The following is a 230,686-nucleotide window of genomic DNA, read 5'->3' as shown; positions in this document are numbered from 1 at the left end:
TCTTTCTCCAAATAATAATTTAATCCTACTATTTACATTAACAAGAGCAATTCCACCATGTATTGGCGTAGTATCGACTTGATCAGAACTTTCTTTTAATAAATCAGCCTTAAGATTTTTTAATTGTTCTTCTGGCATTCCAACTCCATTATCCTTTACACTAATCAATAATCTTGAATCAAATAATTCAATATTAATAAATAAAGTCCCGTTACCTTTTTTACATTCTAAGCCATGTACTATTGCATTTTCTACTATTGGTTGTAGAGTTAATTTAGGAATTCTAATCCTCAAAGCATCTTCTTCACAATTATCTATGAAGGATATCTCCATAGAAATTCTCTCACCAAATCTATATTGTTGAATATAAAAATAGTTCTTTGTATTTTCTATTTCTTGGGAAAGGGGAACTAAATTTTGTACATGACTTATAGTATATCTAAAAAATGTTGCTAGGGCCTCACACATAGAACTAATCGACTGATTACCTTCGATTAAAGCTTCTGATCTTATTCCTTCAAGTGTATTGTATAGAAAATGAGGATTAATTTGATTTTGCAAAGCTAAATATTGAGCTTGTCTTTTACTTACACTCATTAATATATCACTATCTAAAATTTGAGCTAATCTATTATCCATTTGTTCAAACTCTTTGCTCATGGGATTTTTTAAATCAGTAAAATGTGAATATGTTTGCCCTGAATTAAATAATCTCAATAAGTGTTTGAATTTTTTATATGGTATATAAATATGATAATAACCATAAAGAACTAATAAAACTATTAATATAATAGGTAAGAAAAACCAATTTCCACTTCTAATTCTACCAAAATGAGATAAAAATACGAAAAATAAAGTTAACACAATTAAAAACAAAGAAGAAAAAATAAATACATATAATCTAGTTTCAATATATTTGGGCTCTCTGAACCACCTAAATTTAACCATATAATTTCCTATAATCTTGTGGCTTTATTCCAAACTGACTTTTAAAACATTTTGTAAAATATCTAGGATCTTGATATCCAACTTTTTTAGAGATATCTTTTATTGGCAGAGAGGTCGTTGTTAAGAGTTCTGTTGATTTCTCAATTCTCACTTCCCTTAAATATTCAGCAAACCCTTTCCCCATTTCCTTTTTAAATAGGGCACTAAAATATGTTGAGGAAAGATGTACCAAAGCTGAAACACTATCTAAAGATAATTGATTATCAAAATAATTCTCTTGAATAATACTCTGAGCTTCTCTAATTGGTTTAGCACTTTCATTATTTCTCTTTTCAAGCAAGATATTATAAATAAAGATTAATTGATTATTAACGTAATTTATAATAGATTCAACTGAATTTAAGAAATATATTTTATCAAAAACAATCTTATCAAAATCACTAGCTTCTAATTGATTTTTAAAAACTTCTGCCAATTTCAATAAAACATTTTCAACAGTTAAAAAGAATTCATTTTCTTCTAAATCATATAGACTATCAATTAAATTACCAAAAGCCTTCTTATCTAAAGATTCTTGAGCAAAAAGAGAATTAATTCTCAAAATGTAGTTTGCTGCCTTCTCTTCATTTAGTACTAACTCATTCTCAGTTTTTTCGATAAAACTATTAGAGTTTTTATTTATTCTAGTATAACTTAACTTTAAAACTTTCTGCAGATTAGTAATAATTGATCTTAAATCAGTAATAGAAGAGCCTAAAGTAAAAGTTAACTTTAAATTAGAAAATAAAGAAGAAAAATTTAGGTCTGCTTCTTTAAAGCCTTTTTTTAAACTAATAACCAATTCATCTTTTTGAATAATCTCAAAAGAAACGAGTAAAACAAAACAATAATATTTTTCGGCATATACAATATCCCAATCAGTAAAAGGTTCCACATAATTTGCAAAAGTTGCTTTTAACTTACTCCTTATAGCCTCTTTTGCTTTATTATCATAATTATAAAACTCACCATCTACTGAAATCAATGAAACAGAAATATAATCTGATAATTTAAAAAACTCTTCCGCTTTGTTTATATTTTTACCAGTTTCAATATAATTAACCAAATAATAACTTTTAAGACCGTCACGGTTTGTTAAATAGTTACTATAGTTTTGTTTATCATTATATATTTGAACCATCTTCTTTAAAGCATTTAATAATTCTTTTTGCTTTATTGGTTTTAATAAATAATCTGATACCCCAAATTTTATAGCTTTTTTCGCATAATCAAATTGGCGATACCCACTGATAATAATAACCTGTAAAGATGGATTTATTTTTTTTGCTTCCTTTATCAATTCCAAACCATCTAAGGAAGGCATTCTAATATCAGTAATCAGAATATCTGGATTAGTTTTCTTTATTAGTTCTAATCCTTCAAGTCCATCACCAGCTGTTCCAACTAACTCTAAACCTAATTCATCCCAAAGTATTAATGCACATACTAGAGAACAGACTTTTTCTTCATCATCCATTACTATAACTTTCATAATTTTTATAATAACCTAGCATATTAATCTTATCAAGGAAAAGGTAATTACATATAACTTAATTATAAGAAAGAAAATATAGATAAAAAGATTTTAAAGTTGTAGTGCAAAACTGGATTAATTATTTTTAAATTTGTTTTATATGGTAAGTAATTTTCAATTAAATATTTTATAAATTTAGGATCTTTACTATTAGGAACCTGCATGATAAGCTGCAATATATGAATTCTACAACCTTACTAAAAGCAACTGAATATGGATTACTTGATAATAATATTGAAAGTGAAGTTAAATTTTCACCTCAGTTAATTATCAATAATGCAAAAGAAGGTTTAAAAGTTTTAACACAGATAAAAAGTGAATTATTATCATGCACTGAATTCTTTTTTTCTGTTGCTTTTATCACTACTAGTGGAGTTACCGTATTATTAGAACAACTCAAAGAACTAGAAGAAAAAAAAATCCCTGGTAAAATATTAACTTCAAACTACTTAACTTTTTCAGAGCCAAAAGCCTTAGAAAAATTACAATCATTTAATAATATAGAAGTTAAAGTTTACGAAGAAGAGGCTTTTCATATAAAAGGGTATCTTTTTAAACATGAAGATTATTTATCACTTCTTGTTGGAAGTTCTAACTTAACTCAAACAGCATTATCGTTAAACAAAGAATGGAATCTTAAATTATCAGGGAAAGAAGATGGTGCTTTATTAAAAAATATAGAAAAAGATTTTTATAAACTTTGGAATGATGCTGTTGAATTAACACCTTCTTGGTTAAATCAATATAGTGAAAAATATTATAAAATTAAAAAATTACGCAATCAAATTAAAAATTTTGATATAAACTCTCTATCTTTAAAACCCAATTCCATGCAAATGAAAGCTGTTGAAGCCTTAAAAGATTTAAGAAATCAAGGGAAAAATAAAGCTATATTAATATCAGCAACTGGTACCGGGAAAACTTATCTATCTGCTTTTGATGTTAGAAATGCTAAACCTAAAAGATTATTATTTCTAGCTCATAGAGAGCAACTATTAAATCAAGCTGAAGAAAGTTTTAAAACAGTCCTTGGTCCTGAAATTAATACTGGTATTTTGTCAGGTAAAGTAAAAAATTTTACAGCTGATTATTTATTTTCGACTATGACGATGATGGCTAAACCCGATATTTTTAAACAATTCAAAGAAGATGAATTCGATTATATTATAATAGATGAAGCCCATCGTTCAGCTTCAATTAGTTACCAAAAAATAATAAATTATTTCAAACCTAAATTCCTTTTTGGTATGACAGCAACTCCAAGCAGAACTGATACAAAGGATGTACTATCTATATTCGATAACAATATAGCCCTTAAAATTAACCTACAACAAGCTATGGAATCAAATCTTCTATGTCCGTTCCATTATTTTGGAATCGCTGAAATAAAAATTGATGGAGAAATAGTAAATGATAATACTGATATAAATAAATTAAGTAGTGATGAAAGAGTTAAAAATATTATTGAAAAAATTGAATTTTATGGCTTTAGTGGCTGCAGAGCTAAAGGATTAATTTTCTGTAGTAGAAATAAAGAAGCTCATGATTTATCTGAGAAATTTAATAAACGAGGGTATAAAACTATAGCTTTATCGGGTCAAAATACACAACAAGAGCGTGAGGAAGCTATCGCAAGGCTTGAACAAAATGAAAACAATCAAAATGCTCTAGACTATATCTTCACTGTTGATATATTTAATGAAGGAGTAGATATTCCCTCTGTAAATCAAATAATAATGCTTCGGCCAACACAATCTGCTGTAATTTTTATTCAGCAAATCGGTAGAGGCTTGAGAAAATGGGATGATAAAGATTTTGTTGTAATTTTAGATTTTATTGGAAATTATGAAAATAATTATTATATTCCCATGGCTCTTTCTTCTGATAAAACTTTTAATAAAGAAACAATAAGAAAAACAGTTAGCGATGGATCAGCATTCTTACCAGGTTGTTCAACTATTGAATTTGATCAAATTTCAAAACATCAAATATATAAAGCAATCGATAATTGCAAAATTAGTGGTATTAAAAGTGTAAAAGATGCTTACAAATTATTAAAAACAGAAATAGCTCATATTCCAAATTTTAAAGAATTTGAACGAAATGCTGAAATCTCGATGGATATAGTAATAGATAATTTTGATTCATACTACAACTTAGTTAAAAAATGCGAGAAAGAAAAAAATCCTTATAATTTAAGTGAAAATGAATTAAATGCTCTAAACTTCATTTCAAAAAAAATTGGAAAAGGGAAACATTTTCAATCCATAGCTTTATTATATGATTTAATAGAATATGATGAAAACAACGTTGCAGAGTCAAAAATAAAATATGAAACATCCTCAATAAAAACAGCCTATAAAGTCCTCTCTCATCAATATAATACAATTCCCAAAACTAAAAATAGCGTAGCACTTCACAAAATGTGTATATTAGCAGAAAAAGTTGACAACTACATTGTCCCATCAACAAATCTAAAATCGTACATGAAAAACCCAACATTTATAAAATGTGTTAAAGAAATACTCGAATGGGCTAAAGAACAATATAATGAAAAATATATAAATAAATATAAAAACACAAACTTAACTCTTTTTGCTAAATATTCTTATGAAGAAGTTTGTAAAGCTTTAAACTGGGAAAGAGACCAATCCTCTGTAATGAATGGATATATGTATGATAAAAAAACAAACACTCTCCCTGTTTTCATAAATTATGAAAAAGAAGAGGATGCAATTAATTATCAAGATCATTTCATTACAAATTCTGTAATCGTTGCAATGTCAAAGAAAAATAGGAAAATAGGTTCCAAAGATTGGAAATATATTTATCATTCAAAAGAAATAGGTACTAAAATATATTTATTTGTTAGGAAAAACAAAGCCAAAACAAACTCCAAAGACTTCTATTTTCTTGGAGAAATTCACCCAATAGATGAAGCTGAAGAAGTTATCATAGATAATACTCCAGCTTTCAAAATTAAATATCGATTAGAAAATCCAGTAAGAAAGGATATTTATGAATACTTTACTATTGCAGAATAGTTTTCATCAATTTTTCCACAATAGGCTTATCAGCTTCTGCCCAATCGAGAGTATTCAATTCACTAATTTCAAGCCATTTATCTTCAATATGCTCATTTCGTTTTAAAGAGCCTTCTTTAACTCTACATAGATAGCTATGCATAGTTACAAAAAAAGAAGAATATTGATGTTCAACACTCATAAAATAGTCATCTACTTCTATTGTAGCATTCAACTCTTCTTTAATTTCTCTAATCAAAGCTTGAGGGGCTTGCTCACCCTTTTCAATTTTACCACCAGGAAATTCCCATTTTAATGCAGTCTCCCCTTTATTAGCTCTTCTTGCACAATAGATTTTATTATCCTCAGCTATTATCGCAGCTACAACTTCAATTTTTTTCATATTACTTCCTAAAAATTATTATTAATCCTAAATTTTGAAACACTCTATATTTCTTTAATCATTATAATTCATGATAAATATAAACATATTTTAATACAATATACTTATTTATAATTTTAGTTGCTATATAACTCCACATATTTTAAAATGATAGCATGTATTCAATTATTTTAGTAGACGATGAATCTAGAGTTAGAGATTCCATGAAAGAACAAATACCATGGGAAGATTATGGATTTTCTATTATTGGAGAAGCAGAAAATGGTCTTGAGGCTTTAGATATAATAGAAGACAAAGCTCCTGATGTAGTAATTACTGACATTAAAATGCCTTATCTAGATGGGCTTGAATTAATTAGAAAAATTAGGAAAAAAATGCCCACTACTACTATAATCATATTATCAGGTCATGATGAATTTTCCTATGCTCAAAGTGCAATAAAACTAAATGTTACAGAATATGTCTTAAAACCTGTATCTAAAAAAAATATGATAGAACTACTAACGAAACTTAGACAAAATTTAGACAACGAAATTGCCTTAAGAACAGACAAACAAAGATTAACTCAACTATATAACAACTTAATTCCAGCAATGATTGAGAGAATAATGAATGAAGTTTATTTTGGCAATTATAACGAAGTAGTAGAACAAGCAAAAGAATATAATCTCCCCATAGATGCCAATTATTTCATAACCTGTATTATTGAACCTGAAACTACTAATGATACAAAACTTAACTTGTTAACAATCAAAGATATTTTAAATAATTTTTTTGATACCGATTCAAATATAATTCAATCAATAAATAAAAATAAAATGATTTTAACCTTTTACTACAAACATAAAGGACAAGAGATAATAGAGAAACCTCTATTTAAAAAAAGGACTTTTAAGAAAATCCAAGAGTTACACAAATATATTAATTTTTATACTAAGACAAAAATTAATATGGGAATTAGTAAAATTACCACATCATTTATTGAATTAAATAAAGCTTACAGACAATGCATAACAGCAATTAATTACAAATTATATTACAAAGATCAAACAATCTTCTTTATTGAAGATTTAGAACCTAAAAAGACTATTGAAACAACAGATAATAGCCAAGATAAATATATCGAAGCTTTACTTACAAATATAAAACTTGGAAGTGAAGAAGATATACAAAAATCAATTGAGCTATTGTTTAGCGAAAACTCTAATTATAACCCTGAAGACTTGGAATCATATAATTTAAAAATTATATCACTTCTTACAAATTTAGCATTAAGCTACAATTTGAATTTAAGTAAATACTCTACCTTAATTAAAACCATATCTCAACTAAATACTTTAAGTGTCACTATTCCAAATCTAAGAGAAATATCAATTGCACTTAATCTGTATCTTTTAATATTTAGGGTTCCAATTTTTAGGAACCCATTCTTTTCTTCTATTAATTAACCATATAATAACGAATTAAATTGACTTAAAGAGAAAGTTGTCATAAAATATAAGCACCCTAAATTATGGTGGTAAAATGATTATGGCAATTAAGCACGAAAGACCTGAATATGTACTAAATTATAAAAAGCCTAAAAATACTGAAATTAAATATATTAGTGGCAATTGGTATCTTTATGAGAGAAAAACTAAATATAATCCTGAAACAAAAAAGTCAACCAAAGTTTCTGGAAAAATGATTGGTAAAATAACCAAAGATGGGTTTGTAGCTAAGAAAGTAAAAGCTTCTGTTTTTAAAGAAATGGAGGTTAAAGAGTATGGAGCCTCATATTATTTTATCTCTAAGTCTAGATCAATATTAGATAGACTAAAGGATTGCTTTCCCTATTATGGGGAGCAACTATATGTTATTGCCATACTAAGGATATTGTATGGCAAGGCTTTTAAACGTATAGATCTTAATTATGAATCAAGTTATATATCAAATGTTTTTCCTAATCTCTCTTTATCTTCATCTACAATAACGAGTTTGCTTAAAGATGTTGGACGAGATAGAGGGGGGATTAAAAAGTTTATGAATAGCTATGCCAGAGATAAAGATAGATTTATTTTATTTGATGGACATAGAATAATCTCCTCATCCAAAAATCTTGATATGGCTGAAGTAGGATATGATTCAAAAAGTAGATACTCTCCACAAGTAAATCTTATCTATATGTTTTCCTTGGATGCAAATGGAAGTTACCCCGAATATTATAAGCAATATATAGGTAGTGTACCTGATGTATCTGTATTTGAAGATATTATAAAAGAAACCAATATAAAAGACAAAGATGCTACCATAATCGCAGATAAAGGATTTGGTAGTAATTATAACTTTGACTTAATTGAAGATAGTGGAATGAATTATATAATTCCTCTTAGACGAGGTAATTTAGAAACTAAAGGCAAGATACCTGCAAGCATAGCAGAATACAGAGATGCTTTTATTTATCATAATAGAAATATCCACTGTCTTACTATTAAAGGGAATGATTATAATATTCACCTCTACTTAGATGGCAGTTTACATAATGCAGAATTAAAAGATGTTATAAGAAGAACTGAAAAAAAGAATAACAGTATTGAAATTAAGAGAAAGCGGGAGCTAAAGAGAAGAGAGCAAGATAAACTCTATAAAGGTGAAATTCTTGATAAAAGATTAAAAGCAAAAAGTCGTTTAAGTGATGAAGAATTATCAGCTTTAGTTCCTCTTGATATTTCTGAAATCATAAGGGATAAAGTATCCACTGGAACTATAACGATAAAAACCAACAGAAAAGAATTAAATGCTAAACAAGTTTATGTTATTTATAAACAACGTCAAGCAATAGAACAATTTTTCAAAACCTATGATAATACATTAGGCTATGATAGTAGTTATATGAGAAATGATTATTCACTTGAAGCTTGGTTATTTATCAATCATCTTTGTATGATGATGAGTATGGACGCTATAGAAGAAATCTCAAATATTAATGAAGCTAATAACATTTCTTTAGCAGATCTAATAACAACTCTAAGAAAGATAAAAGCTACAAAAATAGAAGATAAATGGTATTTATCTAAATTCACTAGGCATGTTACTATCTTGTGTGAAAAGTTAGATATAAAGTTCAAAAGCCAAGAAATTAAAAAGAAGAATTAATTGGCTTCAGAACCCTAAATGTTAAAAGTTACAGCTTAATAAAAAAATTAAGGAAAAAAGAGAATCCAGTAATATCAAATTTGTAGAAATTGCTAAGAAACTAATTGAACAAAACTATCATGATAAAAACTTTAATCAAGATATTATCTGTGATTTACTAGGTGTAAGTAATGCATATTTTAGTTCGACATTTAAAAAAGAAACTAAAGTGGCTTTTACAAAGGCTCTAACAATGACAAGAGTTGAACACGCCAAAGAATTAATAGAAAAAGAAAATCTTAAAACTTATCAAATAGCAGAAAAGGTTGGTTTCTCTGATTCAAACTATTTTTCATTCTGCTTTAAGAAAATCACAGGGGACTCTCCCTCTGCTTACAAACAAAAAGTAAAAAGAACAAAATGAAAAAAAAAGATGCTTCAATAAATAAAATATTCTCAAGAATCTTAATTTTATTCACAATTCTAATTGTCATTGTAATAACATTGGCAATAACTTATCAATTTTTTAAAACTACAAAAAATAATATTGAAATCAATACAACACAAACAATCTCCCAAGCAAACAGAAGCATAAATTCCTTCATATCTGATGTAATGCTTATAGGAGATACCACTTTAGACTATTGTACTAATATAAACACTTTTGGAAAGGAAAATGTTGAATTACGATTAAATACTATCTTAGATTCTAGAAGTGATATAATTACGATTAACTTTTTTGATAGCTCTGGTAATATCATAGTTGGAACGACAGCAACAAATTTAAGAGATAATGAAGAAATAGCAAACCAAAAATGGTTTCAGAATGCTTTAAAAGGAAATGGAGACTATTATTTTTCTAGGGCTCATGTTCAAAGACTAGCAGCTTTACGATATCCTTGGGTTATAAGTTATAGTAAAAGTTTTAACTATAAGGATGAAAATGGGGAAGTTAAAACTGGCATAATGCTAATCGATTTTAATTATACAAAATTAAAAGATATTATGAGCTATGTTAGTATAGGCAAAACCGGATATGCTTTTATAATTGATGATTCAAATAATATAGTTTTCCATCCAAAACAAACTTTAATTAATTATGATCAGTTTTTTGAAAATATTGAGGATATAGAAGATAAAATATTTGGGAAATATTATTCTAAAAATGATGGAACAAATACTCTAAAAGTAATTCAAACTATAGATTACACAAGATGGAGAATAGTTGGAATTGCTTTCCCTAATGAAATGTTATTAGAAAGTTTTTCCTCATTTGCAATAACCTTATTAATCATCTTAGCAATTAGCATTTTAATAACCATCTTAATAGCTAAAATTGTTTCTAACTATATCACTCAGCCTATAAGAATCCTTGAAAAACAAATGGAAAATATCCACAAAGAAACTTTTATTCCTCAACCTATAGGTAGAGCATCGCAAGAGGTAAAATCTCTCTCTAATTCATTTATCAATATGTCAAATAGATTGAAAGATCTCCTTCAAAAAATTATTGAAGAACAAGAATTAATTAGAAAAAGTGAACTAGATGCTTTACAAGCTAAAATTAATCCTCATTTTCTATATAACACTTTAGATTCTGTAATTTGGTTAGCAGAACAAGGGGATGATGAAGGAGTTATCACTTTAGTAACAGCACTTGCTAACCTATTTAGAATCTCAATTTCCAAGGGTCATGAGCGAATAACGATTGAAGAAGAACTTGAACATTGCAGAAACTATCTGGTCATTCAGCAAATGAGATATGTTGAGAAATTTACTTTCAATATATCGATTGAAGAGGATATTAAAAAATGTGAGACTATAAAATTAATAACTCAACCAATTGTAGAAAACAGCATTTATCATGGCATTAAATATTTAATGGATCCTGGTTTTATCAATATTGAGGCAAAAAAATATGGAACAGACAAAATTCAAATTATTATCAGCGATAATGGTGCAGGTATGAGTGAAGAAGTTAAAAATTCTCTATTAACAACTGATAAAAAACAGCATATAACAGATGGAAATGGTATTGGTGTATATAATGTTAATATGAGACTAAAGTTAGCCTATGGTGAAGAATTTGGCTTATCCATTGAGTCTGAAATAGAGGAAGGAACTTCTGTTACTATCACTATTCCTCTAAAAGATAAAATTGAACAAGTTACAAAAATAAAAGGGAACTAAAATGAAGAAAAATTTATCAATAATAATTATATTTTTTGTTTTAATAATCACAGCATTCTTTGTAAATAAACAAACAAATAAACCAAGAGATTTTTCTTTATCACCTTATCAAATTGCTTTTATTAGAATGAAAGAAGGTGGACAATTTTGGGGCTCTATGAGAAATGGTGCTCGTGAAGCTAGAACAAACACATCAACAATTGTTGATTTTTTCTCAACAGTAAATGCATTAGATACTGATATCCAAATAGAATATGTAGAAAAAGCGATTGAAAAAAAAGTTGATGCAATTGTAATTACTCCAAGTGATAACAAAGCATTAATTGACCCTTTAAAAAAAGCTTCAGACAATGGAATTAAAATAGTACAATTATTTAATGAAGTTAAGGATGATACTATAGCAAATTCTTACTCTGTTTTAACAAATACAAAAATAATTGGAACAAAAATAGCAGAGGAATTAATTAAAAAATATCCTAAGGAAAGAGTAAATATTCTTTTAGTAAGTCGAAGTGCAGCGATCTCTTCAAGTAGATATATGGAAGAAGGCATAATGGAAAAACTTAAGAATGTTACAAATATAAACTGCAACTCACTATATGCAGGAAGTGATATTAATTTAATTAAGGATAGAATTCAAAACTATTTAGAAAATTATCAAACCATAAATTGTATTATAGCTTTAGATGATGATACATCAGAAGGTATTTCAAAATATTTTAATACAGTAAAAAATAAAGGGAATATAGAATATATTGCAACATCCCACTCTCTTTCAAACATTCAAAATCTAGAAATGGGAATCATTGATGAACTTTTGATTATAAATAGTTTTGCAATGGGTTACCAAGGCGTATATACCGCTTATGAAATTTTAAATGGAAATACCCCTAAAGAACAAAAGATAGATTATATCTTAGTTACAAAAGAAAATATGTTTGATGAAGACATTCAAAGAAAACTTTTTGTAATTTATTAAAAAAAAGAAGCAAACTTTCGTTTGCTCCTTTTTTGAAGTTAATATACGAACTACTTTTTTTGAACATATTTTTGTATATCAAAAGCAACTGCTGATACAATAATTAAACCTTTGATAATGTTTTGCCAATAAGGATTAACACCGATAAAAGTTAATCCATAGTTAATAAAGGTAAATATTAAAACACCTGTAATAACACCACTAACTTTACCAACACCACCTGTTACTGATACACCACCAACAACACAGGATGCGATAGCATCTAGCTCATATCCAACACCATAGTTATTAGTAGCTCCACCAGTTCTAGCAGCTTCTAATACACCACCAAAAGCAATTAATGAATCACAAACAACAAATAGTCCTATAATAATTGCAGTAATATTAATACCTGAAACCATTGCAGCTTCTTTGTTACCACCAACGGCATAGATGTTTTTACCAAATACAGTTTTATTGAGTAAGACCCACATTATAATTATTGCCAAAATTGCAAAAATTACAATTACGGGAATAGGTCCAATGGAACTAGAGCCTAAAGCAGTAAAATCACTCCTTAATCCACCAATAGGTTGTGAATTGTTGGGAGGCATATTAAAGTAGATTGAATTTACACCATAAATTATTAACATTGATCCTAAAGTTGCAATAAAAGCTGGAACTTGGAATTTAGCTACAACAATACCATTTAAAATACCCCAAACTGCGCCAATTAATACAGCAATTATAATTGGGAGAAAAAGAGGTAATTCACCCATGTCAGGATAGAACCGTCTTACATAATCAGGTGTTTGTAACATAGATGCAGAAATAACAGCAGCCATACCAACTAGTCTTGAAGCCCCAAGATCTACACCACCAATTAAAATAACTAGCATCATACCTAACGCAATAATAATCTTTGTTGAACTTTGCATTAAAATATCTCTTAAAACTCTAAAACTAAGAATTTTAGGATTTATAATAGCAATAACAATAATTAATACTAAAAGAACAATAGAAATTGCTCTATCCATTAATACAGCCTTAACATTATCTTTTGAAAATCTATTTCGATTAATTAAATTTTCCATTCTTTTCTCCCTAACCAACATACTTTGTTGCAAGTGTCATTATTTCTTCTTGAGTAGTTTTTTTACTATCAACAATTCCAGCAACACGACCTTCACTCATAACTACAATTCTATCTGTCATACCAATTAACTCTGGCATTTCAGAACTTATCATAATAACACCTTTGCCTTGCTCTGCTATTTCTTTCATCAAAACATAAATTTCATATTTAGCACCTACATCAATACCACGAGTAGGTTCATCTAAAATAAGAATATCAGGTTGTGTTAATAACCATCTAGCAAAAAGAACCTTCTGCTGGTTTCCTCCAGAAAGTGATCTAATTAAAGTCTTTGTACTTGGTGTCTTAATTCTCAAAGTTTTAATTTGTTCAACACTATCTTTTTCCATATTTTCATTCTTTAATAATCCATTTTTAGAATAATCTTTGAGATTTGCTATTAATAGATTTTCTTTTACAGATAATAAAGGGAAAATACCGGTTCTTCTTCTCTCTTCTGTTAATAAAGCCATACCTTTTTCCATAGCATCAATAGGGCGTTTAACAGTTATAGGTTCACCTCTAAGATACAATTTTCCAGTAGTGTGAGCTCTCAGTCCATAAACCGATTCCATAACCTCAGTTCTTTGAGCTCCAACTAAGCCTCCTATACCAAGGATTTCACCCTTTCTAAGAGTCAAGGATACGTTTTTAAAGGATAAAGGATTTGGTGAGGTATAATCTTCAACTCTTAGTAGTTCATCCCCTATATTAGGATTTCTATCTGGAAATCTATTTGTTAAATCTCTACCAACCATCTTCTTAATTATTAAATCAGTGGTTAAATCTTTAGCCTCCCATGTTCCAACATATTGCCCATCTCTCATTATAGTAACATCATCAGAAATCTTAAGAATTTCTTCCATCTTATGAGAGATATAAATAATTGAAACGCCTTTATCTCTTAATCCATTTATTATTCCAAATAAATGAGCTACTTCACTTTCTGTTAAAGAAGAACTAGGCTCATCCATAATTATTATTTTCGAATCATATGAAACAGCTTTTGCTATTTCTACACTCTGTGCATGGGAAACAGAGAGATTTCTCAATAAATCATTAGGGCTCATTGACAAATTCAAGCTTTCTAATAATTTTTTTGTATCCTTAAACATCTTTTTATGGTCTACAAAAGGAGATTTTGGCCCACCAATTCTTGGATATCTACCAAGCCAAACATTTTCCATTACATTTCTATGAGGGTTAGTGTGAAGTTCTTGGTGAATCATTGAAATACCAAGGGATAAAGCTTCCTTAGCATCATTAATTACTACATCTTTTCCATCGTATATAATCTGACCTGAGTCCATTTTATAAAGGCCGAACAAACACTTCATCAAAGTAGATTTACCTGCACCATTTTCTCCCATAAGTGCATGAACTGTGCCCGGTCTTACTTTTAGTGTAACATTATCTAAAGCTTTAACTCCTGGAAAAGTTTTTGTTACATTATTCATTTCTAATATATAATCCATCTAAGATTCCTTCTTAAAGAAAATAGCTCTAGGCAGTATTAGCCCACCCAGAGCATCACAAGTATTAATTCAGTTCTACATGAAATCTTGGTAGTTTTCTTGTGTTACCATTTGATAAGGTACCCAAACGAACTTGCCATCAGTAATCTCATAACCAATTGAATCTGAAGTTGGAGTTTTTCCCATAGCTAAATCATAAGCAATATTGAAAGTTGCTGTTCCTTGGTTAACTGCATCATTTAATACAGTACCTAGAAGAGTACCATCTTTTAATGCTTGAAGAGCTGGAGCTGTAGCATCAACACCAACAACTGGCATATATTTGTCGCCTGTGAAATAACCAGCAGCTTTTAATGCTTCAATAGCACCTAATGCCATATCATCATTGTTAGCAAATACTGCTTCAATTACATCGCCTTTAGAAGTTAAGAATGCAGCCATTTTTTCTTGACCTTTTACTCTGTCCCACATTCCTGTATCTTCAGCAACTTTTTCTACTTTAATTCCATTATCTACTAATGCTTTAATAGAATATTCAGTTCTTAGTTCTGCATCTTGGTGACCAGGTTCTCCCTTAATCATTACATATTGTAAAACACCATCGCCATTTTTATCTGCTTCTGGATGAGCTTTCCAATAATCTGCAACAATTTGTCCACTCATTGTTCCTGATTCTTCAGCTTTTGCACCAACATAATAAACCTTGTCCCACATAGCCATATCTTCATCAAATGGTTGTCTGTTAAAGAATACTACAGGGATGTCAGCTTTCATAGCTTTTTCAATTTCTACACCAGCTGCTGCTCTATCTACAGGGTTTAAAGCTAAAGCATCTACACCTTGTGTAATAAACAAGTCAACTTTTTCATTTTGTGTTGCTTGAACATTCATTGAGTCAACAATATTTACTTTGGCTTTTCCTTCTGCAGCTTCTGCAAAAGCATTACGAACACTAGTCATGAAAGTGTCATCAAATTTGTAAATAGCACAACCTATTTCAGGTTCTCCACTAGCACCTTCACTTTGACCAGCAGCAAATACTGGACTAATTAAAGCAAGAGATAACAATAATCCAACTGTTAATTTTTTCATTTCTTCCTCCTTAGGATTTTAATTGCTTCTATATTCTCACACTGTTTTCTTAATTCAAAAAGCGAAAATTTTTCTCAAAATCTTAATTTTTTTTAGATTTTAATATTTTTTATATAAAATTCTAATATATTACAATTTTTTTCTATTTCCAAAAAATCCTGTTTTATTATTTTTCATCTACATAAATTTCTCAACAATTGAAATTAAAAGCTAAAAGGAATATTCTAATCTTATTATTTCATTTTAGGAGAATTATTGTGAAAAAAGAACGTTTTGATAAGTTATATACACAATTAATTTTAGAATTAGGTCTACAATTTGAAAAAGGCATGAGCCTTGTTATTCGTTGTGCACCTGATTATTACTCTTTTGCCGCAACTATTGCAAAAGCAGCATACAAAAAAGGTGCAATTAATGTTGATATAGATTTGGTAGATACAAAACTAATTAAAGAAAGATGCAAATATCAAGAAGTTGAGGATGTAACAAAATTACCAAAATATTTAGAAGCCATAGATAAAGAGAGAGCAAAAGAAAAATGGGCTTTTTTAGCTATTAGTGATACAGAAAATAATACTGTTTTAAATTCAACAGATAAGATTAAATTAGCTGAATATACAAAAGTCAAATCGCAACTAAATCAGGCTGGTAGAGATGGAAGAATTAAATTTGAAATTCCATGGTGTATTGTTTGCTATCCATTAAAAAAATGGGCTAAACAAGTTCTAAATTCAAACGTTGAAGATATGAGAAATTTATTAACAAAAATTTTGTTACTAGATAAAGACGATCCTGTTAAAGCATGGCAAGAGTTTGATAAAGAATTTAAAAAAGGTAATGAATATTTAAACAATCTAAAAATTAAAACCTTACATTATGTCAGCCCTATCACTGATTTAACTATTTCCTTAAAAGAAGAAGCTATTTGGTTAGGTGGAAGTGATGAATGTAATAATAAATCATTGTTTGTAAATATCCCAACCTTTGAACATTTTAGCGTTCCCGATAAATATAGTGTAAATGGATATGTAACAACTACAAAACCTGTAACTGTTCTTCAAACATTATGTGATGGTATAAGATTCGAGTTTAAAGATGGAAAAGTTGTAAAATGCGAAGCTAAAGTTGGACAAAAAGCTTTAGATCAATATTTAGAAAGTGATGAAAATGCCGCCTATCTAGGTGAAGTTGCCTTAGTTGATGAAAGAACCCCAATTGCCCAAAGTGGTAAAGTATTTAACAATATTTTGTTTGATGAAAATGCATCTTGTCATATTGCTATTGGTGCGGGCTATTCAGTGTGTTTAAGCAATAATAAAGATTTAGATTCAAAAGAAAAACTCGAAGAATATGGTTGTAATGTCTCAAGAGTGCATACGGACTTTATGATTGGTTCATCAGATTTAAATATTTATGCAACAACATATGATGGAAAAGAAGTTCAAATTTATAAAAATGGACAATTAACTTTTTAAATTGTTTAGAGGCTGAATAATTCAGCCTCTAAATTTTTATGTTAATAAATAATATAAAGATAATAAAATTATTAGCATAAGAATTACAATAACATATATTAATCTTTGTTGTTTTTTAATCTTTTGTCCTACAGTTATTATCTGCTCTTCAAGTTTTCTCTTTTCTTCCATTTCTTGAATTTCTTTTATTCGTTTTTGCTCTTCTCTTTCTTTAATTGCTTTTTGTTTTTGTCTCTCATTTTCAATCTCATAATAACAAGAAGAACAAATTACAAAACCACTACAATCAAATAATTTATCATAGTAACTATCGCCACAATGTTGACAGATATATAAGCGAAGCAAATCACCATTTTTTAATAATTCACAAACGACTACTTTTTTAACAATATCATCATCAATAAATTTACCTTGTCTAAATCTATCAAAAAAAGAATGATGCGGTAGTTCAATATTCTTATTTAAATTTTCTCCAAGTTGTACTACTCTCTCACTTAAATATCTATCTTGAGTTATTAAAAGTATATTATTATTCTTACCTCGCTTTTTTAAAAGGGCTACCAAATGATCATCAGCAATACCAATACTACCTGTATCTACCCTTTTTACTAAGCCTTTTTTTGCTAGCTTTTGTATTAAAAAAGGTCTAACTTGAGCTCTAAGACGTACATCTAAATCTTTTTCTTCATTGTGGGAGATTCCATACATTTCCTCCATTGTTTTTTCAAGAATAACTAATTTTTTCCGTCTTTTTCTCAGCGTCAAACTTGCGTTAGCTATAAAATATAAAAACCAATCTTCATGTATTAAAGGAGCAGTATCTATATATACTTCATCAAACCTTTTCATATTTGCATCAAATTCAATTTTTGCTTCATCATCCCTAATATAATCATCTAATATTCCATAAAATGAACATACTATTTCCTTGCTTAATGCATAATTTTGATTTAAATATTCATCATTATAGTCTAAAGACAATTTATTAAAACATAAGCGTATTTTATATTCATCTATCTTCATATCTTCTGATAGATTTTTTATTAAATTGTTTGTATCAATTCTGTTATTTTCTTTTTTTTGATATCTAAATTTTGCCATATCAATTTTTCCTTATAATATAAAAAGCATACACTATTAAAGATAAGTTAAGCAACTTAAAAAAAAACTGTACTCTTTTGAAGTACAGCTCTTTTTTTTTACTATTTCTTTTTAGCTTTTTTCTTACTAATTGAACTCTCTATCTGTTCTTTCGTTAAATTCATAGCTAAGCTTTCATCCGTTTTAGCCTTCTCGTCATCTATTGGGATATTAGTTTTACCATGCTTTAAATAATATCCGTACCTTCCATAATAAAGTTTGACATTTTCTCCGTCAAATTCTCCAAAATCTTTAATTGCTGTCTTTGTTTTCGAAGAATTTTTCCCTTTAACTTTATTTGCGCCATTTTTAATCAATTCTTTAGCTTCTTCAAGAGTTACACTAAATAACTGTTCATCATGATCCCTTTTATTCAAATTGACATTTAAATCGCCACAATTTATATAAGGACCATACTTACCTTTTGTTGCTAAGATCTTTTCACCACTTTCATTTTCACCTAATACTCTAGGTAATGATAAGTATTTTTTAGCTATTTCTAAATCCTTTTTAGCTTCTTCATCTTTTTGGTACCAAGAAGGTATACTTGCTCTTTTTGGTTTATTTTCTGCATCTTTTCCAATTTGCCAATAAGGGCCAAACCTTCCTGAACATAAGTATATCTCATTACCTTCATCATCATTCCCTAATAAAATAGGTTCATTTTTAACTTTTCCTTTTTTAATTAGATCTTTAATATCTTTATCCGTAATATTTCCAGGTAACATGTCTTTAGGTAAATTAATATACTCTCTTTTACCGTCAACTTCTTTTCCTAATACATAAGGGCCATAAGGACCAATCATAATTGGATTATCATCACTAATTTGAGGTAAGTGAAGAGTTTTTGCTTGAACTTTATCATCTTTACTTTTTTGAACTTTTACTTTTGATTGAAGGCCATTATTTCCAAGATAGAAGTTTTCCAAAATTTCTTGCTTTCCAATCTTATGATTTGCTATAGCATCTAAATCAGCTTCTAATAATCTTGTAAAATCATAATCTACATATTTTGGGAAAGAATTTATCAAATACTGACAAACAGCAAAACCAATAAAGGTCGGAACTAAAGCATTCCCTTCTTTAATTAAATATTGTCTGTTAAGTAAAGTATCTATAATCGAAGCATATGTTGAAGGTCTACCAATCCCTCTTTGCTCTAATTCTTTAACTAAAGTTGCTTCAGTAAATCTTGGTGGAGCTTTAGTTTCATGCTTTTGGCTTAAAAGCTTACTTAAATCAAGTTCTTGTCCAACTTCTAAAGGAGGTAATAAAGTTTCTTTATCATCTAAAGCAGCTTCTGGATCATCTTTAGATTCAACATAGGCTCTCAAATAACCAGCAAAGGTTATTTGTGTACCACTAGCACTAAATAATGCACCATTTGAAGAAATTCTAACTGTAGTAGTTTTCTTTTTGGCTTCTGCCATTTGGCTTGCTAAGGTCCTTGCCCAAATTAAATTATATAAAGCTAATTCTTTTCCGCTTAATCCAGATTGTTTTGGAGTAACAAAAGATTCTCCAGCAGGTCTTATTGCTTCATGAGCTTCTTGTGCTTCAGAATTATTAGCCTTAAACTGTCTAACTTGTTTTGAAAGATATTCATCACCATATAATGCTTTAACACTTGATCTAGCACCTTTTATACCCTCTTCACTTAAGAAAGGACTATCAGTTCTCATATAAGTAATTAAACCATTTTCATACAATCTTTGAGCAACTCTCATTGTTTCTTTAGAGCTAAAATGAAGTTTTTTTATAGCTTCTTGTTGTAAAGTACTTGTAATAAAAGGAGCACTAGGTTTAGAAGTTATAGGTTTACTTATTATATCATTTATAACAAAAGGGCCATTTTTTATTTTAGAAATAATATCTTCAATACCATTTTCATCTAATAATAAAGTATTATCTTTTTTATATTCACCAGTTTTAGAATCAAAACTCTTACTAGACGCAAGATTTTTATCATTATATTGAATTAACTTAGCTTCAAAACTACCTTTTGAAGTATTAAATGTAGCTTTAGCATCAAAATATGTACTAACTTTAAAGAGAATCCTTTCTTTTTCCCTTTCGACTGTTAACATAAGACCTGGAGATTGAACTCTACCTGCACTTAATTTTCTTGAAGATAATTTTTGACCAACTAATGATGAAACATCATAACCAAATAATCTATCAATAATTCTTCTAGCTTCTTGAGCATGGACCATATCAATATCTAAATCTCGACCAGCATTTAATGCATTTTGGATAGCTTTTTGAGTTATTTCATGGAAAACCATTCTTTTGTAATTTACTTTAGGTTTTAAAACTTCTAGTAAATGCCAAGATATACTTTCTCCTTCTCTATCTTCATCAGTTGCTAATAACAAAAAATCTGCTTTCTTAATTTCTTCTTTTAAAGATTTAACTAAAGCTTTTTTTTCTGATGGTATAATATAATGTGGTTTAAAACCTTTCTCTATATCAACTGCATCTTTATCAGAATCTAAATCTCTTATATGTCCATTGCTCGCCACAACGGTGCAGTTTGAGGGTAAAAACTTTTTAATTGTTTTTGCTTTTGTAGGAGACTCAACGATGATTAACGTTTTCTGGCCATCCATTTCTTGCATTCAATCCTCCATTTTGACAAAAATAATTGTCTATATTCTTAAAGTTATAAAAAGGGAATCTATTTTTGTCAACGCTAAGAATCATTTCTTAGCTATTGCATCAAAGAAAATGGTAAATATAAGCTAGGATATTTCAAATTTTCAATATTTAACTAATATCATCAATTCTTATCTTTAATACTATTGCACTTTTTATAAAAATAATCAATTTCCAAATTAGATTATATATATTACACTGTAATTAGTTAGGCGTTGATGTTTTATTGATGAAGAATATTGAAAAACACTTGAACCGTTAATTTTTTTATAATACTATTTTAAAGCATAACACCCTTTAGGAGAACTTAGTGAAAACTATAAAATATATAATGCCTTTATTGATTTTTGGATTACTTTTTTTATCTAGTTGTGTAGTTACAGAAGATTTATCAATTAACACAGATAAAAGTGGTAGCTCAGAGATTGCAATAAGTGTTGAAGATTTCTTTATTACTGTCTTAAATGATTTTTCTGAATTCTCCTCTGAAGATTCAGATAAACCAATTATGGATTTAGCAATTGAGGATACTTCTAATAAATTAACAAAAAACGAAAGCACAAATAATGTTGTATTTAATAAAGTTGGCAAAAATTCATATGAAGGATCATTTGATTTTGACTCCCTTTCAACTTTGATTTCAGACTTAAGTGAAACAGAAAATCAAACTGTTTTAACATTAAACAACAATAAGCTTAATTTTTATTTAGATTTAGATAATTATTATCAATTAACAAAAGCTATCCCATTTTTAGCTGATCCTAATTTTGAACCTTTTGGTCCTGAATATAATGAAGGATTAAGTGAAGATGATTATTTAGAAATGATTAGTTTTATGTTAGGAGAAGAAGGTCCTGATGCTATTAGGAATTCTACAATCACTCTTAACTTTACAACACCTAAAACAATAAAATCATACAAAGGTGGTACAAAAATCTCTAATAATCAATTCAGATATAGTTTTCCATTAATTGATTTCTTACTTTTAGCTGAACCTTTAGAATTTGAACTAACTTGGTAAAAAATAAAAAGAAGCCTTCTCGGCCTCTATTTATTTCATTCATATATGGACTATGCAGTTTGCATAGTCCATATTTATTTAAATAGTATGTTAAACATTAAATCTAAAGTGCATTATATCTCCATCTTGAACTATATAATCTTTACCTTCCATTCTTAGTTTACCTTTTTCTTTTACTTTTTGTTCACTACCTAATTCAAATAAATCTTCACAATTATAAACTTCTGCTTTAATAAAACCTTTTTCAAAGTCTGTATGGATAACACCAGCTGCTTGTGGAGCTTTAAATCCTGCTTTAAAAGTCCAAGCTCTATCTTCATCACTACCAGCTGTAAAGAAGGTTCTCATGCCTAAAGTATGATAAGCACTTCTAATAAGTTGATTTAATCCTGATTCTTTTAGTCCTAATGCGTCTAAGAATTCTTTTTTATCTTCTTCATTATCCATTTCAGCTATTTCAGCTTCGATTTTTCCACAAATTACTATAACCTCAGCGTTTTCATTTTTTGCAAGATCTTTTACAATCTTTACATATTCATTATCTTCTTCAAGACTATCTTCATCTACATTACAAACATAAATTACAGGTTTTAAAGTAATTAAATGTAAATCAGCAATAGCGAGTAATTCTTCTTCATCAAGATTTAAAGTACTAGCTAATTTCCCCTCACTCAAACATTCTTTTAATTTTTCTAAAATTGGGAGAACTTTTAAGTTAATTTTCTGTTGCTCTTTATTAACACGACCCATTTTATACATTTTGGCATATCTTTTTTCGACAGTATCTAAATCAGAGAAAGCTAATTCTATATTAATTGTTGAAATATCACCAACTGGGTCAATTTTATTATTAACATGAACAATATCTTCATCATCAAAACATCTAACTACATGTGCTAGAACACCTACTTCTCTAATGGATGCTAAAAATCTATTTCCTAGACCTTCGCCTTTTGATGCGCCCTCTACTAATCCGGCAATATCAACAAATTCAAAAGTAGCTGGTACAACTTTAGCAGGAGGTATTAATTCAACAATTTTATCAAGACGTGGATCTGGGACATTCACCATACCAACATTTGGATCGATGGTACAAAACGGATAGTTTGCACTTTCTGCTGGTGCACTTGTTAAAGCAGAAAAAATTGTTGATTTCCCAACATTAGGAAGTCCTACAATACCACAATTTAAACTCATAATTTTATCCTCTCTTACAAAAGTTCTCGCCGCTTGACTATATCACAGATTGACAAGTTATTAAACCACAGTTAATCTTATTGTAAGAAAAAATAAAAGGGAATAAATAAAAACTTGTCAAATAATAATATAATTAATTTAACCACAGAAGATACATTACAAAAAGCAATAATTATCCTTGTGGAAACACAATCTAATTCAATTTCCCCTCTCATTAGAAAAAAAGAATTAATTTCCTTAGCTAGAACAATGAATGTTCTTGTAGTAGATACTGTAATAATAAATTTAAAAAAAGAAAATAGCCAAACCTATATTGGAAAAGGTAAGGTTATGGAATTAAAGGAACTAGCTGAAAATTTTGAAATAGATTTATTTATATTCGAAGTCGATTTAGCTCCAAGTATTCAACGAAATCTAGAGAAAATTCTTAATATTTGTGTAATTGATAGGCGCGAAGTAATTTTACAAATATTTAGCGATAGAGCATCTACTAAAGAAGCTTCTTTGCAAGTAGAACTTGCTAGATTAGAATACTCCCTTCCTCGTTTAACTCGTGCTTGGACTAACTTATCAAGACAAAGAGGTGGTACGAAGGGAAATAAAGGCGAAGGGGAAAAGCAACTTGAAATAGATAGACGTCTTGTTTTAAACAGGATTACAAAAACTAAAGAAGAATTATCAAAAGTAAAAAAAATTAGAGCAAATCAAAGAAAAAGTCGCTTGAATGCAAATATACCAACTGTAGCTATCGTTGGTTATACTAATAGTGGCAAAAGTTCTCTATTAAAAGCTTTAACTAATAGCAATATTCTTGTAGAAGATAAACTTTTTGCAACTCTAGATACTACTAGTAAAAAAGTTAAAATGCCAAGTCATAGAGAAATGGTTTTCAGTGATACTGTTGGCTTTGTAAGTGATTTACCTCATGATTTAATTGAAGCTTTTAACTCAACCCTCGAAGAAGCCACTTATGCAGATGTCATTCTTATTGTATTAGATGCTTCTCATCCTAATTTGATGGGATGCTATAATACAACTAAGGAAACTCTAAAAGAACTAAACTGTGAAAATAAACCTACTCTTGTGATGCTAAATAAATGTGATCTAGAGCCTAATGAATTCGATAAGGCTCGATTAAAAGCCATAGAACCTACGCTTATTGAAACTAGTGTAAAAAATAATATTAATATAGATTCAATGCTAAGTGAAATCGAAAAACTATACTCTAAAAATGAACACATCTCGTATTTTGAAATACCTAATGATAGACATGATCTTATTTATTATGCACAAAGAAACTCTTTTGTATTAGATATCAAATATGAGGAATCATTTGTTTCATTGAAAACTAAAATAAAAGAACAATTTTTAGGAGAATTAATAAACTATAAAAAATCAACTCTTTAAATAGAGTTGATTTTTATTATTTAACAACATTTACAAATTATCTTATAATCTCCAAAGAGCTTGTAGAGAAGCTTGCATAGCAAAATCTGCGTTAAATCCACCTGAGAATGTCATTCCAATTCCTGGTTCTAATCTTAAAAGTAAATCAATTGGGTAATCCCCATCAAAACTATAAGAAGCTTCTCCCATTGCCAATATAGATAAACCAAATATATCAGAGCTACTTAATGGAATTCTTGCAGCTCCACCTAAACCGACATTGATATCAATTACTTCTTTATCAAAATCAACTTCTGCAACTTTATAAAGACCAAAACCTTCGGCATTAAGTGTTCCAGATAGTAAATCCCATCCAACTGTTCCACCTGCGGTAATGTCTTTATCAATATCATACTTAAATCCAACACCGTTAATTGTTCCAACGGCTAAACCAACACTCATGTCCGAACTTTTTGCAAATGTAGGAATCATAACCAACGCAATCATTGCTACAACTGTTAATAATCTTTTCTTCATTGTAATCTCCTTAATTTTGGATTTTCTTTTTACACAGTATATCAAACATAAGTATAATTGAACAGTATTTTATTTAAAATATCTTAATTTATTTTTTATTTGAATAATAACAATATTGAAATAATTTATTATATAGCTCAGTTAACTAATATTTTTAGCAATAGATTTATTGCAATTTTTGTCATAAGTTTTTTTTCATTATACACAAAACTTTTAGCTTTAATTTTTTTTATTTTATATATATAGTACAAATCAGGAGAAAAGAATGAACAGAATCTCTTTATACGGGTTAAGTCCTTCAGAAATATTTGAAAAATTGAATTTAGAAAAAAAATTCCAAGCAAAGCAAATTTATCAATGGTTAATTAAAGGTGTTACAGACTTTAATTTAATGAGCAATATATCAAAATTAGAAAGGGAAAGACTTTCTAATGAATTTGGATCAGCAATTTCCTCTGAGGTAATTGATACTCAAAGAGATGATACAGGAGCCACAAAGTTAGCAATTAAATTAGCAGACGGGGCTATAATTGAAAGTGTCCTTTTAATAGACAAAAATGAAAGAATGACAGCATGTCTTTCTTCTCAAGTTGGTTGTGCTATGGGATGTAAGTTTTGTAGAACCGGGACAATGGGGCTTATAAGAAACTTAACAACCTCAGAAATTATTGAACAATTTGTCCATTTAAGAACTTTAGGTAATGTTACTCATATTGTTTTTATGGGGATGGGAGAGCCTTTAGCTAACCTTTCTAATGTAACTAGTGCCATTAGATACTTCCATAGAGAAGATGCTTTTTACATTAGTTTAAGAAGAATTACAATAAGTACTTGTGGTATTGTAAGTGGTATTAATAAATTAACTGAGCAAAATTTAAATGTAAAACTTGCTGTATCTTTAGTTAGTGCTGACAATAATCAAAGAAGTCAAATTATGCCAATAAATGATACATTTAACTTACAACAATTAAAGAAAAGTTTAATGCATTACCAAAATAAAGGCGGATCTAGATTCACTTTAGAATACTGTATGCTAAGTGGGGTTAATTGTGATTTAAACTCTGCAAAAAAACTTGCGTCTTTCACTAATGGATTAGATGCTGTTGTTAACTTAATTCCATGGAACCCTGCAGCAGAACTACCTTGGACTACCCCATCAACTCAAGAGATAAACACTTTTACTAAATATCTCGATGAGTTCCATATCAAATATGCTAGGAGATTCACTAGAGGCAGGAGCGTAAATGGAGCTTGTGGACAATTAGCTACAAAAAACATCAAAAAGGAAAATTAAAATGAAAGGGTATTTAGAATTAGAGAAAGGTTATATTGAAGAAGATTTAGTAGATTTCAATCAAAAGAAATATGCACTCATCTTCAATATTGCCTCAATTTTAATTGCTTTTGCCATTTTTTTTATATTTAGAATTCAAAGTTGTCCAGTTTTTACAATCGAAAGTATTATCTTCATTGTAATTGGAGTCTTTGCATTTATTACTATCCATGAATTAATACATGGATTTTTTATATGGGTATTTTCTAAAAAAAAAGCAAAGTATAAAATATCAATGTTTTATGCTAGTGCTTCAGCTGAAGATAGGTATTTTGATAGATTTTCATATATAATAATCGCCCTATCTCCAGTTTTTATTATATCATTTTTCCTTTTATTTCTTCTAAACACTTTACCCTTGAATTTGTATAATGGAATATTATTAGTATTCGCTTTAAATGTCTCAGGGGCCATAGGCGATTTCTATATAACAATAATCACTCTCGGAAAAAATAAAGATACACTAATTAGAGATGAAGGGGAAAAAATGCATTTTTACACAAAAAAAATACAATAAATACTAGCCTCATAAAAATTTTATTACTATCTTCTTATCATTATCATATATTTTTTTTGGAGGTTATATGAGTAATGGTGTGAAAAAGAATTTTAATCAATCTATAATTAAATTCTATCTAATAATGCTTGTGGCTATTTTGCTAGTTAATATGTTTATAATCCCATATATGTCTCAAGCAAAATATCAAAAAGTTGATTATGGGACTTTTTTAACAATGCTTGATAGCAAGCAGATATCAAAAGTTGAAATTGATGGTAATGATATTTTCTTTACTTCTAACACTGATTTTGACCAATTATATAAAACAACAACATTCCAAGATCCAGATTTAGTTAATAGATTATATGCATCAGGCTGCTCTTTTGGTAGAGTTGCTCCTACAGAAATTTCACCTCTTCTTTCACTATTAATTTCTTGGGTAGTCCCCTTCTTATTAATATTCGTCATGGGAAGGTATCTTCAAAAGAAAATGAACTCTGGAGATGGTGGAGGTTTATTTTCTTCCTCAATGCAATTTGGAAAAAGTAACGCAAAGGTTTATGTACCAAGTGAGACAGGAATAAAATTTAGTGATGTAGCTGGAGAAGATGAAGCTAAAGAGCTTCTTACAGAAATTGTTGATTTCCTACATAAACCAGATAGATATACTCAAATAGGTGCAAAAATTCCTAAAGGAGCCCTTCTTGTGGGGCCTCCAGGTACTGGTAAAACCCTTCTAGCTAAAGCTGTTGCTGGTGAAGCTAATGTTCCTTTCTTTTCAATCTCAGGTTCTGAATTTGTTGAAATGTTCGTTGGTATGGGTGCAGCAAAAGTTAGAGACTTATTTAAAGAGGCTAATAAAAAAGCTCCATGTATTGTTTTTATTGATGAGATAGACGCTATTGGTAAAAGACGTAATTCATCCATGCAAGGTGGAAATGATGAGAGAGAGCAAACGCTTAACCAATTACTGACAGAAATGGATGGCTTTGATGGTTCTAAAGGTGTTGTTTTATTAGCAGCAACAAACAGACCAGAAACTTTAGATCCAGCTCTTTTACGACCAGGTAGATTTGATAGAAGAATTCCTGTTGAATTACCAGACCTAATTGGTAGAGAGGCAATTCTTAAAGTTCATGCCAAAAATATTAAAACTGCTAACAATGTAAATTATCACGATATTGCTAGAGCAGCATCAGGTATGAGTGGGGCAGACCTTGCTAATATTGTAAATGAAGCCGCTCTAATAGCAGTTAGAAATAAAAGAAGTAAAGTAATTCAAAAAGACTTTGAAGAAAGTATTGAAGTAGTTGCTGCAGGGTATCAAAAGAAAAACAAAGTATTAAGTGATAAAGAAAAACTAATTGTATCTTACCATGAAGTTGGTCACGCCTTAGTTGCTGCTCTCCAAACTAATACAGCTCCAGTCTCAAAAATTACAATTATTCCAAGAACTAGTGGAGCACTTGGTTTTACAATGCAAGTAGACGAAGAAGAGAAAAATTTACTTAGCAAAGAAGAATTAGAAAACAAAATTGCAATATATACTGCAGGAAGAGCCGCTGAAGAAGTTGTTTTTAACTCCATTACAACAGGAGCTAGCAACGATATTGAACAAGCAACAAAGTTATCTAGAGCCATGATTACTAGATTCGGCATGAGTGAAGAGTTTGGAATGGTTGCTTTTGAAGCTCAAGGTAGCCAATATCTTGGTGGAGATTCATCTCTGATTTGCTCAGAAAATACTAGTTCTCAAATTGATAAAATGGTAACAACCTTAGTAAATAATCAATATAATCGAGCTAAAAAATTACTTGAAGATAATATAAAAAAATTACATCAAATTGCTGAATATCTTTATAAAGAAGAAACTATAAACGGTGAGCAATTTATGGAAATTTTATTAGAAGATAAAAAAGATTTAAATTAATTTATTTTACATACAAAAACTCAGGGAAATTTATCCCTGAGTTTTTAAATTAATTTATTTTTAATTAAAATAGATCTTATATTTTGAACTAAATTAAACCTTTATCTTGAAGCATTTTAGTTGCTACAGATTCAACACTCTCACCTTCATCAACCATTAAATTATACTTTTGCATATCTTCGTTACTAAATTTATTTCCTAACGCATTCAATGCTTCAACTACATCTGGATGTTCATTAGCAAATTCAACAGTCATAATTGGTGTACAGAAATATGGAGGAAAGACATTTTTATCATCCTCTAAATTAACAAAACCATATTTTGCAATTCTACCATCAGTTGAATAATAAGTATTAACATCAATTTGACCATTCAATAAAGCTTGGGTAGTTAAACCTTGGTCCATTCCTTTATATTCTTTAAATTCAAAACCATAAGTTCTAATTAAAGCAGGATAACCATCACCCTCTCTAACAGGAAATTCTTGATCTCCTCCCAAAATTAATTGATCTGCAATGGGTTCTAAATCTGAAATAGTTTTAACACCATATTCATCTACTAATTCTTGTGTTACAGATAATACATAAGTATTATTAAATCCAAATGGTTCAAGCCAAGTTATCCCAAATTCTTCTTCACTTCTTTCTTTTACATAATTATATGTTGCCTCTGGACCAATATTATCAGTTTGGTTAAATATTGCCCCATAAGTAGTACCTGTATATTCAGGATACAAATCAGCATCACCATTCTTTATTGCATTCCAACAAAGCAAAGTTCCACCTAATTCTTTTACTTCAGTTTCAATTCCTTTAGAATTTAAATATTGAGCTAAGGCTTCACCTACTATTCTCTGCTCAGTATAATTTTTATGAACAACAGTAACTTTGTCTTTTGATGAATTACAACTTGTAAATAATACAATGGTTGCTAATAAAACTAATAAGCCTAATTTCTTATAATTTTTCATTTACACACTCCTCTTTTTTTAATCTTTTAAACCTTTTGAGGTTAGAGCTTTTTCAACTAAACCTAATACAAAATCTACTAATAATGCTAATAGTGCAGATAAAAATGCACCTGTAAAAATCATAGGTTGATTAAAAGTACTAAGTCCTCTATATATCAAATCTCCTAATCCACCAGCTGCAATTAGAGTTGCAATTGTTGTAATACCAATACAAGTTACAGCTGCGATTCTTACCCCACCCATTATTACTGAAATAGCTAAAGGAATTTCAACCTTGAACATTATTTGAGTCTTAGTCATTCCCATGCCTGTTGCTGCTTTAATTATCGCAGGATCAACATTTTTAATTCCAATCAAGGAATTTTTTATAATTGGTAATAATGCATATAAGAAAAGAGCAAATACAGCAGGTTTTGTTCCAATACCAAACAAAGGCATTGAAAAAGCAAACATAGCTAAAGATGGAATTGTTTGTATTATATTTGCTACACTAATTACTATACTTGCGGCTTTATCATGGTTAACTATTAAAAAGCCAACTGGTATACCAACTACACAAGCTAAAATTACAGCAGTAAATGAAAGATTTACATGCTCTAATGATTTTTGAACTATCATCTGCCAATTATTCGTAATAAAATCAATCATATTAATAGTCCTCCGTTCCAGGCATAATCTGACTTAGCACATTTAATATGCTTGCATTTGTAATAATCCCATGATAAAAACCTTCTTTATCAACGACTGGAATATATTTTACGCCCTTATCATTTCTAATATTCATAACTTCTGTTAAACTTGTTTCTGGTTCTACTGTAATGAAATCTTTTTTCATAATATCTACCATTTTAATCTTATGATCATTTATTCCAGACAATCTATTTGCACCAACAAGTCCAACTAATTTTTTCTTATCCCTTTTCAAATTCTCAACAACACAGAGCATAAGAGTTTCTTTTGTTGCCATTCTCTCAATTGCTTGAGCAACAGATCTAGAAGCTTGAATTGTAGGAAATTTTTTTACCATAACATCTTCAGCACTCAACATATCGGGAGTTTTCCATAATCTGTTTTTTCCTACAAAGTTAAGAACAAATTCGTTTTGAGGATTTTTTAAAATCTCTTCAGCACTATCACATTGGAGTATTTTTCCACCTTGCATAACAGCAATTCTATCCCCAACTTTAATTGCTTCATCGATATCATGAGTTACAAAAATAATAGTTTTACCAAGTTCATCATGGATTCTAACTATCTCATCTTGGAGTTGTTCTCTTGTAATAGGATCTAAAGCTGAAAAAGGTTCATCCATTAAAATAATATCAGGATCATTTGCTAAGGCTCTTGCAACACCAACTCTTTGAAGTTGACCTCCAGATAATTCTTTTGGATAACGAGTTGAATAAATATCTGGATCTAAATCGACTTTATCTAATAACTCTCTTGCTATTTGAATGTTTTTTTGTTCATCCTTAGATGTTAAAGATAAAACCGCAATAACATTTTGTTGAATTGTCCAATGAGGAAATAATCCTATTTGCTGAATTACATATCCAATTCTACGTCTAAGTTGAATCTTATCCATTGCAGTTATATCTTCACCATCTATGGTGATTTTTCCTGAAGTGGGTTCTATAAGGCGATTTATCATTTGCATGGTTGTTGTTTTTCCACAGCCACTTTCACCGACTAAAACCATAAATTCGCCATCCTCTATGGTTAAATTAAGATTATCAATAATCTTAGTAGTTCCATCATATGTTTTTACAATATTCTGTAACTGAATCATCACTTTTTCTCCTTGAATGAATTAAATTTATAAAAGTGTAATTTAGGTATCATGTTGAATATAATTTAGTAAAAAAACATGCCTGTCTGATGCGATTCCTTCAAAATAAATTGAACGAACTTTGGAGTTTTTGGTATATATCAAAACACCCTCCTTGTCTTTCTTTAGTTAAAAATACCCTTCAATTCCCAAAAGAAAACATGACTAAAAATACAGCCAAAAATAATAAGATAAAGGCGAGTAAAAACACCTCTATTTGAATTTTAATCTTTATTTTTTTTTATAGCAAAAAAATAATTTAAAATGGAAAAAAGAATATATATGTAAGCAACGAATTTCCATTGCCGTTATACAAATTATATACAAAAAATATACAAATATTTTCTTTATGTAAACCCCTATAAAATGATGCAAAGTTAAAGAAAATATCGATACTAATTATTACAAAAAAAATTGCAACAAAAATATCATAACACAATATTAAAAAATAGAAAATATAAAAATATGTACATTTTAGGGATTATAAAATAAAAAATATCTAAAAAAACTATTTTTGATAGAGCAAAAAAGCTTAAAAAAAAGGACATAACCTATAAGTTATGCCCTTATATTTAATTAAAAAAATTTTTATTTTTATTCATCTTTTACTAAGATAGCTTTAATACGTCTAACTCCAGCAGAAGAAGATTGTTCTTTAACAATTTTAAATTTACCCATTTCTCTTGTATTTGATACATGAGGTCCACCACAAACTTCTTTAGAAAAATCACCAATTGAATAAACTTTAACTTGTTCACCATATTTACTATCAAAGAATGCAATTGCTCCTTGTGCTTTTGCCTCTTCTAAAGTCATTGTCTCACAAATAACATCTTGATTTTTTTGAATTTCAGCATTAACAATGTCTTCAACTTTTTGTAAATCTTCTTTGCTAACTTTCTCAGGATGAGTAAAATCAAAACGCAATCTATCAACAGTTATGTTTGAACCTTTTTGACCTACATGATCGCCTAATACAGTTCTAAGTGCCTGATGAAGCATGTGAGTAGCAGTATGTAAGGCTGTTGTTTTTTCACTATGGTCTGCTAAACCACCTTTAAATTTTTGTTCTGCCCCACTTCTACTTTGGTTTTGATGTTTTTCGAAAGCCTTTTTAAAACCTTCCTCATCAACTGTTAAACCTTGTTCACTAGCTAATTCTTTTGTTAATTCAATAGGGAAACCATAAGTATCATATAGTTTGAAAGCCATTCTGCCTGGAATCATTTTAGCTTTACCTTTTAAGATATTTGGAATCATTTTTAAGAATTCTTTTTCACCTTTTTGTAAAGTTTTACTAAATTTTTCTTCTTCAGCTATTAGCTCATTATGAATGAATTTAGAATTAGCATCCAATTCAGGGTAAGGTTCTTTATAAAGGTCAATAACAATTTCAGCTAAGTTACTTAAGAAAGCACCTTCTATACCTAATTTTCTTCCGTGTCTAATAGCACGACGAATGAGTCTTCTTAAAATATAACCTTGACCAACATTAGAAGGAGCAATTCCTCTTTGATCTCCTAAGATAAAACAACTTGTTCTAATATGATCTGCTAAAATTCTAATGGACATGTCTATATCTTCACTTTGACCATACTTTTGGGAAGAAAGTTTTTCAATACCTGCAATAATAGGAGTAAAGACTTCTGTTTCATAAACGTTTTTCTTACCTTGAAGTATAGCGATAGTTCTTTCAATACCCATACCAGTATCTACACATTTTCTATCCATTTCAACGTAACTACCGTCTTCAAGTTTTTTATAACCCATGAAAACATCATTCCAGATTTCAAAATATTTACCACAAGAACAACCAGGTTTACAATCTTCACTGCATTTTTCTCTGCCAGTATCAATAAACATTTCACTATCAGGTCCACAAGGGCCAGTTTCACCAGCTGGTCCCCACCAATTGTCTTTTCTAGGTAAAAAGTAAATTCTATCTTCAGGAATGCCATGTTTCATCCATTCTTGGGCAGAAACATTATCTCTTGGTACATCATCATCACCAGCAAATACTGTTACAGATAATTTTTCACTATCAATGTTTAAAACTTCTGTCAAAAATTCATAACTATACGCAATAGCTTCTTTTTTAAAATAGCTACCTAAAGACCAGTTACCCAACATCTCAAAAAATGTTAAATGATGAGGGTCCCCAACTGCATCTATATCTCCAGTTCTAATACACTTTTGGTAATCACAAAGTTTATCACCAGAAGGATGTTCAGCCCCTAAAATATATGGGACTAAAGGATGCATTCCAGCAGTTGTGAATAATACTGTTGGATCATTTTCTGGTATCAAAGAAGCACCACTAATTTGTTTGTGATCTTTAGATACAAAGAAATCAATAAATTTTTTTCTTAATTCGTTTGCTGTAAGTTGTTTTTCCATATCAAAGATAGTAATTTTTGTACAATTTTTAGTCAAGATTTTTCTTAATTATTTCAATAATAAAGCAAGATATATTTAACATTTAGAAGAATTAAAACAATTTCAATTGAACAATATCCTCATTATTTGTTTCTTTGACAACTTTTTGTGTAGGATTATTATTTAAACCTTTAGCTAAATCACTTGGAAATCTTATTGTTTTAGCACCTTTTTCTAATAATTCATTTGGCCATGTTATAGTTTTATCTCTTTTTAAAGTACTAAAGAAAAAGACAGCTCTATTATGTTCTAAGGAATAATTGGCCATTTGAACAGCACCACCTCTATCTCTTTCTTCTAAAATAAAAGTTGCAGAAGAAATTGCACTCATTAGCCTATTTCTAAGTAAAACATTCCACTTAATATTCTTATTAGATGGAGAGACTCTCGTTATTACAAGGCCACCTTCTCTTGCTATATACTCTTGGATTTGTTTATGTTCTTTAGGATAATATTCATCAAGTGGTGTTGGAATTACTGCAATAACAGGAGCAAAATTAGACAAACTCTGTACAGCAGCATGCCCTTGTGTTCCTAAAGATAATCCACTAGTTACAACTATTTCTTGTTTTATTAAAGCTTTTACTACTTTTTCTAACTTTTCAAGACTTTCTTTTGAAGGAGCTTTAGTGCCAATAATTGCAACATTCTTCTTTTTTAATAAATCAATATTACCTAAACAATATAATACTTTTGTAGGATATGGAAATTTATCTATTTGATCTGGCCAATTATAATCACCACTTATTAAGATTTTTACATCTTTTGGAAGTTTTTTAAAATCTTCACTAACTTTTGAGTAAATTTCAAATAATTTATTTATTGAAATATTTAAATTGACAGCCCAAAGTGAAAACTCACTACTCATAGGAAGAGTAAGTAGATATTTATATTTATCCCAAATCAAACTAGCTTTTGAACAATCATTATTACAAACTATTAACAAAGTTTCCCAGTTGATAGCTTGATTTATTTTTTGCCTATCCATGTCAGTTACATTATCACGAGGGGTATATAAATTTCAAGAAACAATACAATCTTTATAGTTTTCTTTTAATTATCAAAATATTAAAATCATAACGATATAGCAATCAATGAAATAAAATATACTTATATCATTTTTTTAGTATATTCTTTGTATTTTTAATCAAAATAATCATTTTTTTTTGAAAAGGTGTTGACAATAAATTTTCTACAGTGTATAAACAACATCGTTAACGCCGCTTTAGCTCAGTTGGTAGAGCAAAGGACTGAAAATCCTTGTGTCCCTGGTTCAATTCCTGGAGGCGGCATTACATAATTTATTAGTAACTCCTTCATTATAGGAGTTATTTTTTTTGTATTAAATTTAATATATTTTCAGGTTCTTGGAAATTATTTGTGGGAAAATTATGAACCTATCTAAAATAAAAAAATAAATAAATAAAAAAAATAGAAAAAGAGCTCATTCTCTATTATTGTATTAAAAACCAAAATTACACAAAACAGGAAATGCACTATCAGTTTATGAAGTAATAAATTTTTATCTTTACCACAATTCACAACAACAAAAAAATCAACTAAATAGAGAGAAAATAAATTTAATTGTACATATTATGTTACTACAAGTTATGGCAAATCAATTTCTCCTCCATTTAAATGTAAAGCTTAAACAGCAACTTGTAGAGAATAATCAAATAATAAGTAATGTAGAATATGTTCTATTTACTTCTTATAATAAAACAACATATCAACTCATTAATCTTAAAGACCTTTATTATATTATTATTATTAGATGTTTTTGCTTTAGCTAAATTAAGAGATGAAACTAATATATAATGTGTGAAAAAAAATAATAAATTCTTTAATTTTAATGAAATACTAAAATATAAAAACAACATTTTTGTTAATATTTATTTATAAAACAACAAATTTGCAACATATTTTACTATAAAACTGTATATTTATACAATTTTTCTAACATTTTGTTGCTGAAATACTTGATTATGCAACACATATTGTATATGATGTCAACAATTTAAGCTTTCTAATTATTTTAGATTTAATCTTTAGAAAAAGGAAATTTATCTTGGCAACATTAATTTTAGAAGATGGTACAAAATTCAAGGGAAAAAGTTTTGGGGCAAAAGCGCCAAATCTTGATCAGATTCACTTAAATAAAAGTACTAGTGAAATTGTATTTAATACAAGTATGAGTGGATATCAGCAAATATTAAGTGATCCCTCGTATAAAGGACAAATGGTATGCTTTACTTATCCTCAGATAGGTAATTATGGAATAATAAAGGATGAAGAAGAAACAATCCTGAAAGAAAAAATCCATGTTAGTGCCATTGTTGTTAAAGACTATTATAAGGGTAAAGTTGATGATAAAAGAATAACTCTTAATCAATATTTACTCGATAATAATATAATAGGGATATGTGAAATTGATACAAGGGCTTTAACCTTACATCTGAGGGATACGGGTTTTAAAAGAGCTATTATTATTAATGAAGATAATATAGGAAAGGAAGAGGAATTATTTGTTATTAATTACCTTAAAACCTTTCCTTTTATTTCGCAAAAGAATCTGTGTAAAAAAGTTTCTACTGAAAAATCTATTACTAATCCTGTAATTTGTAAAAATCCTATAAATATTACATCTACAATAAAATGTGCATTAATTGATTTTGGAATTAAAAAATCAATTATAAAAGAGTTATACAATAGAAATGTAAATGTTACTTTATTTAATTCAGATACTGATAAATCAAAAATTCTAAATCAAGGCTTTGACTTACTTTTCTTAAGCAATGGTCCAGGAGATCCAGAGACACAGGAAGCTGCTATTCAACTCGTAAAAGATTGTAAAGATAAAATACCTATAGTTGGAATTTGCTTAGGTCACCAAATTATTACTCTTGCCTTAGGAGGCAAAACAGCTAAAATGAAATTTGGCCACCACGGAGCTAACCAACCTGTTACAGATTTATTTACTAAAAAAACTTTTGTTACAAGTCAAAACCATAGTTTTGTAACATCAATACTTCCTAAAGATGCAGAGCTTTGGTTTGTTAATTCTAATGACAATTCTGTTGAAGGAATCAAATTCCCTAAAAACAACATAATGAGTGTACAATTCCATCCAGAGGCAAGCCCTGGACCTAAAGACAGTTTATGGATCTTTGATGAATTTATAAAAGGGGTTAAATAATGGGAAAAAGATGTGATATTAATACTATTTTAGTTATTGGAAGTGGGCCTATTATAATCGGTCAAGCATGTGAATTTGACTATAGTGGGACACAAGCTATAAAAGCATTAAAAGAAGAAGGTTATAGGGTTGTTTTAATAAATCCTAATCCTGCTACCATGATGAGCACTCCATCTTTAGCAGATAAAGTCTATATGGAGCCATTAACTTGTGAATACGTAGAAGCAATTTTTAAGAAAGAAAAGATAGATGCAATTCTATCAACTGTTGGAGGACAATCAGCCTTAAACTTAACATTAGATTTAAAAGATAAAGGATATTTAGAAAAATATAATGTTGAAATTCTTGGTGCAAGTGTTGAATCAATTAGAAAAGCTGAAGATAGAGGAGAATTCAAAAAACTAATTGATAAACTTAATCTTAAATCTCCTTCAAGTGGAATTGCAAATAGTGTTGAAGAAGCAATAGAGTTCTCAAACCAAATTGGCTTTCCTTTAATCATAAGACCTAGTTTTACCCTTGGTGGTCGTGGTGGAGCTATAGCAAATAAAAAAAGTGAATTCATTAATCTAGTAAAACAAGCTTTACTAGAAAGCCCAACACATCAGGTTCTAATCGAACAATCTCTTATTGGTTGGGGTGAGTTTGAAATGGAAGTTATGAGAGACAAAAATGATAATGCTATCATTGTTTGCTCAATTGAAAATATAGATCCAATGGGAGTTCACACTGGTGACTCTATTACTATTGCCCCGATTCAAACTCTAAGCGACAATGAATACCAAAAGATGAGAGATGCCTCTATTGCTATTTTAAGAGAAGTTGGGATTGATTGTGGTGGTTCAAATGTTCAATTTGCCTTTAATAAACAAACAAAAGAAATGGTTGTTATTGAAATGAACCCAAGGGTATCTAGATCTTCTGCTTTGGCTTCAAAAGCTACAGGTTTTCCTATCGCACACTGTTCAACGAAACTAGCTATAGGATATACCCTAGATGAAGTTGTTAATGAAATAACAGGCAAAAGTGTATCATGTTTTGAACCTGCTTTAGATTATTGTGCTGTGAAAGTCCCACGTTTTGAGTTAGAAAAATTTCCACTACCGCCATCAGCTATTGGCTCACAAATGAGAAGTGTTGGTGAATCTTTAGCACTTGGAAGGACAGTTTTAGAAGCTTTAAACAAGGCTATTAGATCAATAGATACAGGCTTTGAAGGCTTAGAAGTTTTACAAAAAGATGTTGAAGTCTATTTAAACAATGCTCATCCTTTAAGAATTTTTTCTGCCTATACTAAAATTTACGAAGGTGGTGAAGATATAATTGAGGAAGTAGAAAAGATTACTGGTTTTGATTCTTTCTTTTTATACCAACTTCTAGAACAAGCAAAATTAGATAAAGAAATTGAATCAATCAAAACAATCTCTTATGACTTACTATTAAAAGCTAAAAAATATGGTATGAGCGATAAGAGAATAGCTTTCTTGAACAATAAAGATGAAAAAGAAATCACGGCTCTTAGAAATGAATTTAATCTTCATATAACACCACACTTTGTTGATACTTGTGCAGGAGAATTTGAAGCTTTAACCCCATATCTTTACAATACATACGGAGAAGAGTGTGAAGGTGATATCCTAGGTGAAAATGCTATTGCAATCTTAGCTAGTGGTCCAAATAGAATTGGACAAGGGTTAGAATTTGATACTTGTTGTTCGCTCTGTTCTTTGACTTATAAAGAACTTGGGAAAAAAACGATGATTATCAATTCGAACCCTGAAACTGTAAGTACCGACTATAATACTAGTGATAGATTATATATTGAGGCATTAAATAGTGAAAGTGTTATAGAAATCCTTAAAAGAGAAAAAGTTAAAGATGTAATTATTCAACTTGGGGGTCAAACTCCTTTAAACATTGCAAGTGATTTAGCTAAGGCAAATTTCAATATAGTTGGAACTAGTTTAGAGGGAATTAATGCTTGTGAGGATAGATCAACTTTTAAAGAAGCTATTGAAAAATTAAATCTAAATCAAGCTAAAAACAATATTGCCGAAAGCAAAGAAGAAGTCTTTAAAATTGCTAAAGAGATTGGATACCCTGTTTTAATTAGACCATCATTTGTTTTAGGTGGAAGAAGTATGTTTATTGCATATAATAGTCAATCTTTAATAGATTTCTTAGAGCATGAAAATGTTGTAATTAATAAGGATAAACCAATAATCATCGATGAATTCTTAGAAGATGCTTATGAATATGATTTAGATGGTGTTTTCGATGGTGAAAAACTTTATATCGGTGGTATTTTACAACATATTGAAGCTGCCGGAATTCATAGTGGTGATAGTGCTGCAGTTTTCCCTCCTTACAAAGTAAAAGATGAACATTTAACTCAAATGAAAGAGGCAACTTTTAAATTATGTAAAGAATTTAATATTGTAGGTCTTGTAAATTTACAGTTCGCTATTAAGGATGATAAACTATATGTCATCGAACTAAACCCTAGAGCAAGTAGAACTATTCCTTTTATATCAAAATATTCTCAAGTAAATCTAATTGAAGTAGCTACAAAAGTCTTCTCCAATATTAGTTTAGTTGATCAAAAGCTTGTAGCTAAAAATAAAAATTATGAATGTGGCTCTTGTAAAATAGGATGGGCAATTAAAGAAGCTGTATTCTCCTTTGATAGATTTAAAGACATTGATCCAATTCTTGGGCCTGAAATGAGAAGTACAGGAGAGACAACAGGAAGTGGATATACTTTTGGAGAAGCTTATGCTAAATGCCAAATTAGTTCTGGTAATAAGTTGCCAACTAAAGGTAAGGTTTTAATTAGTGTAAATAAAAAAGATAGAAAAACCATCATTCCTATTGCTAAAGAATTGAAAAACCTAGGGTTTTCAATTGCTGCTACAAGAGGCACTGCAAGAGATTTATATGAAGAAAACATCCTTTGTGAAGTTATGCTTAAAACAAAAGATGGACACCCAAATATTGTAGATTATATAAGAAACAAAGCTATTGACTTAGTAATTAACACTCCAATGGGTTTTCATGCAATTTCTAGTAACGATGAAATAAGAAGTGAAGCTTTGAGACAAAAAATCCCATATACAACAACGACAAGCGCCGCTAAAGCTGCAGTAGATGCTATTAAGTATATGCTTACAAAAGAATTTGAAGTTGAAGCTATAAAGGATTTTATCTAAGATTTTTAAATAATAAATAAAACCTCCAAAGTGTTTCAAAATTATTTTGAGAGCTTTGGAGGTTTCATAACTCAATAAGAGTTTTTATTTCCTTTTATAGATGAACTATAATATCTACATCTTCATCCCCTAAATCTGGGGCAAACCATCTATAGGTAACTCCTACATAAGCTGAACCTACCAATCTAAAATCTTCAACAGAATATGATAGAGAATTTACACTTGAAGAAGAATCATACCATAGAGCTTTTAGAGTTGCACCAACATCAAATGTTATATACTTTGATTGTGGAGATGGAGAAATTCTATATCCTCCGTTGATAGCCCCACCAAAATATATCAAAGAATATGGCTCAATTAAAGTAGAGTTAGACTCAAGCTCACCAATTACTGAAATGGTTGGTCCAAAGTTAAAATAACTTTCCGTTAACCCACTTTGTTTATACCTAGTAGCCAAGCCTACAATAAAATCAAATGAATAAACATTACTTGTAAAAGGAACTATATCTGCTGAATAATATACACCAACTGGAAAATCTTTAAAAAAGGTAGATCCATTAAAATTTATTCCAACCTTAGTTTGCAATTCATCGTCACTTGTAAATATTGGAGAAAAAGTAGATGCATTAAACATTAGTGAAGAATAAATATCATTAAACAAATAATTGACACTGTCGTTGTATGGTGAATGTACATAAGTTGTTTTTGCAAAAAGCCCCAAATTAATCGCAGATAGAATTAATAATGTAATTATAATTTTTTTTAAGTTTTTCATATATCTCCTAATCACTTTTTTATATCTACTATAACAAATAAAAAATCTTATAAGTTACGTTAAAAAAAAGTTGATTATATTATTTATGACTTTAATAAAATAAACAAGTTCTACTTATTAAAACAAAAGCAATTTTATTTTTTTTCCTAACTTAATAATTTATTTAAAATAAGTAATAGCTCCTTTAAACATTAGATTATTTGCTTTATATTCTTTGATATTTTTATATAAATTTTCTCTACATCTCTCAATATGCCCCATCCTACCTAATATTCTACCATCTTCATTTGTAATAGCCTCTATCGCATTAATACTACCATTTGGATTAGCCTCTATAGACATTGAAGGCATATTATTTTCATCAACATATTGAGATGCAATTTGTCCATTCTTTATTAAATGATCTAAATTTTTATCATCACAAACAAATCTTCCCTCGCCATGACTAATTGGAACATAAAAGCTATCTCCGATTTCATAATGCATTAACCAAGGACTTTTATTTGAAGATACTCTAACCTTAACTAGAGTAGATTGATGCTGATTTATTTTATTATATGTTAAAGTTGGGCTATCACAACTAACTGTAGAAAGTGTTGAATATGGTAACAACCCAGATTTAACTAAGGCTTGAAATCCATTACAAATTCCCAAAATTAAACCTTCCTTTTTAAATAAAAGATTGTTTATTGACTCCTTAACTTTTTCAGCTTGTAAAAAACTTGAAATAAATTTGGCACTTCCTTCTGGCTCATCTGAGGCACTAAAGCCACCAGGTATAAATAAAATTTGACTATCTTGAGTTTTCTTTACAAATTCATTTGTGCTCTTTTTTAATAAATCAAAATTTAAAGTATTTATTATAACTTCATCAACTATTGCACCAACATCTTCAAAGGCTCGTCTACTATCAATTTCACAATTTGTTCCAAAGAACACAGGCATAACAACTCTTGGTTTTGCGAAACTTTGCTTTGCTAAACATATATTCTTTCTTTGATAATCACATTTTTTTATAACAGTTTCTTCTTCTTTAACTTTAGTTGGATATACTTTCTCTAAAACATTTTTAGAAGTTTCTAATATTATATTTAAATCAACTTTTTCATCTCTATATTGTATAGAAAAAGCTTTTTTTGTTCTGCCTATTAAATCATAACTAAGAGATAAGGATTTTAAAATAGAGAGAGTATTTTCTAAATCACTAACCTCTAAAAGTATTGATCCTATTTCATAACTATCCAATTTTATTTCATCATTTATTTTAACGCCAATTTTATTACCAAAACTCATTTCAGTTATGGCCTCTATTAAACCGCCCCTAGTTAAAGAATATGTGGATAATACTTGTGTATTTTTTAAAAGGTTTTCTACTTTTGAAAAATAATTTCTAGGCTCATTTGTTATAGGGAGAATTATCAAGAAAGAATCATTATCAAGGAAAAGAGAAGGTTTTACCCTATCAATTGTGCTTGTTCCAACAGCAAAAGACACTAGGGTATTTGGTACATCTAAGTCTTCATATGAACCACTCATAGAGTCTTTTCCTCCAATTGCTGGAATTTTCAAATCGAGTTGTGCTTTATATGCACCTAATAGTGCTGAGGCTACATTACCCCATTTTAGGCTATCGTTTTTAATAGAAGGAAAATATTCTTGTAAGGATAAATAAATAGAATCTAAAGATGCTCCACTTGATATTAATTTCGAAACAGAACTAAGAAGAGATAAATAACTTCCCTTGTATGGAGTTTTTTCAGTCAACTTTGGATCAAAACCAAAGCTCATTAAGGATACTGTATCACTTTCACCTTCAACAGGAATTTTTGCACACATCACCTGTTCTTTTGACATCTGATATTTTCCTCCATAAGGCATTAAAACACTTGATGCCCCAATTGTTGAATCAAAGATATTACTTAGACCTTTTTGTGAACAAAAATCTAAACTTTGATACATTTTAAGTAAAGTATTTTCTACACTATCATTTATAGTAAATTTATCGATGTCTTTTTCTCTTTCAATTAAGATATCTGCATATTTTACGCTACCATTTGTGTCTAAAAAATCTCTTGAGATATCGACAACTGTTTGTCCAAAATATCTCATCTTCAATCTATTATCATTTTCAATAGTAGCTACTACAGTGGCTTCAAGATTTTCTTCATTTGCTTTAGAGATTATAAAAGGGGCATCTTCTTCTCTTACAACAATTGCCATCCTTTCTTGGGATTCGCTAATTGCAATTTCATCTATTTCTAAATTTTCATACTTTAAAGGAACTTTGTCTAAATCAATAACTAAGGAAGGTGCTAATTCACCTATTGCTACGCAAACACCACCTGCTCCAAAGTCATTACAACGTTTTATTAATTTTGTAACTTCACCTTTTCTAAATAACCTTTGTAGTTTCCTTTCTTCAGTTGCATTTCCCTTTTGAACTTCAGCTCCACAAGTCTCTAGAGAATCAACATTATGGGCTTTTGAAGATCCAGTTGCTCCACCAATACCATCTCGACCTGTTCTTCCCCCTAATAAAATTACAACATCATTTTTCTTAGGAGTTTCTCTAACTACATTTTCTTTTTTTGCAGCAGCTATTACTGCTCCTAATTCTAAATGTTTAGCCTTATATCCCTCATGATAAAATTCTTTCACTAAAGAAGTAGCAAGACCAATTTGATTTCCATAACTACTATTACCTTTAGCACTAACTTTTGCGATAGTTCTCTGTGGTAGTTTATTTTCTAATGTTCTACTAAAATCTTCTCTTGGATCACCACATCCACTTATTCTCATAGCTTGATATACATAGGCACGAGAGGATAGAGGATCTCTTATAGCTCCTCCTATACAAGTGGCAGCTCCCCCAAAAGGTTCTATCTCAGTTGGATGATTGTGAGTCTCATTTTTAAACAATAAAAGATAATCTTCTTCTTTTTTATTTACATCAACTTTTATATTTACTGAACAAGCATTTATCTCTTCACTCTCTTCAACACATCTAGCATAGCCCTCTTTTTTTAATAACTTTGTTGTAATTGTTGCTATATCCATAAGGCAGGAAGGCTTTGAAGATTGTATTTTTTTCTTAGAGTTTAAATAATTATCATAAGTTTCTTTTATAGTTGGATCTTTAATTGTAACTGTATTAAAATTTGTATTGAATGTAGTATGTCTACAGTGATCACTCCAATAAGTATCAACTACTTTTAGCTCAGTTAATGTTGGATCTCTTTTTTCTGAGATGAAATATTTTTGAAATAAAAGTAAATCTTCTTCATCCATAGCTAAATTATATTCATCTCTAAATAAACTTAATTGTCGAGGAGTTAGATAAATAAAGCCATCTAATTTCACAATTTTAGCTTTTTTGCTTTCAACTGAGTTTAAATTATCTCTAACTTGCAAACTAGCTTCTTTAGCTTCCACAGGATTAATTAAATATTCTTTTATTTTTTCTATGTCTGTATTAGAGAGATTTCCTTCAATTGCATATATTGTTGCATATTTAACTTTTGGAATAACTTCGTTTTCTAAAAGAGTTATACATTTAATTGCGGAATCAGATCGTTGGTCAAACTGTCCATCTAAAAATTCTATGGCAAACATTATCTGATATTCAGGCAAACTATAATATACTTCATCCAAATTTACTTCACTAAAAACTGCTGAAACGCTTTTTTTAAACACCTCATCACTAATACCTTCAACTTCATACCTATTGAAAGTAGTTAATTTTGAGATTTTTATATTAAGCAATATATTTAGCTCTTCTTTTAAAATATCATCCTTAAAGTTATTCTTTTTCTTAACATAAACACAATTGATCATAAATTTCCCAACTTTTTATTTTTTTAATGCTTTTTGGCCGATATCATGACGATAATACATATTCTCAAATTCTATATTCTTGACATCTTCATATACGAGATTAATAGCTTTTTCTAAATTGTCCGCTACACTTGTTAGACTCAATACTCGTCCACCATTTGTGTAATATTCATTTTCTATAACTTTTACTCCAGAATAAAAGATTTTAGAATGTTTTAAGTCTTTTAGTGTTATCTTTTTATTTTTTTCATAACTAACTGGGTATCCACCACTTGCAACTACCAAGTTACAAGTAGCCTGAGAAGAAAGTTTAACCTCTACTTTATCAAGAGTTTCATTACAACAGGCTATCATTATCGTTAATAAGTCACTTTTTAATAAGGGTAGGACAGCTTGAGTTTCGGGATCTCCAAATCTACAATTATATTCAATTACCTTAGCCTTATCATCTTTTATCATAAGGCCAAAATATAAACATCCTTTAAAAGTTCTCTCTTCACTTTTCATAGCTAAGACTGTTTTATTAAAAATGTTTTCTTCACAATATTTCTTTACTTTATCTGTGTAAAAAGGATTTGGTGCAATTACTCCCATACCCCCTGTATTTAACCCCTCATCACCATCTTTGATACGTTTATGATCCATAGAAGAAACTAAAGGTTTCAAAGTTGTTCCATCACAGAAGGCTAAAATTGAAACTTCACTTCCTGTTAAATATTCTTCAATTATTATTTTAGAACTACTTTGATCAAATTTTTTATTATCTATAAAATCAATAATTGTTTCTTTTGCATAATCTTTTGTTTCACAAATAACAACACCTTTACCTAATGCTAAGCCATCAGCTTTTATAACAATGGGAAAATTACAATTATCTAAATATTTAATAGCTGAGTCACTATCAGTAAAGGATTCATATTTTGCTGTTGGAATATCATATTTTTTCATTAATTCTTTTGCAAAACTTTTACTTCCTTCAATGATTGCTGCCCTTTTGTTAGGGCCAAAAGTTAAAATATTAAGTTTTTCTAATTCATCTACTAACCCCATTACTAAAGGGTTATCAGGGGAAACTATAGCAAAATCGATAATATGAGTTTTACAAAATTTTATTATTTTATCAAAATCCATTACATTGATATCGAAATTAAATACTCTTTCCCCAGCAATTCCTGTCCCTGGAAGGGCAAATATTTTATCAATTCTTTCATTTTCTAATAGTTTTTTTATTATGGCATCTTCTCTGCCACCACCACCAACAATTAAAACATTCACCCTATATCTCCTAATGATGGAATAATCTTAAATTACTAAAAGCCATTGTTATACCAAGATCATTACATGCTTTAATAACTGAATCATCTCTAATTGATCCTCCAGGTTGAACTATGTAATTTACCCCGCTTCTATAAGCTCTTAGAATATTATCTTCAAATGGGAAGAAAGCATCACTAGATAAGCTAATTCCTCTAATATTCTTCAAATAATCTTCTTTTTCACTCTCACTTAAAGGAGTAACAGCTTCTGTAAAATATTCACTTAATGTTTCTTTGTTAAATAAATCGATTTCTCTTTTTTCATTAAGATATTGCTCAATTACATTATCTTTTGTATTTCTAGATAATTTATCTTTAAATGGTAGATTTAAAACTTTTGGATGTGTTCTAAGTAGCCATCTATCAGCTTTATCCCCTGCTAATCTAGTACAGTGAATTCTGCTTTGGCCTCCTGCACCAACACCAATTGTTTGACCTCTATATGCATAACAGACAGAATTGGATTGAGTATATTTAACACTTATTGAAGCTACTATTAGATCTATTATTGCACTTTCACTTAATTCTTTATTTGTTGTAACTATATTTTCTAAATATGATTTATCAAAAATTACATCATTTCTATCCATCTCAAAGGTGATTCCAAAAATTTCTCTTTTTTCACTTTTAGGTGGTTTATAATTTTTATCTATTTGGATAACTGTATAAGTGCCTTTTCTTTTAGCTTTTAAAATTTCTAGAGCTTTTTCACTATAACTTGGAGCGATTACACCATCTGAAACTTCTCTTTTGATGCATTTTGCTGTACTTTCATCACATTCTCTTGATAAAGCAACAAAATCTCCAAATGAAGACAATCTATCAGCACCTCGGCTTCTTGTATAAGCAGTAGCTAATTGACTTAGCTCTCCTTTTACAAAATACATCTTTTTCTCTTCTTCACTTAAAGGGAAATAAACTGCAGCTCCAGCTGGACTTACATGTTTAAATGATGCTGCTGCAGGTAAATTTAAAGCTAAATCTAACTCTCTAACTAATTGATAACTATTTAAAGCATCCATTAGATTTATATAACCTGGCTTTCCGTTTAATACTTTTATTGGTAATTTATCAGCATATACTTGAGCATTTTTTTGATGAGGATTACATCCATATTTTAATTTAATAGTTTCCATTATTAATTTTCCCCGTTTGTATTGATTATTATATCTTCACTTTTTTTATCTTTATATTTTAAGCCGTACAGAGATATCTTATTATCATCATTTTGTGCTTTAAAAATTTCACTTGTCAGTTTATTTATATCTGTTATTTTTGGAATTTCAACTTCTATAGGCTCTCCAATAAAGGGTTTTAAAGGTGATGAATTTTCACTATATGTAGTAATAACAAAGGCTGTGTTCTTTTCAATTTTTTCATAATTAAAGAAATACCTTCTAGCTCCACCCATACCTCTTTTTAAAATTGAAAGTTTTAATCTCTCTAACTCATTTTTTTTAAAAGTAATTAATGCACTAATTCTTGGAGTATAATTTGGTTCATCATTTTCATAGGCTCTAGTTTGAAGAGCATCTTCAAATGTTTTATTTCTTTTTAAATAATTATAAATAGTATCGCTTTGATCACCATTTGTAACGATATAACCATTTTTTATAGGGATTACAGCATTATAAATAATTAAAGAAGGATCTTTTACTAATGATTCATCAAAAGCTTTTGTTTTAACAACATCATTTTCTTTTACAAAGATTCTATTCTTTGAATTCTGACTTCTTCCCATTATTCCATAACAAAAAAAGATTGCTCCATCATCCATTCTTCCAACAGTAATATTTCTACCTGGATACTCTAAACTTGAGTAATAATCAAAAATATTAATCATAAACCTTCCTTCGATAATAAATCGATTGCTTTCGGTAATAATACCCACTCTGCTTCTTCCATTATTCTTTTCTGTAAAGTTGCAGGAGTATCTCCCTCTTTTACTTCAACAGCTTTTTGTAAAATTATTTTCCCTCCATCAGGGATTTCATTTACAAAATGTACTGTAGCCCCGCTCACCTTAACACCTTTTTCAAGAGCTGCTTGGTGAACTTTTAGTCCATAATACCCTTTTCCACAAAAACTTGGTATTAGGGAAGGATGAACATTTATTATTGGTTTATTATATGAAATAATAAAAGAAGGTGAAAGAATCTTAATAAAACCGGCTAAGACAACTAGTCCAATTTTTTTATCAATGAGTAATTTTAATAATTTATCTTCAAAATCTTTTTGTTTTTTATCAACAATGCTATATGTTTCAACCCCATAATTTTTAGAAACTTCAAGAGCATAAGCTTTATCATTGTTACTTATTGTACAAACAATATCACAATTTTCTAAATGCCCCTTTTGTTTTTCTTTTAATATGGCATCTAAATTAGTCCCTCTACCAGAAACTAAAACTGCTACTCTTAACATAAGATTATTTTTTCCTCACCTTTTATAACTTCACCAATTACATAACTATCTTGGACAATCTCTTCTACAATCTTCTTATCATTTTTATCGATAATTAGAGCGAGGCCCACTCCTTGGTTAAAGGTATTAAACATAGTTGTTTCATCAACTGATCCACATTCTTTTATTACATTAAATATTGTTGGAATTTTTATATAATCTTTATAAACTTTAGCGCATAACCCATCTTTTATAGTCCGAGGTATATTTTCAAAAAAGCCTCCACCTGTGATATGAGATATTCCTTTTATTTCAATTACTTCTTTTAACTTAGTAATTTCTTTTACGTAAATTCTTGTTGGTTCTAAAAGATATTCAATCAAAGGTTTTTCAAGATTGTCATAAACTTTAAATAAAGATTCTCTAGTATGAAAAATTTTTCGAATCAATGAAAAACCATTTGAATGAACACCTGAGGAAGGTATTGCAACAATTAAATCTCCCTCTTTAATTGATTTACCATCAATTAACTTTGATTTTTCTACAACCCCAGTAGAAAAACCAGCAACATCAAACTCCCCTCTTTTGTAAAATCCAGGCATTTCAGCGGTCTCTCCACCGACTAAACTGCAATTTGCTTGTATACACCCCTTACACATTCCATCTACAATTTGTTCTATTTGCTTTGGATTATTTTTACCTACTGCTATGTAATCTAAAAAAAATAATGGCTTAGCTCCCGTACAAATGATGTCATTTACACACATTGCCACACAATCTATGCCAATTGTATCAAATTTTTCTAACAAAAATGCTAACTTTAATTTAGTACCAACCCCATCAGTACCACTTACTAAAATTGGATTTTTAATCTCACTTAGATCTAAACTAAATAAAGATGCAAAACCACCTAATGAGCTTAAGACATTAGAATCATAAGTCTTTTTGACTTTTTCTTTAATTAATCTAACACTTTCATAACCGGCCTCAAGATTGACACCAGCTTCTTTATACATTTTATTTGTTTCCATTATTTCCTCATTGCTCTAAGTGTGATTTACTTCTTTCAATTCTTGGTTTAATTGGATATTTACCACTAAAACAAGCGGTACAATAACCAAAATCTTTTTTAGCTAATTTGACTACATTTGCAACACTCAAGAATTCTAAAGAGTCAACATTTAAAATGTCTCTCATTTCTTCTTTTGTGTGTTTGCAAGCAAATAAATTTTCTTTGCTATCAATATCTGTTCCAAAATAACAAGGATTTAAAAACATAGGAGATGAAGATCTAAAATGAACTTCTTTTGCTCCAGCATCTCTTAAGAGTTTAACTATCCTAACGCTTGTAGTTCCTCTTACTATTGAATCATCTATTAAAATAACTCTTTTATCTTTGATAACAGACTCAACTACATTTAATTTGATTTGGACAGAAGAATCTCTTTGGGTTTGTTTCGGCTGTATAAAGGTCCTACCTATGTACTTGTTTTTTATTAAACCAACTCCATAATTAATACCACTAGCCCTTGAATATCCTATAGCTGCTAATATTCCAGAATCAGGAACTCCAATTACAACATCACTGTCTATTGGATTTTCTTTATATAAAAACTCTCCTGCTCTAAATCTCGCATCTATAACATCGATATCATCAATTTTACTGTCAGGCCTACTAAAATATAATAATTCAAAAACACATAAGCTCTGCTTATATTTATCACAATGCGTTGTTATTGATGTTAATTTATTTTTGTTAATGCTTATAATTTCACCAGGTCTAACACTTCTAATATACTTTGCATTAATAGCATCAAAAGCACAAGTTTCACTTGCAAAAACATATCTGTCTTTAAGTTTTCCCATAACCAAAGGCCTAAAACCTCTAGGATCTCTTGCAACTATTAATTTATAGGGAGTCATAATCACAAGAGAATAGGCTCCTTTTATTTCAAACATGGTTTTTTCAATAGCTTCTTCTATACAAGAACTTTTTAATCTATTCTTCGTAATCAAATATGCTATAACTTCACTATCGCTTGTAGTTTGGAAAATTAAACCTTTAGATTCTAATTTATCTCTAAGAGTATAATCATTAACTAAATTCCCATTATGAGCTAAAGCCATCTTACCCTCTTTATGATTTACAACAAGAGGTTGTACATTTGCTCTATTATTATTCCCTGTAGTTCCATATCTTACATGAGCTATAGCTATAGAGGATTTAGGCAATTTATCGAGATTTCTTTTTGTAAAGACTTCACTGACAAGGCCGACATCTTTATATATAGATAAAGAATCTTTATTGTTAACACAAATCCCACAACCTTCTTGGCCTCTGTGTTGTAAGGCATATAGAGCTAGATAACTTGTATTAACAATATCAATTTCATCATCAGCTTCACTGATAGCAAAAACGCCACATTCTTCTTTTAGTTTGTCAAACATTATTAATTCATAACCCTAGATTTTACTTCTATATATGCATCTTCAACTTCGCCTAAATCTCTTCTAAATCTATCTTTGTCTAATTTCTTATGTGTTTTAGCATCCCAAAATCTACAAGTATCAGGAGAGATTTCATCTGCTAAATAAATTCTACCAAATTCATCTTTACCAAATTCTAATTTGAAATCAACAAGCAAAATATTTTTATCAGATAATTCATTTTTTAAAAAATCATTAATTTGTAAGCTGTATTGAGTTATTAAATCAATTTCTTCATGCGTTGCTATATCTAAGGTTGTAATGTGAGAAATATTTAGCATTGGATCGTTTAAACTATCTTCTTTATAACAAAATTCAACTATTGGATTTTTTAATTCAAAACCCTCATCAATTCCAATTCTTTTTGAAAGAGAACCTGCAACAATATTTCTAACTATTACTTCTAATGGAATAATCTTCAATTTCCTAACTAAAGTTTCTCTATCACTTAATTCTTTAACATAGTGTGTAGGTATTCCAACATTCTCTAACTCTTTCATAAAGTAATTACTTAGCTGATTGTTTATTGAGCCTTTATTATTAATGGTTCCTTTTTTTACCCCATTAAATGCAGTAGCATCATCACTGTAATCAACAATACATAAATTTTCATCATCAGTTTGATAAACTCTCTTAGCCTTACCTTGATAAAGTAACTTTAGCTTTTCCATTTTTTCTCTCCAATAAAAAAATCCCGTAATTTGCTTACAGGATTTGTTTTAATTTTTCATTATTTTCTAAGGAAGATTTTCTATTTTTCTTTCTAAAATCAATTAGACGTGCTAATACATCATCATTTTCTAAAGCAATTATTTGAGCGCTAAGAAGAGCTGCATTTTTGCTCCCATCTATAGCAACTGTTGCTACAGGAACGCCACTTGGCATTTGTACACTCGATAATAAGGCATCAAGCCCATTTAAGGTTGAGGATATTGGTATTGCAATTACAGGCAGTAAGGTATTTGCTGCAACGATGCCCGCTAAGTGTGCGGCCATGCCTGCTGCGCATATTATTACACTATAGTGTTCATGCGCTTGGAGTGCGAACTCTAAGGTTTCAGCAGTAGTTCTATGTGCGCTTAATACTTTAACGTCAAAAGGAATTTCAAGTTCCTTTAAAATTAATAAGGCACCTTTAACTTTATCAAGGTCACTTAAACTACCCATCAGTATTGCAACTTTTTTTATCATAATTGTAAATACCTCGTATAGGTCATACATTATATAAAACTAAAATTTATTGCAACACTTTTACAACAAAAATATTTAATAATTATTAACTTTGTTGCAAAATTTAAATAAATTAATCATAATCCCAATGATTTTGTTGCATTTATTTAAATTTCATATTAATTTATTTTTTTAAAATTTTATATATAAAATCAATAATTAACAAAATTATTACATTATGTAAAAAAAATTGCATATATCTTATTAATCTTTTTCCTCATAAAAAAATTAATACACAAAATAATAAACAACAATATTAAGAGAATAATCAGATTAGATGTAATAAATAATGTTAATTTTTTGTTAAATAAATGATTAACTATTGAAAATATTAGGAAGTAAGGCCTAAGATTAATTCATGAATAACAAAATATTAATAATTGAAGATGATAAGAGCATTTCAAAATTACTAAGTTTTCAGCTCAAATCTGAAGGATTTGAAACTGAGGTAGCTTATGATGGGAGATCTGCTTTAGACCTTATCTCCAACAATAGTTATGAGTGTATAATTTTAGACTTAATGCTACCATTAGTAAATGGGTTTGAAATTCTAAAAATCACTAGATATAAACTAGAAATAAAAACTCCAATAATTATTGCATCAGCTAAAGATGATGATAGTGATATTATTTCAGCTTTAGAGCTTGGAGCTGATGATTATTTAACAAAACCATTTAGCCCTAAAGTTTTATCTGCTAAAGTTAAAGCTTCTTTGAGACTTTTAGAGAGAAAAGTTGAAAATGATGAGTTTAAAATTATTCAGGATAAGGGTATATTGATAGATGTTTCAAAAAGAACTTGTTTAATTGATAACTCTCCTATAATTCTAACTGCCACTGAATTTAACTTACTAGCTTTATTAATTGAAAATCCCGAAAAGGTTTATTCTAGAGAAAAATTGATTACTAAAATTAAAGGGAATGATTACCCCGTAACTGAAAGAGCTATCGATGTTCAAATTGTTGCTCTAAGAAAAAAACTCAAACACTACGGAAGCCGTATTAAAACTGTTTGGGGTGTTGGTTATAAATATTTAGGAGGAGTGATAAAAAGGTAAATAGCAGGTAGTTGCACCAATATTCCTATAGTGTGTTAAAATATATGGCACACAACTGAGGAATGGCCAAGACTTTAACTCGACATGTTTTACTAGTCCAAGAATATGAGACTGTTTAGGAGAATGAGGAGTTTTAGTCGTATCAATCACTGGTCCACTTACTGAGGCCGAATAGGAGAATGGAACAACTACCGAACAGAGAGCCATTTTTGATTTTGTGTATAAAAAAATAAATGCAAGGAGATAAGAATGGTTAACTGGGAAAACAAAACTGTTAGCGTAGGAATTGATTTGCATAAGACTCAATTTACAGTTTGTGCAATAACATCAACGAAAGAGATTCTATTTGAGAAAGTGTATCAAACTAACGATGAAGGTTATAATGCTTTTATTAGTGAATGTCACACTCTAGAAGACAAGTATGGTGCACATGTATCAATGGCAATAGAAGCTACTTCTAATGCTAGATACTTTAGAAACTTAATGCAGAAAGAAGGCTTTTTTACACTTGTTATTAATACTTTAAAATTTAAGGTTGTAACATTAAGTGCTAAAAAGACAGATAAAAGAGATGCTTTTACAATAGCTGAGTTTTTACTAAAAGATATGTTACCTGAAAGCTATCTATGCGATCAAGAAACAGAGGAGCTTAGAAAACTTATCTGTGAAAGAGCTGATTTAGTTTCATTGATAGTAAGAACTAAAAATAGAATACATAATATGATGTTAGGGTATGGGATAGTAACAACTGCCACTCAATTTCAAAGCAAGAAAAAGAGACTGCTTCTTCTAAAAGGTCTCGAAGACCACGCTTTGATTACGAAGAGGACAGTCTCTACCTTAAATAGTTTCATTCAAACTTTAGAAATTTTGGATGAACAAGTCAAGGCTTTAGAGGCATTAATTGAAGATTTTGTACAAGAAGATGAAGATGTTCAATTACTAAAAACTATTCCAGGTGTAGGGAAAATAACAGCTACAACCATTAGAGCATATGTTGGTGATATAAATAGATTTGCAACTTACAAACAGTTCGCAGCATATTGTGGACTCACTCCTTTTGTAAAGTTTTCAAATGAGAAAGGATTTACCGGACATATAACAAAGAATGGACCTGTAGAGTTAAGAACTGCAATGGTACAAGCTGTAATGGGTATGCTTCGTCTACAAAGATCATTAAGGTATTTGTCGCTAATTAATGATTATAAAAGAATGAAGAAAAACAAAGGTAGTGGGAAAAGTATAATTGCCTTTGCACGAAAACTCAGTAGAGTAATTTATGCAATTCTAAAGAAGAAAAAGCCTTTTGATATGAATAAATTAATAGGTGATTTTAATAAGCGACAAGCAGAAGCTGTATAGCTTCTAATAAAGAAAAATGAAGAAATTAGGTTATGGTTTTCTGTGAAAAACTATTGACCTTTTATAGGAGATACAAATTGAAGTTTAAGAGACAAGTTTCCCTTTTACTCCTCAGTACTATTATTTTGATTTTATTTACTACTCTTATTTCAACAAGACGAGTATTTACTTCAATTATAACAGAACAAGAAAAATCTGAATTAAAAAATGAAGCTTTGTTTATTGATAGTCTTCAATCTTTAGATTTTGAAACTTTAAAAAATTTAGCCTCTATTAAAAATTTGAGAATTACTATTGTCTCTAATGATGGACAGGTTCTTTTCGATAGCGAAGAAAATGCTATTGATATGGATAATCATCTTTATAGAGAAGAAATCAAAAGTGCTAAAATAAATACTGTTGGCTATAGTTTTAGAACTAGCAAAACTACTAATTCAGCTACTATTTACTGTGCTCTTTATTCTCAGAAAAAAGACTTATTTATTAGGGTGGCTGCTCCTCTTTCTAAATTCTCTTTCCTTAACTCTCAATTTATTTCTGCTATTTTACCTAGCCTTATTATCATAATTATTTTACTAAGTATTGCTTTATTCTTTATTCTTAGATATTTATTTATCCCAATAGAATCTTTAGTAGAACTTAGCAGTGACTATGCTCAAGGTAATTTAGATGGTAGAACTCATATCTCATCTCCTCTTGAAATTAAAGAACTCTCTATAACTATGAATTTTATGGCTGAAAGGCTTCAATCTATTATTAAAAATCTCGAAGTTGAAAAGAATGAATATGCTCTAGTCTTAGAATCGATGCAAGAAGGTGTAATATTCCTAAATACTAAAAAAGAAATTGTTCTATCTAACAAAGCTGCTGTAAATATTTTACAAAAGGCTATATCTAAGGATATGGTAATTAGAGATGTAATTAGTGATATTGATTTAAATTCTAAAATAAATAGTGCTTTAAATAATTTTGAAAAAAGCGAAATTTCCCTTTGTTTATATGAAAACTATACTGGTGAAATGGCACTGTTGTTTGCAAAAGGTAAAGAAAAATATGTTCACATTACCATTAATGCTATGGAAAGAAATAATAAATGTGAAGGTATTTTATTAACTATTACTGATATTAGCGAATTACATAGATTAGAAACTATTAGAAAAGATTTTGTAAGCAATGTATCCCATGAACTTAAGACCCCTCTAACTTCTATTGGAGGTTTCACTGAGATTCTTTTATCAAATAAATTAAGTGATGAACAAGCTTTAGAATTCTATCAAGATATTTATTCTAATTATAAAAATATGAAAGCTATAATTGAAGATTTACTTTTACTCTCTTCTTTAGAAAAAAATAAAAGCCAACCTGTTATGGCTCAAACACAAGTAACTTCTTTAATTGATAGCGTTATTAAGGTGGCAAAACCTCTAGCTAAAAAGAAAAATATCATCATTAAAAAGGATTATATTAAAAACCTTACTATCTACTGTAACGAAGGTTTATTAAGACAAGCTATTATTAATTTAGTAATTAATGCGATTAATTATAGTCCGGATGACAGTTCGGTTGAAATCAGTGTTAGTGAAAAAAAATATGAAGTAATAATCAAAGTTAAGGATTATGGTATTGGTATTCCAGAAAATGATAAAGATAGAATTTTTGAAAGATTTTATCGTGTTGATAAAAATAGATCTAGAGATAGTGGTGGAACTGGTCTTGGGCTTTCTATTGTTAAACATATTGCTCTCTTACACTCTGGAAGTATTTCTGTTGAAAGTGAAGAAAATAAAGGTTCAACTTTTATTCTAACTTTATCAAAAACTCACAATGTCTTAACTTCTTTATATAAGAAAAGTGACTCAATTTATAAGGTGTAATTTACTATATTTAAAAACTCAAAAGCTTTCTTTACAGAAGGCTTTTTTTTCTTTTATATTAATTTATTAATTTATAAATAAAATAAGGAAACTACTAAATAACATAGGAGTTTCCTTAAAATAGTTAATTTATTAATAAGTCTAATTTAATTTAGGTTTTACACCCTCATCCATGTAAACAACCCAAGAACATATTGTTGTTATGTGATCACCTACTCTTTCAAGTTCTATTACTAGGTAATAATAATTGTGCATATTCTGTCTCAGTATTATATCCTCAAAAGGGCCACACTCAAGGATTTGGTTTTTTAACTCTTCTCTTCTTTGATCTACTTCATCATCCATTTTTGCAACATCTTTTGCTGCTTGAGAATCTATATTTATCAAAGCATCTACAGCCCCTCTAAACATAGAGGCAACAATATTAGACATTTCAACAATTCCCTTAATAATTGGAAGTTCCCTCTCATCATTACTAAGCTTTTCTTGGCCAACCATTTTTGCTAAGTGTGTTGCATGATCTCCCATTCTCTCAAGAGATGTCGCTATTTTTAACCCTGCTATAACTTGCCTCATATAATGACCATATGGAGCCTCGCTTATCAATAATCTAACTGCATCACTTTCAATCATATCTCTCAATTGATTTATAAAATAGTCTTCTTTTATTACAGAGTTTGCTAATTTTACATCATTAGTCTCCATAGCTATCGTAGCCTTTACAATAGCTTGTTCTACTCTCGTAACCATTTGTAGCAACAGCTCTCTATAAAACATAATTTTTTCATCTATTTGAAGTGTTTGACTTGTCATTTATTTCTCCTCCTTTCTAACCAAATTTTCCAGAAATATAATCTTCTGTTCTCTTATCTTTTGGATTTAAGAATATTTCACTAGTTTCTCCACTTTCAACTAAATATCCACGTCTTTTATCATCTATTAAAAAGAATGATGTGATATCTGAAACTCGAGAAGCTTGCTGCATATTATGAGTTACAACTATTATGGTATAATCTTTTTTTAACTCAATCATTAACTCTTCAATTTTGGCCGTAGAAATTGGATCTAAAGCACTAGTTGGTTCATCCATTAATACAACATCAGGATTTACTGCTAAAGTTCTAGCTAAACAAAGTCTCTGTTGTTGTCCTCCAGATAAACCTAAAGCACTTGTATTTAATCTATCTTTTACTTCATCCCAAAGGGCAGCTTGCTTTAAAGCACTTTCCACTTTATCAAACAATTCACTTTTTTTATATTTTTTATATAATTTAGGACCGTAAGCTACGTTATCAAAAATAGTCATTGGAAAGGGATTTGGTTTCTGAAATACCATTCCAACTCTTCTTCTAAGCTCTAAAATATCCATATCAGTATAAATATTTTTTCCTTCAAATAAGACTTCACCTTTTATAGTGACACTGTCAATTAGGTCATTCATTCTATCAAGAACTCTTAAAAAAGTGCTTTTTCCACAGCCTGAGGGCCCAATAAAAGCATTAATAGTGTTCTTTTGAATTTCCATATTTATTTTATTCAAGGCCTGATGATCTGAATACCAAAGATCTAAATCAGTAACTTTAAATAAAGAATCATTCATTTATTTACTTCCTTCTCATAATTATCTTTGTAACACTGTTGATGATTAAAACGAGGACTATTAACACTAGTGCTGAAGCAAAGGCTTCATCAATTGAACCACCTTCTGTAATAATCAAATATATGTGTTGAGCTAATACTCTTGATGAACTTTTTAAGTTTGAAACTATTGAAGTTGAAGAGCCAATAGTAAATATCAGGGCTGCTGTTTCTCCTAGGGCTCTACCAATTGCTAAAATTATTCCTGTAGTTATGCCTCTAGAAGCACTAGGTAATACAATTTTAAATATTGTTTCTATTTTTGTAGCGCCAAGTCCACGACTTGCTTCTTTTAATGCTGGACTTACACTTCTAATAGCTTCTTCACTAGTTCTAAGTATTGTTGGTAATATCATTAGAGATAGTGTTAATACTCCACTTATCAAAGAGAACCCTAAATCAAAAAATTGAACAAAGACTAATAGTCCAAAAAGTCCAAATATGATTGAAGGAACTGCTGCTAGTAAGTCAATTCCTGTTTTAATTAATGTAGAAACTCTACCTTTCTTAGCATATTCAACAAGATATATTGCCCCTGCAACAGATATTGGAGTAGCTATTAATACTGTGAGTAAAACCATTATAAGAGTATTAATGATTATACTAGAGATACCACCATATTTTCCCTCATCTTCGCTTTGACTTACTAAATAATCCCAAGTTAAGTTCCTCTTTGAAACTTTATGGAATACTTTTAATATATCGATGTTTCTTTGGCCATCCACTGCCATTTGGTAGGATGTTGCATCCACTACCATTATAGCTCCATCAACATTCTCTACCTTATCTAATGAATCTACTAAATGAACATCAACAGAAGGGCCATCTAATTCACTCCATCTCTCATATTTGCCACCTAATAGGTTCTTAACTTCTTCGTCATTTAAATTTCCAATTTTTTTATTACCATATAATTCTGTAACTTTAGAATTAACAACTAAGACTTGATCACTTATTTCAACTTTATTTAAACCTTTTAGTTTAGTATTAGCTTTAGTTATTACAATTGCCCCTTCATTCTTTTTTATATCATTTAATAAGGCTTTATCATCAGCAATCGTAGAACTGTCAAATTGTGTAATACTACTATCTAACAAATCGCTTTTCTCTACTAAAAAATACTTGCTTAAATTATCAATTAATGATGAATCGATATATAATTTTATATCTCTATTAACACTTGTAACTCTTCTAAGTGAATATATTCTACCTTCAATTATTTTTTTAAATGTAAAATAATCTAGCTCTTCAACTTTAGAATATTTATTTGAATAGACATCAAAGGGTAAAGTTACATTTACTTCATCAATTACTTGTCTTTCATTTAAATTATTGCTTCTAAGACCTCTATAAACTAAATAAGAGAGAATTAAAACTAAAATTAAAATTGTTAATATAGATAAACTTTGAATTACGGTTAAAGCTATTTTATTTGTAGTTTTTCTGTTCATTCACTCTGTCCTAATCTACTTTTGTTCGATATAAATACAACAATGAAATTCAAAAATAGAATAAATAAGAAAAGTAACATTGCTGTTGCAAAAAGAGCTGAAAGGTGCGTTCCTTCTGCATAACTCATATCTGTTATAATATTCATAGTTAAAGTTCTACCCATATCTAAAGGGGATGGGGCAAATACCGCAGCATTTCCTCCAACTAGTAGAACAGCAGTTGTCTCACCAATTGCTCTTCCAAGGGCTAATATAATTGAGGCAACTATCCCATTTACCGCAGAAGGCACTACAACTTTGTAAATTGTTTGCCATTTGGTAGCTCCCATTGCGACTGATGCTTGTCTTAATGAGTCTGGAACACTCTTAATAGATACTTCACTGATATTTATTATAGTAGGAAGTATCATTATTGATAAAATTATACTTGCAGATAATAAACTATAGCCATTGCCTCCGAAAGTATTTCTTACTGCAGGAACTACAATAGCAATACCAAATAGTCCATAAATTATTGAAGGAATCCCTGCTAAGAGTTCAATTGTGTTTTCTATTATCTTTGATAATTTACCTTTAGCAAATTCACTTAAATAAATTGCTGTAGATAAACCAATAGGTAAGGCTATTACTATTGCAAGAATAACTACTTCAAAACTTGCTATAATAAAAGAAGCAATTCCATAACTTGGATTTTCTTTTGAAGAGGGAGACCAATCAAAAGAAAATAAAAAATCTTTTAAACTAACTTTAGTAAAAAAGGGTAAGCCTTGATTAATTATATATAGGGTAATTGCTATTACAGCTGCTATTGAAACTAGAGCACAAAGTAGTAGAATTGTCCTACTACTTTGCTCAATAATTCGGCGTTTATAATTACTTTTTTTTATTGTTGTCATATTATTTAGTTAACTGAGATGAATTCACTTTCTTCAACAATTGCTTGACCTTTCTTTGATAATAAGAAGTCAATAAAATCTTTTTCAACTGTGTTATCTTTTGGTTCACCAATTGTAACTACATATAAAGCTCTACTAATTGGGTAAGTTTTATTAATAACATTTTCTGATGAAGGTTCAACACCATCAATTGTTAAGATTTTACCACCAGCATTTGTGATGATATGATTGAAAGCCATTCCTATATAACCAATAGAGCCAGGAGTTGAAGCAATTTTTGTTGCAACTTCACCATTTTCTTTAGCGATAATAGCTTTTTTAGTTGGTTCTTTTCCTTGTGATTCTAATACTATTTCGTTAAATGATCCGTAAGTCCCAGAAGTTTCATCTCTCTCAATCAACTCAATCTTAATATCATTTCCACCAACTTCACTCCAATTTGTGATTTCCCCACTAAAGATAGCAGCTAATTGTTCTAAAGATAAGTTACTTATGCTAACTGAAGAGTTAACTCCAACAGATAAACCATCTAATGCAATAATTGTAGGCACACAACCGCTGTCTAACTCACTCTGCTTTAAATCTCTTGAAGATCCAGCAAGTGTTAAAGTTCCAGCTAATAATTGTTTAATACCTGTTGATGAACCTAAAGTTTCATAACCTATTTTAACTGAAGGATTTTCTTTTTCAAATTCAGGTATAACTGACTTAGCAATTGGGGCAACTGTAGAAGATCCCCCAAAAGTATAATTTATAACTTCTTCTTTAACAGTTTCACTTTGACCTGAAGCAAATAAAGCAAAACTTGACATAGTCACTAATAAAATTAAGAATAATTTTTTCATTTTTTATCTCCTATTTTTGTTTAGAAGATAAAGCAGAGATGTTAGTGAAATTATAATGAAATGTTAAAAAAGTGTTAATTCAATATAATTTATATAAAATTTGTTCATTTTTTTGTTTTTTTTGTTAATAAATCATAAATCTCTTAACATTTTTCTATTTTTTAAAATTATATTAAAGTTGCAGAATGCTTATCTAAATACCAATAAACAGAATTATCATTTTTAATATATGAGGCTGGTAAACTTTTATTTTTATCTATTAATACATATTTTACCATAATAGCTTTCTTCTCACCTAAAGAGAGAAATATAATTTCTTTTGCATTATTTATAACATCTTTAGTTAAAGTGATTCTTTCTTGATTAGATTGTGGATGATTTGTTTTAATTAAAATTTCCTTTGAATCTAAAGCTTGTAGATTATTAGGGAATAAAGAGGCTGTATGTCCATCCTCACCTAATCCTAAAATAATTAAATCAAAACTTGGTTTTTCGTTTTTAATTTTAACTATAGAAAGAATTTCTTTTGAAACTTTATCTATAGTTTCATCTATGGTTAACTCCTTGTACATAGGAAAAACATTATTTTTAGAAATAATATTATTTTCTATTAATATTTTTGAAAAATTACCAAAGTTACTCTCATAGCTTTCTTTTTCCACAAATCTTTCATCAACCCAAAAGAATTTAATATTATTAAAATCATTGTATTTAAATTCATCTTTCATAATCTTAAATAAAAGAATCGGAGAAGAGCCACCTGATATAGCAACATTGGCTCCCTCTTTATTTAATTCTTTTAACTTTTGAGCTATTTGATAACAGGCTTCATAACCTTCTTTAAATATTTTTATATTATTATCCATAAACAAGTCCTTACAATTCACAATACGTTCCATTACTGAGATCCTTACATGGGAATCTCCAAGGATGATTATCTTCAGATAACATATTTTCAATATATCTTGGTCCCCAGCTTCTTGCAGGATATCCATATAAAGGAATTGATTTATTTTCAGCCCAAGCATCAAGTATTGGTTGAACATAACTCCAAGTTAACTCTATAGCATCACTTCTTTGATATAATGTTGGATCGTTAATTACACAATCATAAATCAATCTCTCATATGCTTCAGGGATATCTGTTTGTTGTAAGGAAGAATAGTGAAAATCCATGTTAACAGGTTGAACAGAAAAGCCTGCTCCTGGTACTTTCATTTGGAAAGTCATTAAGAACCCCGCATCAGGTTGAATCCTTATAACAAGTTGATTGTGCTCCGCTGAAATTGCTTCATTATTTTTAAATATACTATGTGGATTAGCCTTATAATGCATAACTACTTCAGTAACACCAGCTGCTAAAGCTTTTCCAGTTTTAATATAAAAAGGCACACCACTCCATCTCCAATTGTCTATATAAGTTTTGAGAGCTACATAAGTTTCTGTTTTGGAATCTGTATCTACATTTTTCTCTTCTCTATATCCTAGAATCTTCTCTCCACCATATGTAGAGCTTACATATTGACCTCTAATTACATATTTACTAACTTCGTCTTTTTTAATAGGTCTTAGAGATTGAAAGACTTTAACCATTTCATCTCTTAGAGCTTTAGCACTAGTATTTATTGGAGGCTCCATAGCAATTAATGCTAGAACTTGCAACAAGTGGTTTTGAACCATATCTCTTAAAGCTCCAGCTTTATCATAATAGCCAGCACGAGTTCCAACGGAAAGAAATTCTGCAGAGGTGATTTCTACATAATCAATATAATTTCTATTCCATAAAGGCTCAAAGATTCCATTTGCAAATCTTGTTACCAAAATATTTTGGACAGTTTCTTTACCTAGATAATGATCTATTCTAAATAATTGTTCTTCTTTAAAAAATTTATGAAGGTTTTGATTTAATTCGATAGCAGATTTTAAATCATGGCCAAAAGGTTTTTCAATAATTACCCTTTTAAATCCATCATCTTCACTAGTCAAATTTGAAGAATATAATCTCTTGGCAGTTGAACAATATAATTGAGGAGAAATTGCGAAGTAATATAGATAATTAGAATTATCATATTTAGCCCTCAAAAATTGTTTTAGATCATCGTAATTATCACAATGGATTAAATCCATTTGAAAATAATTAATTTTCAATAAAAAGCCATTAATTTCGTCTTCATTATATTTTTTCTCTATAAGTGATTGTTTTACAACTGATCTAAATTCTTCATCGCTTAAATTCCTTCTCCCAATTGCTAAAATATTAAAAGGCATTTTAAAGATTTTTTTTCTATATATATTAAATAAAGCCGGAATCAATTTTCTCTGTGAAAGATCCCCTGTCGCACCAAAAATTAAGAAAACAAAAGATTCATCCATATAAAACTCCTATACTGAGTAACTAGAAGATGATGTTGTACCACCTCTTTTAGTCCAATTTGTATGAAAGAATATTCCTCTTTCTTGATCTACTCTCTCATAAGTGTGTGCTCCAAAATAATCTCTTTGAGCTTGGATTAAATTAGCTGGAAGAGAATTAGATCTATAGCTATCAAAATATGATAAAGCTGCACTTAAAGATGGGGTGGGAACTCCACTTAACACTGAAAGAGATATTACGTTTCTAAGACCTTGATGGGCTTTAATTAAGATTTCTTTAAAATATGGGTCTAACATTAAGTTAGATAAGGTTGGATTGTTTTTATATGCATCACTTATATTAGATAAGAAGGAAGATCTTATAATACATCCACCTCTCCACATCAATGCTATACTACTTAAATCTAAATCCCATTTTTTTTCTAATGAAACTTTTTTAATCAAATCAAAACCTTGAGCGTAAGAAATTATTTTTGAGGCAAAAAGTGCAGAATGCAAATCTTCAATAATTTTATCTTTATCAAAAGTTGAGGTATCTACTTCAATTTGAGACAATTCTTTACTAGCTATTTCTCTCTCTTCTTTTTCACTACTAACTATTCTTGCAAAAACTGCTTCTGCAATTAGTGATAAATCAACTCCTTTATCTAAGGCATTAATTGCTGTCCATTTTCCAGTTCCTTTTTGTCCAGCAGCATCTAAAATATTTTCTACTAATGGTTTTTTATCTTCATCCTCTATTTTTAAAATCTCACTTGTAATTTCTATTAAATAAGAATTTAGAGGACCATCATTCCACTTATTAAATATTTGTTGCATCGTTGAATAAGGTAATTTTAACACTTTTCTCATCACATCATAGACTTCGCTGATGAGCTGCATGTCTCCATATTCAATACCATTGTGAACCATTTTAACAAAATGACCTGAACCAGAAGGTCCTATCCAATTACAACATGGTACATTATCATCTACCTTAGCACTTATATTTTGAAAAATATCTTTTACACTCTTCCAAGCTTCATCATTTCCACCTGGCATTATTGAAGGACCTAGAAGGGCTCCCTCCTCTCCACCAGAAACACCAGCCCCTATATATAAAAAACCTTTTGAGTTTACATATTCTATTCTTCTTGTTGTATCTAAATAATTAGAATTTCCACCATCTATAATAATATCGCCTTTATCTAGATAAGGGATAAGCATATCAATTGTTTTATCAACAGCATCCCCAGCTCTAACCATCATCATTATTTTTCTTGGACTCTCTATTTTTGATACAAAATCTTCTATTGAATGAGAGCCTATTATATTCTTACCTTTAGCCCTTGTTTCAAGGAACTTATCAACTTTCTCAATAGTTCTATTGAAAACAGCAACTCTATATCCTTTACTTTCTAAATTTAAAACTAAGTTCTCACCCATTACAGCTAAACCAATTAATCCGATTGATGCTTTCATAAATAGATACCTCCAATATATCTTTTTGGACATTTTTAATAATTATATTTAAAAAATATACCAAATATGGAAAAATAATTGTGATATAGTCACAATCTAATATTATATCACTAACATCAATTAATAAAGTTAATCTTCTTTAAGAATAAAAAAGAGATAGAAATTTCTTTCTATCTCCACTTAAATTGATTAATTAAACTAATTAGAAAATATCTTTTTAAGAAATTTCCATATTATATTGTTTCACTTTATCTATAAATTGATCAATTATTTTTGAATCACTTGCCCAAGAGACACAAAGACGAATAGCAGTGTGATGCTCATCAACAACCTGCCAGTCATAAAACATATAATCCTTTCTAAGCTTTTTAATTACGCTATTTTTTAGAATTGGGAAAACTTGATTGCTTTCTTGAACTACTAGCATATTAATATTAGCAGCTTTTAACTCATCATTAATTTTTTTAGCTTTTAAATTAGCTTCTTTTGCTAATTTAAAAAATAAGTTGTTATTAAATAAAGCATCAAACTGTAAAGCAATAGCAAACCCTTTTGCTAATAAAGCTCCACGTTGTTTTAAAATATATCTAAAATCTTGTTTATATTTATCATTTACAATAACTAAGCACTCTCCAAACATAGCACCATTTTTAGTACCACCAATATAAAACATATCACAAAGATAAGGTAAGTCACTAATTTTAAAATCAGAGTTTATTCCCTCAAGAGCTTGAGCTAATCTAGCACCGTCAATGTATAGAGCAAGATTAAGATCTTCACAAACTTGTTTTAATTTAGCAAGCTCATCTTTTTTATATATTGTCCCATACTCAGTTGGATTAGAAATATAGACCATAGCAGGTTGAGTTATGTGTTCTCTAGCTTCATCACTATAATGAGTTTCAACAACACTTTTTATCTGATTAGCTTTTAGCTTTCCATCCTCAGTTGGTAAAGTAATAATTTTATGACCAGTTGCCTCAATAGCGCCTGCCTCATGAGTTGCAATATGTCCACTTTCAGCTGCAATTACAGCTTGATAAGGCTTTAAGATAGCTGATATAGAAACAAGATTAGTTTGAGTTCCTCCACTTAAAAAGTGTATATCAACATTATCATTTTTCAAAAGTTTTTTTAATTTATTCTTAACTTTTAAACTAATATCATCTTCACCGTAACCAGAAAATTGTTTTCTATTTATTGAAGATAAAACCTTAATAATCTCTTCATGACATAATTCACTGTAATCATTTCTAAAGCTATACATATATACCTCTTATTTTGAGATTATAATGAGAAATTTAAAAAGAGAAAAGCGATAAAAAAATTACAAAATTATGAATTTTTCTGACAATTAGACGATAATTGTTTGCAATGATTATTTTAATTATGATAAAATAGCTTATTAAAATGATAAGGAAAAACTATGAGTGACCCAGTTTTTAACATTAAAAAGTATATTGAAAATTCAAGAGAAGAGGCAAAACCTTTTTTAACAGAAATTTTTGATTATATAAGCGAAAAATATCCTTATCTAACCCCTCAGTTATTATATTCTCTTCCTGGTTATAAATTAAATAAAAACTATCTAATAATAGGTGCTAACAAATCCTATTTATCTATACATACTAGAGATTTTGATGCTGTTAAAAATTCTGATAAATATTTTAATAACATTTCAAAAGGGAAAGGTTGTATCAGAATTAACTATTCTCAAAAAGAAAATATTATACCTTTAAAAAAATATATAGACGAAATTATTTTAAAAAGCACAAAAGAAAATAAAGTTGTTAAATAAACTATTATCTTTTAGCAATAAAATCAAAATATATCAAATTTTTGATATAAAAATAAAACATTTTATCATTTTAATAGATATTTATTTATCTATATATTGCCCTTTATTTATATTTCATACTTATCATATTTATTTGAAAAAAAATATAAGTTTACTATACTAAAATTAAGCAATTATATAACACTTGTTAAAATTACAATCTTTTTTTCTACAAATTAGAGTTTTTTTGCCAATTATTTAATAATTTATTTTGATTTATAACTTTTTTCTATTGACATATTTTTTTTTCCATATTACTCATGTAATGAGTGATATTACATAATCAACCGAAATAGGAGTTACATTTTATGGAACAAATAAAAAAACGTGCAAAAGATAGACGTCCTGCTAAGACTAAAAAAGCAATTAGACTTGCGTTATTTCAATTACTTGATAAAAAAGATCTTAATAAGATTACAATTACAGAATTAACTAAACAAGCTAATATTAGTAGAAAAACTTTTTATATTCACTATGATAAGATTAGTAATGTATTAGATGAATTTGAACAAGAATTGATTGAAGCTTTCCATGAAGCAACAAAAAATTTAAAATATTCAAACAATTCTAAATTTTTCTTTGATATCTTTTATAATCTAGATAAATATTTTAATGATGATTTAGATTATTATAAAAAAATAGCACAATCAAGTTTTTCCAACACCTTTTCAGATCACATAGGGGATGCCCTATTCTCTAAATTATATGAAGTTATTGAACCAATTTGTGACTTACCTATTGAACAAATTGAATATCTTTGTCTAATTATTTCTTCATCAATGCATAGAGTATTTATGAGTTGGATAAGAAATGATAGTGAAATGAGTATTGTCCAAATTAGCAATTTCGTTGCAAAAGTCGTTTATAATGGTATGGGCACATATTTAAACAATGAATAGAAATTAATATTTTCTACTTTTAAACACTTCAAAGTAATACTTCTGTGTTGAAACTACTTTAAAGTGTTTTTTTTTGCACTATTGTTAACTATTTTTTTTACTTTTAATTAACAATACCGTTAATTTGTATTTACACAATAGTTTGATGTATGTAATATCAAACTATGAAACAAACTATACTAACAGTTGAAAATCTTAATTTTTCTTTTAACAAAAAAAAACAAATATTAAATGATATAAATTTTACAATAGATAAAGGCTCCATTTGCATCATAGCAGGTGCAAATGGTTCAGGTAAATCAGTTTTATTAAAATGCATAAAAGGCCTTCTAAAACCACAAAGTGGAACAATTAAAATAAATGATAGGGATGTATCAAATAAACCAAAAGAGAGAATTAAAAAAATAGGATTAGTCTTTCAAGATGCAGATAGTCAAATTGTAGGTCAGACAGTTGAAAAAGATATTTTATTTGGTTTAGAAAATTTACAACTAAAAGAAGAGGAAAGGTTTTCTAGATTAAATAATGTTGTGAAACTATTAGATTTAGAGAATAAATTAAAAACAAAACCTAGAGAAATGAGTGGGGGTGAGAAAAGAAGGTTAGCTATTGCTGGTATACTTGCTATGAATCCCAATATTATCTTTTTAGATGAACCTTTTGCTAACCTAGATTTTCCTGGAGTTATTCAAGTAATCAAAACTTTGCTACTTCTACAAAAAGAAGGTCATACAATTATAATTGTTAGTCATGAAATAGAGAAAATTGCTGCCCACTCTCAAAATATTATCTTATTAGAAAAAGGTAAAGTTTTAAAACAAGGAAAAAGTGAAGAAGTTTTACCTTTTTTAAAAAATCATGGTGTCTATGTTCCAACTATAAACAATAAACTTGCTAAATTAGAGGAATTAACATGGCTAGAGCACTAATATTTCACTATAGAGAAGAAGACTCCTTTTTGCATAGAGTTAACCCTTTCATGAAATTACTAGCTCTATTATTTTTATGTACAACCTTAGTTAAAACTACTTTACTAGGCACTCTTATTATCTTATTTGTTACAATTACAATAATGATTATAGTGAGATTGCCAATTAATAAATATGGTAGTGAATTAATTTTCTTTATTGTTATTTCAGCTTTCATAGCTATAACATCAATAATGGCTAATTTAGAAATAAGTGAAATTATAAATAAGGTCCTAAAATTTGATACGGCTATATTATTAAGCTTTTTACTTGCGGATTCTAGTGATCTTAGCGATATTGCACGCTCTATAGCAAAGGTTTTAAATCATTTTCCTTTTATCAATGGCTGGAAAATAGCAAGCCAAATTGAACTTACACTGATGTGTATACCTTTAATCTTCGAGGTATCAGAATCTATTAGCGAAGCTAGAAAAGCTAGATTAGAGTCAAAATTAAAACACCCTATTAAATTTATAATTAACTTCTCCATTAGCTTACTCGACAACTTGCTATCAAAAATGGATGAAATAGCTTTTGCACTAGATAGCAGGGGATATGATGAATCTATAGAAAGGCAAACTATAAAATATAAGTTTTCTGATTTTGTTTTCTTATTTTTTGTTGTACTATTAATTGGGGTAACTTTTTATGTTAAATAAAAATGAAATGCGCATTAAAATCAAACAACTGAATAAAGAAAATGAATATAGAAATTTTGAAAAAGAAGATAATTTGATTTTAGATAAAATAAAAAAAAATCCTTATTTTAAAAAAGCTACTACTGTTTTATTATATTATCCCTTAAAAACTGAAGTTAATGTTATACCTTTAATTGATTATTGCTTAGAGCATAATAAAAAAGTTGCTCTACCAAAAACATATAAAGATTATATTGAGTTTTATTTAATTGATAAGAATTGGAAAAATAGTCTTAAAAAAGGGGTTTTTCATACTATTGAACCTATTGATGGTACAGCAATAAACTTATTTAAACCTTCTAGTGTTGCAATTATCCCATCTATGGCACTCTCTAAAGATAAATCACGATTAGGCCATGGTAAGGGTTATTACGATAAGTTTTTAAGCAAACATAAAAATTTAGTAAAAATTGGAATATGTAGATATTATCTCTTGTTCAATGAACTTCCCACTGACTCTTTAGATGTAAAATTAGATGTAGTTATTTCTTCTAAATAGCAGTAATTGCAAAACTTATTAATGAACCATATTGGCCAGCTGGAATAGTTTCATCATCTTCCCAAGTAAACCAAATTTGAAAATTAGGATCTTCAATACTTGTTCCTGGGGCAACTGTATATATAAAAGAAGCTGGCGTAGATACAGAATCTACAAAAATATATTTACTATATCGCGAACTAGAAATTGAATTAGCAATAATTAAACTTGATGTATTCAATGAAGAGGTGTTCATAACTATATCAACATCTAAAGGAGAGCCTATCAAAGCACCTGTAGAACTTTTCTCGTGAAATCCATTTGTGGATATTTCTAGATTGAAAATTATATTACCTGTGTGAGAATATGAAGGATAACTTATATATGCATAAACAGGAACTGATAGAGATGAGGTATTAGTCGAAAAATTAAAATTACCATCTAAGGCTACAGTTACCCCATTTTCTTCAATAACGGTTGAGTTTACACTTAATATGATTGAAGGAGCTACATCTTCTCCAAGATGTCCTTTTATCAGTATATTGGGATAATTATATGAATTATTAGCAAAAATACTATATAACCCTAGTGCAAATATGGTTAATATAATTAAAACTTTTTTCACTATCTACCTCCGTTTTTTAATTTATGTCATTAGTTCTTCTTTATACTATCAAATATATATAGGAATGACAAGGTAATTACTCTCACTAAGGTAATAAAATGAATTATTTACTGCTAGATATGTCAACTGTTTAAACATTTAAACAAGAAAAGTCTTGTTTAATTAAATCTCTTAAAAATGTTTTACTGTTTTTTGCTTCAAAATTAGGGCTAAATAAATTTAACACTTCATCTCTTATTTCAGGATTTCTAACTCCTCTCAAGATTACTGCTAAAGCTTTTAGATAATTAATTTGATGAAATGGTGTCGACGCAATGACAAACAAGATATGTACAGGTTTGCCGTCTTTTGATTTATAATTTATGCCTTCTTTGCTGATACCCAAACCGATTCGAAGATGATCTATACAAGGTAATTTCCCATGGGCTATTGCAACGCCATGACCAATTCCTGTTGTTTCTATTATTTCTCTACGATGAACAGCCCTTCTAAAGCGTTCTTTATTCTCTTTTAACCCATTAAAAATAGAACAACTATCGATAACTTCATCAATTGCAGCAAACTTATCTGTTTGTGTTACTTGGCAAACAGAATATCCATATAAAGAATCCATATTCATAATCTATACTATAGCTATCTTAGTAATATATTGCAAGTAAAAATATTAAAGGGGCCAATTAATATGGCCCCTTAGAAAAATATAATTATATTTTTATTTATTTTTAAGATATTCATTTATTGCTTTTGCAGCTCTTCTACCTTGGCCCATTGCTAAAATAACAGTAGCAGCACCTAATACAATATCACCACCTGCAAATACTCCTTCAATAGAAGTTTCACAAGTTTCTTCATTTACAATAATATTGCCACGTTTATTTACATCTAAACCTTTAGTAGTTTGTTTTAATAGTGGGTTAGAAGCATTACCAATAGCTACAACAACTGTATCAAAATCTAGAACTTGTTCAGTTCCCTCGATTTCTACTGGTCTTCTTCTTCCAGAAGCATCTGGTTCACCTAACTCACAAGTAACAACTTTTACACCTTTTACAAAGCCATGTTCGTCACCAACTATTTCATGAGGTTGATGAAGAAGTAAGAAATTAATTCCTTCTTCTTTAGCATGATGAACTTCTTCCTTACGAGCTGGAAGTTCAGCTTCACTTCTTCTATAAATAATAGTTACTTCTTTAGCACCTAATCTTTTAGCAGTTCTTGCAGCATCCATTGCAACATTACCACCACCGAAGATAGCAACTTTTTCACTATTAAATAATGGAGTTAAGCTGTGTCTTTGATCATAAGCTTTCATTAAATTACTTCTAGTTAAATATTCGTTTGCACTAAATACACCTATCAAGTTTTCACCAGGAATATTCATAAACTTAGGAAGTCCAGCACCAGCTCCGATGAAAATAGCATCAAAACCGTCTTTTTCTCTTAGATCTTTCAAAGTTCTAGTCTTACCAACTAGGAAGTTTTTATTAATTTCAATTCCCATGTCAGCAAGGCCATCAAATTCTCTTTCTACTAATTTTTTAGGCAATCTAAATTCAGGAATACCATAAACTAAAACACCACCAGCTTTATGTAAAGCCTCAAACATTACAACGGTATGGCCTTCTCTTCTAACATCAGCTGCTGCAGCTATAGAAGCAGGTCCTGAACCAACAATTGCAACTTTTTTATTTGTAGCAGGTTTTACATGTGGAACAACATCTTTATCATGTTCTCTAGTATAGTCGGCAACATATCTTTCAATTCTACCGATTGCTACACTCTTGTCTATATCCTTATTCATTTTTCCCACAGTACAATACTTTTGGCATTGGTTTTCTTGTGGGCAAACACGACCACAGATAGAAGGAAGTAAAGAACTTTCTTTTATCTTTGAATTAGCTCCAACAAAATCGCCTTCGGCTGCTTTTGCAATAAAAGCTGGAATATCAATCCCAACAGGACAACCTTGAATACAAGGTTTATTCTTACATTGTAAGCATCTCATTGCTTCAACACGGACTTGATTTTCAGTATAACCTAAAGCAACTTCTTCCATGTTATTAACACGAACAGAAGGGTCTTGAGTTGGCATATCTTGTAAAGGAATAGTTCGTCTTTCCTTTATTGAAATATTATTATCAGAAAATTTAGCAAGAATCTCTTTTGCTTGCATATCTAGTTCTTCAACACTCATATGCATTTAAGCTTCCCCTTCATTAATATGTAATCCAATATGACATCTATGATGATTTTCTTGTTCTTGTGGTTTATAAGTTCCAAGTCTCATTAGCATATTATCCCAATCGACTTTGTGACCATCAAATTCTGGTCCATCAACACAAACAAACTTTGTTTCACCACCAACATTTACTCTACAGCCACCACACATTCCTGTTCCATCAATCATGATAGTATTTAGGGATACAATAGTATGTACATTATATGGTTTTGTAGTCAAAGCACAGAATTTCATCATAATTGGTGGACCAATAGCTACAACTAAATCTGGCTTCCAATTCTCACACAATTCTTTTAGTGGTTCAGTTACTAACGCTTTTCTACCTGCAGAACCATCGTCAGTTGTTAAAATTAACTCGTCAGCAATAGCTTCCATCTCTTCTTTCATTACAAAGAGATCTTTATTTCTTGCTCCCATAATAATTTTAACTTCATTTCCTAGTTGTTTTAATGCTTTAGCAATAGGATGCAAAGGTGCAACACCTATTCCTCCACCTACACAAACAACTTTTCCATATTTTCCAATTTCAGTTGGTGTACCTAAAGGTCCCAAAAGATTCTCGATATAATCACCAACATTTAACATCGCTAAATGATGAGTTGATTCACCTACAGCTTGGAAGATTAAAGTAATAGTTCCCTTCTCCGAATCAGCATCAGCAATAGTAAGAGGGATCCTTTCATTATAGTCTCCACCTAATTGAAGAATAATGAACTGTCCTGGCTTACGAGCCTCAGCAATACGAGGAGAATGAACAATCATCTTAAAAACTTCTGAAGAAAGCTTTTCCTTATAAAGTATCTCATTCATATCTTTACTCCTGTTCGAAGACAATAATACACATAAAAATTCTTTTATTAAATACTTAATTATCGATTTTTCTTTTTTTTTATAAGAAGTAGTATATTATTTCAGAAAAATACCCTTTTTTGTGCTTTATATCCTATCTAGTATATTAACCTCATTTTATGGTAAATTATAGATGGAGGATTTATATGGTAATTAAAAATGATAATCAGAAAACAGATGTGAAAGTAAAAATGAGAGGTGGCAAAGGCGAAGCTATTATGAAGCATATTATTGATAATAAAGAACTATGCCATAGCAGACTTTTTTCAACTATTACCTTAAAGAAAGGTTGTTCTATTGGAACCCATACACACCTTCAAGAAACTGAATATTACTATATATTATCAGGAGAAGGAATTGTTACTGAAAATTCAGTATCAACAACAGTAAAGCCTGGTGATGTTGTCGTAACCGGGGATAAAGAAACTCATTCAATCGAAAATAGAGGAAACGAAGATCTTGTCTTCATTGCATTAATTTTACTTAATGACTAAAAAAATCAAAAATGGCTAGCAATCGGACAAATTGCTAGCCAAAATCACTAAACATCTTTAAATTACTATCGAGAGGCTTGTCACAAAACTATTGAGTTAAAATCTTAATTGTTTTAGGAGCTAACTTCTGGGATTTTGGTAACTTAATATTTAAAACGCCGTCTTTAAAGGTTGCACTAATACCCTCTTCATCTACATCTTTTGGTAAGGAGAAAGCTCTCTTAAAGCATCTCTTAGTTTTTGTTTCCCTTACTATATAACTAGTATCTTCACTATCTTTTTCTACAGCTTTATTAAATTCATCAGTTGTAGATAATGTTAATGCATGATTTTCAATTTTAACATTTACATCCTCATTTTTATAACCTGGTAGCTCAACATCTAAATAATAGCCATCATCTTTTTCATAAACATCTACTGGTGGTACCTTGACAGCTACTGAATTGAATGCATCAAAGAAATCGTCAAATAAAGAATTAAAATTGTTATACATATTGTTTGTCCTCCTGTGAACTTATTATTTTTAATATTATCATCAATTTATTGGCTTCATCGCCTGACAGTAATATATATGCAAAAAGCGTGCCAATTTTTTTTATAACATTTTATAAAAAATATAATATAAATAATTACTTATAATATAAGGAAATAATTAAATACTTAATAAATTTATTACAAGAGTAATCTTTTAATTTAAAAAGGACGATTGGGTCAATTTGCTTAAGAGTTATTTAAAAAGAGTGTAAATAGAGTCAATTTGATACAGTTTAAAAATAAACACTCTAATATTGTACTAAATGGATACGATATGAAAAAAAAGAAAACAAAAAACACTTAAACTAGCTTTTTATTTTATTTTTTAAAAAAATTTTTAAAAAACTTTTACAAACAAATTCAATAAAAAATAAGAGACATTAATCCTTTATAAATATTACTTATAAAGTAATAATAGTTTTGTTTACACAAGAAAAAAAATAAGACTTAAACTAAAAAGTAAACTAATAAATATTATAATCAAAACTATTAATTTTTAATGTAATATTTTTAACTTAATTCTAATCCATAAAAGGAAATATTTTATAATAATATAGATTTTGTCTTCCAGTCAAAAGAGATAGTAAATTAAAATAAATATGATAACTACTATAATTTTTAGGGAAATATAGTTTATACATCAAATATATAAATAAAATGAATTATATCACTTTTAATAATATTATTAGCTTGATTATTTTTTTAAGCATAATATGAAAATAAACTAACAAGAAGACATTTTTTCTTATTGACATATATTTTATTTTGTTGCAATATCACGTTTAACAAATCGCACAAGGAGAAAGAGAAGTAAATGAACAATTCAATTTATACATTTTCACTAAACACTAAAAACACTCTTTCTATGTCCATGTGCTTCTTCATGATGATGCGCTAGTTAGCGCATATACATATTCTTTTACCTCAACCACATTTCTATATACTTATATCAACTTTATGACAAACAACTTGTCACAGAATTTTATAAATCAATTTTAATTAAAAGGAAAAAATCATGAAGAAAAACATTTTCAAAAATATTCTAATTTTAAGTTTAATACTTTTTTCAAGTCTAAATATTTTTGCTCAAGGCAATAATGAAGAAGATAATGCAAACCTATTGAGAGTAGGCGTTAGCCCTGGGCCTTACGGAGATATGGTCGAAAAAGCATTAAAACCATATTTAGAAAAAATTGGCTATGATGTTGAAGTTATAACATTTAGTGATTGGGTACAACCAGATATAGCTCTAGCTAACGGAGAAATTGAAGCTAATCTAATGCAGCACACTGTATATTTAGAAGCTTTCTCAAAGGCAAACAATCTAGATTTAGATAAAATTATTGCAGTACCTACAGCAGGAGCTGGTGTATTTAGCAACAAATACACCTCCTTATCTCAACTACAAGATGGAGACCAAATAGCTTTTGCCTCTGATGCTACCAATTTAGCTCGAAGTTTAAGAATTTTAAGCCAACACAATATTATAACTCTAAAAGATGATATAGATCCAACAAAAGCTTCTCTTCTCGATATTGAATCGAATCCTAAGAATCTTGAATTTGTTACACTTGATGGGGCTCAGATATCAAGAAGTCTAGATAGTGTTGATGTAGCTATTGTTCCTGGGAACTACGCTATTGCAGCAAAACTTGATTACAATAAAGCTTTAGCCATCGAAAAACTTGATGAAGGCTATAAGAATGTAATCACAGTTAGAAGCGAAGATGTTAATTCAAAACTTGGCCAAGATTTAAAAGCTGCAGTTGAATCTGAAGAATTTTATCAAGCTATTACTTCAAAAAATGATATCTTTAATTCATTTGACAGACCGCAATGGTGGATTGATAAATATGGGAGTGATAACTAACTATGAATAGTTTAAATAACCCCACTTCAAATGATCAAGCTTTTATTGAACTTAAAAATATTTCTGTAACCTTTAAAAGCAAACAAGGGAATGTGGTAAATGCTGTATCTAACTTTTCATTAAAAATCAGAAAAGGTGAAATCCTTGGAATTATAGGATCAAGTGGAGCTGGGAAAAGCACTATCGCAAGAAATATAAATCTCCTTGAGAAACCAACTCAAGGAGAAGTATATTTCAAAGGGAATAATATTACCAATTACAAAGGTAAGGAGCTAAGGCAAATTAGACAAAAAATGGGAATGATTTATCAACATTTTAATCTAATAAGCCGAGCTACTGTAAGAGATAATATTGCCTTCAATCTATTAGCCTCAAATTACGATAAGAATAAAATTGACGAGAGAGTTGATCAATTACTTAATTTAGTTGGATTAAAAGATAAAAAAAATAGTTATCCTTCTCAACTTTCTGGTGGTCAAAAACAAAGAGTTGCAATAGCTCGCTCTCTTTCAACTAACCCTGAAGTTTTAATTTGTGATGAAGCAACAAGTGCTCTAGACCCTGAAACTGCCCAAGAAATTGTAAAATTACTTAAAGAAATTAATAAAAACTTAAAACTTACTATTGTTTTCATTACTCACCAAATGGAAGTTGCGAAAGATTTATTTGATAGGATTGCTGTAATGGATGGGGGAAAATTAATTGAAGTTAATGATAGTTATTCAATTTTTGCAAACCAAGAAAAAAAAGAGACTAAACTTCTAATCGATAAAGTTACTTCTTTAAAAATTCCACAATCAGTCTTAAAAAATAATTCTAAACCTTTTTATCAAATAACTTATGTGGGAAAGAGAGCTTACCTTCCAATTATTTCTAATACTATCAAAAAATACGATGTTGATATCTCAATAATTCATGGAAAAATTGAATATATTAATGAAAAACCATTTGGAATATTAATTATAACAATTGAAGGCAATAAAAAGGAAGAAGCAATCAATTATCTAAAAGATAACACATCTAATTTCACCCTTATTAAAGGAGCCCAAAATGACTGAAACACTTAATATAATTCAGCAATATCTAGGAAAAGCAACCTATGAAACATTTCAAATGGTTTCAATTTCATTAATAGTTGCAACAGTTTTAGGAGGAATTATTGGTTTATTACTCTATATAACTAGCAATCCTCTTTTACTTGAAAATAAAATTATAAATATTATCTCCTCTACAATCGTAAATATACTAAGATCTATTCCCTTCATTATTTTATTAGTAGTAGTAATCCCTTTAACAAAACTTATAGTAGGGACAACAATAGGTCCACTTGCAGCTACAGTACCTTTGTCTCTTTCAGCAACAGCTTTCAATGCCAGACTGATTGAAGGGGCTTTTGCAGAAATAAAAAAAGAAACAATTGAATCCTCAATAGCAACAGGAGCCTCTCTACCTTTAATTATAAGAAAAGTACTATTCGTTGAAGCCCTTCCTTCGATAATTAGGGCTATCACAGTTACATTTATAAGCTTAATAGGCTACTCAGCCATGGCTGGAATTGTAGGTGGCGGTGGTATCGGAGACTTAGCTATTCAATTTGGATATTACCGATACGAAACTGGCATAATGATTATTACAGTTGTAATGCTAGTAGTAATCGTTCAATTAATTCAATATCTAGGAGATAAAATATCTAGAGCAATTGATCATCAATAGGAGAAAACAAAAATGGATAATTTAGCAATAAAGGTACAAGTTGGACCAAGTAATTACTTCAACCATGTTAATGCAATCGATAATATAAATACCTTTTTTACAATAGACGAAATTAATAATTCACTTTGGGTGTATGGAGAGAGAGCTGGAAAAGCTGCAAATCAATATTTACCGGTTGATCTTTATGATAAAAATATAAATAGCTTTTGTGTAAAAGGGCATTGTACTTATGAAATTGTCGATTATTTAATTAGTAAAAATAATAATGCCCCTGCCATCATTGGCGTTGGAGGTGGAACAATCCTTGATATAGCTAAGGCTACTGCGGCAAGACTTAAAAAACCTTTCATTGCAATTCCAACAATAGCTGCAACATGTGCAGCTTGGACACCCCTTTCTGTTTGGTACTCACAAGAAGGTAAAGCTTTAGGTTATGAAATATTCCTCCAATCAAACTTTTTAGTTTTAATTGAGCCAAGAATTATAATTAAAGCTCCGATTAGATATCTTAAAGCAGGAATTGCAGACACTCTTGCAAAACAATATGAATCAGAAATATTAGTCCAAGGCTTAGATAAAATTCCTTATACAGCCCATCTTGCAATCAACATTGCAAAGGATATTAATCACACTATATTAAAAAATGGTATAGAAACTTTAGAAAACATAGAAAATCAAAAATATCAACAATCGGTTATTGAAATTATTGATGCAATTATAGCAGGTGGTGGATTAATCGGAGGACTTGGAGAGAGATTTACAAGAGTTGCAGCAGCCCATGCGATACACAATGGTATCTCTTCAATTGAAAGATCAAAAGATATTCTTCATGGGTTAAAAGTTGCCTATGGTATTTTAGTCCAAACAGCCCTCTTAAATGATGATGAATTACTTAAATATCAAATCGATCAATTTAAAAAACTAGGATTACCAACAAAATTATCAGATTTGAATCTAGATTATTCTAATAAAGATGAATTATCTTTAATAATAAAAACAACCTTAAAACCAAGTGAATCTATTCATCTACTCCCTTTTAAAGTTGATGAGGAAAAAGTTAAGAGTGCAATCGATAAAGTAGAAGAACTTAATACAACAAAAAAGGAACAATTATAATGCCAGGATTAAGCAACAAAACAAAATATTTTACAGAATCAGTTATTAGAAGTATGACAAGAACAGCTAATAAATATGGAAGCATAAATTTATCTCAAGGATTTCCTGATTTCGATCCACCTCAAGAAATAACAGAAAAATTATCTCAAATTGCAACTAAAGGCCCTCATCAATACTCAGTCACTTGGGGAGCTCAAAACTTTAGAGAAGCTTTATGTAATAAAATAAACAATTTTACATCTCTAAACCTAGACCCAAACAAAAATATAGTAACAACTTGTGGTTCAACTGAAGCAATGATGGCCTCTTTATTATCTGTAATAAATGAAGGTGATAAAGTTATTATATTCTCTCCTTTTTACGAAAACTATACAGCTGATACAATTCTAAGTGGAGCTAAGCCAATTTATGTTAATTTAAATCCACCTGAATTTTCTTTTAACAAAAAAGAATTAGAAGATGCTTTTAAACAAAATCCAAAAGCAATTGTAATTTGTAATCCTAGTAACCCTAGTGGAAAAGTATTTACTTATGAAGAGTTAGAATATATATCACAACTTGCTATTAAATATGATACATGGGTAATCACAGATGAAGTTTATGAACATATTGTATATCCACCAAATAAACACATAGCTATAGCAAGTCTCCCAAATATGAAAGAGAGAACAATAACTTGTAGTTCTCTATCTAAAACATATTCAATTACAGGTTGGAGACTTGGCTATATTTACGGGCCAGAAATTGCAATAAATGCTATCAAAAAAGTCCATGACTTTTTAACAGTTGGAGCGGCAGCTCCTTTACAAGAAGCGGCAATTGTAGGCTTAACAATGCCTAACTCATATTACGAAAACTTGGAGAAATTATATTTAAAAAAAAGAGATATTTTTATTAATTATTTAGATGAAGCAGGCTTAAAATATACTACCCCGCAAGGAGCATATTTTATCCTAGTTGATATTAGTGAATTTGATAAAGATGATGATACAAGATTTTGTAAATGGCTAGCAAAGGAAGTTAAAGTAGCTGCAGTTCCAGGTTCTAGCTTCTTTAAAGAGAATATTACACACTTAATTAGATTTCATTTTGCTAAAAAAGAAGAGACACTTCATGAAGCAGGTAAAAACCTATTAAATCTAAAAAAGATTTGGAGCGAAAAAGGATATAAATAAGGTGAATCCATTCTTATTTTAAGTTAAGAACAAAATGTTTTATCACTAATATAGGGTGTTTTAAAAGCATTCTAGTTCTAGCACTTCTCATAACCTTTCTTATTTCATCAGCTCTTGTCTTAGAATAACAGTGAATTGAGCATTTACTACAAAATGTTTTAGTTTCCATTTTAGGACAGTTATCAATTTTAGAAAAAGAATAATTTAATAAAGAAGTACAAGAAGGACATAAGGATATTCCCTTATGTTCTTTTTTGCAGTAAATTTTAATCATTTCTTTAACTATTAATTTTTCCCTATTTATTTTATCTTCAATATTTTCCACTATAAATACCCTCTATTTATTTCTAAATTATATCAGTAAACAAAACAAAGTATTATCTTTAATTATATTGATTTCATGTTTTTATAATTCTTAAAAAACAAGACTATTATTTAAATAAAAAAAGTTGTTGCTAAGCCAAATAGACTTTTGCAACAACCTTAGGGGGAGTTATATATATATTTAATATTAATTAGCCATTTATAGCTACATTAATTTGTTTTGGAACTACTTCTTCTTTCTTTGGCATATCTATTGTTAAAATACCATTTTGGAAAGAAGCTTTAATTTTATCTTCATCAATATCAGAGCCGATTGATAAAGTTCTATCAAATTCTTTACAGACTCTCTCTTTAATAATATAACGTCTACCATCTTCTTCACTATTTTCTAATTTACTAGAAATTCTTAATATGTGTTTATCTAACTTTAAGTTTAAGTCTTCTAATTTAAAGCCAGGAAGTTCAACTTCAACTTTATAACTATCTTCTGTCTCTAATATATTTAAAGGTGGATATTTACTTTGTAAGTTTGACCAATTTGTCCATGCTCCATTTAATACTGAATTATTATTATTTAAATATAATCTCATTCTAGATCCTCCGTGTATCAATTTATGTTCTTCATTTATTAATATGCAATTAACATGCCAAAAAACAAAGTAAAAATATTAATTGCTGTTAGGATAAGAAATTAATAATTCTATTACACTTGTGTTTTATTAAAATAGCTAAATTCAAAGAAAAAAAGATGATATTTAAACCTTTAATGTAATAGAATTTGACTCATTTTGACACACTCACATATATTCAATTAATTTTATGGTTATTTTGACCCAACTAAACTTATTTAAAGAAAATTCTGGTATAAAAAGTATGTTAATTCATAAATTAATTCTATATTTAAATAAAAAAGATATTACAAAAAAAAATTCAACAAATTTATATTATATATTTAAAATGATAAAAAAGCCGAATAAATCAAATTTATCATATATAATATGGTCATTATCTCAATTTATCCTTTACAAATTTATTTTAAATTAAATTTAATAATTATAAAAATAAAAATTTTTAAAAAACGTATTGACATTTATTTTAAAACAAGGTAGTTTCTCAATAGTTAATCGGCGCGAGGTGGAGAAGCCGGTATCTCGACGGGCTCATAACCCGTAGGTCGTAGGTTCGAGTCCTACCCTCGCTATAGAAATGATGAAAATATAGGACTAGTAAGTATACAAAGGTAGCTACTAGATCAGCAGTTCCTATGCATCGAAATTTTGGCAACTCGTTTAGCACCATCTGGGTAGCAAGTGGGTTGCCTTCATTTTGTCAAAATTAGGTGACAATTTCCCCAAAAAATAAATAAACAACCCAAAACATTTACAAACTTACTTATTTTACTTACAATATAAACCCATGATGATAAAAAAAGGATTTGATAATCAAAGGTATCTAGAAAAGCAAACACAAGCTATTCTAGAGAGAATGGAAAAGTTTCATGGGAAACTCTATTTAGAATGTGGAGGAAAATTACTTTATGACTATCACGCGTCGAGAGTCCTCCCTGGATTTGATCCAAATGTAAAAATAGAGGTCTTCAAAAAATTAAAAGACAAAATTGATGTAATTGTTTGCATCTATGCAGGAGACATCGAAAGGAAAAAAATCCGCGGGGATTTTGGGATTACCTATGATGTTGATACATTGAAAATGATAGATGATTTTACTCAATACGGACTTAGGGTAAAAGCTGTTGTTATTACACGCTATCAAGGTCAACCTTCAGCAACACAATTTAAACAACTATTAGAGAGACGAGGGATATCTGTATACACACATGCAAAAACAAAAGGATATCCTACTGACATTGATTTAATTGTAAGTGAAGAAGGATATGGGGCAAACTCATATATAGATACTGATAGAGAAATTGTAATTGTTACAGGTCCTGGTCCTGGTAGTGGCAAATTAGCAACTTGTTTATCTCAATTATATCATGATTATAAAAATGGGGTTGAGTCAGGTTACGCCAAATTTGAAACATTCCCAGTTTGGGATCTACCATTAACACATTTAACTAATGTAGCTTATGAGGCAGCTACTGCTGATTTAGGAGATATTAATAGAATAGATCATTTTCATTTAGAATCTTATGGAGAAACTGCAATTAACTATAACAGAGATTTAGATGCATTTCCTCTATTAAAAAGAATAATTGAGAAGATTACAAATAAAAAGTCTTTCTACAAATCTCCGACAGACATGGGAGTAAATAGAATATCTCAAGGAATTATAGATGATAATATCTGCCAAGAAGCATCTAAGCAAGAAATAATTAGAAGATATTATAGAACCTCTTGTGAATATGCCATGGGATTTGGGACTCAAGAAGCTGTGGATAAAGAAATATTATTAATGGAAGATAATAATATTAAAATATCAGAGAGAAAAGTTGTAATAGCTTCAAATGAAAAAAGATTAGAAGGGATAGAAAAAAAGAAAGGCAATAATGGAATAGTCTCTGCTGCTGCACTTGAACTATCTCCATCTCAAATTGTAACTGGATTAAATTCCCCCCTTCTTCACTCAACATCGGCACTAATTCTTAATGCTATAAAAACTCTTGCTAAAATCCCTGACGAAATTGATTTAATTCCTAAATCAATTGTTGAGTCGATAAAAAAAATGAAACAAGAATTATTAAATGATAATAGAGTTAGTTTAGATGTGGATGAAGTCTTAATAGCTTTAGCAGTTTCCGCGGCAAGCAACCCAGCAGCTGAAGTTGGTATGAAGTATCTAAGCAAGCTTAGAGGAACTGATGCTCACTTAACCCATATCCCAACAGGAGGAGATGAAGCTGGGCTAAGAAAACTAGGAATTAATGTAACTAGTGAACCTAAATACGCTTCAAAACAATTATTCAACAATTAAAATCAAATATCTAAATTAATATAATTAGCCCTTTTTAATGAGAAATTATACTTTTTAAAAAGGGTTATTATATTAATAATGAGATTTTAGAATAATTAATTAAAGCTTAATATATTTCTTAATCTTCGAAATAATATTATCTAATTCAACAGGCTTTGCGATATGTTCATTCATTCCACAATTTAAACATTTTCTAACATCTTCTGCAAAAGCATTAGCTGTCATAGCAATTATTGGAATTGTTTTTGCATCCGATCTATCTAAAGCTCTTATTTTTTTAGATGCTTCATAACCATCCATATTTGGCATTTGAATATCCATAAAAATAATATCATAATAATTAGAACTTGATCTTTTAAAAATATTAAAACCTTCTACCCCATCTCTAGCACAAACAACTTGAGCACCAACACTTACAAGCATCTTTTTAGCAACTAAAGCATTTATAGGGTGATCCTCAACTAATAAAATATTTTTATTCAACAATAAATCTCTTGAGTAATGTTTAGTTTCTATCTCACTATTATTTTTGAAATTTCCATTCATTCTAATAATTGGAACAACAATGGTGAATGTGGTCCCCACGTTTTTCTCACTCTCAACAGATATAGAGCCACCTATAGACTCAACTAACCCTTTTGAGATAGAAAGTCCTAGCCCAGTTCCTTCAACCCCACCCTTAGCTGCATTTCCTGTTCTATAGAAGGCTTCAAATATCTTTGGCAAATTTTCTTTATCAATCCCAACACCAGAATCCTTTATTTTAATAGTAAGAAGATTATTATCAAAAACATCTAATTTCGTATCACTTATGCTAATTACAACTTTACCATTAGTGGGAGTAAATTTTATTGCATTATTACTTATATTTTCAATAATTCTCGATAGTGCTAAGTAATCTCCCAAACAATTTGGATTATCTATCTTATTAATAAAATCTATTTTAATATTTTTATATTTTGCAATAGGTGTTATTCTCTCTACTACTTTTGTCACCAAATTAGTGATATTTAATGGTTCATTTTTAATAGTATGTTTCCCACTTTCAATAGCACTCATTTCTAATATTTCGTTTATCAAAGACAATAAATGGAAAGAAGAATCTTTTATTATTCTAAAACTTTGAGATACTTGAATTTCATCTTTAAGATTATCTAAAGCTATATTTGTCATCCCAATAATTGCATTAATTGGAGTTCTAATATCATGACTCATTGCAGATAGAAAAGTAGTTTTAGCCTTATTTGCTTGATTTGCTAAATCTAATGCACGAGAGAGAGCCTCTGTTCTTTTTTGATCAGCTTTAGTCAAAGCTGTGATATCTGAACAAGCTAATATAATAGATTCATCTATATCTTGAACTTTATATAAATTTATTTTTTTTCTAAATTTATTATTCCCTTCTTTATAATCTACATAATCTTCAAAGTAATCAGATTTTTTTAATTTTTCTTTGATAGTTTCAATATATTCATCAGCACTTGAGATTAATAATTCACCATGACTATAAATAAAATCTAGAAACTCTTTTAAAGTAAAAGTATATCTAAGCTTATTTTTTATAGGAGCATATTTTGGACTTACAATCATATTGCAAGTATTACTCTCAAAGCTAATCCTAACTAAGAAATCAAAATGTTTTTTTACAATGTAATCTAATATTTGCTCAAGGTGAATTTCATCAGTTGCATCTTTCATAACATGAAAGGCCATAATATTTCCATTAGTTGGATTTTTTAAAAGAGATACAGTCTTTCTAACCCAAAGAACTTTATCATTAAAAGAATACTTAACTATATAAGAAGCATTAGTTTCTCCCTTTTTATACATTTGTAATAAACTATTTACATCATGATATTTTACATGCTTATCTTTATTATAGTCACCAACAACAAAAGAATTAGAGAATTTATAAATATCTTCAGCACTCTTTAATTGTGTATAATCATACCCTCTATATGATATTATCTTTTCTAAACTATTTTGGGTTAAATTTATTATATAAGAAGCTAAATTATCTGATGCACTATATTCAAGTTGTTCAGAGATATTTACATATTTCTTCATTGAAGTTAAATCTTCAGATATATCTTGAATTGTTATAAGAATTTTAAGAGATTCATTGCCTTGGGTAATAACATTATTATTGAATTTACACCATCTATATTCACCATTTTTTACTAATCTAAGCCTAGCACAAAAAGTTGGAGAAGGCTCTCCATTAACTGAATCCTTAATAATATTACTAAAAAAATGAATATCAGCTGGATGAATTAAAGATAAATTTGGTAAAGCATTCCTAAAATTAGATATATAATTAGATTCAAATTCAAAATTCTTTTTAAAGATATTATCAACAACTAAAGTATCATTTTCAACTATGTATGTCCAACACATAGCATTTAAACTTTGAATTGATAAATCCAACTTCTTAGAGTTTTCTAGAACGGATTTTTCTATCATTTTTTTTGCTGTAATATCAGTAATAATTTTAATGTGAACCTTTTCTCCTAACCATTCAATTTCTTTTTCTTTAACTTCAAGATACAATCCTAATGGACACTTAATTTCACAAATTCTCTCATCATTTTCACTGCTGGAATTTAAATCTTTTACTTGTGCATTTCTAGTCATGGAAAAAAAATCTTCCATAGGACTTTCATCCATTAAACAGTTTTTTAATATCCTATTTGCAGCGTTATTGATAAATATAATCTTATCTGTACTAACTTGAGATACTATTATTCCAACACTTATATAATTTAAAATATCTTTATGAAGTTTAACCTCAGAGTTATTACCTTGTACTAAAACATTTAGCAAAGGATTTCCTTGATAATCAAAAACTTTCTTAAAAGTTAAAAACACAGCATTAATTTCTTCTTTCTTATTGAGGATTTCTAATGTTGTAGAATATGGTTTATCAGAAACCAAAGCCTTTTGAATTTCTCTTAAAGTTAATCGCCTTCTACTCACTGGAATCAATTTAAGAGGATTGTTATAAAAAATTTTGGAATATTCTTCTCTTGAAAAACCGAAAAAAGATGGCAACTTATATGAAAAAGATAAAGGTTTTATTTTTGAATCAAAAATTCTAAAAATACAATATCCACCATCAATAGTATTAATTAAATTCTCTCTTTCAACTTCAACTTTATCATTTATTTCTAAAAATTGGGCTAACTCTTCATTACTATAACTTGACGGAAGATCAGATTTTTTTAAGGACTTTTTTTCTATATAAATATTTTGAATTAAATATTTATCATCTACTAAGGTACAAGTAATATTTATTGGAATCTGATAATTTTGGTTTAAAAGCAATAGAATTGATACTAACCCTTGTTTTTCAGTGATTTTTTTAATATCTATACTACTGATTTTAAAGCCATAATAATTAGTATTATTTAATAAATAGTTAATTATTTTAGAACCACCCACAATAGAAACATTTGCGTCTTCAATAAATAGTGAGGCCTTTTCAAATAAATATCTTTCACTACAACAAACATCTTTTAAAATGAAACATGTACTAATAAAATTAGTACACAAAGTTTTCATCATATCAATATCATTATTATTACTCACCTTCGTTTTCCTTAAGTAGAACTTCTAGATTCTATGAATTAACATATTGACGTATTATACTATTTAAATTTTTATTATGCAAATAATTAAAACAAGAATTTTTCTCCTACATATTTAAGTTAACAAGTCAAAAACAATTTCAATTATTTTTTTATATCTTACTACTTACCTATTCTAAAATTATTTTATCTATATAAAATCACTGAAAAGTTACATCCATTTAAAACCTTCTCTAAAAATTTTAATTTGCTTTAAGCATTTTATTCTTTATTAAATTGGATAAAGCACTTTATAATATCAAAAACATCATCAAAAAAATAATAAATCTAAGGTGAGAAAAATGAAACAAAACCTATTAAAAGAAATTTTATCTAGATACACGGATGAAAAAAATAAGGCTTTTTCAAACAAACTTAAAATTAATAAAGAATATGAAATATTGGGATTAAAAGTTCCTCAACTCAAGCAAATTGCAAAACAAATTGTAAAAGAAGATGGGATAGATCATATCTATGATTTTTTTAAATATAAGAATAAGCTTTATTATGAGGAGGTGGTTGTAACCTATTTTACTTTCTCATTTTTATGTAACAAAATTGAATACTCTACTATGGTTAAATTGCTAGATAAACTTCTAAAATATAATAATAGTTGGGCAACAAATGATTTACTTGCTCTTGCTATAAAACCTTCAAAAAAAATAAATGAACTATTTTATTCATATTTGGTAGAAAAATCTAAATCACAAAATCCTTGGGATATTAGATTTTCAGTAATTAATTTAATGAAAAATTATCTCGATGATATACATATAGATAAGACTCTATTAATATATTCAAACATAAAAAATGATGAATATTATGTAATAATGGCATTAGGATGGGCTTTTGCTACAGCTTTAGCTAAAAATAGAGATAAAACTTATCCTTATATTTTTAATAATCAAATAAGTCCAAACGTTAATAAAATAGCAATACAAAAAGCAATAGAAAGCAGAAGGATCAGTTTAGAAGATAAGGACAAACTAAAAGAGTTAAGATCTAAATTAAAAGAAACAGTTTAACTTTATTATAATATAGACAAGAGATCCACTAGCTGTTTTATTACATACGTTGGTTTATAATCTTCTGGCAAAGTATCTTCTTTGAGATTTAACCAAACAGAATCTATATTTGACTTCATAGCTCCAAGAATGTCACTTTCTAATCTATCACCAATAACTAAACATTCTTTTTTATTAGCTTCAATTGAACCTAGAACTATATCAAAATATTCAATATCAGGTTTTTGACACCCCATTTCACCACTTATAAATATGTTTGAGAAATATTTTTCTATATCGGTTGCTTTAAGTCTACCATATTGGGACTCTATTAACCCATTTGTTATCATTTGGATATGATACCCTTTACTTTTTAATGTGTCTAAAACATGATGAGTATCTTTAATCAAATGAGTTTGATTTGATAAAATCATTGTAAAATCTTTTTCCATTTCTATAGGATCAATATCTAAATGGAAATATTTAATAAAGTTTTCAAATCTCATAATTCTAAGCTTATCTTGTGAAAGAGAGCCTTCTTCATAGGCTTTCCAACAAGCTTTGTTTATTCTATGATAATCTTCCATAAGAGATTTTGTTACTTCAAAGTCGTATTTACGACCTAATAATTTAAAAGTTTCCTTTTCCCCTTGAGAAAAATCGAACAATGTATTGTCTGCATCAAATAATAAATGTTTATATTTCATAAATTTAATGTATAATAAATATAGGAGTTTGTAAAAGCCTTTATTTTTTACTAATTTAAGAAAACTCAATTTAGGTGACTTTATCACCTACAAGAAATCGGATTATTGCTATATTATAAACGTAAATAAGAAATAAATAATATTCGCAATAAATAAAATAATGTAGGAGAAAAAAAATGATTAAACACACTACTAGTGAAACCTTTGAAGAAGATGTATTAAAGTCTGATGTACCAGTATTAGTAGACTTTTGGGCAGCATGGTGCGGACCTTGTAGAATGCAAGGATCTATCTTAGAAAAATTTGAAAATACAATTACTGATAAACAAGCTAGAATTTGCAAAGTAAACGTTGACGAACAACCAGCTTTAGCACAACAATTTGGAGTTATGAGTATTCCAACTCTAATTGTTTTTGAAAATGGAAAGATTAAAAGCCAAGTAGCTGGTGTAAACCAAGAACCTGGCCTAAGAAGAATGTTAGGCTTATAAACTAAGCAGAGATATCATACAAGGCAGAGTAATTTTTAATTGAGACCTTTCCTCTGCCTTGAATAATCCAACCCTCATTCTGAAAATATTTTAACATTCTAGAGACAACCTCTCTAGCTGTACCTAAATCACGAGCAATTTCATCATGTGTTATTGAAAGATCATCACATTGTGTCATTGCTCTTTGTTCTATTAAATATGATGCAACTCTTTTATCCATGCTACTAAAGGCCACTTGTTCAAGTGTCCACATCACATCTGATAATCTTGCTGCCATTACTGTGCTTGTAAAAGAAGTTACCTCAGGATACTTATCTTCTAAGCTATGGTAAAGACTACTACTAATAGTACATAATGTAGTTTCAACTTCTGCTTTAACATGAACTTCAAAGCTAATATTTCTGATTCCACAACTTCCTGATAGCACACACACTTCACCCTCAAATAATCTATAGAGGGTTATTTCTTTCCCATTTTCATTTACAATATATACTCTAAGTCGTCCGGATAACACACATAGAACTCCAGCACACCTTGGTAGGAGTGCTCCTTTCTCTATTTTTCTCTTTGTCACCCTTTCTAAGGCTAGCTTATCACTAGTTCTTAATTTATTATAAAAAGGTAAAATCTTCGATATTTCAAATTCCATATTTATATAATAATTTGAAGTAGACAAAAAGAAAAGAGAAATGCTCTTTTTTTATTAAAAAACACGTAAGGTATAAAATTATGAAAGATTGCAAAGGTGCTGCTATATTAATTTATAGGCTAAATAATAATGATATTGAGGTATTATTAGGTAAAAGAAAATATTTTCCAAATATCGGCTACTGGGGCATTCCTGGTGGCAAAATGGAAGAAATTGATAAAAATAATTTTGAAAATACTGCTAGACGAGAATGCTTTGAAGAAACTGGTATAAAGATTGATGGTCCATTAATTTTGTTAGATAAAATTCGAGATAATAAATTTATTTGGAACACTTATTTATCACAAGTTGATAAAAATACTACTAATATCTTTAAAGAAGAGGTCTTAGAATCTGCTTGGTTTCCTATAGAGAAGCTACCATCTCCTCTTGTAGACCTGCTCGAAGATCAAATAAAAAGAGCAAAATCAATAATTTTTAAAAAAATAACTTGACATTATGTTTCTACTTACAGTAACATATTTTTAACAACAAAGTTTCTACATATAGAAACACATAAGGAGACCAATTAATGACAAACTTTATTACCAAAGGAATTAATACAGAAAACTTACCTAACGACGATGGCTTTTTCGGTGAATATGGAGGATCTTTCATTCCAGAAAACTTACAAAAAATCATGGATAACGTTACAGCTCAATATAAAAAAGCAATAGCTGATCCTTCTTTTTTAGAAGAATATGAATATTTATTAAAGCATTATGTTGGTCGTCCATCTCCTGTATATTATGCTAAAAGACTAAGCGAAGCTGTTGGTGGTGCTCAAATTTATCTCAAAAGAGAAGATTTAAACCATACTGGTGCTCATAAAATTAACCACTGTGTTGGTGAAGCTTTACTTGCAAAAAGAATGGGATATAAAAAAATCATCGCAGAAACTGGTGCAGGTCAACACGGTGTTGCTCTAGCTACAGCAGCTGCTCTATTAGGTCTAGAATGTGATATTTATATGGGTGAAATTGATGTAAAAAAAGAAGCTCCCAATGTTACAAGAATGAATATATTAGGTGCTAAAGTGGTTACTGTAACAAGAGGTACAAAAACCTTAAAAGATGCAGTTGATGCTTGTTTTGAAGCTTATCTTCAAGATCCAGTTAACCAACTATATTGTATAGGATCTGTTGTTGGTCCTCATCCCTTCCCTATGATGGTTAGAGATTTCCAATCAGTTGTTGGAAGAGAAGCAAGATCTCAAATGCTAGAATTAACTGGACGCTTACCTGACGAAGTTATTGCTTGTGTAGGTGGTGGTTCAAATGCTGCTGGTATTTTTAGTGGATTCTTAGAAGATAAAGATGTTAAAATTCATGGAGTTGAACCTGCTGGTAAAGGAATCGATACTCCTGATCATGCTGCAACTATTACTAAAGGTAGTAAAGGAATGATTCATGGATTTAAATGTTATTTACTCCAAGATGAAAAAGGTGAACCTTTACCTGTATATTCAATCGCTAGTGGCCTAGATTATCCTGGTGTTGGTCCTCAACACTGCTATCTTAAAGATATTAAGAGAGTTGAATACCACTATGCAACTGATAGAGAAGCAATAGAAGCTTTCTATGGTTTATCTAGAATGGAAGGTATAATTCCAGCTCTTGAATCAAGTCATGCTGTTGCATATGCGATTAAGAGAGCAAAAGAACTTGACAAAGATGTAAATTTATTAGTAAATCTTTCTGGTAGAGGCGACAAAGACATAGATTTTGTGATTGATCAATATCCTCTTGTAGATTACGAACCTAGCACTGATTTGAGAGGTGGATATGAAAAATTCATGTCCTCTATCAAAGAGAAAACAACGAATTAAAATAACCTCCTTTTTATTTTTTTAATTATTTCCCTTAAATCAATACTCAGATTTAAGGGATTTTTTTATTTAACTACTTGAATGCCATCCTTAGATTTCGTAGAGTTTGAATCTTTTATTGAAGGTTTCTTTTTCTTTGGCTTAGGTGTACTTTTATTAGATTCAAGAACTTTACTTATGGGTACAAATCCATAACCAAGAACTTGATAGGTTTCATGAACAAACATAAAAGCTTTTTCATCTTCTTCATGTACTATTTGAGTAAGTGGATTAATTAAGTGATTTGGTACAACAGCCATTAAGGTAGATCTCATTTGCTTTGTATATATCCCCTGTCCTTGCAAAATCGTGCCACCACGGTTAAGTTCATGAATAAGTCTATATGATATACTTTCACACTTATCGCTTACTATATAAGCTGTTTTCGCATATTTAGTTCCTAAACTCATGACGACAAAGTTAATCATTTGACCTGAAACATAAAGGGCGCAAATAGCAAAAAGAGCTTTTTCAAGTCCAAATACAATGCCTCCAACAATAACAACTAATGCATCACTTATAAAAATACATGTACCTACATTAAAAGGGAGAACTAAATGTAAAATTTGACCAACAATATCGGTTCCACCAGTATTTGATCCAGCTCTCATAACAAAGCCAATACCACTACCTAATAAAACTCCACCAAATATTGCAGATAATAAAACATCTACTTTGTCAGTATATTCTAAAAGTCCCTGATAATCAGTTAATTGACCAAATAGAGTTACAAACAAAGATAAAAATGTCATTCCAATAAAACTTTTTATTCCATAAATTGGGCCGAAAATCTTCATTCCAATCAAAAATAAAGGTAAAGATATTAGTAACATCCCAATACCAGTATCTAATCCAATGAGGTAATATAATATTGTAGATATACCACCTACACCACCGGCAGCCATTTTAGCTGGTGTTATAAAACAAGCAATTCCAAAACCAGCTATCATTGTTCCAATTATTATTTGGAAATAATCACGGACTTTTTTTTTCATTTATTTCTCTTTATTTAATGGTTTTTAGGTCGATTGTCACTTAAAATCAACATTGAAGATGGTTTATCTAAAAATAGATTACATTCTGATTTTCTTCTTAAAGCTGTACAAGGTTGTAATGGATTAATTTGTCCATATAAACAAGTTGCGACACCTCTAGCTTTTCTTTGGTCGGGACATGAAACTATAATTGTTTTAGAGCTTAATAGTTTTCTAATTGATAAAGTGATAGCTCTAGTTGGAACATCATCTAAACTTTTAAACCATTTTTCTCCAACTAATTGCTTTCTACTTCTTAAGTCTAAATCAACAGCTATATAAGCATCTCTAGTTTCAAAATTAGCTGGTGGATCATTATATCCTAAATGGCCATTCTCACCTATACAAGAAAAAGCAACATCAATATCTAAATCTTGAGCAATATCATTAGCTTCTTGAACCGCATTTTCAGTAGTTCCTAAAGGATGAAAACATTTAACTTTTGTTTCACCTAAAAGATTTAAAAAACTAGTTTGTAAAAAATATGTATTACTTTTTGGTGAATTAGGCTCAATCCCAATAAATTCATCAAATTGAAGCACACGAACTTTATTCCAAGGAATATCATATTGGGCTAAATTTTTTAGAGTTTCAATTTGACTTGCCCCTGACTCTAAAACAATAGTGGCAGTACCTTTACTATCAATTGCTTCAATAATTTTGGAAGCACCTAATTTTGCGGCTTGAACACCTAAATCTCTCTTGTCTTCACTTATTGTAATTCGCATCAATATTCTCCTTGAGACTAATTTACTGTTTTGCTTAATCTGTAGCAAGATAATTAACCATTAATTTTAAATATTTTTATATTATTGAGTATAATACAAAACTAACATAAAGTATTTAGTATAATAATATTCGACTTATGACAAAAAAAATTGAATTTCTTAGCCTTTTAGATATTTAAAATATTGAATAGAATTTTAAAGGTTATTACAATTAATCATTGAGGTGAAACAATGAAAAAAGAAGCAATGAAAAAAAATAGTTTGGCACCAAGACCAAATATATTAGTATCTTGCAAAGGTAAAGATGGAAGAGAAAATGCACTAGCTGTTGCATATGCTGGAAACTGTAGTTTTGACCCACCAATGTTAATGGTTGGTATTGTACCAAGTAGATTTTCTTATAATCTAATTAAAGAAAGTGGTGTCATGGTAGTAAATATTGTAGATAAAAGTTTTGCTAAAGAGTTTAAATATCTCGGAACTGTAAGTGGTAGAGATGAGGATAAACTTAAAAACATCAAAACAGAACCTGCTACTTTAATTGACTGCCCTATGCTAAGCGATTGCCCTGTAAACATTGAAGGAACTATTGTTGATTCTATAATGACTGGATCACATGAAATGTTTATTGTAAAAGTTGAAAAAGTACATGCAAAAGATGAATTAATATTAGAAGATGGAAGTATAGATTTTAGTAAAATCGATTTATTATAAAAATAAGTTTAAAGATAAAATACACTCTTTATTACAAAAACTAATTAAGAGTGTATTTTTTTAACAATATAAAAGGCTGCTCTTTCGAACAGCCTTTTTTATATGTAATAGAATTACAATTTCAAACTAGAATGCAATTTCACAAGCAACTGATACTGAACCATAATTAGGATCTGTTGCAACACCAGCGTTATCTAATAGGTCATCAGCGTCATCCCAAGATAATGTTAATGTAGCACCATCTACTAGAGTTGTACTTTCAATAGAAGCACTAGCTGCTAAAATGTTACCTTTTGTATAGCTAACATCAGCACATGCAGTATAAGCATCAACAGCATATTCAACACCAGCACCTACAGTCCAAACTTTACTATCTAATACATAACCACCACTTACATATGGAGTTAATTCATCAGTTACTGAATAAGAAACTTTACCATCTAAGTCTTGAATATTGATTAAGTCTAAACCTGTTAATGTTAATGAAGCAGGAACATCTAAATCAGCTAAATCAACAACAGCTTTAACATTTAACATGTCATCTGAAGTAGAGATATCAGCAAGGTCATCAGGATCATCGTTGAAATCATCATTTTCATTAGATGAACCATAATAAGCATCTAATGTTACAAATTTCATTGTTGAATTTAATACAGCATCCATGCCAAATCCGTTTGCATCATAAGCAGCATCTAAAGCAACACTTGCTGAATAATCATCAGAAGCATAAGCTAACATTGCAGAACCAGCAGCTTCAACTTTATTTGTCATATTTCTATCAACAGCAATTGAAGCACCAACTTGTGCTGTCATACCTTCAGAAACTTCCATTTCAGTAGTTTCGAATGCAAAATAACCTTGAGTATCTTTAATTGCGTCAAAATCACCTGTATAACCAACAGAAACTGTACCTAAATCATCTAATGTTAATGCAGTACCTGCAAAAGTTGTTCCAACAACGCTATAGTTATAAGCTTCATCATCACCATCTAAAGCAATAGTATCAGCAGCATAATCAACTGGATCACTTGCACTTAAGATGCTTAATTTCCAACCATTACCAACAATGTTTGCATAGTCAAATGAAGGATCAGCTGTAAATTTCATATCCTCTAATACTGTAACATTATCTGATTCATCATAACCAACGACGTCATCAGATGAGTCTGTTAATTCGTCAATAGCATTAGTTGTTAAAGTTAATGTAGCACCAATTTCAGCATAAATATCACCTTCACCCATAGCTTCCATTGTTGTTGCATATAGTTCAACTTCTGCATCAAACTCTGTTGCATTTGTAAATCCAAATTCATGGCTATCTAAATCAACTAGAGTGTTTGTTAATGTTGCTGTTCCAGTGAAATCTGCAAACAACATACTTGTTCCTATAATACCTGTTAATAATAAAGCAGAAACCTTCTTCATACTTCCTCCAAATAGTTTCGGGAGCACGGTAAAAAACCGCACTTAATCCCTTAATTTCCATATATATACCTAGGATTGTAACAAGGGTATTTATATATGTCAAGAAAAAAATACACCCCAAACACACCTAAATACATATATCTTCACACAACTCCACTAAAAAAACACTAGCGATTTAATACACTTAAAGTAGTGAATTATATACTAGTAGTTTATTTTTGTTGAGAACCTATGAGAAAAGGAAATCTAAATAAAAATACATAATTTTTATCAATATTTATTGTTTTTTAATGGTTTTAAACGATTTTTACTCGAAATATTCTATTAAAAACCCATTTAAACATCCATTAATTCACTAGAATCCCTTTTCTCGTTCCATGAAATTATATCAATTGTAGAATAAAGGAGGTTACAAGAAATTTCATTTTTCTTCACATTTCTACATAAAATGCTTAGGTTTTCTACATTTATATGAAGAAGTTTGACGAACTTCTCCCGACATGTTTGGCGCATTAATTTATCAAATAAAATTGAATAGATTCCAAGCCCTCTATATTGTCTGACAACGCCATATGAAGTAACTTCTGCATAGCTGTTGCCAATATCTTCCCATTCAATATAGCCTACAATTTCATTTTCCAAATTATAAGCAACTATATACCTTGGTTTTTTTAATATAGTTTGACGTCTTTTAATTAATAATCTTTCTTCATCATTTAATTCATTAATAAAATCATTTTTTAATTTATTAATAACAACTATATCTTTATAATTTACCTCTACTGAAAATACAAAGTCACTGATTAATAAATCATTAGGTAATTCTTCTATCTCTTCATCTAAACCTATTAAATTTATATAGCCTTCACATTCTTTATACCAATTAACAACTATAGCTTTCATATAATCGGCTTTAAATTCTCTCCACTGTCTTTCTATTATAGGGTTTTCTTTTAACACTTGTTTAAATTTTTTAAAAACACCTCTTCCAGTATGAAAAACATGATCTAATTTCTTTTTATATACTGGATTTTTTACATTTTTAATAAACTGTTCTCTAATTTTAAAACCTTCAATTGAGCCCCAAGTGGGTAAAGCTAAAAATCTATCTTTATTTTTAGATATTGAAACAGATATCAATTTTTTCGAACTTTGACTCTCTCTAACAACTACTGATTCTTTAATATCAGAAACCTCTACAACTTCACCGCTTATTAAATCTAAAAAACCTAGAGATTCTTGGTTTTCCATTGAAAAAACAATATTTTTTAATAAATAAGAAGTTAATGGTGGAAGGATATATTTTTCTTTGTCCATTTGTTACTCCTTTAGTTATCATACGTTAGAATTAAATATTTGAGAAGTTTTTTTAACTATAAATGAAAAAAAGATATTTTTTTATCAGTTTATCCCTTTTTTATTTTTTCTTATTAGAGGATAATAGATATTACCTTGACAATTAGTCAAAAAATTAAGATATTTTAAACACGATATAAAAAAATATCAGGAGTAAAATCATGAGTATTATTGAATCAATTGAAGCAAGGGAAATCCTTGACTCACGCGGCAACCCTACAGTAGAGGTTGATGTTATTTTAGAAAGTGGTTTCATGGGTCGTGCAGCAGTACCTTCAGGTGCTTCTACAGGTGTTCACGAAGCTGTTGAACTACGTGATGGCGATAAAAGCCGTTTCTTAGGTAAAGGTGTTTTAAAAGCTGTAGATAATGTTAACAACATTATTGCTCCAGAAATCGAAGGTATGGATGCACTTAATCAAGTTGCTATCGACCAAGCAATGATTGCTCTAGATGGTACACCAAACAAAGCTAAATTAGGCGCAAATGCTATCCTAGGTGTTTCAATGGCTGTAGCTCGTGCAGCAGCTGATTACTTAGATAGACCTTTATTTGCATACTTAGGTGCTTATCATGCATGTACACTTCCTGTTCCAATGGCAAACATTCTAAACGGTGGTGCTCATAGTGATAATAAAGTTGACTTCCAAGAATTCATGGTAATGCCAATCGGTGCTGATTCTATTAGAAGCGCTGTTCGTATGGTAGCAGAAGTATTCCATAACTTAAAAAATGTTCTAAAGAGCCGTGGTTATAACACTAGTGTTGGTGATGAAGGTGGTTTTGCCCCAGATTTGAAATCAAACGAAGAAGCTCTAGAAGTTATAATGGAAGCTATCAAAGCTGCTGGTTATACAACTGGTCGTGATGGTGATTTCATGATTGCTCTAGATCCTGCTGCTTCTGAATTATATAATAAAGAAACTAAATTATATGAACTAAAATGGTCAACTGGTGAAAAATTAACTAGTGAACAAATGGTTGATATGTGGGAAGACTGGGTAAACCGTTATCCAATTATTTCTATTGAAGATGGTATGGACGAAGATGACTGGGAAGGTTGGAAAACTTTAACAGACAGAATCGGTGATAGAGTTCAATTAGTTGGTGATGATTTATTTGTAACTAACACAGAAAGACTTCAAATGGGTCTTGATAAAGGTGTAGCTAACTCAATTCTTATCAAAGTTAACCAAATTGGTACTTTAACTGAAACATTCGAAGCTATCGACTTAGCAAAACGTAATGGTTACACAGCTATCGTTTCTCACAGATCTGGTGAAACTGAAGACAGCTTCATTGCTGACTTAGTAGTTGCATTAGAAACTGGACAAATCAAAACTGGTTCAATGAGCCGTTCTGATAGATTAGCTAAATATAACCAATTAATGAGAACTGAAGATTACTTAGGTGATACAGCTAAATATGCTGGTCGCAAAGCTTTCAAAGTTATATAAGTTAAGCTTAGACTAAAGAAAATCCTCCAAATTTTTGGAGGATTTTTTTATAACTTAAATTTTAATTTTATTAAATAGATATTGAATAACTCAAAATTGTAACTAGAAGGTATGCAGCTAATAAAATAGCCCCCACTAATCTATTTAATCTTTCTTTTGAAAATTGTATTGCTAATTTACATACTATTAATACAAATAACATTGCAGGGAATAATAGCTTAAAGAAATGTACATCTACTATTAAACCACCTTTTGTAACTGATGCTGCAGCACCTACTACGAACAATACATTTAAAATATCTGCTCCTAATACATTTCCAATTGCTAAATCACCATAGCCCTTTCTTGTAGCTGTTACGGCTGTAATTAGCTCAGGTAAGCTTGTTCCAAAAGCAACTAAAGTTGCTGCAATGATAGTTTCAGGAATATGTAGCCGAAAGGCAGTTTCTTGAACAGTTGGAATCAACACTTTCGAAGAAAGTATTACCAAAGCAATACCAAAAAATAATTTTAACATAATGACAGCAGTGGAAGATTCATCAATATCTAAATCTTCACTATGTTCGTCAAGCTCTCCTTTTTTGGCTTGTCTAATTGTATTATAGATATAGACAACTAAAATAACTAAAAATAACCAACCCATAAATTGAGGTATACGGCCTCCTGTCGAGAAAGCTGAAAACCCTTTACCAAATACAAAGGCAGTTAATACCAATAAAAGTCCAGCTGCAAACTGTATCCAACTTTGGCGATTAACTACTTCTTTTTTAAATGGAAGTGGATTTATTAAGGCAGCAACACCTAATATCAACCCAGTATCACATATAATAGACCCAACTGCATTTCCCATAGCCAAATCAGGAAATCCTTGTAAAGCAGAAACTACAGATACTGTAACTTCTGGCAATGTAGTTCCTAAGCTTACTATAGTAGCTCCTATTAACATTTTAGGAACGCCCCATTTATAAGATAAGGTAACAGCTTCATCTACAAGTAAATCAGCACCTTTACCTAAAGCCGCTAAACAGACTACTATAATTCCAATTAGAATTAACATACCTGGTATGCCTAATGGAATCTTACTTATAATATTTATCATTAAATCATCAATCATAGTGCACCTATATTACTTTATAATATGAAAAAAAGCCATCAATTTATTATTTTGATAAGCGTTTTCTTATATAAATTTTTCTTCAAATACTTCTTTAATTATAGAAGAAGAAAAACCTTTTTTCTGCAATTTTAATTGAATTATTTCCTTTTCTACTGTTTTAGCTCGTATTTTCTCATATGCCTTTAAGCAAGATAAAATCTCATCCTCTTGTGTTACTATATCTTCAAATATTTTTTTTGAAAAATTAATTGAAATCCCTTTTTGTTGTAATCGTTGAAGAATTAAAAATTTTCCTTCACCTTTCTTTAATCTAGAACTAATAAAGGATTCACAAAACCGAGTATCACTAAGGTAATTTTTACTCACCAAATATTCAAGTGTATTATTAATAGCAAATGGAGAGAATTTTCTTTGCTTAAGTTTTACTAATAATTCAAATCGAGAATGCTCTCTTCTAGCTAATAAATCTAACCCTTTTTTTCTACAAAGATAACACTCATTAACTTTTCTAAGCTCAGCTAATTCATCCTCATAAACTTCCTGTCCATCTTCATAAAAAGGGAGAGAAAATTCTAAAAGCAAGGATTTTGGTATAAAAAAGGGAGAGCCCTCTCCTGAAAGCACATTGATGCCTTCTGGAAAACCTCTCCTCTTGATTGTCGCAATGACCATAATACAAACTTAACGTTTGCTGAATTGGAATTTACGACGTGCACCTCTTTGACCGAATTTCTTTCTTTCGACCATACGTGCATCACGAGTCATATAGCCCTTAGAATGTAAAGCACTGCGGTAAGCTTCGTCATTGTCACATAAAGCACGAGCAATTCCGTGACGACATGCACCAGCTTGACCTGAAATACCACCACCTGTACAGTTGATTATAATATCAAATTTATCAGATGATTCTGTTGCTTCTAAAGGTTGTTTTAATATGGATACTAGTAATGGATTTGCAAAGTATGCCTCAACATCTTTTCCATTAACTTTAATTGCGCCTTTACCTTCTCTTAAGTAAACACGTGCAACAGAAGTCTTTCTTCTACCTACACCTGTACCAAGATTTACATTAGTTTTTGCATCTTTTTTAGCCATTCTACGCTCCCTTATACTTCAACCGCAATTGGGTTTTGAGCCATATGTGGATGTTCTGCACCAGCATATACTTTCATGTTAGTGAAAAGACTGCGTCCTAAAGGACCTTTTGGAAGCATACCTTTAACAGCGTGTTCCATTGGGAATTCAGGCTTTCTTTGTATCATATCTGCATAATTAGTTGCTCTAAAACCTCCAGGGAAGTTTGAGTGTCTGTAATACATTTTATCATTAAATTTCTTACCAGACATTGTAACTTTTGCAGCATTAATGATGATAACGTAATCACCCATATCTTGGTGAGGTACGTACTCAGGTTTGTTTTTTCCACGAAGAATACGTGCAGCAGCAACAGCAACGTGGCCTAAATCTTTACCAGTTGCATCTATTACGTACCATTTTTTCTCCATTGTTTGTGGCTTTACAAAAATAGTTTTCATGTTTCAATACCCTATTATATTAAGAGAACTTATCCCTTATTAATTATTCATCGGTAATAATACCAATTTTTTAATTGACATTTTTCTTAAGCTTTTATTTTTTATTGTCTAAAATAATTTAAAACCTTTACTTCAATAGCTTTAATCCCTTAGGAAAGGTCGGGTATGAGGGATTTGAGAATCCTACTTCTCCACTATTGCTAAATAGCTTTTATATTTTAGAATAAAAAATGAAAAAATCAATCAACTCAATTAAAATTAAAAAACGAGTTGAGAAGCTCCTTTTTTAAAGCTAATTATTAGTTTCAAGATTTTTTAACAAAATAGATATTATTCACCCTATCTATTCTGCCGCTTAACCTTAATGATGTCAAAAATCTTTATTTTAAATTTGTGTAGAAATTATCCACACGCAACTTTTAAATATTTAGCACAAAGTAAGGCTTTTTGTCTAGTATTCATCGGCTTTTTTTCTGCTATTTATTGTTTATATAAAAAATTAGCTCATTTTTCTTTTATATATTTATTTATTAAAATTTTACAGTTCATCGTAAAGCTTTTCTAGTTTTGCATACTTGCTTATATATTTAGCTTCTTTACCACTATCATATTTTACATTAATTAGCTCACGACCATTTTTAACTGTGCAATTAACAACCCAACCTCTTCCTTTTTCTTCGTTGTAAACTCTATCTCCAACACTAAATTTAGACTCTTCTATTTCATCTTTTTTTTCTTCTTTTTCAAATTTGAATTTCTTTGAATTTGGAGAAAAGCCTTGATGGATTAAATTAGAGGTGTCTGTTTTATATGAATTCCAAGTTGATGTTCTACTCTTATTTAGTTTTCTTTTTAAAGATAGGGCACTATTTGAAAAAATATCTAGATCCTCTTCAAATTTTAAAGGTTTTTGTCCACTCTCTTCAACTAAACCAGGTTCAATTTCGTCTAAAAATCTAGATGGGGTTCTGTTAAATTCTACTCTTCCCCAAATTCTTCTAGAAGATGCACTAAAGAAACAGAGTCTATTTTTAGCTCTAGTTGCTGAAACATAAAAAAGTCTTCTCTCCTCTTCAACATTGGGATCTTCTTCGATACTCATACTGCTTGGGAAAAGGCCTTCTTCTAAACCAACTACATAAACATCTTCAAATTCTAGCCCCTTTGTATTATGCATTGTAATCAAAACTACACCTTCGTCAGCTTTTTCTTCTAAGCCCAGCTTAGTTCTATCTAAACAAGCTTCCTCTAAAAACTGTTGTAACCCTTCAATATTTGAAGGATAAGATTCTAAAGCATTTATAAGCGTATTTAAGTTTTCTACTTTAAATGTATTATTTGATAAATCTTGTTTTTTATAATGTGCTATTAACCCAGTATCTTCTAACAAAGTTTTTACACCTAGTGATAAATCTCCATCTGCTATTATATTAAAAGCTTTCTCCATCATGGAAATAAAAGTTTTAGCACTATTTATACAACGAGCAGATAATACTTTATTATCACAAGCTTTATTTATTGCATCAAAGACATCTCCATCTGTTTCACTTAAAAAGGCTTCTATTTTTTCAACACTCGATTTTCCAATTCCCCTAGTTGGTTTATTAATCATTCTTCTAAAATTAACTATATCTTTAGAATTTAAAAATAATTGCATTAAAGCAAGGGCGTCTTTAACTTCTTCTCTTTCATAGAACTTTAAAGCACCAATAATTCTATAAGGAATATTCGACCTATTTAGTAAAGTTTCAAAAGGTTGTGATTGTGCATTTGTTCTATAAAGAATTGCACTATTATTATAATTCTTACGCCTTTTTATTAAATTAATTACACTCCTAGCTTCATCTTCTTCATCACTTACATAATATACAACAGGTTTTTCACCTTGAAAATTTTCTGTAAATAATCTCTTTTGATGACGAGCTTTATTTTTGGAGATAACACTAGAGGCTACCTCTAAAATTGAAGCGGTTGATCTATAATTCTGATTTAATGTTATAGTCCTTGAATTTTCAAATACTTGAGGGAATGATAAAATATTTTGAACTTCAGCTCCTCTAAATCTATAAATACTTTGGTCATCATCACCTACAACACAAATAAAGGTATCTTTATCAACTAAGGAATGTAATAAATTAAATTGAGCAATATTAGAATCTTGATACTCATCAACTAAAATTACTTTAAATCTACGTCTAACAAAATTTAATACATCTCTGTTAGTATTTAATAGTTTATTTGGAATAGAGATTAAATCTGCAAAATCTACATTTCCAACATTACGAAGAGCCTTCTCATATTCAACAAAGGCTCTTTTAAAAAATGGATCGCTAGAGATTGCACTTACATCATCTTCAACGCTTAGACCCATGTCTTTTGCTCTACTTATTTTCTTCCTTATGCTCACTAGTTCATTTTTAGGCATACTAGGAAAAATACTTTTTAAAAGAGATAGAGAATCACTATCATCATATATTGTAAAACTAGGAGCTAAGTTTGCTTCTTGAGTAAATCTTCTTAAAAGCCAAACTCCAAAGGAGTGAAAGGTTCTAATATTAAAAGAGGTTGGATCAACTGAGGGTAACATTTCAATTACCCTCTCTTTCATTTCTTTAGCTGCTTTATTTGTAAATGTTACAGCTAGGATATTCCAGGGATTAATATTCAATTCTTGAATGCAATAGGCTATTTTAGTTGTAATTACACGGGTTTTTCCACTTCCCGCACCAGCTAGAACTAAAAGAGGTTTAGAATTTTCTAATACTGCTTCTCTTTGTTCTTTGTTTAACTTATCAATCCAAGAATGTAAATTATCCATCTATATCTCCTACCAAAATAGCATCTAAATCAACTCCATTAACTTTTCTTATTCCAACTTTTACAATTTTTCCAGGCTCTAAATTACGCCCCATAATTACTGTTGCCCCATCAACTTCAGGAGCTTGTGAATAAATTCTTCCAATAGCTAAATCTTCACCCTCAATTTTTTCTTCAATTATAGCATCATAAACATTACCTACAAATTTTTGAAGATTTTCAGCTGTTATTTTCTCTTGTATTCTTTCTAATCGCTTTTGATCTTTTTTAGCTCTAACAATCACTTTTTTATGATCTTCTTCACTTATCATATCAAAAGCTCTAGTATCTTCCTCTCTGCTGTAAATAAAGGAGCCCATCCAATCAAATCTACATTTCTTGGCAAAATCTAATAATTCTTGAACATCTTCTTTTGTCTCTCCAGGAAAACCTAACATTAATGTAGTTCTAATTACAGCATCTGGTAAACTTTCTCTTATTTCTTGTATCAAATTATAATAGCTTTCACTTGTTCCAGTTCTCCCCATTTTTCTTAATATAGGAGTGGAAGCATGTTGGAAAGGTATATCAAAGTAAGGAAGAACTTTATCATGAGTTTTAACAAAATTAATTAACTCTTTTGGGAATGCATCTGGATGAATGTATAATAATCTAACTTTAAAATCTCCTACAATATCACAGATTTCTTCTAATAAAGGCAATAATTGTGATTTTCCAGTTGTATCTGTTCCAAAAGCAGCTAAGTCTTGGGCTATAATATTTATTTCTTTTATATCATTTTTAACTAATTGTTTTGCTTCATCTATTATCTGAACCTTACTTCTAGATCTAAGCGGGCCTCTTATGATAGGTATTGCACAAAAAGCACAACGGTGATTACAGCCTTCACTTAATTTTAAATAAGCGGCTCCTGGGAAGTTTAAAATTGTACTTCTTGAATAATAATCATCGATAGGGTTATCAGGATATTCTGGAGAGTAAACAATTTGCTCTCCTTCCCCCTCCTCTTCTATTTTTTCAACAAAATCTTTGATTTGTTTTAAATCTCTATTCCCAAAGATTCCATCAGCTTCAGGCAACTCTAATATTTCACTATATCTTTGAGCTAAACATCCACCAAATATAATTTTGGCATTTGGAGCTATTTCTCTTAAATTAAATAATGTTTCTATTGCTTCTTCTTTAGCACTTTGGATAAAACCACATGTATTTATAAAGATAAGATCACTATCAGCAGGATCTGAAGATATTTCATAACCTTTTTCTTTTAGCAGATTAATTATTACTTCTGCATCTACTTGGTTTTTGGAGCAACCTAAGCTCTCCATGTAAAATTTTTTACTCATTTTTTTCGTCCCTAAAAAATATTGCCAATGGCCCCTCTTATTATAGGTTGTCATTGGCAATGTTAGTCAATAAGTTGCAAGTTTGTTTGATTATTAAATATTATTTAGTTTTCTCAGAAGCTTTTTGTTTATCAGCATCCGCTTGAGCTTCTTCTAAGCTAACATTTTCATAATTTTTTTCATCATATAACCAACAAGCTACTTTATGATCATTTCCTAAATCAAATGTTGGTGGTACATGACAAGTACACCAAGGCATTCTCTTAGGACAACGAGCTTGGAAATAACATCCAGGCTGAACTTTATCAGGAGATGGCACATCTCCAGAAAGGATAATTCTTTTTCTTTTTCTCTCAATTTCTGGATCTGGAATTGGTGCTGCAGATAATAAAGCTTGTGTGTATGGATGAGCTGGATTATCATATAAATCAGCTGAATCAGCCAATTCCACAATCTTACCTAAATACATTACTGCAACTCTTGTTGAAATATGTTGGATAACTGCTAAATCATGAGCAATAAAAATATATGTTAAATTCAATTCTTTTTGTAGCTCATTCAATAAGTTTAGAATCTGAGCTTGAATAGATACATCTAATGCAGAAACAGGTTCATCAGCTAAAATAATTTTAGGATTTAGTGCTAACGCTCTAGCTATTCCGATTCTTTGCCTTTGACCGCCTGAGAACTCATGAGGATATCTATTTTTAAAAGCTTTGTTCAAACCAACTCTTTCCATTAGTTTTTCAACTTCTTCTTCAATCTCTAACTTAGTCATTTTTTTATCAAGAAGACCTCGTTGATTAAAAACAACTAAAGGTTCACTGATAATAGATCTAACTGTCATTCTTGGATCTAATGAAGCATATGGATCTTGGAAGATCATTTGGATATTTCTTCTAGCTAAAACTAATTCTTTTTCTTTTGCCTTACAAAGGTTTAAACCTTCAAAAATAACTTCACCTGAAGTTGGTCTATACAATTGTGCAATAGATCTAACAGTCGTTGATTTACCACAGCCTGATTCACCAACTATACCAAGAGTTTCACCTTGTTTTACTTCAAAGGAGATTCCATCAACAGCTCTAATAGCTCCAACTTTTTTATTTATAATTCCACCTGTTTTAATAGGAAAATGTTGTTTCAAATCTTTTACAACGAGGAGGGTTTTATTTTCTTTACTCATTATTTCTCCTTTGCAGCATCAGCTACAGCTTTTGCTTTCTCTTCTTCACTTGCATACAACCAACAATTAACATGGTGATCTTCACTAACTGTGTATGTTGGTGGTAGGGCACAACGACAAACATCCATTGTTTTATGACAACGTGGATGGAAAGGACAACAAGGTGGTAAATCAATAACGTTTGGTGGTTGTCCTTCAATTGAGAACAATTTGTCTTGTTTAGTTGTAGTATCCATTCTAGGAACACTTTGAATTAAACCACTTGTGTATGGATGAGCTGGATTGTTATATAACTCAAAAGTATAAGCTTCTTCAACAATTTTTCCTGCATACATAACACAAACTTTATCACACATTCCAGCTACTACACCTAAATCGTGAGTAATTAAGATAACAGCTGTTCCAAAATCTTTACTGATTTGTTGTATTAATTCAAGGATTTGAGCTTGTATTGTTACATCTAATGCTGTTGTTGGTTCATCTGCAATTAATACTTGAGCATTACAAGAGAGAGCCATAGCTATCATAACTCTTTGTCTCATACCACCTGAAAATTGGTGAGGGTATGAATCAAAACGAGCTTTAGCGGCAGGAATACCAACTTTTTCCAACATTTCAATTGAACGAGCTCTTGCCTCTTCTTTACTTACATTCTTTTCATGCAATCTAATGGTTTCAACCATTTGAGTTGAAATTTTTAAGAAAGGATTTAAGCTAGTCATAGGGTCTTGGAAAATCATAGAAATCTTATTACCACGAATTTCTCTTAACTCATTTTCTGACAAATCTAAGATATTTTTACCTTCAAATAATACTTCACCACCAACGATTTTTCCTGGAGGAGAAGGAATTAACTTCATAATTGAAAGGTTAGTTACACTTTTACCACAACCAGATTCACCAACTATACCAACGGTTTCACCTTTTGAGACTGTAAATGAAACACCATTAACTGCTTTAACAACTCCGGCATCTGTTTTAAAGTGGGTTTGTAAATTTTTTACTTCTAATATTGGTTTATTTTCTTTCATTTTTTGCTATCTCCTAAAGCTGGTTCTTACTTTGTGGGTCGAACGCATCACGAAGACCATCTCCAAAGAAGTTCATTGCAAACAAGAATAAAGTCATTGCAATTGATGGGAAAATTAGTCTCCAAGGATAAATTGTCATACTTGCTACCCCATTACTAATTAATGATCCCCAAGATGCCATAGGAGCTTGAACACCAAGACCTAAGAATGATAAGAAAGATTCTTGCATGATAAATGATGGAATTCTTAAAGTTGAATAAACAATGATAATTGATAAAGAGTTTGGAATCATGTGTTTAAAAATAATTCTCCATGTTTTTGCTCCCATTGATCTAGCAGCTTCAACATATTCACTATTTTTCAAACTCATTATCTGACCTCTAACCATACGAGCGATGGTAAGCCAAGAGACAATACCTAATGCTATAAATAAGTTAAATATTGATCGCCCAAATATAGCCATTGCAATAATTACTATAAGCATATAAGGAAGACCATACATAACATCAACTATTCTCATTATAATGTAGTCAACTTTACCACCTAAATATCCGGCTAATGCACCTAATACGATACCGATAAATACACTAAATAAAGTTCCAACTAATCCAATCATGATTGAAATTTGTCCACCATAAATAATTCTACTCAACAAATCTCTACCACTATAATCGGTACCTAAAAGATAATGACGTTGATTTAATAGGGAAGCAGAAACCTTAACATTTAAACCATGCATTTCAATAGTATCTTTATATGGGAATTCAAAAGTTCCAGCCTTTTGTTGTTCCTCTATTGACTCTGTTATTTCCTCAGTTAATGTATCTTTTACTCTACTGTATAAATTTTCTTGCAATTTTTCTTCATAATATGCAGGTCCAAGCTTTTCAGTTTGTTCTTCGATTAATTGAGCTTTTTCCTCATCACTTAAACTATCAGCAACAGTAGAATCTATATCTATTGTTTTGAAAATTAAAGAATCTAATTCTTTATAAGCACGAGCTAAAATTGCATCAGGGTTTTCAGCCCCTGTCATCTTTACATAAACATCGAGTAATTGATCACTGTTTAATGTACTAATTTTAGTTTTTCCTTGATAGATTGTCGAAATATCAACCACAAATTCTTCATCGATTTTCTCTTGTAATCTATCAAGAGTTCTTTGATCTCTACTACTCCAAGCAAATGTACCAGCTTCAATTTGTCTTTCACCTTCTTCTAAGCAGAAATTCCAAACATCATTTGTTTTACTATCACTAATCCATTCTTTTATTTGAGCTGATTGTTCATCTGTAACCTTTAGAGTACCATTTTTCCAAGCTGTAAAAAATAATTCTTTTTTCTTATTTTCCATCATTAACTCACCAGCTGTCTTATTCAATGAAGGACCTAAATTTTGATGAGTTAAAATAATTTCTTCATAAGAGTACAAAGGTAAGATTGGAGCTAGAGCTGATAAAAGTGCATAAATTGCGACTATTACCATTCCCACAACAGCCATTTTATTTTTTCTAAGTCTCTTCCAGGCATCTTTTGTTAAACTATTTCCTACAACAACTTGATCAAACTCATTTGTAGTAGATGTATCTGTATTTTTTTTATCTTCTTTCATGTTAAAATCAATTCCTTCTTTGTTAATAAGCGATTCTAGGATCTAATAATGCGTAAAGAATATCGACTAAGAAATTCATTACGATTAATATAACAGAGAAAACGATAACTACACCAATAATTAATGTATAATCTCTATTGAATGAACTTTGAACGAAGAATTTTCCAATTCCAGGAACACGGAAAACTTGTTCAATAACTATTGATCCAGTAATAATACCAGCAAAAGCAGGTCCTAAATAGCTAACAACAGGAAGCATAGCTCCTTTCATTGCATGTTTAGCAATAATTGTACTATTTTTCATTCCCTTAGCTTTTGCAGTTCTAATATAGTCACTTCTTAAAGTCTCTAACATTGAAGAACGAGTTAATCTAGCAATTGTTGCAAAATAAGCAAATGATAAAGAGAGCGCTGGTAATATAATTGTGGAATAACCTTCACCAGTACTATACCATCCGGATATAGGTAGCCAATGTAATTTCATTCCAAAAACCAATTGCAACAATGGCCCTATTACAAAGAGTGGAATAGATATCCCCAATACTGCAACCCCCATGGTCAAATAATCTATCCATGAATTTTGATAAATTGCAGCAAGAATACCAAATAGAACCCCAAACACTAAAGCTATTACAATAGCAATCGAGCCTAAAACAGCTGAATTTGGTAACGAAGTAAATATGTAATAATTTACATCATTATCTACATACTTATATGAAGGTCCTAAATCGCCTCGAATCACATTAAATAAATATCTGCCATATTGTTGTAATACAGGTTCATCTAAATGATACTTAGCTTCAATATTTGCTAATACCTCAGGTGGTAACGCCCTTTCTCCATCAAAAGGACCTCCTGGAGCTACTCTAACAATAAAGAAACTTAATGTAATAATGACAAGCAAAGTAGGAATCATTCCCAATAAACGTTTAATAATATATTTTGTCATATTCTTCCTCTGTCGAATAATTTTTTCGCCATAAAATAGTTAAAAATACCATACAAGTATTTTAACAGACTAGAGAACTTTACAAGAAAATGCAACTTTATTCAATAATTATTCAAAGTTTAATTGAAGTCAAGACCTTTTACTACCATAAATAACTCTAAATATGATAAAGAATAATTGTTTATTCCCTATTAGCAAATTAAGTAAAAATGTATAAGAACATGGATTAAAATAAATCCAAATAGTTTAAATAAAACTCCTAATTTTTAAACTTGTGAATGTCTCTAAGACCTACATCTAAATCCAAATCTCGCTCTCTATCTTTTGTAAGTGGAATGCCTAATATACTGCTAAATAATACAGCAGTTTGTTCACTTGTGCCACCACTTTTTTTCTCATCTATAACTTCTACATCAACTTTATCGTCATTTTTTAAAATAAGTGAAAATCTAACTTGAGCTCTATATGCCCTACCTTTTTTTTTGTAATCAACATTTTCATCAAAACTACCTTTCACAAAATGAGTAATCTCAACTTTCTTTAAGTCATCAACATTATATTTTTTTGTTGAAATAAATGGATATACTCCAAATTGATAGCTAACAGTTAATTGTTCTTTATCTATTATCCACCTATCTATATACAAGATTCCAATTAAAGCTACTATTAATAAAATGAGAGGTATTATCAAAGAAGATATACTGTCCCCTCTAAATAAAGCATCTATTGAGCCCCAAAGAAAAAAGATAAAAAATAATGAGCAAATAATTTTTGCGAAGACACTATTTCTATAAATTAATTTTTCTTTCTTATTTTTCAAATGATATTTCATATTTTATCCTATTGTGTTATTATTTTTACTAAATAGTTAAATTAATAACACTTTACACCGTTTTTTAATATTTCTACTTGACGTAATCAATAATACATCGTTTACTATTCTATATATATTATGCTATAATATAAACAAAAATATTTTAAAAGAATAGAGATATTTATCAAATCTACAAGGAGATAATTTATGAAAAAGACATTATCTATTACTCTAGGCTTACTTTTATTAGCTACAGTACTAGTTTCTTGTGGTGGAAAAGAAGAAGTAACAGAACAACCTACTACTTCACAAACCACTACTACAACATCTACTGAAGAAAAAGCTACTACACCAACACCTACTGTTGAACCAACTACTCCAGACGTTTCAGCAACTGTTGAACCTGTTGCTACAGATACAACAATGGATGAAGGCGTTAAATTCGTAATTTCTAATGGTGCAGAACCACAATCATTAGATCCAGCTAAGGTTCAAGGTGTTCCTGAACATAGAATCTTAATGGCTTTATTTGAAGGCTTAGTCTCAGTTGATCCTAAAACTGCAGAACCAGTTCCTGGTTTAGCTGAATCTTGGGAAGCTAATGAAGATGGTACAGAATATACATTCCATTTAAGAGAGACTACATGGTCAGATGGCGTTCCTATCACAGCTAATGATGTTGTTTATTCTTGGTTAAGAGAATTAGCTCCTGAAACTGCTTCTCCATATGCATGGTTCCCATGTATGTTTATCGAAGGGGCTGCAGAATATAATTCTGGTGAAGCTGGTCCTGAAGCTGTTCAAATCGAAGCTGTTGATGATTATACATTCAAGATGAAATTGATTGGTCCTCTACCTTATGCAGTTGGTGCTCTTGAACATTATTCATTCGCTGTTGTTCCACAACATGCTATTGAACAATACGGTGATCAATGGACTCAACCTGAAAACTTCGTTGGAAACGGTCCTTTCACACTAAAAGAAAGAATTCCACAATCAAAGATTGTTTGTGTTCCTAACGAATTATACTGGGATGCAGATTCAATCCACATTGATACTCTTGAATTCTTATCATCAGAAGATGAAAACACTAACTACAATATGTACTTAGATGGTCAAATCGACTGGTTAACAAACGTTCCTACAGATAAATTAAGTTCAGCTCAAATGAGAGACGATTATCATGCTTCTCCTCAATTAGCTACTTACTACTATACATTCAACGTACAAGATCAATTAAATAGTGGTGAACCTAATCCATTAGCAGATGAAAACTTAAGAAAAGCTATTGCATATGCTATTAATCGTGATGATTTAGTTGATTACGTTACAAAAGCTGGTCAAATCCCTGCTTGGGGTATGGTACCAGATATGGCAGGTTACGATGCATTAGACTTCCCATTTGAAGACAATGACGAAGCTGTTGATATGGCTAAAGAATTCTTAAGCGAAGCTGGTTATGCTTCAGGTGAAAACGTACCTACATTAACAATTCTTTATAATACAAGTGAAGGTCACAAACAAATCGCTGAATTCATTCAACAAGAACTAAAAACAAAATTAAAAATCGAAGTTGAACTAATTAACGAAGAATGGGGTACTTACTTAACAGACAGAAATACTGGTAATTTCGAAATTGCTAGAGCTGGTTGGGTTGGTGACTATCAAGATCCAAATACATTCTTAGATATGTTCGTAACAGGCAGTGCTATGAATGGTGGTAGATATGAAAACCCACAATTCGATGCTTTCATTAAGAACGCAGCTACAGTTACAGATCCAGCAACTAGACTATCTCTTCTAAGAACTGCTGAATATACTCTAGTAACACAAGATCAAGCTGTTATGCCATTATACTATTATGTTACTCTTAACATGATTGATACTAATGTTTGGGACGGTTGGTATACAAATACAATGGATTACCATCCCTACAAAGGCATTATGAAAAAATAATTATTAATTATATAATTTATCACTCCTCATAATTAATGAGGAGTGTTTTTTTTATAGACTTATATTTTTATTTAGTTTATATTTTTTCTATGGAAAAAATTATTACCCCTTCTAATATTTCTGGCGAAATTTATATCCCAAGTTCAAAAAGTCAAACAATTAGAGCTTTACTAATTGCCACTTTTGCAAAAGGTAAAAGTGTAATCAAAAATGCTCTAATCTCTAATGATACAATTAGTTGTATAAAGGCCTGTAAAGCTTTTGGTGCTTTAATTACTAAAGAAGGAAATTCTTTAGTAGTAGACTCAAGTAATGTAAAAAAATTATCATCTGCTATTACTATAGATTGTGAAAATAGTGGAACAACATTATATCTTGCATTAGGTCTTGCAGCATATTTAGAAACAGAAGTAACCTTTACTGGTGATGCTTCATTAAAAAAACGTCCTATTGGTCCACTTCTTAAAGCATATAAAGATTTAGGATGCTCAGTGAGTGATACAAATTTCCCTCCTTTTACTATAAAAGGACCTATAACCAAAAATAAAACAATAATCGATTGTCCTACCTCTCAATATCTATCTTCACTTCTTTTAGCATCTTGTGTTGCTAAAACTGATGTAGAAATCATTACCCCTCTTTTATATGAAAAACCTTATGTTCAATTGACTCTAGAATGGATAAAGAATCAAAATTTTGATTTCTCTATTTCTAAAGATTTACAACATTCTTTCATAAAAGGAAACCAAAAATTTAAACCTATCGATGTGACAATTAGTGGAGACTATTCAAGTGCAACATTCTTTTTTGCCCTTGCTGCAATCGGTAAAACTTCAATAACAGTTAAAGGATTAGAAAAAAATGATCCTCAAGGGGATAAGCACACTCTAGATATTTTAGAAAAGATGGGCTGCTCTATTGAATGGGGAGACAACTTTGTTAAAGTCACTGGTCCTGATAAACTAAAAGGTGGAACCTTCTCACTTAACTCTATGCCTGATGCACTCCCAGCTCTTTGTGTAGTAGCTGCATTTAGTTGTGAAAAAGTCGTTTTGAATAATGTTGCCCAAGCAAGATTAAAAGAAACTGATAGAATTACTACTATGAGGAAAAATTTAGAGAGGCTTCAAGTTAAAGTTAAAGAATTACCAGATGGTATTGAAATATATGGAAATGGGATAATTGAAGGCGGATTTGTCAAAGGTTATGAAGACCATAGGATAATTATGGCAATGGCAATAGCTGCTTTGTACGCTAAAGCACCAATTACAATTGATGATATCTCTGCCGTTAGTGTTACTTTTCCTTCTTTCTTTGAATTAATTGAAAAACTAAAGGATCAAAAATGAAATATATAGATTTAAGAAGTGATACAATAACTCAACCTACTCAAGGTGTTAGAAAAGCTATATATGAAGCTGAAGTTGGTGATGATGTTTATGGAGAAGACAAGACTGTAAATAAACTTGAAGATCTCGCAGCTACTATTTCGAATAAAGAAGCAGCACTCTTTGTTCCAACAGGCTCTATGGGAAATTTATTATCTCTAATGATAAATGGTGGTAGATCAACTGAAGTTTTATGTGCATCATCTTCTCATATTATCCAACATGAAATCGGAGCTTGTAGCTCAATCGGCAACATCTTACCAATTGGCATTCCTAAAAAAAATGGCATCTTAGAAGCTGAAGATTTTAGACCTTTAATTAAAGAAGATCATATTTATGACATGGCCAAAACAAGTATTTTAGAAGTTGAAAATACTATAGGTGGAGCCATTTATCCTATGGAAAATTTAAAAGGTATTAGAGACCTAGCTGTTAAAAATAACTTAAAAGTACATATGGATGGGGCAAGAGTTTTTAATGCTAGTGTTAAAACTAAGAAAAGTGTAAGTGAAATTGCTTCATACTGTGACACTCTTACCTTTTGTCTTTCTAAAGGTTTAGGAGCCCCTATGGGGTCTATGCTTTGTTCAACTAAAGAGTTTATATATGAAGCTAGAAGGCTTAGAAAAATGCTTGGTAGCGGCATGAGGCAAATAGGCTTTATGGCTGCAGCTGGGATTTATGTACTAGAAAATCAAGTTGAACGTTTAGAAATTGATCACAAAAGAGCCTCTGAAATCGCTAACACTTTAAAAAATAATGAAAACGTAATAGTCCATGGGAAAACTGAAACAAATATAGTGTTTTTCAATGAAAAGGGCATTGAAGCAAAAGATAGTATTTTAAAACTAAGAAACATGGGTATATTAGCAAATATTGAAGGATCTTTTGTTCGCCTTGTTACTAATTTAAATTTAAATGACGATGATATGTTTAACTTATTAGAAAAATTAAAAAAATTATAAATAGGACTTAAATAATGAAGGATTTAATCATTTGCTTCTCAGGAACCGGAAATAGCTATTATGTAGCAAATAAAATAGCACAATCACAACATCATGATAATATAATAATGTTAAATGAGTTAAATAAAGAAGAATTTAAGCTCCCAGAAAGATTAGGAATAATCTTTCCAATTCATATGAGTAGAGAGCCTTTTACAGTAGAAAAAGAATTAAGAGACCTACTTTCAACTATAAAAGATTTTAGATCTCTACAATTTGTTTATGTTGTCACAACAGCTAGCATTAATTCTCCAGGTTGGGCTCATATTAGAGTTGAAAAAATGCTCAAAGACTATGGAGTTGCTACAACTTATGTTAACAATATTAAAATGCCAGATAATATTATACACCCTGCAGATGAAGAAAAAAGCAAACAACTTTTTAAAGAAGCAGATATAAAAATCGATCAAATTATAAAGGATTTAAATGAGGAAAAAATTAAATTCCCTAAATTTAGAATATTTACTAGATTATTCACTAATATTTCCTTTTTATTTAACAGATTTTATGCAAAACACTATAGTGAACAATTTACTGTCAGTGATGAGTGCACAAGTTGTAAGCTTTGTTATAAAAGTTGCCCAGCTGGTAATATTACCTTTGAAAATGGGAAACCAGTTTTTCATGATAACTGCTTTGCCTGTACTTGTTGCATAAACACTTGTCCTACTAACGCAATAAAAAAGAAAAAAGATAATGGCCAAAGATACAAAAATCCAAATGGTAACTTTAACCATATCTATAGGAGTTAAATTAATATGAAATATGATTTTGAAAATTTAGCACAAAGAGATAAGACTCCTTGTATAAAATGGGATCCTAATTTTATTAAACTGTTTTGTGGAGACAAAGATGCTACTCCATATTGGGTTGCAGATATGGAATTCAAAGCTGCACCAGAAATAAGTGAAGCAGCTAAAACCTTAGTGAATTTTGAAACTTATGGATATAGTTCTTATCCTGATATGAAAGACATCTTCATAAAATTTGCAAAAGATAGACATAATTTGACTATTGATAAATCTCAAATATCCTTAGGCCAAGGAGTTTTAAATGCAATTGCAACAACATTATTTCTCCTCTGCAATAAAAATGACAATGTAATTATTCCTTTTCCTGCCTATAAACCTTTCATAGACATATCAAAAAACCTTGGCTTAAATGTACTCCCTTGTAAATTAAAGAGAACTGAAGATTCATTCGATTTTGACTTTTCTACATTTGAAGATTTATGCAAACAAGCTAAAGTGTTTATTCTTTGCTCACCTCATAATCCATCTGGGAAAGTATATACTAAAGAAACTTTAGAAAAAATATGCGATATTGCAAACAAATATGATGTATTTGTAATAAGTGATGAAATTCACTCAGATTTAGTATTCAAAAATCAAGAATTCCACAGTTTTATTGAAGTAGCTAAAGAAAAAAATACTAAAACTATGGTTACAATGGCTCCATCAAAAACTTTCAATATAGCAGGAGAATTATTTTCTGTTTCTCTATTCAATGATTTAGATTTAAAAGAAAAATTTGATGACTTTAGAAAAGCTCTTCACTATAATAATTCTTCTTACTTTTCAACAACTCTTGCAAGAGCGGCTTATGAAAAAGGCCTTCCTTGGTTACAAGAAGTAATAGAAGTTTTAGAAAATAATGCTAGATATATTGAACAATACATGAAAGAACATGTACCTTATATCAGACCGTTAAAAGCTCAAGCTTCATTTATTTGTTTCTGGGATTGTAATAAACTACTTCCTTTCATTGAAAAAGATGCAGAAGAGAATAAACAACTGTATTCTCAAAACCAGGCCTCCCAAGGTGGCCTTCTCTCTATGTTCTTTGGAAAAAGAGCTAAAGTATGCTTTAATGATGGTTCTTGGTTTGGAGATAATGACTATAGAGGATATGTGAGATTCAACTATGCAACAAACAAAAAACAAATACAAGAAGCTTTAACTAAGATTGAGAAAGCAGTTAATGAGCTATTAAATAAATATGAAGTTAAATAAATTATTATATTTTAAATTAGAGGAGATAAAATGACCGCTGAACAGATTAAGGCTATCGATATTGCAGCTAAAGGATTAGTTAATAGATTTGGAGCTATTAAATTAGAAGACATTACAAATAAAATTCATCCTGATTTAAAAGGTGTTAAAGCAATATCTATTCACAAAATACTTAAAGAGACCGAAAGTTCTGAATACATAGTAAAAGACAATGTGTTAAAAATCATATATTTCGATATTACTTATGATCGAACTGATGAAGTATTGAGTGCTAAAGATGAATATAAACCTTGGAAAATTATAACTTGGGATGACATAAAAGATTATACCGATACTTATGATTTACCACTTTGTAAAAGAGCTCAAGAATTATTTAACTATTGCTGTCATATCAATAAAGATTTAGTTGAAAACAAACAACTATTTGCCTTCAGGTTTAGCAATTATGTTAATACTCATAAAATTGTTTCAAAGTGCTCTATTACTAAATTTTTATTAGATCCTTTTAAATTACCAACCTGGGATAAAGGTTTAGAAGCATTAATATATGATGCTATAGACAACCAAACTTCTTGGCTATGTTATGGAAGAGCTAGAAATGAAAGAATTAGTAACAAATGGGTAGATGTTGCAATTAATAGTGTTGAAGGTCTTACAAAACAACAATTTGATACAATCTTTAAATTAGCTCAAGCTGCAACAAATTTTTATGGTGTTATTTCTATAAAAAACTTCCAAAGATTGATTAAGATTTATTACAAAGATATTAAAATTAGTAGAGACGAATTAGTCACTTTATTTAAAAACTTCGATGATGATAGTAGACTTTTCTTATTTGACAACCATCTTGTTTCAGATAGAATTTATGATTGGAGTTTTGATCTATTTAAAGATGAAACACTACAAAAATTAGATGCAAAAGGCTTTAATGATTACAAGGCAAATAAAAATAAGGACACTAGTATCGCACCATTAGACACTAATTTAATCACAGAATATAGTTATGCTATGATAAAAAAACTTCAATCTAGTAAGAAATTCTTAGTCTTAGGAAAAGAAGATCTATTAAAATATCTAGATAAAAGCCATCTAAAATTGACTGAAAATTATAAAAATTTAGAAGATTATTATATTAAAATTGGAGGAATATACAAAGATAATATTAAAATCTTTAGACAAATATTTAATAGTTATGTAAATAACTGTGGAGACAATTCCCCCAATATTGTTAGAAACTTCTTCTTATCTACTCAATTTTCACAACATGATGATGCAAATATAGAGTATTTATTATTACTAGTTCAAAAAGCTTTCAACGAAGCACCAAAGTGGATTAACAATGGCTTTAGTGCTTTAGAAATAGCAAGTGTTAGCTAATATTTAATAAAAATATTCCCTATCTTTTTCTCTTAAATATACAACACAACCTTCTACACAGCTGTTAGGATGTAATCTCTTAACAGCTGTTATATATGTTTCAATTTGTTTCTTATGTATTTCAGGATTTCTATATTTATCTGTCTTAAAGTCGACAACTAAGTAATTATCATCTTTATCTTTAATTAATAAATCGATAAACCCCTCAACAACAAAAACTTTATTATTTTCATCTTCAACTCTAGAAAAAAATCCAACTTCACATTTGCAGTCATTATCTTTTACATATTTTTTATAGAAATCACTATTCTTAAATTCAAAAGCATATTCTCTAGCTATCGATTCAATTAAATCAATTTGTGTCACTGATAATTTAGAGAGAGATGAGCCCTTAGATAAAACATTTTCATCTAAAAGAGGTAATAAAGGCTTATTTAGAATTAAAGACTGTACATAAAGGTGACAAAGAATTCCAAAATCAGTATAAACCTCATCATTTTCTTCACTTAGCGTCTGTAACAAATAATCAACTTTAGATTCTGCAAGAGGTTCTCCCCCCTCGAAATTTCCATCATCTTTATGGCCAAATAAAGTTGTAACGCCAATATTCTTCAAATCTGTATCATAATTATCTTCACATACTTGATAAAATTTTTGATTTTTTAAAAATTGCTCTCTTTCAATAATAGGTTTTTTTTCAACTTTTACATAATTTTCATAAGCACTTACAACTTCAATATCCTTTAAATCCAATAAATCAATAATTTCATTATTATTATCTAAAGCCGCATTATAAATCATTGCTAACAATGACTTATCTTTGTTATCTACTATCTCTTTATCAATATTACTTCTTATAGAAGATGTCATAATTAAATGAGTTTTTGCCCTAGTTAAAGCAACATATAAAACTCTTTTAATTTCTGCTAATTCCATTTCTTTTCTAAGAGCTTTAGCTCTATCTATAAAGATGCTATCATACTTAACACCTTTAGTTTTTTTATCTATTGAAAGACAATGTTTTGGAACAGGTATATTATTTTCGACTGAAAAACTTACGGGTTTATCCTTAATAACAGAACCCATATTAGCTACTATGACAATTGGGAATTCAAGACCTTTTGATTTGTGAATTGTCATAATCTGAACACCCTTAGCCTTTTCTTTTAAAAGAGGAACTTCCTCTTCTGTAGAAGAAGATCCTAAATTACTTCGCAAGTCATCTAAGAAAACTGATAAAGATAATTGGTTATCATCATATTTTTTAGCTAATCTATATAAATAATCAAAGTTATCTATATACAAATGGTAGTTTGGTTCACAAATATAATAATATCTTAAACCTGCTTCCCACCAAATAAAATTTAATAAAGTTGATATATCATTATCTTTGGATAAATCAATTAATTGATCAAAAGTCTCTTTAAGACTTACTAATCTATCTTGCTCTTCATTATCTAGGGCAACATCAAAATTAAAGAGATTTTCACAATCAAAATTCTTCAACAATAATAATATCGTTTTTTCACTAATTGCACCTAGAGGGCCCTTTAACACGCTTGTGTAGGCTAATTTATCATCAGGATAAATAATAAGTTGTAAAATATTATATACATCATTAGTAAGAGCTTCTAAAGGAAAAGCTTTATTGTCTTGAATTATAAATGGGATATTTTTAGCTCTAAGAGCTTTTTCAAATTCAATTTGATGAGTTTTATTTCTCATCAATATCGCAATATCATCAACCTCTGGTCTTTTTAAACCATCTTTTGAAGGTATTAAATAATCATCACTATTAAGCATTCTTAATATAATTTTTGCTATTTTTGTGGCTTCACAAGCACAAGAAGAGGCACTCTCTTCATCATCTGAAATTAATGAATCACTTTCTTCACTTTTAATATAAAGTTCAATTTTTGGCTTAATTCCTTCAATTGGATTTCTTGCCCTTAAAGATTCAAATTCTGCTTCAAAAGGTTGTGTAGCATTTTCAAAAATTTTACTAAATGTTATATTGAAAAAATCGATTAATTTAGGTTCACTTCTGTAATTTACTCCCAAATTAATAACACGCCCTCCACTACTTTCTATCTCATCAGAAAGAGCTTTAAAAACTGAAACATCAGCATCTCTAAATCTATATATACTTTGTTTTTCATCACCAACAAAAAAAAGTTTTCTTTTTTCTACAGAAGAGATTGTTGGAACTCCATCATTAAACTCACTCTTTTTTTCGCTTAATAAATATGTCAAATCCTTTTGAAGTTGGTTATTATCTTGAAATTCATCAACCATTATAAACTTAAATTTATCTTTATAAATTCTACGAATCTTTTTATTTTTAATCAAAATATCCACAGCAAGATGAGAAATATCACTAAAAGTTAAAATACCAGCCTTTCTCTTTTCTAAAAAGATCATATCTTTCAAAACTTCTAAAGCAGAGACAACCTCTTCTAAATGATTATTTTGCTTAATAAAAAACAAACTATTTAAATCTAAAATTGTTTCTTTTAAATCTCTACAATTTTGACCTAATTCAACTGTTAAAGGATTTGAAGATTTGCGTGGAACTGGAATATTTATATTACTTAACTTTTCAAAAAACTTATTACTATCTGTTTCATTTTCAACTAGCTCTTGATAATAATTATTTATTTCATCAATTGCAGCTTTGGCCTTAGGAGTTAGTTTACCCCAATCACTCTCAACAATAATATGAAAAAGATTGAACAGATTTTCTACATTTTTATTTATTTCGCTACTGATTAAATCATTATAATTTTGATAAAGAGCTTCTTTATCAAATTCTAGAGGAAAATAAAAACAAGAATTAGCTAATTTAACTAAAATATCATCAATAATCTTATCTGGGGGATAGGCTTTAGATAAAAACTCAAAACCTGGTAAGATATCTTCTGTTTCTATCAATTGTTGGATACATCTTTTAGTAATTTGAGAAGCCTTGTTATTATCAATTACAAAATCACTTGGAATTCCATATCTAATACAATCTTGTTTAACAATCTGATTACAAAATGAATCAATTGTAGAAATAGTAGCCTTAGGAAATAAAGCAAACTGCTTAGTCATAATAGGAACTTTATCTTTAATTTTCAATAATTGTTTATAAATTCTTTCATACATTTCAGCAGCGGCTTTCTTGGTAAAGGTTAAAGTTAAAATTTCATCACAATTAGCTTGATTTTGAAGGATTAAATTCAAAAATCTATATGAAAGGACTGTCGTTTTACCAGCACCAGCTCCGGCTTTTACTACACAATTATCAAAACATTCGACAGCTTGTTTTTGTTCTTTTGTTAATCTATGTTTATTTTGAAGTAAATCTTCAATATCTAAATTATTTATCATTTTGTTGAGTACCTCTTTCTGCAAACTTGTCTATAATTACAATTTTGACAATTTATATCGGAAGGAGTGGTCATAAACTCTCCATTTATTATTTGCTTTAATATTGATTCCATAACATAATCAAAAGTCCAATCTATTTCTTTAAGCTCTACAGGATAACCTTCTTTCCACATATCATAATATGAACCTTTTGAAACTGAATAATAACAGGCATTAACAACAGCAGCACCTTTCTTCTCTAATAATTTTTTATAACATGGGAATTGATAATCCGGAAAATCTTCTCTCCTATTTTCATAGGCTTTTTTATGCCAAGTTGAGCCTATTGGCGTACTACCTGTTTTATAATCAACAATAGCAAACTCACCTTCTCCTATATTTACAACTCTATCAATTTTCCCTTGTAAAGAATAAAAGAAAGGTTTGTTATCTATTTCAATTTGTTCTTTAGAGACATAAGATTCTTCCATATACTCAGATTTACAAGTATTGAATTTCTTTATTTCAGCCTCAATAAACTCTCTCGACATATTTTTATATTTATCTAAAATATATATTTGTGTGGAAATTGGTGGCGACTTAGTACTTTCAAAATACTCTTGCAAATATTGATTTTTAAAATTTTCTAACCACTCTATGTATTTATCTTTATTTGCACTATAAAATTGTTTATCTTCTTCTTGAACTTTAGTAAAAAAAGCTTGAAAGACTTTATGGATAATGGTTCCAATCTCCATTGGATCATATTGAACTACATTATAATCTTGCTTATCGACACTAAATAAATATTTTAGAGCAAAAGCATATGGGCATTTATTAAATAAATTAATGCTAGTAGCTGAAAAATTTAAAAGACCATCTCTTTTAATTTTTTCAAGTATAACTTCATTTACGTCTTTTTCAATCCTTTTATCTACATAACCAGAAGGAGAAAAACGCAAGACATTTAATAGGGCTTTTTTCATAGAGAGCGTTTGATAATGTGTTAATTTAGTATTATTTATATTAGAAGTCCAAAGCTCAATTTCGTCTAAATATGGTTTATAATCTAATGAAAAAGGAGAGCTGACTATATTATTATTTTCCATGAAAAATGAAGGTGCAATTTGGGCGCCATCATAGGTTTTTTCACTATATAAGAAGTAAGTTATACCACTATTAAAACAATAATCTTTAATTACAGCTATAGTTAAATCTTCTTCTTCTCTTAAATTTTGATCGTCAACTGTTGGTGGTAATAGTGACAAAGGTTTATCAACAACCTCACAACTTTTATGATTAATATCTACAACAAAATGATAGGGAATATCTAATGAAGCAGATAGAGGATATTCAAAGATTCTAATACCATCTCTCTTTCCCTGCTCTACATAATTTTCATCAGATAATAGTCTTATAAATATTTTGAAAATTTGTTTTGCACTCTTTATGCCACTAAGCTGCATTGAAGTATTTAATAAATCCAACTTATCTATTGCAAACCTATAACTTTTTTCTCCTTTTGTTCCTATCCAACCTTTTTCTTTTTGAAGTATAAGATTTTCTAAACTATGAAGAGCAATTTGTAAATCTGCTATATTATCTACTGTGTTAATCCTAATAACTATATTTTTAAATCTCTTGTAAAAATCAAATAATTCTCTATCTTTTTTTAATCTTGCTATCCAATAATCAGATTCATATTTATTGCTTCCATGATCAATATTTGCATCTATTGCATATCTTATAAGACGTCGATTCAAACTCATATTCTCGAAAGGAAAAGACCTCTCTAAAAAAAAGCTTTTCATATCATCAAGAGCAAAATTATTATCATAAAGATTTGAAAGATAATTTAAATATTTGCCACCTGGATATTTATTAAGGCTGTATCCTTTAGATTTTGATATTGGGATGTTAAATCTCTTAGCACCAAGCTCTATGTCTTGGATATCAGAATCAAAAGAACAAAGGGTAATTGCAATATCTCGTGGGAGAATATTACCATCAAGTAATTTCTTTATCTCTCTAAATAAAGTATTTTGCAATGCATCAGAATTATTAAAAGTTATTAACTTACTATTATTTTTATAATTTTCAGACATTTCATCTTGATCATTAACATTTATAAAATGAATGAACTTTGGATTTTTCAATTTATTAAAAAATCTTTTACAACCTGGTTTTGTATCTGCTGCTATAATTGAATATTCTTTTTCTAAAACTTCCTTAGGAGCAAAAGAAAGAGATGGATCTTCAAAATTAGGTTCAAATAATTTTCTCTCTTTCAAAAACGTAGTATATGAAGAATATAATAATTTAACATCTCTCTTAAAAGGCTCTTCTAGAGTTTCAAAAACTTCACTCTCTATAGCTGTTTTTAACTGTTTTATAATATTAATTAAATATGACGTAAATCTACCAATAGATTCTGGATAATCGTTACTAATTAAATATTCAAGCTTATTTTTAGATAAAAAATCTAAGATAAAAAACTCACGTATTTGATTATTTACTTGAGTTAAATCATCATGATTTGGTAAAAAATAGTCTTTAAATGTATCATAAGATATAGCTTTATTTGCTTCTATTACACCATATTCATATGCATATTCTATAGCAAAATTTCTAGCTACAACTTCATTATGGAAGACACAAACTCTACCTTTATTTAATTCTTCAAAAATGATTTTTCTATTCATATTAATTCCTATTTATCACTTGAACTATTAATATTATTATACACCACAAAATTTAATTTATAAATTAAATTACCTTTTATTTATTTTTAAACTCAGTTATCATAAACAAAAGGAAAAATTATGAGAGATACAAAAAATAATAGAATATTATGGGCCCTATCCTTTGTTGTTATATGTGCTTTTTGGATATTACTTGGTTCAACTTTAATTAATATCTATTCTAAAACTTCTTATCTTTTAGATAAAAATGGCGTTTTTTTCAATACTGAAATATATAACTATATTGGAGCAAATATTCCTTTTTTAAGTATGTGGCTCGGTTTTTACTTTTGTTTTAAATATATCAACAATATAAAGTTTAGTAAACTTATAAATAATAGTGGAAAAATTAACTTACCACTCTTTACTAAGACTTTTATTTTCTCCTTTATATTTCTTATTTTCATCACAGTTCTAGGAGCTGTTTTTAATCTATATACTCTTGAATTTATTCAAAACAAATGGAAAGAACGAATTATCTTATTTTTTATCACTCTTTTATTAACCCCATTACAAGTTGTAGCAGAAGAAATACTTTTTAGAGGCGTTTTACTTAAAATAATCATTAAAGATTATGATAGATTTAAAAATAAAAAACATGGGTTAGCTCTCTCTATTATCATATCAATTATAATTGGCTTAATTTTTATAATCCCACATTTATTTAATCCAGAAGTTGATGCATCCTTCTTTAGTGCAATTACTTATTATTTTATATTCGGTAGTTTTGCAACTTTTTCAATTTTTATAACAAATTCATTAGAAATATCAATTGCTATTCACTTAGCTAATAATTTTGTAATAACCTTTTTTAGTACTTATGAAAATTCTGCTCTTGCTTCTATCCCTCTTTTTATTGAAAGAAATGAATTACCTATTGCAAAATATTTTGAAACCTTTGGATTGATACTCTTATTTATTATTATAGGGATAAAGAATAAACAAAAGTTAAAATCTTATCTAAAAATTGAAAACAAAAACTAAAGTATATTTATAATTAAAATTTATTAGTATACAATATAAAATAAAGACATAAACTTTCTAATAAGTTATATTAACGAAAACTTATAATTGAATCAAAGGATTTTTTTATGGCAAAAAAAAAGAGTTCTTTAAAAAGAACTATAAAAAACATACTTCTTCTAGTAGTAATTCTACTAGTTTTGTCTATTCTTTCCCTATTTATTGCACCTAGTGAAGATGAATGGGAACAAGAACAAACAATTTCCCTTCAAGTTAAAAATATTGAAAATCTTGAATTACCTAAACCTATTGAAGGGGAACAGATAGTTCAACATGAAGGATACACTTTAAGCTATAATGAACAATATGAACAAGCTAGCTATGTTGCATATAAACTAACCCAAAACGAACTTTATGGACCTTATGAAAGGAAAGATAATTTTAAAGAAGATCCAGCTATCAAAACAGGTAGTGCTAGTTTAGAGGATTATAAAGGTAGTGGATATGATAGAGGTCATCTCTGCCCTGCTGCCGATCAAAAAGAAAGTGAAACAGCAATGTCTGATTCTTTTTATATGAGTAATATGAGTCCACAAGATCCTGATTTTAACAGAAGAATTTGGGCTGATTTAGAAGGCTGTGTTAGGACTTTTGCTGACGATAATTACCTAATCTATGTTACTACAGGTCCAGTTCTAACAGATGGTCCTTATAAAACTATTGGGGAAAATAAAGTAGCTGTACCTAATTATTATTATAAAGTTGTATTAGACTATACTAACCCAGAAATTAAAGCTATTGGATTTTTACTACCAAATAAAAAAGCTGATAAAGACTTAGAAGATTATGCGGTAAGTGTTGATGAAGTAGAAAAAGTAACTAATATAGATTTCTTTGTTAACCTTCCAGATGATATTGAAGAACAACTAGAGAGTACCTACGATGTTAATAAATGGAATTTTAAAGAATTTTTAGCATCTCAAGGTAAGGGGTCTTTTGATGGTAGTGAAATTCAAACTAATGTTACAACCAATTCTACCCCACAAGGATTTTCAGCAATATTAAAAGAAGGCTCTATGTATATTTTAGTTCAAATAAAAAAAGAAACTTTAAATTTATTAGATGATTTTGTACCTAGAGAAACTCTAAAATCTTTTGGATTAATTTAAATGAAGACATATAACACAATAATTGTCGGAGGTGGTGCCTCTGGTTTATTTCTTGCAAAAAATCTTGCCGAAAACAATATCTCAACTTTAGTTTTAGAAAAAATGGATTCTCCAGCTAAAAAATTATTGCTAACAGGAGGTGGAATGTGTAATTTGACTAGGAATTCAAGTAGCTTTGAAATGTTAAAACATTATGATAAGGCTAGACAATTTTTGGGATCAAGTTTTGCACTCCTTTCTCCTGAAAAAACTCAAGAATGGTTTGAGAAAAGAGGTCTTTCTCTAATAACTAGAGAAGATGGAAAAGTTTTCCCCAGAATTAAAAACGCTAGAGCTGTTTTAGATCTTCTTTTAGATGAAAAATATACTCTATTAACGAATACTAAAGTTGAAATGATGTCTAAAGATAAAGATTTTTATATTGTTAATGAAAAATATAAAGCTACAAACCTTGTAATAGCTAGTGGAGGAATGTCTTACCCCTCAACCGGATCAACAGGAGATGGGTATATTTTTGCAAAAAACTTTAATCATTCTATAGTTGAGTTAAAACCTGGTTTAGCCAGTTTTAAAATCACTAGTGAAGATGTAAATAAAATTGAAGGGATTTCTTTAAAGAATGTCACTATATCTTTTTTTGATACATCAACAAAAAAGAAAATATTATATAAAAATACAGATGATTTAATATTTACAAGAATTGGAATTTCAGGCCCTATTGTCTTAGATATTTCAAAATATGCAGCATCAAAACAAACAATTTATTTAAATTTAAATTGCCAAATACAAAAAGATAATAGCTCAAAACTATTATCAACTGTTATAAAAAACCAAACACAACTTCCTTCAAGATTAGTTTCTTACATTCTAGTTTCACTTAAAATAGAAGATAAAAAATGTTTAGATATTTCAAATAAAAAAATAAATTTAATCAATGAAAAACTAAGGCGATGGGAATTAGAGATATCATTAAAAGGTCAACTTAAAGGTGCAATGGCAACATCTGGAGGAGTAAATTTAAAAGAAATAGATAATAAAACTTTAGAATCTAAATTAAATAAAAATCTTTATTTTTGTGGAGAGGTTTTAGATTTTTGTGGAGACTGTGGTGGCTATAATTTACAAGCTTGTTGGTCTACAGCTTACAGTGTAGCAGACTCAATTATTAAAAAATCAAATGAACTTCACTTTGAAAATTCTTAATATAAATGAAAGAACTAATGCGATTATACTAAATGGAACAAAGGTTAAAAGCATTAGTAACTCATAAAATAAATTAGTTCTGCTATCACGTTTACTCTTATCTTTTTTAAATCTTGATATAAAAGAACCTAATGCAATACCATAAACATTTCCAACTGTAATAATCCTTATAGCAGCGAGAATACCTAAAGCCTTATCTATTTTATATTCTTCAACAATTTTATTCCAAATATTCTTATCAACTTTTGCTCTGCATTCTGCATAATAGGAAGCAAAAAGAATAGCGTTTAATTCATCTTTTGGAGTGTGTTCTTGATTACTACCTTCTAAAAGTTTTGAAATTTCATCTTCAGATAGCCCAGCTTCAAGGGCCATTTTTGTATGAGCATATGAACAGAGGGCACAACCATTTACTTCTGTTACAGCCAACATCAATCTTTCTTGGAATTGTTCGCTTATAATATTATTTCTTTTAGCTCTACTTAAATATTTAATTGTAGTAAAAGCTCTTAATAAATGCATGAAAGCTTCATATAAATTATACAACTTCTTTCCTTTATTTTTCTTCAAAATATATGCCTCCGATATACGTTTACATTACTATAAACAAAAACAATAAATATATAAGTGATTATATCACATAAATAAAGCCTCCAAACTCTTATTCAAACAGAATAAATCTGGAGGCAATTTCATTTTCTAAAAGTCTTTATTTTTTCTTACCATATAAAGGCTTTTTTCTCATTATGAAATATGAAATTATTAAACCAGGAATTATACAAATAAGGGTAAATACTAAAGCAAAGTGATATGAAAAACCCTTATCTAAACCAAAGAAATATATTATTTTCTCAAAAAATCTAACAGGATTATTTGTATTTAAAAAATAACTAATTAGAATTTTAGGAATTAAATAGGCACAAATAACTGGTATCACAACAAAAACTATCCAACGATAGAATTTTTCTAATCTAGTCCAGAGAGAATAGAAAAAAATTCCAGCAGCAGAAAAAGCTATTTCTATAAAAGTATAATATGTAAAGTTGTATAACCAATATGAAAAAGGCGATATATATTGAATATCTGAACCAACATATAATGTTGAGAATCTAGTATTTATTTTCAATAAATAGTTATGAGATTGTAAGTACTGTTCGTATGCACTCTTATAGAATAAAACATCTAAAGTTGAAAAAATCAAAGCCATAACAACTGAAATAGAAACAATTACTAGAATATTGGATAGATATGCAGTTGTTCTACTTCTACCAAACTGATTACAAGCTAAGTCCATTGTCCTATTAAATATTATACTTAAAACAAAGGATACTATTGAGACTATAAATAAATTTGGAATTAAGTCAGCTAAATCAGAAACTGAAAAAGTTTCTCCAACTATTAAAGCAAATAAAAAAACTAAGAAAGTGACTGCAACTGTAATTAAATAGACAAAGCCTGTTGTTTTAAAATTTTCTTTTACAAAATATGAATAAGTTTTTTTTATATCCATTATTAATTTCCTTTTGTTGTTTCAATAAACATTCTTTGAAGATCAACACGTTTTACGGTTACACCTTCTATTGTTTTTATATTACCAGTAACATAGGCTGAATAAATTTTACCAACTTTATTAATCCCAAGTATCTTAGCTCCTTCAATTGCAACATCTACTAAGTCTTTTGGGCCAATAACTTCTGTAACGCTATTAGTTAATTCATCTATATTACCTTGAGAAATGACTTTACCATTATTAAGAATAACTGCTTCATGAGCTAAATTAGCTATTTCATCAATTAGATGGGTACTTACAATATAACAAATATCTTGTTTTTCCTCTTTTTCTAAAAAAGAAGTTAATAAAAGCTTATAAAACATATCTCTATGAGGAGCATCTAAACCCAACACTGGCTCATCAAATAAAACAAAATTAGCACTTGAACATAAAGCTAATATAACTTTAAAAATTGAACTATACCCAGTTGATAGTTTATTTATGTCTGTTTTGATTTTTAAATCAAAATCATTTGCTAGCTCTAGTGCATAATCATAATCAAAATCTTCATCAAAATGCTTGGCCATTTTAAAAGCTTTTAAGCATGAAATTCCACCAAAAAAATCATCATCTCCCATTAGAAAAACTTTTCTCAAGAGATCATCCTTCCCATAAATAACGTCACCATCAAGGCTTATATTTCCAGAAGTAGGAAATATTCTATTAGTAATAATATTCATTAAAGTACTTTTACCAGCTCCATTTCTGCCTAAAAGAGCATAAATTTTACCGGTTTCAAATTCTACTGATATATTATCTAATGCTTGAATATTAGAAAAATGTTTAGAAATATTATTTACTTGTAGCTTCATTGTCTATTTCCTTTTTAATTGTTTCAATTAATTCGTTTTTATCAAAACCAAGGTTTCTAGCTTCTTTGATTAAAGGGTCAATATAATTATCTTTAAATAAACTCATTCTCTTAATTTTTATTTTTTCTCTAGCACCTTCACTTACAAACATGCCAACACCTCTTTTCTTAAAGATTATCTCTTGATTCACAAGAAGATTCATTCCCTTTAATACAGTTGCAGGGTTGATATTGTACCCTATTGAAATTTCTGTGGTTGAGGGAATTTGCTCTCCTTCTTTATAAAGACCTGTGAAAATATTATCTTCTAAGCCTTTCGCTATCTGGATATAAAGAGGAATATCATTTTGTTTAAATTCCATAAGCTATCCTTTATGTTATATAGTTAATTACTTCAGTAACTAACTATATAACAAAAAATATAAATTTGTCAATAATTGTTTTTTTTTATAAATATGGTCCTTTATCTATTTGACAGAAAATTTATTAAATCATAATATATCACTATATAATCATATAAGAATAAATTTGTAAGAGACTAACATGGATGCTATCACATTATTAAAAATTTTATCTGATACCAATAGATTAAGAATATTAAATCTATTAAAAGAATGTCCCCTTTGTGTAGGAGAACTACAAACTTTACTAGATATCAAACAACCTAATGCATCAAAACATTTAGAAAAACTAAAACTCTATGAATTAATCATTCCTAATAAAAAAGCTCAATGGGTTTATTATGAACTTAATTTACCTAATTTTGAAGCTTATTCTTTCTTAAATAAACTGCTCTTTTTTGACTTAGAAAATGAAACAGTTTTCAAAATGGATATAAACAAACTTAAAAAATATAAAAATAGTGGATTATGCTGCCAAGATTTGAAAGATATAGGTTTTAAGTTTGAAAATATTAAATTTAAAAATTAAAGTTAAAATGGAGCTTAAAAGATGAAAGACTTTGATGACTTACTTAAAAACTATGACTTAGGATATTTTGGAAAAGGCAAACACAAAATTAACTTCGATGAAATGATAAAAGCAAAAAAAGAAAATTCTGCTTTTATTCTTGATGTAAGGACTGAAGAAGAAAACCAATTAGTAAGTTTCAACTTTGCAACTAATATTCCTATTTCACAAATTCCAGATCGTATAAATGAAATTCCAAAAAATAAAACTATTGTTCTATTTTGCTCTTCTGCAACAAGAGCTACTATTACTGCAGCTTATTTGCAACTAAAGGGTTATGAAGATGTAAAAATACTTTTAGATAGCATCTCTGATATTGCCTCTTATATTAAACCAGGTTTCGCTTTAAAAAACAAAGATTCAATTTCCAAATTGATAAACTAGTTATATGAACACTCTATTTATAATAAGCCTAATAATATTTATCATAGCTATAACAATGTCTATGGTTGGCAAAGGTGGTGGTAATTTTTATGTACTAGTTATGGTATTAGCTGGTGTATCTATGCATAATGCTGCGACAACTTCGCAGTTAATTATGATGGGGACTTCCTTAGCATCAATGTTAATTTTCCATAAAAATAAAAGAATTGATTGGAAACTAGCACTAATAATAGATCCACCTACTGATATAATGGCATTCTTTGGAGGATATTTTTCTTCTTCTTTCGAAGGAACTACCTTGAAATTAATGTTTGCAGGCTTTTTAATTCTAATATCTATCTTTATGTACCTTCCTGTTAAAGAAAAACCTTTAGTTCAAAAAAAGGCTTTTGGTAGATGGAATAGACATTTTGGTGAGTTCGACTATAGTGTTAATTTATGGATAATTCTTCCAATTACAGCAACAGTTGGTTTCTTTTCAGGTGCTATTGGAATATCTGGCGGAGCTTTCAAAATCCCTATGATGGTAATGCTTTGTGGGATTCCCATGTCTATTGCAGTTGGAACATCATCTGCAATGGTAGCTGCAACAGCACTAATGGGATTTATCGGACATAGCTTGAATGGTGATTTTAATCCTTCTTTAGCTATTCCTTTAAGTATTGTAGCAATTTTAGGCGGTATTATTGGTGGAAAATTTGCCCTAAAAAGCAAACCTAAAAACTTAAAGAAAATATTTGCTACTACAAATTTAGCTGCAGCTATAATTATGATTGTAAATATCATGAGTTAATATTACAAAATTATGGATAATAAATTGTTGGTTTAAAGACATAGGAATAATCATGTATCTTAAAATTTCTATCTTCTAGCATTCTTAATATATTTTTACCAACTTTTTTACCAACTTCAAAAGAAGGAGATATAGAGCATAATATATTTTCTTCTTTCCATTTATCTCCAGAATAATCAAAACATGCTAACTTTCTAGGATATTTTGTTCGATTTTGTATATGTTTTAATATCATAAAATTACAACATACTATTGCACTACTTCTATTTTTCTTTAAAAATTTAGAAATGACTCTATCAAATTCTTTATCATCATCAAGGTTTTCACTAAAAATCCACTTAATATTTTCATCTTTTATTTCAATATTATATTTATTTAAAGCTTCAATAAACCCTCTATACTTTTGAGTGCCTTGATAATTATCACAAAAAAATATTCCAGCTATATCTTTATGACCTTCTTCTACAATTTGCTTGACTAATTGATGTGCACATTTTTTATCATCAATTATGACTTTTGGAAAAGTTGTCTCTGGATAATAATTATTATAGAAAATAACACGGATGTTTTTTTGCTCAATTTTTTGATAAATTTCTAAATTTGGATTCATCAAACTAGCTTTAACTCCATCAATTACTAAACCATCAAAGCCTTTTACACAGGCTTTTAAGCAATCCCTTTCATTTGAAAATTTATTATCTGTATAAAATATTCTAAGCTCTATATTTTTATTATCAATTTCTTCCCTTAATCCTTTTAAAAAAAGTTTATTCGCAAACTTATCTTGACCTTGTATAATTGTAGCTATCCTATATCTACAATTATTATCAATTATATTATTTTGGATAGCTACAGGCTTAAAATACGTCCCTGATCCTTTAACTGAAAATATTATATTTTCTTCTTTTAACTGATCTAAGGCTCTCCTAACTGTCTCACGACTGGCTTGAAATCTTGAACATAAATAAGGTTCAGAAGGTATTTTCTTTATTGAATTATACTTATTCTGCTCAATAAATATTTTTATATAATCATAAATAATATCTTTCTTAAATTTCTTTGCCATCTATATTCTCATTTTTTTAATTAATTTCTACTTCTATTTTTTCAACTTTTTTTATCCAAGCTTTTAACTTATCTCTTAACTCATTTTTGATTTCATCATATTGAGTATCCCAAATCAAATTATTTAATTGATAAGGATCATTTTTCATATCATAGAGATAGTCATCTGAGTATTTCGTACTCGAAGCTTTTTCTCCTCCATTAATATTAGGAGCATATATACTATATAAATATCTCTCAGTCCTAATACACCTGCCAACTCTACTCTCTGAAATCTGTGCATATACTTCATTAGCTCTATTATCATTTTTGTTATTTACCACGTCAAGAAGATTTTCACCAATTAATTCTTCATCTGCTTCAACTTGAGCTATTGAAAGGATTGTTTTTGCAAGAGATTCAGTGCTTACTAAATCTTTTACTACTTTAGAGTTGTGAATTTTTCCCCCTCCAATTATTAAGGGGACCTTTAAGGATGCATCATGAGGTGATCTTTTATAATCATCATATCCATTTAAGTGTGAATCCTTGTTTCTTGTATTAAAATGAGAACCATGATCACTCACATAAATTATTACTGTATCATCATATAAACCTTTGTTCTTTAACTCATCTATCAATCGACCTAAATTTGCATCTAAAGAATTACATTGCCCTAAATAATCTGGATATTCTTGTTCAGCATCACCTTTTAAAACCTCTAAATCCTTTGGCAAAATAAAGTCCTTGTATTTCTCTTTACTTCCAATTGGACCTTGATAATGATGAGCTGTGTTTTGGTGATGTGGTTCGATATGTGATAAAAAGAGCATAAAAGGTTTTTCTTTATCATATTGTTTTACAAAATCAATAGCATAATCTGTTATACAATCACATCTATATCCTTTAAATTCACATTTTTGATTATCTTCATCAAAAACATATCCACCATAACCATCTGAAGTAAATTCTAATAAATCACTTGCTCTCCAATATCCACTATATCCACCTCTTAACTCTTTTGGAATAGCAATAGTTTGATAGTCTTGATATGGTTTTTCTTCTAAATTTCCAGTAGAGGCTAAATGCCATTTTCCAACATAAGCTGTTTCATACCCCGCATCTTCTAAGTAATGTGCTATTGTTTTTGAGTTTTGAGGCAAGGCTATTGAATTTCTAAAACAACCTGTATCAGTAGCATATTTGCCTGTTTGAAATATTGCCCTACATGGGCCACAAACAGGTTGTGGCGAAAACGCATTTTCGAATAATATTCCTTCTTTTGCAAGTTTATCTACATTTGGAGTAATATCCAAAGGTTGTCCATAACAGCCTATTGTATCTGAGCGTTGTTGATCTGAAAAATAAACAACAATATTAGTCTTGTTCACTTCTCTCTCCTTTGTTGTTATTTCTTATTTGACTTTTTATGATTAAAAAGACAGTAATTATGATAAATAGTAAAAATAATATGCATATTGGACTCGAAACAAATATAGACCAACTACCATCACTTAAAACTAATGATCTTCTAAAATTCTCTTCTGTTAAAGATCCCAAAACTAACCCTAGTAAAATAGGTATTGTGGAAAATCCAAATTTATTTACTATATATGCGATAAGAGCAAAAACTAGTGTTATTCCTACATCAAATAAAGACGCATTTACACTAAAAGCCCCGGCAAAACAAAACATAACTATAATTGGAGTTAATAGAGAAACTGGAACTGAGATAATTTTAGCAAACCATTTTGTTAAAAATTTTCCTTGTAAAAACATAAATAAATTTACAAATATTAACCCAATCATAATAGCATACATAATTGGTCCATTTTCTACGAATAAATTTGGACCTGGAGTTAAACCATTTATCATAAGGGCTCCTAGCATTATTGCTACAGAACCATCTCCTGGTATACCCATAGTAAGTAATGGAATTAAAGTAGCTCCTGTAACTGCATTGTTTGCAGTTTCACAAGCACTTATTCCCTCAATTGAACCTTTTCCAAATTCTTCACTTTTTTTACTCATTCTTCTAGCTCTATCGTAACTAAAAAAACTAGCCATAGAAGCACCAGTTCCTGGAATAATCCCAATTATTACTCCTATAATCCCAGATAATATCATAGGTTTTCTTATTGATTTTTTTTCTTCTTTGCTTAATTTTCCATCATTTTTTTTAAGTAAAGTTGTATCTACTTTTTTCTTCTTCTCTTGTTTTTCGCTTTTTGCTAAAACTTCAGATAAGGCAAATAAACCTATAAGTGAAATTACTAAAGCAATTCCAGAATAAAGATTAATATTATTAAATATAAACCTTGTTCCTCCCGACATTGCATCTATTCCAATTGTTGAAAGAAATAGTCCAAAGGCCCCAGTTATTATCCCTTTAATTAAATTATTTCCAGACACTCCTGCAATTATTGTTAACCCAAAGGCACAAATTAAAAAGTATTCAGGAGTTCCCATCATTTGAGCAAATTTAGCAACTTGTGGTGCAAAAAATAACAGCACTACTGCTGAAAAAATTCCACCATATGTTGAGGAGTTAAGAGCAACATTTAAGGCTTTCATGCTATGTCCTTTTTGAGTTAAAGGATAACCATCTAACATTGTTGCAGCAGCATGAGGTGTACCAGGAGTTTTAATTAATATTGCAGAAATTGAGCCTCCATATGAGCCAGCGCAATATATTCCAAGCAGAAACATAAATGATTCAATTGCACCTAGAGAATATGTAAATGGTAAAAATAAAACTATACATAGTATAACAGTTAATCCTGGAATTGCACCAAAGATAACACCTAGAAGTAAGCCTAAGTTCATATATATAAAATTTGGAAGATTAAATAATAAAGCACTTCCTTGCAAAAATAAATCCATTATTAATTCTCCTATGGTAAACGCACATTAAGGACGTTTTGAAATAAATATCCAATCAATATAGCAGCAAGTATTATAATTAAATAGCTAGATACCTTTTTTGCTCTAAAATAAAACAGCATTAAAATTCCAAAAATGATTGAACTTAAAATAAAATTAGTGAAATGAAGCAAAACTAAAAATATTATTAATTCACCTAGGATTATTAAAAATTTAACTTCATTTAATAAATTGAACTCTCTTCTTTCAATTTCTTGTTTCCTTATTAATGAAACTATATCTTTAAGTAATAAAACAATTGAAAAGATTAAGACTATTCTCAACATCAAAACTGGAAAAGTTCTAGCAGTTACTTGTGCTGTAGTATTTACTTTTATTTGAGAAGGAACTAATGATAACAAAATAGACGAAACTATAATAAATAAAATTGCCCCAACTATATTTATTGGTATAGTAACTTTATGCTTCTCTAATTTTAAAGATGTTTCATCTATGAATTTATCTATTTTTTCTATAAAACGGTTCATATTTTTCCCTTAATATTTAAAGATGGTCCATTTGGACCATCTCATTTTAAATATTTTTATCTATTGATTCTCTTTTACAATTTCAATTACATGGTTGATATGATTATCCATATCTTCACTAGTCCAATCACTTGGTTCTATCATTAATTGATTAAATAATTCTTTAACATCATCTTTTTGCATAATTGTTAAATATGCATTTCTAATCTTTTCAATTATTTGTGGAGATGTTCCTTTCCTTGCTAGTAAGAAACAAGTATTTGGATAATATGCATCAATTCCATATGCTCCAACAGGTTTTACATCTTTAAATAAATCATTTGATACTGGATCTTTACTAAATACTGTTACAGGTGTTATTAAGCCACCTTCTACTGCGCCTCTTGCTTGTGATTGATGAGAAATTGCAAAAGCTGTTTCTCCTTTAGAAACTGCATCCAATGCTAAATTAGCACCATTATAACTTACCAATGTTACATCTATTCCTAATTCTTTAAATAAGGCTTTTGCTAAAAAAGCTTCAGAACCTGCAATTCCATTTACCGCAACTTTACAATCATGTGTTTTGCCATATTCTTTTAATTCATCAAGATTTGTAATATTTAAATCAGCATCTGCGGTCATTACAAAAATTGCAGAATACATATTCATAATTGGCTCAAAATCATCATACTTGAACATGATTGCTTCTTTCCCATCTACGTTTGGAGCGATAGAAAAGCCACCTTCACCACCAAAAATTAAATTATATGAATTGGGTTCATTTTTTAAGTAATTAGTTAAAGCTACATTACCACCAGCTCCTAATTCATTTGTGGCTAATACTGGTTGTCCTAATAATTCTTCTCCATAAACGGCAGCTTTCCTATTAACAAGGTCAGCAACTCCTCCTACAGCCCAAGGACAAATAACAGTTATTGGCTCTTGAGGCCAATCCATTACTGGATCAGAAGATTCTTCACTTTTCCCATTCGAAAACATCATTGATAGGCTAAAACAACACATTAATAATACTACTAATAGTCTTTTCATTTATTTTTCTCCTTTTTTTTATGTGAAAATCTTATGATAGAAAAATCGAGCTAGCAAGACAAAAAAAAACACTTTTTTTAAAAAATTGTCTAGTTTTTATTATTTTGAAAAAAGTTGTCTATTTTTTTTTGGCTAATCTTAAAATAAAATATTTTAAAACAACATTGTTATATAATTTAGTAGAAAATAAAAAAAAACTGTTGATTTGTAACAAAAATACTTTAATCAACAGCTTTTATCAGTTTTAATATTAATTATTAAATTTATTAATTATATCCTTTAGGATTTTTACTTTGCCAATTCCAAGCATCACGACACATAGTTGTAAGGTCATATTTTGCTTCCCAATTGAGCAGTTTTTTTGCTTTTGATGCATCTGCATAACATATTGCAATATCACCAGCCCTTCTTGGAGCAATTTCATATGGAATCTTAATTGAATTAGCTTTTTCAAAAGCTTTGACTATATCTAATACGCTGTAACCTATACCTGTACCTAAATTTATTATTTCAGTTCCTTTGTGTTCGTATTCACATGCTGCAACATGACCTCTTGCTAAATCAACTACATGTATATAATCTCTAACACCTGTTCCATCGGGGGTTGGATAATCATTTCCAAATACAGATAATTTCTTTAGTTTGCCAACAGCAACCTGGCAAATATATGGCATCAAGTTATTTGGAATTCCAACTGGGTCTTCTCCAATTTCTCCAGATTCATGTGCTCCAACTGGATTAAAATATCTCAATAAAACAACAGACATATCTTTATTAGCTGCAGCAAAATCAGTTAGTATTTGCTCAATCATATACTTTGTCCAACCATAAGGATTTGTGCAACCAGTTGGCATATCCTCAGTTAGAGGTACTTTTTCAGCTAAACCGTAAACTGTTGCTGAAGAACTAAATACTATCTTATTTACATTGAATTCTTTCATTAATTCACAAATGGTAAGAGTGGAATCTATATTATTTCTATAATAAGCTAATGGTTTTGCAACTGATTCACCAACAGCTTTGTAACCAGCAAAGTGAATAATGGCATCAATTTCATTTTCTTCAAAGATTTTTCGCATTGCTTCCTTATCGCATACATCTGCTTCATAATAAGGAATTTGTCTGTTAACAATTTTTTCAACTCTTCTAATAGCTTCTTTTTGACTATTGTAAAAGTTATCAACAATAATTGGTTCATGATTTGCTTTTACTAATTCAATACATGTATGAGATGCAATGTATCCAGCTCCACCTGTTAATAATATTTTCATTATTCTACCCTCTTTTTCAAAAATCTATTTGATTTTTTGTATCCTATTTATATTTAAGAGTAAAAAAGAACTTTTGTTAAGGGATGATACTCCATATTTTTTATACAATTTAAGTTTTATCTCACCTTTCAATGATTATAGCTTATTTATTATATTTTTAATTTTTAAGTAAGAAGATAATTAATATTTTTTCGACAAATAAAAAGAAGTGCTTTCTTTTAATTAAAAATTAGCACTTCTTATCATTTCAAATTTTGGTATTTTTATTTCACAAGATATCCACCATCAACTGGTATTATTGCTCCGGAAATATAATCACTAGCTTTAGAGGCTAAAAATATGGTTACCCCCTTCATATCTGAGGCTTTTCCCCATCTATTCATAGGTATTCTACTACTTATTTGCTCAAATCTAGTTTCATTGTTTAATAAGGCTGTGTTCATTTCTGTTTCCATATAACCTGGAGCTATAGCATTTACACAAATTCCTCTAGACGCCCAATCATTTGTTAGGGCCTTAGTAATTTGAGCAACTCCACCTTTCGCAGCTGCATAAGCTGGAACAGTTTGTCCACCAAAAAAAGATAGCATACTAGCTACATTAATAATCTTTCCAGACCCTTTCTTAAGCATTACTTTTCCAGCTTCTTGGTTTAATATCCAAACTGAATTTAGGTTAATTGATAAAACATCATCCCAATCTTCAATTGGAAAGTTTTCAGCACTATGTCGCCTCTGTATTCCAGCAGCTGTACATAAGATATCTAAATCACCACCTAGAAGTTCTAATGCTTCATTAAAAGCTCTATAATTTTCTTCTCTTTCAATAAGGTTAGCTTTTACTGCATAACAATCTAAATTTCTATCTTTAAACTTTTCTTGAGCTTCAAAAACTTTATCTGAAGACCCAATAATTACAACACTACACCCCGCTTCAAGTAAAGCTTCAGCCATTGAATGACCTAAGCCTCTTGAACCGCCTGTAACTATCGCTTTCTTTTTTGAAATATTAAATATATCTGTATTATTCATTTTTACCTCAAATCTAAACGATTCAAAATTAGAGTTTTAAAAAAACTAATTCTATAAATATCTGTCTCTAATAAATTAAAATATAATTATTATTAAGGCTTTACTTAAGTTAGCCTTTATACCATATATCCACCTTTCATTGGAGAGTTTGCGTGTTCAGAATAAAATTTAATTACGCCACTTTTATATTTTGACTCAAATGGTTTTAAATTTTTTCTTCTTTCCTCTAAAATTTCTTCAATTTCTTCTTCACTCTTTTTCTCTCCAGCTACACCAACTATTTCAAGCTTTCTAGTTTCAATGTTTATATAGATAAGATCATTTTCTTCTAGTAAGGCAATTGGACCACCTTCAGCTGCTTCGGGAGAAACATGACCAATAGCAGGGCCTTTTGATGCTCCAGAAAATCTTCCATCAGTAATTAATGCTATTGAACTGCTTAATTGAGGATCTGAACTTATTGCTTCTGTTGTATAAAACATTTCTGGCATTCCAGAACCTTTTGGACCTTCATATCTTATAATTACAGCATCTCCTGGCTCAATTTGTTTATTAAGAATTGCAGCGATTGCTTCTTCTTCACAATCATAAGGCCTAGCCCTTAAAGTTGCTTCAAACATTTCTTTTGGAACAGCTGAGTGTTTAACTACTGAGCCTAAAGGTGCTAGATTACCTTTTAAAATAGAAACTGTACCATTTTTACCGATTGGATTATTATATGATCTTATAACATCTTCTCTTTTTATTGATAAAGCTTTTAAATTCTCTTCTACTTCTTCATAGAAATGATTTTTTTTCAAATCTTCTAAATTATCGCCTAAACTCTTTCCTGTAACTGTCATACAATCTAAATCTAATCTATCTTTTATTTCTTCCATTATTCTAGGAACCCCACCTGCATAATAGAAATATTGAGCTGGCCATTTTCTAGCTGGTCTAATATTTAAAAGATAATGTGCATCAGAATGGATGCTATTAAATAAGTCAGAATCAATTTCTATTCCATATTCATGAGCTATAGCTGGTAAATGTAATAGAGAATTTGTTGAGCCTGAAATCGCAGCATGTACTAAAATTGCATTCTTAAATGATTTAGATGTAATTATGTCGTGAGATTTAACTTTTGATAGAGCATTTTTTACAGATTGTCTTCCTGCTTGATATGCTACTTCTCTTAGCTTTGGGCTAGTTGCAGGCATCAAAGCAGAGCCTGGTAGCATTAAGCCTAAAGCTTCAGCCATTATCTGCATTGTAGAAGCTGTTCCCATAAATGAACAAGCACCACAAGAAGGACATGCATTATGTTTATACCATAGATATTTTTCTTCTGTAATTTCCCCACGTTTGAATTGAGCATCATATGTTCCAATTTGTTCTAAAGTCAATAGATTAGGTCCTGCATCCATAACTCCACCGGTAACCACGATTGAAGGAAGATTTAATCTTCCTGTACCCATTAGACAAGCGGGAACTGATTTATCACAACTTGCAATAAATACTCCAGCATCAAAGCCTGTAGATTTACCATGGATTTCCATCATGTTACAAATCATATCTCTACTAGGTAGAGAATAATTTATTCCATCAGTACCTTGAGATATTCCATCACAAATGTCTGTAACAAAATATCTAGCACCCTTTCCGCCTTCATCTGCTATTCCTTTGACAACACAATTTACTAATTCATCAAGATGAACACTTCCGGGATGACTATCACCGAATGAGCTTTCTACTAAAATTTGTGGTTTTGATAAATCCCCGATTTTCCAACCAGTTCCAATTTTTAAAGAATCACTTTCAGGGCTTATTGCTCTGATTCGCTGACTTTCTAATTTTTTCATTTGTTTTAAATTCTCCAATTTAAATATTTGTTAAAATATTTATAAATGTTAATTACATCTATTAAGTCTAATTATTGTTTTCTTTTCAGCCAATAGAAGTCACACTATCACGTTCAATATAATTAACAGGGGCGAGAACTTTTGTTGGAAAAATCTTTTGAAACTTTAGTTGCATTAATAAGTTGAAAAAAGCTACTCTAGCTAAAAAGGGAGCATTAATTTCAACCGTTGATAACTTTGGAGAAGTATATTTCGATAAGTCAGAATTATCGAAACCAACAACACTTATATCATCAGGTACAATTAAACCTTTTTTTTGTATAGCTTGCATTGCACCATTAGCAAGACGATCATTAAATGCTATTAAAGCAGTAGGCGGATGTTCTTTTGTCTCTAAATATTTTGAAACTGCCGCAAAGCCCCCTTCAAATTCCCAAGAATTATCTGAAATAACATCAACATTATCTAAATTAATATTGTTGTCCTTAAAGGCTTCTTTAACTCCTCTTAATCTATCCTTAGCTGTTTGATATTCTTCAATACCATTTAAGACACAAAATCTCTCATGTCCTAATTTAACTAAATGATTTGCAACCATATAACTACCAGAATAGTTATCAGAAATTACTGAACAAGTAAGATTTGACATATTGTTTAACAATACATTTGGAATATTTAAATTATTTGCTTCTATTATATGTTTTTCTAATATATTTGAAACAAATAATATTCCGACAAACCTTACTTTTTGTTGATTCATTATCTCTAATATTGAATCATTTTCTTCTAAAGTAGAATAAAAGATTGAATAGGAGTAATCTCTACATGTTTGTTCAGAAATAGAAAACAATTGAGAATAAAAAGGAATTGTAATTCTATCAGTATTTTTATTACTTTTAGGCAAAAAGAAGGCTATTGTTCCTAAAGTGGTTTTAATGTCTTTTTCACTTGTTTTTTTCCCATAAGAAACAAAAGACCCTTTCCCTGGACTTTTTTCAACATAGCCTTCTTTCACTAACAGTTCAAAAGCTTTCCTAACTGTAGTTCGATCTACCCCATACTTTTCAACAAATTCACGTTCACTTGGCAACCTATCCCCATATAAGTGCTTTCCATTCTCTATGCTTGCTTTAACTTCGGTAAAAATTTTCTGATACATGAACATAATGTTGCCAACTTCCTTTTCTAATTTGTTAATTTATTTATTTCTTCCTTTATTTCAGCTATCATTTTATTATAGTCTGCCTCTAATAAAAATTGCTTTTCTAAAGAATCGTCAAAAGCCGAACCCCAATTTAGCTTATCTTTGTATTTTGGTACAAGATGAACATGGATATGGGGAACTAAATCACCAAAAGTGGCGTAGTTCAATTTATCTGGCTTATACAGATTATATATAGCTTGAGAGGCCATGGCTAGTTCTTTGAAAAAGCCATTTCTCTCTTCCTCTGTTAATTGAAAATATTCTGTCTTGTGATCATTATATTTAACCACAACTCGACCAAGATGACTTTGATCCTTATTTAAATATATCGTAGAAAAGTCAAGTTTAATTATTTCAATCATTAAACTCTTTCTTTTCTCATCATCCGCACAATAAAAACAATAATCCATTAAATTTCCTTTCTATTATCGTGTTCTAAAATCCCACATATCAATATTTGGGCCAAGTGCAGATTTTAAATCATCAGTGATTTTTGTAATTTCATTTAAAATATCTGACTCTAAATCAATATCGATTAATTTTTTTAGACCTAAACTTTGTTCTCTATTTCTAGTTCCAACAATTACACCACCAACACCTTGTTGTTTTTTCAACCAACCAACAGAAAGTTCTTCCATTGAATAATCAGTGCTGTTAACAAGTGCCCAAAGTTTTTCTAAAGAATCAGCTAATTCTGCTTCACATCCATTTTCCCCATGCCTACATTGTAAACGGGTTCTGCTATCAAACATCCTAGTTCTAGCTCTATTATCTGGAAAATCTTTAATATCTTTATATTTACCAGCTAATAAACCTTGCATTAATGAGGAATAACATAGAACTGGAATATTGTTTTCAATACAAGTTGGAAGTGTTCCAAACTCTATAGCTCTAAAAAATAGATTATATGCAACTTCATCAACTACAATTTGATCTGTCTTTTTTACTGCATCTTTTAAATCTAATTCACCATAGTTAGAAACACCAAAATATTTTATTTTTCCTTGTTTCTTCAATAATTCTAAAGCTTCTAAAGATTCTTCAAATGGAACATCTCTATTTGGCCAGTGCAATAAATATATATCAATATAATCAGTTCCTAGATTTTTTAGAGATCTCTCACAAGCTGTGATTATCTTATCTTTTCCAACATTAGGAGTTGCAGCCTTTGATAAAATTACAAGATCTTTTCTAACTGAGCCTAAAGCCTTATTTAATAATTGTTCTGAATAACCATTGCCATATGCTTCTGCAGTATCAAAAAAATTGATTCCAACTTCATGAGCTGTTTGTAAAGCTTCAATTGAATCTTTTTCTTCTTGTGAACCAAAAGCTCCAGCTCCACCCATACATCCATAAACAATTTTGCTTGTATATAAATCGGTTTTACCTAATTTTTCTAACATATTTTTTCCTTATCTTATTTTATTTTCATACTGCTACTAAGCAGTATGAAAATAATCAATACTTATGCCATTAAAGACTTTAAGTAATCTAAATCATATAAAACTCTACGTTTTGCTTCATCTCCCATAATTGGGTTTTCACCGTTGAGATAATTATATTCAGCAGGAAGACAAATTGGACCTTCATAATTATATTTTTTAAGAAGAGAAACTGCTTCTTTCCAAGAATATAAACTATTTCTTGAAGTTGACCATAATACAGTATATTCGCCTTCAACTTCATCTGGTCCATTAAGTTTTGCTTGGTAAGCACTCTTAAAGTTGATTAATACTAATGAATCTTTAACAATGTCATAAGCCATGCTAATTGGTTCTCCATCTAGGCCACAGTGTGCAAAATCTAATACTGATCCTGCAATATCAGTTGAAAGGCCTTCCATGATATGATGTAAACCTAATGCACTACCTATGTTAAAACCATGGTGGTTTTGAATTGCTACTTTAACGTTGTTTTTAATTAATTCATCTTTATGTTTTAGGATTGTTTCTTGGTGTTCTTTAACACTTGCAAAATAACCTTTTTCCATATCAATCTTTAAACAAACTCTTAATAATGGAATGTTAAATTCGCCCATTGCTTCAATTGTATCTTTTTCAATTGAACCAGCAATACTTGCAATTTCTAAGCCTTCTTTCTTAAATGCTGCAACAGCATCTTTCAAGTTTTCTTTAACATTTTTAGGAGTTACTTGATAACCATCTCTTACTGGCAATTCAACTCCATCAAAGCCCATTTCTTTAACTAAAGCTACTAACTCTTCTAAAGATTCATTTTTCCAAGGTTTTGTAAATACTATTATTTTATTGTTCATTTTAATTTTACCCTCTAGTTATAAAATATTACGCCAAGCATTTTATTTGATTCATCTAATAATGAAGCAATCTCTTTTTCAGCATCAATTAAAGCGATTTTATGTGTTGTTAATAAATTAACATCAACTTTTTTATTTTTTACTAATTCTAAACATAGTTTAAGATTTCTTTGAGTTGTCCATCTAACGAAAACTGATGGATAATCTTTCTTTGAAATTTCCCATTCAGCATCATGATAACCACAACCTGTTCTTGAGGATCTTCTTAAATCAATGTTGTTCATTTTACCAATTTCACCGAAGTAATCAAATTCAGGCCAACCAACTGTTACTATAACACCTTCATGATGTAAATCTGGGCTAAGTTTAGTATTATTAACTAAAAGGTCCATTGCAGATTGAGCTTGGCCACCAAAGGCAACAACTGCTCCATCTAGGCCTTCATTATTTGTAAATGCTTGTAATTTTTCATTAATTTTTTCATCACTAGCTAAGAATGCATCTTCAATTCCTAGTTTATTTGCGATTTCTAATCTTTCTACATGTTGATCAATACCGCAAACTCTACAACCTGATAATTGTAATAATCTAGCAGTTAATAAACCAACAATTCCTAAACCAGATACTGCATAATATTCGCCAATACTAGGATCAGCTCTTCTAACAGCATGTAAAGCTGTTGCTAAAAGCATTGAATATGAACCTTCTTCATCGGTAACTTCATCTTCTAATTCAATACAAAGATTTTGAGGAACAACTGCATAATTAGAATGTATAGCAAAACCTGCACCGATAGCTGCAATTCTTTGGCCTTTTTTAAATCTATCAACATCACTGCCAACTTCTTCAACAATTCCAGATAAAGAATAACCAAACTTTTTAGGTTTAGGTAATGGTGTAGGGTTTGTTCTTTGCTTTGCTAGGGTGTCCCAACCTTTTAACTCTGTTCCAGGACTAACTAGAGAACAAGAAACTTTTATTTTAACCATTCCTTTTGTAACTTCAGGAATAGCATCTTTTTGAACTTTTATTGTACCATCTCCACTTAAGACTAATACATTTCTCTCTTCTTTCATAATTTTATCTCCTATATATTAAGTCGTTCTTTTTTTACTAACCTTTACTTGCATTTAAATTTATTCCATTAACGAGTCGTTTTTGACCTAAGAAGAATACTATAATTGCTGGTAAAAGACTGATGATTGAAATACACATGATTTTATTCCAATCTGTCATGCTCTGTGTTTTAAAATACTGGATACCTATTGCAAGAGTATATTTAAGTTCATCATTTAAATAAATTATTGCATCTAGGAAGTTATTCCAGTTTTCCATAAATGAAAATACTAAAATAGAGCCAATTGCAGGAGTTAATAGAGGTAATATCATTTTGTAATAAATTCTAAAAGGCCCACATCCATCTATCTCAGCAGCTTCATCAATATCTCTTGGAATAATCATTATAAACTGTCTAACTGTAAAAATATAAAAGGCACCTTTTACACTTGCAGAAAAAACAGAAGGTAAGATAAGAGGATACAAAGTGTTTATTAAACCTAATTTTTGGAAATTTAAATAAACAGGTATCATTATTGCTTGTTTTGGAACCATCATTCCAATTAACACAATAGAAAAAATAGCATCTCTTCCTTTCCATCTTAATCTTCCAAATCCATACCCTGCTAATGTTGCACTTGCAACAGCTCCAATTACACTGAAGAAAGTTACAACAACACTATTTTTTATAAAGTAAAGAATTGGTGATTGATCAAATACATCTTTATAATTCTGCAATGTCCAAGGTCTTGGAAAAAATAAATCCGGTTGATTATATGTTTGATTTGGTGTTTTAAAAGCAGTAATTATCATCCAAAAAAATGGAATCAAGAAAAATACTCCTATTAAAGTCAAAACAACATAATTTATAATTACAGCTAATTGTGATGATTTAACAGTTTTTAATTGCCCAAGGCTATATTTACTTTTTTTTAATTTCATATTTCTCTACTCACTTACATTGGTTACCCATTTGTTAGACAATTTCATTTGTATTAATGTAATTATGAAAATAATTACGAGGAAAATACTTGAAATAGCTGATGCATATCCCATTTTTAAATTTGAGAAAGCATTCTTATATATATATAGAACTAAGAACATACTTTCATTTAATGGACCGCCCTCTGTTATTGCATATGAATTAATAAATACTCTAAATGAATCGATTATGGCTGTTATGAGATTTAATAATAAAATAGGGCTTATCATTGGTAATGTTATTTTTCTAAACCTAGTCCATGAATTTGCGCCTTCAATATATGCAACTTCATATAAATCAGCTGGTGTATTCTGTAAAGCGGCTAAGAAAATAATCATTCTTGCTCCACCGATTTCTACAATCTTTACAAGAACCATTGTAGGTTTTACCCAAACAGTACTCTTAAACCATAATGGAGGATTAGAAACTCCTATATTTCTTAATATTTCATTTACAATACCTACTCCTGGATCAAATATCCACATCCAAAGCATTGCCATGGCGATACCAGAAGTAATACTTGGTATATATAATACAGTTCTAAAAATATTTTTTCCTGGAAGGTTGTTATTTAACATTGAAGCTATTAATAACGATCCAAAAACACCAAGAGGAACATTTAATGCTGTATAATATAAAGTATTGTATAATGATTTCATGAATACTTCATCTTCAAAAAACAGTCTATAATAATTGGTTAAACCAATAAATTTAGGACTTCTGAAAACATCATACCTTGTAAAGCCTAACCAAAAGGTTGAAAGCATTGGTCCGCCAATAAAAAAGATAAATCCAATTATCCAAGGTGATATAAAAACTAGTACTACAAGATAATTTTTTATTGTTTTATTATTTATCATAACGAATATTTTCCATATTATTGGGTTAATTTGCATTAACCCAATATTAATTTACAAATTTATGAATTTTATTTCATATCCTCAATTTCTTGTAACCATCTACTTTCAGCTTTATCCAAAGTTTCTTGAAGACCTTGACCTTCATAAATTGCTTTTTCAATTTCTTCACATAAGTAACCTCTAGCAGCTCTATAAGCAGCGGTTTTAGCTAAAACACCACCATATTCTTGGAACCTATATAAATCTTTATAAACTGGTAGTTCATTCATATATTCAGAATCTAAGTGTTCAGCATAGAATGGTACACATTTATTTGCTTTAAGATATACAAGTAGGTTGTCAGGTTGATAGAAATAATTGATAAAATCTAAAGCTTCAGCCTTAACAGAAGTTGTACTTGATATGTAAGCCATATCACCATCAAACATAGCAACAGGTTTACCACTTGGGTTATTACTCTTCATTGGCATAACAACTTTTGTTTTAGCAATGATATCTTCTTCACCTGTTTGTAATGCACTTTGAATTGAATCATAAGAATTTGTTGTAGAAATACCTGCTTTTCCTAATACAAATACTCTGTTTACTGTTTCATCAATTGGAGCTAAACCAACTGGTTTTTCAACATTATATAACTCAATTAAGAATTTAAGAGCATTCATACCATGTTCATCATTAAATGCAGGATTTCCTTCTTCATCTAATAATTGACCACCATCTTGTTGAACTAAAATATCAAAAGTCCTTGCCATTGAAGCTTGGTTATAGAAATTAGATGCACCAGCTCTAACTACTGAACCATTTTCGGCTTTGAAAATCTTTTTAGCAGCAGCTAGCATATCATCCCAAGTTACAGGTGGATTTTCTGGATCCAAGCCAACTTCTTCAAAAATAGCTGTGTTAATAATGGTTGGATAAACTTTTAGTCTAAATGGAACACCATAAACTTTATCACCAACTTTTGCTAAATCCACTACGCTAGGAGTAAATTTATCCCAGAAATCAAAACTATCTAAATCATCTGTTAAATCTTCAATAATTCCAGCATTTTCATAAACTCCTACCATGTTAAATCCATCGATAAAGATATCTGGTAAAGCTGAGCCTGCAGCTGAAGTTAATAGTTTTTCTCTATAACCTGCATATGGAATATTTTGCCAGTTAATAATTACTTCAGGATTGTTTTCTTGATATACATCAATAATTTTATCTTGAACTTCAGCTAAAGCATCTGGACTTAAATTGAAAGACCATATAGTAACTTCTTTTTGTTCTGATTCTTTTTCTCCATTAGCAAACGCTAAAACCGGTAATGACATTAAAATTAATAGAATTGATAATAATTTTTTCATTATTCCTCCTTAATTAAAAAACAACAGGTATGTTTTCTTCGTTATTATATATCAAAAAAAACATCTGTCAAGCTTTAATTTTACAAAAAAACACCAAAATTCTTATACATGTACTATAATTTTATACAACATGTTGTATTAAATATGCAAATATCTATATTTTTTTATATATTTGTTATCATTAAACCATTTTTAAATTTTCTATATATTTTTTTCTTAAATTTATAAGGTTAAATGGTTCAAATATGGCTTTTTAAAGCTTTAATATACAGTTTTTTACTTGACTGACCAAAAAAATATTTATATTTAGGTTTCTAATAAAAACAATTGTTATTATATTATAATTGTATTTTATTAAATATCTAAAATTTATAAAAAAAACATCAACATGTAAGTAATACTCTAAAGAAAACCAAACAATAATAAAAACAAAATAACTAAGATAACAAAAAATAATATACGTTTGTGTAAGTTAATTTATTTAAGGAAGATTCTTTTCTAGAGAAATAATAAAGATATGTTACTTTTTAATTTTTGTTTTCATTACTTATTTTAAAATATTTTAACTTTTCCTTGAATAAAGCAATTTTATAAAGTATTTTCAAGGTATGAACTATTACTGTATTTCTTGTAAAGTATCAAAAGAAATTAAAATTAAAGAAGAAGTTAATATTCTTTTAAAACGGATCTTCAATGAAGATGCATTTTTTAATGTACTTTTTCCAACCAAACAATATCGTGTAAAAAAGGGCAAAACTTACATACCAGTTTGCAAGCCGCTAACTCCTGGTTATTTATTTATCAAAACAAATATTATTTTAGATATGTACTCTAGAGAATTCAAAAAAATAAATGATTGTTATGGACTTGTTGTAAGCAAAACGACAGAAGAAAAAAGTAATATTTCTTACAAGTTAACCCATGAAGATTTAAATTATGCAACTTGGATTTTCTCTAATAATGGAAGTATAGTTCCCTCTAAAATTACATTAGATATTGGAACTTGTGTGAGTGTAATATCTGGTCCTTTAGCAACTTTTAATGGCAAAATTATAAAAGTTGATAAAAGAAATAATAAAGTTTGCCTATTTTCAGAAAATTCAGGAACTTTACAAAAAGTTTGGGTTCCGGTTGAAATTGTAAAAAAAGAAGATTTGGAATCTACTGAACATATTCTAAAAGAATTTTCTAAAGTTTATTAAAACCATCCCAATAAAATTAATATGGGATGGTTATGTATTTGTTTTAATTTTCTTTTATATATGCTGTCCCCAATTTCGCTGGAACATTAAAAGATTTTCTACTTATGGTTAAGATAATTGTTAAAATATAAAATATCTATAATATATAAGGATTATTTAAGTAATCTTTGAATAGATAAAGCCATGGATTTAAGCAATAAAAAACACGATGTTGCACCTGCGTCTAATACACCTTTTGATCTATCCCCTAGTCTTGCAGCCCGTCCAATCTTAGCCACTAAATCAATGGTACTATCCTTTCCTTTTTCAGCCGCTTCTATCATTTTATCAAGACAAAAAGCAAAAGTTTTATCTTCTTTTACACTTCTATTAAAACTCTCTAAAGCTGGATATAAAGTATCTATCAATGTTTTATCGCCAACTTTGGCACTTCCAATAGAAGTAATTTTATCAAAAGCTGCTTGCAACATTGAAGCAAAAATTATCTTATCAATATTTTCTGAAGTTTTTGAAACTTTTCCCATACTTCTAAAAAAACTTCCATAAAGGGGCCCCATAGAACCCCCAATTTCTGTTAGTAAAACGGTACCTAAAGTAGTTAAACTTTTACTAAAATTGAAATCTTGACCATTTAGCCTTTCTTCACAAATAGTAAAACCTTTATTCATGTTTATACCATGATCTCCATCTCCTATAGCCCCATCAACTTCACTTAAATATTCTTTATTATCCTGGATAGTTTTTATCATATCTATCACTATTATTTTTCCATCAGCATTTTTAAATGATTCCATCTTAGTCCTCTCTTAAACTATTTTGAGTTAATCCCATTGAACAACAATCTAGATCAATTAATTCTTTTAGCTCTTCATCAACTCTCATTACTGTTAAGGTTACACCCATCATCTCTAGGGACGTAAAATAGTTTCCAACATATTGAAAATATATCTTTATACCTTTTTCTCTTAATAAATTTTCAACTTCGTTATAAAAAATATATAATTCCATAACTGGTGTAGCTCCAAGTCCAGAAACAAGAACTACAACTTCATCATTTTTTTTGAAAGGTAAATCAGGAAGTACAATATCAACGGCCATTTTTGCCATTTCTTTTGCACTTATTAATTCTTGAACTCTAATTCCAGGTTCCCCATGGTGACCTATACCAACTTCCATTGTCCCTTCTTTTATTTCAAAATTTGGATGACCAACTGCTGGGATAGTACAGGATGTTAAACCAATACCAACGCTTCTGCTATTATCTATAGCCTTTTGTGATACTCTAATAACTTCATCTAAACTAGCTCCTAACGAAGCTTTAGCCCCACCAACTTTCCACATTAAAATTTCACCGGCAACACCTCGCCTTTTTTCTCTTTCTGTTTTAGGAGCACTAGCTACATCATCATTAGCAATAACTGTTTTAACAACAATATCATCATCTTCAGCAAGATCTATTGCCATCTTAACATTCATGTTATCACCAGCATAATTTCCATATAAACAAGCAACACCTTCACCTGAATCAGCTTCTTTAAAAGCATCATAAAATGATTTTGCTGTTGGAGAAGAAAAAATTTCGCCAACTGCTACAGCATCAACTAAATTATTACCTAAATATCCAATAAAAGCCGGTTTATGACCGGAACCTCCTCCAGTTACAATCCCAACCTTGCCTTTAATTGGAGCTTTTTTATATTTTAGTACTTTTGGGTTTTTAGTATTACAAATTATATTATCATGAGCTTTCACAAAGCCTTTTAACATATCTTCTACTACTAAATCTGGATTATTTATAATTCTTTGCATATCAATTTCCTTATCTATATGAATTTTCAATTTCCATCATTCTGTTTATTTTTTCAACTGAAGATTTTTTTATTCCATCTGAACTTAAAAAGGATTTAACGATAACTTTTGCTAATTCAGGGCCTATAACTCTAGCACCCATAGTAATAATTTGAGCATCATTACTCTTTTTTGCTCTTTCCGCGGAATAAACATCATGGCACTGTGCAGCCCTAATTCCAGGAACTTTATTAGCAGTCATTGCCATCCCAATTCCTGTCCCACAAATTAATATCCCTCTTTCAGCTTTATTATCTAAAATTGAATTAGCTACTTTTAAAGCTGAATTAGGATATAGTGAAGGAGAACTATCATAAACTCCACAATCAAGCACTTCATAATTATTTTCTCTTAAATAATCACAGATTATTTTTTTTAAATAAAATCCTGCTTCATCTGATCCAATTGCTATTTTCATAATCACTCAACCCTTTTACTTAATTGAATAAGCGCCATCAATCATTATATTTGCACCATTGATCATCATGCTAGCATCAGAAGCTAAAAAAACGGCTAATGCTGCAACTTCGTTAGGTTCACAAAATCTTTCATTTGGAATCTGTTTTTTCATATCTTCTCCAACTTTTCCAGCCCAAGCTTTTTTGCCTAAATCAGTCATAACAATTGTTGGAGAAATTGAATTAACATTAATACCATACTTTGCCCATTCATAAGCTAAAATTTTTGTCATAGCAATAACTGCTCCTTTAGAAGCACTATAAGCTATATGTTTATCTAAAGCGATTACCCCTGCTTGAGAGGCCATATTTACAATTTTACCAAAGCCTTGTTTTATCATTACATTACCAACTACTTGAGAGACTAAAAAAACTGCTGTTTGATTTATCAATATAGTTTTATTCCAACTTTCTTCAGATAAAGTTTCAGCATTATCCAAAAAGACAACACCGGCATTATTTACCAAAATATCAATCTTATCGACAACATTTAAGACAGTATTAACAGAGAGTTCAATTGCTGTTTTATCAGATACATCTGTCTTTATAAATTTCGCAATTCTATGAGATTCATCATGTATTTTTTTAGCTTGTTCTTCGCCATTTTTTGCAATATCTAATAAAAAAACATTTGCACCTTTTTCAGCATACAGAGAAGCAATCGCATAACCAATTCCATTAGCACCACCTGTTATAATTGCATTTTTGTTTTCTAAAGAATAATTTATATCAAATTTTTTATACTCAATCATTTTAAATTTCCTCTTTTCCCCTGAAGTTTTATTTACTTTAGATACATTTCTGTTGGCATCTAAATACCAACAGAAATTTAATTAATATTATCTAGCTGTTAATTTAGCTCTTTCAGCTAATAATCCATCTACATTCTCCAATGTAATAGGTACCCAAGGTACATTGTATCTAGTCTGTACAGTATCACCCCAATCCATTGAATTCCAACATTCAGCTTTAGGAATATAAGATTCACCTTTAACAGCCCTTAATGCTAAATCTAAAGCGCCTTGAGCTTGACCTGTTGCATTTTGAAGAATACACTTAACCATTTCATCATTTTTAACAGCGGTCAAAGCATCTGTGACACCATCAATTCCTGCAACAGGAAAATCTTTAACATTTAATCCTGCATCTTTAATTGCTTGAATTGCTCCTAATGCCATTTCATCATTCTGTCCAATTACACCATCAATCTCACCTGGATGGGCATTTAACCAGTTTTCCATAAGGGTCATAGCTTCAGCACGTGACCAGTTTGCCGTTTTCATTTCAATTACATTAACATTTGGATATTCTGCTATAGCTTTTTCATTTCCCTCTCTTCTTTCAATTTGAGCTGATTGACCAATAGGTCCCTCAATAATTACAACATTTCCAGATCCACCCATAGCTTCGATTACAGCTTTAGCTTCCATATACCCAGATTCAACATCATTAGAACCAATATATGAATATAAGTCATCAGAATTAACTCGTGTATTTGAACCTACTACAGGAATTCCAGCTTCTGCAGCTACTGCTACTGCTGCAGCACCAGCATCAATATCAATAGGAACAAATATTATTGCATCAAAACCTTGAGTTGCCATTGTTTCAAATTGATTTTGCTGTACACTTGCATCATATTTCCCATCAAAAACTGTTAAATCAACATTTCCATTAACTACTTCTGGATGTCGCTCAAGTGCAGTAGCCCAAAGCTTCATATACTCACCTTTAAGTCCATATGCTGCAGCTCCAACTTTAATTTGTTTAGTACTATCATCATCACCTTTTTCAGTACTACCACTTGCGAAAATTGTCTGTGCTGCTAATAGTATTATTAAACTAATAGTGCATAGATTTCTTAATTTTTTCATTGCATTTCCTCCTTATTTAAAATACGCAATTGAAATTTTTCTATTTATCTCTTGCTTTCCTGAATGAATCAATCATTACAGCTGCAATGATAATAAGACCTTTAAATACTTGTTGATAATATGAAGAAACACCTAATAAATCTAATCCATTATTCATAACACCCATAATTAAAATACCTATTAAAGTTCCAAATAGTGAGCCTTGGCCACCCGACAAACTAGTGCCACCAATTACAACTGCAGCTATAGCATCCATTTCATAAGATGTCCCAGCTTGAGGCAATCCTGCAGTAGTTCTAGCAGTTAAAATAACTCCACCTAATGATGACAACACACCACTAATTACATATGCTGAAAATAGAATTAATTTAGTATTAATACCTGAAATTCTTGCACTCTTTTCACTACCACCGATAGCATAAATATATCTCCCATATCGAGTTTTATTTAATGCAATCCAAGCTACTACAAAAACAGAACCAAAAACTACAACAGGCATTGGGAGTCCTAGAATATATCCTTTTCCAATAAATAAAAAACTTGTATCCAATTGAGGAATAGGCATACCATCTGTATAAATATAAGTTAACCCTCTAGCCACACTCATAGTTCCCAAAGTTATAATAAAAGGAGCTAAGTCCCATTTAGAAATCAAGAAACCAGTTGCTGCACCAAAAGCCAAACCACTTAGTAGAGCTAAAAGTATACAAACCCCAGCAGGTAATGGTGTTGTTCTTAGTGCAGTACTAGCAAAACTAGCCCCTACAACACCACCAAAAGCTAAAGTAGATCCAACGGACAAATCAATTCCTCCGGTTAAGATAACAAACGTCATACCAATGGAAAGTAAGCCACTCACTGAGACTTGCCTTAATACATTAATAATATTTTTTGATGTTAAAAAATATGGACTAGCTATTGTTAAGGCTACACAAAAAAGTAGTAACACGATAACAATCCCATATTCAGATATAAAACTTCTAGTTGTTTTTTTTGTCATAAATTTAAATATGGATGGTTTATTTATTTGAGCCATTCTCTTCTTTCTCCTCTTTTGTTTGCTCTGTAACTGATGCAAAGTACATTAAGTTGTTTTGGTTAGCTTCATTCTTACTAAATTTTGCTTTTATTGTCCCTTTATTAAAAACATAAATATTGTCACTCATCATTAATATTTCTGGAATCTCAGAGGAAATGAAAATAATAGACTTTCCTTTTTTAGTAAATTCAGACATAAACTCATATATTTCATGTTTTGCTTTTACATCAATTCCTCTTGTGGGTTCATCGAGTATTAAAATTTCTGGATTTTTTGCAAACCATTTGCCTAATACTACTTTTTGTTGATTCCCTCCACTTAGATTCATGACTATTTGATTTATAGAAGGAGTTTTAATTGTAAATCTTTTAACCATTTGTTCAGCTAATTTTTTTTCTGCTTTTGAATTTATAAATATTCCATCTGATAATTCATTAAGATTAGCTAATGAAATATTTTCTTTCACACTTCTCAAGATTTCTAAACCACTATTTTTTCGATCTTCAGTAACATAAGCAATTTTGTAGTTCATAGCTGCCTTAGGTTTATTAATCAAAACTTTTTTTCCATCTATAATAAAATCACCTTTTATATTCTTAGAAACCCCAAATAAAGCATCACAAAATTCACTTCTACCAGAACCAAGTAATCCAAATAACCCTAAAATTTCTCCTTTATGCAAATCTAATGAAATATTAGATAAAACATTTTTTTGGTTAATATTTACAGCTTTAATTTTAATTTCTTGAGATGGTACACTTTCTTTAATATATTTTTCATTAATTTTTTCACCAACCATCATTTTAATTACTTCATCACGTGGCGTTTCCTTAGTTATAACAGTTCCTATATATTTACCATCTCGCAAAACTGTAATCTCATCCGTAATTGTAAATATTTCTTCCATTCGATGTGATACATATATTATTGACTTTCCACTTTTTTTGAGTTGCCTGATTACATTAAATAATAAAGAAACTTCTTTTTCTCCAATTGCACTTGTAGGTTCATCCATTATTAAAATTGAAGAATTAAAAGATAATGCTTTGGCAATTTCAACTAATTGCATCTCTGCAATACTTAATGTTTTCATTTTAGTTGTTACATCTATATCAACACCTAGCATAGAAACATACTTCTTAGCTTTTTGATTGATTTTAGAATAATCTAAAAATATTTTATTCTTAACAGCTTCTCTACCCAAACAAATGTTCTCAGCAACTGTCATTTCCATAACCGGAGATAATTCTTGTTCAATAAAACTAATTCCGTGAAAGATTGCTTGTTTTGGATGAGTAAAATGACAACTTTCTCCATTTATATATAGTTTTCCTTCTTCAAAATATTTAATTCCCATAATACATTTAACTAAAGTTGATTTTCCTGCTCCGTTTTCTCCCATAATTGCATGTACAGTCCCTTTTTTTAGAGAAAAATTTACTTTATCTAATGCTTTTATTCCTGGAAATGAAATAGAAATATCTTTAGCTTCTAATAGGACATTGCCGCTCATTAAGTTTCCTCCCTTCTTTATTTATTTCAATGCAACTATCATGCCAATATATATAAAATTGAAAATAACTACTTTTGCATAAAGAAATTATATAATTAAAATAAAGCTTGTGATTTTGAAAATGTGAGAGTATACTGTCCTAAATTAGTACAATTAATGTTCAGTATTGTATTATCATATTTTCATTTGTAGGACATTAGTACTCAGCAAAAGGAATATCTTATGCATATATTATTTATTGATGACAATTATCAACTATTTGAAATTCTGAAGGATAACTTTTCTTATGTAGGTCATTTATTACTTTATGCTAGAAATACAAAAACAGCTTTTTCTGTATTAAAAAAAGAAAAAATAAATATTATTTTATTAGATATAAAACTTGGAAATGAAAATGGTGTAGAAACTCTAAAGTTAATAAGAGAAAGATATTCTAAAATTCCAGTTATCATGATTACAGGTTTTGCAACAGTAGATAATGCTGTTAAGGCAATGAAACTTGGCGCTTTTGATTTCGTAAAAAAACCGATTGAATTTAACACTTTATGCAATAGAATTGAAATGGCTACTAAAAATCTACAATTTATTGAAGAAAATCAAAAATTAAAATCGAAATTAAAAGAACAATATCCACAATTAACAAGTAAAAATTACACTTATTCTAGAATGCTAGACCGTGCAAAAAAATTAGCTATGTCAGATATTTCTATTTTAATAATTGGCGAAAATGGAAGTGGAAAAGAATTATTAGCAGACTATATTTATAGCAATTCAAACAGAATCTCAGAAAAATTTATTAAAATAAATTGTGCGGCATTTCCTGAAAGTCTCTTAGACAATGAACTATTTGGTCATGTAAAAGGAGCCTATACAGGTGCTGAAAGTGACTATATGGGGGTATTTGAACAAGCAAATGGAGGAACTCTACTTCTAGATGAAATCGGAGATATGCCAAAAACATTGCAAGCTAAAATCCTTAGAGTTATTCAAAATAAAGAAGTAAAAAAAATTGGAAGTAAAGAAATATCAAAAATTGATGTTAGATTTATTGCTTCAACAAACAAAGATTTACCTAAAATGGTTAGTGAAGGTACTTTTAGAGAAGATTTATTTTATCGATTAAATGGTGGCATGTTAGAAATTCCACCTTTAAGAGAGAGGCCACAAGACATAGAAGATTTAATAGAAACTATATTAAATGAATTAAGTCAAGATTCAAACCAACCTAAAAAATCAATTTCATCTGAAGTAAAAATTCTTTTAAAAACCTATAATTGGCCAGGAAATATTAGAGAACTAAAAAATGTGTTATCTTACGCTACTACAATTTCACAAAATGATACAATTTTATTAGAAGACCTACCTCCAAGTTTCGATACATTGATTGCAAAAGGGAAAAATGAATTAAGTATTAATCAGCAAAGAGAAAAAGATTTAATTAAAAAAATCTTAATTAGAACAAAAAATAATAAAAGTGAAAGTGCAAAAATATTAGGCATGAGTAGAAACACCTTATACTTAAAAATCAAGAAATATGGAATTAAAATATAATGAATAATATTTCAATTGAATTAAAAAAGTTAAATCTTGAATACTCTGAAGTTGTAGCTCTCAAGGACGCAAATTTAATATTTAAAAAAGGCAGTATACACTCTATAATTGGAGAACATGGAGCTGGAAAATCATCTATTGCTCATATATTAAGTGGATTAGTAAAACCAGATTCAGGCGAAATTTTAATTGATGGAAAGAAATTTACTAGTTTAACACCTAAAATTGCTATTAATCATGGTATTCATTTAGTACATCAAAGTCTTCCTTTAAATCCTCACTTCACAATAGCAGAAAATTTATTCTACTCTTCTAAAAAAAGCACTAATTTCTCTATGTTTTATAAAACTAAACTTCAAGAAGAAGCTACCCAATATTTAAAAAAAATGGGATTCGAAATGAATGTTAATAGATTAACAAAAAATTTAAATCTAGCTGAGAAAGCAATCATCGCTATTTTAGCTAAAATCTTAGATTTTACTAATGTATTAATTTTAGATGAATCTCTAGACAAAGTTTCTATAACTTATTATGCGAAATTGACTAAAATATTAAATAATTTAAAATCAAAAGGTTGTACGATCATTATTATTTCTCATAAAATTGATAGAGTTTATGATATAGCAGATACAATTACAATTATAAAAGATAGTAAGATACTATTAACTGAGGACACAAAAAGTATTGGAAAAATGCAAATGATTAAAATGGCTTACACTCAATATTCAGAAACGCCTATATATCAAAACAATGTTGGATCTTTATATCAATTAGTGAAGTATAATGAAGCAATTTTAGAAGATCTCCCAGCTAACCTAATAATTGTAAATAACAGTGGTACTTTAAAATTAGCAAATAAATATTTTATAAATAACTTCAAATTAAAAATTGAAAATTACATTGAAAAACCAGTAAAACTTCTATTTGAAAAATCACAAAGTACATCTTTAAATATTTTATTAGATGCAATTAATAATAATATTGAAGAAACAAAGTTTCATGTAACTTTAGAAATAAATAATAACAAAGGTATATTCAATATATATTCATCTCCAATTATTGATATTACAGATAAAATTGGTAATATGATTATTTTTTACGATATTACAATTTACAATTCACTGCAAGAAGACAATCAATTAACAGATAAACTATCATCAATTGGCTTGTTATCCGCTGGGGTTGCCCATGAAATTAACAATCCATTGGAAATAATAAGCAATTATTTGACAAATATAAAATTTAAATATAATAATGAATCTTTGATTTCAATAGTGAATAAACTCGATAAACAAGTAAATTATATAACAAAAATTGTTAGTAATTTACAAAATTTTTCAACTACAGAAAAGATGATCCCTGAAAATGTAAATATAAAAGAAATTATAAATGAAATGATTTCTCTATTGAAAATCAATGCCAAATTAAAAAATGTTAATATTAATATTTCTAGAGAGAATATTGATGAGAACTATTATATTTATGTCAACGAGAATGAATTGAAACAAGTTATTTTAAACATAATGAAAAATGCATTTGAATCTATCGAAGGTAAAGGTGAAATAAATATATCAATTAACAGAGAAGTTATAAATGAAAGTAAACATATTTCTATATATTTTATTGATACAGGCACTGGAATAGATGAGACAAAAGACTATTTTAATCCTTTTTATTCAACAAAATCAGCAAATCATAAAAATACTGGATTAGGTCTTTCTTTAGTATATGGAATTGTATCAAAATATAATGGAAGCATATCATTAAACAATAGAACAGATGGCATTACAGGATGCATAGTAAAAGTAACATTTCCAGAAATCAATGAAATCTAATACATTTGAAACTTTCTTATTCTTCTAATTAGGCTATTAACATAATATTATTTTACTAAAAATAGTTATCCAATTATGTTTATAAAATAAAAATTAAATGGTTTTATTTTTTTATATTTATTAAAAATATAAACTTTTTAATAAAAAAACTATCATATACCGAAAAATCGTATATAAATATCATAAATATACATAAAAATGTATATATAAAATTGACAAAATAATTAACATCTAATATCTTGTAACATACTTTTGAGGAATATCCATGGAACAATCTAAACAAGACTTTTTAACTAAAGAAGAAATTAAAGCAAAGAAATTACTTGAAGAAAAAGAAGCTGATGGTAAACTACGTGTTTATAACAAGCCTCTATCTAATGCTATTACGATTCTATTTATGATTTGGGCCGGTTTTCAAGTCTATGCTAATACCTTAGGATCTATAGATTCTATGTCACTTAGAACTTGGCACTTATTTTTTCTATTAGGTTTTACTTTTTTACTTTTTCCTACTTATAAAAATGAGAAAACAAATCGTAAATTACCGCCTATTTGGGATTTAGTACTCCTAGCTATCACAATATTTACCTTTGCATACCTTTTAATAAATTACACAGAAATTGCAAAACGTGGTGGATATTTACTAAAACCAGATTTAATTGTAGCTGCAATTGCTATGATAATAATCTTTGAAGGTGCTAGAAGAGCTTGTAAAAATTTAGCCATTTTAGGCCTAATCTTTTTACTGTATAATTTTTTAGGACGATATATTCCGGGCGAATTAGGCCATGTCGGATTTAGTGTAAAAAGAGTTTTAAATCATATGATTTGGGGAAGTCAAGGAATATTTGGAATTGGTATTGGTGTTAGTGCTACATATATATTCTTATTTGTTCTTTTCGGAGCATATCTAAAATATAGTGGATTTAGCCAATTTATTAACGATATTGCTTTAACTCTAGTTGGAAGAAGTGCTGGTGGACCTGCTAAAGTAGCTGTTTTAGCAAGTGCTCTTTTAGGAATGATTAATGGTTCTGCAATTGCTAACGTTGCTACGACAGGTACTATTACAATACCTATGATGAAAAAAACAGGATATAAAAAGGAATTTGCTGCTGCAGTTGAAGCTGTTGCTTCCACTGGAGGTCAATTTGCTCCTCCAATAATGGGTGCCGTTGGTTTTGTTATGGCGGAATTTATGGGTGTAAGCTATTCAAAAGTACTAATTGCTGCCTGTATACCAGCTTTTCTTTATTATGTAACTCTTCTTTTTGCAGTTCATTTTGAAGCAAAGAACTTAGGACTTTCTGGCTTAAGTAAAGAAAATATCCCTAATGCTCTAAACGTTATAAAAAAACAAGGACATCTAGCTCTTCCTCTTATTGTATTAATTGCTCTATTAAGCGTTGGGTACACTCCACTTTTCGCTGCTGTAGTATCAATTTTTGCCACAGTTTTAGCTTCTTGGTTTAGAAAAGAGACCCGAATGACTTGGTCTGTAATAGTTAAGGCAACTGTAGAAGGTTCTAAATCTGCAATTGCAGTTGGTATGAGTTGTGCGATTATTGGTGTAATAATTGGTACAGTATCTCTTACGGGATTAGGTTTAAACTTCGGTTATATTATTTTAAGAATAGTAGGAGAAAATCAACTATTCTTAGCTGGTTTTATGGTTATGATTATGAGTATTATTCTAGGAATGGGAGTTCCTGGAGTTGCTGCTTACGTAATTGTATCAACAGTATCTGTTCCTGTATTAATTCAAGCTGGAGCAATACCTATGGCCGCTCATATGTTCTGTCTCATATATGCTTGTCTTTCAAATATTACCCCGCCTGTTGCAATGAGTAGTTATGTTGCTAGTGGAATTGCAGATTCAAACCAAACCAAAACTAGTATTATTGCAGTTAAACTTGGACTTACGGGTTTTATACTTCCTTTCTTTTTCTTAGACAATCCAATTCTATTACTCGGAACTGTTGAAAATGCCCCAATATTTATTACATTGAGAGCCATAATATCTGCTACCATTGGTGCTATCATTTTATCAGCAAGTTTACAAGGATTTTTACTATATAAACTCAATAAAATTGAGAGAATCCTTATTTTTATAGCAGGCTTATTCTTAATTGATACAAGATTAATAACCGATATTATAGCACTATTATTATTTGGAACTATTTTTATAATTCAATATTTACAAAAAAAATCACTATTAAAAAAGGAGCTTCAAAATGAAGAAATCTAAATTATTAATTATCCTTCTAGTTTTATTACTACTACCAACTACAATCTTTGCTTCAGGAAACAAAGAGAATGGTGAAGCTGTTAAAAAAACAATAATAAACTTCCCAACAGCTGCTACAACAGGAGCTGTATATCCACTTGGAGCAGCAATGAGTAATATGTGGAATACTGAACTTGATAACGTAAGAGCTAGTGCCCAAGCTAGTGCTGGAGGTATTGCTAATCTTAACATGTTAGCTGATCAAGAGGCACAACTTGGAGTTGCTGTAACTTCAATTATGTATGAATCTTATAATGGTATTGGCTCTTTTGAAGGAAGAGCAAATCCTAACTTAAGAGTTATGATTGGTCTTTATTCAAATCCAAACCAAGTTGTTGTCACAGATAACAGTGGAATTGAGTCCTTAAAAGATTTAGAAAACAAACGTTTTGCTTCTGGCGCTCCAGGATCAACAACAGAAGTTGAAACAAGCATACACCTTAAAACTAGTGGAGTTGACTACCCTGATGCATTAAACGTTCAATACGTTGGATTTACTGAAGCAATTGATCTTATGAGAAACAAACAATTAGATGGCGCTTGGATTATGGCAGGTGTTCCTAATGCAGCTGTAACTGAAATGCTTTCAACAGCCGGAGGAAGTCTATTAAGTTTAGATCAAAGTTTGATTGATGATTTACAAGAACAATACCCTTGGTACGGTCCTTATACAATTCCAGCTGGAACTTACCCAAACCAAGATGAAGATGTTCTTACCTCTGCTATTAAAATCACTATTTGTACCGATGCAAGAGTAGATGATGATATTATTTATGAATTAACAAAATCTTTCTGGGAACACTTTGATGAGCTAAAAGAAACACAAGCTCCTTTGAAAAAAGTAAGTTTAGAAGAGGCTGTAAAAGATCTCGCTGGACTTCCTATTCACGAAGGTGCTGCTAGATATTACAGAGAAATTGGACTACTATAGTTTTTAATAATATTTTAGTTACTATCTACTAAACCAACCTTAAAGGTTGGTTTTTATTTATTCTATTCTAAATCATCCAAAAATTATTTTTCACCATAAATTTAACTTTTGTCCCATTCAATTTCATAACAGACTTTTTTATTTGACAATCAGAGTATTAAAGGGTATTCTAACAACAAATAAAATAAATATAGGAGCTAAATATGGCAACTGTAAATCTAAAAAACATCTGTAAAATCTACGATGGAAATGTTAAAGCTGTTGATAATGTTAACATTGATATCGAAGATAAAGAGTTTGTAGTCCTAGTAGGACCTTCAGGTTGTGGTAAATCTACCACATTAAGAATGATCGCTGGCTTAGAAGACATTACTTCAGGTGAATTATTAATTGATGATAAATTAGTTAATGATGTACCACCAAAAGACAGAGATATCGCAATGGTATTCCAAAACTATGCATTGTATCCTCACATGACAGTTTATGATAACATGGCTTTTGGTCTAAAGATTCGTAAATTTGACAAAGCTGAAATCGATCAAAGAGTTCGTGAAGCTGCTAAGATTCTTGATATTGAAGAATTATTAGACAGAAAACCAAAAGCTTTATCTGGTGGACAAAGACAACGTGTAGCTGTTGGACGTGCAATCGTTCGTCAACCTAAGGTATTCCTTTTCGATGAACCTTTATCAAACTTAGATGCTAAATTACGTGTTCAAATGAGAGCTGAAATCTCTGGCTTGCACCACAGACTACAAGCAACAATGATTTATGTTACTCACGACCAAGTTGAAGCTTTAACAATGGCTGATAAGATTGTTGTTATGAAGTTTGGAGTTATCCAACAAATTGGTAAACCTCTAGAATTATACAATGAACCTGTTAACAAGTTTGTTGCTGGATTCATCGGTTCTCCACCAATGAACTTCATCGAAACAAAAGTTGAAGCTGAAGGCAATGATATTTTTGTTAACGAAGGTACTTTCAAACTTAAAGTTCTTCCTGAACAAGCTAAATTATTAAAAAGCTATGTTGGTAAATCAGTTACTTTTGGTATTCGTCCAGAAGATGTACAATACAGTGAAAAAGCAATTGAAGGTGAAACTATTGTTGGTAATGTAGCAGTTGTAGAACCTTTAGGTAGTGAAACTCACGTTTATGTTTCAACCTCTAAGGCTCAAGTAATTGGTAAAATTGCACCACAATATGAAGTTAAACCAGATCAAAAAGTTGCTCTTATCGCATTGATGGAAAAAGCTAAATTCTTTGATATGGAAAGTGAATTAGCTATTAACTAATTCTTTTAAAGCATTTAAAAAGGCTGTTCAAATGAACAGCCTTTTTTATATTCTATTCTTTTCTTAGATTAGAAAATAGAATCAAATATTACTTCAACAGCTTTCTTTGCTGCACTTTCATCTACAACAAAATAATAAGAAACATTACTAGCACCAGTAACACTTTGATAAACCTTAATTCCATTCTCATATAGGGCATCAAAGTTTTTCTTAAAATAAATAGCATCTTCATTAACTTGTTGGCCAACAACACCAACTATTGCTAAATTTTTCGTAATAGCTAATTGGTCAAAATCAAATTCTTTTATTAATCTATCTTCTAAAGCTTTTAAATTTTTATCACTTATTTTATCAGTTTCGAATAACAAAGAAAAAGTATCTGTACCTTGTAATGCATATAAAGGATTAATTCCATAAGTTTTAAAAATAGCATGAATAGTATTAATCATACCAGGAACTTTATACAACATTAATTTTCTACATACTAATTTAGAAAATCCACTAATTTGAGATACTCCTATTGGGCCTTCACCGTCTTTTTTAGATACTATCATCGTGCCTGGAGCGTTAATATCATTAGTATTTTTAATATTAATTGGAATTCCAGCATCCATTACAGGCGCAATAGCGTCAGCATGGAAAACACTCGCTCCTATTGCAGATAATTCCCTAACTTCTTTATAAGTCATGGTATTAATGGGATAAGCTTTTTTAATATATCTTGGATCTGCATTATAACAACCTGCAACATCAGTCCAATTTTCATAAACTTCGGCATTCATTGCTTTAGATAATATTGCACCACTAATATCTGATCCACCTCTAGAAAAAGTTGTAACTACATTATTTATATTTCTTCCATAGAAACCAGGAATAATATATTTTTTAGATTTATCTAAAGTTGTTTCAATTAAGAACCAAGTTTCATCATCTACTGTACCATTTTCATTAATAACTATAATTTGTGAAGCATCAATGAATTCATACCCTAAATATTGTGAAACTAACTTAGCGTTTAGATACTCACCACGGGAGGCTGCATAATTTTCTCCAGCATTGGCATTAATATTTTTCTTAACTAATGCTAAATCTTCTTTGAAAGAAGCAGTTTCTAAATTCAAATCTTCTAGGATTTCAATAAATCTCTTTTCGATTTTTGAAAAAGAATTTTCGCAAGAACCTGTTTCTTTGACTTCTTTGCAACATGAATATAAAAGGTCAGTCACCTTTATATCAGAACTATCTCTTTTTCCAGGTGCAGAAACAACAATTACTTGTCTTCTTGGATCAGCATCAATAATTGATTTTACCTTTTTTAATTGCTCAGCACTTGCAACAGAACTTCCACCAAATTTACAAACTATCATAATCTTCTTCCTATTATATATTTGAATTAACTATACATAGAGAAAAGATTTTCATCAATAGAAAGACAAAAAAATAAGGGGAGAGCCCTCTAAAACCCTCCCCAATGGAATATGTTAACTATTTGGAGACCTAACTTTCTATAAGTTGACCTTATAGATTCCATAATTGTTTCATAAAGAAACACAAAGACATAATCTTTAGTAACTATATGATAAGACATCATTGTAAATATGGCAAGAAATATTTTTACTTTTCGCCACATTAAAGGTATACTACCTCAATTTATGCCCTTTTCTCACAGAATTTTTTTATTGATGAAGCATTGTTATAAATACTTACCTCACCGTTATTTATACACACCAAAGTAGGGGCTTGCATAATTCCAAATTCTTGTGTTAGTTCAATATTTTTAGTGGCATCAACAATTTGATAAATAATTCCTGATTCATCCAAAAATTTCTTAGCAATTTTACAATTTGGACAGGTTGGAGTTGTAAAAAGCAAAATACCATCTTTTTTATCAGAATTAATTACAGCATTTTCTTTTTTATGTTCTCTATTATGCTTGTCTAAAGTACTTTTTTTGAAATCATATACTTTACGTGTCTCAAATTCTTTACTTTTGCCAATATTCCAGTTTTGTACAGGTCTATAATAGCCAGTAATTCTACTATAAACTTCAGCAGTACCGCCACAAGTTGGACAAGTAAAATGCTCACCTGCTATATAACCATGCTCAGGGCAAATTGAATAAGTAGGACTTAAAGTATAATAAGGAAGTTTAAAATTCTCAGAAATCTTTTTTACCATCAAGGCAGCTTCTTTCCATGAAGATAATTTTTCTCCTAAAAATGCATGAAAAACTGTTCCTGAAGTATATAAAGTTTGCAAATCATCTTGATGTTCTAAAGCTTCAAATACATCAGAAGTATAATCTACTGGTAAATGAGAGCTATTTGTATAATAAGGTCTATTATCATCTTCACTAGCAGTAATAATACCAGGATAGTGTTTTTTATCATGTAAAGCTAAACGATATGAAGTACTTTCAGCAGGAGTTGCTTCTAAATTATATAAATCACCATATTCTTCTTGGTAATCAGATAAGCGCTCTCTCATATGATTTAAAACATCCTGAGCGAATCTTTTTCCTTTTTCTGAAGCAATAGAATCACTAATCCAATTAGCGTTTAAACAAGCTTCATTTAAACCAACTAAACCTATAGTAGAGAAGTGATTATCAAAAGATCCTAAATATCTCTTTGTATATGGATACAAGCCTTCATCTAATAATTTGGATACGATATTTCTTTTTACTTTCAAACTTCTAGCAGCAAGATCCATAAGATTATCTAATTTCTTATAGAATTCAATTTCATTCTTAGAAGTATATCCAAGTCTAGGTAAGTTTATTGTAACAACACCAATACTACCAGTAGATTCTCCACTTCCAAAGAAACCACCACTCTTCTTTCTTAATTCTCTCAAATCTAAGCGAAGCCTACAACACATTGATCTAACATCACTTGGTTCCATATCACTATTTACATAGTTTGAGAAATATGGAGTACCATATTTTGCTGTCATCTCAAACAACAATTTATTATTTTCTGTTTCTGACCAATCAAAATCTTTAGTAATAGAATATGTAGGAATTGGATATTGGAATCCACGACCATCAGCATCTCCTGCTATAAAGACTTCAATAAAAGCCTTATTGATCATATCCATTTCTTTTTTACAATCTTTGTACTTAAAGTCCATCTCTTTACCACCAACAATAGCTGGTAATTCTGCTAAGTCATCTGGAACAGTCCAATCTAAAGTAATATTAGAAAATGGAGCCTGAGTTCCCCAACGAGAAGGAGTATTAACACCAAATACAAAAGATTCAATATTTTGTTTAACTTGTTGATATGATAAATTATCAACTTTAACAAAAGGAGCTAAGTATGTATCAAAAGATGAAAAAGCCTGTGCACCTGCCCATTCATTTTGCAAAATTCCCAAAAAGTTTACCATTTGATTACAAAGAGAAGATAAATGCTTAGCTGGTTTACTTGTAATTTTTCCAGCGATACCACCAAGGCCCTCTTTAATTAATTGTTTTAATGACCAACCTGCACAATAACCTGTGAGCATAGATAAATCATGAATATGGAAATCACCATTTCTATGAGCTTTACCAATCTCATCATCATAAATTTCAGACAACCAATAGTTTGCAGTAATTGCTCCACTGTTTGATAAAATTAATCCACCAACAGAATAGGTAACTGTAGAGTTTTCTTTAACTCTCCAATCATTTAATCTTAAATATCCATCAACAACATCTTTATAATCTACAATTGTTGATTTCATATTTCTAATTTTTTCTCTTTGTTTTCTATAAAGAATATATGACTTAGCTACATCAGCATAACCTGATAATTGTAATATATTTTCAACTGAATCTTGAATAGCTTCTACAGTTATTAAATCATCTTCAATTTTTTCTTCAAAATTTGAAGTTGCTTGTAAAGCCAATAAATCAATTATACTTGAATTATAATTTCTTCCTGAAGCACGAAAAGCCTTTTCAATAGCATGTGAAATTCTGTTGATATCAAATTCAACAACACTACCATCTCTTTTAGCTACTTTGTACATAACCACCACCAAAAATGTTTTTTATTTTCTCCTCTATGTAAATAGAGCCATGGCTCAATCATAACACACCTAAATTTAAAACACAATATACAATGTAAATATTTTTCTAATACGCTATAGATAGAGTTTTATTGATATTTTTAGAATCCTCTTACTTTAACAAAATCTATATAAGTCTTTAATATATTTTTAATAGAAACAGTTTCTTTTTCATTAAAACCTGTAAGATTTTTTACTATATTTGAACCCTTATCTTCAAAGTGTTGTAAGTATAATTTTTGATCTTTTCTAAGCCATTGCCCAATTCCATGAATTTCTTTTTCACCATGAAGTTCTTTAACTAAGGTAGTTCTAAATTCATGATCAACTTTACTATCTTGTAAAATTTCAACACTTCTCTCAATTAAAGAAACATCAAAAGAATCTATACCAACAGCTTTTGAATAACCTTCTTTACTACTTTTTAAATCCATTGCAACATAATCTACTAAATTATTAGAAATTAAAGAAGCTAATTTCTTAGGGAAAGTTCCATTAGTATCAACTTTTACTAAATATCCAAGATCTTTTAGATATTTACAAAAATTCTCAATATCACTTTGTAATAAAGGCTCTCCTCCTGTTATACACACTCCATCTAAATATTTCTTTCTCCTTTTCAAAAAAGAAATTAATTCTTCTTGATCTATAACAGGTTCACTTGTCGGATCTAATACCAAGGAAGCATTTTGACAAAAAGGACATCTTAAATTACATCCTCCAGTAAATAAAGTACAAGCTAATTTATCAGGATAATCTAATAATGTCGATTTTACTAAACCATGAAAAACCATAACCACACCCCTTTTATAACATTTGAACATATTAAGCCCATTTTCAATTTAATTATAAGTAAATTATTATCAACAGTATAGGAAAAATTATTTACAAAAGTAAAAAACCCATTTTAGTCGAAAAAAAACTAAGTACCTATTTAATTGACAAAAGAAAACCCATGTTTTACCTTAAAGATATAAGAACTTTAATAGGGTACTAACTCATAAATTTAATCAATCATCACTTTAGCCAATACCCTTATAATGTAAAATCAAAGAATAAACAACTTCTATAATCCTATTTTTGAAGTTAAGGGAAAATAAATTTGTTTAAATTAGCATTTAGAGGCGTTTTACGTTACAAAAAGAGAACTATTATAACTGCATTCGCAATAGCAGTTGCTATTTTGTTTTCAATATTCATGCAAACACTATTAACTGGAATTCAATACGATTCTAATAAGAATTTAATATGGAATGACACTTCTAGTGCTAAAGTTTATGCCAAAGGGTATTTTGAAGACAGGAAATATCTTCCAATCGAACCTCTAATTAATATAAAGCAAAGTCAAGAGTTAGAAAAAATACTTCAAGAAAATGGCTTCACAGAATATACAAAAGAATTTATTTCTTCATGCCAAATAATGTTTTATGAAGACCCTTATCCTACTACAGGGTATTTAGATGCCCAATTAAAGGCTCTAGATAGTTCTCATTTAAATGCATATAATTTTAATGATGCTACAATCGAGGGACAATGGATTTCTCCTAATAAAGATGGGGTTGTTATTGGATCAAAATTAGCTGATGATATAAAAGCAGAAGTTGGTTATTATTTAACAATACAAACAAAGGGAAAAGGTGGTTTTATCCAAGCCTTCGACATTCCAATAATTGGGATTATTGGAACGGGAGACCCGGTTGTTGATTCAACGACATTGTTTTTTGATATTAATACTATCGATGATTATCTAGAATTAGATGGATCTGCTAGTAGCTATGCAATATCATATTCTATGAATATTGCTAAAGTAAAATCTATTTCTGAAGGACAAACAAAGCAATTGTCCTCTCATATAAGTGATATTGGTTTAGAAATATATCCATGGACTAAAATTGCAGAAGATATTTTAAAATTACAATCTTCTGATAGTGGTTCTGCATATATAATATTATTTTTCACATTTGTTATTTCTATAGTTGGAATTAGCAATACAATGCTTATGTCTATAAGTGAAAGAAAAAATGAAATAGCTATGCTAAAAACCCTAGGTTATACTAATAATTACATAAAACTTCTTTTCACATTAGAAGGAACTATTATAGGATTATTGGGAATTATTTCAGGATCTATTATAGGAATAATTATTTCACTATATTATCAAATTGTAGGAATAGATATTTCAACTCTTATTTCAACAACTGATTCTATAGGATATAGAATAAATTCCGTTATGCACGCTTTTATTGAACCAAAAGAAATTCTTATTATAATCATCTTAGGCTTATTAGTTTCAATTCTTTCAGCTTATTTTTCAGTTCGTAGAACAGGCAGAGGAGAAATAGCTGAATTATTTAGAAAAATCTAATATTAACAAATGCTCATCATTATTTTAAAGAATTTACTTTTTTACAAGTAGATTCTTTTTGTATAAAAAATAAATATAATCAATTGAATATATTATTAATTACTCAATTTAAAAAAATTAAGAAATATTTAACTTTTATTAATAAAATATGCGTCATACTTTATCAAATTGTAAATAATTTTAGCATTTCCTAAATTTTTTCGATATTTTTTAAAAAAAAGTATTGAATTAATTTAACTTTAGATATACATTGCGTGTGTAATTAAACAAACACAAAGTTTTAACAGGAGATAAGCTTAAAATGAACAACGACGCAGACATTTCATGGATTATTAAAAGACATGAACATAAAGATATTTCAAAAGCTAAAGAAATGTTCCCTATTGAAACTGCGAGATTAGCACGTCACCTTCATAGCCAAATTCCAGGCTATCATATTACACGTCTCGCAGCTTTACCAAACTTAGCAAACATGTTAGGAGTTGGTGGAATTTATATAAAAGACGAAGCTGAAAGAATGGAACTAAATAGTTTCAAAGTTATGGGTGGTAGTTTTGCTTTATTTAGATATTTCCAAGACCAACTTAACCTAAGTGATGATCAACTTTCTTTTGAATATTTAACAAGTGATGAAGTAAAACAAAAACTTGGAACAATTACTTTTGCTAGTGCTACCGACGGAAACCATGGCCGAGGAATTGCTTGGGCTTCAAAAATGCTAGGCCATAAATGTATGATTTATGTCCATAGCGAAACTAGCCAAGCTAGAATAGATGCTATTAAAGCTTATGGAGCTACAGTTAAAGTAATAAAAGGTAATTATGACAATGCCGTTCATCAATGTGTAGTTGACGCAGAAAAATACGGTTGGGAAGTAATTAGTGATACAAGTTGGGATGGGTACACAAAAGTCCCTACTAGAATCATGCAAGGCTATACAACTATGCTATTAGAAACTCAAAAACAATTTAGTAGTCAGGGTATAGAATACCCAACTCATGTATTTGTTCAAGCAGGTGTTGGTGCCTTAGCGGCAGCTGTTATAGGATTCTATAGTGCACTTTGCAATGGCGTAAACACTCCAAAATTTATTGTTGTAGAACCCAATAAAGCTGGTTGTATCTTCGCTAGTGCTAAAGCTGATGATGGAAAACCTCACCATGTTGAGGGCTCTCTTTCAACAATTATGGCAGGCTTAGCTTGTGGAGAACCCTCTCCAATTGCTTGGGATATACTAAAAGAATGTGCTGATGTATTTATGGAAGTCCCTGATTATGTTGCAGCTAGAGGAATGAGAATTATGGCAACTCCTTTAAAAGGAGATCCTATGATTATTAGTGGTGAAAGTGGTGCTGTAACTTTAGGGGCCCTATATCAACTTTTAACTTTAAGTGGCAACGAAGAACTTAAAGAATACTTAAATATAGATCACAATAGTAATATATTGTTCATCAATACAGAAGGAAATACAGATCCAAAGAGTTTTAGACAAATAATTTGGGATGGGGCTGATCAAGTTCCTTCAAAATACGCTACTAAACGTTAACAGCGTTTTTTCATATACAAACAAAATAAACACACTCCTTGACTAGCTGATTGTTAATTAGCTAGTCATTTTTTAATTTTTAAATTATTTATAACTTGACAAATAATAACTCCTAGATTAAGTTTATAGTATAAACTACTTTAGGAGATAAACATGGATTCTAATAAAGAAAAAGAAATTCAAGAAGCCTTAGATAATATAAAAGAATTAAAAGGATTAATTAATAATAAACAAAAATTATTAAGGCCGACCTTGTTATCAAAAGATTTTGTAAACATGATTCTATCAGCGACAATATTTTTGACAATAACATCAACAATCACCTTTATTGCCTATACAAGATATGATTCTTTTTGGGAATTTTCATTATTTTTTAAACTAATTATAATACTTTCTCTATTAATAAACTTAATCCAAATTTCTATTAGAAAAGTTAGAGCAATTGCAAAAAACCCAAAAGTCAATATATTAGATACATTAAATGATTTTTACTCACTAGATTTTCTATTTTCAATTTTTTTAGGAATCCTTTTTTGTATCATATTCTCAAAAATAACTTCAATCACTTGGATTTACTTACCAGTTTTAACAATTCTATATGGGATTATTGTTACCTCCCTATCTAAACCTATTGGTATAGTTGAATTTAAAATTATGGGATATATAACAATTATAATTGGAATTGTCTCCATGTTGTTTTTGCAAGTACCGCTACTCTTACTTACATTATCAATGTTCACTTTAATTTTCTTCTCATATTTTATTGTACTTTCTTATGCGAGGAGATTAGATAATTGATGAATTTTCCCTCTTTAGATAAATTAATTCATGAACAGAGTAGACTTAAAATCCTGATATATTTATCTCAAAAACATCCTAATAAAACAACCTTCTCTAAAATGAAAAAGGATTTAAAATTTACAAGTGGAAATTTAAGTATTCAACTAAAAAAATTAGAACAGGCTAAATGGATAAGCCAGAATAAACTTATAGAAAAAAATAAAGTCAAAACATATATATGTATCACAGATAGTGGAATGGATGCATTAAATCAATATCTAACCGATTTAGAATTATTACTTTCTAACATAAAAGGAGACAAATAATGGGCTTAATAAAAACCGACAATTTATCAAAAATTTACAAAACTCAAAGTGAAGAGGTTCATGCTTTAATTGACATTTCTCTAGAAATCAACCGAGGAGAACTAATTGCAATATCTGGCCCATCAGGAAGTGGTAAAACTACATTACTAAACTTAATTGGTCTTCTAGATAGCATTACTTCTGGGGATATTGAATTAGATAATGTTAAATATTCCACTTTAAATAAAACAGAGCAAACTAAAATTAGAAGAAACATGGTAGGTATGATTTTTCAGTCTTATAATCTAATACCTGTTTTATCCGCCAGTGAAAATGTTGAAATGGCTTTAAATTGTCTTTCAAAAGAGCAACTAGCTGCATTAAATATTTTCAATAAAAAAGATAAGAGAGATCTTTGCTACAATGCACTAAAAGATGTTGGTTTAGAAAATTTAGAAAATAGAAGGCCTAATGAATTATCTGGTGGTCAACAACAAAGAATTTCAATAGCAAGAGCTATAGTCAAAAACCCTAAAGTATTATTAGCTGATGAACCAACTGCTAATTTAGATAGAAAAAATAGTTTAAATATCCTTGAATTAATTGCTTCTTTGAATGAGAAAAAAGACTTAACTTGTATCTATTCTTCTCATGACAAATTAGTCTTAGATCATGTAAATAGAATCATTAGGTTAGAGGATGGTCGCCTATGTTAAAGTTAGCCTTAAGAGGAGTTAGTCGATATAAAAAAAGAACACTAATTACAGCATTTGCAATCGCGATAGCTATTGTTTTTTCTATTTTTATGAAATCTCTATTAACTGGTGTAGCTTTTGATTCCGATAAGAATTTAATTTGGAATGATACCTCTAGTGCCAAAATTTACGCACCAGGATATTTCGAAGAGAAAGATTATTTGCCAATTGATTTTCTTATAGATAAAAATCAAAGCATAGAACTTGAAAATATATTAGAAAAAAATAACTTTATTAATTACACAAAAGAATTTACATCTTCAGCTCAAATAATGTTTTATGAAGACCCTTTCCCTGCATCTGGTTCTCTAACAACCACTTTAAAGGCCATCGATAGTTCTCACACTGATGCATATAATTACAATAATGCTACTATAGAAGGACAATGGCTAGAGCCTAATATAGAAGGTGTTGTAATTGGTTCTAAGCTTGCTGAAGATATTAATGGTAAAATTGGATATTACTTAACAGTGCAAACAAAAGGTAAAGGTGGTTTTATCCAGGCTTTTGATATTCCAATTATTGGCCTCATTTCTACCGGTGATCCAGTTATTGATTCTTCAACAATCTTCTTTGACTTAAATACTGTTGATAGTTACTTAGAATTAGAAGGTTCGGCCACAGACTATGCAATATCTTACTCTATGAATATCGCAACAGTTAAAAATGTAACAGATGAAAAAACAAAAGTTCTTAAATCTTTAGTTGCTCCATTAAATCTCGAAGCTTATTCTTGGAAAGAAATTGCTTCTGATATTCTTCAACTTCAAACTTCTAAAAGCGGATTTTCAAATATTTTCTTATTTTTCACTTTCGTAATAGCTATTGTTGGAATTAGTAATACAATGTTAATGGCAATAAATGAAAGAAAAAATGAAATAGCTATGTTAAAAGCTTTAGGATATAACAATAGATATATAAAGCAGTTATTTACTTTAGAAGGAACTATCATTGGTCTTATAGGAGTCATTATAGGATCAATATTTGGAACACTTATATCTCTTTACTATCAAATTAAAGGTATTGATTTCTCTACCTTTATTGCTGACTCAAATTCGATAGGATACAGAATTAATTCAATTATGTATGCCTTTGTTACCCCTTCACAAGTAGTTCTAATTGGCATATTAGGATTATTCGTATCCATGATGGCAGCCTACTTTGCTGTTCGAAGAACAGGAAAAGGTGAAATAGCTGAAATGTTTAGGAGAATATAATGTTTAAATTAGCTTGGAAAAATATATTAAGAAACAAAAGAAGATCTATCCTATCCGCTAGCGCTATATTTTTAGCTGTAATTTTTGTTAGTGCAATGCTCTCCCTTTATGAGGGAATGATTAAAGATATGCAAAATAATATAATCAATCATCAACTTGGAAACTTAAATATAAAGACAAAACTTTATGTAGAAAATGAAAGAATCTTACCTTTACAATTCTATATACAAAATATTGATGAAAAAATTGAAAAATTAAATCAAATTCCTGGAGTAATAGCAGCAACACCAGTTACGAAAATACCTTCAATGACATTTTTAGGAGATGAAAGTTATAATGTAACTACATATGGAGTAGATTTTAATACTTCAAGGTTTTTCGATTCAGGTATTTTAAATGAAGGAAAGTTCCCTACTAATAATAAAGAAGTTTTAATTAGTTCAAAACTTGCTGAAGAAATGGATATTAGGGTTAATGACACTTTTACTTTTTTAACAAAAACTGCAATTGGGGGATCTAATGCTTTAGGAGTTACTGTCTCAGGTATATATTCCTCAAATGATATGGATATGAATACATTAAATTTCTTCATATCTAATGAACAACTAAGCACAACTCTTAGAATGGTTAACGGATCAACTGAAATTCTAGTATATACTGATTCTACAGTTCTCCCTTCAGAAGTTGAACAAGCATTAAATGATCCTACATTAGCTATAACTGATTGGCGAGATAATTCCTTAATTGGACAACTCCTAGATTTTGTAAAAGTTATTTATGGTTTTATTGAAGTAATATTCTTATTCTTTGCTTCAACGATTATTTTAAATACAACAATGATGAGTATAATTGAAAGGAAAAGAGAAATTGCAACTTTAGTTGCACTTGGATATGATAGCCATTGGGTTAGGAGACTTTTCTTATTTGAAACAGCTTTATTAACTTTTATTGCAAGTGTCTTAGGCTCTATTGTAGGAGGAATCTTTATTTCAATATTAAATAAAACAGGATTAGATATGGTTGCATTAGGTGGTGAAAGTGTTTCAGGCTTCGCAATTAGTTCATATATTTACCCAACCCTACCATTTATGAGTTTTGTTTATTTAATAATAGTTGCAATTTTAATTAGTACATTAACCTGCTTTTTCCCAACAAAACGTGTTTTAAAAATCGAGCCTGCTAAAGCTCTACATGATGAAACCTAAGGAGAGATTATGAAAAAAAAATCAATTACAATTTTATTTATGTCAGTTATTTGCTTTAAATTATTTGCTTTGGACATTGATACTATAATTTCCAATTATGATAAAAATACAAATTTTAATAATTCTGTTGCAGAAAGCACAATAATTATTAAAGATTCACTTGGAACTTCTACTCAAGAAATAAAGTCATATGAGAGAGCAAATGGAGATACTTTAATAGAAATAACTAAAGGTCCAGATGCTGGACAAAAAGTCCTACGACTTAACTCAGCAATATTTCTTTACTACCCAGACGCTAATCAAATAATTAGATTACAAGGTGCTGCTTTAAAAGATTCTTTTATGGGATCTGATTTCTCTTATGAAGATTTATCAGGGGACAACTCTATAATTAATAATTATAATGCAACTTTATTGAGTGAAGATGATAACAGTTATGTAGTTAAACTCGAAGCAAAATCAAGACAACAAGCATATCAACAACAAATTTTAACCATTGATAAAGAAACTTTTGTTGCTACAAAAGCTACTCTTATGAGTGCTAGTGGTAAAGAATTAAGAAAGATGGTTGCTTCTGATATTAGAAAAATTGATGATAAATATATTCCATTTAAAGTAGAAATGTTTGACTTATTAAAGAAACAAGGTTCGACGACAATGATTATTAATTCATTAGATATAAATCAAAATTTAGATAATGAACTTTTCACAACTGACAACTTATCATGGTAGGTAAAAATTTATGAAAAAAATATATTTTTTATTAATTAGTTCTCTTTTTATGAGCTCAATTTTTGCAACAACTACTATAAAGGGAGAAACATCTCTTTCAAGTGGCTTATATTTTGATTCTTCATTTAATACTACTGATTTTAGCGAAGCTTCAATAGATTTATATCTATTATCTAAATCAAATGATGTAAAATATACAATTAAAAGTTCTTTAGATTTTATTTATCCATCAACTTCTAACAGTACTGATATAAGTGCTTATATCCAAGACACTATTGAACAAGCTTATTTACAATTTAGAGTTCCTTATAAAGAAAATTATCTTACATTTAATTTTGGAAAAACACCTTTAGATATCGGAGGAGATTGGGTTTTTAATAGTGGAACCCCTTTTAATTATGAGAAGACTTCAATTTTTGATGAAGTAACTAATCCTTGGATTGCCTCTGTAAAAACAAAACTTTTTGAACTTAAAGATTTCCAAAGTATTAACCTTGAACTCATTGAAAAATTACCACTTGAAGATGGAGATACTAAAATCGGTGGTAGACTTACATACGATATAAATAACTCTAATTTTGGAACAGTAGAAACTTCATTTTTAACAAATACCTCTTCATCAATTTTAAGTGGAGGGTTTAATGGAAATTATTTTTTTGATTATGGAATCTATGGAAAAATAGATTTACAAAACATATCAGATTTTGAAAGTTCAATTTTCTTACTTAAAACATATCCAGAATTTACTTACAGATTTGAAGCTTTATATACAAATGATGATGAAACTTTACATCTACTTCCAACTATTTCTTATGCAATAGATACTAAAAGCAACCTTTCAGTCTCTATATATACAACTTTGATTGATGAAGATTTTGAATTAAGTCCTTATATACTATATCAATTCAACATCCTTCAAGGCTTAGATATCAGTGCTTATTACTTTTATAGCTCAATAACAAACCATTTGATTTCAGCTACTATTACCCATAAATTTTAAATATATATACATTTAAATAACATATTTTGCCAATTAATGAATTTTAGGTTAATTTTCAATTAAATCTTTTAATTTATTAGCTAATTTATATTATCCATATTATAATGTTCACTATGAATAAAATTTTAAAAGATAAACCAAAAACTTACGTATCTTGGGCTCTATATGATTGGGCAAATAGTGCTTTTGCTACAACTGTAATGGCTGGATTTTTTCCTGTATTTTTTAGTGAATATTGGGCTCAAGGTGCAAAAGCTTCCACAACAACTTTTTATTTAGGACTAGGAAACAGTTTAGCATCTTTAATTGTTGCTATCTTAGCCCCAATTTTAGGTGCAATTGCTGACCATGGTAATTATAAAAAAAGGTTTCTTATTACCTTTGCTTTTATTGGTTGTTTAATGAGTGCAAACTTGAGTCTTGTACATGCCGGATACTGGCAAATAGCAATATTATTTTACATAACTGCAACTATTGGGTTCTCTGGAGCTAACACTTTTTATGATTCTTTACTACCCTCTGTAGCATCTGAAAAAAAAGTAGACTTTGTTTCCTCACTGGGCTATAGTCTTGGATACATTGGTGGGGGACTTTTATTCTTACTTAATGTAGTCATGTATTTAAAACCAGAATTATTCAATTTGGCCGATGAATTAGTTGCAATTAAAGCTTCATTTATTATGGTAGGTGTTTGGTGGTTTGTTTTCACTATTCCTCTAATTCTTTTTGTAAAAGAAGAAAAAACAAATAAAGCTATAAAGGTACAAAAATCAATTAAGGTTGGCTTAAGGGAATTTAAAACTACTGTAAAGGATTTAAAACATTTACCAACACTTTTAACTTTCTTAGTGGCCTATTGGTTTTATATTGACGGGGTTGATACTATTGTTAGAATGGCTGTTGATTTTGGTACAGCTCTAGGATTTTCTTCAAGCTCTCTAATTGTAGCTTTACTTCTAACGCAATTTGTTGCATTTCCTTCTGCTCTTGCCTATAGCTATTTTGGAAATAAAATTGGTATAAAAAAAGCTTTATTTGTTGCTATTATTGCATACACCTTAATTGCCGCACTTGGTGCATTAATGACTAAGGAATTTCACTTCTATTTACTCGCTTCAGCTATTGGATTATTCCAAGGAGGAATTCAAGCTTTATCTAGATCATTCTATACCAGACTAATTCCTGCTAATAAACACGCAGAATTCTTTGGATTCTTCAACATGCTTGGTAAGTTTGCTGCCATTTTAGGTCCTTTATTATTAGGTTTAGTAACTCTAATTACAGATAATAATAGATTTGGTATCATATCTTTAATTATTCTTTTTGTAATAGGAGCAATTTTACTAAATAAAGTTGATCTTAAAAATAATGATAAAGAGATTGCAAATTTCTTAGCTGCAAAAGAGAAACAATTAAACTCTTAATACACACTATTTCCTTTGCTATCAATTGCTACGATACAAGGGAAATCCTTAACTTTAAGTTTTAATAAAGCTTCAGGTCCAAGCTCTTTGAAAGCAACTGTTTCAACATCAAGGATTTTTGAATTATATAAAGCACCACACCCACCAAAGGCCGCTAAATATATACATTTATTTTTTACTATTGAATCAATAACTTCTTTACTTCTTGGACCTTTTCCTATCATTGCTGCTAAACCTAAATCCAATAAACGTGGTGAAAAACTATCCATTCTAGCACTCGTAGTCGGTCCACAGGAACCTATTATATATCCATTTGGTGCAGGCGAGGGCCCCATATAATAAATAGCTTGATTTTTTATTTCAAAAGGTAAGGGTTTCTTATTATCTAAAAGAGAAAACATTTGTTTATGCGCTTGATCTCTTGCAACATATATGTATCCATTAAGCCTAACTTCTTCAAATATCTCTAACTTACTAATATCTTCTTTTGTAAGTGGTAATTCTAATTTAGTCATTAATTCTTCCCTGATAAATAATTTGCGCTTTTCTATCTGCCCAACAGTTTATTGAAACTGCTAAAGGTAGACCTGCGATGTGGGTTGGTTCTTGTTCAATTTGCACAAAAAGAGCTGTTGTTACCCCGCCGAAGCCACCAGAGCCTATATGAGTTTTGTTTATTTCTTCTAAAATTTCAGATTCTAATTCTCTGTATTTAATGTCTTTATTTATATCATCAAAATCTCTAATTAAAGCTCTCTTTGACAAATAAGCAGCTCTTTCCATGGTACCACCTAAACCAATTCCTACACATATAGGAGGGCAAGGTTTTCCTCCAGCTTTTCTTACTATGTCTAAAACTCCATCAATTACCCCTTGTTTTGAAGCAGTTGGATTTAACATTTTAAGTCCACAACAATTTTCTGAGCCAAACCCTTTAAGCAATACATTAACTTTTATTTCAGAGCCATCTACTAAATTATATGAAATTATTGCAGGTAAATTTGTTTTTGTGTTAATTCTGTCAAAAACAGGTTCCTTAACAACACTTTTTCTAAAATCACCCTCTTCACTTGCTAAAGCACAAGCTCTCTTAATAGCCTTTTCAATTGATGAAATATCACTCTTATTATCTCTACCAATATCAACAAATACATCAAACATGCCTGTATCTTGGCACATTGGAATATTATTTTTCTTAGATAATTCTAAATTATCTATTATGCTATTCAATACAATTAAAGAAGCCTGAGAATTTTTATTATGTTCTTTCTCTTCTTTATCTTTTGCCTTTTTTATTAATTCAATGATTGAAGGATCTAATTCTCTAGAACTTTTTATTAAAGCATTCTTCAATTCTGTAACGAAATCTTGCATTTAATAATTCCTCTTCATTGCAATTTTGATTATTGCTTTTAAAATATAAAATCCAATAGTACAGCCAACAATTAACCCTAAACCATCAGAAACTATATCTAATACTTCAAATTCTCTACCTACTGTCTTTTGAACAAATTCCAAAACTGTTCCTATTATAATTCCAAGTAAAACCGTAAATAATGAGGGTAGAATTATCCAATTTGAAGCTAAAATATCTCTTCCATCATGATGAAGAGCGAATGAAACTCTTACAAAGGAAAAATAGAGGAACACACCTAAAACAGCATAGGCAAACATATGAGCACCTTTATCTTCAAAAGGAAAAGAATTAATTGCATCTAGCTTTTGGCTTGACACTAAACTTAAATAAGAAATCGTCCCTATTAATATGATGCTCGTTACTATCCCTATGACACTAATTGTGTGAAAGACCTTGTCCATAGAGTTTTTTTTCTCCATTATATAAATCTCCTTGTATTGCATTCAATTTATTCATATTTCTTTGCAAATATTGAATAAATTTGGATTTATCAAAAAATTTTCTTGGTGCCGCTAATCTATGTGGTGGCGTTTCACATAGTAATCTTTGAATAATAATATCAGGCGATAACCTTCGTAAAAAATAAATACAATGTTCTATTGCTCGATCAGTGCTCGCAACTGTAAGTTCACCTCTAATATATTCTTCAAATAAAGCAGTTCCCCCTAATATGTCCAAATTATGTATTTTGACAGCTTCTATTTTTAATTCATTTATTAAATTTATAGTGTTATCAAATTCTAATGGACCTTCATTAGGTAATCCTGTTATAACATGAGTTGATACTTTAATACCATTGTTATGCAAATTTATAACAGCATTTTTAAATGTTTCAACACTATGTCCTCTATTAATTTGATCTAAAGTTTTGTCATTCCCACTCTGTAAACCAACTTCAACCCAAACATCTTTAACTTTCTTTTTATACTCTACTAATAAGCGAATTACATCTTCATCTAAACAATCAGGTCTCGTTGAAACTATAAACTCTGTAAAAGGATATAATGACAATCCTTTATCAAAGATGGCTTTTAACTCATCTATAGGAGCATATGTACTTGTCCAAGCTTGAAAGTATAAACTCATTTTATCAGTTTCATATCTTTCTTTTATAAAGGATTTACCTTTTTCAACTTGAAACTCTAATGATTTTAATCTTTTTTCAAGACTAAGCATTTTTCTAGGTCCACAATGAGCGACTTGTTTTTGAAAACTACTATCCCTTTTCCAAATTCCTTCCCCTTCGCGTTGATAAGTTGCACTTGCTCCTGTTCCATCACAGAAAACACAACCACCACTTCTATCTTTTTCTCTATTTGGACATGAAAATCCACCATCTACACCAATTCTATATACACTTGTCGAATAGGTATCTATTAAATACTGCTTATATGTTCTCCAAGGCAGTCCTTTACTCATACAAACTCCAAAACTAAACAAAAGTTACCATTAATTGTAAATCCACCACCAAATACTAAATCTCCAAAAGTTGTTTTATATCCAATGCCACTATATAGACCTAAACCTAAATTATCTAGACTTGGATTAAAGTCAGGGCTTACAATCATATAACTTCCATCTGTTGGATATATGTTATCCATTGGATTATATGAGTCATATCCGAAGAACTTTAGTCCAGCTTGGAAATAAATAGGGGCTAAAAATTCGCCTAAATATCTTTGATATGATAGATTTAATAGAAAATATTCTCTTGTTAATTGACCAAAATAAGATCCTGGAATTTTTCTATAACCTCCAACATCAAAATAAGATGATGTTAATTGATAATTCGCTGTAGAGTATCCAAAAGAACCTTGGGTTTTTATGGTATCTTTTTGTGTTAATGGCAAATTATATGAGGCTTCTACATAGAAAATTGTACCTAATTCTAAATCTGCACTTCTAAGTGAAGCAAAACCATCAATTCCATATCCCTTTATTGAGAAAATTGAATCTGCCATATTTAAATAAGAAACACTCAAATCAGCATTAAAAATATTTAAAATCGGATTTTCAAATTCAATTAATCCTATACCTGAAGGCAAAGTTGAACTAGATAAGGAAACCAAACTATAATTTAGTAATAGCTCACTCGATAATTTACTTGAAAGTCTAAAATCTAAGCCTAGGCCAACATCTAATCCAATTGAGAATGATGGTATATAATACTTAAAATGCTTATTATTTGCAGGGGATAATGAGCCAAAATTACCACCAAACTGCAAAAAGAGTGTTAACTCTTCATCTCTATCTGAAAAAAATTGATATCCAACTTTTGCTTTTAACTTAGTACTTTCTGAAATATTTAATTTTAAATCTACAGACATTTTGTCTGCTAGCATTTCTTTAAGTTGTGAATGCATATCGAATGAAAAATATAACCACGACATATTATTTGAATTTGTTGAAAATCCTAATCTAGCAAGACCAAGTAAATCAATCTTTGAAGGAGCATTTTCCCATTTTCTAAGGCCTAACTCAAGAACCCCTGAATTATTTTCTTTATCTGTTGGATTAAAATTAAAAGTCACCGAAGAAATATTATTCAAGGTAGCAAAATCTTGTACATCTTTTTCTACTTCTTCTAATACTGTATCTGTTAATCTAACATTTATATATTTATCAAATCTATTTAAATATGAATAACTAGAATTATTATTTGAAACATCAACAATTTTAATACTTGTTACTAGAGGATCAGGTATTTCACTATATGTACTATCTTCTTTCTCTTCTACAAATTCCAAGTCTCTATATTTACTAATTTCATCCCTAAGTTCTAAAAAGTAATCTTTATTTAATTCAAAGGCTTCATATCCTTTTTCTAAAATTTCTTCAAATTTACCAACATCAAGTACCATATAATCAGATACTTTAGGAAGAACAACAATATCACTTAATTTTTGACTTTCTTCTCTATTACCAAATGTAGTTAAGTTTATCGTTTGGATAATAATTCCGGATAGAGTGGAAAAATCTTTACTAGATTTTAAACTTTCACTAGAAACATCTACACTTATTATTATATCTGCTCCCCAGTCTTTAGCAACTTGAACTGGCAAATTATCTACTAATCCACCATCCATACAATATGTTCCATCTTTAAGTAAGTAAGGAGGGAAAATAATTGGTAAAGACATTGTAGCTCTCATTGCATCAGAGATATATCCATGATCTAAAATAACTTCATTACCAGTGGAAACATCGATTGAAACAGCTTTAAAAGGAATAGGTAATTCATCAAAATCGACTTCACCAGGTGATTTTATTGTTGTTCTATTTAAATAAGAAAGTATTCCCTGATCCTGAAGTAACCCAGGATATGAGCCAATTCCATTTTTTGTTAGACCAACTGAAAGTTTTAGTCCATCAGGGTCCTTAAATAGGGATGGTGCATATGAAGTAGTTGTGGGATTATATATTAAATAATCAAGTAAAGGCTTTTCTGTTATCATTTCTTTAATATCAGAAGAAGAATACCCTAAAGCATAATATCCTCCAATCAGCCCTCCCATACTTGTCCCGCAAATGAAGTCTATAGGAATTCCTAGTTCTCTTATTTTTTCAACAACAGCTATTTGAGCAAAGCCTTTCGCCCCTCCCCCAGATAAAACTAATGCAACTTTTGGATAAGTTGCATTTAGAGAGGCCAAAGAAAAAAATAGGATAGCTAACAAAGCTTTAAGTTTTTTTTTCATTGTATTAACCCAACTTTGACGAAATAATTTTACTATTTCCATTTATAAAAGAAACAAAATCCATTTCTTTTTTCCCTTGTAATTGTAGTCTATTTATTATTATTGACCCTTTTTTACAAGATATAACAAGTCCTTGTTTTTTTCTTTTTTCAACGACTATACCAACCTCATCATAGGTATCGTCAATAACACTATGAACTCCTGTTAAAAAGAGTGTTTTATCACCATATTTTGTACAGGCTTTGGGCCAAGGTATAAAGGCTCTAATTTGAGCACTAATTTCACTAGCACTTTTATTCCAATCAATAAAAGCATCTTCTTTTTTTATTTGTTCTGTATATGAGATTTCTCCCTCTTGCTTCTTTATTTCTAGTTCACCTTTTTCAAGTTTTTTAAAGGTTTCTACAACAAAAGGAGCACTCAAAGTTGCAACTTTTTCAGTTAAAGATAGAGTTGTTTCATTTTCACATAAATCAACATCTTTAACAGCTAATATATCTCCACTATCAACTTCTAAGCTCAATTTTTGTATCGATATAGCAGTTTGTTTTAAATTATTTAAAATTGCATATTGAATTGGTGCACTTCCTCTAAATTGTGGAAGTCTTGATGGATGAATATTGTAGCAACCACCTTTAAACATAGATAAAAATCTCGGCCCAAATATCTTACCATAAGCAAAACAAATCAAAACGTCACAATTGTATGAAGCGACTTCTTTTAATACATCACCTCTTAATCTCTCTGGTTGTAAAATAGGTAAATTTAACTTTAAGGCTTCTTCCTTAATTGGAGGAGCAACTAATTTCTTGCTTCTACCCTTTGGTTTATCAGGATTTGTTAATACTAAACCTATTTCAAAATTACTTGCTAACTCTCTCAATGTTAAAACACCAATTTCAGCTGTTCCTGCAAATAATATTCTCACTTAATAGATCCTTTTTTTAATTTGTTTCTTTTTTCATAAGTTTTAATTACTTTATTTCGAGTTTTCTCATCTAATCTATCAACAAATAAAACACCATTTAAGTGATCATTCTCATGTTGAATAGCTCTTGCTAATAAATCATCAGCTTCTACTCTAAAGGTTTTTCCATTAACATCTTGTGCTTGGACTGTTACTTGTTTACTCCTTACTAGGTTAGTATAAACTCCTGGAATTGACAAACAACCTTCTTCCATTGAACATTCTTCCATTGATGTTTCTATTATTTCAGGATTAATAAATGCTTTTCGAGTGCCTCTGTGATCATCAATAACAAAGACTCTTAAATTAACTCCAACTTGTGGTGCAGCTAAACCAACACCATCAGCTTCATCCATTTTTTCAAACATGGCATTAACAAGTAAATCTAAAGCAGAGTCGAACTTCTCTACTTTTTTACATTTTTCTCTAAGAATTTCTTCTCCAATTGTATATATTTCTAACATTCGTTTGCCCCATAAATTATATTTTTTTATTTTATCTTATTATAATTCCTGTATAGATTTAAATCTAAAATAAGTTATTATTTATTTCATTTAATTATAAATCTTTTCATATATCTAATTTATCTAAAATGAAAAAAATAAATCTAAAATAACTTTGTTTTAATACTTCATATAGAATATTATATTTCATTTTCTATTTCTAGTACTAAACATACTTCTTTAATATAAAGTTATATTTATAAAAGCTATTTAATAGCTTATGGTTATTTCATCAATATTTAGCATCTTTTAACAAAAAAAAGGAATTCACAAAAAAGTGAATTCCAATGCAAAACAAATTAAATGGATAGATATAAAACAATAGTTATTCGATCAAAACAATTCTTTAACTGTTATATATTCCTTTATCTAAAAGCCCTTCCTTATGATTTACTATTACGTTTGTTGCGGCATCACCTACTACATTTAAAGTAATTACTGCCATTCCAGGTAAATAATTCATAGCAAGAACTAAGGAATATCCTATAAGACAAAGATCAGTATTTAAACCAAGACCAGACATTACAACATAAACCATTGTTGTTCCTGCTACAGGTATTGCAGGAGTTCCCATTGCAGTACAAATAGATAAGAATGCTACTAAAATCAACATACTAGGAGTTACAGTAAACCCTGCAGCAGTTGCTATAAAAACTATAGCTATCATATGCATTGCTGTTGTTCCATTCATATTAACAGTCATTCCTGTTGGTAAGATAAAACTACTTAATTCCTCAGAGCACCCCAATTCATTAATACAAGTATCTGTATTAATAGGTAAAGTTGCAGCTGAAGAGTTTGTTGCTGCAGCAAAAAAACCAATTTTTGTTGTTTTTTTAATAAATTTAATAGGATTTAAACCTGTTACTAAAAATATTCCAATAGGATAGACGGTAATAACTAAAACCAAAGAAACTACAATTGTCGTAATCATCCAAACAAAGGTAGGTCTAATATACTCTGTTCCATATACAGCTAAAGCACGAGATATCATACAGAAGATTGCAATTGGACCTATTTTGCTAATTAAAAAATTTAAATATAGTTGTATAACTTGATTTAAATTTTCAATAACATCTTTTAGAGACTGTACTTTTTCTCCTAACTGGGTCATAGCAAGGCCTGTAACAATAGCTACAAATACAACAGCTAAAACTTTATTGTTTGAACTAAAAACAGAAAAAATATTTTGGGGAACAGCATTTACTATTGTAACTAAAGGATTATATCCTTCCATAGTCACAACATCGGTTGCTTCAGAAACAGGTAAGCTTACATCAAAACCACCAATAGACATAACAAAATATGCAGCTCCACCTGCTAAAAAAGCAACAATGACATAGAACAAGATATATGTAATAAAAGTTTTAAACGCTATTTTTCCAAGTTTCTTTGGATTAGCTAACGAACAAAGGGCAAGACTTAATGATGTAAACACCAAAGGTACTATTGCCATTTGTAACCCTCTCATAAAAAGTTGACCAATAATGTAGAATAATCCAAGACCTTTTAATCCAGAAGTCTTTGTAATATCCTGAAAAAGAATAGAATCTACAGTTCTCCAAATAGGATTATTAACACCTCCTAATGAATTTCTTATAAATATGCAAATAATTCCAACTATAAAACCAAGAATTACAGCAGTAAAAATACTAACTACTAATTTAGAGTTTTTCCCAATTTTTCCCATATTTATACCTCCTTTTATTTTTAAAAGTTATTTTTTGTTAGAATTGACTGATAAAAAAAATTTTCACATAGATAAATAGCATTAATAAAATTATTAATGTTAAATAAATAAAATAAAATAATTAGAAAAAGTTTTATTGAATTGGATACATCAATTTGATACCGTGATTATCACAATACTCAACCCATTTATCATTGGGTTTTATATCCGTAATTATATAATTGATATTATCTAGACTTGTCAATTTAAGAAAAGCTGATTGGTCAAATTTTGTATGATCAACTAATAAAGCAACTTCTTTTGCTTGGGACAGCATTACTTTCTTAACTTCAGCTTCACTTTCATAAGAATCTAGAACCCCTTTATCAATTTCTAGACCCTTACAACTTATTAAAGCTAATTCAACATAGTACTTTCTAATATTCTCCATAGCAGATCTATCTTGAAACGAAAGCGATTTCTTATTGAATTTACCACCTGTTGAAAATATAGTACATTTAGCATCTTGGAACTCATTAAATATTTCTGCAGAATTAGTTACTACAATAACATCCTGATTATCCATAATAGTTTTTAAAGTTTCTACAACTGTTGAACTAGAATCAGCTAATATTGTTGTTTTTTCATTAACTAACTCATTAGCAACTTTTGCTATTTTTTGTTTAGCAATTAAATTTTGAGCACGACGACTATAAAAAGGAACTCCACCAATTTTTGAAACAGTATTCCAAATAGCACCTCCGTGAATTCTTGTTATAAAGCCTTGGATTTCCATTTTATCTAGATCTCTTCTGACGGTCTCCTCCGTAACATTCCACTTTTTACTGAGCTCTACAACCGTAACTTTGCCACAGTTTTGAATATACTCTTTCATAGATTCTCGTCGTTCTTTTCCTAACATAATTTAACTACCACTCTTTATTAGAAGATTTAATTCCATTTGCTAAACTCTAAAATTGATAATAACAACTCATAATATAGATGTCAATCTTTGTTTCAGAAAAGCAAAATACTGTCCATTTTTAAAAAATTATTCTAAGGCCAATGCCATATCTTTCATAAGCTTATTATCTTCATCCGATAATACAATGTTCGCTGCTTTTGCATTTTTCTCAACTTGTTCAGGAGTTGTTGAACCTGATAATAAAGTAATATTATCGCCTTGGTTCATAACCCAAGCTAAAGCTAATGCTGGTACATTAGTATTGTATTTTTCGCATAAAGGCTTCCATTGATCTAGCATATCTAAAACTTTATCCATTTTATCTTTTTGCCACCATTTTTTATTAGCTCTTGCACCAGTTGGTACATAACCTCTCTCAATAGTACCTGTTAAAAGTCCTTGTTCTAAAGGAGAATAAGCTTGTAATGTTATCTGATTAGCTTTACAAACAGGAAGTAAATCTTCTTCCACAGACCTGTCTAATACACTATATTTTCCTTGAACTAAATCAAGATCTCCTGCAGCAACATAATCTAAAATATGTTCTTTATTTACATTTGCAGCACCAATACTCTTAATTTTACCTTCTGCTTTAAGCTTGTTTAACTCTTCAACTGTTTCAGATATAGGTGTATAAAATGGTTCAACAGCTTGCCAGTGAGTCATATAAACATCGATATAATCTGTTTTAAGACGTTTTAAACTTTCTTCAATCTCTTTTCTAATAGATGCTGGGGTAAGTAATTTATATAATTGTCTGTCCCCAACTTTATTAAATAAAGCTCCTTCTCTGTCCCAAACTATTCCACACTTTGTAATAAGACAAACATCTTCTCTTTTCACTTCTTGGAGCGCCTTACCGACTATAACTTCACTATTACCAAAATTATAGGCAGGAGCTGTATCAATTATATTAATACCAGTTTCAACTGCTTTTACAATGGTATCGATACAAATTCTTTCATCTATATCGCCATTCCAAGCAGGGCCTCCTCCAATAGCCCACGTACCTAATCCTATTTTAGAAATTTTATTTTTAGATTTACCTAGATTCATATATCTCATGTTTTGTCTCCATATGATTTAATATTATGTCTTTTTAAATAGAATGATTTTTAAGATATTCAACCATTCTGTCATCTACCATCTTTCGGTTTTTAACACCTGTTGTTGCACCAATACTTTGTATTGCTATAGATGCTGTAACATTAGCAAATTGGCCACACTCAACAAGAGATTTTCCTTCAACAAGTGCTGAAATGAATCCAGCAGCAAAATTATCCCCTGCCCCAATTGTATCAATAGGAGTGATTCCTCTAAAAATAGGAACTATTATAGTTTCTTTTTTATTTTTTATATAACAACCATCTTCATGAGTTTTGATTATTACATTTTTAACTCCATATGATAGAATTTTATCAGCTACTTTTGGAATTTCAGACTCCCCAGTCATAAGACGGGCTTCTTCATCGTTAGGGAAAAAATAATCAATATAACTTAAAGCTTGAGCAATATCATCAAAACTTTCACCTAACCTTGGCTTAATCATGTCAGCACAAATAATCATGCCATTCTTTTTAGCAGTTTTGAATATTTTTACCATTGCATAATTGTCAAGCTTAGGATTATTAAAAATACTAGCAAATGATAGAATCTTTGCATTTGATAGGTAGCTTAAATCTACATCATCAATTGTCATTTTCCAAAGACTTCCATTTCTATTTGTAACAAAAGTTCTTTCACCATCTGCAGTTACTAAGCCTACATTTATAGAAGTATCAATTCCATCTCGTATTTTCATACTTGAAATATCTACATCATTATTATTACAATGCTCTAAAATATAGTTACCAACTGCATCTGTACCAATGAGACTTACCAATCCGACCTTTTTTCCTAATCTTGATATAATTGTGGCCTCATTTATCGCATCACCACCAATCGTCATAGAAATTTGTTCTAAAGGATATGATTCGAAATCAAATATGTTTTTATCAACAGGTTGAAGAGGAATATCTACTACCGCAGCACCTAAACATATAACATCTAAGTTTCTTTTTTCCACTTTATTCCGCCTTACCATCAGCCCCAAATAAACGTATTTTGCTAAGAGCTCTTTCTTTTACAGAAAGTCTTACTGCTCTTTCTAATTCTAAGAACGATTTATCTGTATTTTTATTTATTGCAGCCATTGCAGCATCACAAAGTTCTGTATGAATATTAATTTTAGAAATTCCTAAAGAAATAGCGGTAACTATATCTTTATCACTAATTCCTGATGCTCCATGTAATACTAAAGGAACAGATACAGCATCACGACATTTTTCTATTACTTCAAAGTTTAACTTAGGCTCTGCACTATAATGACCATGTACATTTCCGATTGCTACAGCTAAAGAATCACAACCTGTTCTTTCAACAAATTCGTGAGCTTGAGATGGGTCTGTATATGAATAAGAAGAAAGGGCTTCTTCATATATTGTTTCATTTCCAACATGTCCTAGTTCTGCTTCAACTGGGATACCTAATGGATGAAAATAATCTACAGCTGTTTTAATCTCTTTTATATTTTCTTCAAAAGATAGAGAAGAAGCATCTCTCATTACAGAATTCATTCCATGAGTGTAAGCATTTTTAATAATTTCCATACTCCTACCATGATCCCAATGATTAATAACAGGAATAGGTGCTTTTTCAGCCATAGATTTCATCATCCAACAAAAATCTTCAAAAGAAGTATTCCCTACAAAGCCTGTACCAAATGATATAATAAGTGGAGCTTTAGCTTCTACTCCAGCATCAATAACACCCATTAACATCTCAGCATTCCAAACATTAAAATGTGGAATAGCATATTGTCCATCTTTAGCTTTATTTTCCCAGTATTTTATATTTCCCAACATTGATTTATCTCCTTGATATTTACTTTTTTTTTACTCGCTAACTTTAATTACACCTTTAATTATTTCCGCCTTAAATACAGGATCAATAGCTTCAGAAAAAGCTCTTTGAACATATTTATAATCATAAATATGAGTTACCATATCTTTTACATTAAATTTGCCTGTAGATATTGCTTCTATAGTTTGTGGGAAATTATTACAATAACGGAAAGAAGTTTGAATTGTAACTTCACGATTGATTTTTAAGAAGTTGATGGGAACGGGTTGTGATTGAGTTCCAACCATCATTATCTTACCACCCCTAGCAACCATTTGTACTGCTTGTTGGGCTGTAACAACTGCTCCAGCACATTCAAAAATTAACTCAACACCATGAGATGCATAAAGTTTTCCAATCTCTTCAACGGTATTTTTTTCTTTACCATTAATGACTCTTGCAGCTCCAAGTTTTAATGCCAAGTCTAATCTCTTTTTAATTACATCAACTACTGTAATATCTGTAGCGCCTAGACTTTTACAAGCTTGAAGAGTCATTAGTCCTATAGCACCAGCACCTAAAATAACAATGCTCTTACCTAATTTTGCATCTCCTAACATTGCAGCATGCATACCTACAGCAGCAGGTTCAACCAAAGAACCTTCAAGAGTACTCATTCCTTTAGGAATCTTATATGTCCACTCTTCAGGATGTACCATATATTCACATAGTGCTCCTTTATAATTTGGTTGTGTTGCCATAAAATCAACATCAGGACAAATATTATATTGCCCTTTTCTACAATATTCACAAGTATCATCAGGAACACCAGGTTCGATTAGAACTTTATCTCCTACTTTGAATTTTGTAACATTAGAGCCTATTTTTACAACTTCACCTGCAACTTCATGCCCAAGCCCGATTTTTTGATTAGGATCTTTAGGCGGAATAAAAGGGCCAAATTCAAACCCATGAATATCTGATCCACACATTCCTACATATTCCACTTTTAATAAGATTTCATTTTCTTTTGGTTCAGGCACAGAACATTTTTGTATTTCAAAATGTTTTGGTGTAACAAGAATTGCTTCTGAATTACTCATAATTTTTCTCCATTTATTATCCTGCTGTCCTTTAAACAATTTAGGACAGCAGTAATTTATATTTTTTAAACATTACCAATGTCTTCTACTGACTCACCTTTGGTATCAAAACCAAGGAAAATAATTGATAAGGCAATTATTAGTGCAACAATAGAAATTAATACAAACACACCACTTGCACCTACAGAATTAGCAATAAAGGTAACAAGGAATGGGAAAAATACATTACTTACTCTACCCATAGCATTACTAAAACCAGATCCTGAAAGTTTTGCTGAGGTTGGCCACATTTCTGGAACATATACAGCTGATGCATAACATACATACATATATATTACTGTATTTAGACAGAAAGTTGATACAATTAAAGATAACATAGTAGTCTGTCTTCCTGTAATAATTCCAAGAACTGCCATACCAGCTAGAAGAGCTACACCCATTGTTTTTCTAGAAACTTTATCCATTATTAAAGAAGCTATGAAAATACCGAATGGAGCTCCAAACAAGCCAAACATAGTCATAAATTGTGATTGAGATGTATCGAATCCTAAAGAATTTAACATAGAAGGCATCCAGTTCATCAAAGTATATTGAATAGTATTCATACCAATCAAAACAAGGGAACCAACAATTGTACGTCTTAATAATTTACCTTTAAATAAAGCTGAATAAGGAAGTTGTTTTACTTCTTTAGGAGCTTGAGTAACTTCTGGAAGAGGAACACCTGTAGATTCTTCAATTTCTTTTTCAATTTTTGTCATTATCTCATCAGCTTCTTCAAATCTTCCTTGTGCTTCTAACCATCTTGGAGACTCAGGGAATTTTTTATATACAAGAATACTTGCAATAATAGATAATGCTGATGGAATCATGTATTGAACTCTCCAAGTCATGCTCATGCTAAGACCTGTTGCAAAGATTAATAAAGCAATTCCGTTACTTACAGGATGAGCCCAGTTACCAATAAAGGATGATCTACTTGACCAAGTTCCACGATTTCTGCCAGGTACATATTCAGTAAAGCCTGCAAACAGAACAACTAAAAGTGCCCCTAAAGCAAGTCCTTGTAATAATCTAAATACATAAAGAACATAAACATTAGGAGAGGCTGCACCACCAATCATAGCAAAGATATGCATACCTTCATATAAAAGAATACTTTTCTTTCTACCAATTTTATCCCCAATGGGACCACCAATAAGAGCTCCAAAAAGTTGACCAATTGTGTATGTTGTAGACCACATTGCGAGAAGTGCTGTACCAGGTTTCAACCAACCTAACTCATTCAATAGTATGTTTTGAACTGACCCCCCAATACCGTTTGACCAACAAACTAATAGTGCAAACGCTGTAACTAACCACATTTTCACATGCCATCCTGAATTTGGTAACCGATCAAGACGAGCACCAATATTTGGAGAATTTGTATTAGACATTTTCTTACCTCTTTTGTTTTTTAGTTAAAATTCTTTTAATTTTAATATTTCTCGATAGCAACTTTTTCAGTACTATCAAAATCGTTTTGTTAAATTTCCTATGAACTCTCTATTGTTTTGCTTAATACAAATAAAGGGGTGGAAAACAATCACTACAAGCCTTTAATTTTAAAACAAATAACATATACCAGAATCCATAAGTTCCCTACTTTCATTTTTTAAAGATTAAGTCTTAAATATTTTATAAGTGTTTAAAAAAATATTTTTATCAAATTTTTCTAACTTTCAATGATTTATTAGAGTGCATCTAATAAAATAAAATCATTGTTTTTTTACTTTTGATAACTTGAAAAGACAACACCTTCCTACAGCCAGAAAAAAAACTCTGGCTGTAGGCTCTAGAGGTATTAAAAATACGCTCTAGAGTGAATTTTAAAAACATCTTTTAATTAAGATATTCTTAAACTAAACTTATAGTAAAAACACTTATAACAAGGTAAAAGACTTAGATAATTTTATTTTTATAGAATACCTAGTATTTTGCTAGATATAATATTGCTTACTTTTATTACTTATCTAAATAATCATTTGAATCAGCATCATCAAAATCATATGTAAAGATAACTTTAATAGCTTCTTTATCTGCCATAGCTTGGAAGCCTTCTTCCCATTGAGATAAACCAAGACGATGAGTTATCATAGGTTGTACATTGATAGCACCACTTTCTAATAGTCTTATTGCATTTCTCCATGATTCAGAATCGTAAGCCATATGGCCAATAATGCTCTTATTCCATTCGGTAATTGTGTTTATTGAGAATTCAAGAGGTTTAAAACCCATTCCTATACGAACAACTTCACCATTAGGACGCAACATTTCTAAGGCTTGTTGTAAAGCAATATTAGCACCTGAACATTCAAGAACTAAGCCTAAGTTATCACGTCCACAAATTTCAGTACAACGAGCAACAACATCTTCTTCTGAGGCGTTTACACAATGAGTTGCTCCAAGTTTTTTAGCAACATCAAAACGAACTTTTACATCAGCTTGTAGACCTACCATAACAATATTTACAGCACCCATTATTTTTGCCATTTGAACAGAAAATAAACCTAGTGGGCCAGTTCCAAAGACAACTACATCTTGTCCAGGTAAAAACTTAGATTGTTGAGCTATTCCTTTATAAGCATTACAGATTGGATCTAATACTGCAGCTTCTTCGTATTTAACATTCTCTGGAATTTCCCAAATTGCATGCTTATGAATTCTTAAAATTTCTCCAGGAATTTTAACATATTTTGAAAATCCGCCTGTACCACCCCAAATACGATTGTTATCTAGGCCCACATTTACTTTTTCTTCACAACAGAGGAAGTCTCCTCTTTCACAAGCTGGACAATGTCCACAAACGTGACCACTATTATCAGAAACTACTCTTTGACCAATTTTCCAGTCTCGAACTTGTTCACCTACTTTTACAATCTCTCCAGCAAATTCATGTCCGCGAATTGAATTAAATTCATCTGAACCATTTTCGACTTTAAAATGTTTCATATCCGCACCACATATCGCAGCCGCTTTTACTCTCAAGATAATATCCTCAGGCCCACATTCTGGAATTGGAACATCAATCAAACGATACCCGCCAAAGGCTTTACCATACCTTGCCAATGCTTTCATTTTTCTCTCCTATACTCTCTCTGGAATAAACTTCCAGTGTAGTTTCTTTTCCATTATTCTAAGTCACATAAATTTAAAATTTAAATCAGACCAAGCCATTTAAAAATTATAAATTAATATGCAAGAAACTAGTTTTGTTAATTTTTTTAATAAATACAATTCTCATTTTATGACAATTATTAAAATTGAAAAACTATATTTTATCTGACACAAATATATATTAAAGCTATCTTTTTGTTTCTGTCAAGAAAAATCTTTATTTCACAGAAAAAAAATATTATTATGCTTTTTTACAAACAATTTTAGATATTTTTTACTCAATTTTTTATAATTTTCTGTATTTCACAGTATTTTATATCAAAAAATATTTGAAACTAATTAAAAAAAATAAAAGCTTTGCTTTTTTCCATTTCTAATTAATTTATTTGTTCTTCCTACAATTAAAAAAACTCATCTTTTTTACAGAATATAGTTAATTGATTTTAAAATTTTTATTCGCTTTTCTATATAATAAAAAATTATATAAATTATAAATTTTACACTATTATTATTTTTTTATAAAATATTTACATCTAAAAATATATTTCATATAAAATATTAGTAAATAAAAATTAATTTTATAAAAATTAACTTGCTTGATTTACACCAACCATTTAAGATGTTTATATGAAAGAAAAAAATAAGTCTCCTAATAAATATATTATAACAAGTACATTAATTATAGTTTTTATTTTCTTTATAATTAATATATTTAGAATATATAACGTAAAAGGACCAAGTATTTTTGATTCTGATTTTGGTAATAAACTAGATTTGGAGTTTGATATATATGAGGATGGAATCTTTATTGCTAAATCAAAACTTCCCTATATTTTACAAACTTCTGTAAAAAATAAAAAAATTGAATTGATTTCAACTTTACCTTCTGATGATAATATAAATAAGTCTTTTATTTCTTTTAAAGTTTCAGGATATAGTGTAATTGTTAACCTAGATAACAAGGAAATTTATAATTCTTATCAAGAGGATGCTAAAGAATATGGAGGCGGATATTGGCATTTTATAAGACTTCCTGAAAACAGTAGCTCAAAACAAATGAAAATAAGTCTTTATACTCCAATTAACAATCCTTTTGCAAAACATTTATACCCTATATTTACTGGAAATAAAGGATATTTATTAACAAATGCCTTCAGTCAAAATTACAGATCCTTATTTTTTGGAATTATATTAATTTCCTTTGGTTTAGTTTTTTTAGGAAATTTATTAATTTTTAATAGAAAAATTGGTAGTCCCTTTTTTCTCTCATTGTCCCTTTTATTGCTTTGTTTAGGCTCTTGGGTTTTCTTCCAATCTAATTCAAAACAACTATTAAATATAATAAATCCTGCTCTTCCTATGGAATTAAGTTTACTCTCTATGTTTTTATTTCCCTATACTCTTTGGTTTTATACAAAGATTAATTATAAGAAAATTAATTCTTATAAAATTCTGAAATATTTTTCATTCGGTATCTTATTTTTATATATTCCTATATCAATAACCTCTTTTCTTGGTATTTCATACCTTCATTTTTTATCATTTATTGGAAGTTTAATTTTACTATTTGTCATAATACTATTTTCTATTTCTATTAAAATCTATATAAATGGTGAGAAATCAATTTTTTCATGTATTATAGCACTCCTTAGTATTCTAATATCTGTATTAGCTGAGGAAGTTCTTCTAATCTTTAATGTATCGATTGGAAAGGTTTCTTTACTACATACTGGTATGGCCATTGCTGCTATTATTTTTATTTATAGAAGTATTGGTAACCTTATTGAAGTTAACAAAGAAGATAATAAAGCTAAACTTTTAGAAAAATTAGCTTATTTAGATGTTGTTACTTTAGTTGAAAATAGAAATTCATATGAACGTTTTATTGAAGATGAGCAAAGCAATATTAATTCAATAGGAATTATTTTAGCTGATATCAACTGCCTTAAAATTATAAACGATGTTAATGGTCATAAAGTGGGAGATGAAGTATTAAAAACTTTCTCTCAAATATTAAAAAAAGAATTTCCAAAAGATAGCAGAATATTTAGAATCGGTGGTGATGAATTTATTGGAATTATTAAATCTCAATCTAAAGATAGTTTTATAAATTTTAGCAAGAATTTACAAAAAAAACTACTTCCAAATGAAGATAATTTTGGTATGGCCCTCGGTTATCATTTCTATATAAAAGAAAATGATAAATCTTTAGAAAATGCGATTGTAAAAGCTGATAAGGATATGTATAAAAACAAAGAGTCTCAAAAACAATTTATAAAGGAAAAATTATTAAATAATGATCTCTATAATATATTATATAAAAGTAAACTTAGATTTTAATTAATACTAAACTATTTGCAAAGGATCTACATCTATTTCTACATATATACCTTTTGGTACTTTAAGTATTTTTAAAGTTTCTCTAACTAGCCATTGGCAAAATGTAATTTTATCATGTTGCATTAATATGTTGTATCTATAATTGTTTGCTATTTTAAAAATACTACATTCATTTGGTCCATAAATGAGAACACTGTCATCATTTTTTTCTTGTAATAATGTATTTAAATAAGTTAATTTCTCTTCAAAGAGTTCACTAAACTGATAAACTTCCTCTTTATTTAATCCCCTAAAAACTAAATTCAATTGTCTTGTATATGGAGGGAACTCTGTCTCTTCACGTATTAAAAGTTCTTCATCATAAAAACTTTCTCTCTCACTTTTCAAAGCTTTCTGTATTGCTGTATTATCAGGTTGTAATGTTTGTATTATAACTTTACCCTTATCATTGAAACGGCCAGCTCTTCCTGCAACTTGAGTTATTAAAGCATAAGTCCTCTCTTGAGATCTAAAATCAGGGATATTCATTGCTGAATCAGCTAAAACAATTCCAACTAATTCAACATTTGGAAAATTAAAACCTTTTGCAACCATTTGTGTTCCTAATAATATATTTGTCTCACCTGTTTTAAATCTATCTAATACTGAAAATATTTGTTTTTTTTCTTTAGCAACATCTCCATCTAATCTATCAACAGTAGCAAAAGGGAATAAGGCTTTAACTTCTTGTTCTACCATCTCTGTGCCAAAACCTCTATATCCAACATCTAAACTATTACACTCCGGACAAATTTTAATAGGTCTTGATTTATAACCACAATAATGGCAAACCATAGAGTTATTATTTTTGTGATATGTTAAAGAAATTGAACAGTTCGGACATTTCATTTCATATCCACAACTTCTACAATGGAAATAATATGAAAAACCCCGCCTGTTTAAAAATAAAATAACTTGCTTCTTGTTTTTTAAAGTTTTATCTATTTCCCTCTCTAATTCTCTAGAGATTATCCCTTTTTCATTTATCATATTTACAACTTTCATCTTAGGCATATTTCCAAAACCTACACGTTTTAACAAATCTATTTTAGTAATATGATTTTCTTTCATTAATTTATAGGCTTCTAAAGATGGGGTGGCACTTCCCATGATAAGAATTGCATTTGTCTTCTTACATATATGTTGTGCAACTTGCCTAGCATGATATCTTGGAGTCTGTGAACTTTTATATGAATTTTCATGTTCTTCATCTATTATAACTAAACCTAGATTATGAAAAGGTGCAAAAATAGCACTCCTAACACCAATTACAATGCTAACTTCTCCTTTAAAAATTTTAAGCCATTGAGAGAGTCTTTGACTTTGTGTCATTGCAGAGTGTAGTATCGCGACTTCTTTAGAAAATCTTTGGCTAACTTGTTGAATTAATTGATGTGTTAATGTTATCTCAGGAACTAAATAAATTACTTGTTTATTTTCTTTTATTATATCGTTTGCAAATCGAAAATAAACCTCACTCTTTCCAGAGCCTGTCACTCCATAGAGATAATAAAGTGCTTTTTCTTTTTTCCTCAAAATTCTTAAAGCTTCTTCTTGTTCATCGGATAAATTATCTATTTTCTTTGTTGAAATATCTTCTTCATTAATACTCATAGAAATAGTTTTTTCTCTTTTTCCACCTGGTATTTGTAGAGCTAATGCTTCACCTACTGAACAGAGATAAAAATTTGCCATCCATTTTGCAAGTTCAATCTGGTTTTCATCAAATAAAGGTTCTTTATCGACAACTCTTTTAATATCTTTAATTTTATATTTAGCACTAAATTCATTTTCTATATCAATAACATATCCGATTTTACTATAACTTCGAAAAGGTACACTAACTCTTACTCCCACCATTACACTCTCTTCAAGCTTCTCAGGAATTCTATAAGTAAATTCTGTATCTAAAGGTAAATCGAATAATACTTTTGCAAACATTAATTTTCCTACTTTATATGTTAATCAATTGTTTAACTTTTTTTAAATCTTCCCAAACTGGTCTTCTCCAATTTGGATTTCTTAAAACGGCTGCAGGGTGGTAGGTAACAATACAAGGAATCCTTCTATATGTATATATTTTCCCTCTCATATTTTTCATCCCTTCATTTTGTTTAAATAAATTATTTGCAGCTATTTTACCTAATATTAATATGACTTTAGGATTTACAAGTTCTATTTGTCTTTCAAGATATGGTAAACACGTATCGACTATAGTTTGAGTTGGATTTGTTCCACTGAAACATTTTACAATATTTGAGAAATACACATCTTCTTTAATGTTGATATCTATAGCTTGCAACCATTTATGTAAATATTGGCCACTTTTACCTATAAATATATCATTATTATTGTCTTCATCTCTTCCTGGACCTTCACCAATTACCATCAAGGTTGCTGGTCTAGCGCCTTTTCCAAATATTATATTTTTTCTAATATTAGCGGCTTCACATTTTGAACAATGTAAAACTGTATTTTCTAATTCAAAATAATCTTGATTCCCATATTGAGTTAAAAAAGTAGTTTTGCCTTCATTTAAATTAAGTTTTTGCTCATTTATTAAAGGCTTTTGTTTTATAGCTTTCTTAAACTTTTCTCTTTGTAAAGATCTAGATTTTAGAGGAATATCTTTTTTGTTTTCAGTTAAATAGTCTTCACTGAATGCAGTGCTTGTCATCTTTAATAATTCAACTATTTTATCTAACTCTTTACTTTCATTCATTTTTATTATCCAATTTAGTTAATGGAACAGCAGTTTCTTCAAACCATAGGTATTCATTCTCATCATAAGAAATATTCATTAAAAATAAGCCATTTGGATTTGCTGTACGTTCTGCCATTTTTCTATTCTTGCTTTCTAAAGCTTTTTTAAAATCTTCACCTGGTCTATTTTTCATTGCAAAATCTATCATTGTCCCTACTAAAGATCTTACCATTTTATATAAAAATGCATTACCACAAATTGTATAAGTTAATACATCATAGCCCCATCTATCTTTTTCTATTTGCCAATATGACTCATATATATCTCTACATTTTGAAGGACTCATATCTTTACTTGCTGTAAATGTTGTAAAATCATGGGTTCCGACAATATATTTAGCATAAGAATTTAATAAATCAATAGAAGGAAATCTTCTAATTTTAGCAACAAAGCCATTATCGGTAGCTGTCATCTCATTTTCATTTTTTATAAAGTATTTATATTTTCTAGCATAAGCTGTATAGCGAGAATGAAAATATCCATCCACTTGTTCACATGATAAGATTCTAACTGTTGGAGGTAAATTGCAATTAATAACATTTAAAAAAGCTCTAGGTGGAATTTTTCTATCAACTATATCAAAATGGCACACTTGCCCCATAGCATGAACTCCACTATCTGTTCTTCCTGAACCTATCACCTTTATATCTTCGTTTAACATTTTCTTTAATGCTTTTTCTATTGCTTGTTGAACTCCAATTCCATTTTTTTGAGTTTGCCAACCATTAAAAGCTCTTCCATCATAGGAGAGAACCATTTTATATCTGACTTTGCCTTCCTCTAAATCCTTTAAAGGAGGTCTTCTCCAATCAACTCTTGCCATTAAATTCCTCTATTAAAACAACTGCTACTGCACAAGGAAAATCGTGACTTATTGAAACTTGTATTTCCAAATTTGGATAGGTTTCTTTTGTTTTTCCTTCTAACTGTATTACTGGTTGTCCACTTTCTAAATTAGTTACTACTATTTCAGAGGGAATTAATTTTGTAAAGCCCACACCTAAAGCTTTTGCCAAAGCTTCCTTTGCTGCAAAGCGACCTGCTAAGAACTCGCTTTTTAATTTATCACTTTTAAAAGTATTTGCTTTTTTAACTTCTTTTTCATTAAAAAGCCTATTTATTGCATGCTCATTTAACTTTGAAATTCTTTCAATATTTACAATATCAACACCTATTTTATTCAAATTATAATCCTTTTTTAAATGAGATTTTAACTGTTGCTGGATTTGTTGATAAACTTATATTGCCTTTTGAAAACATCTTTTCATCATATTTTAACTCAACTGGCACACTATTAATACCTTCTTTTTCTATATTAGAAAAATCTGCTTTAGCTTCAACTAAGTTGGGGTCTACTAAATAGATTATATTATTATCGCCATTTATCTCAAGCTCGACAGAAGTAGGTACTAGACTCTCTGCCTCTAATTCCACAGGGATAATAACTTCAAGTGGGATAGTTACTATTCTACTAGAGTTAGTAGAAAACATATAAAAGAAAAAGACACAGATTGCTAGAAATAAACTTATTAGTTTAGGTTTCCAGTTATCTAATAAATATAAAGAAATTTTATTTTTCATCTTCTTTTTCTTCCTTCTCTTCTTCGCTTATATCTTTATTACTAAACCAAGCTAAAAGAACTCTCTTTATATTATCTATTTCTAAATCATAAAATAATCTAGCATTGTAAGCTAAAGTAATAGCTCCTGTTTCCTCTGAGACTACTATAACAATAGAATCTGTTTCCTCACTAATACCCAAAGCAGCCCTATGCCTTGTTCCAAAGGTCTTTTTTATATCTGTTTGTTCACTTAATGGTAGATAACAACCTGCTGCTCTTATTCTACCATCTTGTATGACTAAGGCTCCATCATGTAACGGAGTATCATGATCGAATACTGTTAATATTAATTGCATTGATAAATCAGCATTAATTATTGTTCCAGAGCTTATTACAGAATTTAAACTATCACGGCGTGAAAACACTAATAGTGCTCCACGTCGTTTACTCTGTAAAACTGAACAAGCATTTAATGCTATATCAATTTGATCAGAATAATTATTAATTGATGTTAACTTAAGCCTAGATTTACCAAGGCCTTCTGTCAAAAAAGACCTTCTCAATTCTGCTTGGAAAATTATACATAAAAAAATTACATATGGAATGGCTAAAAAATTAAACACTTTTAATAAGATGTCTAAATGAAAGACGAAACTAATTCCATATAAAGATAGAGCATAAAAAATCATTTTTAGCATTCTATCGATTTTTGTTCTATCTAAAGCCATATAGAATTGATAAAAAGCCCAGGTTAGGAAACCAACCTGTATAATAGCTTTTAAAGCATCAATTGTTTGCATGTTTCTTAAACCATCCATATATTTCCTCTATATAAATATCTTACAAGCTCTCATCATCATTGCCAACCCAATTTAAGGTTTTTGAAACAGCCTTCTTCCATTTTTTTACTCTATTTTCTCTATCTTCTTTACTCATAGTAGGAGTCCATCTCTTTTTTTCTTTCCAATGATTATTCAATTCGTCAACGGATTTATATATTCCAACACTGAGTCCTGCTGCATAAGCTGCGCCTAAAGCTGTAGTTTCAACAACTTTTGGTCTTATTACAGGAATCCCAAGTAAATCTGCTTGGAATTGCATTAGAGGATGACTGTTTGTTAAACCTCCATCTACTTTTAATACTTTCATTGTAATTGAAGAATCTTTTTCCATTGTTTGGAAGATATCATATGCTTGAAAGGCTGTTGAGTTCAATATAGCTTTACATAAATGTGCTCTTGTTGCAAAACCTGTTAATCCGGCAATAACTCCACGAGCATCGCTTCTCCAATATGGTGCAAAAAGGCCGCTAAAAGCTGGAACAATATATACCCCGCCACAATCTTTTACACTAGCAGCAAGTTCATCAAGTTCTTGGGGATTCGAAACTATTTCTAAATTATCTCTTGCCCATTGTACTAAACTTCCTGCAACTGCAATAGAACCTTCTAGAGCATATTTTGGTTTTTGATTACCAATTTGATAAGCAACTGTTGTAAGTAATCCATTTTCAGAGATACATACTTTTTCTCCCGTATTAACTAGTAGGAAACAGCCTGTACCATAAGTACTTTTCCCAAGTCCTTCTGTAAAACAAGCTTGTCCAAAAAGGGCTGCTTGTTGATCACCTAATATTCCGCAAACCGGAACAGAAGAGGATAGTGGACCATCTTTTTCAGTATATCCATAAATTTCACCACTAGAGGGCACGATTTTTGGTAAAGCTTTTTTAGGGATATTAAAAATCTTCAATAATTCATCATCCCATTTTAAAGTGTTAATATCCATGAGAACGTATCTTGAAGCATTTGTAACATCAGTTACCAATGCTTTTCTTCCTGTTAAATTCCAAACAAGCCATGTATCTATTGTTCCAAATATTACATTACCTTTATCACACTCTTCTCTTAATCCCTTTACGTTATCTAAAAGCCAAACTATTTTACTGACTGAAAAGTATGGACTAAGTCTTAAACCAGATTTTTTTGCAAGCCAAGCTGCATCTACTTTTCCCTCTAAACTATCTATAAAATCTGAACCTCTAAGATCTTGCCATACTATAGCATTATACCAAATTTTACCAGTTTTAGGGTTCCATGCTATAACTGTTTCTCTTTGATTAGTAATCCCAATTCCCTTTAGAGCACCACCTTCTAAATTAGCTTTTTTTAAAGCTTCTTTAATACAAGTAACACTATTTTCCCAAATTTCTGTTGGATTGTGTTCAACCCAACCTGGCTTTGGAAAAATCTGTTTATGTTCCACTTGATGGGATGAAACTATATCTCCCTCAGAGTTAAAAATGATAAATCTAGTTGAAGTTGTCCCTTGATCTAATGAGCCAATATACTGCATTAAAGTCCTCCTATTTTATATATTCTTCAATTATAAAACACTTTTATTGCAATAGCAAAAATTAAATTTATAACAAAAAGCTACTCTTCCCAAGGGAAAACAATATCCCAACTCTTTCTAAGTTGATCCATTATTTCCATCATTCTTAATATTTCTGTATGAGGCATTTGTTTAGGCTCAATTTCACCTTCTTCAATAGCTTCTAAACAAGCTCTTACTTGATATTCAAATCCTGTTATCTGTTCTGGTGGTAAAAGTTCTTCTTCTAATTCTCCATTTTCATCATATATACTTATTTTTTCGGGATTATTTATATTTTCTATTTCTATATATCCTTTAGATCCATAAATAGTACCTTTTCTACTAAGTCTTGAATAAACACTAGTATTAAATGTTGCTAAAATACCATTATTGTAAACGAAAGTAACATTTTCCATTCCATCTACACCACTGTCTAATTTTATAACAGTTGAATTAATCTTCTTAATGTCAGATCCAAAAAACATACATGTAAAGTTAATAGGATAAACTGTTAAATCTAGTAGAGCTCCACCTGCTAACTCCCTTTTATAAATTCTCTCATTTCCAATAACTCTATAACCTAAATTAGAATCAACAAGACTTATTTCACCAATTCGACCACTTTCTAAAATTTGTTGAATCATAAATCTAGAGGGAAGATATCTTGTCCATATGGCCTCTGCTAAAAAGACCTTTTTTTCATGGGCAAGTGCTATAACTCTTTTAGCTTCGTCTAAGTTTGTTGTAAAAGCTTTTTCACACAATACCGGCTTGTTATTATTAATAGCTAATTCAATTAATTGAGCATGATGAGAGTGTGGTGTTGCTATATATACTAAATCAACATTATCATCTTTAACTAATTCTTCATATGAACCATATGCTACCTGAGCTAAATAGTCTTCTTTAAATTTTTCTGCTTTTTCTAAAGATCTAGATGCAACGGCATATAAATTAACATCATCCATTGCATTAACTGTATTTGCCATATTTCTTGCTATATTTCCTAGACCTAAAATACCAATATTTTTCATAAAGCCTCCTAATATTAACTGGTCTATAATGCCAGTATAATTTCTTTTGTTTATTATAGCCTAAAAAACATCAATTGTAACGCTTAATAAATTAATTTGACTGTTAAAAAAGTTAAAAACCCTCAACCAATGTTGAGGATTATTTCTTAAAAAAAATAGAAATATTAAACTATTGTATTAAACTCTCATAATATTCTTTAGAGTCTTTATAATAATCTGTGAAAAAACCATCCGGGTTTAAATTTACAATATTTTCTATATCCTTTTTATCGTTTACAGTATATAAAAGCACTTTCAATCCTTTTGATTGAACTTTTTTAATAAAGTCCTTAGATACTGTTTGATACCACAAATTTAAAGAGACGGCATTCATTTTTAAGGCTGATTCAATTAAAGCATCATTGTAATAGTCACCTCTTAAGGCTTTTTTTACTTCTTCAATTAAAAGAATTCTATCTTTCTCACTTTTTACTTTTTCATTAATAACTTTGATAGCTTCTTCTAAAGATGAGGAAAATGGTAACATATAATCCTCTTCCCCATACGAAAAGATATCAGAAAAAATTGAAGGATTAGATTCAATTTTATTTAGCAATTGTTTCCTTCTTATTGAGCCATCTAAAAGAGCAATTTTTAAAGAAGGACAGCTTTCTCTAATTTTATCTAACTCTGTCCAGTTAAAAGAACTAATTAAAAAATCATTAATATCTAATTTTTTACTATCTATATATTTTTTTATGGTTTGTCCTGAAAAAAATCCTGTATTATCACCTTTTAATTCTAAATGCATTACAGGTCTTCTATCTTTTCCATAAGAAGCTACTAACTCTAAAACATCTGTTAATGTTGGGATAGGATCTTTACCATTAGTTATTTTACCAGCATGTAAGCTTTTAATCTCTGCTAAAGTTTTATTCACAATTAAGCCTGTCCCATCAGAAACTTTGCTTAAATTTAAATTATGAACAACAACAAGATGATTATCTCTTGTCAGTTGTACATCAAACTCAAAAGCTCTAGCTCCTTGATCAATTATCTTTTTATAACATCTAATTGTATTTTGATTATATCCTTTATAGCTACAACCCCGATGACCTATTATTAACATAATAATTATCTCCTTATACAGCTCCGTAGATTAAATTTGGTAAAGCTAAACTAATCATTGGAACGTAAGTTATTAGTAATAGAGAAATAATTAGGGCACCAATAAAAGGAATAACTTCTTTAGTAAAGTCTTGCAATGAACAACCAGTAATTGAACAACAAGTAAACATCATTGATCCAAATGGAGGGGTTAGTCCACCAATCATTATATTTACGATACAGATTAATCCAAAATGTATTACATCAACTCCTAAGGAAGTTGCAACAGGGACTAGTAATGGAGCCAAAATAATTATTGCAGCACCACCTTCGATAAACATTCCTATAACTAATAATAATAAATTAAATAATAATAACATTAAGTACTTATTTGTTGTTACACTTAATAAGAAGCTTGTAATAAGTTGAGGAATTCTTTCCCAATTTAAATAGTAACCAAAAACATTAGCTGCAACTATTATCAAAACTACAGAACTTGTTCCATAAATAGTTTCTTTCATTATAGGAATGAAATCTTCTTTCTTTAATTCTTTATAAACAAATTTACCAATAATTACACAATATAATACAGCGACAGCACCAGCCTCAGATGGGGTAAACAAACCAATTCTTAAACCTAAAATGATACCAAAGGGAAAAAGTAAGGCCCAAATTGAATCAACACCTTGTTTAAGAATTTCTCTATGTGTAGCTCTTTTTTCTCTAACAGCAATATATTTTCTTTTTTTAGAAATTAAATGAACTGTAACCATTAAAGATAAAGTCATTAATAAACCTGGCAAATAACCTGCTGCAAACATTCTTCCAACAGAACAACTAGCTATTAAAGCATAAATAATTAAATTAATTCCAGGTGGAATTACAGGGGTTACTGCAGAAGAGGCTGCTGTAATTGCAGTAGAAAAAGATTTATCATAGCCTCTTTTTTCCATTTCTGGGACTAACATCTTACTTTCCATAGCTGCATCTGCATTAGCAGAACCTGAAACACCTCCCATTAACATACTCAAAAGAACATTAGCTTGAGCTAAACCTCCAGGTAAATGACCTGTTAGTACATCCGCAAACTGCATTAACTTTTTGCTAATTCCGCTATAATTCATTATTGAGCCAGCCATAACAAAAAAGGGTATTGCTAATAGTGGAAAAGACTGAGTACTAGTTACAAATTTTTGTAATAAGAGTGCAACTGGAGAAGTGTTATCAATTAAACCAAAATAAAAAAGGGTGGACCCAAATAAAGCAAAAGATATTGGAATACTTGAAAAATATAAAAGAAAAACTAATATAATAGGAAGAATAGCTAACATTGGGTGCCTCCATTTTTATCTTTTAAAATAACTTTAACATCAGAAATTAAAAAAATAATTGTATAAACTGTCATTAAGAAAAATCCAACTAAAATTGAAGAACTAATAAAAGCTGAAGAAATTCCCAAAACTGGAGTTGGTTTTCTAGCAGATACTCTTAAATATTGGATTGCAATTAATGTTAAAGAGGAGTTAATTACTAATAAAATCAAATAAACAACTAAGTTAATTTTATGTTGAACCTTTGGCGAAAATTTCTTAACAATCATATCAACTCCAACATGCAACTTCCTTTTATAGCATGCTGCAGACCCTAAAAAGACACACCAAACAAAACAACCGGTAGCAACTTCTTCCGACCATATAATTCCCATGTTAAAGAAGTATCTTAAAAAAACATTTATTAAAACAAGAACTGTTGTAATAATAAGAAAAAAGCCAGAACTAATTTCTTCAAAATTAGCTATGACAGTTTTAAATGAAACTTTCATATAGCCCCCTATAAAAGTGAAGTCAGGCTGTTATAATTAACAGCCTGATAATAGTTTACTTTATTTTGGCATTTTAGCAAGTTCAGCTTTGAATTTGTCCAAAATTCCAGGTGTAACACCTTCCATATTTTCATAAACAGGAGCTACAGCTTCAACAAATGCATCATGATCTACTTCGTTAAATTCTATACCTTGTGCTTCTAAATTAGCTTTAGCAGTTTCATAGTTTTTAGAAATTTCAGAAATCATTTGCTGAGCACCTTTAGCAAATTCTTCTTCAATAATTACTTGATATTCTTCAGGAATACTGTTAAATAAATCTGCGTTAATATAAACACCACAAGTTCCTAAGAAGTGATTAGTTAAAGCCATTTTTTTAGCTACTTCACTACTACCATTTGTTCCATAAGCATCCATTGTACCTTCTAATCCATCAACAACGCCTTGTTGAACAGCACTAATTGTTTCTGAGAAAGGTAAAGCTGTTGCTGTTGCACCCATTGCATTAATTGTATCGATAAATAATTGGCTTCCTGGTGTTCTAATCTTCATACCTTGTAGATCTTCAGGGGTTCTAATGACTTTGTTTGTCATCATTGATCTAAATCCAAAAATATAATCTAAAGCTAAAACTTTAATTCTATGTTTTTCTTCTAATTCATCAACCATTGATTGTACTAAATCAGTTTTAATTAGATATTCATATTCATCAAAGTTACTATATAGCATAGGTCCAACTAGAGCATTAAAATCAGGAACATAGTCTCCTAAATATGAAGGATCTTCAACAGAAATAAATTTTGCTCCTAAAGCAACTTGTTCTACTCCATCTTTATATGTAGCAAGTTGACCTTGTGGATATTGTTGAATTTCAATTGCACCATTTGTTCTCTCTTTAATATTATCAACAACAATTGTTAAAGATTTTGTTAATTGTTCGTTTGGTGCAAATACATGACTCATTTTCAATACTAGATGATAATCTTCATCGGATGTTGCTTCTTGCTGACCACCTGCAAACATTGGACTCATTAATAAAAGTCCCAATAACATAACAAATAAAATAGATTTTTTCATTGTTTTCTCCTTTTTTAATAAATTATTTTTAAACAATTTTTTAAACAACAATTTTTAATAATTAATAAATTATGTTTAATAATTTACGCAATTGAATTTTAAATGGTGAATATATAGTTGTCAAGTTAAATTTTTTAATAAAAAAACAAGCATACAATATGTTCTTAATTTTTTTCTGCTTAATTTTATGTTAAATTTTTTGTTTAATTTATTGCGAATATGAAAATTCTGATTTATTATATTAGAAAGGAAGGGAAAAATGAAAAATAAAAAAACTACACTATCAGACATTGCTAAAGCAACGAATTTATCTACAGCAAGTGTTTCAATGATATTATCAGGTAAAAAACTTAATCGGTTTTCTGAAGAAACAATTATCTACGTAAAAGATACTGCTAAAAAAATGTTTTATACAAATAAAAAACATTCATCGTTACTTGGTAAAACAATTTTAATAATTTGTCCTTCCGTTTATAATCCATATTACTCTACATTAATTCAAGGCATGGAACAAAAAGCTATAGAATTAGGTATGAAAACTTTAATAAAAACAACATATTGGGACATCTCAATAGAAAGAGATAGTTTAAAAAACTTCTCTCAACTTCCTATATCTGGAATTATATTTTCAATGATTCCTGAACAAATTGAAGAAGTTAAAGAGTTAAGCAAACAAATACCCATAGTTGCAGTTGGAGATGAAAATAATAATTTCGATTTTGATACTGTTAATATAAACAACTTTGAGGCTGGAAAATTAATTGGACAGCATTTAATAGATTTAGGTCATAAACATATAGCATATATATCTACAAGTTTAAATGAATTTCATACAGCTAGAACTAAAAGATTAGAAGGAATTAAATACATTTTTAACAAGCATAAACTACCTGATGTCACTGTTTTAAGCCAAGATATATTACCAGAGGAAGAGATTGCAACTGCAGATATCGAATTTTTAACAGGATATAAACTAGCAAATATTTGTTTAAAAAACCATAGCAATATTACAGCTATGGTTGGCATCAATGATATGGTTGCTTATGGTATAATTAATGCAATTAAAGATAATAAGTTAAGAATCCCACAAGATTACAGTGTATGTGGTTTTGATAATATTTTCCCTTCAAAATTCGCTTCATTGAAATTAACTACTATTGAACACTCAATATTCCAAAGAGGAGTCAAAGCAATGTCTTTAATAGCAAACAAAATAACTGATCAGGAAAATAATGAAGATAATCTTCAAGTTACAAGAATTGATTACAAAAGCCGATTAATAAAGAGGGAAACTACATCTTTACCAAGAAAAATAGAATAATATAAGACCTCCAAAGCAGCTTTAATTAATAAATTATATCTACCTTGGAAGTGTTAACTTTATTTTATTTTATTAAGATTCTTTAAATCTATTAATAGCCAGATTGCAGTTCCAAGTGCAGCTAAAATATCTGCAGAAGGAAAAGCTAACCATACCCCTATTAAATCTAAAAAACGAGGAAGTATTAAAACTAAGGGAATTAGGATTATAAATTGACGGCTCATTCCAAGTAAAATTGATGCAAAACTCTTTCCTAAAGCTTGGAAGTAAGTCGTTCCACAAGTTTGAATTCCTAATAAAAACATTGAAGAAATAATTATTCTTAACGCTACAACACCCAAATCTAGTAAATCTGGATCAACCGTAAACATTTTTAAAATTGTTCTAGGGATAATTAAAGATACTATTGAAAAAGATAAACCAATAATTGTTGTAATAAATATTGCTGTTTTCAAAGATGCTTTTACTCTTTCATATTTTTTTGCACCAAAATTATAACCTATGATTGGTTGCAAACCTTGGTTCATGCCAAAAATTGGCATCATTACTAAAGTTAAAAATTTATTTACCATACCAAAAGCAGCAATTGCTAAATCTCCGCCATATATTTTAACCATATTATTAACAGCTAAAGCCATAAAAGAAGTTCCTATCTGTCTAATAAAAGTAGCCATCCCTAATAAGACTATTTCTTTTATATATACGAATTTCAACTTAAAAATACGAAAATGAAACTTAAGTGTAGACTTTCCTCTTAAGAATATAGACAAAGCATATAAAGCTCCAACTATTTGCGAGAGTATAGTTGCAACTGCAGCCCCTTTTATCCCCATTTTAAATACAAAGATAAATATTGGATCTAAAATAATATTTAAGATAGTTCCAATTATCATTATATTCATAGATATTTTAGCCAATCCTTCACTTCTTAAAATATTATTTGAACACATTGTGAAGGATAAAAAAGGCGCTCCTATTAAAATAATTCTCATATAACTTTTAGCATAGGGAAGAATATCTGTTGTAGCCCCAAATATAATTAATATTTTATCTAAGTAAAGTTCTCCAATAATCAAAATTAAAATAGCTGTAATCAATGTTAAGATAAAAGCATTTGCCCCAGCTATTGCAGCTTCATCAGGTCGACCTTCTCCAAGTCTTCTAGAAATAACAGAAGCAGCACCAACTCCATACATTAAAGCAAATGCTCCAATTATCAATTGGAAAGGAAAAGCTATTGTTAACCCTCCTATTGCCAAAGATCCAGCTCCATGGCCAACAAATACAGTATCTATTACATTATATAAAGCATTACTTATCATACCTATCATAGCAGGAACAGAAAGTTTAAATAATAATGGGGTTATATTTTCTGTTCCTAGAAATTCATGAGGGTTATTTTTTTGCATTATTTTTCTCCATTTTTAATAAAATTTTATTTAAGGTTGCAAGCGCATCGAATAAAGCTTTTTTATCCTCATTTGATAAACAATTAACTTTCTTTTCAAAAGGAACAAAAATACTGTGACGCAAACTAATAGCTAACTGTGAGCCTTTTTCATTCAAAGCAACATAAATAATTCTTCTATCATCCTCATTTCTAATTCTATCTACTAAATTTAACTTCTCTAGAGAATCAACAATATTTGTAATAGAGCTTTTTACAACATTAGCATGTTTAGTTAAATCACTCATTTTCATTGATCCAAATTTTTTCAAAGTTAATATTACTTGAATTTGACTTGAATTTAAATTTAAAGCTTCACTTTGGGGAGATTTTGCATTTTTCAATAACCCATGCATGATACTATTCATAGTTTCTCTTAATTCTCTAAACAGAGTAAAAATATTCTTATCCATAAACACCTCAAAATTATTTCAATTTTGTACAATTCATTATTAAACTTTTAATTTCTAAAAGTCAATAGGAATCTATATAATATAGTTATTGACATATGCCTAAAATGGAAGTAAACTTTAACTATCTTAAGAATTTAATAAGGAGTTAACCAATGAAAATAGCGGTTACCTACAGCAATGAATTAGTTGAACAACATTTTGGTCAAACTAATCAATTTAAAATTTACACAATAGAAAATGGTACAATTACAAATCAAGAAGTTATATCAACTGCTGGTTATGCACATGGAACTTTAGTTGATTTATTAACTTTACAAAATGTTAATACCCTTATTTGTGGAGGACTTGGAGCAGGTGCTAGAACAGCAATTACCCAAGCTAATATAAAATTAATTCCTGGTGTAACGGGAAAAGCCGATGATGCTGTTAAAGCCTATTTATCAGATAATTTAGATTATGACCCTGATATTTCTTGTGCCGGACATCATCACGATGGAGAAGAGCATACACATGAGGAATCTTGTAATTCACATGGTAATGAGCATAAATGTGGTTCTCACTAAACTACTTTGCAATTGGAGAACATCTACTCCAATTGCATTTTTTTTTAAAATAGAATAACTTTATATTAAATTTTTGATTACGGAGATAAATATGCCTAGACCAAAAAAATGTAGAAGGATTTCTGGAGGAATGCCAGAATTTACACGTTTCGGCCCCAAAGGAAAAAGAAATAACTCCGCCATTGTAATGAGCGTAGATGAGTATGAAACCTTACGTTTAATTGATTATGAAAATCTCATGCAAGAAGAAGCTGCTAAAAAAATGAATGTTGCTAGAACTACTACACAAGCTATTTATGCAGTTGCTAGAAAAAAAGTTTCTACAGCTTTAGTAGAAGGAAAAGATATAATTATTGAAGGTGGTGATATAGAACTTTGTCCACCATGCCATCATAGGCAACACCAAAATAGATGTAGACATAATCTAAATAATGAAGAAAACAATAAAATATCTATCAAATAATATAATTTACTTTTTTCTAATTTTATTAAAATTCAATAAAATCATAAATACAATTTAAATTCAGTTGACATTAGTTTAGTTCAATCATAATATTTAAACAAATGGGGATCTAATGAAAAAAAAATTTATTTTATTTACAATAATATTTATATTAGCAAGTTCTTCTTTAAGCTCTAATAAAAACAGGATTCATTTGAAAGCTTATGTTCCTGTTATAATAAGTATCACAACATCCCCTGAAGGAAAATTAGAAGTCACTCTAAATAATAATGACGCATATTATCAACTAAGTAATTCAAATGGAATAACAACAGATTATAAAGAAGCATCCTTTTTTAACTTAATAATGATATAAAGATATTTTTGTTGCAACTTATTTAAACTTATGACTTTTTTGATAAATATATATTATATAACTAATTACAAAAACTATTATTACATTATCATCTAAAAATGTCTATTTAAACTTGACTTATACAAACTTATAACATATTATTAGGTCAAGTTAAGCGAGCTTAATTATCTCTCTTAATAATAACATAATATAGAACGAGTTTTTCTTTGTAATAATATCACTAAACAATGATAAATTCCCCTATTTATCTTTAGATTGCTAAATTTATGTTCGATATTATGGTTATCCTTATTTCGGTTTTATAAGGAATTTTAAGCTTGCATTGATCCAATTACTACAATTGGATCAATATTTTTTTAATTCACAGCTGTAACATTTTTTACATTCAATCAAATTTATCCTTGACTTACATATCAAAAATATCTTAATCTTAAAGTAGAAAATGAGGAAAATAACAAAATAAAAAAAATATATTTAATATACCATTTATCAAAATGAGAGTTGCACTCTTTTTTTGATGCAACTTTTTAATATTTAACTATATTCATAACTTCTTATACATTATTTTTTTATAAGTTAACCTCTTTTTCATCACTCAAAACGGCCTAACCAACTAAAAATTGGTTAGGTTTTTATTATTTAGGCTAAGTTTTTTAAATATGAAAGGGTAGCATAAAATGCTACCCAAATCTCTCTTAATAATATATTTGTTTTGTATATTATTTTTTTTCTTAATTATTGAATGCTGTATTCAACTTTAATATCACTTGTATAATCACCAGCTGTTAGACTTTCATCACCACTCCAGCTTAGGTTAAAAGAGTTTACTGTAAGATCTTTGTGTAAACCAGCTGATATAGAGCTTAATGAAACTTTAGTATTAACTTGTGGTAAAATGTTTGAATCTAAAACAGTTGAACCATTGATAGTTGTTTTAAAAGTTTCAGGAGTTACAGATACTTTAACAGCTAAGTCACTATTTTTATTACTAGAAGCTTTAATAGTAAAGAAATCAGTTTTACCATCTTCTGTTAATGGATCAACTTCAATTTGTTTTGTATCACCTTCGTTAATGATATTGTTGTTATAATATAAATCATAAGAAACTTCAGTTTCTTCAATTGAAGTGTTTAATTGAACTTGAGCTGACTTTGCGCTCATTGATGTCATTGCAATTGCTACTAGTGCTAAGATTGTTAATATTTTTTTCATAATTTGATTTTATCCTTTAAATAAATAGTTTTTTTGTTTTCTTAATTTCCTTTAAGATGATTTAACTATAAGTTATATTGTAACTTATGTCAACACTAATATAAAAAATAATTAGACAAATTTATAATAAAAATATTAATTTGTTATATTGTAAGTAATTAAATAGTAAAAATAAATTGTAACTTATAGTAAAAGTATACAAAATTGAATAATATTGGCTAAAAAATACTCCGTGTTATACTCACTTTAATATTTAATTTTCAAGAAATACTTTTAAATATATATTTAACTTTGTTTTGTTTTATATATAATGGTCCCCATGGAGTGATATGATATGAACAACTTACTTTTTTCATTTAATGTTATTTTCCCACTTTTTGTCTTACTTTTCATAGGGAATATCTCTGTAAGATTTAACTGGGTAGATAAAAAAACATTAAATGCATTAAACAAATTTATTTTTAGAGTACCCCTTCCTTTATTATTATTTCTTGGAATATATAATATGGAAACTGTAGATATCCAAAATTCAATTAAAATGATTTTGGTTATTTTAGTCGTTCTTCCTTCAGTGACTTTAATAATGTCTCTGATAATGAATAAAACGAAAATAGAAAAACCTAAACGTGCTGTTATTGTCCAAGCTTGGTTTAGATCCAATATAATGATTTTTGGAGTTCCTGTTATTCAAGGAATGTATGGAGATGCCGGCCTTCCTTTATTAAGCACTTTAATATTGGTTGCTGTTCCTTTAGTAAATATACTTGCAGTGTTTGTTCTTGAAGGATATAGAGGAAATAATGTAAAAGCTTCTACATTAATAATAAGTGTAATAAAAAATCCACTAGTTGATGCTGCACTACTAGGCTTTATATTTTTCACTCTTAAATTAGAGCTCCCACAAATTATCGTAACTCCCATAACATCTCTATCTAAAACTGCAACACCTCTAGCTTTTATTATTTTAGGTGGAACTTTAGAATTCGATAGTATTAAGAAAAATATTAAATATATTTTATTTGGAAGTTTAGGAAAATTAATCGTAACACCTCTAATAATAATATCAATAGCAGTAGCAATAGGACTAAAAGGAATGTATTTAGGTTGTATTATAGCATCTATGGCATCTCCAGTAGCCGTCTCATCCTTCACTATGGCAAAAGAAATGGATGGAGATGCGGATCTAGCAGCTCAATTAGTCATAATGACAACGGTATTATCTTTAGTGACAATATTCTTATGGTTATATATATTAAAAACTTTAAATTTGATTTAGTTTTCACTTACAAATTTAAAACCCCTATTAATCAAAGCTTGTCTGATACAATTAATATGTTGATGGTCTCTCGTTTCAATTTCTAATGATAAGGTACAACTATTTAAATCTGTTCCCTCTCCACCTCTATCATGATGAACAGCGATTACATTAGCACCTAAATTAGCAATAATTGTTGAGACCTCAACCAACTGTCCTGGTTTATCCATTAAACTTATAGTAAGTTTGGCACTTCTTCCACCTTTTAATAAGCCTCTTGAAATAACACGAGAGAGTATTGTTACATCTATATTTCCACCACTAACAACACAGACAGTATTTTTACCTTTAATATCAATCTTATTAAACATAGCAGCAGCGACAGAAACAGCTCCGGCACCTTCAGCAACTAGTTTCTGATTTTCCATCAAGGCTAATATAGCGCAAGAGACCTCATCATCACTTACTGTTACAACCCCATCAACATATTTTCTACATAAATCGAAAGTAACATCACCAGGTTTTTTAACAGCAATTCCATCAGAAATTGTACAAACATCTTGAAGTTCACATATTTGATCTTCTTTTAATGAGGAAAACATACTTGCAGCCCCAGAAGATTGAACACCATAAACCTTACAATTAGGTTTAAGAGATTTTATAGCGAAAGCAATTCCGCTAATTAAACCTCCCCCGCCAATTGGGACAATTACAACATCCACATCTTCTAATTGGTCTAATATTTCTAACCCTATTGTACCTTGGCCTGCAATAACTTCTTTATCATTAAAAGGATGTATAAAAGTCATACCAGTTTCTTTTTGCAATTCTATTGCTCTAGTGTATGCATCATCATATACGCCTTTAACTAATTCTACTGTAGCGCCATAACTTCTAGTAGCTTCAACTTTTGAAATTGGAGCGCCATCAGGAATACAAATAATAGACTTAATATTATTTTTTTGTGCAGCTAAGGCAACACCTTGGGCATGATTGCCTGCAGAACAAGCTATAACACCTTTATCTTTTAACTCTTTAGAAAGTTGAGAAATTTTATAATAAGCTCCCCTAACTTTAAAAGATCCCGTAACTTGTAAATTTTCCGTTTTTAAAAATACTTTATCATTTGGAAAAATATTAGGTGCGGGTAAAAGATCTGTTTTATGAATAACATCTTTTAATGTATAAGCGGCATGATATATTTTATCTAATTTCATAAACACTAGAATATCAAAGCAATACAATCCAAACAATATATTAAGATAAAAAAATAGAATATTTTCTTAATGTTTTGCTATAGAGTAAGAAAAATAAAATAAAGCAATCATATCTTGTAAATCCAATTCATCTAATTTGAATTCTTCAACTTTTAACAACCCGTTCCTAATATGTATCATTTTAGAGTCTTTTAAATTAGTACAACTATCTAATAACATAATGCAATATTTTTTTAATGTTTCTTTATCCTTAGTTAAAAAGGCTTTCAATATTCCATCATAATTATTAAACACAATAGTTTCATCTTGAGCATCTGTAATAAATTCAATTATAGCCTTTTCATATTCACCTAAATTAATACGAGCATAAATATTTGATAAAACAGGAGATCCAAAATGTAAAAAAGAAGCTAATACGGCATATCTTGTTTGCCTATATCTTACACCTCTCTTTTGAGATACAGATACAAAAAAGTTCTCATAAAAAAGACCTTCCTTATCTAAATTCTTCTTTGCTATAAGATAATCGATTTCTTCATCAATATGAGTAGCTTTTTTGCTTAACTCCATTACTCTTTCTAATATATGAGGATCTTTAGTAATCATAGATAAACTTTTTGATGCAACAGATCTAACACTGCTCCATCTAGAATCGAGTAATTTAGTTAAAGATTTAATTGCACTTTCATTATTTTTATAGGCCCCTAAAGCAACAATAGCTTCTACTTGGCAACTCTCTTCATCATTTTCAGCTAACTTTATTAAATCTGGTAACAAAGATTTCCTAGGTCTAATACCTAAAGATCTAACAATATCCTTTTTATCAATAGAAAAAGGAGCGGCTAATATAGACCTTAACTGTGAAGTAGCTAAAGTATTGGTATTAGTGCCCAACGAATATAATAATAAATGCCTTTTATAAGGTTCAAAAGTATGATTTAATCTTTCAATTTTTGACAAAGCTTGTAAACCATGCCTACTAAACAATATTTTTGCAGTTTGAGAACTAGAATAGGCTCCAGTTTCTTTTAAAGCAGAAGCATAAAGTATAAAGCCAATATTTAAAATTGCTATTGCAAAATACATTAAAGAATAATTATTAAAAAGAGTTGAATTTACAAATATTTTTGTTATATCTATTTCTGCTAAATAACCATTAATTAAACCTGTAATTAAAGCTAGAATAGCAATAATAAAATTATTCATAGAGTTGAAAGATATTGCATCTTTATCTGGTATTACTGCTGAAATTAATCTAAATACGGAAAAATAAGCTAAGAGTAAAAAGAAATTAGAAAAAATCCCTAAAACAAAGAAAAAAGCAAAACCCAAAGAAATTGGAACAATTGCCCAAGTAATTAAAAACATTAAAAACACAATGCTACTTATTAAACAAATAGGTTTAGATCCTAATCTATCAGTTAGCTGTTTATTTACGATACCAGCAATTAAAGAAGAGACCCCACATGCTGCTGTGTAGAACAGCACACTACTATTATCGAAACCAACATAAATTTTCAAAAAAGGTACAACCATCGAAAAACCAACAACTAAAGAACTGCTTATCCACCTTAATATTAGACGTCTTTTTCTACTTTCATTTGCCATAGATTCTTTAAATACTTTTACCAACCCCCTACCTTTCCTATAGGTAATAGGTCTTCTACAAGGAATTTTAGAAATTTCTATTGCTGAAAAAGTATTAATCATTGCACCAATCATTTGCAAAATAATTATCGAAAGAATGCCTGGTAAACTTACTACATCTAAATAAATTGCAACTATAAAACAAATAAAAATTGAAGAAGATTGATAAGCTATGTTTATATTTCCAACAATCCTTCCAATATTAGAAGAGTTACTTAAACTTTTAACTGTAAAATCATTCAAAGCTATTCCAATAACCCTAAAAACAGAAAATAAAGTATATATTGCTAATAAAAATAAAATTGCCCATTTATTTTGATCTATATATAGTAATCCAACATAACAAAAAGAAATAAGACCTCTTAAAAGCCAGGCTTTCGATTGAACTTTTACTATATTCTTTTTGTTAAATAATTTTGGAACTACAGGAAGAACAGCACCGGCAATGTATAATACCGAAGAAATATATCCTAACGCGAAACTACCCGCTCCAAAATATACTGCTAAAAGATACACAAAAGTGCCTCCTAGCAAATTATATGAGATACCATTAAACATCTCATTCATTAACATGTGTTTTAAGCCTTTTTGTTTTTCAGCTTCGCTTAAATATAAAGTATTAGACATTTACGAATTTTTAATCCTCTCTATTCTTATTTTTTAGTCTAACATGCTATTATTTTTGAGTATATATTTCTATTAAAATTATATGTAAATATTTTTTTTTATTTTTTTTACTAAAAGTAGTTGATTAGAGCTAAAATTCTTGCTATAGTCCAATTCGTTGCTTGGGCTGCTAGCTCAGTTGGTAGAGCAACGCCCTTTTAAGGCGTGGGTCAAAGGTTCAAATCCTTTGCAGCTCAATTTTTAATGTCTCCTTCGTCTAGTGGTTAGGACACCGGGTTTTCATCCCGGCAACACGAGTTCGACTCTCGTAGGAGATGTACCAGTTCGAAAGAACTGGTTTTTTTATACTCAAAAACACATATTCTAAAATTTCATGTTATAAGTTAAAATAAATTAATTCCTTACATTACAACAAATTAATAAAAAAAATCAATTTATTTACATTTTTATTTTTTTTCATTGTTGACATAAGTTTCAAAAAGAGTTATTATTTAGTTACAAATTACTAGAAAAGGGGTAAAAAAATGAAAAAGATATTATTATTATTATTATTAACACTAACCCTTTCTACGTTATTTGCAAAATCAGCAGATGTGCAACTATATACAAATATTGAAGAAGCTACTTTACAATATGATTTATATAGAGAACTTGATGATAAAACACTTGTTAAAATTGATGAAGATACAACTTATACGGTTCCAAATATCAATCCCTTAACAACAAACACAATGATTACAGATTTCATTATAATTGCAAATTCAAATTTCAATTCTGATAAATCTATAGAAGTTACCATCACACCATCTACCTTTAAAACATTTTTAAATGAAGATGTACTCTATGATTCAGGAATTAAGCCAATAATAAATATTAATGGCAATAGTGACTCAATTTTACCTGCTGGACTAAACACAGATAGAGAAATATTTCGCTTTAATATTTATGTAAGCGGAAGAGCTAATCTTCCTGCTGGAGATTATATAAGTATAGTTAATGTCGAATACAAAATAGAATAGAACTCCTTTAAAATATTTAGTTTATAAGCAACCATTAATTTGGTTGCTTATTTTTTTCTATAAAAAGATCAATTTTAAATATAAGTTGTTTTTCCAAAAACAAAACAAAGTTATATTTATATTTAAAAGTATTTATTGAAAATTAAATATTAAAGTGAGTATAACACGGAGTGTTTTTTAGCCAATATTATTCAATTTTGTATACTTTTACTATAAGTTGCAATTTATTTTTGCTATTTAATTACTTACAATATAATAAGTTAACATTTTTATTACAAATTTGTCTAATTATTTTTTATATTAGTGTTGACATAAGTTACAATATAACTTATAGTTAAATCATCTTAAAGGAAATTAAGAAAAACAAAAAAACTATTTATTTAAAGGATAAAACAAATTATGAAAAAAATATTAACAATCTTAGCATTATCATTAATCGCAATCACTTCTATGAGCGCTAAATCAGCTCAAGTACAATTAAATACTTCAATTGAAGAAACTGAAGTTTCTTATGATTTATATTATAACAACAATATCATTAACGAAGGTGATACAAAACAAATTGAAGTTGATCCATTAACAGAAGATGGTAAAACTGATTTCTTTACTATTAAAGCTTCTAGTAATAAAAATAGTGACTTAGCTGTTAAAGTATCTGTAACTCCTGAAACTTTTAAAACAACTATCAATGGTTCAACAGTTTTAGATTCAAACATTTTACCACAAGTTAATACTAAAGTTTCATTAAGCTCTATATCAGCTGGTTTACACAAAGATCTTACAGTAAACTCTTTTAACTTAAGCTGGAGTGGTGATGAAAGTCTAACAGCTGGTGATTATACAAGTGATATTAAAGTTGAATACAGCATTCAATAATAGAAAAACACAACTAAAGTGATAAATACAATAAAAACCTCCTAAAAATACAGAGCAACTTAATAGTTGCTCTTTTTTTTATGAGAGTATATTACATTAAAAAAAAGGTAACCCAATTTCTAATTTTCCCTTTTAGAAATTGGGTTATGCAAGTTTTGTTAATATATTGTCTGTCTTTTTAATAAATCAATCTAAATTAAATAGCACTTATTGCTAATACATCAGCTGCTTGAGGAGAAACTAAGCTTCCACTTTGATCATAAAAGCCATAATCTACATTACTCATATTAGTCTTAACTGAAAAAGAAGAATCTGTTTCTTCAAAAGTTATTGTTTCAGGAACATAAGCTACAATGCGAACAGTCATTGACTTAGCAGTTAATGAAAACATTGTTGTTAATAAAACTAAAACTAATAAGATAAATGCTTTTCTCATTTCTTATGCTCCTTATATGTATAATATATGTAATAAGTTTGTAGAAGTCAACAGAAGTTTTACAAAACAAAGCTAAATAAATTAAAATAAAGCAAATTTTAAGCTTTATAACACAATAAATAAGTTATTTGTAACTAAAATAGCTATGTAATAAGTTTGGAGAAGTTGAATAAAACTGACCTATTTTTCCTAAGGTAAGCTTTAGAGCTTAATTATTAAAAAAATTATAAAATTTATTAGATTTTCAGAAAAAAGCTACATCTTATGATCAAATATATCAATTGTTACAGTTATTTACATATAATAATTCTTTATAATATATAGAGTTATATTTATTTTAAAATATTTATTAATTATTTTTTATATTAGTGTTGACATAAGTTACAATATAACTTATAGTTAAATCATCTTAAAGGAAATTAAGAAAAACAAAAAAACTATTTATTTAAAGGATAAAAACAAATTATGAAAAAAATATTAACAATCTTAGCACTAGTTGCAATCGCAATGACATCAATGAGCGCAAAGTCAGCTCAAGTACAATTAAACACTTCTGTAGATTCAACTCCAGTATCTTATGAACTTTATTATAACAATGACAAAATTGAAGATAATACAACTGAATATGATATCTTTATTTCTAGATCCCTTACTGAAGGTGGACAAACTCAAGATTTTACTATCGTAGCTTCTAGTAATTTAAATAGTGATTTATCAGTTAATGTAGAAATAAAACCTGAAGCTTTTGAAACTACTTTAAATGGCTCAACTCCATATAAATCTAACATTACCCCTTCTGTAAATCAAATTAATTCAGTTTCAACTTTAAGTGCTGGTCTTAATAAAGATAAATTAGTTAATAAATTCAACCTTAGCTGGGGTGGTAACAAAGAACTTCCAGCTGGTGATTATGTAAGTAACGTAACAATCAATTACTCAATCAACTAATTAAAAAAATATATATACTCTCTCCAAATACAGGGCAACTTAATAGTTGCTCTTTTTTTTATCTAAATTATAAACAATCAAAATTATGTAAGATGACACCTAATGAATATAACTAATATATTAGAAAGGGAAATTACATAATTCCATGAAAACATAAGGTAGAAGTTAAAGTTGCTTAGAAAAACTACTTTAATTTCTAGAATATTATAAAAAAGGATTAAGTTTTTTTACTTTTGTCCTTGAAGTGGGGTCCACTTCAAAGTACATATTTTTTATATCTCATATATTTAATAAATAGAAACTAAAGTCTTAAATTCAGCTTTTTATGGACAGAATAGGAAATAGTTGTTTCATTATAAACAATTATTTTAAATTTATGTACAACGTTATACATAAGTTACAATTAAAAATAAATAAAAAAAATAAATATAATTGCTTATACATCAAATAATTAAATAAAAAATACACAAATTGTTATATGTTTCATTTAATTATCCTATTGACATAAGTTGCATTATATCTTAAATTTAAACTATCTTAAAGGAATTAAGAAAAACTATTTAGTACAAAGGAAAACAAATTTATGAAAAAAATCTTAACAATTCTAGTCCTAGCATCTATTGCAATTACATCAATGAGTGCTAAATCAGCTCAAGTACAATTAAATACAACAATTGATGAAGTTCAACCAGATTACGCTTTATATTATGCAGATGCGTTAGTTAACGATAATGATATTATTAATGTTGATCCAATAACAGAAGATGGCGTTACAGACGTTTTCTCTATTAAAGCAAGCAGTAATATGAATAGCAAATTACCTGTAGTTGTTACAATTGCTGCAGATGTATTTAGAACAACATTAAACAATGGTACTGAAGATGTTGCAACAACAGTTACTCCAGAACCTACTATAATTACTAACACTGAATATCTACCTGCTGGATTACAATCAAACTATTTGGTATATTCCTTCACTTTAGGTTGGACAGGAGATGATTCTTTACCAGCTGGTGATTATACTAGTGACATCACAATCAATTACACAATTGAATAATTGATATTACAAAAAATAATGGATTAGGGTAGCTAAAATAGCTACCTTTTTTATATTTATTCGTAATCTCTTTTTCTAATAAATGCTAGCAAAGAATTAAGGTTTATGATAAAATTGGCATATTCTATTTTAGGAGAAACCTTTGTTTTCAGATATAAATCAAGTTAAATTATTAATTCAAAATGACAGTGGTTTAATGCTATTAACTAAAAAAAATTCTCCTTTTATAATTTCCTTTTTATATAAAATATTCAAAGAAGACTCACAAGAAAATGGTGTGGAGCAACAATATTTTATAGAAAAATTAGCTAATTACATAAGCTCTTTTGACGATGGAGTTTCTCTTGATGATGAGGAAATTGATGAAGACTCTGATTATAAGACTATTGAACTAGATAACTTAGATAAAGCTTATAATCTTACAAAAACTTGGTCTAATCCAAAAAATAGATTTATTTTTAGATATTACAATGAAGATAATATCGAAATGGTAGATTTATCGACATCTGTTGATAGATTATTCAGATATTTTGAAGAAATTGAAGATTTAAAAAATATGTTCATTGGAACAGAATCTAAATTTTTAGAAGTATTAGATAGAATAAAAGAATTAGATCACAATACAATAAAAAATCCTAAAGCTAGGATTGATGAATTACAAAAACAAAAACAAAAAATTGAAGATGAAATTAAAAAGATTGAAGAAACTGGTAATGTAGAGACATATACCCATCTTCAAATTGCTGAAAGAGTTGAAACTCTAAATAAAGTATCAAAATCCTTACTTGCTGATTTCAAACAACTAAGAGATAATAATCATAAGATTTTCTCTCAATTATGTAAAAAACAATACCAATCAACAGAAAACAGAGGAACTTTATTATCAGATATATTAGAACAAACAGAGGAACTTCAAAAAACCCCTCAAGGTGAAAGTTTCAATGCTTTTTGGCTGTATTTAAGTAAAGAAAGTGATGAAGACACTATAAAGAATAAAGTCAACAAAATAAAACGTAGATTACCTAATCAAAGAATTGATACAGAGTTTTTTGACAACTTTGAAAGTTCTCTTTACCAAGCCGGAAAAAATATCTTAGAAGAAAATAGAAAACTATCAGAAAGATTAAAAAGAATTATTACTCGAAAAACCAGTCCTGAATATAAATACATAGCATCCCTCACAAAAGATATAAAATCTCTTTGTGTAAATAAAGATGTAGATATTCCATATAAGAAAGAAATATTAATCATTGATGGACTACCTTATATTAATAATGATATGGCACGGCCTCTTGAAAATGTAAAATTTTCAAATAATGGAATTCAAGAATCTTATGAAACTAAAGAAATCCCAGCTATTGATTTAACTCAATTAATTATAGATATCTATGTAAATGAAAATGAAATTAAACAAAATTTAGAAAATATTTATAATGAATCTATAAAAAATAACAAACCTATTACAGTACAAGATATTTTTAATAAATATAAAATCAAATATGGCTTAGCCGAAGTTCTAACTTATTTGTCTCTTTTATTTAAAGCAGAGTGGACAACCATAGATTCAAAAAATAAAGAAACAATAAATTATATAAGTTATGAAGATCAAGAAAATATTTCTTTATTAATCCCTAAGGTGGTGATAAAACATGATAAATAATGAATTTAGTAATACAAAACAATGGAGTGATGTTTGTGTAAAATTATTGCAAGGCCCAATTTTCGAAGAAGATAATAAAGAAACTTTTGATAAACTAAAATTATGGGCTAAAGAAATAAATTCATATTTTAATATCATAGGACTAAAATTATTTTATAACGATAATTATGATTATGCGTTTTTAGAACAAATAGAAGATGAAGATGGGAATGTAATTGATAATCTAAATAGATTGCTTAAACGCCATCCATTAACATTTGAAATATCTTTAATATTAGTAATACTAAGAGAAGAGTTAGACAAATTTGAAATGAACGAGTCTCTTCAAAATCAAAATCTTATCTTAAAGGAAAGTGAAATAGCTGACTTAGTTGAACCATATTATCAAAATACTTCTGATAAAATTAAATTTAAAGACATGATTTCATCAAGCTTAAATTACATAGCAAACATGAACTTCATTAAGAAAATACAAAGGCCGAACGATAACCTTCAACTTTCAAATGATAGAGAATTTATTATTAGAAATATTATTAGAGCCAAGGTTGATGCAGCTTTCTTAAAAGAATTTAAAGAAAAATTAGAAGAAAACAAGGAGACTTAATAATGCGAGAATTAGAATTAGGCCTTGATTTAGGAATTAGCCATTCTGGATATAGATTATCATACTTCCAACTATACAATTGGGGTACTTTTGATAAACACATTGTTAATATCACACTTGATGGAGAAAATACTTTATTAACAGGTAGTAATGGATCTGGGAAAACAACTTTAGTAGATGCATTATTAACTCTAATAGTTCCGACAAATGATAGAACATATAACCTTTCAAGTGGTCATGACGGTAAAAATGGCCGAACTGAGGAAAGCTATGTTTTAGGAGCTTATTCAACCGGTAAGTCTGAAACTGATTATACAGCTAGTAGAAAAACTCTAAGAGATAAAAATTGTCATAGTATATTATTAGCCACTTTTAAAAATAAAACAGCAATATCTTCAATTACACTAATGCAAATTAGATATTTTTCGTCAAATGGTTCTTTAAAAAGACAGTACTTTATAATTGAAGGTGATTTAACTATAGAAATGTTAAATGAAAAAAACGTTGGCTATAATACAGGTGGAAACTGGATTCAAGATTTAAAAAAAGCTTTCCCTGATTTAACTATCACATCTTACGACACTTTTAAACGTTATAGTTATGATTTTTCTAAAAAGTTTGGATTCAGGTATAAAGACAAAGCAATTAAAATCTTTTCCCAAACTGTAGGGATGAAAGATTTACATGATTTAAATAGTTTCATTAGAGATAGAATGCTTGATGAAAGTGATTCTTTCGAAAATTTTAATGTTATTGCAAAAAACTTTAACAATTTAATGGTTTTAAAAAATCAAATTGATAAAGAAGAATTACAAATTGAAATGCTTGAGGAAATCTCAAAGCTTTATACTAAATACCAATATTTCTCAACT

General features: G+C 29.4%; 201 protein-coding genes and 4 tRNA genes (2 of these 205 only partly in view). 81 read left to right on the top strand and 124 right to left on the bottom strand.

Going from position 1 to position 230,686, the window contains the following annotated elements; translation table 11 throughout:
• Both ACZ5SO_RS14330 and ACZ5SO_RS14325 read right to left on the bottom strand, forming a co-directional pair.
• Positions 1 to 948, bottom strand: partial view of a sensor histidine kinase gene (locus ACZ5SO_RS14330; protein ID WP_464625521.1) — the 5' portion only. 90 nt of this gene lie to the left of the window's left edge; only the first 948 of its 1,038 coding nucleotides appear in the window; it begins with the start codon at positions 946 to 948; its stop codon lies beyond the left edge, outside the window.
• Entirely contained in the window at positions 941 to 2,479 is a 1,539-nt protein-coding gene (locus ACZ5SO_RS14325; RefSeq protein ID WP_464625519.1) for a response regulator transcription factor, read from the bottom strand. The genes ACZ5SO_RS14330 and ACZ5SO_RS14325 overlap by 8 nt, the downstream gene beginning before the upstream one ends.
• Positions 2,480 to 2,700: 221 nt before the next feature.
• Between ACZ5SO_RS14325 and ACZ5SO_RS14320 the strand changes: the two genes are divergently transcribed.
• Complete coding sequence (locus ACZ5SO_RS14320; RefSeq protein ID WP_464625518.1) at positions 2,701 to 5,565, top strand: DUF3427 domain-containing protein; 2,865 nt, start codon at positions 2,701 to 2,703, stop codon at positions 5,563 to 5,565.
• Here ACZ5SO_RS14320 and ACZ5SO_RS14315 read toward each other — a convergent pair.
• Positions 5,552 to 5,947 (bottom strand): (deoxy)nucleoside triphosphate pyrophosphohydrolase, encoded by a 396-nt coding sequence (locus ACZ5SO_RS14315; RefSeq protein WP_464625516.1) that lies wholly within the window; start codon positions 5,945 to 5,947, stop codon positions 5,552 to 5,554. The two genes, ACZ5SO_RS14320 and ACZ5SO_RS14315, sit on opposite strands and share 14 nt — an antisense overlap.
• 155 nt (positions 5,948 to 6,102) lie before the next feature.
• Between ACZ5SO_RS14315 and ACZ5SO_RS14310 the strand changes: the two genes are divergently transcribed.
• The 5 genes from ACZ5SO_RS14310 (at position 6,103) to ACZ5SO_RS14290 (ending at position 12,230) form a co-directional block, all read left to right on the top strand.
• A complete protein-coding gene (locus ACZ5SO_RS14310) occupies positions 6,103 to 7,395 on the top strand; it encodes a response regulator (protein WP_464625514.1) in 1,293 nt (430 codons plus the stop codon).
• Between the two features lie 82 nt (positions 7,396 to 7,477).
• Positions 7,478 to 9,082: an IS1634 family transposase gene (locus ACZ5SO_RS14305; protein ID WP_464624650.1), complete on the top strand. Its 1,605-nt coding sequence runs from the start codon at positions 7,478 to 7,480 to the stop codon at positions 9,080 to 9,082.
• Positions 9,083 to 9,128: 46 nt separating this feature from the next.
• Positions 9,129 to 9,485 (top strand): helix-turn-helix domain-containing protein, encoded by a 357-nt coding sequence (locus ACZ5SO_RS14300; protein ID WP_464627852.1) that lies wholly within the window; start codon positions 9,129 to 9,131, stop codon positions 9,483 to 9,485.
• Positions 9,482 to 11,251, top strand: a complete 1,770-nt coding sequence (locus ACZ5SO_RS14295) for a cache domain-containing sensor histidine kinase (protein ID WP_464625513.1) — start codon at positions 9,482 to 9,484, stop codon at positions 11,249 to 11,251. The genes ACZ5SO_RS14300 and ACZ5SO_RS14295 overlap by 4 nt, the downstream gene beginning before the upstream one ends.
• A gap of 1 nt (position 11,252) precedes the next feature.
• Positions 11,253 to 12,230, top strand: coding sequence for a substrate-binding domain-containing protein (locus ACZ5SO_RS14290; RefSeq protein WP_464625511.1), 978 nt, complete (start codon positions 11,253 to 11,255; stop codon positions 12,228 to 12,230).
• Positions 12,231 to 12,280: 50 nt separating this feature from the next.
• Here the strand turns inward: ACZ5SO_RS14290 and mglC are convergent, their stop codons facing one another.
• From mglC to ACZ5SO_RS14275, 3 genes are all read right to left on the bottom strand, one after another.
• Positions 12,281 to 13,303, bottom strand: coding sequence for a galactose/methyl galactoside ABC transporter permease MglC (gene mglC / locus ACZ5SO_RS14285; RefSeq protein WP_464625510.1), 1,023 nt, complete (start codon positions 13,301 to 13,303; stop codon positions 12,281 to 12,283).
• 10 nt (positions 13,304 to 13,313) lie between these two features.
• Entirely contained in the window at positions 13,314 to 14,819 is a 1,506-nt protein-coding gene (locus ACZ5SO_RS14280) for a sugar ABC transporter ATP-binding protein (protein WP_464625509.1), read from the bottom strand.
• 75 nt (positions 14,820 to 14,894) lie between these two features.
• Positions 14,895 to 15,911 carry a galactose ABC transporter substrate-binding protein gene (locus ACZ5SO_RS14275; protein WP_464625508.1) on the bottom strand — a complete coding sequence of 339 codons (1,017 nt, stop codon included), beginning with the start codon at positions 15,909 to 15,911 and terminating at the stop codon, positions 14,895 to 14,897.
• Between the two features lie 257 nt (positions 15,912 to 16,168).
• On the opposite strand from ACZ5SO_RS14275, the gene ACZ5SO_RS14270 reads away from it, so the two are divergent.
• Complete coding sequence (locus tag ACZ5SO_RS14270) at positions 16,169 to 17,386, top strand: aminopeptidase (protein ID WP_464625506.1); 1,218 nt, start codon at positions 16,169 to 16,171, stop codon at positions 17,384 to 17,386.
• A gap of 36 nt (positions 17,387 to 17,422) precedes the next feature.
• Here the strand turns inward: ACZ5SO_RS14270 and ACZ5SO_RS14265 are convergent, their stop codons facing one another.
• Positions 17,423 to 18,487: a PIN domain-containing protein gene (locus ACZ5SO_RS14265; RefSeq protein ID WP_464625505.1), complete on the bottom strand. Its 1,065-nt coding sequence runs from the start codon at positions 18,485 to 18,487 to the stop codon at positions 17,423 to 17,425.
• A 101-nt stretch (positions 18,488 to 18,588) separates the two neighbouring features.
• Positions 18,589 to 21,144, bottom strand: coding sequence for a type I DNA topoisomerase (topA, locus tag ACZ5SO_RS14260; RefSeq protein ID WP_464625503.1), 2,556 nt, complete (start codon positions 21,142 to 21,144; stop codon positions 18,589 to 18,591).
• A gap of 347 nt (positions 21,145 to 21,491) precedes the next feature.
• Here topA and ACZ5SO_RS14255 point away from each other — a divergent pair, with 347 nt between their 5' ends.
• Positions 21,492 to 22,202, top strand: coding sequence for a hypothetical protein (locus tag ACZ5SO_RS14255; RefSeq protein WP_464625502.1), 711 nt, complete (start codon positions 21,492 to 21,494; stop codon positions 22,200 to 22,202).
• A 90-nt stretch (positions 22,203 to 22,292) separates the two neighbouring features.
• Here ACZ5SO_RS14255 and ychF read toward each other — a convergent pair whose 3' ends face one another.
• Positions 22,293 to 23,399 (bottom strand): redox-regulated ATPase YchF, encoded by a 1,107-nt coding sequence (ychF, locus tag ACZ5SO_RS14250; protein WP_464625501.1) that lies wholly within the window; start codon positions 23,397 to 23,399, stop codon positions 22,293 to 22,295.
• Between the two features lie 114 nt (positions 23,400 to 23,513).
• On the opposite strand from ychF, the gene hflX reads away from it, so the two are divergent.
• Positions 23,514 to 24,806, top strand: a complete 1,293-nt coding sequence (gene hflX, locus ACZ5SO_RS14245; RefSeq protein ID WP_464625500.1) for a GTPase HflX — start codon at positions 23,514 to 23,516, stop codon at positions 24,804 to 24,806.
• Between the two features lie 42 nt (positions 24,807 to 24,848).
• On the opposite strand, the gene ACZ5SO_RS14240 is transcribed toward hflX, so the two are convergent.
• On the bottom strand, positions 24,849 to 25,322 hold the full coding sequence (locus ACZ5SO_RS14240) for a hypothetical protein (protein ID WP_464625498.1): 474 nt from the start codon (positions 25,320 to 25,322) through the stop codon (positions 24,849 to 24,851).
• Positions 25,323 to 25,587: 265 nt separating this feature from the next.
• Between ACZ5SO_RS14240 and rlmN the strand changes: the two genes are divergently transcribed.
• The 3 genes from rlmN to ftsH all read left to right on the top strand — a co-directional run bounded on the left by rlmN (position 25,588) and on the right by ftsH (position 29,084).
• The gene (gene rlmN, locus ACZ5SO_RS14235; protein ID WP_464625496.1) at positions 25,588 to 26,616 is read left to right on the top strand and encodes a dual-specificity RNA methyltransferase RlmN; all 1,029 of its coding nucleotides are present in this window, start codon (positions 25,588 to 25,590) and stop codon (positions 26,614 to 26,616) included.
• Position 26,617: 1 nt separating this feature from the next.
• On the top strand, positions 26,618 to 27,172 hold the full coding sequence (locus ACZ5SO_RS14230; RefSeq protein WP_464625495.1) for a DUF3267 domain-containing protein: 555 nt from the start codon (positions 26,618 to 26,620) through the stop codon (positions 27,170 to 27,172).
• 67 nt (positions 27,173 to 27,239) lie between these two features.
• Positions 27,240 to 29,084, top strand: coding sequence for an ATP-dependent zinc metalloprotease FtsH (ftsH, locus tag ACZ5SO_RS14225; protein ID WP_464625493.1), 1,845 nt, complete (start codon positions 27,240 to 27,242; stop codon positions 29,082 to 29,084).
• Between the two features lie 88 nt (positions 29,085 to 29,172).
• Here ftsH and ACZ5SO_RS14220 read toward each other — a convergent pair whose 3' ends face one another.
• The 5 genes from ACZ5SO_RS14220 to ACZ5SO_RS14200 all read right to left on the bottom strand — a co-directional run bounded on the left by ACZ5SO_RS14220 (position 29,173) and on the right by ACZ5SO_RS14200 (position 35,306).
• A complete protein-coding gene (locus ACZ5SO_RS14220; protein ID WP_464625491.1) occupies positions 29,173 to 30,054 on the bottom strand; it encodes an ABC transporter substrate-binding protein in 882 nt (293 codons plus the stop codon).
• An 18-nt stretch (positions 30,055 to 30,072) separates the two neighbouring features.
• Positions 30,073 to 30,702, bottom strand: coding sequence for an ABC transporter permease (locus ACZ5SO_RS14215; protein WP_464625489.1), 630 nt, complete (start codon positions 30,700 to 30,702; stop codon positions 30,073 to 30,075).
• 1 nt (position 30,703) lies between these two features.
• Positions 30,704 to 31,843 carry a betaine/proline/choline family ABC transporter ATP-binding protein gene (locus ACZ5SO_RS14210; RefSeq protein ID WP_464625488.1) on the bottom strand — a complete coding sequence of 380 codons (1,140 nt, stop codon included), beginning with the start codon at positions 31,841 to 31,843 and terminating at the stop codon, positions 30,704 to 30,706.
• Between the two features lie 633 nt (positions 31,844 to 32,476).
• Entirely contained in the window at positions 32,477 to 34,279 is a 1,803-nt protein-coding gene (locus ACZ5SO_RS14205; RefSeq protein WP_464625487.1) for an alanine--tRNA ligase, read from the bottom strand.
• A gap of 91 nt (positions 34,280 to 34,370) precedes the next feature.
• On the bottom strand, positions 34,371 to 35,306 hold the full coding sequence (locus ACZ5SO_RS14200) for a DNA-processing protein DprA (protein WP_464625486.1): 936 nt from the start codon (positions 35,304 to 35,306) through the stop codon (positions 34,371 to 34,373).
• A gap of 231 nt (positions 35,307 to 35,537) precedes the next feature.
• On the opposite strand from ACZ5SO_RS14200, the gene ACZ5SO_RS14195 reads away from it, so the two are divergent.
• The 4 genes from ACZ5SO_RS14195 (at position 35,538) to carB (ending at position 40,723) form a co-directional block, all read left to right on the top strand.
• A tRNA-Phe gene (locus tag ACZ5SO_RS14195) sits at positions 35,538 to 35,610 on the top strand.
• 403 nt (positions 35,611 to 36,013) lie between these two features.
• Positions 36,014 to 36,136, top strand: a complete 123-nt coding sequence (locus ACZ5SO_RS14190) for a hypothetical protein (protein WP_464625485.1) — start codon at positions 36,014 to 36,016, stop codon at positions 36,134 to 36,136.
• A gap of 250 nt (positions 36,137 to 36,386) precedes the next feature.
• Positions 36,387 to 37,514 carry a glutamine-hydrolyzing carbamoyl-phosphate synthase small subunit gene (gene carA / locus ACZ5SO_RS14185; protein ID WP_464625484.1) on the top strand — a complete coding sequence of 376 codons (1,128 nt, stop codon included), beginning with the start codon at positions 36,387 to 36,389 and terminating at the stop codon, positions 37,512 to 37,514.
• Positions 37,514 to 40,723 carry a carbamoyl-phosphate synthase large subunit gene (gene carB / locus ACZ5SO_RS14180; RefSeq protein WP_464625482.1) on the top strand — a complete coding sequence of 1,070 codons (3,210 nt, stop codon included), beginning with the start codon at positions 37,514 to 37,516 and terminating at the stop codon, positions 40,721 to 40,723. Before carA ends, carB begins: the two co-directional genes overlap by 1 nt.
• Before the next feature lie 94 nt (positions 40,724 to 40,817).
• On the opposite strand, the gene ACZ5SO_RS14175 is transcribed toward carB, so the two are convergent.
• The 10 genes from ACZ5SO_RS14175 to purE form a co-directional block, all read right to left on the bottom strand.
• The gene (locus ACZ5SO_RS14175; RefSeq protein WP_464625480.1) at positions 40,818 to 41,498 is read right to left on the bottom strand and encodes a hypothetical protein; all 681 of its coding nucleotides are present in this window, start codon (positions 41,496 to 41,498) and stop codon (positions 40,818 to 40,820) included.
• A 159-nt stretch (positions 41,499 to 41,657) separates the two neighbouring features.
• On the bottom strand, positions 41,658 to 45,332 hold the full coding sequence (locus tag ACZ5SO_RS14170) for a phosphoribosylformylglycinamidine synthase (RefSeq protein ID WP_464625478.1): 3,675 nt from the start codon (positions 45,330 to 45,332) through the stop codon (positions 41,658 to 41,660).
• Positions 45,333 to 45,347: 15 nt separating this feature from the next.
• Entirely contained in the window at positions 45,348 to 46,607 is a 1,260-nt protein-coding gene (purD, locus tag ACZ5SO_RS14165; protein WP_464625477.1) for a phosphoribosylamine--glycine ligase, read from the bottom strand.
• A 10-nt stretch (positions 46,608 to 46,617) separates the two neighbouring features.
• Positions 46,618 to 47,784, bottom strand: coding sequence for a phosphoribosylaminoimidazolecarboxamide formyltransferase (locus ACZ5SO_RS14160; protein ID WP_464625476.1), 1,167 nt, complete (start codon positions 47,782 to 47,784; stop codon positions 46,618 to 46,620).
• Between the two features lie 2 nt (positions 47,785 to 47,786).
• Entirely contained in the window at positions 47,787 to 48,491 is a 705-nt protein-coding gene (locus ACZ5SO_RS14155) for an IMP cyclohydrolase (protein WP_464625475.1), read from the bottom strand.
• Positions 48,488 to 49,072, bottom strand: coding sequence for a phosphoribosylglycinamide formyltransferase (gene purN / locus ACZ5SO_RS14150; protein ID WP_464625473.1), 585 nt, complete (start codon positions 49,070 to 49,072; stop codon positions 48,488 to 48,490). Before purN ends, ACZ5SO_RS14155 begins: the two co-directional genes overlap by 4 nt.
• A complete protein-coding gene (gene purM / locus ACZ5SO_RS14145; RefSeq protein ID WP_464625472.1) occupies positions 49,066 to 50,082 on the bottom strand; it encodes a phosphoribosylformylglycinamidine cyclo-ligase in 1,017 nt (338 codons plus the stop codon). The genes purN and purM overlap by 7 nt, the downstream gene beginning before the upstream one ends.
• 7 nt (positions 50,083 to 50,089) lie before the next feature.
• Entirely contained in the window at positions 50,090 to 51,499 is a 1,410-nt protein-coding gene (gene purF / locus ACZ5SO_RS14140; protein WP_464625470.1) for an amidophosphoribosyltransferase, read from the bottom strand.
• Between the two features lie 2 nt (positions 51,500 to 51,501).
• On the bottom strand, positions 51,502 to 52,209 hold the full coding sequence (purC, locus tag ACZ5SO_RS14135; RefSeq protein WP_464625469.1) for a phosphoribosylaminoimidazolesuccinocarboxamide synthase: 708 nt from the start codon (positions 52,207 to 52,209) through the stop codon (positions 51,502 to 51,504).
• A gap of 34 nt (positions 52,210 to 52,243) precedes the next feature.
• Positions 52,244 to 52,759, bottom strand: a complete 516-nt coding sequence (gene purE / locus ACZ5SO_RS14130; RefSeq protein ID WP_464625467.1) for a 5-(carboxyamino)imidazole ribonucleotide mutase — start codon at positions 52,757 to 52,759, stop codon at positions 52,244 to 52,246.
• Positions 52,760 to 53,126: 367 nt separating this feature from the next.
• Here purE and ACZ5SO_RS14125 point away from each other — a divergent pair, with 367 nt between their 5' ends.
• From ACZ5SO_RS14125 to ACZ5SO_RS14115, 3 genes are all read left to right on the top strand, one after another.
• Entirely contained in the window at positions 53,127 to 53,825 is a 699-nt protein-coding gene (locus ACZ5SO_RS14125; protein WP_464625466.1) for a response regulator transcription factor, read from the top strand.
• Positions 53,826 to 54,074: 249 nt separating this feature from the next.
• Complete coding sequence (locus ACZ5SO_RS14120) at positions 54,075 to 55,187, top strand: IS110 family RNA-guided transposase (RefSeq protein WP_464624023.1); 1,113 nt, start codon at positions 54,075 to 54,077, stop codon at positions 55,185 to 55,187.
• Positions 55,188 to 55,264: 77 nt separating this feature from the next.
• On the top strand, positions 55,265 to 57,061 hold the full coding sequence (locus ACZ5SO_RS14115) for an ATP-binding protein (RefSeq protein ID WP_464625464.1): 1,797 nt from the start codon (positions 55,265 to 55,267) through the stop codon (positions 57,059 to 57,061).
• A gap of 141 nt (positions 57,062 to 57,202) precedes the next feature.
• Here the strand turns inward: ACZ5SO_RS14115 and phoU are convergent, their stop codons facing one another.
• The 9 genes from phoU to ACZ5SO_RS14070 form a co-directional block, all read right to left on the bottom strand.
• The gene (gene phoU, locus ACZ5SO_RS14110; RefSeq protein WP_464625463.1) at positions 57,203 to 57,874 is read right to left on the bottom strand and encodes a phosphate signaling complex protein PhoU; all 672 of its coding nucleotides are present in this window, start codon (positions 57,872 to 57,874) and stop codon (positions 57,203 to 57,205) included.
• Positions 57,875 to 57,890: 16 nt separating this feature from the next.
• Positions 57,891 to 58,661, bottom strand: a complete 771-nt coding sequence (pstB, locus tag ACZ5SO_RS14105) for a phosphate ABC transporter ATP-binding protein PstB (protein ID WP_464625461.1) — start codon at positions 58,659 to 58,661, stop codon at positions 57,891 to 57,893.
• Positions 58,662 to 58,665: 4 nt separating this feature from the next.
• Complete coding sequence (gene pstA / locus ACZ5SO_RS14100; protein ID WP_464625460.1) at positions 58,666 to 60,150, bottom strand: phosphate ABC transporter permease PstA; 1,485 nt, start codon at positions 60,148 to 60,150, stop codon at positions 58,666 to 58,668.
• The gene (gene pstC, locus ACZ5SO_RS14095) at positions 60,147 to 61,046 is read right to left on the bottom strand and encodes a phosphate ABC transporter permease subunit PstC (protein WP_464625459.1); all 900 of its coding nucleotides are present in this window, start codon (positions 61,044 to 61,046) and stop codon (positions 60,147 to 60,149) included. Before pstC ends, pstA begins: the two co-directional genes overlap by 4 nt.
• A 5-nt stretch (positions 61,047 to 61,051) precedes the next feature.
• Complete coding sequence (locus ACZ5SO_RS14090; protein ID WP_464625458.1) at positions 61,052 to 61,891, bottom strand: phosphate ABC transporter substrate-binding protein; 840 nt, start codon at positions 61,889 to 61,891, stop codon at positions 61,052 to 61,054.
• 167 nt (positions 61,892 to 62,058) lie between these two features.
• The gene (gene pgl / locus ACZ5SO_RS14085) at positions 62,059 to 62,757 is read right to left on the bottom strand and encodes a 6-phosphogluconolactonase (RefSeq protein ID WP_464625457.1); all 699 of its coding nucleotides are present in this window, start codon (positions 62,755 to 62,757) and stop codon (positions 62,059 to 62,061) included.
• Positions 62,758 to 62,767: 10 nt separating this feature from the next.
• Positions 62,768 to 64,264: a glucose-6-phosphate dehydrogenase gene (gene zwf / locus ACZ5SO_RS14080; protein WP_464625456.1), complete on the bottom strand. Its 1,497-nt coding sequence runs from the start codon at positions 64,262 to 64,264 to the stop codon at positions 62,768 to 62,770.
• A 9-nt stretch (positions 64,265 to 64,273) separates the two neighbouring features.
• Positions 64,274 to 65,725, bottom strand: coding sequence for a decarboxylating NADP(+)-dependent phosphogluconate dehydrogenase (gene gnd / locus ACZ5SO_RS14075; protein WP_464625455.1), 1,452 nt, complete (start codon positions 65,723 to 65,725; stop codon positions 64,274 to 64,276).
• Positions 65,726 to 65,942: 217 nt separating this feature from the next.
• Entirely contained in the window at positions 65,943 to 66,992 is a 1,050-nt protein-coding gene (locus ACZ5SO_RS14070; RefSeq protein WP_464625454.1) for a threonine aldolase family protein, read from the bottom strand.
• A 159-nt stretch (positions 66,993 to 67,151) separates the two neighbouring features.
• Between ACZ5SO_RS14070 and ACZ5SO_RS14065 the strand changes: the two genes are divergently transcribed.
• The 5 genes from ACZ5SO_RS14065 (at position 67,152) to ACZ5SO_RS14045 (ending at position 70,626) form a co-directional block, all read left to right on the top strand.
• A complete protein-coding gene (locus tag ACZ5SO_RS14065) occupies positions 67,152 to 67,523 on the top strand; it encodes a hypothetical protein (protein ID WP_464625453.1) in 372 nt (123 codons plus the stop codon).
• 347 nt (positions 67,524 to 67,870) lie between these two features.
• On the top strand, positions 67,871 to 68,461 hold the full coding sequence (locus ACZ5SO_RS14060) for a TetR/AcrR family transcriptional regulator (RefSeq protein WP_464625452.1): 591 nt from the start codon (positions 67,871 to 67,873) through the stop codon (positions 68,459 to 68,461).
• A gap of 164 nt (positions 68,462 to 68,625) precedes the next feature.
• Complete coding sequence (locus ACZ5SO_RS14055) at positions 68,626 to 69,390, top strand: energy-coupling factor ABC transporter ATP-binding protein (RefSeq protein ID WP_464625451.1); 765 nt, start codon at positions 68,626 to 68,628, stop codon at positions 69,388 to 69,390.
• Positions 69,375 to 70,088 carry an energy-coupling factor transporter transmembrane component T family protein gene (locus tag ACZ5SO_RS14050; RefSeq protein ID WP_464625450.1) on the top strand — a complete coding sequence of 238 codons (714 nt, stop codon included), beginning with the start codon at positions 69,375 to 69,377 and terminating at the stop codon, positions 70,086 to 70,088. Before ACZ5SO_RS14055 ends, ACZ5SO_RS14050 begins: the two co-directional genes overlap by 16 nt.
• The gene (locus ACZ5SO_RS14045) at positions 70,078 to 70,626 is read left to right on the top strand and encodes a 5-formyltetrahydrofolate cyclo-ligase (RefSeq protein ID WP_464625449.1); all 549 of its coding nucleotides are present in this window, start codon (positions 70,078 to 70,080) and stop codon (positions 70,624 to 70,626) included. Before ACZ5SO_RS14050 ends, ACZ5SO_RS14045 begins: the two co-directional genes overlap by 11 nt.
• Here the strand turns inward: ACZ5SO_RS14045 and ACZ5SO_RS14040 are convergent.
• The 4 genes from ACZ5SO_RS14040 to ACZ5SO_RS14025 all read right to left on the bottom strand — a co-directional run bounded on the left by ACZ5SO_RS14040 (position 70,619) and on the right by ACZ5SO_RS14025 (position 74,279).
• Positions 70,619 to 71,230, bottom strand: a complete 612-nt coding sequence (locus ACZ5SO_RS14040; RefSeq protein ID WP_464625448.1) for a hypothetical protein — start codon at positions 71,228 to 71,230, stop codon at positions 70,619 to 70,621. The genes ACZ5SO_RS14045 and ACZ5SO_RS14040 overlap by 8 nt on opposite strands.
• A gap of 130 nt (positions 71,231 to 71,360) precedes the next feature.
• Positions 71,361 to 71,849 (bottom strand): PTS sugar transporter subunit IIA, encoded by a 489-nt coding sequence (locus ACZ5SO_RS14035; protein ID WP_464625446.1) that lies wholly within the window; start codon positions 71,847 to 71,849, stop codon positions 71,361 to 71,363.
• A 93-nt stretch (positions 71,850 to 71,942) separates the two neighbouring features.
• Positions 71,943 to 73,430: an NADPH-dependent glutamate synthase gene (gltA, locus tag ACZ5SO_RS14030; RefSeq protein ID WP_464625445.1), complete on the bottom strand. Its 1,488-nt coding sequence runs from the start codon at positions 73,428 to 73,430 to the stop codon at positions 71,943 to 71,945.
• Entirely contained in the window at positions 73,431 to 74,279 is an 849-nt protein-coding gene (locus ACZ5SO_RS14025) for a sulfide/dihydroorotate dehydrogenase-like FAD/NAD-binding protein (RefSeq protein ID WP_464625443.1), read from the bottom strand.
• A 185-nt stretch (positions 74,280 to 74,464) separates the two neighbouring features.
• Between ACZ5SO_RS14025 and ACZ5SO_RS14020 the strand changes: the two genes are divergently transcribed.
• Positions 74,465 to 74,812, top strand: coding sequence for a cupin domain-containing protein (locus ACZ5SO_RS14020; protein WP_464625442.1), 348 nt, complete (start codon positions 74,465 to 74,467; stop codon positions 74,810 to 74,812).
• Between the two features lie 88 nt (positions 74,813 to 74,900).
• Here ACZ5SO_RS14020 and ACZ5SO_RS14015 read toward each other — a convergent pair whose 3' ends face one another.
• Complete coding sequence (locus ACZ5SO_RS14015) at positions 74,901 to 75,305, bottom strand: Hsp20/alpha crystallin family protein (RefSeq protein ID WP_464625440.1); 405 nt, start codon at positions 75,303 to 75,305, stop codon at positions 74,901 to 74,903.
• 1,056 nt (positions 75,306 to 76,361) lie between these two features.
• On the opposite strand from ACZ5SO_RS14015, the gene ACZ5SO_RS14010 reads away from it, so the two are divergent.
• Genes ACZ5SO_RS14010 through ACZ5SO_RS13990 form a run of 5 tightly spaced genes read left to right on the top strand, consistent with a single transcriptional unit; the run spans position 76,362 to position 81,220 of the window.
• The gene (locus tag ACZ5SO_RS14010) at positions 76,362 to 77,216 is read left to right on the top strand and encodes a MetQ/NlpA family ABC transporter substrate-binding protein (RefSeq protein WP_464625439.1); all 855 of its coding nucleotides are present in this window, start codon (positions 76,362 to 76,364) and stop codon (positions 77,214 to 77,216) included.
• Positions 77,217 to 77,218: 2 nt separating this feature from the next.
• Positions 77,219 to 78,274: a methionine ABC transporter ATP-binding protein gene (locus tag ACZ5SO_RS14005; protein WP_464625438.1), complete on the top strand. Its 1,056-nt coding sequence runs from the start codon at positions 77,219 to 77,221 to the stop codon at positions 78,272 to 78,274.
• Positions 78,267 to 78,929, top strand: coding sequence for a methionine ABC transporter permease (locus ACZ5SO_RS14000; protein ID WP_464625437.1), 663 nt, complete (start codon positions 78,267 to 78,269; stop codon positions 78,927 to 78,929). Before ACZ5SO_RS14005 ends, ACZ5SO_RS14000 begins: the two co-directional genes overlap by 8 nt.
• A 12-nt stretch (positions 78,930 to 78,941) precedes the next feature.
• Entirely contained in the window at positions 78,942 to 80,045 is a 1,104-nt protein-coding gene (locus ACZ5SO_RS13995) for an oxidoreductase (RefSeq protein WP_464625436.1), read from the top strand.
• A complete protein-coding gene (locus ACZ5SO_RS13990) occupies positions 80,045 to 81,220 on the top strand; it encodes a pyridoxal phosphate-dependent aminotransferase (protein WP_464625435.1) in 1,176 nt (391 codons plus the stop codon). Before ACZ5SO_RS13995 ends, ACZ5SO_RS13990 begins: the two co-directional genes overlap by 1 nt.
• A gap of 13 nt (positions 81,221 to 81,233) precedes the next feature.
• Here ACZ5SO_RS13990 and ACZ5SO_RS13985 read toward each other — a convergent pair whose 3' ends face one another.
• Together ACZ5SO_RS13985 and ACZ5SO_RS13980 are read right to left on the bottom strand one after the other, a co-directional pair.
• Complete coding sequence (locus ACZ5SO_RS13985; RefSeq protein WP_464625434.1) at positions 81,234 to 81,545, bottom strand: nitrous oxide-stimulated promoter family protein; 312 nt, start codon at positions 81,543 to 81,545, stop codon at positions 81,234 to 81,236.
• Between the two features lie 190 nt (positions 81,546 to 81,735).
• Positions 81,736 to 82,134, bottom strand: a complete 399-nt coding sequence (locus ACZ5SO_RS13980) for an Hsp20/alpha crystallin family protein (RefSeq protein ID WP_464625433.1) — start codon at positions 82,132 to 82,134, stop codon at positions 81,736 to 81,738.
• A 538-nt stretch (positions 82,135 to 82,672) separates the two neighbouring features.
• Here ACZ5SO_RS13980 and ACZ5SO_RS13975 point away from each other — a divergent pair.
• Together ACZ5SO_RS13975 and ACZ5SO_RS13970 are read left to right on the top strand one after the other, a co-directional pair.
• Positions 82,673 to 82,745: transfer RNA gene (locus tag ACZ5SO_RS13975), tRNA-Met, on the top strand.
• Positions 82,746 to 82,960: 215 nt separating this feature from the next.
• Positions 82,961 to 84,478 (top strand): DUF1846 domain-containing protein, encoded by a 1,518-nt coding sequence (locus ACZ5SO_RS13970; RefSeq protein ID WP_464625432.1) that lies wholly within the window; start codon positions 82,961 to 82,963, stop codon positions 84,476 to 84,478.
• Between the two features lie 99 nt (positions 84,479 to 84,577).
• On the opposite strand, the gene ACZ5SO_RS13965 is transcribed toward ACZ5SO_RS13970, so the two are convergent.
• Positions 84,578 to 88,066, bottom strand: a complete 3,489-nt coding sequence (locus tag ACZ5SO_RS13965; protein WP_464625431.1) for a PAS domain-containing hybrid sensor histidine kinase/response regulator — start codon at positions 88,064 to 88,066, stop codon at positions 84,578 to 84,580.
• A gap of 340 nt (positions 88,067 to 88,406) precedes the next feature.
• On the opposite strand from ACZ5SO_RS13965, the gene ACZ5SO_RS13960 reads away from it, so the two are divergent.
• Complete coding sequence (locus tag ACZ5SO_RS13960; protein ID WP_464625430.1) at positions 88,407 to 89,129, top strand: DNA alkylation repair protein; 723 nt, start codon at positions 88,407 to 88,409, stop codon at positions 89,127 to 89,129.
• Positions 89,130 to 89,134: 5 nt separating this feature from the next.
• Here ACZ5SO_RS13960 and ACZ5SO_RS13955 read toward each other — a convergent pair whose 3' ends face one another.
• Positions 89,135 to 89,815 (bottom strand): YjjG family noncanonical pyrimidine nucleotidase, encoded by a 681-nt coding sequence (locus tag ACZ5SO_RS13955; protein ID WP_464625429.1) that lies wholly within the window; start codon positions 89,813 to 89,815, stop codon positions 89,135 to 89,137.
• A 176-nt stretch (positions 89,816 to 89,991) separates the two neighbouring features.
• Between ACZ5SO_RS13955 and trxA the strand changes: the two genes are divergently transcribed.
• Entirely contained in the window at positions 89,992 to 90,306 is a 315-nt protein-coding gene (gene trxA / locus ACZ5SO_RS13950; protein ID WP_464625428.1) for a thioredoxin, read from the top strand.
• A 1-nt stretch (position 90,307) separates the two neighbouring features.
• On the opposite strand, the gene ACZ5SO_RS13945 is transcribed toward trxA, so the two are convergent.
• Positions 90,308 to 90,955, bottom strand: coding sequence for a Crp/Fnr family transcriptional regulator (locus ACZ5SO_RS13945; protein ID WP_464625427.1), 648 nt, complete (start codon positions 90,953 to 90,955; stop codon positions 90,308 to 90,310).
• Between the two features lie 80 nt (positions 90,956 to 91,035).
• Between ACZ5SO_RS13945 and ACZ5SO_RS13940 the strand changes: the two genes are divergently transcribed.
• Positions 91,036 to 91,449 (top strand): NUDIX hydrolase, encoded by a 414-nt coding sequence (locus tag ACZ5SO_RS13940; protein WP_464625426.1) that lies wholly within the window; start codon positions 91,036 to 91,038, stop codon positions 91,447 to 91,449.
• A 77-nt stretch (positions 91,450 to 91,526) separates the two neighbouring features.
• Complete coding sequence (gene trpB, locus ACZ5SO_RS13935) at positions 91,527 to 92,822, top strand: tryptophan synthase subunit beta (protein ID WP_464625425.1); 1,296 nt, start codon at positions 91,527 to 91,529, stop codon at positions 92,820 to 92,822.
• A gap of 65 nt (positions 92,823 to 92,887) precedes the next feature.
• Here the strand turns inward: trpB and ACZ5SO_RS13930 are convergent, their stop codons facing one another.
• Positions 92,888 to 93,856 (bottom strand): YitT family protein, encoded by a 969-nt coding sequence (locus tag ACZ5SO_RS13930; RefSeq protein ID WP_464625424.1) that lies wholly within the window; start codon positions 93,854 to 93,856, stop codon positions 92,888 to 92,890.
• A gap of 14 nt (positions 93,857 to 93,870) precedes the next feature.
• Positions 93,871 to 94,623: a 6-phosphogluconolactonase gene (locus ACZ5SO_RS13925; protein ID WP_464625423.1), complete on the bottom strand. Its 753-nt coding sequence runs from the start codon at positions 94,621 to 94,623 to the stop codon at positions 93,871 to 93,873.
• 231 nt (positions 94,624 to 94,854) lie between these two features.
• Between ACZ5SO_RS13925 and ACZ5SO_RS13920 the strand changes: the two genes are divergently transcribed.
• Positions 94,855 to 95,337, top strand: a complete 483-nt coding sequence (locus ACZ5SO_RS13920) for a flavin reductase family protein (protein WP_464625422.1) — start codon at positions 94,855 to 94,857, stop codon at positions 95,335 to 95,337.
• 126 nt (positions 95,338 to 95,463) lie between these two features.
• On the opposite strand, the gene ACZ5SO_RS13915 is transcribed toward ACZ5SO_RS13920, so the two are convergent.
• Both ACZ5SO_RS13915 and ACZ5SO_RS13910 read right to left on the bottom strand, forming a co-directional pair.
• Entirely contained in the window at positions 95,464 to 96,762 is a 1,299-nt protein-coding gene (locus ACZ5SO_RS13915) for a hypothetical protein (RefSeq protein ID WP_464625421.1), read from the bottom strand.
• A gap of 336 nt (positions 96,763 to 97,098) precedes the next feature.
• The gene (locus ACZ5SO_RS13910) at positions 97,099 to 98,079 is read right to left on the bottom strand and encodes a GNAT family N-acetyltransferase (protein ID WP_464625420.1); all 981 of its coding nucleotides are present in this window, start codon (positions 98,077 to 98,079) and stop codon (positions 97,099 to 97,101) included.
• 200 nt (positions 98,080 to 98,279) lie between these two features.
• On the opposite strand from ACZ5SO_RS13910, the gene eno reads away from it, so the two are divergent.
• A complete protein-coding gene (eno, locus tag ACZ5SO_RS13905; RefSeq protein ID WP_464625419.1) occupies positions 98,280 to 99,575 on the top strand; it encodes a phosphopyruvate hydratase in 1,296 nt (431 codons plus the stop codon).
• A 70-nt stretch (positions 99,576 to 99,645) separates the two neighbouring features.
• On the opposite strand, the gene ACZ5SO_RS13900 is transcribed toward eno, so the two are convergent.
• The 11 genes from ACZ5SO_RS13900 to ACZ5SO_RS13850 form a co-directional block, all read right to left on the bottom strand.
• On the bottom strand, positions 99,646 to 100,689 hold the full coding sequence (locus ACZ5SO_RS13900) for a calcium/sodium antiporter (RefSeq protein WP_464625418.1): 1,044 nt from the start codon (positions 100,687 to 100,689) through the stop codon (positions 99,646 to 99,648).
• Positions 100,690 to 100,755: 66 nt separating this feature from the next.
• Entirely contained in the window at positions 100,756 to 101,316 is a 561-nt protein-coding gene (locus ACZ5SO_RS13895) for a regulatory protein RecX (RefSeq protein WP_464625417.1), read from the bottom strand.
• 57 nt (positions 101,317 to 101,373) lie between these two features.
• Entirely contained in the window at positions 101,374 to 101,787 is a 414-nt protein-coding gene (rpsI, locus tag ACZ5SO_RS13890) for a 30S ribosomal protein S9 (protein ID WP_464625416.1), read from the bottom strand.
• 11 nt (positions 101,788 to 101,798) lie between these two features.
• The gene (rplM, locus tag ACZ5SO_RS13885; protein WP_464625415.1) at positions 101,799 to 102,227 is read right to left on the bottom strand and encodes a 50S ribosomal protein L13; all 429 of its coding nucleotides are present in this window, start codon (positions 102,225 to 102,227) and stop codon (positions 101,799 to 101,801) included.
• Between the two features lie 538 nt (positions 102,228 to 102,765).
• Positions 102,766 to 105,045 (bottom strand): ATP-dependent helicase, encoded by a 2,280-nt coding sequence (locus ACZ5SO_RS13880; RefSeq protein ID WP_464625414.1) that lies wholly within the window; start codon positions 105,043 to 105,045, stop codon positions 102,766 to 102,768.
• A complete protein-coding gene (rimO, locus tag ACZ5SO_RS13875) occupies positions 105,038 to 106,390 on the bottom strand; it encodes a 30S ribosomal protein S12 methylthiotransferase RimO (protein WP_464625413.1) in 1,353 nt (450 codons plus the stop codon). The genes ACZ5SO_RS13880 and rimO overlap by 8 nt, the downstream gene beginning before the upstream one ends.
• Positions 106,391 to 106,490: 100 nt before the next feature.
• On the bottom strand, positions 106,491 to 107,576 hold the full coding sequence (locus tag ACZ5SO_RS13870) for an ABC transporter ATP-binding protein (protein WP_464625412.1): 1,086 nt from the start codon (positions 107,574 to 107,576) through the stop codon (positions 106,491 to 106,493).
• Positions 107,576 to 108,607 (bottom strand): ABC transporter ATP-binding protein, encoded by a 1,032-nt coding sequence (locus tag ACZ5SO_RS13865; protein ID WP_464625411.1) that lies wholly within the window; start codon positions 108,605 to 108,607, stop codon positions 107,576 to 107,578. Before ACZ5SO_RS13865 ends, ACZ5SO_RS13870 begins: the two co-directional genes overlap by 1 nt.
• A 13-nt stretch (positions 108,608 to 108,620) precedes the next feature.
• Positions 108,621 to 110,219 carry an ABC transporter permease gene (locus ACZ5SO_RS13860; protein WP_464625410.1) on the bottom strand — a complete coding sequence of 533 codons (1,599 nt, stop codon included), beginning with the start codon at positions 110,217 to 110,219 and terminating at the stop codon, positions 108,621 to 108,623.
• A 22-nt stretch (positions 110,220 to 110,241) separates the two neighbouring features.
• Positions 110,242 to 111,168 (bottom strand): oligopeptide ABC transporter permease OppB, encoded by a 927-nt coding sequence (gene oppB, locus ACZ5SO_RS13855; protein ID WP_464625409.1) that lies wholly within the window; start codon positions 111,166 to 111,168, stop codon positions 110,242 to 110,244.
• Between the two features lie 259 nt (positions 111,169 to 111,427).
• The gene (locus ACZ5SO_RS13850; protein ID WP_464625408.1) at positions 111,428 to 112,000 is read right to left on the bottom strand and encodes a hypothetical protein; all 573 of its coding nucleotides are present in this window, start codon (positions 111,998 to 112,000) and stop codon (positions 111,428 to 111,430) included.
• A 189-nt stretch (positions 112,001 to 112,189) separates the two neighbouring features.
• Between ACZ5SO_RS13850 and ACZ5SO_RS13845 the strand changes: the two genes are divergently transcribed.
• The 6 genes from ACZ5SO_RS13845 to ACZ5SO_RS13820 all read left to right on the top strand — a co-directional run bounded on the left by ACZ5SO_RS13845 (position 112,190) and on the right by ACZ5SO_RS13820 (position 119,719).
• Complete coding sequence (locus ACZ5SO_RS13845; RefSeq protein WP_464625407.1) at positions 112,190 to 113,938, top strand: peptide ABC transporter substrate-binding protein; 1,749 nt, start codon at positions 112,190 to 112,192, stop codon at positions 113,936 to 113,938.
• Positions 113,939 to 114,027: 89 nt separating this feature from the next.
• Positions 114,028 to 115,287, top strand: a complete 1,260-nt coding sequence (gene aroA / locus ACZ5SO_RS13840; protein WP_464625406.1) for a 3-phosphoshikimate 1-carboxyvinyltransferase — start codon at positions 114,028 to 114,030, stop codon at positions 115,285 to 115,287.
• Entirely contained in the window at positions 115,284 to 116,291 is a 1,008-nt protein-coding gene (locus ACZ5SO_RS13835; protein WP_464625405.1) for a threonine aldolase family protein, read from the top strand. The genes aroA and ACZ5SO_RS13835 overlap by 4 nt, the downstream gene beginning before the upstream one ends.
• A gap of 14 nt (positions 116,292 to 116,305) precedes the next feature.
• Positions 116,306 to 117,082: an EFR1 family ferrodoxin gene (locus tag ACZ5SO_RS13830; RefSeq protein ID WP_464625404.1), complete on the top strand. Its 777-nt coding sequence runs from the start codon at positions 116,306 to 116,308 to the stop codon at positions 117,080 to 117,082.
• Between the two features lie 6 nt (positions 117,083 to 117,088).
• Positions 117,089 to 118,342 (top strand): MalY/PatB family protein, encoded by a 1,254-nt coding sequence (locus ACZ5SO_RS13825; RefSeq protein ID WP_464625403.1) that lies wholly within the window; start codon positions 117,089 to 117,091, stop codon positions 118,340 to 118,342.
• A gap of 30 nt (positions 118,343 to 118,372) precedes the next feature.
• Positions 118,373 to 119,719 carry a hypothetical protein gene (locus tag ACZ5SO_RS13820; protein WP_464625402.1) on the top strand — a complete coding sequence of 449 codons (1,347 nt, stop codon included), beginning with the start codon at positions 118,373 to 118,375 and terminating at the stop codon, positions 119,717 to 119,719.
• Positions 119,720 to 119,722: 3 nt separating this feature from the next.
• Here ACZ5SO_RS13820 and ACZ5SO_RS13815 read toward each other — a convergent pair whose 3' ends face one another.
• Complete coding sequence (locus tag ACZ5SO_RS13815) at positions 119,723 to 123,091, bottom strand: UvrD-helicase domain-containing protein (protein WP_464625401.1); 3,369 nt, start codon at positions 123,089 to 123,091, stop codon at positions 119,723 to 119,725.
• Positions 123,088 to 125,772 (bottom strand): PD-(D/E)XK nuclease family protein, encoded by a 2,685-nt coding sequence (locus ACZ5SO_RS13810; RefSeq protein WP_464625400.1) that lies wholly within the window; start codon positions 125,770 to 125,772, stop codon positions 123,088 to 123,090. Before ACZ5SO_RS13810 ends, ACZ5SO_RS13815 begins: the two co-directional genes overlap by 4 nt.
• A gap of 120 nt (positions 125,773 to 125,892) precedes the next feature.
• Here ACZ5SO_RS13810 and ACZ5SO_RS13805 point away from each other — a divergent pair, with 120 nt between their 5' ends.
• From ACZ5SO_RS13805 to ACZ5SO_RS13795, 3 genes are all read left to right on the top strand, one after another.
• Positions 125,893 to 126,795 carry a CPBP family glutamic-type intramembrane protease gene (locus ACZ5SO_RS13805; protein WP_464625399.1) on the top strand — a complete coding sequence of 301 codons (903 nt, stop codon included), beginning with the start codon at positions 125,893 to 125,895 and terminating at the stop codon, positions 126,793 to 126,795.
• Positions 126,796 to 126,902: 107 nt separating this feature from the next.
• Positions 126,903 to 127,943, top strand: coding sequence for a DNA/RNA non-specific endonuclease (locus tag ACZ5SO_RS13800; RefSeq protein ID WP_464625398.1), 1,041 nt, complete (start codon positions 126,903 to 126,905; stop codon positions 127,941 to 127,943).
• The gene (locus ACZ5SO_RS13795) at positions 127,944 to 129,146 is read left to right on the top strand and encodes a BaiN/RdsA family NAD(P)/FAD-dependent oxidoreductase (RefSeq protein WP_464625397.1); all 1,203 of its coding nucleotides are present in this window, start codon (positions 127,944 to 127,946) and stop codon (positions 129,144 to 129,146) included.
• Here ACZ5SO_RS13795 and ACZ5SO_RS13790 read toward each other — a convergent pair.
• The 4 genes from ACZ5SO_RS13790 to ACZ5SO_RS13775 all read right to left on the bottom strand — a co-directional run bounded on the left by ACZ5SO_RS13790 (position 129,117) and on the right by ACZ5SO_RS13775 (position 131,871).
• A complete protein-coding gene (locus ACZ5SO_RS13790; RefSeq protein WP_464625396.1) occupies positions 129,117 to 129,716 on the bottom strand; it encodes a carboxymuconolactone decarboxylase family protein in 600 nt (199 codons plus the stop codon). The genes ACZ5SO_RS13795 and ACZ5SO_RS13790 overlap by 30 nt on opposite strands.
• 139 nt (positions 129,717 to 129,855) lie before the next feature.
• Complete coding sequence (locus ACZ5SO_RS13785; RefSeq protein ID WP_464625394.1) at positions 129,856 to 130,656, bottom strand: hypothetical protein; 801 nt, start codon at positions 130,654 to 130,656, stop codon at positions 129,856 to 129,858.
• Between the two features lie 2 nt (positions 130,657 to 130,658).
• Entirely contained in the window at positions 130,659 to 131,510 is an 852-nt protein-coding gene (locus tag ACZ5SO_RS13780) for an ATP-binding cassette domain-containing protein (protein WP_464625393.1), read from the bottom strand.
• The gene (locus ACZ5SO_RS13775; protein WP_464625391.1) at positions 131,491 to 131,871 is read right to left on the bottom strand and encodes a GntR family transcriptional regulator; all 381 of its coding nucleotides are present in this window, start codon (positions 131,869 to 131,871) and stop codon (positions 131,491 to 131,493) included. The genes ACZ5SO_RS13780 and ACZ5SO_RS13775 overlap by 20 nt, the downstream gene beginning before the upstream one ends.
• A gap of 181 nt (positions 131,872 to 132,052) precedes the next feature.
• On the opposite strand from ACZ5SO_RS13775, the gene ACZ5SO_RS13770 reads away from it, so the two are divergent.
• Genes ACZ5SO_RS13770 through ACZ5SO_RS13760 form a run of 3 tightly spaced genes read left to right on the top strand, consistent with a single transcriptional unit; the run spans position 132,053 to position 133,655 of the window.
• Positions 132,053 to 132,439 (top strand): ArsR/SmtB family transcription factor, encoded by a 387-nt coding sequence (locus tag ACZ5SO_RS13770; RefSeq protein ID WP_464625390.1) that lies wholly within the window; start codon positions 132,053 to 132,055, stop codon positions 132,437 to 132,439.
• A 21-nt stretch (positions 132,440 to 132,460) separates the two neighbouring features.
• A complete protein-coding gene (locus ACZ5SO_RS13765; RefSeq protein ID WP_464625389.1) occupies positions 132,461 to 132,862 on the top strand; it encodes a rhodanese-like domain-containing protein in 402 nt (133 codons plus the stop codon).
• Between the two features lie 4 nt (positions 132,863 to 132,866).
• Entirely contained in the window at positions 132,867 to 133,655 is a 789-nt protein-coding gene (locus ACZ5SO_RS13760) for a sulfite exporter TauE/SafE family protein (protein ID WP_464625388.1), read from the top strand.
• 10 nt (positions 133,656 to 133,665) lie between these two features.
• Here the strand turns inward: ACZ5SO_RS13760 and ACZ5SO_RS13755 are convergent, their stop codons facing one another.
• The 16 genes from ACZ5SO_RS13755 to ACZ5SO_RS13680 all read right to left on the bottom strand — a co-directional run bounded on the left by ACZ5SO_RS13755 (position 133,666) and on the right by ACZ5SO_RS13680 (position 151,016).
• Positions 133,666 to 134,721 carry a GntR family transcriptional regulator gene (locus ACZ5SO_RS13755; RefSeq protein ID WP_464625386.1) on the bottom strand — a complete coding sequence of 352 codons (1,056 nt, stop codon included), beginning with the start codon at positions 134,719 to 134,721 and terminating at the stop codon, positions 133,666 to 133,668.
• 16 nt (positions 134,722 to 134,737) lie between these two features.
• Positions 134,738 to 136,090: a sulfatase-like hydrolase/transferase gene (locus tag ACZ5SO_RS13750; protein ID WP_464625385.1), complete on the bottom strand. Its 1,353-nt coding sequence runs from the start codon at positions 136,088 to 136,090 to the stop codon at positions 134,738 to 134,740.
• Positions 136,077 to 137,582, bottom strand: a complete 1,506-nt coding sequence (locus ACZ5SO_RS13745; RefSeq protein WP_464625383.1) for a tripartite tricarboxylate transporter permease — start codon at positions 137,580 to 137,582, stop codon at positions 136,077 to 136,079. Before ACZ5SO_RS13745 ends, ACZ5SO_RS13750 begins: the two co-directional genes overlap by 14 nt.
• An 11-nt stretch (positions 137,583 to 137,593) precedes the next feature.
• Positions 137,594 to 138,109: a tripartite tricarboxylate transporter TctB family protein gene (locus ACZ5SO_RS13740; RefSeq protein WP_464625381.1), complete on the bottom strand. Its 516-nt coding sequence runs from the start codon at positions 138,107 to 138,109 to the stop codon at positions 137,594 to 137,596.
• A 60-nt stretch (positions 138,110 to 138,169) separates the two neighbouring features.
• Positions 138,170 to 139,141 (bottom strand): tripartite tricarboxylate transporter substrate binding protein, encoded by a 972-nt coding sequence (locus ACZ5SO_RS13735; RefSeq protein ID WP_464625380.1) that lies wholly within the window; start codon positions 139,139 to 139,141, stop codon positions 138,170 to 138,172.
• Positions 139,142 to 139,407: 266 nt separating this feature from the next.
• The gene (gene galE, locus ACZ5SO_RS13730; RefSeq protein WP_464625379.1) at positions 139,408 to 140,412 is read right to left on the bottom strand and encodes a UDP-glucose 4-epimerase GalE; all 1,005 of its coding nucleotides are present in this window, start codon (positions 140,410 to 140,412) and stop codon (positions 139,408 to 139,410) included.
• A gap of 263 nt (positions 140,413 to 140,675) precedes the next feature.
• Positions 140,676 to 141,443 (bottom strand): SDR family oxidoreductase, encoded by a 768-nt coding sequence (locus ACZ5SO_RS13725; RefSeq protein WP_464625378.1) that lies wholly within the window; start codon positions 141,441 to 141,443, stop codon positions 140,676 to 140,678.
• Positions 141,444 to 141,559: 116 nt separating this feature from the next.
• On the bottom strand, positions 141,560 to 143,284 hold the full coding sequence (ilvD, locus tag ACZ5SO_RS13720; protein ID WP_464625377.1) for a dihydroxy-acid dehydratase: 1,725 nt from the start codon (positions 143,282 to 143,284) through the stop codon (positions 141,560 to 141,562).
• Between the two features lie 85 nt (positions 143,285 to 143,369).
• Positions 143,370 to 144,443 carry a GntR family transcriptional regulator gene (locus ACZ5SO_RS13715; protein WP_464625375.1) on the bottom strand — a complete coding sequence of 358 codons (1,074 nt, stop codon included), beginning with the start codon at positions 144,441 to 144,443 and terminating at the stop codon, positions 143,370 to 143,372.
• Positions 144,444 to 144,469: 26 nt separating this feature from the next.
• Entirely contained in the window at positions 144,470 to 144,898 is a 429-nt protein-coding gene (locus ACZ5SO_RS13710) for an HIT family protein (RefSeq protein ID WP_464625374.1), read from the bottom strand.
• A 15-nt stretch (positions 144,899 to 144,913) separates the two neighbouring features.
• On the bottom strand, positions 144,914 to 145,894 hold the full coding sequence (locus ACZ5SO_RS13705) for an aldo/keto reductase (RefSeq protein ID WP_464625373.1): 981 nt from the start codon (positions 145,892 to 145,894) through the stop codon (positions 144,914 to 144,916).
• A gap of 62 nt (positions 145,895 to 145,956) precedes the next feature.
• Entirely contained in the window at positions 145,957 to 146,766 is an 810-nt protein-coding gene (locus tag ACZ5SO_RS13700) for a sugar phosphate isomerase/epimerase family protein (protein ID WP_464625371.1), read from the bottom strand.
• A gap of 14 nt (positions 146,767 to 146,780) precedes the next feature.
• Positions 146,781 to 147,842: a zinc-dependent alcohol dehydrogenase gene (locus tag ACZ5SO_RS13695; RefSeq protein ID WP_464625369.1), complete on the bottom strand. Its 1,062-nt coding sequence runs from the start codon at positions 147,840 to 147,842 to the stop codon at positions 146,781 to 146,783.
• 37 nt (positions 147,843 to 147,879) lie between these two features.
• Positions 147,880 to 148,764, bottom strand: coding sequence for a carbohydrate ABC transporter permease (locus tag ACZ5SO_RS13690; RefSeq protein WP_464625368.1), 885 nt, complete (start codon positions 148,762 to 148,764; stop codon positions 147,880 to 147,882).
• A gap of 6 nt (positions 148,765 to 148,770) precedes the next feature.
• Positions 148,771 to 149,664 carry a carbohydrate ABC transporter permease gene (locus tag ACZ5SO_RS13685; RefSeq protein WP_464625367.1) on the bottom strand — a complete coding sequence of 298 codons (894 nt, stop codon included), beginning with the start codon at positions 149,662 to 149,664 and terminating at the stop codon, positions 148,771 to 148,773.
• A gap of 68 nt (positions 149,665 to 149,732) precedes the next feature.
• Positions 149,733 to 151,016, bottom strand: a complete 1,284-nt coding sequence (locus ACZ5SO_RS13680; RefSeq protein ID WP_464625366.1) for an ABC transporter substrate-binding protein — start codon at positions 151,014 to 151,016, stop codon at positions 149,733 to 149,735.
• Positions 151,017 to 151,624: 608 nt separating this feature from the next.
• Here ACZ5SO_RS13680 and ACZ5SO_RS13675 point away from each other — a divergent pair.
• The gene (locus tag ACZ5SO_RS13675) at positions 151,625 to 152,218 is read left to right on the top strand and encodes a transcription termination/antitermination NusG family protein (RefSeq protein ID WP_464625365.1); all 594 of its coding nucleotides are present in this window, start codon (positions 151,625 to 151,627) and stop codon (positions 152,216 to 152,218) included.
• Between the two features lie 152 nt (positions 152,219 to 152,370).
• Here the strand turns inward: ACZ5SO_RS13675 and dhaL are convergent, their stop codons facing one another.
• The 7 genes from dhaL to ACZ5SO_RS13640 all read right to left on the bottom strand — a co-directional run bounded on the left by dhaL (position 152,371) and on the right by ACZ5SO_RS13640 (position 158,950).
• On the bottom strand, positions 152,371 to 153,012 hold the full coding sequence (dhaL, locus tag ACZ5SO_RS13670; protein ID WP_464625364.1) for a dihydroxyacetone kinase subunit DhaL: 642 nt from the start codon (positions 153,010 to 153,012) through the stop codon (positions 152,371 to 152,373).
• Between the two features lies 1 nt (position 153,013).
• Positions 153,014 to 154,027 carry a dihydroxyacetone kinase subunit DhaK gene (locus ACZ5SO_RS13665; RefSeq protein ID WP_464625362.1) on the bottom strand — a complete coding sequence of 338 codons (1,014 nt, stop codon included), beginning with the start codon at positions 154,025 to 154,027 and terminating at the stop codon, positions 153,014 to 153,016.
• Between the two features lie 10 nt (positions 154,028 to 154,037).
• On the bottom strand, positions 154,038 to 154,484 hold the full coding sequence (rpiB, locus tag ACZ5SO_RS13660) for a ribose 5-phosphate isomerase B (RefSeq protein WP_464625360.1): 447 nt from the start codon (positions 154,482 to 154,484) through the stop codon (positions 154,038 to 154,040).
• Between the two features lie 15 nt (positions 154,485 to 154,499).
• Positions 154,500 to 155,276 (bottom strand): GolD/DthD family dehydrogenase, encoded by a 777-nt coding sequence (locus ACZ5SO_RS13655; RefSeq protein ID WP_464625359.1) that lies wholly within the window; start codon positions 155,274 to 155,276, stop codon positions 154,500 to 154,502.
• 87 nt (positions 155,277 to 155,363) lie between these two features.
• On the bottom strand, positions 155,364 to 156,398 hold the full coding sequence (locus ACZ5SO_RS13650; RefSeq protein ID WP_464625357.1) for a substrate-binding domain-containing protein: 1,035 nt from the start codon (positions 156,396 to 156,398) through the stop codon (positions 155,364 to 155,366).
• 40 nt (positions 156,399 to 156,438) lie between these two features.
• Positions 156,439 to 157,434, bottom strand: coding sequence for an ABC transporter permease (locus ACZ5SO_RS13645; protein ID WP_464625355.1), 996 nt, complete (start codon positions 157,432 to 157,434; stop codon positions 156,439 to 156,441).
• Positions 157,418 to 158,950, bottom strand: coding sequence for a sugar ABC transporter ATP-binding protein (locus tag ACZ5SO_RS13640; RefSeq protein ID WP_464625353.1), 1,533 nt, complete (start codon positions 158,948 to 158,950; stop codon positions 157,418 to 157,420). Before ACZ5SO_RS13640 ends, ACZ5SO_RS13645 begins: the two co-directional genes overlap by 17 nt.
• A gap of 222 nt (positions 158,951 to 159,172) precedes the next feature.
• On the opposite strand from ACZ5SO_RS13640, the gene ACZ5SO_RS13635 reads away from it, so the two are divergent.
• The 5 genes from ACZ5SO_RS13635 (at position 159,173) to ACZ5SO_RS13615 (ending at position 166,852) form a co-directional block, all read left to right on the top strand.
• Positions 159,173 to 160,501: a sigma-54-dependent transcriptional regulator gene (locus ACZ5SO_RS13635; protein ID WP_464625351.1), complete on the top strand. Its 1,329-nt coding sequence runs from the start codon at positions 159,173 to 159,175 to the stop codon at positions 160,499 to 160,501.
• Positions 160,501 to 162,336 (top strand): ATP-binding cassette domain-containing protein, encoded by a 1,836-nt coding sequence (locus ACZ5SO_RS13630; RefSeq protein WP_464625349.1) that lies wholly within the window; start codon positions 160,501 to 160,503, stop codon positions 162,334 to 162,336. The genes ACZ5SO_RS13635 and ACZ5SO_RS13630 overlap by 1 nt, the downstream gene beginning before the upstream one ends.
• A 265-nt stretch (positions 162,337 to 162,601) precedes the next feature.
• Positions 162,602 to 164,584 (top strand): TRAP transporter permease, encoded by a 1,983-nt coding sequence (locus ACZ5SO_RS13625; RefSeq protein WP_464625347.1) that lies wholly within the window; start codon positions 162,602 to 162,604, stop codon positions 164,582 to 164,584.
• On the top strand, positions 164,571 to 165,554 hold the full coding sequence (locus ACZ5SO_RS13620; RefSeq protein WP_464625345.1) for a TAXI family TRAP transporter solute-binding subunit: 984 nt from the start codon (positions 164,571 to 164,573) through the stop codon (positions 165,552 to 165,554). The genes ACZ5SO_RS13625 and ACZ5SO_RS13620 overlap by 14 nt, the downstream gene beginning before the upstream one ends.
• 203 nt (positions 165,555 to 165,757) lie before the next feature.
• Positions 165,758 to 166,852, top strand: a complete 1,095-nt coding sequence (locus ACZ5SO_RS13615; protein ID WP_464625343.1) for an ABC transporter ATP-binding protein — start codon at positions 165,758 to 165,760, stop codon at positions 166,850 to 166,852.
• A 68-nt stretch (positions 166,853 to 166,920) separates the two neighbouring features.
• On the opposite strand, the gene ACZ5SO_RS13610 is transcribed toward ACZ5SO_RS13615, so the two are convergent.
• The 3 genes from ACZ5SO_RS13610 to ACZ5SO_RS13600 all read right to left on the bottom strand — a co-directional run bounded on the left by ACZ5SO_RS13610 (position 166,921) and on the right by ACZ5SO_RS13600 (position 171,702).
• Positions 166,921 to 168,219, bottom strand: a complete 1,299-nt coding sequence (locus tag ACZ5SO_RS13610; RefSeq protein ID WP_464625341.1) for an aspartate kinase — start codon at positions 168,217 to 168,219, stop codon at positions 166,921 to 166,923.
• A gap of 283 nt (positions 168,220 to 168,502) precedes the next feature.
• On the bottom strand, positions 168,503 to 170,869 hold the full coding sequence (locus tag ACZ5SO_RS13605; protein ID WP_464625339.1) for a ribonucleoside triphosphate reductase: 2,367 nt from the start codon (positions 170,867 to 170,869) through the stop codon (positions 168,503 to 168,505).
• 140 nt (positions 170,870 to 171,009) lie between these two features.
• Positions 171,010 to 171,702: an anaerobic ribonucleoside-triphosphate reductase activating protein gene (locus ACZ5SO_RS13600; RefSeq protein WP_464625337.1), complete on the bottom strand. Its 693-nt coding sequence runs from the start codon at positions 171,700 to 171,702 to the stop codon at positions 171,010 to 171,012.
• A 308-nt stretch (positions 171,703 to 172,010) separates the two neighbouring features.
• Here ACZ5SO_RS13600 and ACZ5SO_RS13595 point away from each other — a divergent pair, with 308 nt between their 5' ends.
• From ACZ5SO_RS13595 to ACZ5SO_RS13550, 10 genes are all read left to right on the top strand, one after another.
• A complete protein-coding gene (locus ACZ5SO_RS13595) occupies positions 172,011 to 173,273 on the top strand; it encodes an ABC transporter permease (protein WP_464625335.1) in 1,263 nt (420 codons plus the stop codon).
• A 301-nt stretch (positions 173,274 to 173,574) separates the two neighbouring features.
• Positions 173,575 to 174,819 (top strand): diaminopropionate ammonia-lyase, encoded by a 1,245-nt coding sequence (locus tag ACZ5SO_RS13590; RefSeq protein WP_464625333.1) that lies wholly within the window; start codon positions 173,575 to 173,577, stop codon positions 174,817 to 174,819.
• 153 nt (positions 174,820 to 174,972) lie between these two features.
• Positions 174,973 to 175,617 (top strand): hypothetical protein, encoded by a 645-nt coding sequence (locus tag ACZ5SO_RS13585; protein ID WP_464625331.1) that lies wholly within the window; start codon positions 174,973 to 174,975, stop codon positions 175,615 to 175,617.
• Entirely contained in the window at positions 175,617 to 175,925 is a 309-nt protein-coding gene (locus tag ACZ5SO_RS13580) for a transcriptional regulator (RefSeq protein ID WP_464625329.1), read from the top strand. The genes ACZ5SO_RS13585 and ACZ5SO_RS13580 overlap by 1 nt, the downstream gene beginning before the upstream one ends.
• Complete coding sequence (locus tag ACZ5SO_RS13575; RefSeq protein ID WP_464625327.1) at positions 175,925 to 176,620, top strand: ABC transporter ATP-binding protein; 696 nt, start codon at positions 175,925 to 175,927, stop codon at positions 176,618 to 176,620. Before ACZ5SO_RS13580 ends, ACZ5SO_RS13575 begins: the two co-directional genes overlap by 1 nt.
• Positions 176,614 to 177,876 carry an ABC transporter permease gene (locus ACZ5SO_RS13570; RefSeq protein ID WP_464625325.1) on the top strand — a complete coding sequence of 421 codons (1,263 nt, stop codon included), beginning with the start codon at positions 176,614 to 176,616 and terminating at the stop codon, positions 177,874 to 177,876. Before ACZ5SO_RS13575 ends, ACZ5SO_RS13570 begins: the two co-directional genes overlap by 7 nt.
• Positions 177,876 to 179,081: an ABC transporter permease gene (locus ACZ5SO_RS13565; RefSeq protein ID WP_464625323.1), complete on the top strand. Its 1,206-nt coding sequence runs from the start codon at positions 177,876 to 177,878 to the stop codon at positions 179,079 to 179,081. Before ACZ5SO_RS13570 ends, ACZ5SO_RS13565 begins: the two co-directional genes overlap by 1 nt.
• Positions 179,082 to 179,090: 9 nt before the next feature.
• Positions 179,091 to 179,813 carry an outer membrane lipoprotein-sorting protein gene (locus tag ACZ5SO_RS13560; protein ID WP_464625321.1) on the top strand — a complete coding sequence of 241 codons (723 nt, stop codon included), beginning with the start codon at positions 179,091 to 179,093 and terminating at the stop codon, positions 179,811 to 179,813.
• A gap of 10 nt (positions 179,814 to 179,823) precedes the next feature.
• The gene (locus ACZ5SO_RS13555) at positions 179,824 to 180,813 is read left to right on the top strand and encodes a hypothetical protein (RefSeq protein ID WP_464625319.1); all 990 of its coding nucleotides are present in this window, start codon (positions 179,824 to 179,826) and stop codon (positions 180,811 to 180,813) included.
• A 113-nt stretch (positions 180,814 to 180,926) separates the two neighbouring features.
• Positions 180,927 to 182,237 carry an MFS transporter gene (locus ACZ5SO_RS13550; protein WP_464625317.1) on the top strand — a complete coding sequence of 437 codons (1,311 nt, stop codon included), beginning with the start codon at positions 180,927 to 180,929 and terminating at the stop codon, positions 182,235 to 182,237.
• Here the strand turns inward: ACZ5SO_RS13550 and ACZ5SO_RS13545 are convergent.
• The 15 genes from ACZ5SO_RS13545 to ACZ5SO_RS13475 all read right to left on the bottom strand — a co-directional run bounded on the left by ACZ5SO_RS13545 (position 182,234) and on the right by ACZ5SO_RS13475 (position 198,555).
• Positions 182,234 to 182,752 carry a FumA C-terminus/TtdB family hydratase beta subunit gene (locus ACZ5SO_RS13545; RefSeq protein ID WP_464625315.1) on the bottom strand — a complete coding sequence of 173 codons (519 nt, stop codon included), beginning with the start codon at positions 182,750 to 182,752 and terminating at the stop codon, positions 182,234 to 182,236. The two genes, ACZ5SO_RS13550 and ACZ5SO_RS13545, sit on opposite strands and share 4 nt — an antisense overlap.
• A complete protein-coding gene (locus ACZ5SO_RS13540; RefSeq protein ID WP_464625313.1) occupies positions 182,745 to 183,611 on the bottom strand; it encodes a fumarate hydratase in 867 nt (288 codons plus the stop codon). Before ACZ5SO_RS13540 ends, ACZ5SO_RS13545 begins: the two co-directional genes overlap by 8 nt.
• A complete protein-coding gene (locus tag ACZ5SO_RS13535) occupies positions 183,612 to 184,073 on the bottom strand; it encodes a VanZ family protein (RefSeq protein WP_464625311.1) in 462 nt (153 codons plus the stop codon). It abuts the gene before it with no gap.
• Complete coding sequence (gene mnmL / locus ACZ5SO_RS13530) at positions 184,030 to 185,073, bottom strand: tRNA modification radical SAM protein MnmL/YtqA (RefSeq protein WP_464625309.1); 1,044 nt, start codon at positions 185,071 to 185,073, stop codon at positions 184,030 to 184,032. The genes ACZ5SO_RS13535 and mnmL overlap by 44 nt, the downstream gene beginning before the upstream one ends.
• Positions 185,070 to 187,352, bottom strand: coding sequence for a patatin-like phospholipase family protein (locus ACZ5SO_RS13525; RefSeq protein ID WP_464625307.1), 2,283 nt, complete (start codon positions 187,350 to 187,352; stop codon positions 185,070 to 185,072). Before ACZ5SO_RS13525 ends, mnmL begins: the two co-directional genes overlap by 4 nt.
• Before the next feature lie 4 nt (positions 187,353 to 187,356).
• On the bottom strand, positions 187,357 to 188,280 hold the full coding sequence (gene fmt / locus ACZ5SO_RS13520) for a methionyl-tRNA formyltransferase (protein WP_464625305.1): 924 nt from the start codon (positions 188,278 to 188,280) through the stop codon (positions 187,357 to 187,359).
• A complete protein-coding gene (def, locus tag ACZ5SO_RS13515; protein ID WP_464625303.1) occupies positions 188,277 to 188,783 on the bottom strand; it encodes a peptide deformylase in 507 nt (168 codons plus the stop codon). The genes fmt and def overlap by 4 nt, the downstream gene beginning before the upstream one ends.
• 385 nt (positions 188,784 to 189,168) lie before the next feature.
• Entirely contained in the window at positions 189,169 to 190,512 is a 1,344-nt protein-coding gene (locus ACZ5SO_RS13510) for a dicarboxylate/amino acid:cation symporter (protein WP_464625301.1), read from the bottom strand.
• 133 nt (positions 190,513 to 190,645) lie between these two features.
• Entirely contained in the window at positions 190,646 to 191,413 is a 768-nt protein-coding gene (locus ACZ5SO_RS13505) for a DeoR/GlpR family DNA-binding transcription regulator (RefSeq protein WP_464625299.1), read from the bottom strand.
• Positions 191,414 to 191,542: 129 nt separating this feature from the next.
• Complete coding sequence (ydjG, locus tag ACZ5SO_RS13500) at positions 191,543 to 192,520, bottom strand: NADH-dependent methylglyoxal reductase (RefSeq protein ID WP_464625297.1); 978 nt, start codon at positions 192,518 to 192,520, stop codon at positions 191,543 to 191,545.
• 34 nt (positions 192,521 to 192,554) lie between these two features.
• Complete coding sequence (locus tag ACZ5SO_RS13495; protein ID WP_464625295.1) at positions 192,555 to 193,520, bottom strand: carbohydrate kinase family protein; 966 nt, start codon at positions 193,518 to 193,520, stop codon at positions 192,555 to 192,557.
• A gap of 1 nt (position 193,521) precedes the next feature.
• Positions 193,522 to 194,358, bottom strand: a complete 837-nt coding sequence (locus ACZ5SO_RS13490; RefSeq protein ID WP_464625293.1) for a class II fructose-bisphosphate aldolase — start codon at positions 194,356 to 194,358, stop codon at positions 193,522 to 193,524.
• A 30-nt stretch (positions 194,359 to 194,388) separates the two neighbouring features.
• The gene (locus ACZ5SO_RS13485; protein ID WP_464625291.1) at positions 194,389 to 195,438 is read right to left on the bottom strand and encodes an NAD(P)-dependent alcohol dehydrogenase; all 1,050 of its coding nucleotides are present in this window, start codon (positions 195,436 to 195,438) and stop codon (positions 194,389 to 194,391) included.
• Positions 195,439 to 195,503: 65 nt separating this feature from the next.
• The gene (locus tag ACZ5SO_RS13480) at positions 195,504 to 196,874 is read right to left on the bottom strand and encodes an MFS transporter (protein ID WP_464625289.1); all 1,371 of its coding nucleotides are present in this window, start codon (positions 196,872 to 196,874) and stop codon (positions 195,504 to 195,506) included.
• A 568-nt stretch (positions 196,875 to 197,442) separates the two neighbouring features.
• On the bottom strand, positions 197,443 to 198,555 hold the full coding sequence (locus ACZ5SO_RS13475) for a zinc-binding dehydrogenase (protein ID WP_464625287.1): 1,113 nt from the start codon (positions 198,553 to 198,555) through the stop codon (positions 197,443 to 197,445).
• A gap of 666 nt (positions 198,556 to 199,221) precedes the next feature.
• Here ACZ5SO_RS13475 and ACZ5SO_RS13470 point away from each other — a divergent pair.
• Positions 199,222 to 200,934, top strand: coding sequence for a GGDEF domain-containing protein (locus tag ACZ5SO_RS13470; RefSeq protein ID WP_464625285.1), 1,713 nt, complete (start codon positions 199,222 to 199,224; stop codon positions 200,932 to 200,934).
• Between the two features lie 6 nt (positions 200,935 to 200,940).
• Here the strand turns inward: ACZ5SO_RS13470 and priA are convergent, their stop codons facing one another.
• The 12 genes from priA to ACZ5SO_RS13410 form a co-directional block, all read right to left on the bottom strand.
• The gene (gene priA / locus ACZ5SO_RS13465) at positions 200,941 to 202,914 is read right to left on the bottom strand and encodes a replication restart helicase PriA (protein WP_464625283.1); all 1,974 of its coding nucleotides are present in this window, start codon (positions 202,912 to 202,914) and stop codon (positions 200,941 to 200,943) included.
• Positions 202,915 to 202,927: 13 nt separating this feature from the next.
• Positions 202,928 to 203,695 (bottom strand): uracil-DNA glycosylase, encoded by a 768-nt coding sequence (locus ACZ5SO_RS13460; protein ID WP_464625281.1) that lies wholly within the window; start codon positions 203,693 to 203,695, stop codon positions 202,928 to 202,930.
• Positions 203,688 to 204,560, bottom strand: coding sequence for a tRNA pseudouridine(38-40) synthase TruA (truA, locus tag ACZ5SO_RS13455; protein WP_464625280.1), 873 nt, complete (start codon positions 204,558 to 204,560; stop codon positions 203,688 to 203,690). Before truA ends, ACZ5SO_RS13460 begins: the two co-directional genes overlap by 8 nt.
• On the bottom strand, positions 204,547 to 204,921 hold the full coding sequence (acpS, locus tag ACZ5SO_RS13450) for a holo-ACP synthase (protein ID WP_464625279.1): 375 nt from the start codon (positions 204,919 to 204,921) through the stop codon (positions 204,547 to 204,549). Before acpS ends, truA begins: the two co-directional genes overlap by 14 nt.
• A gap of 1 nt (position 204,922) precedes the next feature.
• Positions 204,923 to 205,318: a hypothetical protein gene (locus ACZ5SO_RS13445; RefSeq protein ID WP_464625278.1), complete on the bottom strand. Its 396-nt coding sequence runs from the start codon at positions 205,316 to 205,318 to the stop codon at positions 204,923 to 204,925.
• Positions 205,308 to 206,117, bottom strand: coding sequence for a diadenylate cyclase CdaA (gene cdaA / locus ACZ5SO_RS13440; RefSeq protein ID WP_464625277.1), 810 nt, complete (start codon positions 206,115 to 206,117; stop codon positions 205,308 to 205,310). Before cdaA ends, ACZ5SO_RS13445 begins: the two co-directional genes overlap by 11 nt.
• 22 nt (positions 206,118 to 206,139) lie before the next feature.
• Positions 206,140 to 207,654: a glycerol kinase GlpK gene (gene glpK / locus ACZ5SO_RS13435; protein ID WP_464625276.1), complete on the bottom strand. Its 1,515-nt coding sequence runs from the start codon at positions 207,652 to 207,654 to the stop codon at positions 206,140 to 206,142.
• A gap of 80 nt (positions 207,655 to 207,734) precedes the next feature.
• The gene (locus tag ACZ5SO_RS13430) at positions 207,735 to 208,709 is read right to left on the bottom strand and encodes a Gfo/Idh/MocA family protein (protein ID WP_464625275.1); all 975 of its coding nucleotides are present in this window, start codon (positions 208,707 to 208,709) and stop codon (positions 207,735 to 207,737) included.
• Between the two features lie 169 nt (positions 208,710 to 208,878).
• Complete coding sequence (locus ACZ5SO_RS13425) at positions 208,879 to 209,817, bottom strand: glycerophosphodiester phosphodiesterase (protein WP_464625274.1); 939 nt, start codon at positions 209,815 to 209,817, stop codon at positions 208,879 to 208,881.
• Between the two features lie 13 nt (positions 209,818 to 209,830).
• Positions 209,831 to 211,126 (bottom strand): TRAP transporter large permease, encoded by a 1,296-nt coding sequence (locus ACZ5SO_RS13420; RefSeq protein WP_464625273.1) that lies wholly within the window; start codon positions 211,124 to 211,126, stop codon positions 209,831 to 209,833.
• On the bottom strand, positions 211,120 to 211,617 hold the full coding sequence (locus ACZ5SO_RS13415) for a TRAP transporter small permease (RefSeq protein WP_464625272.1): 498 nt from the start codon (positions 211,615 to 211,617) through the stop codon (positions 211,120 to 211,122). Before ACZ5SO_RS13415 ends, ACZ5SO_RS13420 begins: the two co-directional genes overlap by 7 nt.
• Positions 211,618 to 211,677: 60 nt before the next feature.
• A complete protein-coding gene (locus ACZ5SO_RS13410; RefSeq protein WP_464625270.1) occupies positions 211,678 to 212,694 on the bottom strand; it encodes a C4-dicarboxylate TRAP transporter substrate-binding protein in 1,017 nt (338 codons plus the stop codon).
• 259 nt (positions 212,695 to 212,953) lie between these two features.
• Here ACZ5SO_RS13410 and ACZ5SO_RS13405 point away from each other — a divergent pair, with 259 nt between their 5' ends.
• Positions 212,954 to 214,015: a LacI family DNA-binding transcriptional regulator gene (locus ACZ5SO_RS13405; RefSeq protein WP_464625269.1), complete on the top strand. Its 1,062-nt coding sequence runs from the start codon at positions 212,954 to 212,956 to the stop codon at positions 214,013 to 214,015.
• 59 nt (positions 214,016 to 214,074) lie between these two features.
• Here ACZ5SO_RS13405 and ACZ5SO_RS13400 read toward each other — a convergent pair whose 3' ends face one another.
• Together ACZ5SO_RS13400 and ACZ5SO_RS13395 are read right to left on the bottom strand one after the other, a co-directional pair.
• Positions 214,075 to 215,424: an MATE family efflux transporter gene (locus tag ACZ5SO_RS13400; protein WP_464625268.1), complete on the bottom strand. Its 1,350-nt coding sequence runs from the start codon at positions 215,422 to 215,424 to the stop codon at positions 214,075 to 214,077.
• On the bottom strand, positions 215,411 to 215,875 hold the full coding sequence (locus tag ACZ5SO_RS13395; protein ID WP_464625267.1) for a MarR family winged helix-turn-helix transcriptional regulator: 465 nt from the start codon (positions 215,873 to 215,875) through the stop codon (positions 215,411 to 215,413). Before ACZ5SO_RS13395 ends, ACZ5SO_RS13400 begins: the two co-directional genes overlap by 14 nt.
• A gap of 152 nt (positions 215,876 to 216,027) precedes the next feature.
• Here ACZ5SO_RS13395 and ACZ5SO_RS13390 point away from each other — a divergent pair, with 152 nt between their 5' ends.
• The 3 genes from ACZ5SO_RS13390 (at position 216,028) to ACZ5SO_RS13380 (ending at position 217,256) form a co-directional block, all read left to right on the top strand.
• Complete coding sequence (locus ACZ5SO_RS13390; protein ID WP_464625266.1) at positions 216,028 to 216,438, top strand: NifB/NifX family molybdenum-iron cluster-binding protein; 411 nt, start codon at positions 216,028 to 216,030, stop codon at positions 216,436 to 216,438.
• Between the two features lie 91 nt (positions 216,439 to 216,529).
• Positions 216,530 to 216,901, top strand: coding sequence for a DUF134 domain-containing protein (locus tag ACZ5SO_RS13385; protein ID WP_464625264.1), 372 nt, complete (start codon positions 216,530 to 216,532; stop codon positions 216,899 to 216,901).
• Between the two features lie 112 nt (positions 216,902 to 217,013).
• The gene (locus tag ACZ5SO_RS13380) at positions 217,014 to 217,256 is read left to right on the top strand and encodes a hypothetical protein (RefSeq protein ID WP_464625262.1); all 243 of its coding nucleotides are present in this window, start codon (positions 217,014 to 217,016) and stop codon (positions 217,254 to 217,256) included.
• A 735-nt stretch (positions 217,257 to 217,991) separates the two neighbouring features.
• Here the strand turns inward: ACZ5SO_RS13380 and ACZ5SO_RS13375 are convergent.
• Positions 217,992 to 218,468 (bottom strand): hypothetical protein, encoded by a 477-nt coding sequence (locus ACZ5SO_RS13375; protein WP_464625261.1) that lies wholly within the window; start codon positions 218,466 to 218,468, stop codon positions 217,992 to 217,994.
• A 334-nt stretch (positions 218,469 to 218,802) separates the two neighbouring features.
• Here ACZ5SO_RS13375 and ACZ5SO_RS13370 point away from each other — a divergent pair, with 334 nt between their 5' ends.
• Entirely contained in the window at positions 218,803 to 219,744 is a 942-nt protein-coding gene (locus ACZ5SO_RS13370) for an AEC family transporter (protein WP_464625260.1), read from the top strand.
• Here the strand turns inward: ACZ5SO_RS13370 and ilvA are convergent.
• Both ilvA and ACZ5SO_RS13360 read right to left on the bottom strand, forming a co-directional pair.
• The gene (gene ilvA / locus ACZ5SO_RS13365) at positions 219,741 to 220,940 is read right to left on the bottom strand and encodes a threonine ammonia-lyase (RefSeq protein WP_464625258.1); all 1,200 of its coding nucleotides are present in this window, start codon (positions 220,938 to 220,940) and stop codon (positions 219,741 to 219,743) included. The two genes, ACZ5SO_RS13370 and ilvA, sit on opposite strands and share 4 nt — an antisense overlap.
• A gap of 66 nt (positions 220,941 to 221,006) precedes the next feature.
• Positions 221,007 to 223,214, bottom strand: coding sequence for an MFS transporter (locus ACZ5SO_RS13360; protein ID WP_464625257.1), 2,208 nt, complete (start codon positions 223,212 to 223,214; stop codon positions 221,007 to 221,009).
• Positions 223,215 to 223,377: 163 nt separating this feature from the next.
• Here ACZ5SO_RS13360 and ACZ5SO_RS13355 point away from each other — a divergent pair.
• From ACZ5SO_RS13355 to ACZ5SO_RS13340, 4 genes are all read left to right on the top strand, one after another.
• Positions 223,378 to 223,450: transfer RNA gene (locus tag ACZ5SO_RS13355), tRNA-Lys, on the top strand.
• 9 nt (positions 223,451 to 223,459) lie between these two features.
• Positions 223,460 to 223,531 (top strand) — tRNA-Glu (locus ACZ5SO_RS13350).
• Between the two features lie 207 nt (positions 223,532 to 223,738).
• The gene (locus ACZ5SO_RS13345; protein WP_464625256.1) at positions 223,739 to 224,233 is read left to right on the top strand and encodes a hypothetical protein; all 495 of its coding nucleotides are present in this window, start codon (positions 223,739 to 223,741) and stop codon (positions 224,231 to 224,233) included.
• A gap of 399 nt (positions 224,234 to 224,632) precedes the next feature.
• The gene (locus tag ACZ5SO_RS13340) at positions 224,633 to 225,109 is read left to right on the top strand and encodes a hypothetical protein (RefSeq protein WP_464625255.1); all 477 of its coding nucleotides are present in this window, start codon (positions 224,633 to 224,635) and stop codon (positions 225,107 to 225,109) included.
• Positions 225,110 to 225,305: 196 nt separating this feature from the next.
• Here the strand turns inward: ACZ5SO_RS13340 and ACZ5SO_RS13335 are convergent, their stop codons facing one another.
• Positions 225,306 to 225,545: a hypothetical protein gene (locus ACZ5SO_RS13335; RefSeq protein ID WP_464624267.1), complete on the bottom strand. Its 240-nt coding sequence runs from the start codon at positions 225,543 to 225,545 to the stop codon at positions 225,306 to 225,308.
• Between the two features lie 465 nt (positions 225,546 to 226,010).
• Here ACZ5SO_RS13335 and ACZ5SO_RS13330 point away from each other — a divergent pair, with 465 nt between their 5' ends.
• From ACZ5SO_RS13330 to ACZ5SO_RS13310, 5 genes are all read left to right on the top strand, one after another.
• Positions 226,011 to 226,493: a hypothetical protein gene (locus ACZ5SO_RS13330; RefSeq protein WP_464625254.1), complete on the top strand. Its 483-nt coding sequence runs from the start codon at positions 226,011 to 226,013 to the stop codon at positions 226,491 to 226,493.
• A gap of 583 nt (positions 226,494 to 227,076) precedes the next feature.
• Positions 227,077 to 227,550 (top strand): hypothetical protein, encoded by a 474-nt coding sequence (locus tag ACZ5SO_RS13325; protein ID WP_464625253.1) that lies wholly within the window; start codon positions 227,077 to 227,079, stop codon positions 227,548 to 227,550.
• 142 nt (positions 227,551 to 227,692) lie between these two features.
• Positions 227,693 to 229,210 (top strand): DUF3375 family protein, encoded by a 1,518-nt coding sequence (locus tag ACZ5SO_RS13320; protein ID WP_464625251.1) that lies wholly within the window; start codon positions 227,693 to 227,695, stop codon positions 229,208 to 229,210.
• Complete coding sequence (locus tag ACZ5SO_RS13315) at positions 229,200 to 229,814, top strand: DUF4194 domain-containing protein (protein ID WP_464625250.1); 615 nt, start codon at positions 229,200 to 229,202, stop codon at positions 229,812 to 229,814. The genes ACZ5SO_RS13320 and ACZ5SO_RS13315 overlap by 11 nt, the downstream gene beginning before the upstream one ends.
• A 2-nt stretch (positions 229,815 to 229,816) precedes the next feature.
• A protein-coding gene (locus ACZ5SO_RS13310; protein WP_464625248.1) for an ATP-binding protein crosses the window boundary here: on the top strand, positions 229,817 to 230,686 show its 5' end (the start). 2,607 nt of this gene lie beyond the right edge of the window; only the first 870 of its 3,477 coding nucleotides appear in the window; its start codon is at positions 229,817 to 229,819; its stop codon lies beyond the right edge, outside the window.

The organism is Pleomorphochaeta naphthae (assembly GCF_055396005.1).
This window is presented reverse-complemented; position numbering and strand designations above follow the sequence as displayed.

What these genes read in the sequence shown, in the direction of transcription:
- ACZ5SO_RS14325 (WP_464625519.1), bottom strand. Translation starts at nt 2,479, where the DNA reads ATGAAAGTTATAGTAATGGATGATGAAGAAAAAGTCTGTTCTCTAGTA.
- ACZ5SO_RS14320 (WP_464625518.1), top strand. Translation starts at nt 2,701, where the DNA reads ATGAATTCTACAACCTTACTAAAAGCAACTGAATATGGATTACTTGAT.
- ACZ5SO_RS14315 (WP_464625516.1), bottom strand. Translation starts at nt 5,947, where the DNA reads ATGAAAAAAATTGAAGTTGTAGCTGCGATAATAGCTGAGGATAATAAA.
- ACZ5SO_RS14310 (WP_464625514.1), top strand. Translation starts at nt 6,103, where the DNA reads ATGTATTCAATTATTTTAGTAGACGATGAATCTAGAGTTAGAGATTCC.
- ACZ5SO_RS14305 (WP_464624650.1), top strand. Translation starts at nt 7,478, where the DNA reads ATGGCAATTAAGCACGAAAGACCTGAATATGTACTAAATTATAAAAAG.
- ACZ5SO_RS14295 (WP_464625513.1), top strand. Translation starts at nt 9,482, where the DNA reads ATGAAAAAAAAAGATGCTTCAATAAATAAAATATTCTCAAGAATCTTA.
- ACZ5SO_RS14290 (WP_464625511.1), top strand. Translation starts at nt 11,253, where the DNA reads ATGAAGAAAAATTTATCAATAATAATTATATTTTTTGTTTTAATAATC.
- mglC (WP_464625510.1), bottom strand. Translation starts at nt 13,303, where the DNA reads ATGGAAAATTTAATTAATCGAAATAGATTTTCAAAAGATAATGTTAAG.
- ACZ5SO_RS14280 (WP_464625509.1), bottom strand. Translation starts at nt 14,819, where the DNA reads ATGGATTATATATTAGAAATGAATAATGTAACAAAAACTTTTCCAGGA.
- ACZ5SO_RS14275 (WP_464625508.1), bottom strand. Translation starts at nt 15,911, where the DNA reads ATGAAAAAATTAACAGTTGGATTATTGTTATCTCTTGCTTTAATTAGT.
- ACZ5SO_RS14265 (WP_464625505.1), bottom strand. Translation starts at nt 18,487, where the DNA reads ATGGCAAAATTTAGATATCAAAAAAAAGAAAATAACAGAATTGATACA.
- topA (WP_464625503.1), bottom strand. Translation starts at nt 21,144, where the DNA reads ATGCAAGAAATGGATGGCCAGAAAACGTTAATCATCGTTGAGTCTCCT.
- ychF (WP_464625501.1), bottom strand. Translation starts at nt 23,399, where the DNA reads ATGAGTTTAAATTGTGGTATTGTAGGACTTCCTAATGTTGGGAAATCA.
- ACZ5SO_RS14240 (WP_464625498.1), bottom strand. Translation starts at nt 25,322, where the DNA reads ATGAAGAAAAGATTATTAACAGTTGTAGCAATGATTGCGTTGGTTATG.
- rlmN (WP_464625496.1), top strand. Translation starts at nt 25,588, where the DNA reads ATGAACAGAATCTCTTTATACGGGTTAAGTCCTTCAGAAATATTTGAA.
- ACZ5SO_RS14230 (WP_464625495.1), top strand. Translation starts at nt 26,618, where the DNA reads ATGAAAGGGTATTTAGAATTAGAGAAAGGTTATATTGAAGAAGATTTA.
- ftsH (WP_464625493.1), top strand. Translation starts at nt 27,240, where the DNA reads ATGAGTAATGGTGTGAAAAAGAATTTTAATCAATCTATAATTAAATTC.
- ACZ5SO_RS14220 (WP_464625491.1), bottom strand. Translation starts at nt 30,054, where the DNA reads ATGAAAAATTATAAGAAATTAGGCTTATTAGTTTTATTAGCAACCATT.
- ACZ5SO_RS14215 (WP_464625489.1), bottom strand. Translation starts at nt 30,702, where the DNA reads ATGATTGATTTTATTACGAATAATTGGCAGATGATAGTTCAAAAATCA.
- ACZ5SO_RS14210 (WP_464625488.1), bottom strand. Translation starts at nt 31,843, where the DNA reads ATGATTCAGTTACAGAATATTGTAAAAACATATGATGGAACTACTAAG.
- ACZ5SO_RS14205 (WP_464625487.1), bottom strand. Translation starts at nt 34,279, where the DNA reads ATGGAAAAACAACTTACAGCAAACGAATTAAGAAAAAAATTTATTGAT.
- ACZ5SO_RS14200 (WP_464625486.1), bottom strand. Translation starts at nt 35,306, where the DNA reads ATGGATAGGCAAAAAATAAATCAAGCTATCAACTGGGAAACTTTGTTA.
- ACZ5SO_RS14190 (WP_464625485.1), top strand. Translation starts at nt 36,014, where the DNA reads ATGTTCTATTTACTTCTTATAATAAAACAACATATCAACTCATTAATC.
- carB (WP_464625482.1), top strand. Translation starts at nt 37,514, where the DNA reads ATGGGAAAAAGATGTGATATTAATACTATTTTAGTTATTGGAAGTGGG.
- ACZ5SO_RS14175 (WP_464625480.1), bottom strand. Translation starts at nt 41,498, where the DNA reads ATGAAAAACTTAAAAAAAATTATAATTACATTATTAATTCTATCTGCG.
- ACZ5SO_RS14170 (WP_464625478.1), bottom strand. Translation starts at nt 45,332, where the DNA reads ATGATCAATTGTGTTTATGTTAAGAAAAAGAATAACTTTAAGGATGAT.
- ACZ5SO_RS14160 (WP_464625476.1), bottom strand. Translation starts at nt 47,784, where the DNA reads ATGGAAACTATTAAATTAAAATATGGATGTAATCCTCATCAAAAAAAT.
- ACZ5SO_RS14155 (WP_464625475.1), bottom strand. Translation starts at nt 48,491, where the DNA reads ATGATTAATATTTTTGATTATTACTCAAGTTTAGAGTATCCAGGTAGA.
- purN (WP_464625473.1), bottom strand. Translation starts at nt 49,072, where the DNA reads ATGTTAAGAGTAGCAGTTTTAGTTTCTGGTAGAGGGACTAATTTAGAT.
- purM (WP_464625472.1), bottom strand. Translation starts at nt 50,082, where the DNA reads ATGGAAACAAATAAAATGTATAAAGAAGCTGGTGTCAATCTTGAGGCC.
- purF (WP_464625470.1), bottom strand. Translation starts at nt 51,499, where the DNA reads ATGTTTGACAAACTAAAAGAAGAATGTGGCGTTTTTGCTATCAGTGAA.
- purC (WP_464625469.1), bottom strand. Translation starts at nt 52,209, where the DNA reads ATGGAAAAGCTAAAGTTACTTTATCAAGGTAAGGCTAAGAGAGTTTAT.
- purE (WP_464625467.1), bottom strand. Translation starts at nt 52,759, where the DNA reads ATGTATGACCTATACGAGGTATTTACAATTATGATAAAAAAAGTTGCA.
- ACZ5SO_RS14125 (WP_464625466.1), top strand. Translation starts at nt 53,127, where the DNA reads ATGAATAACAAAATATTAATAATTGAAGATGATAAGAGCATTTCAAAA.
- ACZ5SO_RS14120 (WP_464624023.1), top strand. Translation starts at nt 54,075, where the DNA reads ATGGTTAACTGGGAAAACAAAACTGTTAGCGTAGGAATTGATTTGCAT.
- phoU (WP_464625463.1), bottom strand. Translation starts at nt 57,874, where the DNA reads ATGACAAGTCAAACACTTCAAATAGATGAAAAAATTATGTTTTATAGA.
- pstB (WP_464625461.1), bottom strand. Translation starts at nt 58,661, where the DNA reads ATGAATGATTCTTTATTTAAAGTTACTGATTTAGATCTTTGGTATTCA.
- pstA (WP_464625460.1), bottom strand. Translation starts at nt 60,150, where the DNA reads ATGAACAGAAAAACTACAAATAAAATAGCTTTAACCGTAATTCAAAGT.
- pstC (WP_464625459.1), bottom strand. Translation starts at nt 61,046, where the DNA reads ATGACAACAATAAAAAAAAGTAATTATAAACGCCGAATTATTGAGCAA.
- ACZ5SO_RS14090 (WP_464625458.1), bottom strand. Translation starts at nt 61,891, where the DNA reads ATGAAAAAATTATTCTTAATTTTATTAGTGACTATGTCAAGTTTTGCT.
- pgl (WP_464625457.1), bottom strand. Translation starts at nt 62,757, where the DNA reads ATGGATAATAATATAAAAATATTTAAAGAAGGTTATGAAGCCTGTTAT.
- zwf (WP_464625456.1), bottom strand. Translation starts at nt 64,264, where the DNA reads ATGGATGAATCTTTTGTTTTCTTAATTTTTGGTGCGACAGGGGATCTT.
- gnd (WP_464625455.1), bottom strand. Translation starts at nt 65,725, where the DNA reads ATGAAAGCATCAATCGGATTAATTGGTTTAGCTGTAATGGGTGAGAAC.
- ACZ5SO_RS14070 (WP_464625454.1), bottom strand. Translation starts at nt 66,992, where the DNA reads ATGTATAGCTTTAGAAATGATTACAGTGAATTATGTCATGAAGAGATT.
- ACZ5SO_RS14065 (WP_464625453.1), top strand. Translation starts at nt 67,152, where the DNA reads ATGAGTGACCCAGTTTTTAACATTAAAAAGTATATTGAAAATTCAAGA.
- ACZ5SO_RS14060 (WP_464625452.1), top strand. Translation starts at nt 67,871, where the DNA reads ATGGAACAAATAAAAAAACGTGCAAAAGATAGACGTCCTGCTAAGACT.
- ACZ5SO_RS14055 (WP_464625451.1), top strand. Translation starts at nt 68,626, where the DNA reads ATGAAACAAACTATACTAACAGTTGAAAATCTTAATTTTTCTTTTAAC.
- ACZ5SO_RS14050 (WP_464625450.1), top strand. Translation starts at nt 69,375, where the DNA reads ATGGCTAGAGCACTAATATTTCACTATAGAGAAGAAGACTCCTTTTTG.
- ACZ5SO_RS14045 (WP_464625449.1), top strand. Translation starts at nt 70,078, where the DNA reads ATGTTAAATAAAAATGAAATGCGCATTAAAATCAAACAACTGAATAAA.
- ACZ5SO_RS14035 (WP_464625446.1), bottom strand. Translation starts at nt 71,849, where the DNA reads ATGAATATGGATTCTTTATATGGATATTCTGTTTGCCAAGTAACACAA.
- gltA (WP_464625445.1), bottom strand. Translation starts at nt 73,430, where the DNA reads ATGCATATGAGTGTTGAAGAACTAGATATGCAAGCAAAAGAGATTCTT.
- ACZ5SO_RS14025 (WP_464625443.1), bottom strand. Translation starts at nt 74,279, where the DNA reads ATGAATGAGATACTTTATAAGGAAAAGCTTTCTTCAGAAGTTTTTAAG.
- ACZ5SO_RS14020 (WP_464625442.1), top strand. Translation starts at nt 74,465, where the DNA reads ATGGTAATTAAAAATGATAATCAGAAAACAGATGTGAAAGTAAAAATG.
- ACZ5SO_RS14015 (WP_464625440.1), bottom strand. Translation starts at nt 75,305, where the DNA reads ATGTATAACAATTTTAATTCTTTATTTGACGATTTCTTTGATGCATTC.
- ACZ5SO_RS14010 (WP_464625439.1), top strand. Translation starts at nt 76,362, where the DNA reads ATGAAGAAAAACATTTTCAAAAATATTCTAATTTTAAGTTTAATACTT.
- ACZ5SO_RS14005 (WP_464625438.1), top strand. Translation starts at nt 77,219, where the DNA reads ATGAATAGTTTAAATAACCCCACTTCAAATGATCAAGCTTTTATTGAA.
- ACZ5SO_RS14000 (WP_464625437.1), top strand. Translation starts at nt 78,267, where the DNA reads ATGACTGAAACACTTAATATAATTCAGCAATATCTAGGAAAAGCAACC.
- ACZ5SO_RS13995 (WP_464625436.1), top strand. Translation starts at nt 78,942, where the DNA reads ATGGATAATTTAGCAATAAAGGTACAAGTTGGACCAAGTAATTACTTC.
- ACZ5SO_RS13990 (WP_464625435.1), top strand. Translation starts at nt 80,045, where the DNA reads ATGCCAGGATTAAGCAACAAAACAAAATATTTTACAGAATCAGTTATT.
- ACZ5SO_RS13980 (WP_464625433.1), bottom strand. Translation starts at nt 82,134, where the DNA reads ATGAGATTATATTTAAATAATAATAATTCAGTATTAAATGGAGCATGG.
- ACZ5SO_RS13970 (WP_464625432.1), top strand. Translation starts at nt 82,961, where the DNA reads ATGATGATAAAAAAAGGATTTGATAATCAAAGGTATCTAGAAAAGCAA.
- ACZ5SO_RS13960 (WP_464625430.1), top strand. Translation starts at nt 88,407, where the DNA reads ATGAAACAAAACCTATTAAAAGAAATTTTATCTAGATACACGGATGAA.
- ACZ5SO_RS13955 (WP_464625429.1), bottom strand. Translation starts at nt 89,815, where the DNA reads ATGAAATATAAACATTTATTATTTGATGCAGACAATACATTGTTCGAT.
- trxA (WP_464625428.1), top strand. Translation starts at nt 89,992, where the DNA reads ATGATTAAACACACTACTAGTGAAACCTTTGAAGAAGATGTATTAAAG.
- ACZ5SO_RS13945 (WP_464625427.1), bottom strand. Translation starts at nt 90,955, where the DNA reads ATGGAATTTGAAATATCGAAGATTTTACCTTTTTATAATAAATTAAGA.
- ACZ5SO_RS13940 (WP_464625426.1), top strand. Translation starts at nt 91,036, where the DNA reads ATGAAAGATTGCAAAGGTGCTGCTATATTAATTTATAGGCTAAATAAT.
- trpB (WP_464625425.1), top strand. Translation starts at nt 91,527, where the DNA reads ATGACAAACTTTATTACCAAAGGAATTAATACAGAAAACTTACCTAAC.
- ACZ5SO_RS13930 (WP_464625424.1), bottom strand. Translation starts at nt 93,856, where the DNA reads ATGAAAAAAAAAGTCCGTGATTATTTCCAAATAATAATTGGAACAATG.
- ACZ5SO_RS13925 (WP_464625423.1), bottom strand. Translation starts at nt 94,623, where the DNA reads ATGCGAATTACAATAAGTGAAGACAAGAGAGATTTAGGTGTTCAAGCC.
- ACZ5SO_RS13920 (WP_464625422.1), top strand. Translation starts at nt 94,855, where the DNA reads ATGAAAAAAGAAGCAATGAAAAAAAATAGTTTGGCACCAAGACCAAAT.
- ACZ5SO_RS13915 (WP_464625421.1), bottom strand. Translation starts at nt 96,762, where the DNA reads ATGAAGAAGGTTTCTGCTTTATTATTAACAGGTATTATAGGAACAAGT.
- ACZ5SO_RS13910 (WP_464625420.1), bottom strand. Translation starts at nt 98,079, where the DNA reads ATGGACAAAGAAAAATATATCCTTCCACCATTAACTTCTTATTTATTA.
- eno (WP_464625419.1), top strand. Translation starts at nt 98,280, where the DNA reads ATGAGTATTATTGAATCAATTGAAGCAAGGGAAATCCTTGACTCACGC.
- ACZ5SO_RS13900 (WP_464625418.1), bottom strand. Translation starts at nt 100,689, where the DNA reads ATGATTGATGATTTAATGATAAATATTATAAGTAAGATTCCATTAGGC.
- rpsI (WP_464625416.1), bottom strand. Translation starts at nt 101,787, where the DNA reads ATGGCTAAAAAAGATGCAAAAACTAATGTAAATCTTGGTACAGGTGTA.
- rplM (WP_464625415.1), bottom strand. Translation starts at nt 102,227, where the DNA reads ATGAAAACTATTTTTGTAAAGCCACAAACAATGGAGAAAAAATGGTAC.
- ACZ5SO_RS13880 (WP_464625414.1), bottom strand. Translation starts at nt 105,045, where the DNA reads ATGGATAATTTACATTCTTGGATTGATAAGTTAAACAAAGAACAAAGA.
- rimO (WP_464625413.1), bottom strand. Translation starts at nt 106,390, where the DNA reads ATGAGTAAAAAATTTTACATGGAGAGCTTAGGTTGCTCCAAAAACCAA.
- ACZ5SO_RS13870 (WP_464625412.1), bottom strand. Translation starts at nt 107,576, where the DNA reads ATGAGTAAAGAAAATAAAACCCTCCTCGTTGTAAAAGATTTGAAACAA.
- ACZ5SO_RS13865 (WP_464625411.1), bottom strand. Translation starts at nt 108,607, where the DNA reads ATGAAAGAAAATAAACCAATATTAGAAGTAAAAAATTTACAAACCCAC.
- ACZ5SO_RS13860 (WP_464625410.1), bottom strand. Translation starts at nt 110,219, where the DNA reads ATGAAAGAAGATAAAAAAAATACAGATACATCTACTACAAATGAGTTT.
- oppB (WP_464625409.1), bottom strand. Translation starts at nt 111,168, where the DNA reads ATGACAAAATATATTATTAAACGTTTATTGGGAATGATTCCTACTTTG.
- ACZ5SO_RS13850 (WP_464625408.1), bottom strand. Translation starts at nt 112,000, where the DNA reads ATGAAATATCATTTGAAAAATAAGAAAGAAAAATTAATTTATAGAAAT.
- ACZ5SO_RS13845 (WP_464625407.1), top strand. Translation starts at nt 112,190, where the DNA reads ATGAAAAAGACATTATCTATTACTCTAGGCTTACTTTTATTAGCTACA.
- aroA (WP_464625406.1), top strand. Translation starts at nt 114,028, where the DNA reads ATGGAAAAAATTATTACCCCTTCTAATATTTCTGGCGAAATTTATATC.
- ACZ5SO_RS13835 (WP_464625405.1), top strand. Translation starts at nt 115,284, where the DNA reads ATGAAATATATAGATTTAAGAAGTGATACAATAACTCAACCTACTCAA.
- ACZ5SO_RS13830 (WP_464625404.1), top strand. Translation starts at nt 116,306, where the DNA reads ATGAAGGATTTAATCATTTGCTTCTCAGGAACCGGAAATAGCTATTAT.
- ACZ5SO_RS13825 (WP_464625403.1), top strand. Translation starts at nt 117,089, where the DNA reads ATGAAATATGATTTTGAAAATTTAGCACAAAGAGATAAGACTCCTTGT.
- ACZ5SO_RS13820 (WP_464625402.1), top strand. Translation starts at nt 118,373, where the DNA reads ATGACCGCTGAACAGATTAAGGCTATCGATATTGCAGCTAAAGGATTA.
- ACZ5SO_RS13815 (WP_464625401.1), bottom strand. Translation starts at nt 123,091, where the DNA reads ATGATAAATAATTTAGATATTGAAGATTTACTTCAAAATAAACATAGA.
- ACZ5SO_RS13810 (WP_464625400.1), bottom strand. Translation starts at nt 125,772, where the DNA reads ATGAATAGAAAAATCATTTTTGAAGAATTAAATAAAGGTAGAGTTTGT.
- ACZ5SO_RS13805 (WP_464625399.1), top strand. Translation starts at nt 125,893, where the DNA reads ATGAGAGATACAAAAAATAATAGAATATTATGGGCCCTATCCTTTGTT.
- ACZ5SO_RS13800 (WP_464625398.1), top strand. Translation starts at nt 126,903, where the DNA reads ATGGCAAAAAAAAAGAGTTCTTTAAAAAGAACTATAAAAAACATACTT.
- ACZ5SO_RS13795 (WP_464625397.1), top strand. Translation starts at nt 127,944, where the DNA reads ATGAAGACATATAACACAATAATTGTCGGAGGTGGTGCCTCTGGTTTA.
- ACZ5SO_RS13785 (WP_464625394.1), bottom strand. Translation starts at nt 130,656, where the DNA reads ATGGATATAAAAAAAACTTATTCATATTTTGTAAAAGAAAATTTTAAA.
- ACZ5SO_RS13780 (WP_464625393.1), bottom strand. Translation starts at nt 131,510, where the DNA reads ATGAAGCTACAAGTAAATAATATTTCTAAACATTTTTCTAATATTCAA.
- ACZ5SO_RS13775 (WP_464625391.1), bottom strand. Translation starts at nt 131,871, where the DNA reads ATGGAATTTAAACAAAATGATATTCCTCTTTATATCCAGATAGCGAAA.
- ACZ5SO_RS13770 (WP_464625390.1), top strand. Translation starts at nt 132,053, where the DNA reads ATGGATGCTATCACATTATTAAAAATTTTATCTGATACCAATAGATTA.
- ACZ5SO_RS13765 (WP_464625389.1), top strand. Translation starts at nt 132,461, where the DNA reads ATGAAAGACTTTGATGACTTACTTAAAAACTATGACTTAGGATATTTT.
- ACZ5SO_RS13760 (WP_464625388.1), top strand. Translation starts at nt 132,867, where the DNA reads ATGAACACTCTATTTATAATAAGCCTAATAATATTTATCATAGCTATA.
- ACZ5SO_RS13755 (WP_464625386.1), bottom strand. Translation starts at nt 134,721, where the DNA reads ATGGCAAAGAAATTTAAGAAAGATATTATTTATGATTATATAAAAATA.
- ACZ5SO_RS13745 (WP_464625383.1), bottom strand. Translation starts at nt 137,582, where the DNA reads ATGGATTTATTTTTGCAAGGAAGTGCTTTATTATTTAATCTTCCAAAT.
- ACZ5SO_RS13740 (WP_464625381.1), bottom strand. Translation starts at nt 138,109, where the DNA reads ATGAACCGTTTTATAGAAAAAATAGATAAATTCATAGATGAAACATCT.
- ACZ5SO_RS13735 (WP_464625380.1), bottom strand. Translation starts at nt 139,141, where the DNA reads ATGAAAAGACTATTAGTAGTATTATTAATGTGTTGTTTTAGCCTATCA.
- galE (WP_464625379.1), bottom strand. Translation starts at nt 140,412, where the DNA reads ATGAAAATATTATTAACAGGTGGAGCTGGATACATTGCATCTCATACA.
- ACZ5SO_RS13725 (WP_464625378.1), bottom strand. Translation starts at nt 141,443, where the DNA reads ATGAATAATACAGATATATTTAATATTTCAAAAAAGAAAGCGATAGTT.
- ilvD (WP_464625377.1), bottom strand. Translation starts at nt 143,284, where the DNA reads ATGAAAAAATTAGAAAGTCAGCGAATCAGAGCAATAAGCCCTGAAAGT.
- ACZ5SO_RS13715 (WP_464625375.1), bottom strand. Translation starts at nt 144,443, where the DNA reads ATGTATCAGAAAATTTTTACCGAAGTTAAAGCAAGCATAGAGAATGGA.
- ACZ5SO_RS13710 (WP_464625374.1), bottom strand. Translation starts at nt 144,898, where the DNA reads ATGGATTATTGTTTTTATTGTGCGGATGATGAGAAAAGAAAGAGTTTA.
- ACZ5SO_RS13705 (WP_464625373.1), bottom strand. Translation starts at nt 145,894, where the DNA reads ATGTTAGAAAAATTAGGTAAAACCGATTTATATACAAGCAAAATTGTT.
- ACZ5SO_RS13700 (WP_464625371.1), bottom strand. Translation starts at nt 146,766, where the DNA reads ATGAACAATAAAATAATAGTATTTACAAAACCTTGGAAAAATGAATCT.
- ACZ5SO_RS13695 (WP_464625369.1), bottom strand. Translation starts at nt 147,842, where the DNA reads ATGAAAGAAGAGAGAAATGTATTAGTCTTAAGTGGAGATGGTACAATA.
- ACZ5SO_RS13690 (WP_464625368.1), bottom strand. Translation starts at nt 148,764, where the DNA reads ATGAAATTAAAAAAAAGTAAATATAGCCTTGGGCAATTAAAAACTGTT.
- ACZ5SO_RS13685 (WP_464625367.1), bottom strand. Translation starts at nt 149,664, where the DNA reads ATGATAAATAATAAAACAATAAAAAATTATCTTGTAGTACTAGTTTTT.
- ACZ5SO_RS13680 (WP_464625366.1), bottom strand. Translation starts at nt 151,016, where the DNA reads ATGAAAAAATTATTATCAATTCTATTAATTTTAATGTCATTACCGGTT.
- ACZ5SO_RS13675 (WP_464625365.1), top strand. Translation starts at nt 151,625, where the DNA reads ATGAACTATTACTGTATTTCTTGTAAAGTATCAAAAGAAATTAAAATT.
- dhaL (WP_464625364.1), bottom strand. Translation starts at nt 153,012, where the DNA reads ATGGAATCATTTAAAAATGCTGATGGAAAAATAATAGTGATAGATATG.
- ACZ5SO_RS13665 (WP_464625362.1), bottom strand. Translation starts at nt 154,027, where the DNA reads ATGCAAAGAATTATAAATAATCCAGATTTAGTAGTAGAAGATATGTTA.
- rpiB (WP_464625360.1), bottom strand. Translation starts at nt 154,484, where the DNA reads ATGAAAATAGCAATTGGATCAGATGAAGCAGGATTTTATTTAAAAAAA.
- ACZ5SO_RS13655 (WP_464625359.1), bottom strand. Translation starts at nt 155,276, where the DNA reads ATGATTGAGTATAAAAAATTTGATATAAATTATTCTTTAGAAAACAAA.
- ACZ5SO_RS13650 (WP_464625357.1), bottom strand. Translation starts at nt 156,398, where the DNA reads ATGAAAAAATTAAGAAATCTATGCACTATTAGTTTAATAATACTATTA.
- ACZ5SO_RS13645 (WP_464625355.1), bottom strand. Translation starts at nt 157,434, where the DNA reads ATGGCTCAAATAAATAAACCATCCATATTTAAATTTATGACAAAAAAA.
- ACZ5SO_RS13640 (WP_464625353.1), bottom strand. Translation starts at nt 158,950, where the DNA reads ATGAGCGGCAATGTCCTATTAGAAGCTAAAGATATTTCTATTTCATTT.
- ACZ5SO_RS13635 (WP_464625351.1), top strand. Translation starts at nt 159,173, where the DNA reads ATGCATATATTATTTATTGATGACAATTATCAACTATTTGAAATTCTG.
- ACZ5SO_RS13630 (WP_464625349.1), top strand. Translation starts at nt 160,501, where the DNA reads ATGAATAATATTTCAATTGAATTAAAAAAGTTAAATCTTGAATACTCT.
- ACZ5SO_RS13625 (WP_464625347.1), top strand. Translation starts at nt 162,602, where the DNA reads ATGGAACAATCTAAACAAGACTTTTTAACTAAAGAAGAAATTAAAGCA.
- ACZ5SO_RS13620 (WP_464625345.1), top strand. Translation starts at nt 164,571, where the DNA reads ATGAAGAAATCTAAATTATTAATTATCCTTCTAGTTTTATTACTACTA.
- ACZ5SO_RS13615 (WP_464625343.1), top strand. Translation starts at nt 165,758, where the DNA reads ATGGCAACTGTAAATCTAAAAAACATCTGTAAAATCTACGATGGAAAT.
- ACZ5SO_RS13610 (WP_464625341.1), bottom strand. Translation starts at nt 168,219, where the DNA reads ATGATAGTTTGTAAATTTGGTGGAAGTTCTGTTGCAAGTGCTGAGCAA.
- ACZ5SO_RS13605 (WP_464625339.1), bottom strand. Translation starts at nt 170,869, where the DNA reads ATGTACAAAGTAGCTAAAAGAGATGGTAGTGTTGTTGAATTTGATATC.
- ACZ5SO_RS13600 (WP_464625337.1), bottom strand. Translation starts at nt 171,702, where the DNA reads ATGGTTTTTCATGGTTTAGTAAAATCGACATTATTAGATTATCCTGAT.
- ACZ5SO_RS13590 (WP_464625333.1), top strand. Translation starts at nt 173,575, where the DNA reads ATGAACAACGACGCAGACATTTCATGGATTATTAAAAGACATGAACAT.
- ACZ5SO_RS13585 (WP_464625331.1), top strand. Translation starts at nt 174,973, where the DNA reads ATGGATTCTAATAAAGAAAAAGAAATTCAAGAAGCCTTAGATAATATA.
- ACZ5SO_RS13580 (WP_464625329.1), top strand. Translation starts at nt 175,617, where the DNA reads ATGAATTTTCCCTCTTTAGATAAATTAATTCATGAACAGAGTAGACTT.
- ACZ5SO_RS13575 (WP_464625327.1), top strand. Translation starts at nt 175,925, where the DNA reads ATGGGCTTAATAAAAACCGACAATTTATCAAAAATTTACAAAACTCAA.
- ACZ5SO_RS13570 (WP_464625325.1), top strand. Translation starts at nt 176,614, where the DNA reads ATGTTAAAGTTAGCCTTAAGAGGAGTTAGTCGATATAAAAAAAGAACA.
- ACZ5SO_RS13565 (WP_464625323.1), top strand. Translation starts at nt 177,876, where the DNA reads ATGTTTAAATTAGCTTGGAAAAATATATTAAGAAACAAAAGAAGATCT.
- ACZ5SO_RS13560 (WP_464625321.1), top strand. Translation starts at nt 179,091, where the DNA reads ATGAAAAAAAAATCAATTACAATTTTATTTATGTCAGTTATTTGCTTT.
- ACZ5SO_RS13555 (WP_464625319.1), top strand. Translation starts at nt 179,824, where the DNA reads ATGAAAAAAATATATTTTTTATTAATTAGTTCTCTTTTTATGAGCTCA.
- ACZ5SO_RS13550 (WP_464625317.1), top strand. Translation starts at nt 180,927, where the DNA reads ATGAATAAAATTTTAAAAGATAAACCAAAAACTTACGTATCTTGGGCT.
- ACZ5SO_RS13545 (WP_464625315.1), bottom strand. Translation starts at nt 182,752, where the DNA reads ATGACTAAATTAGAATTACCACTTACAAAAGAAGATATTAGTAAGTTA.
- ACZ5SO_RS13540 (WP_464625313.1), bottom strand. Translation starts at nt 183,611, where the DNA reads ATGCAAGATTTCGTTACAGAATTGAAGAATGCTTTAATAAAAAGTTCT.
- ACZ5SO_RS13535 (WP_464625311.1), bottom strand. Translation starts at nt 184,073, where the DNA reads ATGGAGAAAAAAAACTCTATGGACAAGGTCTTTCACACAATTAGTGTC.
- mnmL (WP_464625309.1), bottom strand. Translation starts at nt 185,073, where the DNA reads ATGAGTAAAGGACTGCCTTGGAGAACATATAAGCAGTATTTAATAGAT.
- ACZ5SO_RS13525 (WP_464625307.1), bottom strand. Translation starts at nt 187,352, where the DNA reads ATGAAAAAAAAACTTAAAGCTTTGTTAGCTATCCTATTTTTTTCTTTG.
- def (WP_464625303.1), bottom strand. Translation starts at nt 188,783, where the DNA reads ATGTTAGAAATATATACAATTGGAGAAGAAATTCTTAGAGAAAAATGT.
- ACZ5SO_RS13510 (WP_464625301.1), bottom strand. Translation starts at nt 190,512, where the DNA reads ATGGGAAAAATTGGGAAAAACTCTAAATTAGTAGTTAGTATTTTTACT.
- ACZ5SO_RS13505 (WP_464625299.1), bottom strand. Translation starts at nt 191,413, where the DNA reads ATGTTAGGAAAAGAACGACGAGAATCTATGAAAGAGTATATTCAAAAC.
- ydjG (WP_464625297.1), bottom strand. Translation starts at nt 192,520, where the DNA reads ATGAGATATATGAATCTAGGTAAATCTAAAAATAAAATTTCTAAAATA.
- ACZ5SO_RS13490 (WP_464625293.1), bottom strand. Translation starts at nt 194,358, where the DNA reads ATGTTGGGAAATATAAAATACTGGGAAAATAAAGCTAAAGATGGACAA.
- ACZ5SO_RS13485 (WP_464625291.1), bottom strand. Translation starts at nt 195,438, where the DNA reads ATGAGTAATTCAGAAGCAATTCTTGTTACACCAAAACATTTTGAAATA.
- ACZ5SO_RS13480 (WP_464625289.1), bottom strand. Translation starts at nt 196,874, where the DNA reads ATGTCTAATACAAATTCTCCAAATATTGGTGCTCGTCTTGATCGGTTA.
- ACZ5SO_RS13475 (WP_464625287.1), bottom strand. Translation starts at nt 198,555, where the DNA reads ATGAAAGCATTGGCAAGGTATGGTAAAGCCTTTGGCGGGTATCGTTTG.
- ACZ5SO_RS13470 (WP_464625285.1), top strand. Translation starts at nt 199,222, where the DNA reads ATGAAAGAAAAAAATAAGTCTCCTAATAAATATATTATAACAAGTACA.
- priA (WP_464625283.1), bottom strand. Translation starts at nt 202,914, where the DNA reads ATGTTTGCAAAAGTATTATTCGATTTACCTTTAGATACAGAATTTACT.
- ACZ5SO_RS13460 (WP_464625281.1), bottom strand. Translation starts at nt 203,695, where the DNA reads ATGAATGAAAGTAAAGAGTTAGATAAAATAGTTGAATTATTAAAGATG.
- truA (WP_464625280.1), bottom strand. Translation starts at nt 204,560, where the DNA reads ATGGCAAGAGTTGATTGGAGAAGACCTCCTTTAAAGGATTTAGAGGAA.
- ACZ5SO_RS13445 (WP_464625278.1), bottom strand. Translation starts at nt 205,318, where the DNA reads ATGAAAAATAAAATTTCTTTATATTTATTAGATAACTGGAAACCTAAA.
- cdaA (WP_464625277.1), bottom strand. Translation starts at nt 206,117, where the DNA reads ATGGATGGTTTAAGAAACATGCAAACAATTGATGCTTTAAAAGCTATT.
- glpK (WP_464625276.1), bottom strand. Translation starts at nt 207,654, where the DNA reads ATGCAGTATATTGGCTCATTAGATCAAGGGACAACTTCAACTAGATTT.
- ACZ5SO_RS13430 (WP_464625275.1), bottom strand. Translation starts at nt 208,709, where the DNA reads ATGAAAAATATTGGTATTTTAGGTCTAGGAAATATAGCAAGAAATATG.
- ACZ5SO_RS13425 (WP_464625274.1), bottom strand. Translation starts at nt 209,817, where the DNA reads ATGTTAATAATAGGTCATCGGGGTTGTAGCTATAAAGGATATAATCAA.
- ACZ5SO_RS13420 (WP_464625273.1), bottom strand. Translation starts at nt 211,126, where the DNA reads ATGTTAGCTATTCTTCCTATTATATTAGTTTTTCTTTTATATTTTTCA.
- ACZ5SO_RS13415 (WP_464625272.1), bottom strand. Translation starts at nt 211,617, where the DNA reads ATGAAAGTTTCATTTAAAACTGTCATAGCTAATTTTGAAGAAATTAGT.
- ACZ5SO_RS13410 (WP_464625270.1), bottom strand. Translation starts at nt 212,694, where the DNA reads ATGAAAAAATCTATTTTATTTGTTATGTTATTGGGACTTTTATTAATG.
- ACZ5SO_RS13405 (WP_464625269.1), top strand. Translation starts at nt 212,954, where the DNA reads ATGAAAAATAAAAAAACTACACTATCAGACATTGCTAAAGCAACGAAT.
- ACZ5SO_RS13400 (WP_464625268.1), bottom strand. Translation starts at nt 215,424, where the DNA reads ATGCAAAAAAATAACCCTCATGAATTTCTAGGAACAGAAAATATAACC.
- ACZ5SO_RS13395 (WP_464625267.1), bottom strand. Translation starts at nt 215,875, where the DNA reads ATGGATAAGAATATTTTTACTCTGTTTAGAGAATTAAGAGAAACTATG.
- ACZ5SO_RS13390 (WP_464625266.1), top strand. Translation starts at nt 216,028, where the DNA reads ATGAAAATAGCGGTTACCTACAGCAATGAATTAGTTGAACAACATTTT.
- ACZ5SO_RS13385 (WP_464625264.1), top strand. Translation starts at nt 216,530, where the DNA reads ATGCCTAGACCAAAAAAATGTAGAAGGATTTCTGGAGGAATGCCAGAA.
- ACZ5SO_RS13380 (WP_464625262.1), top strand. Translation starts at nt 217,014, where the DNA reads ATGAAAAAAAAATTTATTTTATTTACAATAATATTTATATTAGCAAGT.
- ACZ5SO_RS13375 (WP_464625261.1), bottom strand. Translation starts at nt 218,468, where the DNA reads ATGAAAAAAATATTAACAATCTTAGCACTAGTAGCAATTGCAATGACA.
- ACZ5SO_RS13370 (WP_464625260.1), top strand. Translation starts at nt 218,803, where the DNA reads ATGAACAACTTACTTTTTTCATTTAATGTTATTTTCCCACTTTTTGTC.
- ilvA (WP_464625258.1), bottom strand. Translation starts at nt 220,940, where the DNA reads ATGAAATTAGATAAAATATATCATGCCGCTTATACATTAAAAGATGTT.
- ACZ5SO_RS13360 (WP_464625257.1), bottom strand. Translation starts at nt 223,214, where the DNA reads ATGTCTAATACTTTATATTTAAGCGAAGCTGAAAAACAAAAAGGCTTA.
- ACZ5SO_RS13345 (WP_464625256.1), top strand. Translation starts at nt 223,739, where the DNA reads ATGAAAAAGATATTATTATTATTATTATTAACACTAACCCTTTCTACG.
- ACZ5SO_RS13340 (WP_464625255.1), top strand. Translation starts at nt 224,633, where the DNA reads ATGAAAAAAATATTAACAATCTTAGCATTATCATTAATCGCAATCACT.
- ACZ5SO_RS13335 (WP_464624267.1), bottom strand. Translation starts at nt 225,545, where the DNA reads ATGAGAAAAGCATTTATCTTATTAGTTTTAGTTTTATTAACAACAATG.
- ACZ5SO_RS13330 (WP_464625254.1), top strand. Translation starts at nt 226,011, where the DNA reads ATGAAAAAAATATTAACAATCTTAGCACTAGTTGCAATCGCAATGACA.
- ACZ5SO_RS13325 (WP_464625253.1), top strand. Translation starts at nt 227,077, where the DNA reads ATGAAAAAAATCTTAACAATTCTAGTCCTAGCATCTATTGCAATTACA.
- ACZ5SO_RS13315 (WP_464625250.1), top strand. Translation starts at nt 229,200, where the DNA reads ATGATAAATAATGAATTTAGTAATACAAAACAATGGAGTGATGTTTGT.